General features: G+C 65.3%; 196 protein-coding genes, 4 tRNA genes and 9 pseudogenes (1 of these 209 running past the window's edge). 88 read left to right on the top strand and 121 right to left on the bottom strand.

Going from position 1 to position 227,699, the window contains the following annotated elements:
- The 10 genes and pseudogenes from V8Z74_RS05775 to V8Z74_RS05820 all read right to left on the bottom strand — a co-directional run.
- Positions 1-111, bottom strand: a pseudogene (locus tag V8Z74_RS05775) (electron transfer flavoprotein subunit beta/FixA family protein); the annotation flags it as partial.
- A gap of 22 nt (positions 112-133) precedes the next feature.
- Entirely contained in the window at positions 134-1,108 is a 975-nt protein-coding gene (locus V8Z74_RS05780; RefSeq protein WP_349708467.1) for an NAD(P)H-dependent flavin oxidoreductase, read from the bottom strand.
- Between the two features lie 30 nt (positions 1,109-1,138).
- Positions 1,139-2,137 carry a Bug family tripartite tricarboxylate transporter substrate binding protein gene (locus tag V8Z74_RS05785; protein WP_066476125.1) on the bottom strand — a complete coding sequence of 333 codons (999 nt, stop codon included), beginning with the start codon at positions 2,135-2,137 and terminating at the stop codon, positions 1,139-1,141.
- Between the two features lie 109 nt (positions 2,138-2,246).
- A complete protein-coding gene (locus tag V8Z74_RS05790; protein WP_066476123.1) occupies positions 2,247-3,254 on the bottom strand; it encodes a Bug family tripartite tricarboxylate transporter substrate binding protein in 1,008 nt (335 codons plus the stop codon).
- Between the two features lie 77 nt (positions 3,255-3,331).
- On the bottom strand, positions 3,332-4,567 hold the full coding sequence (locus tag V8Z74_RS05795; RefSeq protein ID WP_066476121.1) for a CaiB/BaiF CoA transferase family protein: 1,236 nt from the start codon (positions 4,565-4,567) through the stop codon (positions 3,332-3,334).
- An 89-nt stretch (positions 4,568-4,656) separates the two neighbouring features.
- The gene (locus V8Z74_RS05800; RefSeq protein ID WP_349708469.1) at positions 4,657-5,448 is read right to left on the bottom strand and encodes an oxepin-CoA hydrolase, alternative type; all 792 of its coding nucleotides are present in this window, start codon (positions 5,446-5,448) and stop codon (positions 4,657-4,659) included.
- 144 nt (positions 5,449-5,592) lie between these two features.
- Positions 5,593-6,729 (bottom strand): acyl-CoA dehydrogenase family protein, encoded by a 1,137-nt coding sequence (locus V8Z74_RS05805; RefSeq protein WP_066476116.1) that lies wholly within the window; start codon positions 6,727-6,729, stop codon positions 5,593-5,595.
- Positions 6,730-6,748: 19 nt separating this feature from the next.
- Positions 6,749-7,945, bottom strand: a complete 1,197-nt coding sequence (locus V8Z74_RS05810; RefSeq protein WP_066476114.1) for an acyl-CoA dehydrogenase family protein — start codon at positions 7,943-7,945, stop codon at positions 6,749-6,751.
- 142 nt (positions 7,946-8,087) lie between these two features.
- Complete coding sequence (locus V8Z74_RS05815) at positions 8,088-9,284, bottom strand: acetyl-CoA C-acyltransferase (protein WP_349708471.1); 1,197 nt, start codon at positions 9,282-9,284, stop codon at positions 8,088-8,090.
- Between the two features lie 158 nt (positions 9,285-9,442).
- Positions 9,443-11,563 carry a 3-hydroxyacyl-CoA dehydrogenase NAD-binding domain-containing protein gene (locus V8Z74_RS05820; protein ID WP_349708473.1) on the bottom strand — a complete coding sequence of 707 codons (2,121 nt, stop codon included), beginning with the start codon at positions 11,561-11,563 and terminating at the stop codon, positions 9,443-9,445.
- Positions 11,564-11,681: 118 nt separating this feature from the next.
- Here V8Z74_RS05820 and V8Z74_RS05825 point away from each other — a divergent pair, with 118 nt between their 5' ends.
- Positions 11,682-12,587: a LysR family transcriptional regulator gene (locus V8Z74_RS05825; RefSeq protein WP_066476108.1), complete on the top strand. Its 906-nt coding sequence runs from the start codon at positions 11,682-11,684 to the stop codon at positions 12,585-12,587.
- A gap of 139 nt (positions 12,588-12,726) precedes the next feature.
- On the opposite strand, the gene V8Z74_RS05830 is transcribed toward V8Z74_RS05825, so the two are convergent.
- From V8Z74_RS05830 to pyrC, 5 genes and pseudogenes are all read right to left on the bottom strand, one after another.
- Positions 12,727-13,095, bottom strand: a complete 369-nt coding sequence (locus V8Z74_RS05830; protein ID WP_349708475.1) for a hypothetical protein — start codon at positions 13,093-13,095, stop codon at positions 12,727-12,729.
- A 123-nt stretch (positions 13,096-13,218) separates the two neighbouring features.
- Positions 13,219-14,090, bottom strand: a pseudogene (gene htpX / locus V8Z74_RS05835) (protease HtpX).
- A gap of 96 nt (positions 14,091-14,186) precedes the next feature.
- Positions 14,187-14,990, bottom strand: a complete 804-nt coding sequence (locus V8Z74_RS05840) for a DUF3025 domain-containing protein (protein WP_349708477.1) — start codon at positions 14,988-14,990, stop codon at positions 14,187-14,189.
- On the bottom strand, positions 14,991-15,872 hold the full coding sequence (locus tag V8Z74_RS05845) for an NYN domain-containing protein (RefSeq protein WP_349708478.1): 882 nt from the start codon (positions 15,870-15,872) through the stop codon (positions 14,991-14,993).
- Between the two features lie 68 nt (positions 15,873-15,940).
- A complete protein-coding gene (gene pyrC, locus V8Z74_RS05850) occupies positions 15,941-16,972 on the bottom strand; it encodes a dihydroorotase (protein WP_349708479.1) in 1,032 nt (343 codons plus the stop codon).
- Between the two features lie 148 nt (positions 16,973-17,120).
- Here pyrC and ocd point away from each other — a divergent pair, with 148 nt between their 5' ends.
- Positions 17,121-18,227, top strand: a complete 1,107-nt coding sequence (gene ocd / locus V8Z74_RS05855; RefSeq protein WP_349708480.1) for an ornithine cyclodeaminase — start codon at positions 17,121-17,123, stop codon at positions 18,225-18,227.
- Positions 18,224-19,213: an arginase gene (gene rocF, locus V8Z74_RS05860; protein ID WP_245633340.1), complete on the top strand. Its 990-nt coding sequence runs from the start codon at positions 18,224-18,226 to the stop codon at positions 19,211-19,213. The genes ocd and rocF overlap by 4 nt, the downstream gene beginning before the upstream one ends.
- A gap of 3 nt (positions 19,214-19,216) precedes the next feature.
- Here rocF and V8Z74_RS05865 read toward each other — a convergent pair whose 3' ends face one another.
- Complete coding sequence (locus V8Z74_RS05865; protein WP_349708481.1) at positions 19,217-19,954, bottom strand: Crp/Fnr family transcriptional regulator; 738 nt, start codon at positions 19,952-19,954, stop codon at positions 19,217-19,219.
- A 164-nt stretch (positions 19,955-20,118) separates the two neighbouring features.
- Between V8Z74_RS05865 and V8Z74_RS05870 the strand changes: the two genes are divergently transcribed.
- The 8 genes and pseudogenes from V8Z74_RS05870 to V8Z74_RS05900 all read left to right on the top strand — a co-directional run bounded on the left by V8Z74_RS05870 (position 20,119) and on the right by V8Z74_RS05900 (position 29,545).
- Positions 20,119-21,183, top strand: coding sequence for a porin (locus V8Z74_RS05870; protein WP_066476083.1), 1,065 nt, complete (start codon positions 20,119-20,121; stop codon positions 21,181-21,183).
- A gap of 11 nt (positions 21,184-21,194) precedes the next feature.
- A pseudogene (locus tag V8Z74_RS26240) lies at positions 21,195-22,325 on the top strand (CoA-binding protein); the annotation flags it as partial.
- Positions 22,326-22,641: 316 nt separating this feature from the next.
- Complete coding sequence (locus tag V8Z74_RS26245) at positions 22,642-23,358, top strand: acetate--CoA ligase family protein (protein ID WP_502879465.1); 717 nt, start codon at positions 22,642-22,644, stop codon at positions 23,356-23,358.
- A 40-nt stretch (positions 23,359-23,398) separates the two neighbouring features.
- On the top strand, positions 23,399-24,406 hold the full coding sequence (locus V8Z74_RS05880; protein ID WP_349708482.1) for a Bug family tripartite tricarboxylate transporter substrate binding protein: 1,008 nt from the start codon (positions 23,399-23,401) through the stop codon (positions 24,404-24,406).
- Positions 24,407-24,449: 43 nt separating this feature from the next.
- Positions 24,450-25,838 (top strand): DUF1254 domain-containing protein, encoded by a 1,389-nt coding sequence (locus V8Z74_RS05885; protein WP_349708483.1) that lies wholly within the window; start codon positions 24,450-24,452, stop codon positions 25,836-25,838.
- Complete coding sequence (locus V8Z74_RS05890) at positions 25,835-27,205, top strand: DUF1254 domain-containing protein (RefSeq protein WP_349708485.1); 1,371 nt, start codon at positions 25,835-25,837, stop codon at positions 27,203-27,205. The genes V8Z74_RS05885 and V8Z74_RS05890 overlap by 4 nt, the downstream gene beginning before the upstream one ends.
- A 1-nt stretch (position 27,206) precedes the next feature.
- Entirely contained in the window at positions 27,207-28,460 is a 1,254-nt protein-coding gene (locus tag V8Z74_RS05895) for an alkyl sulfatase dimerization domain-containing protein (protein WP_349708486.1), read from the top strand.
- Between the two features lie 92 nt (positions 28,461-28,552).
- Positions 28,553-29,545 carry a Bug family tripartite tricarboxylate transporter substrate binding protein gene (locus tag V8Z74_RS05900; protein WP_349708487.1) on the top strand — a complete coding sequence of 331 codons (993 nt, stop codon included), beginning with the start codon at positions 28,553-28,555 and terminating at the stop codon, positions 29,543-29,545.
- Positions 29,546-29,713: 168 nt separating this feature from the next.
- Here V8Z74_RS05900 and V8Z74_RS05905 read toward each other — a convergent pair whose 3' ends face one another.
- The 5 genes from V8Z74_RS05905 to V8Z74_RS05925 form a co-directional block, all read right to left on the bottom strand.
- A complete protein-coding gene (locus V8Z74_RS05905; RefSeq protein ID WP_066476066.1) occupies positions 29,714-30,451 on the bottom strand; it encodes an amino acid ABC transporter ATP-binding protein in 738 nt (245 codons plus the stop codon).
- A 25-nt stretch (positions 30,452-30,476) separates the two neighbouring features.
- The gene (locus V8Z74_RS05910; RefSeq protein WP_066476064.1) at positions 30,477-31,148 is read right to left on the bottom strand and encodes an amino acid ABC transporter permease; all 672 of its coding nucleotides are present in this window, start codon (positions 31,146-31,148) and stop codon (positions 30,477-30,479) included.
- Positions 31,149-31,150: 2 nt separating this feature from the next.
- Complete coding sequence (locus V8Z74_RS05915; protein ID WP_066476062.1) at positions 31,151-31,903, bottom strand: amino acid ABC transporter permease; 753 nt, start codon at positions 31,901-31,903, stop codon at positions 31,151-31,153.
- A 117-nt stretch (positions 31,904-32,020) separates the two neighbouring features.
- Positions 32,021-32,920, bottom strand: coding sequence for a transporter substrate-binding domain-containing protein (locus V8Z74_RS05920; protein WP_066476060.1), 900 nt, complete (start codon positions 32,918-32,920; stop codon positions 32,021-32,023).
- Between the two features lie 423 nt (positions 32,921-33,343).
- Positions 33,344-34,294: a LysR substrate-binding domain-containing protein gene (locus V8Z74_RS05925; protein ID WP_174522909.1), complete on the bottom strand. Its 951-nt coding sequence runs from the start codon at positions 34,292-34,294 to the stop codon at positions 33,344-33,346.
- Between the two features lie 282 nt (positions 34,295-34,576).
- Between V8Z74_RS05925 and V8Z74_RS05930 the strand changes: the two genes are divergently transcribed.
- From V8Z74_RS05930 to V8Z74_RS05940, 3 genes are all read left to right on the top strand, one after another.
- Positions 34,577-35,140, top strand: coding sequence for a TRAP transporter small permease (locus V8Z74_RS05930; RefSeq protein ID WP_349708490.1), 564 nt, complete (start codon positions 34,577-34,579; stop codon positions 35,138-35,140).
- Entirely contained in the window at positions 35,137-36,435 is a 1,299-nt protein-coding gene (locus tag V8Z74_RS05935) for a TRAP transporter large permease (RefSeq protein WP_349708492.1), read from the top strand. Before V8Z74_RS05930 ends, V8Z74_RS05935 begins: the two co-directional genes overlap by 4 nt.
- 186 nt (positions 36,436-36,621) lie before the next feature.
- Positions 36,622-37,659 carry a DctP family TRAP transporter solute-binding subunit gene (locus tag V8Z74_RS05940; RefSeq protein WP_349708493.1) on the top strand — a complete coding sequence of 346 codons (1,038 nt, stop codon included), beginning with the start codon at positions 36,622-36,624 and terminating at the stop codon, positions 37,657-37,659.
- A 56-nt stretch (positions 37,660-37,715) separates the two neighbouring features.
- Here the strand turns inward: V8Z74_RS05940 and V8Z74_RS05945 are convergent, their stop codons facing one another.
- Positions 37,716-38,303, bottom strand: coding sequence for a TetR/AcrR family transcriptional regulator (locus V8Z74_RS05945; protein WP_349708494.1), 588 nt, complete (start codon positions 38,301-38,303; stop codon positions 37,716-37,718).
- Between the two features lie 179 nt (positions 38,304-38,482).
- Here V8Z74_RS05945 and V8Z74_RS05950 point away from each other — a divergent pair, with 179 nt between their 5' ends.
- Positions 38,483-38,902 carry an LIC_13387 family protein gene (locus V8Z74_RS05950; RefSeq protein ID WP_349708496.1) on the top strand — a complete coding sequence of 140 codons (420 nt, stop codon included), beginning with the start codon at positions 38,483-38,485 and terminating at the stop codon, positions 38,900-38,902.
- A 30-nt stretch (positions 38,903-38,932) separates the two neighbouring features.
- Positions 38,933-39,325: a hypothetical protein gene (locus V8Z74_RS05955; RefSeq protein WP_349708498.1), complete on the top strand. Its 393-nt coding sequence runs from the start codon at positions 38,933-38,935 to the stop codon at positions 39,323-39,325.
- A 13-nt stretch (positions 39,326-39,338) separates the two neighbouring features.
- Here the strand turns inward: V8Z74_RS05955 and V8Z74_RS05960 are convergent, their stop codons facing one another.
- The 8 genes from V8Z74_RS05960 to V8Z74_RS05995 all read right to left on the bottom strand — a co-directional run bounded on the left by V8Z74_RS05960 (position 39,339) and on the right by V8Z74_RS05995 (position 48,549).
- The gene (locus tag V8Z74_RS05960) at positions 39,339-40,280 is read right to left on the bottom strand and encodes a 2-hydroxyacid dehydrogenase (RefSeq protein WP_349708500.1); all 942 of its coding nucleotides are present in this window, start codon (positions 40,278-40,280) and stop codon (positions 39,339-39,341) included.
- 108 nt (positions 40,281-40,388) lie between these two features.
- Complete coding sequence (locus V8Z74_RS05965) at positions 40,389-41,357, bottom strand: PDR/VanB family oxidoreductase (RefSeq protein ID WP_349708502.1); 969 nt, start codon at positions 41,355-41,357, stop codon at positions 40,389-40,391.
- Between the two features lie 23 nt (positions 41,358-41,380).
- Positions 41,381-42,454: a Rieske 2Fe-2S domain-containing protein gene (locus V8Z74_RS05970; RefSeq protein WP_349708504.1), complete on the bottom strand. Its 1,074-nt coding sequence runs from the start codon at positions 42,452-42,454 to the stop codon at positions 41,381-41,383.
- 37 nt (positions 42,455-42,491) lie between these two features.
- On the bottom strand, positions 42,492-43,856 hold the full coding sequence (locus V8Z74_RS05975) for an MFS transporter (RefSeq protein WP_349708506.1): 1,365 nt from the start codon (positions 43,854-43,856) through the stop codon (positions 42,492-42,494).
- A gap of 224 nt (positions 43,857-44,080) precedes the next feature.
- Positions 44,081-44,557, bottom strand: coding sequence for a MarR family winged helix-turn-helix transcriptional regulator (locus V8Z74_RS05980; RefSeq protein ID WP_066476044.1), 477 nt, complete (start codon positions 44,555-44,557; stop codon positions 44,081-44,083).
- A gap of 85 nt (positions 44,558-44,642) precedes the next feature.
- On the bottom strand, positions 44,643-45,722 hold the full coding sequence (locus V8Z74_RS05985) for a Rieske 2Fe-2S domain-containing protein (RefSeq protein ID WP_349708508.1): 1,080 nt from the start codon (positions 45,720-45,722) through the stop codon (positions 44,643-44,645).
- A gap of 52 nt (positions 45,723-45,774) precedes the next feature.
- A complete protein-coding gene (locus V8Z74_RS05990; RefSeq protein ID WP_349708510.1) occupies positions 45,775-46,539 on the bottom strand; it encodes a GntR family transcriptional regulator in 765 nt (254 codons plus the stop codon).
- A 171-nt stretch (positions 46,540-46,710) separates the two neighbouring features.
- Positions 46,711-48,549, bottom strand: coding sequence for an ABCB family ABC transporter ATP-binding protein/permease (locus tag V8Z74_RS05995; RefSeq protein WP_349708512.1), 1,839 nt, complete (start codon positions 48,547-48,549; stop codon positions 46,711-46,713).
- A 41-nt stretch (positions 48,550-48,590) separates the two neighbouring features.
- Between V8Z74_RS05995 and V8Z74_RS06000 the strand changes: the two genes are divergently transcribed.
- Positions 48,591-49,052, top strand: a complete 462-nt coding sequence (locus tag V8Z74_RS06000) for an acyl-CoA thioesterase (RefSeq protein WP_066476033.1) — start codon at positions 48,591-48,593, stop codon at positions 49,050-49,052.
- Between the two features lie 126 nt (positions 49,053-49,178).
- Here the strand turns inward: V8Z74_RS06000 and V8Z74_RS06005 are convergent, their stop codons facing one another.
- Positions 49,179-49,817 (bottom strand): bactofilin family protein, encoded by a 639-nt coding sequence (locus V8Z74_RS06005; protein ID WP_349708514.1) that lies wholly within the window; start codon positions 49,815-49,817, stop codon positions 49,179-49,181.
- 315 nt (positions 49,818-50,132) lie between these two features.
- Between V8Z74_RS06005 and V8Z74_RS06010 the strand changes: the two genes are divergently transcribed.
- Both V8Z74_RS06010 and V8Z74_RS06015 read left to right on the top strand, forming a co-directional pair.
- The gene (locus V8Z74_RS06010) at positions 50,133-50,579 is read left to right on the top strand and encodes a MarR family winged helix-turn-helix transcriptional regulator (RefSeq protein ID WP_349708515.1); all 447 of its coding nucleotides are present in this window, start codon (positions 50,133-50,135) and stop codon (positions 50,577-50,579) included.
- A complete protein-coding gene (locus V8Z74_RS06015; RefSeq protein WP_349708516.1) occupies positions 50,576-51,961 on the top strand; it encodes an MATE family efflux transporter in 1,386 nt (461 codons plus the stop codon). Before V8Z74_RS06010 ends, V8Z74_RS06015 begins: the two co-directional genes overlap by 4 nt.
- Before the next feature lie 113 nt (positions 51,962-52,074).
- Here the strand turns inward: V8Z74_RS06015 and V8Z74_RS06020 are convergent, their stop codons facing one another.
- The 32 genes and pseudogenes from V8Z74_RS06020 to V8Z74_RS06175 all read right to left on the bottom strand — a co-directional run bounded on the left by V8Z74_RS06020 (position 52,075) and on the right by V8Z74_RS06175 (position 89,321).
- Entirely contained in the window at positions 52,075-52,554 is a 480-nt protein-coding gene (locus tag V8Z74_RS06020; protein ID WP_349708517.1) for a thioesterase family protein, read from the bottom strand.
- Between the two features lie 167 nt (positions 52,555-52,721).
- Positions 52,722-53,516 (bottom strand): enoyl-CoA hydratase, encoded by a 795-nt coding sequence (locus V8Z74_RS06025; protein ID WP_349708518.1) that lies wholly within the window; start codon positions 53,514-53,516, stop codon positions 52,722-52,724.
- A 6-nt stretch (positions 53,517-53,522) separates the two neighbouring features.
- Positions 53,523-54,365: an acyl-CoA thioesterase gene (locus V8Z74_RS06030; RefSeq protein ID WP_349708519.1), complete on the bottom strand. Its 843-nt coding sequence runs from the start codon at positions 54,363-54,365 to the stop codon at positions 53,523-53,525.
- Between the two features lie 38 nt (positions 54,366-54,403).
- On the bottom strand, positions 54,404-55,375 hold the full coding sequence (locus V8Z74_RS06035; RefSeq protein WP_349708521.1) for an alpha/beta hydrolase family protein: 972 nt from the start codon (positions 55,373-55,375) through the stop codon (positions 54,404-54,406).
- A gap of 14 nt (positions 55,376-55,389) precedes the next feature.
- Entirely contained in the window at positions 55,390-56,583 is a 1,194-nt protein-coding gene (locus V8Z74_RS06040; RefSeq protein ID WP_349708523.1) for an acetyl-CoA C-acyltransferase, read from the bottom strand.
- A 170-nt stretch (positions 56,584-56,753) separates the two neighbouring features.
- The gene (locus tag V8Z74_RS06045) at positions 56,754-59,156 is read right to left on the bottom strand and encodes a 3-hydroxyacyl-CoA dehydrogenase/enoyl-CoA hydratase family protein (protein ID WP_349708525.1); all 2,403 of its coding nucleotides are present in this window, start codon (positions 59,154-59,156) and stop codon (positions 56,754-56,756) included.
- A 63-nt stretch (positions 59,157-59,219) separates the two neighbouring features.
- Entirely contained in the window at positions 59,220-59,666 is a 447-nt protein-coding gene (locus V8Z74_RS06050) for a DUF2147 domain-containing protein (RefSeq protein ID WP_349708526.1), read from the bottom strand.
- Positions 59,667-59,723: 57 nt separating this feature from the next.
- A complete protein-coding gene (locus tag V8Z74_RS06055; RefSeq protein WP_066476014.1) occupies positions 59,724-61,520 on the bottom strand; it encodes an acyl-CoA dehydrogenase C-terminal domain-containing protein in 1,797 nt (598 codons plus the stop codon).
- An 88-nt stretch (positions 61,521-61,608) separates the two neighbouring features.
- The gene (locus tag V8Z74_RS06060; RefSeq protein WP_349708662.1) at positions 61,609-62,370 is read right to left on the bottom strand and encodes a TetR/AcrR family transcriptional regulator; all 762 of its coding nucleotides are present in this window, start codon (positions 62,368-62,370) and stop codon (positions 61,609-61,611) included.
- A gap of 340 nt (positions 62,371-62,710) precedes the next feature.
- Complete coding sequence (slmA, locus tag V8Z74_RS06065) at positions 62,711-63,403, bottom strand: nucleoid occlusion factor SlmA (protein ID WP_349708528.1); 693 nt, start codon at positions 63,401-63,403, stop codon at positions 62,711-62,713.
- 171 nt (positions 63,404-63,574) lie between these two features.
- Positions 63,575-65,074: a sensor histidine kinase gene (locus tag V8Z74_RS06070; RefSeq protein WP_066476008.1), complete on the bottom strand. Its 1,500-nt coding sequence runs from the start codon at positions 65,072-65,074 to the stop codon at positions 63,575-63,577.
- Positions 65,075-65,250: 176 nt separating this feature from the next.
- Complete coding sequence (locus tag V8Z74_RS06075; RefSeq protein ID WP_066476006.1) at positions 65,251-65,970, bottom strand: response regulator transcription factor; 720 nt, start codon at positions 65,968-65,970, stop codon at positions 65,251-65,253.
- Between the two features lie 155 nt (positions 65,971-66,125).
- Positions 66,126-67,013 carry an acetylglutamate kinase gene (gene argB, locus V8Z74_RS06080; protein ID WP_349708530.1) on the bottom strand — a complete coding sequence of 296 codons (888 nt, stop codon included), beginning with the start codon at positions 67,011-67,013 and terminating at the stop codon, positions 66,126-66,128.
- Positions 67,014-67,063: 50 nt separating this feature from the next.
- Complete coding sequence (locus V8Z74_RS06085; protein WP_349708531.1) at positions 67,064-68,746, bottom strand: hypothetical protein; 1,683 nt, start codon at positions 68,744-68,746, stop codon at positions 67,064-67,066.
- Positions 68,715-68,960 carry a hypothetical protein gene (locus tag V8Z74_RS06090; RefSeq protein ID WP_349708533.1) on the bottom strand — a complete coding sequence of 82 codons (246 nt, stop codon included), beginning with the start codon at positions 68,958-68,960 and terminating at the stop codon, positions 68,715-68,717. Before V8Z74_RS06090 ends, V8Z74_RS06085 begins: the two co-directional genes overlap by 32 nt.
- Positions 68,960-69,962: pseudogene (locus V8Z74_RS06095) on the bottom strand (glycosyltransferase family 2 protein). The gene V8Z74_RS06090 and the pseudogene V8Z74_RS06095 overlap by 1 nt, the downstream one beginning before the upstream one ends.
- A gap of 5 nt (positions 69,963-69,967) precedes the next feature.
- Positions 69,968-70,321 (bottom strand): DMT family transporter, encoded by a 354-nt coding sequence (locus V8Z74_RS06100; RefSeq protein ID WP_349708535.1) that lies wholly within the window; start codon positions 70,319-70,321, stop codon positions 69,968-69,970.
- A gap of 30 nt (positions 70,322-70,351) precedes the next feature.
- On the bottom strand, positions 70,352-71,083 hold the full coding sequence (locus V8Z74_RS06105; RefSeq protein WP_349708536.1) for a glycosyltransferase: 732 nt from the start codon (positions 71,081-71,083) through the stop codon (positions 70,352-70,354).
- A 12-nt stretch (positions 71,084-71,095) separates the two neighbouring features.
- On the bottom strand, positions 71,096-72,484 hold the full coding sequence (locus tag V8Z74_RS06110) for a TolC family outer membrane protein (protein ID WP_349708537.1): 1,389 nt from the start codon (positions 72,482-72,484) through the stop codon (positions 71,096-71,098).
- A 4-nt stretch (positions 72,485-72,488) separates the two neighbouring features.
- Positions 72,489-73,856, bottom strand: coding sequence for an HlyD family type I secretion periplasmic adaptor subunit (locus V8Z74_RS06115; RefSeq protein ID WP_349708538.1), 1,368 nt, complete (start codon positions 73,854-73,856; stop codon positions 72,489-72,491).
- A gap of 61 nt (positions 73,857-73,917) precedes the next feature.
- Positions 73,918-75,642, bottom strand: a complete 1,725-nt coding sequence (locus tag V8Z74_RS06120) for a type I secretion system permease/ATPase (protein ID WP_349708540.1) — start codon at positions 75,640-75,642, stop codon at positions 73,918-73,920.
- A 53-nt stretch (positions 75,643-75,695) separates the two neighbouring features.
- Positions 75,696-77,423: a type I secretion system permease/ATPase gene (locus V8Z74_RS06125; RefSeq protein WP_349708542.1), complete on the bottom strand. Its 1,728-nt coding sequence runs from the start codon at positions 77,421-77,423 to the stop codon at positions 75,696-75,698.
- Positions 77,420-78,013, bottom strand: coding sequence for a hypothetical protein (locus V8Z74_RS06130; protein ID WP_349708544.1), 594 nt, complete (start codon positions 78,011-78,013; stop codon positions 77,420-77,422). The genes V8Z74_RS06125 and V8Z74_RS06130 overlap by 4 nt, the downstream gene beginning before the upstream one ends.
- 190 nt (positions 78,014-78,203) lie before the next feature.
- Positions 78,204-78,278, bottom strand: a tRNA-Thr gene (locus V8Z74_RS06135).
- A 48-nt stretch (positions 78,279-78,326) separates the two neighbouring features.
- Positions 78,327-78,402 (bottom strand) — tRNA-Asn (locus V8Z74_RS06140).
- A 59-nt stretch (positions 78,403-78,461) separates the two neighbouring features.
- Positions 78,462-79,268 carry a SapC family protein gene (locus V8Z74_RS06145; protein ID WP_349708545.1) on the bottom strand — a complete coding sequence of 269 codons (807 nt, stop codon included), beginning with the start codon at positions 79,266-79,268 and terminating at the stop codon, positions 78,462-78,464.
- A gap of 107 nt (positions 79,269-79,375) precedes the next feature.
- Positions 79,376-83,092 (bottom strand): hypothetical protein, encoded by a 3,717-nt coding sequence (locus V8Z74_RS06150; protein ID WP_349708547.1) that lies wholly within the window; start codon positions 83,090-83,092, stop codon positions 79,376-79,378.
- Positions 83,093-83,585: 493 nt separating this feature from the next.
- Positions 83,586-84,645, bottom strand: a pseudogene (locus V8Z74_RS06155) (IS3 family transposase).
- A 79-nt stretch (positions 84,646-84,724) separates the two neighbouring features.
- Positions 84,725-86,023, bottom strand: coding sequence for a tetratricopeptide repeat protein (locus V8Z74_RS06160; protein WP_349708548.1), 1,299 nt, complete (start codon positions 86,021-86,023; stop codon positions 84,725-84,727).
- Positions 86,024-86,026: 3 nt separating this feature from the next.
- Entirely contained in the window at positions 86,027-87,847 is a 1,821-nt protein-coding gene (locus tag V8Z74_RS06165) for a CHASE2 domain-containing protein (RefSeq protein ID WP_349708550.1), read from the bottom strand.
- 93 nt (positions 87,848-87,940) lie between these two features.
- Positions 87,941-88,528, bottom strand: a complete 588-nt coding sequence (locus V8Z74_RS06170) for a hypothetical protein (RefSeq protein WP_349708551.1) — start codon at positions 88,526-88,528, stop codon at positions 87,941-87,943.
- A 94-nt stretch (positions 88,529-88,622) separates the two neighbouring features.
- A complete protein-coding gene (locus V8Z74_RS06175; protein ID WP_349708552.1) occupies positions 88,623-89,321 on the bottom strand; it encodes a FecR family protein in 699 nt (232 codons plus the stop codon).
- 314 nt (positions 89,322-89,635) lie between these two features.
- Between V8Z74_RS06175 and V8Z74_RS06180 the strand changes: the two genes are divergently transcribed.
- Positions 89,636-90,307, top strand: coding sequence for a Crp/Fnr family transcriptional regulator (locus V8Z74_RS06180; protein ID WP_349708553.1), 672 nt, complete (start codon positions 89,636-89,638; stop codon positions 90,305-90,307).
- On the top strand, positions 90,291-91,388 hold the full coding sequence (locus tag V8Z74_RS06185) for an acyltransferase family protein (RefSeq protein WP_349708554.1): 1,098 nt from the start codon (positions 90,291-90,293) through the stop codon (positions 91,386-91,388). The genes V8Z74_RS06180 and V8Z74_RS06185 overlap by 17 nt, the downstream gene beginning before the upstream one ends.
- A gap of 91 nt (positions 91,389-91,479) precedes the next feature.
- Here the strand turns inward: V8Z74_RS06185 and V8Z74_RS06190 are convergent.
- From V8Z74_RS06190 to V8Z74_RS06200, 3 genes and pseudogenes are all read right to left on the bottom strand, one after another.
- Positions 91,480-92,231, bottom strand: a pseudogene (locus V8Z74_RS06190) (IS5 family transposase).
- 224 nt (positions 92,232-92,455) lie between these two features.
- Positions 92,456-93,511: a GNAT family N-acetyltransferase gene (locus tag V8Z74_RS06195; protein ID WP_349708556.1), complete on the bottom strand. Its 1,056-nt coding sequence runs from the start codon at positions 93,509-93,511 to the stop codon at positions 92,456-92,458.
- A gap of 16 nt (positions 93,512-93,527) precedes the next feature.
- Positions 93,528-95,282: a PIG-L family deacetylase gene (locus tag V8Z74_RS06200; protein WP_349708557.1), complete on the bottom strand. Its 1,755-nt coding sequence runs from the start codon at positions 95,280-95,282 to the stop codon at positions 93,528-93,530.
- A gap of 373 nt (positions 95,283-95,655) precedes the next feature.
- On the opposite strand from V8Z74_RS06200, the gene V8Z74_RS06205 reads away from it, so the two are divergent.
- Positions 95,656-96,567, top strand: coding sequence for a glycosyltransferase (locus V8Z74_RS06205; protein WP_349708558.1), 912 nt, complete (start codon positions 95,656-95,658; stop codon positions 96,565-96,567).
- Here the strand turns inward: V8Z74_RS06205 and V8Z74_RS06210 are convergent.
- Positions 96,540-97,802 (bottom strand): ABC transporter ATP-binding protein, encoded by a 1,263-nt coding sequence (locus tag V8Z74_RS06210; RefSeq protein ID WP_349708560.1) that lies wholly within the window; start codon positions 97,800-97,802, stop codon positions 96,540-96,542. The two genes, V8Z74_RS06205 and V8Z74_RS06210, sit on opposite strands and share 28 nt — an antisense overlap.
- Positions 97,792-98,562, bottom strand: coding sequence for an ABC transporter permease (locus V8Z74_RS06215; RefSeq protein WP_349708562.1), 771 nt, complete (start codon positions 98,560-98,562; stop codon positions 97,792-97,794). Before V8Z74_RS06215 ends, V8Z74_RS06210 begins: the two co-directional genes overlap by 11 nt.
- Before the next feature lie 60 nt (positions 98,563-98,622).
- Between V8Z74_RS06215 and V8Z74_RS06220 the strand changes: the two genes are divergently transcribed.
- On the top strand, positions 98,623-100,704 hold the full coding sequence (locus tag V8Z74_RS06220; RefSeq protein ID WP_349708564.1) for a glycosyltransferase: 2,082 nt from the start codon (positions 98,623-98,625) through the stop codon (positions 100,702-100,704).
- 176 nt (positions 100,705-100,880) lie between these two features.
- Complete coding sequence (gene wecB / locus V8Z74_RS06225) at positions 100,881-101,999, top strand: non-hydrolyzing UDP-N-acetylglucosamine 2-epimerase (RefSeq protein ID WP_349708566.1); 1,119 nt, start codon at positions 100,881-100,883, stop codon at positions 101,997-101,999.
- Positions 102,000-102,041: 42 nt separating this feature from the next.
- Here wecB and V8Z74_RS06230 read toward each other — a convergent pair whose 3' ends face one another.
- The 3 genes from V8Z74_RS06230 to glyQ all read right to left on the bottom strand — a co-directional run bounded on the left by V8Z74_RS06230 (position 102,042) and on the right by glyQ (position 106,447).
- Positions 102,042-103,136, bottom strand: a complete 1,095-nt coding sequence (locus V8Z74_RS06230; RefSeq protein ID WP_349708567.1) for a glycosyltransferase family 4 protein — start codon at positions 103,134-103,136, stop codon at positions 102,042-102,044.
- Between the two features lie 180 nt (positions 103,137-103,316).
- The gene (gene glyS, locus V8Z74_RS06235) at positions 103,317-105,431 is read right to left on the bottom strand and encodes a glycine--tRNA ligase subunit beta (protein ID WP_349708569.1); all 2,115 of its coding nucleotides are present in this window, start codon (positions 105,429-105,431) and stop codon (positions 103,317-103,319) included.
- Positions 105,432-105,508: 77 nt separating this feature from the next.
- A complete protein-coding gene (glyQ, locus tag V8Z74_RS06240) occupies positions 105,509-106,447 on the bottom strand; it encodes a glycine--tRNA ligase subunit alpha (protein ID WP_066475974.1) in 939 nt (312 codons plus the stop codon).
- 398 nt (positions 106,448-106,845) lie between these two features.
- On the opposite strand from glyQ, the gene V8Z74_RS06245 reads away from it, so the two are divergent.
- Entirely contained in the window at positions 106,846-107,958 is a 1,113-nt protein-coding gene (locus tag V8Z74_RS06245; RefSeq protein ID WP_349708571.1) for an SPFH domain-containing protein, read from the top strand.
- Between the two features lie 149 nt (positions 107,959-108,107).
- Entirely contained in the window at positions 108,108-109,202 is a 1,095-nt protein-coding gene (locus V8Z74_RS06250) for a TFIIB-type zinc ribbon-containing protein (protein ID WP_349708663.1), read from the top strand.
- 6 nt (positions 109,203-109,208) lie between these two features.
- Here the strand turns inward: V8Z74_RS06250 and V8Z74_RS06255 are convergent, their stop codons facing one another.
- From V8Z74_RS06255 to V8Z74_RS06270, 4 genes are all read right to left on the bottom strand, one after another.
- Positions 109,209-110,324, bottom strand: a complete 1,116-nt coding sequence (locus V8Z74_RS06255; protein WP_349708573.1) for a TIGR03364 family FAD-dependent oxidoreductase — start codon at positions 110,322-110,324, stop codon at positions 109,209-109,211.
- Between the two features lie 68 nt (positions 110,325-110,392).
- Positions 110,393-112,177, bottom strand: a complete 1,785-nt coding sequence (locus V8Z74_RS06260) for a putative 2-aminoethylphosphonate ABC transporter permease subunit (RefSeq protein ID WP_349708575.1) — start codon at positions 112,175-112,177, stop codon at positions 110,393-110,395.
- On the bottom strand, positions 112,174-113,262 hold the full coding sequence (locus V8Z74_RS06265; RefSeq protein WP_349708576.1) for an ABC transporter ATP-binding protein: 1,089 nt from the start codon (positions 113,260-113,262) through the stop codon (positions 112,174-112,176). The genes V8Z74_RS06260 and V8Z74_RS06265 overlap by 4 nt, the downstream gene beginning before the upstream one ends.
- Before the next feature lie 148 nt (positions 113,263-113,410).
- Positions 113,411-114,457 carry a putative 2-aminoethylphosphonate ABC transporter substrate-binding protein gene (locus V8Z74_RS06270; protein ID WP_349708577.1) on the bottom strand — a complete coding sequence of 349 codons (1,047 nt, stop codon included), beginning with the start codon at positions 114,455-114,457 and terminating at the stop codon, positions 113,411-113,413.
- A gap of 236 nt (positions 114,458-114,693) precedes the next feature.
- On the opposite strand from V8Z74_RS06270, the gene V8Z74_RS06275 reads away from it, so the two are divergent.
- Entirely contained in the window at positions 114,694-115,560 is an 867-nt protein-coding gene (locus V8Z74_RS06275) for a LysR substrate-binding domain-containing protein (protein ID WP_349708578.1), read from the top strand.
- Between the two features lie 22 nt (positions 115,561-115,582).
- On the opposite strand, the gene rfbC is transcribed toward V8Z74_RS06275, so the two are convergent.
- The 5 genes from rfbC to V8Z74_RS06300 are packed head-to-tail and all read right to left on the bottom strand — an operon-like array spanning position 115,583 to position 119,857.
- On the bottom strand, positions 115,583-116,140 hold the full coding sequence (gene rfbC, locus V8Z74_RS06280) for a dTDP-4-dehydrorhamnose 3,5-epimerase (RefSeq protein ID WP_349708579.1): 558 nt from the start codon (positions 116,138-116,140) through the stop codon (positions 115,583-115,585).
- Complete coding sequence (rfbA, locus tag V8Z74_RS06285; RefSeq protein ID WP_349708580.1) at positions 116,137-117,024, bottom strand: glucose-1-phosphate thymidylyltransferase RfbA; 888 nt, start codon at positions 117,022-117,024, stop codon at positions 116,137-116,139. The genes rfbC and rfbA overlap by 4 nt, the downstream gene beginning before the upstream one ends.
- 28 nt (positions 117,025-117,052) lie before the next feature.
- Positions 117,053-117,949, bottom strand: coding sequence for a dTDP-4-dehydrorhamnose reductase (gene rfbD, locus V8Z74_RS06290; protein ID WP_349708581.1), 897 nt, complete (start codon positions 117,947-117,949; stop codon positions 117,053-117,055).
- Positions 117,946-119,028: a dTDP-glucose 4,6-dehydratase gene (gene rfbB / locus V8Z74_RS06295; RefSeq protein ID WP_349708582.1), complete on the bottom strand. Its 1,083-nt coding sequence runs from the start codon at positions 119,026-119,028 to the stop codon at positions 117,946-117,948. The genes rfbD and rfbB overlap by 4 nt, the downstream gene beginning before the upstream one ends.
- Positions 119,029-119,080: 52 nt before the next feature.
- Positions 119,081-119,857, bottom strand: coding sequence for a type III pantothenate kinase (locus tag V8Z74_RS06300; RefSeq protein ID WP_349708583.1), 777 nt, complete (start codon positions 119,855-119,857; stop codon positions 119,081-119,083).
- A gap of 176 nt (positions 119,858-120,033) precedes the next feature.
- Between V8Z74_RS06300 and lysM the strand changes: the two genes are divergently transcribed.
- The gene (lysM, locus tag V8Z74_RS06305) at positions 120,034-120,510 is read left to right on the top strand and encodes a peptidoglycan-binding protein LysM (RefSeq protein WP_066475946.1); all 477 of its coding nucleotides are present in this window, start codon (positions 120,034-120,036) and stop codon (positions 120,508-120,510) included.
- Between the two features lie 61 nt (positions 120,511-120,571).
- Here lysM and V8Z74_RS06310 read toward each other — a convergent pair whose 3' ends face one another.
- From V8Z74_RS06310 to V8Z74_RS06355, 10 genes are all read right to left on the bottom strand, one after another.
- Positions 120,572-120,997 carry a rhodanese-like domain-containing protein gene (locus tag V8Z74_RS06310; protein WP_066475942.1) on the bottom strand — a complete coding sequence of 142 codons (426 nt, stop codon included), beginning with the start codon at positions 120,995-120,997 and terminating at the stop codon, positions 120,572-120,574.
- Positions 120,998-121,066: 69 nt separating this feature from the next.
- Entirely contained in the window at positions 121,067-122,017 is a 951-nt protein-coding gene (locus V8Z74_RS06315; protein ID WP_349708584.1) for a M48 family metallopeptidase, read from the bottom strand.
- A 34-nt stretch (positions 122,018-122,051) separates the two neighbouring features.
- The gene (locus V8Z74_RS06320) at positions 122,052-122,789 is read right to left on the bottom strand and encodes a lysophospholipid acyltransferase family protein (RefSeq protein WP_349708585.1); all 738 of its coding nucleotides are present in this window, start codon (positions 122,787-122,789) and stop codon (positions 122,052-122,054) included.
- Between the two features lie 151 nt (positions 122,790-122,940).
- Positions 122,941-123,504: a D-glycero-alpha-D-manno-heptose-1,7-bisphosphate 7-phosphatase gene (locus V8Z74_RS06325; protein WP_349708586.1), complete on the bottom strand. Its 564-nt coding sequence runs from the start codon at positions 123,502-123,504 to the stop codon at positions 122,941-122,943.
- Positions 123,505-123,633: 129 nt separating this feature from the next.
- Entirely contained in the window at positions 123,634-124,857 is a 1,224-nt protein-coding gene (gene fabB, locus V8Z74_RS06330; protein ID WP_349708587.1) for a beta-ketoacyl-ACP synthase I, read from the bottom strand.
- The gene (gene fabA, locus V8Z74_RS06335) at positions 124,854-125,378 is read right to left on the bottom strand and encodes a bifunctional 3-hydroxydecanoyl-ACP dehydratase/trans-2-decenoyl-ACP isomerase (RefSeq protein ID WP_066475936.1); all 525 of its coding nucleotides are present in this window, start codon (positions 125,376-125,378) and stop codon (positions 124,854-124,856) included. The genes fabB and fabA overlap by 4 nt, the downstream gene beginning before the upstream one ends.
- Before the next feature lie 207 nt (positions 125,379-125,585).
- The gene (lnt, locus tag V8Z74_RS06340) at positions 125,586-127,259 is read right to left on the bottom strand and encodes an apolipoprotein N-acyltransferase (protein WP_349708588.1); all 1,674 of its coding nucleotides are present in this window, start codon (positions 127,257-127,259) and stop codon (positions 125,586-125,588) included.
- 9 nt (positions 127,260-127,268) lie between these two features.
- Positions 127,269-128,153, bottom strand: a complete 885-nt coding sequence (locus V8Z74_RS06345) for a CorC family transporter (protein WP_066475932.1) — start codon at positions 128,151-128,153, stop codon at positions 127,269-127,271.
- 170 nt (positions 128,154-128,323) lie between these two features.
- Positions 128,324-129,046, bottom strand: coding sequence for a GNAT family N-acetyltransferase (locus V8Z74_RS06350; RefSeq protein ID WP_349708589.1), 723 nt, complete (start codon positions 129,044-129,046; stop codon positions 128,324-128,326).
- Between the two features lie 158 nt (positions 129,047-129,204).
- Complete coding sequence (locus tag V8Z74_RS06355) at positions 129,205-129,687, bottom strand: Lrp/AsnC family transcriptional regulator (RefSeq protein WP_066475927.1); 483 nt, start codon at positions 129,685-129,687, stop codon at positions 129,205-129,207.
- Positions 129,688-129,920: 233 nt separating this feature from the next.
- Between V8Z74_RS06355 and hppD the strand changes: the two genes are divergently transcribed.
- The 4 genes from hppD to V8Z74_RS06375 all read left to right on the top strand — a co-directional run bounded on the left by hppD (position 129,921) and on the right by V8Z74_RS06375 (position 136,095).
- Positions 129,921-131,042 carry a 4-hydroxyphenylpyruvate dioxygenase gene (gene hppD, locus V8Z74_RS06360; protein WP_349708590.1) on the top strand — a complete coding sequence of 374 codons (1,122 nt, stop codon included), beginning with the start codon at positions 129,921-129,923 and terminating at the stop codon, positions 131,040-131,042.
- Positions 131,043-131,418: 376 nt separating this feature from the next.
- A complete protein-coding gene (locus V8Z74_RS06365) occupies positions 131,419-132,375 on the top strand; it encodes a Bug family tripartite tricarboxylate transporter substrate binding protein (protein ID WP_349708591.1) in 957 nt (318 codons plus the stop codon).
- Positions 132,376-132,481: 106 nt separating this feature from the next.
- Positions 132,482-133,378, top strand: a complete 897-nt coding sequence (phhA, locus tag V8Z74_RS06370) for a phenylalanine 4-monooxygenase (protein ID WP_370671026.1) — start codon at positions 132,482-132,484, stop codon at positions 133,376-133,378.
- Between the two features lie 266 nt (positions 133,379-133,644).
- Positions 133,645-136,095, top strand: coding sequence for a DUF3772 domain-containing protein (locus V8Z74_RS06375; RefSeq protein WP_349708592.1), 2,451 nt, complete (start codon positions 133,645-133,647; stop codon positions 136,093-136,095).
- Here V8Z74_RS06375 and V8Z74_RS06380 read toward each other — a convergent pair.
- Positions 136,071-136,991 carry an esterase/lipase family protein gene (locus tag V8Z74_RS06380; protein WP_349708593.1) on the bottom strand — a complete coding sequence of 307 codons (921 nt, stop codon included), beginning with the start codon at positions 136,989-136,991 and terminating at the stop codon, positions 136,071-136,073. The genes V8Z74_RS06375 and V8Z74_RS06380 overlap by 25 nt on opposite strands.
- A 247-nt stretch (positions 136,992-137,238) precedes the next feature.
- Between V8Z74_RS06380 and V8Z74_RS06385 the strand changes: the two genes are divergently transcribed.
- The 5 genes from V8Z74_RS06385 (at position 137,239) to V8Z74_RS06405 (ending at position 142,101) form a co-directional block, all read left to right on the top strand.
- The gene (locus tag V8Z74_RS06385; RefSeq protein ID WP_349708664.1) at positions 137,239-138,927 is read left to right on the top strand and encodes an AMP-binding protein; all 1,689 of its coding nucleotides are present in this window, start codon (positions 137,239-137,241) and stop codon (positions 138,925-138,927) included.
- Positions 138,928-139,083: 156 nt separating this feature from the next.
- Positions 139,084-139,158, top strand: a tRNA-Val gene (locus V8Z74_RS06390).
- Between the two features lie 6 nt (positions 139,159-139,164).
- Positions 139,165-139,239 (top strand) — tRNA-Val (locus V8Z74_RS06395).
- A gap of 119 nt (positions 139,240-139,358) precedes the next feature.
- Positions 139,359-140,924: a methyl-accepting chemotaxis protein gene (locus V8Z74_RS06400; RefSeq protein WP_349708594.1), complete on the top strand. Its 1,566-nt coding sequence runs from the start codon at positions 139,359-139,361 to the stop codon at positions 140,922-140,924.
- Positions 140,925-141,135: 211 nt separating this feature from the next.
- Positions 141,136-142,101: an MBL fold metallo-hydrolase gene (locus V8Z74_RS06405; protein WP_349708595.1), complete on the top strand. Its 966-nt coding sequence runs from the start codon at positions 141,136-141,138 to the stop codon at positions 142,099-142,101.
- 68 nt (positions 142,102-142,169) lie between these two features.
- On the opposite strand, the gene V8Z74_RS06410 is transcribed toward V8Z74_RS06405, so the two are convergent.
- Positions 142,170-142,985: a siderophore-interacting protein gene (locus V8Z74_RS06410; protein ID WP_349708596.1), complete on the bottom strand. Its 816-nt coding sequence runs from the start codon at positions 142,983-142,985 to the stop codon at positions 142,170-142,172.
- A gap of 76 nt (positions 142,986-143,061) precedes the next feature.
- On the opposite strand from V8Z74_RS06410, the gene V8Z74_RS06415 reads away from it, so the two are divergent.
- Positions 143,062-143,532: a MarR family winged helix-turn-helix transcriptional regulator gene (locus tag V8Z74_RS06415; protein WP_349708597.1), complete on the top strand. Its 471-nt coding sequence runs from the start codon at positions 143,062-143,064 to the stop codon at positions 143,530-143,532.
- A 129-nt stretch (positions 143,533-143,661) separates the two neighbouring features.
- Here the strand turns inward: V8Z74_RS06415 and V8Z74_RS06420 are convergent, their stop codons facing one another.
- Positions 143,662-145,641, bottom strand: coding sequence for a lytic transglycosylase domain-containing protein (locus tag V8Z74_RS06420; protein ID WP_349708598.1), 1,980 nt, complete (start codon positions 145,639-145,641; stop codon positions 143,662-143,664).
- A 15-nt stretch (positions 145,642-145,656) separates the two neighbouring features.
- On the opposite strand from V8Z74_RS06420, the gene V8Z74_RS06425 reads away from it, so the two are divergent.
- Positions 145,657-146,247, top strand: a complete 591-nt coding sequence (locus V8Z74_RS06425; protein ID WP_066475908.1) for a 5-formyltetrahydrofolate cyclo-ligase — start codon at positions 145,657-145,659, stop codon at positions 146,245-146,247.
- Between the two features lie 15 nt (positions 146,248-146,262).
- Here V8Z74_RS06425 and queC read toward each other — a convergent pair whose 3' ends face one another.
- Positions 146,263-147,027, bottom strand: a complete 765-nt coding sequence (gene queC, locus V8Z74_RS06430; RefSeq protein ID WP_349708599.1) for a 7-cyano-7-deazaguanine synthase QueC — start codon at positions 147,025-147,027, stop codon at positions 146,263-146,265.
- A 111-nt stretch (positions 147,028-147,138) separates the two neighbouring features.
- Here queC and V8Z74_RS06435 point away from each other — a divergent pair, with 111 nt between their 5' ends.
- Positions 147,139-147,828 carry a glutathione S-transferase family protein gene (locus tag V8Z74_RS06435; RefSeq protein ID WP_066475904.1) on the top strand — a complete coding sequence of 230 codons (690 nt, stop codon included), beginning with the start codon at positions 147,139-147,141 and terminating at the stop codon, positions 147,826-147,828.
- A gap of 168 nt (positions 147,829-147,996) precedes the next feature.
- Here the strand turns inward: V8Z74_RS06435 and V8Z74_RS06440 are convergent, their stop codons facing one another.
- Positions 147,997-149,538, bottom strand: coding sequence for a M20/M25/M40 family metallo-hydrolase (locus V8Z74_RS06440; RefSeq protein ID WP_349708600.1), 1,542 nt, complete (start codon positions 149,536-149,538; stop codon positions 147,997-147,999).
- Between the two features lie 177 nt (positions 149,539-149,715).
- Between V8Z74_RS06440 and V8Z74_RS06445 the strand changes: the two genes are divergently transcribed.
- The gene (locus V8Z74_RS06445; RefSeq protein ID WP_349708665.1) at positions 149,716-150,963 is read left to right on the top strand and encodes a multifunctional CCA addition/repair protein; all 1,248 of its coding nucleotides are present in this window, start codon (positions 149,716-149,718) and stop codon (positions 150,961-150,963) included.
- Between the two features lie 10 nt (positions 150,964-150,973).
- Here the strand turns inward: V8Z74_RS06445 and V8Z74_RS06450 are convergent, their stop codons facing one another.
- From V8Z74_RS06450 to V8Z74_RS06460, 3 genes and pseudogenes are all read right to left on the bottom strand, one after another.
- Positions 150,974-151,834, bottom strand: a complete 861-nt coding sequence (locus tag V8Z74_RS06450) for an acid phosphatase (protein ID WP_349708601.1) — start codon at positions 151,832-151,834, stop codon at positions 150,974-150,976.
- Positions 151,835-151,946: 112 nt separating this feature from the next.
- A pseudogene (gene trxC, locus V8Z74_RS06455) lies at positions 151,947-152,380 on the bottom strand (thioredoxin TrxC).
- 114 nt (positions 152,381-152,494) lie between these two features.
- Positions 152,495-152,695 carry a DUF2905 domain-containing protein gene (locus V8Z74_RS06460; RefSeq protein ID WP_066475899.1) on the bottom strand — a complete coding sequence of 67 codons (201 nt, stop codon included), beginning with the start codon at positions 152,693-152,695 and terminating at the stop codon, positions 152,495-152,497.
- A gap of 210 nt (positions 152,696-152,905) precedes the next feature.
- Here V8Z74_RS06460 and V8Z74_RS06465 point away from each other — a divergent pair, with 210 nt between their 5' ends.
- Positions 152,906-153,898 carry a Bug family tripartite tricarboxylate transporter substrate binding protein gene (locus V8Z74_RS06465; RefSeq protein ID WP_349708666.1) on the top strand — a complete coding sequence of 331 codons (993 nt, stop codon included), beginning with the start codon at positions 152,906-152,908 and terminating at the stop codon, positions 153,896-153,898.
- 4 nt (positions 153,899-153,902) lie between these two features.
- Here the strand turns inward: V8Z74_RS06465 and V8Z74_RS06470 are convergent, their stop codons facing one another.
- The gene (locus tag V8Z74_RS06470; protein WP_083526588.1) at positions 153,903-155,030 is read right to left on the bottom strand and encodes a class I SAM-dependent methyltransferase; all 1,128 of its coding nucleotides are present in this window, start codon (positions 155,028-155,030) and stop codon (positions 153,903-153,905) included.
- 10 nt (positions 155,031-155,040) lie between these two features.
- Between V8Z74_RS06470 and V8Z74_RS06475 the strand changes: the two genes are divergently transcribed.
- The 7 genes and pseudogenes from V8Z74_RS06475 (at position 155,041) to V8Z74_RS06505 (ending at position 160,660) form a co-directional block, all read left to right on the top strand.
- Positions 155,041-155,835: an SDR family oxidoreductase gene (locus tag V8Z74_RS06475; RefSeq protein ID WP_066475897.1), complete on the top strand. Its 795-nt coding sequence runs from the start codon at positions 155,041-155,043 to the stop codon at positions 155,833-155,835.
- A 31-nt stretch (positions 155,836-155,866) separates the two neighbouring features.
- Positions 155,867-156,238, top strand: coding sequence for a dihydroneopterin aldolase (locus tag V8Z74_RS06480; protein WP_066475895.1), 372 nt, complete (start codon positions 155,867-155,869; stop codon positions 156,236-156,238).
- Between the two features lie 5 nt (positions 156,239-156,243).
- A complete protein-coding gene (gene ttcA, locus V8Z74_RS06485; protein WP_502879470.1) occupies positions 156,244-157,236 on the top strand; it encodes a tRNA 2-thiocytidine(32) synthetase TtcA in 993 nt (330 codons plus the stop codon).
- Positions 157,237-157,322: 86 nt separating this feature from the next.
- Positions 157,323-158,000, top strand: a pseudogene (locus tag V8Z74_RS06490) (DUF4136 domain-containing protein); the annotation flags it as partial.
- Between the two features lie 165 nt (positions 158,001-158,165).
- Positions 158,166-158,675, top strand: a complete 510-nt coding sequence (locus tag V8Z74_RS06495) for a YjjA family protein (protein WP_349708667.1) — start codon at positions 158,166-158,168, stop codon at positions 158,673-158,675.
- Positions 158,676-158,850: 175 nt separating this feature from the next.
- Positions 158,851-159,492 (top strand): histidine phosphatase family protein, encoded by a 642-nt coding sequence (locus tag V8Z74_RS06500; protein WP_066475887.1) that lies wholly within the window; start codon positions 158,851-158,853, stop codon positions 159,490-159,492.
- Positions 159,476-160,660: a DSD1 family PLP-dependent enzyme gene (locus V8Z74_RS06505; protein ID WP_349708603.1), complete on the top strand. Its 1,185-nt coding sequence runs from the start codon at positions 159,476-159,478 to the stop codon at positions 160,658-160,660. The genes V8Z74_RS06500 and V8Z74_RS06505 overlap by 17 nt, the downstream gene beginning before the upstream one ends.
- A gap of 143 nt (positions 160,661-160,803) precedes the next feature.
- Here V8Z74_RS06505 and V8Z74_RS06510 read toward each other — a convergent pair whose 3' ends face one another.
- A complete protein-coding gene (locus tag V8Z74_RS06510; RefSeq protein ID WP_066475884.1) occupies positions 160,804-161,304 on the bottom strand; it encodes a YbhB/YbcL family Raf kinase inhibitor-like protein in 501 nt (166 codons plus the stop codon).
- A gap of 175 nt (positions 161,305-161,479) precedes the next feature.
- Here V8Z74_RS06510 and V8Z74_RS06515 point away from each other — a divergent pair, with 175 nt between their 5' ends.
- Complete coding sequence (locus V8Z74_RS06515) at positions 161,480-162,508, top strand: alpha/beta hydrolase (protein WP_349708604.1); 1,029 nt, start codon at positions 161,480-161,482, stop codon at positions 162,506-162,508.
- Positions 162,509-162,524: 16 nt separating this feature from the next.
- Here the strand turns inward: V8Z74_RS06515 and V8Z74_RS06520 are convergent, their stop codons facing one another.
- The 3 genes from V8Z74_RS06520 to V8Z74_RS06530 are packed head-to-tail and all read right to left on the bottom strand — an operon-like array spanning position 162,525 to position 165,490.
- A complete protein-coding gene (locus V8Z74_RS06520; RefSeq protein ID WP_066475882.1) occupies positions 162,525-163,274 on the bottom strand; it encodes a phosphoribosyltransferase in 750 nt (249 codons plus the stop codon).
- Positions 163,271-164,488: a M20 aminoacylase family protein gene (locus V8Z74_RS06525; RefSeq protein WP_349708605.1), complete on the bottom strand. Its 1,218-nt coding sequence runs from the start codon at positions 164,486-164,488 to the stop codon at positions 163,271-163,273. The genes V8Z74_RS06520 and V8Z74_RS06525 overlap by 4 nt, the downstream gene beginning before the upstream one ends.
- A gap of 6 nt (positions 164,489-164,494) precedes the next feature.
- A complete protein-coding gene (locus V8Z74_RS06530; protein ID WP_066475873.1) occupies positions 164,495-165,490 on the bottom strand; it encodes a Bug family tripartite tricarboxylate transporter substrate binding protein in 996 nt (331 codons plus the stop codon).
- Between the two features lie 133 nt (positions 165,491-165,623).
- Here V8Z74_RS06530 and V8Z74_RS06535 point away from each other — a divergent pair, with 133 nt between their 5' ends.
- The 5 genes from V8Z74_RS06535 to V8Z74_RS06555 all read left to right on the top strand — a co-directional run bounded on the left by V8Z74_RS06535 (position 165,624) and on the right by V8Z74_RS06555 (position 172,163).
- Complete coding sequence (locus V8Z74_RS06535; RefSeq protein WP_349708606.1) at positions 165,624-167,375, top strand: lysoplasmalogenase family protein; 1,752 nt, start codon at positions 165,624-165,626, stop codon at positions 167,373-167,375.
- A gap of 401 nt (positions 167,376-167,776) precedes the next feature.
- Positions 167,777-168,004 carry a hypothetical protein gene (locus V8Z74_RS06540; protein ID WP_349708607.1) on the top strand — a complete coding sequence of 76 codons (228 nt, stop codon included), beginning with the start codon at positions 167,777-167,779 and terminating at the stop codon, positions 168,002-168,004.
- Positions 168,005-168,237: 233 nt separating this feature from the next.
- Positions 168,238-168,576, top strand: a complete 339-nt coding sequence (locus tag V8Z74_RS06545) for a hypothetical protein (protein WP_349708608.1) — start codon at positions 168,238-168,240, stop codon at positions 168,574-168,576.
- Positions 168,577-168,587: 11 nt separating this feature from the next.
- Positions 168,588-171,347, top strand: a complete 2,760-nt coding sequence (gene mgtA, locus V8Z74_RS06550; protein WP_349708609.1) for a magnesium-translocating P-type ATPase — start codon at positions 168,588-168,590, stop codon at positions 171,345-171,347.
- Between the two features lie 96 nt (positions 171,348-171,443).
- On the top strand, positions 171,444-172,163 hold the full coding sequence (locus V8Z74_RS06555; protein ID WP_066475866.1) for an MgtC/SapB family protein: 720 nt from the start codon (positions 171,444-171,446) through the stop codon (positions 172,161-172,163).
- 127 nt (positions 172,164-172,290) lie between these two features.
- On the opposite strand, the gene ruvB is transcribed toward V8Z74_RS06555, so the two are convergent.
- The gene (gene ruvB / locus V8Z74_RS06560; protein WP_349708610.1) at positions 172,291-173,388 is read right to left on the bottom strand and encodes a Holliday junction branch migration DNA helicase RuvB; all 1,098 of its coding nucleotides are present in this window, start codon (positions 173,386-173,388) and stop codon (positions 172,291-172,293) included.
- 134 nt (positions 173,389-173,522) lie between these two features.
- On the opposite strand from ruvB, the gene V8Z74_RS06565 reads away from it, so the two are divergent.
- Complete coding sequence (locus V8Z74_RS06565; RefSeq protein WP_349708611.1) at positions 173,523-174,065, top strand: peroxiredoxin; 543 nt, start codon at positions 173,523-173,525, stop codon at positions 174,063-174,065.
- Positions 174,066-174,081: 16 nt separating this feature from the next.
- On the opposite strand, the gene ruvA is transcribed toward V8Z74_RS06565, so the two are convergent.
- Positions 174,082-174,657, bottom strand: a complete 576-nt coding sequence (ruvA, locus tag V8Z74_RS06570; protein WP_349708612.1) for a Holliday junction branch migration protein RuvA — start codon at positions 174,655-174,657, stop codon at positions 174,082-174,084.
- Positions 174,658-174,810: 153 nt separating this feature from the next.
- On the opposite strand from ruvA, the gene V8Z74_RS06575 reads away from it, so the two are divergent.
- From V8Z74_RS06575 to V8Z74_RS06600, 6 genes are all read left to right on the top strand, one after another.
- The gene (locus V8Z74_RS06575; RefSeq protein ID WP_066475859.1) at positions 174,811-175,815 is read left to right on the top strand and encodes a PhoH family protein; all 1,005 of its coding nucleotides are present in this window, start codon (positions 174,811-174,813) and stop codon (positions 175,813-175,815) included.
- 140 nt (positions 175,816-175,955) lie between these two features.
- Positions 175,956-176,414, top strand: coding sequence for an rRNA maturation RNase YbeY (ybeY, locus tag V8Z74_RS06580; protein ID WP_066475857.1), 459 nt, complete (start codon positions 175,956-175,958; stop codon positions 176,412-176,414).
- A 16-nt stretch (positions 176,415-176,430) separates the two neighbouring features.
- Positions 176,431-177,948: a sensor histidine kinase gene (locus V8Z74_RS06585; RefSeq protein WP_349708613.1), complete on the top strand. Its 1,518-nt coding sequence runs from the start codon at positions 176,431-176,433 to the stop codon at positions 177,946-177,948.
- 7 nt (positions 177,949-177,955) lie between these two features.
- Positions 177,956-178,582, top strand: a complete 627-nt coding sequence (locus tag V8Z74_RS06590; RefSeq protein WP_066475855.1) for a response regulator transcription factor — start codon at positions 177,956-177,958, stop codon at positions 178,580-178,582.
- A gap of 92 nt (positions 178,583-178,674) precedes the next feature.
- Positions 178,675-179,169: a GlcG/HbpS family heme-binding protein gene (locus tag V8Z74_RS06595; RefSeq protein WP_066475852.1), complete on the top strand. Its 495-nt coding sequence runs from the start codon at positions 178,675-178,677 to the stop codon at positions 179,167-179,169.
- Positions 179,170-179,398: 229 nt separating this feature from the next.
- Entirely contained in the window at positions 179,399-180,070 is a 672-nt protein-coding gene (locus V8Z74_RS06600) for an outer membrane protein (protein ID WP_349708614.1), read from the top strand.
- 66 nt (positions 180,071-180,136) lie between these two features.
- On the opposite strand, the gene V8Z74_RS06605 is transcribed toward V8Z74_RS06600, so the two are convergent.
- From V8Z74_RS06605 to V8Z74_RS06625, 5 genes are all read right to left on the bottom strand, one after another.
- Positions 180,137-181,120, bottom strand: a complete 984-nt coding sequence (locus tag V8Z74_RS06605) for a Bug family tripartite tricarboxylate transporter substrate binding protein (protein ID WP_349708615.1) — start codon at positions 181,118-181,120, stop codon at positions 180,137-180,139.
- A 219-nt stretch (positions 181,121-181,339) separates the two neighbouring features.
- Complete coding sequence (gene dbpA / locus V8Z74_RS06610) at positions 181,340-182,749, bottom strand: ATP-dependent RNA helicase DbpA (protein WP_349708616.1); 1,410 nt, start codon at positions 182,747-182,749, stop codon at positions 181,340-181,342.
- A 56-nt stretch (positions 182,750-182,805) separates the two neighbouring features.
- Positions 182,806-184,575 carry a dipeptidase gene (locus tag V8Z74_RS06615; RefSeq protein WP_349708617.1) on the bottom strand — a complete coding sequence of 590 codons (1,770 nt, stop codon included), beginning with the start codon at positions 184,573-184,575 and terminating at the stop codon, positions 182,806-182,808.
- A 28-nt stretch (positions 184,576-184,603) separates the two neighbouring features.
- Complete coding sequence (gene dtd / locus V8Z74_RS06620; RefSeq protein ID WP_349708618.1) at positions 184,604-185,059, bottom strand: D-aminoacyl-tRNA deacylase; 456 nt, start codon at positions 185,057-185,059, stop codon at positions 184,604-184,606.
- A 24-nt stretch (positions 185,060-185,083) separates the two neighbouring features.
- Positions 185,084-186,079 carry a cation diffusion facilitator family transporter gene (locus V8Z74_RS06625; protein ID WP_066476196.1) on the bottom strand — a complete coding sequence of 332 codons (996 nt, stop codon included), beginning with the start codon at positions 186,077-186,079 and terminating at the stop codon, positions 185,084-185,086.
- Positions 186,080-186,257: 178 nt separating this feature from the next.
- Between V8Z74_RS06625 and V8Z74_RS06630 the strand changes: the two genes are divergently transcribed.
- From V8Z74_RS06630 to V8Z74_RS06665, 8 genes are all read left to right on the top strand, one after another.
- The gene (locus tag V8Z74_RS06630; protein ID WP_066475840.1) at positions 186,258-188,297 is read left to right on the top strand and encodes a putative bifunctional diguanylate cyclase/phosphodiesterase; all 2,040 of its coding nucleotides are present in this window, start codon (positions 186,258-186,260) and stop codon (positions 188,295-188,297) included.
- A gap of 57 nt (positions 188,298-188,354) precedes the next feature.
- On the top strand, positions 188,355-189,803 hold the full coding sequence (locus tag V8Z74_RS06635) for an AMP nucleosidase (protein ID WP_066475837.1): 1,449 nt from the start codon (positions 188,355-188,357) through the stop codon (positions 189,801-189,803).
- 11 nt (positions 189,804-189,814) lie between these two features.
- Entirely contained in the window at positions 189,815-190,987 is a 1,173-nt protein-coding gene (locus V8Z74_RS06640; RefSeq protein ID WP_349708619.1) for a GGDEF domain-containing protein, read from the top strand.
- A 106-nt stretch (positions 190,988-191,093) separates the two neighbouring features.
- Positions 191,094-191,942 carry a 3-hydroxybutyryl-CoA dehydrogenase gene (locus tag V8Z74_RS06645; protein ID WP_349708620.1) on the top strand — a complete coding sequence of 283 codons (849 nt, stop codon included), beginning with the start codon at positions 191,094-191,096 and terminating at the stop codon, positions 191,940-191,942.
- A gap of 101 nt (positions 191,943-192,043) precedes the next feature.
- On the top strand, positions 192,044-192,859 hold the full coding sequence (locus tag V8Z74_RS06650; protein ID WP_349708621.1) for a crotonase/enoyl-CoA hydratase family protein: 816 nt from the start codon (positions 192,044-192,046) through the stop codon (positions 192,857-192,859).
- Between the two features lie 21 nt (positions 192,860-192,880).
- Positions 192,881-194,215 carry a serine hydrolase domain-containing protein gene (locus V8Z74_RS06655; RefSeq protein ID WP_349708622.1) on the top strand — a complete coding sequence of 445 codons (1,335 nt, stop codon included), beginning with the start codon at positions 192,881-192,883 and terminating at the stop codon, positions 194,213-194,215.
- Between the two features lie 193 nt (positions 194,216-194,408).
- Positions 194,409-194,885: a MarR family winged helix-turn-helix transcriptional regulator gene (locus V8Z74_RS06660; RefSeq protein WP_066475829.1), complete on the top strand. Its 477-nt coding sequence runs from the start codon at positions 194,409-194,411 to the stop codon at positions 194,883-194,885.
- A 63-nt stretch (positions 194,886-194,948) separates the two neighbouring features.
- Positions 194,949-195,365, top strand: a complete 417-nt coding sequence (locus V8Z74_RS06665; protein WP_349708623.1) for an organic hydroperoxide resistance protein — start codon at positions 194,949-194,951, stop codon at positions 195,363-195,365.
- On the opposite strand, the gene V8Z74_RS06670 is transcribed toward V8Z74_RS06665, so the two are convergent.
- Positions 195,314-196,063: a 2'-5' RNA ligase family protein gene (locus V8Z74_RS06670; protein ID WP_349708624.1), complete on the bottom strand. Its 750-nt coding sequence runs from the start codon at positions 196,061-196,063 to the stop codon at positions 195,314-195,316. The genes V8Z74_RS06665 and V8Z74_RS06670 overlap by 52 nt on opposite strands.
- A 154-nt stretch (positions 196,064-196,217) precedes the next feature.
- Between V8Z74_RS06670 and V8Z74_RS06675 the strand changes: the two genes are divergently transcribed.
- Positions 196,218-197,246, top strand: coding sequence for a serine/threonine protein kinase (locus V8Z74_RS06675; RefSeq protein WP_349708625.1), 1,029 nt, complete (start codon positions 196,218-196,220; stop codon positions 197,244-197,246).
- 81 nt (positions 197,247-197,327) lie between these two features.
- Positions 197,328-198,686 (top strand): esterase-like activity of phytase family protein, encoded by a 1,359-nt coding sequence (locus tag V8Z74_RS06680; RefSeq protein ID WP_349708626.1) that lies wholly within the window; start codon positions 197,328-197,330, stop codon positions 198,684-198,686.
- Positions 198,687-198,713: 27 nt separating this feature from the next.
- Here the strand turns inward: V8Z74_RS06680 and V8Z74_RS06685 are convergent, their stop codons facing one another.
- A complete protein-coding gene (locus tag V8Z74_RS06685; RefSeq protein ID WP_502879474.1) occupies positions 198,714-199,154 on the bottom strand; it encodes a hypothetical protein in 441 nt (146 codons plus the stop codon).
- A gap of 283 nt (positions 199,155-199,437) precedes the next feature.
- Between V8Z74_RS06685 and V8Z74_RS06690 the strand changes: the two genes are divergently transcribed.
- Positions 199,438-200,655: an MFS transporter gene (locus V8Z74_RS06690; RefSeq protein ID WP_349708627.1), complete on the top strand. Its 1,218-nt coding sequence runs from the start codon at positions 199,438-199,440 to the stop codon at positions 200,653-200,655.
- 10 nt (positions 200,656-200,665) lie between these two features.
- Positions 200,666-201,607: a DMT family transporter gene (locus V8Z74_RS06695; RefSeq protein ID WP_349708628.1), complete on the top strand. Its 942-nt coding sequence runs from the start codon at positions 200,666-200,668 to the stop codon at positions 201,605-201,607.
- Here V8Z74_RS06695 and soxR read toward each other — a convergent pair.
- Complete coding sequence (gene soxR / locus V8Z74_RS06700) at positions 201,546-202,091, bottom strand: redox-sensitive transcriptional activator SoxR (RefSeq protein WP_349708669.1); 546 nt, start codon at positions 202,089-202,091, stop codon at positions 201,546-201,548. The two genes, V8Z74_RS06695 and soxR, sit on opposite strands and share 62 nt — an antisense overlap.
- A gap of 201 nt (positions 202,092-202,292) precedes the next feature.
- Between soxR and V8Z74_RS06705 the strand changes: the two genes are divergently transcribed.
- Both V8Z74_RS06705 and V8Z74_RS06710 read left to right on the top strand, forming a co-directional pair.
- Positions 202,293-202,811: a RidA family protein gene (locus tag V8Z74_RS06705; RefSeq protein WP_349708629.1), complete on the top strand. Its 519-nt coding sequence runs from the start codon at positions 202,293-202,295 to the stop codon at positions 202,809-202,811.
- A gap of 22 nt (positions 202,812-202,833) precedes the next feature.
- A complete protein-coding gene (locus V8Z74_RS06710) occupies positions 202,834-204,054 on the top strand; it encodes an MFS transporter (RefSeq protein WP_349708630.1) in 1,221 nt (406 codons plus the stop codon).
- Positions 204,055-204,150: 96 nt separating this feature from the next.
- On the opposite strand, the gene htpG is transcribed toward V8Z74_RS06710, so the two are convergent.
- From htpG to V8Z74_RS06725, 3 genes are all read right to left on the bottom strand, one after another.
- Positions 204,151-206,097, bottom strand: a complete 1,947-nt coding sequence (gene htpG, locus V8Z74_RS06715) for a molecular chaperone HtpG (RefSeq protein WP_349708631.1) — start codon at positions 206,095-206,097, stop codon at positions 204,151-204,153.
- A gap of 392 nt (positions 206,098-206,489) precedes the next feature.
- Entirely contained in the window at positions 206,490-208,130 is a 1,641-nt protein-coding gene (locus V8Z74_RS06720) for a pseudouridine synthase (protein ID WP_349708632.1), read from the bottom strand.
- A gap of 98 nt (positions 208,131-208,228) precedes the next feature.
- Positions 208,229-208,960, bottom strand: coding sequence for a Crp/Fnr family transcriptional regulator (locus tag V8Z74_RS06725; RefSeq protein ID WP_066475808.1), 732 nt, complete (start codon positions 208,958-208,960; stop codon positions 208,229-208,231).
- A 261-nt stretch (positions 208,961-209,221) separates the two neighbouring features.
- Here V8Z74_RS06725 and V8Z74_RS06730 point away from each other — a divergent pair, with 261 nt between their 5' ends.
- The 8 genes and pseudogenes from V8Z74_RS06730 (at position 209,222) to V8Z74_RS06765 (ending at position 219,094) form a co-directional block, all read left to right on the top strand.
- Positions 209,222-211,147 (top strand): AMP-dependent synthetase/ligase, encoded by a 1,926-nt coding sequence (locus V8Z74_RS06730; protein WP_349708633.1) that lies wholly within the window; start codon positions 209,222-209,224, stop codon positions 211,145-211,147.
- A gap of 11 nt (positions 211,148-211,158) precedes the next feature.
- Positions 211,159-211,944, top strand: a complete 786-nt coding sequence (locus V8Z74_RS06735) for an ABC transporter ATP-binding protein (protein WP_349708634.1) — start codon at positions 211,159-211,161, stop codon at positions 211,942-211,944.
- A gap of 10 nt (positions 211,945-211,954) precedes the next feature.
- Positions 211,955-212,884 carry a branched-chain amino acid ABC transporter permease gene (locus V8Z74_RS06740; protein WP_349708635.1) on the top strand — a complete coding sequence of 310 codons (930 nt, stop codon included), beginning with the start codon at positions 211,955-211,957 and terminating at the stop codon, positions 212,882-212,884.
- A gap of 145 nt (positions 212,885-213,029) precedes the next feature.
- Positions 213,030-214,094 (top strand): branched-chain amino acid ABC transporter permease, encoded by a 1,065-nt coding sequence (locus tag V8Z74_RS06745; protein ID WP_349708636.1) that lies wholly within the window; start codon positions 213,030-213,032, stop codon positions 214,092-214,094.
- A gap of 70 nt (positions 214,095-214,164) precedes the next feature.
- The gene (locus V8Z74_RS06750) at positions 214,165-215,478 is read left to right on the top strand and encodes an ABC transporter substrate-binding protein (protein WP_349708637.1); all 1,314 of its coding nucleotides are present in this window, start codon (positions 214,165-214,167) and stop codon (positions 215,476-215,478) included.
- A 244-nt stretch (positions 215,479-215,722) separates the two neighbouring features.
- On the top strand, positions 215,723-216,550 hold the full coding sequence (locus V8Z74_RS06755) for an ABC transporter ATP-binding protein (RefSeq protein WP_349708638.1): 828 nt from the start codon (positions 215,723-215,725) through the stop codon (positions 216,548-216,550).
- Between the two features lie 96 nt (positions 216,551-216,646).
- Positions 216,647-217,911: pseudogene (locus V8Z74_RS06760) on the top strand (phenylacetate--CoA ligase family protein).
- Positions 217,912-218,104: 193 nt separating this feature from the next.
- Positions 218,105-219,094, top strand: coding sequence for a tripartite tricarboxylate transporter substrate-binding protein (locus V8Z74_RS06765; protein WP_066475798.1), 990 nt, complete (start codon positions 218,105-218,107; stop codon positions 219,092-219,094).
- A gap of 91 nt (positions 219,095-219,185) precedes the next feature.
- Here the strand turns inward: V8Z74_RS06765 and V8Z74_RS06770 are convergent, their stop codons facing one another.
- From V8Z74_RS06770 to V8Z74_RS06780, 3 genes are all read right to left on the bottom strand, one after another.
- The gene (locus V8Z74_RS06770) at positions 219,186-219,518 is read right to left on the bottom strand and encodes a DUF1840 domain-containing protein (RefSeq protein ID WP_066475796.1); all 333 of its coding nucleotides are present in this window, start codon (positions 219,516-219,518) and stop codon (positions 219,186-219,188) included.
- Between the two features lie 28 nt (positions 219,519-219,546).
- Entirely contained in the window at positions 219,547-220,809 is a 1,263-nt protein-coding gene (locus V8Z74_RS06775; protein ID WP_502879471.1) for a class I SAM-dependent methyltransferase, read from the bottom strand.
- A 140-nt stretch (positions 220,810-220,949) separates the two neighbouring features.
- Positions 220,950-221,570, bottom strand: a complete 621-nt coding sequence (locus tag V8Z74_RS06780) for a hypothetical protein (protein ID WP_066475790.1) — start codon at positions 221,568-221,570, stop codon at positions 220,950-220,952.
- Positions 221,571-221,600: 30 nt separating this feature from the next.
- On the opposite strand from V8Z74_RS06780, the gene V8Z74_RS06785 reads away from it, so the two are divergent.
- Positions 221,601-222,851 (top strand): aminopeptidase, encoded by a 1,251-nt coding sequence (locus V8Z74_RS06785; protein WP_502879472.1) that lies wholly within the window; start codon positions 221,601-221,603, stop codon positions 222,849-222,851.
- A 233-nt stretch (positions 222,852-223,084) separates the two neighbouring features.
- The gene (locus tag V8Z74_RS06790) at positions 223,085-224,788 is read left to right on the top strand and encodes a phosphoethanolamine transferase (protein ID WP_349708640.1); all 1,704 of its coding nucleotides are present in this window, start codon (positions 223,085-223,087) and stop codon (positions 224,786-224,788) included.
- A 92-nt stretch (positions 224,789-224,880) separates the two neighbouring features.
- Here V8Z74_RS06790 and V8Z74_RS06795 read toward each other — a convergent pair whose 3' ends face one another.
- Complete coding sequence (locus tag V8Z74_RS06795) at positions 224,881-225,135, bottom strand: acyl-CoA-binding protein (RefSeq protein WP_066475785.1); 255 nt, start codon at positions 225,133-225,135, stop codon at positions 224,881-224,883.
- A gap of 236 nt (positions 225,136-225,371) precedes the next feature.
- Here V8Z74_RS06795 and V8Z74_RS06800 point away from each other — a divergent pair, with 236 nt between their 5' ends.
- Entirely contained in the window at positions 225,372-225,908 is a 537-nt protein-coding gene (locus V8Z74_RS06800) for a MarR family transcriptional regulator (RefSeq protein WP_349708641.1), read from the top strand.
- Between the two features lie 42 nt (positions 225,909-225,950).
- Entirely contained in the window at positions 225,951-227,495 is a 1,545-nt protein-coding gene (locus tag V8Z74_RS06805; protein ID WP_349708642.1) for an MFS transporter, read from the top strand.
- Between the two features lie 102 nt (positions 227,496-227,597).
- Here the strand turns inward: V8Z74_RS06805 and V8Z74_RS06810 are convergent, their stop codons facing one another.
- On the bottom strand, positions 227,598-227,699 hold the end of the coding sequence (locus V8Z74_RS06810; RefSeq protein WP_349708643.1) for a M20 aminoacylase family protein. The gene runs 1,101 nt beyond the window's last position; 102 of the gene's 1,203 nt are visible here — the last part of the coding sequence; its start codon lies beyond the right edge, outside the window; the stop codon is at positions 227,598-227,600.

The following is a 227,699-nucleotide window of genomic DNA, read 5'->3' on the forward strand; positions in this document are numbered from 1 at the left end:
GGGGTTCATGCTCATCTTGACGTTGGCGATGTCCACACCTGTGCCGTCCGATTTGACGCGGACTTTCACGTTGTAGTCCACCACGCGCTTGACGGGGACGAGAATTTTCATTCCGGGGTTCCTTGCTGAAGAGTTAACGGAGCACGCCGGCCAGACGCTCTGCGATCAGTGCGTGGGCCTGCGCCATGATGGAGTCGATCAATTGCTGCACGGTGGGCACGTCGCGGATCAGGCCAGCGACCATGCCGCAGGACCAGGCGCCGGCCTCCATGTCGCCGTTTTGCATGATGCGCGGGTAGACGCCGGCCACCTCGGGCAGGATGTCCTCGAAGGTGATGGCCGGGCCCAGCTCGCGCTCCTTTTGCAGCAGGCGCTCGACGGCGCTGTTGGTCAGCACGCGCTCGGTGTTGCGCAGCGGGCGCATGACCAGGCGGGTATCGAGTTCGCTGGCCGCGACAATGGCCTGCTTGACGTTGTCGTGCACCGGCGCCTCCTGCGTGGCAATGAAGCGCGTGCCCATGTTCATGCCTTCGGCGCCCAGCGCCAGCGCGGCCACCAGCGAGCGGCCGTCGGCCATGCCGCCCGAGGCGACGAAGGGAATCTTGAGTTCTTCGGCGGCGCGCGGCAGCAGGATGAAGTTGGGGATGTCGTCCTCGCCCGGATGGCCGCCGCATTCGAAGCCGTCCACGCTGATGGCGTCGCAGCCGATGGCCTCGGCCTTGAGCGCATGGCGCACCGAGGTGCACTTGTGGATGACCTTGATGCCGGCCTCCTTGAGCGCGGGCATCCACTTTTGCGGGTTGTTGCCGGCCGTCTCGACGATCTTTACGCCGCCGTCGATGATGGCCTTCACATAGCCCGGATAGTCGGGCGGATTGACCGAGGGCAGAAAGGTCAGGTTCACGCCGAAGGGCTTGTCGGTCATCTCGCGGCAGCGCGCGATTTCCCTGGCCAGCAGCTCGGGCGTGCGCTGCGTCAGGCCCGTGATGATGCCCAGACCGCCGGCGTTGGAAACCGCCGAGGCCAGCTCGGCCAGGCCGACATGGTGCATGCCGCCCTGGATGATGGGATGCTCGATGCCGAAGAGTTCGGTGATGCGTGTCTTCATGGAGGCTCCTCCAGTCATTGAATCAGCGGCTTATTCGGCCGCAATGCCTTTTTCGCGGATCAGCTGGCCCCACTTGGTGTAGTCCTGCCTGATGCGCGCGCCAAAGGCCGCCGGGTCCTCGAAGTGGGCAAAGGCACCCGAGCCGGCCATGCGCTCCTGCACCTGCTTGTCGGCCAGGATCTGCTTGACCTCGCCGGCCACGCGGTCGACCACGGCCTTGGGCGTGCCCGGAGGCGCGACGATGCCGCCCCAGGACACGGCCTCATAGCCCTTGAAGCCCTGCTCTGCCACGGTCTTGACCTCGGGCAGCGTGCCCACGCGCTGGGGCGAGCCCACGGCGATGGCGCGCAGCTTGCCGGACTGGATGTGGGGCAGCGCGGCGATCAGGTCGGAGAACATCACGGGCACCTGGCCGCCGATGGTGTCGGTGATGGCCGGGGCGCTGCCCTTGTAGGGCACGTGCTGCATGTCGAAGCCGCCCATCTGCTTGAGCAGCTCCATGCTGAGATGGCCGAAGCTGCCGTTGCCCGCGCTGGTGTAGTTCATCGGCGTCTTTTCGGCCTTGGCGTGCTGGATGAGCTTTTGCAGGTCCGTCACCTCGGGCAGCAGCTTGGGATTGACCACGATGACGATGGGCAGGTCGTAGAACATGGCCACGGGCACGAAGTCCCTGGCGCTGTCGTAGCCTGCCTTCTTGTACAGGTGCGGGGCCAGCAGCGTGGGCGTGGCCAGCGTCATCAGCGTATAGCCGTCATGCGCCCCCTTGATGACCTGGGCGGCTGCAATGGAGCCCGAGGCGCCGGGGCGGTTGTCCACCACCACGGTCTGGCCCAGGCGCTCGCCCAGCTTCTGGCCGACGATGCGCGAAGCCGTGTCGGTGGGTCCGCCCGCCGGGAACGGCACGACCAGCCGGACCAGCTTGTCGGGCCAGCCCGACTGCTGGGCCAGGACGCTGCCGGCCGCGCCCGCCAGCAGCGGGGCCGCAGCCATGGCCAGAACGGCGCGTCGTCGAAGATTGAGTTGGTGCATAAAGTCTCCTGTCATCTACAAACATCCCTGGCGCTGCGCATCGCCAAACCAGAGACGGCCAGCAAGAGCCGCCCCTCGGGGGAGAAACCGCGCAGCGGCTCAGGGGTCATCAATCCAATCTAGCGTCGGCCGCCTCCACCAGCGACTTCCAGATGGGCATGTCGCGCTGATAGTTCTCACGGAAGGCCGCGGGGCTGTTCATCATGGGCATGAAGCCGGCGCCGGCGATGCGCTCCAGCACCTTGGGGTCCTTGCCGATCTCGTGCAGATGGGCATAGAGCTGGTCCACGATCTCCCGCGGCGTTCCCGCGGGGGCGCCCATGGCCACCCAGCCGTAGATGGAGTACGCATCGTCGGTCACGCCCTGCTCGTGGATCGTGGGCAGCTTGGGCAGGATGTCCATGCGCTGCCTGCCGGTCACGCCGATGGCCTTGAGCCGGCCCGATTCGATGAAAGGCTTGGTGTTGAGCGCGCTGGAGAAGCACAGCTGCAGCTGGCCGCCGATCAGGTCCTGGATCATGGGCGCCTCGCCCTTGTAGGCCGAATGGGTCATGTCGGCGCCCATGGTCTTGCTCATGTAGGCACCGGCCAGGTGGGCATACGAGCCCACGCCCCAGGAGCCATAGGACAGCTTGCCCTTGTGGGCCTTCACATAAGCCAGCAGTTCCTTCATGTTGCTGGCCGGCACCGAGGGATGCACCACCAGCGTGACCGGCGCCGCCGCGATCTGGCTGACCAGGGCCAGGTCCTTTTGCGGGTTGTAGGGCAGCTTGGTGTAGAGGAACTGGTTGATCAGCATCGAGGTGCTGAGCGACAGCAGCAGCGTATGGCCGTCGGGCTGGGCCTTGGCCACGGCATCCGTGCCCAGGATGCCGGCGGCGCCGCCCTTGTTGTCGACCACCACGGGCTGTCCGGTGCGCCTGGCCAGCACCTCGCCCACGGTACGGGCAATGATGTCGGTGGCGCCGCCCGCATTGAAGGGCACGACCAGGCGGATGGGCTTGCTGGGCCAGGCCGGCCTGGCGGCCTGCGCGAGGGCGCTGCCGTCCAGAAGGCTGGCGCCGCCGATGGCGGCCAGGCCCTGCAGCATGTCGCGGCGCGTGATGGAATGGTTCATGGCTTGTCTCCTGTGTTGGGTTGCAGCCGCCGCCCTGCCGTCTTGGTGCGGCGTGGGGAGGCGAGGCGGGCTCAATGTCAGTCCTGGGGCAGGGTCAGCACGCCCTCGTCCTTGAGGGCCTGCAGCTGCGCGTCGCTCAGCGACAGGAGCTTTTGCAGCACCTCGCGCGTGCCCTCTCCCAGCGTGGGCGGCGCGTTGCGGATGGGCAGGCGCCGGCCGTCCAGGCGGTACGGCGGCGCGAACACCGGCGTGGTGCCGACCACGGGATGGGGCATGTCCTGCACCAGGCGGCCGCGCTGCGTGCGCTCGCTGGTCAGGGCCTCATGCAGGCCCGCCACCTTGCCGCAGGGAATGCCGGCGGCCGTCAGGCGCTCCAGCAGCACATCGCGCGGGAAGGAGCGGATCAGCTCCTTGAGCATGGGCGACAGCTCCAGCCGGTGCTTGGCGCGGTTCACATTGGTGGCGAAACGCTCGTCCTCGACGATGTCGGGGCGCTCTATGCACAGGCGGCAGAACTTGTCGAACTGGGCATTGTTGCCCACGGCAATGATCAGCGGGCCGTCGGCGGCCTCGTACATGCCGTAGGGCACGATGGACGGATGGGCGTTGCCGTAGCGCTCGGGGTCGCGGCCCAGCTGCAGCGCATCGAGCCCGTAGTAGCCCGTGATCGTGAGGCCGCAGTCGTACAGCGCCATCTCGATCAGGCGGCCCTTGCCCGTGCGCTCGCGGCGGAACAGCGCCGCCAGGATCGCCTGGGCCGCATACATGCCGGTCATCAGGTCGACCACGGCCACGCCGAACTTCAGCGGCGGCGTGTTGGCCTCGCCGTTGAGCGCCATCAGGCCGGCCTCGCCCTGGATCACCAGGTCGTAGCCTGGGCGCTTGGCCTCGGGCCCGCTGCTGTCGTAGCCGGCCACGGCGCAATAGACCAGGTCGGGCTTGATGGCCTTGAGCTGCTCGTAGCCCAGGCCCAGCTTCTCGGCGCCGCCGGTCTTGAAGTTGTGGATGACCACGTCGAACTGCGGCAGCAGCTCATGGATGAGCTTCAGGCCCGCAGGGCTTTGCAGGTCGATGGTGATGGACCGCTTGTTGCGGTTCATGCTGTTGTAGTAGGTGGTCTCGGTCTTGCCGATGCGGATGCCCCAGTCGCGCGTGTCGTCGCCGCGGCCCGGATGCTCGACCTTGACCACCTCGGCGCCGAAGTCGGCCAGCACCATGGCGCACATGGGCCCGGCAAAAACGCGCGAAAGATCGAGCACCCGCACTCCCTCCAGCGGAAAGTCGATGTCCTGGGTCGGCTCGGTGGTGGCCATGGCTTGTCTCCTTGAATTTCCGGAAATCGGCGCCTTGCGGCGCCATGCATGTCGAGCATCCCGGCCGCCTGGCGGCCGGGATGGCTGGCTCAACGGCGCAGCTGGGTGAAGTCGGGCGTGCGCTTTTCGAGGAAGGCGCCAATGCCTTCACGCGACTCTTCGGTCTCCTGCGCACGCACCATGTATTGCGCCTCCAGCTCCAGCTGCTCTTGCAGCGTGTTGCGCGGCGCCTGGCGGCACAGGTCCTTGATCCAGGCCATGGCCTGGCCGGGACCGCCGGCGATCTGGCCGGCCAGCGCCACCGCATCGGCCAGCGCCTGGCCGGGCTCGGCCAGGCGGTTGACCGGGCCCAGCGCATGCAGGCGCTCGCCGCTGATGCGCTCGCCGGTCAGGCACAGCTCGGTCAGCAGCTGGCGCGAGACGAACTCGGCCAGGAAGGCCGTGGCGCCGCCATCGGGCGTCAGGCCCACCTTGACATAGGCCACCGAAAACACGGCATTCTTCGCAGCTACCAGCATGTCGCAGGCCAGCGCCAGCGACAGGCCGGCGCCCGCGGCCGCGCCCTCGACGGCGGCGATCACCGGCTTGGGGCAGTCGCGCACGCTGCGGATCAGGTCGTGCAGGCCTTCGAGCTTGGCGCGGCGTTCCTGCACCGGCAGTTCGCGGCGCCTGGCCAGCTGGCGCAGGTCGCCGCCCGCGCAGAAGTGGCCGCCCTCGCCCGTGAGCACGATGGCGCCGACCGCCGGATCGGCGGCCGCATCGCGCAGCGCCGCCGTCACGGCCGCATAGAACTCGGGCGACAGCGCATTGCGCGCCGCCACGTTGTTGTTGGACAGGACCAGCACGGCGCCTTCGCGGCGCGTCAGCAGGGCTTGGCTCACATTCGTTCTCCTCAAGGTCCGTTCTTCCCTCAGCGCTCAAACCTGCGCGGCCCCCACGGCGGACGGCCGGCAAGGGCCGTCCCGCAGCAAAGGCCGCCGTCCCCCTCTTTTCACGGGGATGATCTCAGCGACTCGGGGGGAACTTCAATTTTTCTGGTTCAGCGCGATATAGCGCGCCAGGTGGTGGTCCTCGTCGCCGAACTGGTGGTCGATCATCACCAGGCGCTTGGCATAGTGGGCCAGCGGCAGCTCCCAGGTCATGCCGATGCCGCCATGCATCTGGATGCTTTCCTCGGCCACCAGCGTGCCGATGCGGCCGATGCTGTACTTGGCGGCAGCCAGCGCCTTCTCGCGCGCCAGCACGTCCTCCTCGTCGATGGCGGCAGCGGCGTTGATCACGGCCGAGCGCGCCTGCTCGACCTCGAGCAGCAGATCGGCCATGCGGTGCTGCAGGGCCTGGAAGGTACCGATCGCCACGCCGAACTGCTTGCGCGTGCGCAGGTATTCCAGCGTCTGGTCCTTGGCCACGTCCATGGCGCCCACGGCCTCCGCGGCCAGCGCCAGCACGCCGTAGCCGGCGATGCGCTCGAGCACGCCATGGCCCAGGCCCTCGGCCGAGAGCAGCGCATCGGCGCCCACGCGCACCTGGTTGAAGCGCAGCTCGGCAGCGCGGCCGCCTTCGATGCGGTTGTAGCCGCGCCTGGCAATGCCGGGGGCGTCGCCGGGCACCAGGAACAGGCTGATGCCCTGCGTGTCGAACTGGCTTCCCGAGGTGCGGGCCGAGACCAGCAGCAGGTCGGCTTTCTCGCCGAAGGCCACCACGCCCTTGGCGCCGTCGATCACCCAGCCGTCGCCTTCGCGCTTTGCCGTGGTGGACACGTTGTTCAGCTCGTAATGGCTGCCCGGCTCGTCATGCGCCAGCGCCGCCACCGTGGTGCCGGCGATGATGCCTTCGAGCTTTTGCTGCTGCGCATCGCTGCCGGCCTGCACCAGGGCCTGGCCCACGACCAGCGCACCCAGCAGGGGCTCGGCCACCAGGCCGCGGCCCAGGCATTCGAAGATCACGCTGATGTCGAAACCCTTGCCGCCAAAGCCGCCCACGTCCTCGGGGAACAGCGCGCCGATGGCTCCCAGCTCGGCGAACTGGGCATACAGCTGCGGGCTGTGGCCTTCGGCGCCATAGGCCAGCTGGTTGCGCGCCTCGATGGCGTACTGCTCGGAGACAAAGCGGTTGAGGCTGTCCGCCAGCATGCGGCGGTCTTCGGTGTGTTCGAAGTTCATATTCCGTTTCCTTGCCGGATCAGAGGCCCAGGATCATCTTGGAGATGATGTTCTTCTGGATTTCGTTGGAGCCGCCGAAGATGGACAGCTTGCGGTAGTTGAAATAGGAGGCGGCGGCCGATGCGGCAGCCTCGTCGCCGATGGCGGGCTCGCTGTAGCCGGCGTGCAGCGCTTCCTCGATGAAGGGCGCGGCGTAGGGCCCCATGGCGCGGCGCGTCAGCGACAGCAGCTCCTGACGGATTTCCGTGCCCTTGATCTTGAGCATGGAGCTTTCGGCACCGGGCACCCCGCCGCCGGCCACGGCGGCGATCACGCGCAGGTTGGTGGTCTTCATGTTCTCCAGGTCGATCTCGACCTTGGCCAGGCGCGCCGCGAACAGCGGGTCCTGCGACAGGGGCTTGCCGTTGCACTGCACGCGGTCGGCCACCACCTTGAGCTTTTCCAGGCCGGCCACCGAGAAGCCCACGCCCGCGATGTTGGTGCGCTCGTAGGTCAGCAGGTACTTGGCATAGGTCCAGCCCTTGTTCTCCTCGCCCACCAGGTTCTCGACAGGCACCTTCACATCGGTGAAGAACACCTCGTTGACCTCGTGCTCGCCGTCCAGCGTGATGATGGGGCGCACTTCCACGCCGGGCGTGTTCATGTCGATCAGCAGGAAGCTGATGCCGGCCTGGGCCTTGACTTCCTTGTTGGTGCGCACCAGGCAGAAGATCATGTTGGCGTGGTGGCCCAGCGTGGTCCAGGTCTTCTGGCCGTTGACGATGTAGTGGTCGCCGTCGCGTACCGCCGTGGTCTTGACCGAGGCCAGGTCCGAGCCCGAACCCGGCTCCGAATAGCCCTGGCACCACCAGTCGGCGCCGTTGAGGATGCGCGGCAGCCAGTAGTTCTTCTGCTGCTCGTTGCCGTACTTGATCAGCACCGGGCCCAGCATGGACAGGCCGAACGGCACGATGCGCGGCGTGCCGGCCAGCGCGCATTCGTGCTCGAAGATGAATTTCTGCACCGCGCTCCAGCCCGGGCCGCCGTACTGCTCGGGCCAGTGGTTGGCCAGCCAGCCGCGCTCGTTGAGGATGGCGTGCCAGCGCTCCATGTCCTGCTTGGTCAGGCGCAGGCCGTTCTTGACCTTGTGGGCCAGCTCCTCGGGCAGCTTGTCCTTGAGGAAGGCCCGCACTTCGTCGCGGAAGGCCAGTTCTTCGGTCGTAAATTGCAAATCCATTGCTATTCCTCAGTAATCCATGGCGTCATGCGCCTTCGCCTCAAAACCAGAGCGCCCCACGCCAGGGACAGCGACCAAGGGCCGCCCCGCAGCGAGGCTGTCGTCGCCCTTCAGGGGGAAGGCGCGCAGCGATCAGGGGGTATCAGAAAATCTCGAACAGGCCCGCAGCACCCATGCCGCCGGCGATGCACATGGTCACCACGCCCCACTTCACCGACGGGTCCTTGGCCTTGCGGCGCTGGCCTTCGAGCAGGATGTGGCCGGCCAGGCGCGCGCCCGTCATGCCGAAGGGGTGGCCGATGGAGATGGCGCCGCCGTTGACGTTCAGGCGCTCGTTGGGGATGCCCAGCTTGCGCTGGCAGTACAGGGCCTGCGAGGCGAAGGCTTCGTTGAGTTCCCAGAGATCGATGTCCTCGACCTTGAGGCCGTGGCGCGCCAGCAGCTTAGGCACTGCGAACACCGGGCCTATGCCCATTTCGTCGGGCTCGCAGCCGGCCACGGCAAAGCCGCGGAAGGCGCCCAGGGGCTGGAGGCCCAGGCGCTCGGCCTGCTTGGCCTCCATCAGCACGCAGGCCGAGGAGCCGTCCGACAGCTGGGAGGCATTGCCGGCCGTGATGAAGTTGCCTTCGCCCTTGACGGGCTCCAGCTTGAGCAGGCCTTCGAGCGTGGTGGAGGGGCGGTTGCAGTTGTCCTTGGTGGCGACCACCTCGCGGTAGGTGATCTCGCCGGTGTCCTTGTTCTTCTCGGCCATGCGCGTGGCGCAGGCGATGATCTCGTCCTTGAACAGGTCGGCGGCCTGGGCCGCGGCCGTGCGCTGCTGGCTTTGCAGCGAGAAGGCGTCCTGGTCCTCGCGGCTGATACCGTAGCGCTTGGCCACGATGTCGGCCGTGTCGATCATGGCCATGTACAGCTCGGGCTTGCGTTCGACCAGCCACGGGTCCATGTCGGTGGGCAGGTTGTTGCCGGCGCGGATGCCGGAGATGGTCTCCACGCCGCCGGCGATCATGGCGTCCACGCCCTCGGCCACGATGCGGCCCGCCGCCACGGCGATGGACTGCAGGCCCGAGGCGCAGTAGCGCGTGATGGTGGTGCCGGCAATCGACAGCGGCAGCTCGGCGCGCAGCACGGCCTGGCGGCCGAGGTTGCGGCCCTGGAAGCCGTCGGGGTTGCCGCAGCCCAGGACCAGATCCTCGATCAGGGCCGGGTCGATGCCCGAGCGCTCGACCGCGGCCTTGACCGAGAAGGCCGCCAGCTGGGCGGCGGGCGTGATGTTGAACTCGCCGCGGTGCGACTTGGTCAGGGGCGTGCGGGCGGTGGAAACGATGACGGCTTCGCGCATTTTCGGTCCTTGTCTCTTGAAAGTTTCTTCTGCTTTTTTGATAGCTGCCTGCGCATTGTTCATAATGGAAACAGATATTTTTCTATCCAATTCCCTTGTCCATCAAGCGAAGGCAGCTCCTGTTTTTTCTTCCCTTTTCAGGGAAAACCGGCCCTGGCTCAGGCAGCGCTCTTGTTGAGGCTGTCGAAGTCGCGGCCCTCGGCGACCAGCTTTTCCAGCAGGGGTGCGGGCTTCCAGAACAGCGCGTCTTCCTTGGCGAATTCGCGGATGTCGGCCAGCACCTTGGGAAGGCCCGTCATGTCGGCCCACTTCATGGGGCCGCCACGGAACCGCGGGAAGCCGTAGCCGGACAGGAAGGTCACGTCGATGTCCAGCGGACGCAGGGCGATGCCCTCTTCCAGCACCTTGGCGCCTTCGTTGACCATGGCGGCCATGTAGCGGCGCATGATCTCGTCGGCCGTGAACTTGCGCGGCGTGATGCCCTTCTTGGCGCGCTCGGCGTCGACGATGGCCAGCACCTCGGGGTCGGGCTGGCCCACGCGGGCGCCCTGCGGGTACAGGTAAAAGCCGCGGCCCGTCTTCTGGCCGAACCAGCCGCGCTCGCAGATGCGGTCGGCGATCTCCACATAGCGCGCCTTGGGGTCGCGCGTGGCGGCGCGGCGCTTGCGCGTGGCCCAGCCGATGTCGCCGCCGGCCAGGTCGGTGACCTGGAACGGCCCCATGGGGTAGCCGAAGCCGCGCACGGCCTCGTCGATCTCGTAGGGCGAAGCACCGTCTTCCATGATGTAGTCGGCGGCCTGCTTGTACACGGCCAGGATGCGGTTGCCGATGAAGCCGTCGCACACGCCGGCGCGCACGGGCACCTTCTTCATCTTCTTGGCCAGCTCGAAGGCCGTGGTCACCACGTCGGGCGCGACCTTGGCGGGCACCACGATCTCCAGCAGCTTCATGATGTTGGCCGGGCTGAAGAAGTGCAGGCCGATCACGTCCTGCGGGCGCGAGGTGGCGGCGGCGATGGCGTCGATGTCCAGGTACGAGGTGTTGGTGGCCAGCACGGCGCCCGGCTTGCAGACGCGGTCCAGTTCCTTGAACACGGCCTTCTTGACCTCGATGTCCTCGAACACGGCCTCGATCACCAGGTCCACGTCCCGGATGTCGTCATAGGAGGTGCTGGGGGTGTAGCGGGCCATGATGGCGGCCTTGGCCTCCTCGGTCATGCGGCCCTTGGCGATCAGGCCGTTGTAGACCTTTTCCACATTGGCCTGGCCGCGGGCGATGGATTCGGCATCGCGCTCGATCATGGTCACCGTCAGGCCGGCGTCCAGGGCCGAGACCGTGATGCCCGCGCCCATGGTGCCGCCGCCGATCACGGCGATCCTGGAGAAATGGCGCGGCTGGGCCGCCTTGGCCTCGGGAATCTTGGCGGTCTCGCGCTCGGCGAAGAAGGCATGGATCAGGCCCGCGCGCTGGGGGCTGGCCAGGCATTCCATGAACGATGCGCGTTCCTGGGCCAGGCCCTGGTCGAAGGGCAGCTCCACGGCGGCGCGCACGCACTCCACGATCTTCAGCGGCGAAAACAGGCCGCGGCTCTTCTTGGCGGTCTCGGCGGCCAGCGCGTCGAGTTCGGCCAGCGCGGCCGGCTTGTCGGCGATCTCGATGTCGCGCGTGCGGCGCGGCTTGGCGCCCTGCGCCAGCAGCTCCTGCACATAGGCCAGGCCCGTGGCCACGGGATCCTCGCCCTCGGCCAGCTTGTCCACCAGGCCGGCAGCCTGGGCGGCCTTGGCCGACAGGTGTTTGCCGCTGAGCATGAGGTCGGCGGCGGCCTTCACGCCCATCAGGCGCGGCGCGCGCTGCGTGCCGCCGGCGCCGGGCAGCAGGCCCAGGCTGACTTCGGGCAGGCCCAGCTTGGCAGCGGGCAGTGCCACGCGGTAGTGGGCCGACAGGGCCACTTCCAGGCCGCCGCCCAGGGCCGCGCCGTGGATGGAGGCGACCACGAGCTTGTTCGAGGCTTCGATGCGGTTGCAGACTTCGGGCAGCGACGGCGGCTGGGGTGTCTTGCCGAATTCGCGGATGTCGGCGCCCGCGATGAAGGCCTTGCCCTCGCCCACGATCAGCACGGCGCGCGCGCCGGCGTCGGCATCGGCCTGCTCGATGGCGGCCAGCAGGCCGGCACGCACGGCCTGGCCCAGGGCATTGACGGGAGGGTTGTTGATGCTCACCACCAGCACATCGCCGTCACGGCGGGTCTGGACCACGGGGGCCTCGGCTGCAGAACTCATGCGCTTGTCTCCGGTTAACTCGTCACAGGAAGCACCCATTCTTATTCCGATAATGGGTCTTTACAATCCATAGCCAGATTGACAGAGCGTCAAGTAATTTTGAACAAAGGAGGCCGCGGTGGATTTGAATGCGCTGACGCTGCTGGTGGAAATCATCGACAGCGGCAACCTGAGCCAGGCGGCGCGCAAGCTCAAGATGACGCGCGCCAACGTGAGCTACCACCTGACGCAGCTGGAAAAATCCGTGGGCGTGCAGCTGGTCAAGCGCACCACGCGCCGCGTGGAGCCCACCGAGGTGGGCCTGCGCCTGTACGAGCATGGGCGCACCATCCAGAACGAGATGCAGGCCGCGCGCGAGACCGTCACCTCGCTGGGCCAGGGCCTGCAGGGGCGCGTGGGCATCAGCGTGCCCAGCGGCTACGGCCAGATCGTGATGAGCGACTGGCTGATCGAGTTCAAGCGCCTGTATCCGGGCATCGTGCTGGACGTGCTGTTCGAGAACCGTGCCGACAATCTGCGCGACGAGGTGGACATCGCCATCCGCGTGATCCAGGAGCCGCCGCTGTCGGTGATCGCGCGCAGCCTGGGCAACGTGCGCTATGTGGCCTGCGCCTCGCGCGAATATGCCCGGCAGCACGGCCTGCCGGCCACGCTCTACGATCTGCGCAACAGCCCGCTGATCACGGCCGGCGTGGTGGGCCGCCAGCTGCGGCTGTCCGCCTACCAGGGCATGGAGCGGCAGGAAGTGCTGCTGGAGCCGACCATGATCTCCGAGCACTTCCCGTTCCTGCGCCAGGGCATTCTCGCGGGCCTGGGCGTGGGCCTGGTGCCCGACTACGTGGTGCAGGACAAGGTGGCCAGCGGCGAGGTGCTGACCACGCTGGAGGAATACCGGCTGAGCATCTTCGGCACGCACATGTACCTGCTGTACCTGCCCAACCGCCACCAGACGCGGGCCGTGCGCACCTGCATCGACTTCCTGCTCGAGAAGGCCGGCAGCAAGCCGGCACCTCCCGAAAGTTAGTGTCTAGAAAAAAGCAAACACCCCAAACTGGCGTGGCCTAAGCCAGAGACGCCGAGCAAGAGCCGCCTCGCGGCGGGGGCGCCTAGCTGAAGGCGTCGTCCCCCTCAAAGGGAAGCCGCAAAGCGGCTCATGGGGAGCCTTACCTAGGCCCCCAGTGGCCGCCCCGGCCATACCAGCCGCGCGGACCATGGTTCCATCCGCCGGGATGCCAGCCGTAGCCGGGGCGCGGCGGCATGGCCCAGCGGCCCGGGTTCCAGCGGTAGCCGCCGCCCGACCAGCCCCAGGAGCCGCCGATCCAGACATAGGCCGGCGACGGCGCCACCGGGATCACCTCGGCCTGCAGCGGCGGCGGAGCCATGGGCGCATACACATCGCCCGCGATGGTGGTGTCGTACCCGTAAGCCGGATAGGCCGGCGCCACCACGCAGCCGGCAAGCGCGGCGCAGGCACCTACCAGGGCCACTGCAGGCAGAAAGCGGCGGAACCCCACCGAAGAAGACGATTGCATGACAACTCCTTGAAAGCGCTTCGGCGCCCCTGCTGCTTCAACGAAAAAGCCCCTGCCGGTTGTTGACAGGGGCTTGTGAAGCGGACGTAAAGATCGGCCGCAGCCGTTTACAAATCGGGGCGCTCAGTGGGCGTTTTGCAGTGCAGCAATGCGCTCCTCGATCGGCGGGTGCGTGGAAAACAGCTTGCCGATGTTGCCCGTGATGCCCATGGCCGCCACGCTCTTGGGCAGTTCGCCCGGGTGCATGCCGCCCAGGCGCGCCAGCGCATTCATCATGGGCTGCTTGCGGCCCATGAGGCGGGCGCGCCGGCGTCGGCGCGGAATTCGCGCTGGCGCGAGAACCAGGCCACGATGATGGCGGCCAGGAAGCCCAGCACGATGTCGAGCACGATGGTGGTCACGTAGTAGCCGATGCCCGGGCCCGAGCTGTTCTCGTCGTTCTTGCGCAGAAAGCTGTCCACGGCGTAGCCGATCACGCGCGACAGGAAGACCACGAAGGTGTTCATCACGCCCTGGATCAGCGTCATGGTCACCATGTCGCCGTTGGCGATGTGGGCCACCTCGTGGCCGATCACGGCCTCGACCTCCTCGCGCGTCATGCCTTCGAGCAGGCCGGTGGACACGGCCACCAGGGCCGAGTTCTTGAACGCCCCCGTGGCAAAGGCATTGGGCTCGCCTTCGTAGATGCCGACCTCGGGCATGCCGATGCCGGCCTTTTCGGCAAAGCCGCGCACGGTGTTGACGATCCAGGCCTCGTCGGCGTTGCGCGGCTCGTTGATCACGTGCACGCCCGAGGTCCATTTGGCCATGGGCTTGGAGATCAGCAGCGAGATGATGGCGCCGCCAAAGCCCATCACGAAGGCAAACCCCAGCAGGGAGCCCAGGTTCAGGCCATTGGCGGTGAGATAGCGGTTGACGCCCAGCAGGCTGGCGACAATGCCCAGCACCGCCACCACGGCGATGTTGGTCAACAGGAACAGAGCGATACGTTTCATCAGGGGTGTACTCCACACAGGGGGACGGGAATGCCGGAATGCGCTGGCATGGCGCCGGGCGCGGGCCTTGCGGGCCGGACGCCGCCCGCTCCGGGTTCAGGCAGGCTGTACCGTTTGTTGTGCTGCTTGTGTGGTACGCGGAGCCCGGAAAACAAGAGAGTCATCATAGAAGGAAAAGTTCTCGTTTTCCGGCCACCAGCCCGGGATTCCGAGCACGGGCAATGGTAGATAAGGCTTGGCCGCCAGATTGCAAGCCCCGGCATGGGCGCTCGCGCTCAGCCATGCGTCCAGGGCCGCGCCCTCTTGCGGCACGCCAGCCGCCTCACGGGCCACGCAGATCACATGCGCGGTGATGGGCTTGCGCGGCGCCACCAGCTTTTCCAGCAGCGCGTGGCCGATCGGCAGCACGCGCGCCTGCGCCCAAAGCGGCCGCAGCTCCACAAACAGCGCGTGCCAGCGCCGGTGCCGGAGTGCCTCGCAAAGCCGCTGCGGCGCCAGCAGCAGTGCGCCGTTCTCGTCGAGCACGGTGATCGCATCGCGCAGCGGCCCCCGCTGCGCCCCGACGCCCTGCTGCGCGATGGCCGCGGCCTGCATGGCGTTCAGATGCTGCTTGAGCACGGGCCAGTGCAGCCAGATCAGGCCGTTGAAAAAGTCATGCAGGTTGTCGCGCGTGGGAATGCGGCGCTCGGCCCGGATGAAGGCTTCATACGCCTGGCCGGGCGGCAGGGCGCCCTGCGGCACGAACTCCCAGCCTGCCAGCAGGCCCCGTGCATCCGCCACCTGCTGCAGCGCCCGGGCCACGCCGTGACCCTGCCGCACCAGCGCATCGGCCTGCTGCCCCAGGGCGCGCACGCCGGCCAGCCAGGGTGCCGACCAGTCGATCTGCCAGATGCCCGCCATTCAATTGCCCGAACGGGCCCTGGCCGACCGCTTGTCGCGCACCGCCACGCGCGACGTGCCTTCGTCGCGCAGGTCGAAGGCCTGGGTTGCGGCCAGCAGCTTGGTCAGCGTCGCATAGCCATAGTTGCGTGCATCGAAGGAGGCCTTGTTGCCGATCTGCGTGCCGACCGCGCCCACGCGGGCCCAGCCGTCCTCGTCCTGGGTGGCGTTCACGGCCGAGCGCAGCAGGTTCATGAGGCGGGTGTCCTGGCGCAGCTGATTGCGCGGCACGCGCAGGCAGGCGCCTTCCACGGGACCGACGGCCACGCAGGTGGCGGCGGGCTTGTCCCCCGGGCCGACGGGTGGCGCGCCATTGCCGCCCCCCTGCTGCGGCGCTGCGCCGGCCGCGGCCACGGGCTTGGCCACAGCGGCAACGGCTTCCGCCGCGGACTCCAGCACGGCGTCTTCGCCCAGGGCCTCGAGGTACAGAAAGCGCGAGCAGGCGTTGACGAAGGGCTTGGGCGTCTGCGCCGCCCCGAATCCGTAGACGGCAGCGCCCTTGAAGCGCAGATGCATGACCAGCGGCGTGAAGTCGGCATCCGAGGAGACGATGCCGAAGGCATCGGGCTTCTCGGTGTAGAGCAGCTCCATGGCATCCACCGTCATGGCCATGTCGGTGGCGTTCTTGTGCTTGGAGTAGTCGAACTGCTGCATGGGCCGCAGCGCATATTCGAGCAGCTTGTTCTGCCAGCCGATCAGCGCATGCTTGGTCCAGTTGCCATAGACGCGGCGGATGTCGATCACGCCGAAGGTGGAGAGCTCGGTGAGGATCTCGTCGATCTTCTCGGCCGGCGCGTTGTCGGCATCGATCAACAGGGCAATGCGGGGCTGCAGCTCGGCCATGGACTCTCCTGTGCAAGGGTGTCGAAGCGGCGCCTGAGCAGGAAGGGCCTGCCCGCGCCGCAGCGAGCTTACACCAGCTTCCAGGGCAGGGCTTCGCCGGCGCGCAGAGGCTTGAGCTCGGCCTCGCCGAAGGCAAAGCTGTCGGGCGGCGTCCAGCTTTCGCGCACCAGCGTGATCTTGCCGGTATTGCGCGGCAGGCTGTAGAAGTCGGGGCCGTTGAAGCTGGCAAAGGCTTCGAGCCTGTCCAGCGCACCGGCCTTGTCGAAGACTTCGGCATACATCTCGATGGCCGCATGGGCGCTGTAGCAGCCCGCGCAGCCCGTGGCATGCTCCTTGAGGTGGGCCGCATGCGGGGCGCTGTCCGTGCCCAGGAAGAACTTGGCCGAGCCGCTGGTGGCCGCCTCGACCAGGGCCAGGCGGTGGGTCTCGCGCTTGAGCACGGGCAGGCAGTAGTAGTGCGGGCGGATGCCGCCCGTGAAGATGGCGTTGCGGTTGAACAGCAGGTGCTGGGGCGTGATGGTGGCGCCGACGAAGCGGTCCGCCTCGTTCACGTACTGCGCGGCTTCCCGGGTCGTGATGTGCTCGAACACGATCTTGAGCTCGGGAAAATCGCGGCGCAGCGGAATCAGCTGCTGGTCGATGAAGGCCGCCTCGCGGTCGAACAGGTCGATCTCGCTGCTGGTCACCTCGCCGTGCACCAGCAGCAGCAGGCCCTCGCGCTGCATGGCTTCCAGTGTCGGGTAGATCTTGCGGATGTCGGTCACGCCATGGTCGCTGTTGGTCGTGGCGCCGGCCGGATACAGCTTGCAGGCCACGATGCCGGCCGCCTTGGCGCGCACGATTTCCTCGGGCGGCAGCCTGTCGGTCAGGTACAGCGTCATCAGGGGCTCGAAGCTCAGCCCTTCGGGCACGGCGGCCAGGATGCGCTGCTTGTACTCCAGCGCCTGCCCGGTGGTGGTGACCGGCGGCTTGAGGTTGGGCATGATGATGGCGCGCGCGAACTGCGCGGCCGTGTGCGGCACCACGGAGCGCATGGCTTCGCCATCGCGCACGTGCAGGTGCCAGTCGTCGGGACGGGTGATCGTGAGGGTCTGGGTCATGCCGACATTGTCACACCATGTACATCGGCCACCGCCACCATCCCCAATGCTCCATTCTGCCCCGCGCGAAAAACCATAGCTACCAGCGCTTTCCACATCTGGATTCCAAGGGTAAAAGTCCTAAGAATCCAACCAAGGAGGAAACGCCATGCCAGTTCCTCAAACCCAGTCGTCCGCGCAGGTGCAGACCGACTTTCTGAGCGCCAGCGACGCGGCGCGCCTGGTGGCCCATGTGGGCATCGTGGAAGTGCTGCGCCTCGTGGCCGAGGCCGTCGAGGCCGACTACGGCCGCTGGCAGGACTTCGACAAGTCCGCGCGCACGGCCGCGCATTCGGACCGGGGCGTGATCGAGCTCATGCCCGTGGCCGACACGCGCGACTATGCGTTCAAGTACGTCAACGGCCATCCCCTCAACCCCCTGCAAGGCCTTCCCACCGTGATGGCCTTCGGCGCCCTGGCCGACGTGGCTACCGGCATGCCGCGCTTCGTCAGCGAACTGACGCTGACCACGGCGCTGCGCACCGCCGCCACCTCGGCCATGGCAGCGCGCCGGCTGGCCCGCAGTGGCAGCCGCAGCATGGCATTGATCGGCAACGGCTCGCAGGGCGAGTTCCAGGCGCTGGCCTTCATGGCGCTGCTCGGGGTGCGCGAGCTGCGCCTGTTCGACATCGACCCCGCCGCATCGCAAAAGCTGGTACGCAATCTGCAACCCTTTTTGCCGCAGTTCGGCGCCACAATGGTCCTGGCTGCCAGCGTGCAGGACGCGGTGCGGGGCGCGGATATCGTGACCACGGCCACGGCCGACAAGACCCGGGCCGTCGTCATGGCCGGCGATCTGGCCGAGCCCGGCATGCACATCAATGCCGTGGGCGGCGACTGCCCGGGCAAGACCGAGCTCGATGCCGGCTTGCTGCAGCGTGCCCGGGTATTTGTCGAATACGAGCCGCAGACGCGCATCGAAGGCGAGCTGCAGCAGATGCCGGCCGGCTTCGCGGTCACCGAGCTGTGGCGCGTGATCCAGGGCCTGGCCCCGGGCCGCAGCTCGCCGCAGCAGATCACGCTGTTCGACAGCGTGGGCTTTGCGCTCGAGGACTATTCGGCCCTGCGCACCATGCACGCCCTGGCGCGCCGCACGGGTCTGCTGTCGCAGATCGAGCTCGTGCCCGCGCTGGCCGATCCCAAGGACCTGTTCGCCATGGTGCTGCAGGCCCGGGCCGGCCAGGTCGTCCCCCTCAACGAACGCAAGACCGCATGACCATGGAACCAAACGACCACTCCGCTTCTGAAACCGCCCGCATCCAGGCCACGCTGATCGGCATTCCGACCGACGTGGGCGCCTCGCGCCTGGGCGCGGCCATGGGACCGGACGCGCTGCGCGTGGCCCAGCTGGCGCCGGCGCTCGAACGGCTGGGCGTGGCCGTGCATGACCTCGGCAACCTCGCCGGCCCGCCCAATCCGCGCAACGAGCGCGATACCGAAGGCATGCGCAACCTGGCCGAATGCCTGGACTGGACCCAGCTCGCGCACGACGCGGTGCTGCAGGTGCTGCAGCAGGACCGCCTGCCCATCATGATGGGCGGCGACCACATGTTGGCCGCCGGCTCCATCAGCGCCGTGGCACGCCACTGCCGCGCCACGGGCAGGCGCCTGCGCGTGCTGTGGCTGGACGCGCACTCGGACTGCAACACGCCGCAGAGCTCGCCCACCGGCAACATGCACGGCATGCCGGTCGCCAGCCTGTGCGGCCTGGGCCCGGCGGCGCTGGCCGCGCTGTCGGGCGCCACGCCGGCGCTGCCGGCCTCGGCGTTCTGCCAGATCGGCCTGCGCAGCGTGGATGAAAGCGAAAAGCGCATGATCGACGAGCTGGGGCTGGAGGTCTACGACATGCGCGCCATCGACGAGCTGGGCATGCGCGAAGTGATGCGCCGCGCGCTCACGGGGCTGAGCGGCCCGGGCAGCAGCGACGTGCACCTGCACCTGAGCTTCGACGTGGATTTCCTCGATCCCGACATCGCCCCCGGCACCGGCACGCCGGTGCGCGGCGGCCCCAACTACCGGGAGGCGCAGCTGTGCATGGAGATGATTGCAGACACCGGCCGCCTGGCCTCGCTGGATATCGTGGAACTCAATCCCGCGCTCGATGTGCGCAACCAGACCGCGGAACTCGTGGTGGACCTGGTGCAGAGCCTGTTCGGCCAGAGCACGCTGATGCGCCCGGTTGCAGGCGCCGTGCAGTGCTGAGCCTCAGCCGCTGCGCAGCGGCCGCCCTTCGGCCAGGCGGCGCAGCGCATCGAGGTCCTGGACGGTGATGCGCCCGTAGGCTGCATCGATCACGCCGCTGTGCGCCAGCACGCGCAGCTCCTTGTTCACGGTCTGGCGCGACATGGCCAGCATGGCTGCCAGGTCGCTTTGCGAGATGCGCAGGCTCAGCGCGGATCCGCCCTCGACCGCCTGACCATGGGCCAGGGCCAGCTGCACCAGCGCATCGGCCACATGGTTGGCGGTATGGCCCAGCGCACGCCGCTGCTGCGTCGCGATCTGCTCGTGCAGGCGCGACAGCATCAGCATGCAGACATCGCGCCACAGCAAGGGATGGGCATCCAGTATGGCCAGCAGCGGGTCGCCGGGCAGAAACACGATCGTCGTGCCCTCGTGGGCCTGGAAGTCGTAGACAAAGCGGATGTTCTTGAGCAGCCGCACCAGGCTCACGATCTCGCCGGGGCCGTGCATGGACAGCACGAAGCGCACGCCGGATGCATCCACCCCCTCCACCTCCAGCCGGCCCGAGGCCACCACCAGCACTTCGCGCCGCGCACGGTCTCCCACCATGATGGGCGTGCGCTTGTCATAGCGTCCCAGCCGCGCAATGGCGGCCAGTTCGTCCAGCACGTCGTCGGGCCAGCCGCTCATCATCCGGCACATGCCCAGTGCACGCCGTATCAGGGCCACGGAATCGGCTTCGGGAGGAAGTTTGCGGGACATGGGGCTAGGGCTGAAAACCGTCTCCGGGTTAGTCCCCGGCTCGTGTTCCGTCAATTGTCAAAGCCTTGACAGAGCACCGGCCGGGCAGCTGCGGATAGTAGCAGTCACACCGCAGCACAAGGCCGTGTGCCGGTGCAAAAAGCACAACCGCAGGAGACATATTCGTGAAGCACAAGCAATGGCTGGCGGCCGCTGGCTGGGCCGCCCTGGGAAGTTCTGCCTGGGCCCAGAGCAGCGTGGAAATCTTCGGCGTCATGGACGTCCACCTCAACAGCGCCAAGTCGGGCCCCACGCGGCTGACGCGCCTGGAAGACGGCGGCAGCGCCGCCTCGCGCCTGGGTTTTCGCGGCCGGGAGGATCTCGGCGGTGGCATGTATGCCCGCTTCCTGCTCGAAGCCGGCGTCTCGGCAGACACCGGCCTCGGCACCATTCCCGGCCCCGGCTTTGCGTTCACGCGCCAGTCCTACCTGGGACTGGTCGCTCCCTGGGGCCAGGTCGATCTGGGCCGCATGTACACCCCCATGTTCAACGCCCTGTTCCGCTCCGACCCGTTCGGCATGAACTCGCTGTTCACGACCCTCAACCTGGGCTACGCGACCGATGCCCAGCCCGGCCTGAGCATGTTCGCGCCACGCGCCAACAACATGCTGCGCTACCGCACGCCCGACGCCTCGCCGCTGCTCGTGGACCTGGCCTACGCCTTCGGCGAAACGCCCTCGCCCAACAGCAACAACGGCCAGATCTACGGCGGCACCGTCGCCTGGAACCACAAGGACTTCTTCATCGGCTACAGCTTCCAGAACGCCGTGGCCGGCAGCCCCGCGGCACCCGTCGCTTCGCCCCGCACCAGCCGCTTCCAGACCTTGGTCGGCAGCTGGCAAGCCCTGCCCACGCTGCGCCTGGGTGCCAGCTACAGCTCCGCCAGCGTCAACCAGCCCGGCACGCGCGACTCCCACCTCGCCCAGGTCGGGGCCACCTGGAACGTCGCCTCCAACGACCGGCTGCTGTTTTCCGTGGCGCGCCGCAGCGTCGAAGGATCCGACCGCAAGCAGACGGCCTGGACGCTGGGCTACGACCATGACCTGAGCAAGCGCACCATGCTGTATGCGCGCTGGCTGCAGTCGAGCAATGCGGGAGGCTCGGGCGTGAGCATCGCCAACGTGCCCGTGATCGCCAACAGCGGCAACGGCGTGCGCTCCGTGGCCCTGGGCGTGCGCCACAACTTCTGATGGAAACGCAGATGCAGGAATCTCCGGACTTCGACTTCGCGGGGCTAGACGCACTGTTTGCGCCCCGCTCGATTGCCATCGTCGGCGCCACCGATTCGGTGGAGCGCATCGGCGGCATTCCGCTCGACTATCTGCTGCGCTTCGGCTACACGGGCCGGCTGCATGCGGTCAACCCGCGTGCCGCCACGGTGCAGGGCCTGCCCGCGCATGCCCGGCTGACCGATATCGGCGAGCCCGTGGACCTGGCCATCGTGGCCGTGCCGCAGGCCCATGTGGCCGCCGTGCTCGAGGATGCGGCCGCGGCCCGCGTGCGCTCCATGGTGCTGTTTTCCTCCGGCTTTGCCGAGATCGGCGCCGAGGGCGCGGCCGCCCAGCAGGCTCTGCAAAAACGCGCCCGCGAGGCCGGCATACGCCTCATAGGCCCCAACTGCCTGGGCTTCATGCGGCCCGGACACCAGACCTATGCCACGTTCTCGCCCGCGCCCAACGCGGGCCGGGTCCGGCCCGGGCGCATCGGCCTGGTCAGCCAGTCGGGCGCCTTCGGTGCGTATGCCTACAGCCTGGCGCGCGAGCGCGGCCTGGGCCTGTCGCTGTGGGCCACCACCGGCAACGAGGCCGACGTGCAGCTGGCCGACGGCCTGGCCTGGCTGGCGCGGGACCCGGAGACCGATGTCATCATGGCCTACATGGAAGGCTGCCGCGACGGCGAGCGGCTGCGCGCGGCGCTGGCCCTGGCGCGCGAGCGCGGCAAGCCGGTGGTCATGTTCAAGGTGGGCACCAGCGAACTCGGCGCCGCGGCCGCGGCCTCGCATACCGCCTCGCTGGCCGGCAACGACGCCGTCTATGACGCCGTGTTCCGCCGCTATGGCGTGCTGCGGGCCCATACCATCAGCGATTTCTTCGCGCTGGCGGCCAGCGCGGCCATCGCGCCCCGTCCGCGCAACCGCTCCATCGGCATTCTCACCGTCTCGGGCGGCGTGGGCGCCCTGATGGCCGACGATGCCAGCGCTGCGGGGCTGGACGTGCAGGCCCTGTCCGAAGCCGCCCAGCGCCAGCTGCGCGAATGGGTGCCCTTTGCCGCGCCGCGCAATCCCGTGGACATCACGGGCCAGGTCACCAACGACATCTCGCTGCTGGAGCGCAGCGCCGAGCTGATGATGCAGGACAGGAACTTCGCCAGCTGGCTGGGCTTCTTTGCCGCCGGCGGCCTGTCCGATGCATTCTGGGCCGTGCTGCGCGCCCTGGTGGAGAAGCTGCGCGCCGCCCACCCCGACACGCTGCTGGCCATCTGCACGCTGTGCTCCGACGCGCGCCGCGCCGAGCTGGAGGCGCTGGGCTGCCTGGTGTTCTCCGACCCCAGTGCGGCCATACGCTGCATTGGCGCCCTGGCCTCGCTTCCCCCCCCCTGCCGGGCAAGGCGGCGCCGCGCCGGCACCGGCAGCAGCGGCCGGGCCGGCGGTGCGTCTTGCGCCGGGCGGGCTGTCCGAGGCGCAAAGCATGGCGCTGCTGGCCGAGGCCGGCGTGCCCGTGGTGCCCCACCAGCGGGTGCAGACAGCGCAGCAGGCAGCCGATGCGGTCCAGGCGCTGGGCGGAGCGATTGCCCTGAAGGTGGCAAGCGCCGATATCGCGCACAAGTCCGAAGCCGGCGGCGTGGCCCTGGACCTGCGCACCGCAGGCGATGCACGCGCGGCCTTCGAGCGGATCGTGGCCAGCGCGCGCCAGGCATGCCCCGGCGCGCGCCTGGAAGGCGCGCTGGCGGCCCGCATGGTGCACGGTGGCGTGGAATGCATCGCGGGCGTGCACCGCGATCCGGTCTTCGGCCCGGTGCTGATGTTCGGCCTGGGCGGCATCCATGTCGAGATCCTGCGCGATGTCTCCCTGCGCGTGCTGCCCGTCACGCGGGAAGACGCGCTGGCCATGGTGCGGGAGCTGCGCACCTTTCCCATCCTGGCCGGTGCGCGTGGCAAGCCGCCCATGGACCTGCAGTCGCTGGCCGATGCGCTGTGCGCGCTGGCCGGCTTTGCCGAGCGCGCCGGCGACACGCTGGCCAGCGCGGAGATCAATCCGCTGATCGCCCGCCCCCGCGACCAGGGCGGCTGCGTGGCGGTCGATGCGCTGGTGATGGGCGCGCCCGTCGCCACCGCTGCCGCCACTGCCTGTACGGCGGCGGCATGACGCCTGCGCCGCTTTTCTGTCTTTTGCACGGAGGAACCGCATGACCCGTCCGAACACCTTCTCCCGGCGCGCCTGCCTGCTGCAACTGGCCAGCCTGGCCCCCGCACTGGCCCTGCCAGCGGGCGCGGCCCGCGCCCAGGAGGGCTACCCCAGCAAGCCACTGCGCATCATCGTGCAGTTCGCCGCCGGCGGCTCCGCCGACATCCTGGCGCGCACGCTGGGCGACGGCCTGTCCCGGCGCCTGGGCCAGCCCGTCATCGTGGAAAACCGCAGCGGCGCCGGCGGCATCATCGGCACCGACCATGTGGCCAAGAGCGCCCCCGACGGCTACACGCTGCTGCTGACCGTGCCCGGCCCGATTGCGGCCAACCTCGTGCTCTACAAGAAGCTGCCCTACGACCCGCGCACCGACCTGCGCATGGTCTCCGACATCGCGGGCCAGCGCACCGTCATGGTGGTGCACTCGTCGGTGCCTGCCAGGACGTTTGCCGAGCTGATAGAGCTGGCGCGCCAGGCGCCCGGCAAATACGCCATGGGCTCCTGGGGCCCGGGCACCCAGCCACACCAGATACAGGCCTTCATGGAGCGCAAATACGGCGTGCAGGTGCTGCACGCCGCCTACAAGGGCGAGAGCCCCATGGTCTCGGATCTGGTCAGCGGCATGATCCAGATGACCTCGGGCTCCATCGCCGCGCTCAAGCCCTATATCGATGCAGGCAAGGTGCGCGCGCTGGCCGTGCCCGGCACCACCCGCGCATCCGCGCTACCGCAGGTGCCCACCTTCGCCGAGCAGGGCTTCAAGGACGATGTCTACACCTTCATGGCGCCGACTTCACTGATGGTGCCGGCCAAAACGCCCGATGCCATCGTCGAGCGCCTGGGCCAGGAGGTCGCCCTGGTGGTCAGGCAGCCCGAGATGCTGCGCCGCCTGCAGGAAATGGGGGCCGACCCCATAGGCAATACGCCGGCCCAGGCGGCTGCCGCCTACCGGGCCTATCTGCCCATTGCCATCGCGCTCACCCAGTCCACGGGCGTGCAGCCGAACTGAAGCCTTGCGCCTTTCCCCCCCCTTCTTTCCAAAGGTTGATCCCATGACCCAGTCCGTCCCCTCCCTGCAGCAGGTACGCCAGACCCTGGCCCGCGCCATCGGCCAGACCGCCTTCGTCTACGGCTATCCGCTGACCGAGACCTACCGCACCTGCGCGCTGCAGACCGCGCCGCAGGCCCAGCGCCGCACGGGCAGCTCCACCGGCTCGGACGTGCGCGCGCCGATGAACACGCTGCACCATGCGCCGCGGCCATCGACCCATGAGGACCGCGACGTGGTGACACCGGCCAACGACCTGCTGTACTCCATGGCCTGGCTGAACCTGGAAGGCGGCCCCATGCTGCTCACCGTTCCCTCCTCGGCCAAGCATCCGGGGCGCTATTTCGTGCTGCCCCTGTACGACGCCTATACCGAGAATTTCGAGAACCTGGGTCCGCGCAACTGCGCGCCCGAAGGCGAGACCGTGGTGCTGGTCGGCCCCGGCGGCCAGGTGCCGGCATCGCTGGCCGGGCTGCGCGTGGTGCGCTGCCCCACCCACCTCGTCTGGCTGATCGGCCGCATCCTCGCGGGCGATGAAAGCGACTGGCCCGCGGCCCGCGCGCTGCAGTCGGAAATCCGCCTGGAGCCCGCGCCCGGCACGGCGCCCCATGGGCGCCCCGCCGCCATCGCGCACTGGTGCGGCGAACCCGTGGACGCCATGGCCGCCGCCTTCGAGAACGGCGAGCCGGCCGCCCAGGTGGCGCCGCGCTTTTTCACCAATCTCTGCCAGGCACTGGCCGAGGCACCGGGCCGCATCGAAGACCGCGGGCTGGTGGCCTGGCTGGGCCAGGCCGGCCTGGTGCCCGGCATGCCTTTTTCCTGGGAGGCGCTGGACGAGCCCACGCGCGCCGGCCTCATCGAAGGCTTTGCCGACGGTGTGCAGACGGTGGCCGCCATGGGCAGCAACCGTCGCCCCAAACCCTGGACCATGACGGCCAGTACCGGCCGCTACGGCAGCCACTACCTGATCCGCGCGCGCACCGCCTACCTGGGCCTGGGCGCGCTGGCCACGACCGAGGCCATCTATGCTGCTTCGCACTACGATGCGGCCCTGGAGCCGCTCGACGGCCGGCAACGCTATGTGATGCGCTTCGACGCCGGCGACCTGCCGCCGGCCGATGCCTTCTGGTCCGTCACGCTCTACGACAGCGACCGCTTCCTCTACCCCAACGAGATCAGGCGCCATGCCATCGGCGACCGTACGCCGGGCCTGCGGTACGGCGCCGACGGCAGCCTGGAGATAACGATCGGCCACCAGCGCCCGGCCGACACCGCCAACTGGCTGCCCGCGCCCGCAGGGCGCTTCTACCTCATCCTGCGCATGTACTACCCGCGCGACGGCGTGCAAAGCTGGCGCATCCCGGCCCTGCAGGCGCAGGCGGTGCACGCATGACCGCCGTGGCTGCCACCGCCCCTGCCACAGGCGCCGGGCTGCAGGCCCTGGCCGAAGAGGCCGTGACCTGGGCCTATCCGCTCTACGAGATGCGCCGCATGCGCGCGGCCACCTCGCCCCGACGCACCGAGGCCGGCCAGGCTGCGCCCGAAGGCATGCGCTGGTGCAATCTGTTCACCCACGCGCGCCAGCTGCTGCGCGCCGGCACCAGCCGCGTGGTCACGCCCAACAACGACACGCTCTACACCAATGCCTGGCTGGACCTGGGCGCCGGGCCGCTGGTCATCGACGTGCCCGATACCGCCGGACGCTACTACGTGCTGGGCCTGCTGGACTTCTACACCAACCCCTTCGCCCACATCGGCCCGCGCCTGACCGGCACGCAGGCCCGCTCCTTCCTGGTCACTGCGCCGGGCTGGACTGGCACGCTGCCCGCGGGCTTCGAGGCGCCGGGCGCGCATATCCAGGCGCCCACGCGCTGGCTCTGGGTCATAGGCCGCATCCTGGTGGACGGTCCCCATGACCTCGCGGCCGTGCATGCGCTGCAGAACGGCTTCAGCGTGGCCCCTCTGGCCGACTGGCTGGCCGGCCAGGCGGGAGTCGCGCCCGCGCCCCGGGCCTTTGCACCGGACTGCGACCCGCAGGCCCCGGCCACGGCCGCCCACTTCGCCGCCCAGGTCAACGCCGCGCTGCGCGAGAACCCGCCGCCCGCGACGCAGCGCGAACTGGTGGAGCGCTTTGCGGCCGTGGGCCTGGGCAGTGGCTGCACCGCACTGGATGACGGACAGGCACGGGCGCTGCAGCAGGCGCTGGATGCGGTGCTGCCGCGGCTGCGCAACGCGCAGTCGGGCACGACCCAGCCCTCGGGCTGGGTGCTGCCGCCGCTGGTGCTGGACGGTTTTGGCAGCGACTATCTCACCCGGGCCCAGGTGGCGCTCAAGTACATCGGCATGCTGGACGGGCGCGAAGCCGTCTACCCCATGGCCTGGACCGATGCGCAAGGCCGGCCGCTGCACGGCGGCGCGCGCTACCGCCTGCGCTTTGCGCCCGAACAGCTGCCGCCCGTGCAGGCATTCTGGTCGGTCACGATGTACGACGCACGCAACTACATGCTGGTGGACAACCCCGTGGACCGCTATGCGATCGGCGACCGCACGCCGGGGCTGCACCGCGATGCCGACGGCGGCCTGACCCTGCACATCCAGCACGCGCGGCCCGAAGGCGAGGCCGCGCAGGCCAACTGGCTGCCCGCGCCGCAGGGCGATTTCTACCTGTGCCTGCGCGCCTATCTGCCGCGCCCCGAACTGCTGGACGGGCGCCATGCGCTGCCGCCGCTGCAGCGTCTGGACAACGACAAGGAGACATGAGATGAACGGCAAAGACGACGACAAGCCCTTTTTGCTCGTGGGCACGGGCAGCGAGACCGTGGCCCCGGGGCTGCACATACTGCGCGGCCAGGGCCAGTCCTTCGTGGCCGAGACCGATGCCGGCCTCGTGGTCATCGACGCCGGCCCCGGCGGCTCGGTGACCCAGGGCATGATCGAGAGCCTGCGCCAGCTCAGCGACGCCCCCGTGCATGCGCTGTGCTACAGCCACGGCCACATCGGCTACAACGCCGGTGTGCCGCAGTGGCTCGAGCATGCGCGCCAGCGCGGCGAGCCCGCGCCGCGCATCATCGCCCACCGCAACGTGCCGCGCCGCCATGCGCGCTACCGCGAAACCCATGCGCTGCAGCACCGCATGGCCGAAGTGCAGTTCAACCGCTCGCCCGGCTTCTTCGAGCACCGGCTCACCATGCACGAGCCCACCGAGACCTTCGACGAGCGCCTGGCCATCGGCAGCGGCGAGCAGCGCATCGAGCTGCTCTGGGCCCCGTCGGAAACCGACGACGCCATCGCGCTGTGGAGCCCCGCGCAGCGCGTGCTCTACGGCGGCGCGGCGCTGCTGGACTCCATCCCCAACATCGGCACGCCGTTCCGCACCCTGCGCGATACCGTGCGCTGGGCCGGCACGCTGGAGGCCCTGGCTGCGCTCGGGCCCCGCATCGCCGTGCGCGAATTCGGCCCCGTGATCGAAGGCGAGAATCAGGTGCGGCAGGTGCTGACGCATACGGCCCGCGCGCTGCGCTGGCTGCGCGCCGAAGTCGTGCGGCTGATGAACGAAGGCCTGAACGAGCAGCAGGTGCTGGCCCGCATGCACTATCCCGAGGAACTGTTCGGCGTGCCCTGGATGAAGCCCACCTATGGCGACCCCAGCTACATCGTGCGCGACATCTACCGCTCCGAAAACGGCTGGTGGGACCGCAACCCGACCACGCTGCACCCCGAGCCGCCCGAAGCCGTGGGCGCTGCCGTGGCCGAGGCCATTGCCGACAAGCCCGCCGTCATCGCCAGTGCCCGGGCGCTGGCCGACGCCGGCCGCTGGCAGCTGGCGCTGCACGTCATCGACCTGCTGGCCACGGCCCACGGCGATGCGCCCGAGATCGCGCAGGCGCGCGCGCTCAAGGTCGCCTGGCTGCGCGAGCGCGCCACGCAGGTTGCCAGCTACGTCTCGCGCAATCTCTACAAGGTCAGCGCCGACATGATCGAACAGGGCACGCAGGGCCGGTTCGGCATCCGCTAGCGGCGCGCCGCCGGAGCCGGCGGCCGCAATGAATAACGCCCCTGCTGCGGGGCAGCGAAAAGCGTGTGACCCCATTTCCCAGGAGAACATCCATGATCGAGCAACTGCACTGCCTGCGCCGGGCCCTGGCCCTGGCAGCCGCCCTGGCATCCGCCACCGGCATTGCCCACGCGCAAAGCACCGCCGACTATCCCAACCGGCCCGTAACGCTGGTCGTGCCCACGGCCGCCGCCGGCGGCACCGACACCATTGCGCGCCTGTTCGCCGACGCGCTGGGCAAGGCCATGAAGCAGCCCTTCGTCGTGGACAACCGGCCCGGCGCCAACGGCATCATCGGCGTCGAATACGTGGCCAAGGGACCGGCCGACGGCTACCGGCTGCTGTTCACCTATGCGGCCTCCATGGTGGTCAATCCCAGCCTCTACCGCAAGCTGCCCTATGACCCGCTCAAGGATTTCGCGCCCGTCGCGCAGATCGGCCGCGGCGGCAACCTGCTGCTGGTCAGGAAAAACCTGCCGGTCAACACGCTGAAGGAATTCGTGGCCTATGCCAAAGCCCACCCCAACGAACTCAACTACTGCTCCTGGGGCCTGGGTTCGGGCGGCCACCTGACCATGGAGAGCCTCAAGAAGCAGGCCGGCATCAGCCTGACCCACATACCGTACAAGGGCTCCAGCCCATGCGTGCAGGACATCATGGGCGGCCAGGTGGATGCGGGCTTCGGCGACACCGCCACCACCGTGGAACTCGTGAAGGCCGGCCGCGTGAAGGCGCTGGCGCACAGCAGCTCCGGGCGCCTGCCGTCCCTGCCCGACGTGCCCTCCATGACCGAGGCCGGCTACCCGTTCAAGAACTATTCGTGGTACGGCATTTTCGCGCCGGCCAAGACGCCGCCGGCCATCATTGCGCGGCTCAACGAACAGGTGCTGCGCGCGCTCCAGGAGCCGGCGCTGGCGCAGCGCATGCGCGAACTCAACTTTCCCGACCTGCCGCTGACCACGCCGCAGCAGTTCACGCAAACCATGCGCCAGGACCTGGAAGACTGGAGCCGGCTCGTCAAGGACACGGGCGTGCAGCTGGACTGAATGCCGGCAGCTCCTGAAAGAAGAGCAGCTTGCGCCATACACACAAGGGCTTCAATATAGAAAAGTTCCGAATCCTTTGGCAGACAGGCGCTGGCAGCTCTTCTTTTCAATGTGCCAGCCCAAAAAAAGGCGCTCCGGGGAGCGCCTTTTTTGCGGGTGCCGGCAGCATCAATGCTGCAGGATCTTGTTGAGGAATTCCTTGGTGCGCGGCTGGCGGTTCTCGGGATGGCCGAAGAACTCGTCCTTGGTGCAGTCCTCGAGGATCTTGCCGCCCACATCCATGAAGATCACGCGGCTGGCCACCTTGCGCGCAAAGCCCATTTCGTGGGTCACGCACATCATGGTCATGCCTTCGTTGGCCAGGCCGATCATCACGTCCAGCACTTCGCCCACCATCTCGGGGTCCAGCGCCGAGGTCGGCTCGTCGAACAGCATCACGATGGGGTCCATGGACAGCGCGCGCGCAATGGCCACGCGCTGCTGCTGGCCGCCCGAGAGCTGGCCCGGGAACTTGTCCTTGTGCGCGGTCAGGCCCACGCGGTCGAGCATCTTCAGGCCGCGCTTCTTGGCGTCGTCCGCGTTGCGGCCCAGCACCTTCATCTGCGCGATCGTCAGGTTCTCCGTCACCGACAGGTGGGGGAACAGCTCGAAATGCTGGAACACCATGCCCACGCGGCTGCGCAGCTTGGGCAGGTTGGTCTTGGGATCGTGCACGGCCACGCCGTCGACGAAGATCTCGCCCTTCTGGAAAGGCTCCAGCGCGTTGATCGTCTTGATCAGCGTGGACTTGCCCGAGCCCGAAGGGCCGCAGACCACGACCACCTCACCCTTGTTGATGTTGGTGGAGCAATCGGTCAGCACCTGGAAGCTGCCGTACCACTTGGAAACGTTCTTGAGTTCAATCATTGCAATTCCTCAAACGGAAGCAGGCTTAACGGATGATGGCGATCTTCTTGTGCAGGCGCTTGACGAACCACGACAGCGCATAGCAGATCACGAAGTAGGTCACGGCGGCCGTGAGGTAGGACTCCACGGGACGGCCGTAGTTCTTGCCGGCGATGTCGAAGCCCTTGAGCATGTCGTAGGCGCCGATGGCGTAGACCAGCGAGGTGTCCTGGAACAGGATGATGGTCTGCGTCAGCAGCACGGGCAGCATGTTGCGGAAGGCCTGGGGCAGCACCACCAGACGCATGTTCTGGCCGTAGGTCATGCCCAGCGCCTGGCCCGCGAAGACCTGGCCGCGCGGAATCGACTGGATGCCCGCGCGCATGATCTCGGAGAAGTAGGCCGCCTCGAACGCCACGAAGGTGACGATGGCCGAAGTCTCCGCGCCGATGGGCTCGCCGATGATCATCGGCACCAGCAGGAAGAACCACAGGATCACCATCACCAGCGGAATCGAACGCATGCCGTTGACATAGATGGTGGCCGGCAGGTCCAGCCACTTCTTGCCCGACAGGCGCATCAGCGCCAGCAGCGTGCCGAAGAAGATGCCGCCCAGCGTGGCGATCACGGTCAGCAGAACGCTGTACTTGAAGCCCTTCCAGACATAGTTGCTGAACAGGTCCCAGGAAAAGAATGACCAATCGAGATGCAGATCCATTTTCAGTGACCTCCACCGCTGGCTGCGATCAGACCGGGAACCCGCGAGCGCTTTTCAATGAACGCCATGATGCGGTTGATGACAAGGGCAGAAATCACATAGAGGGCCGTCACGGCGAGATAGACCTCGACGCCTCGCGCGGTTTCCTCCTGTGCCTGCATGGCAAACATGGTGAGTTCGGCCACCGAGACGGCGAACGCCACCGACGAATTCTTGAACACGTTCATCGACTCGCTGGTCAGCGGCGGGATGATGATGCGAAACGCCATGGGCAGCAGCACATAGCGGTAGGTCTGGAACGTGGTAAAGCCCATGGCCATGCCCGCATAGCGCTGGCCGCGCGGCAGGGCCTGGATGCCCGAGCGCACCTGCTCGGCGATACGCGCCGAGGTGAACAGCCCGATGGCGAAGACCACGAGCACGAAGGCATCGAGCTTCTTGAGCGCCGGGAAGATCGACGGGATCACGTGGTACCAGACGAAGATCTGCACCAGCAGCGGAATATTGCGGAACAGTTCGACCCAGGCATTGCCCAGCCGCACGATCCATGGACGGTCCGGCAACGTGCGCAGCGTGCCGACGATGGCGCCCAGCACGAGCGCCACCAGCAATGACAACAGCGATACGGAGACCGTCCACCCCCAGGCGGACAGCATCCAGTCCAGGTAGGTGGTGTCGCCGTTCTTTCCAAAACAGCTTTGCCCGACCTCTTGGGTAATGGTGTCCTGGCAAAACACCTGCCAATCCCAACTCATACGAGCACCTCATTCATCTTTACGGGAGATGCACGGGCGCCGGAGCTGTCCGGCACCCTGCAACAAAAACGCCCCTTCAACAACGGCCGAAGGGGCGCGACCTATTGCCAGGACCTATCAGTCCACCTTGTACTCTTCCATGGGCTTGTCGTTGGGATGCGCCCAGGCTTCCTTGGTGGCGGCCGACAGAGGCAGGCCGATCTTCACGTTGTTCGGGGGAATCGGCTGCATGAACCACTTGTCGTACAGCTTGGCCAGCGAGCCGTCCTTGATCTGGCGCACGATGGAGTCGTCCACGGCCTTCTTGAAGGCGGGGTCATCCTTGCGCATCATGCAGGCGATGGGCTCCACCGACAGCACTTCGCCCACGATCTTGTAATCGCTGGGGTTCTTGGACTTGGAGATGTTGGCGGCCAGGATGGAGCCGTCCATGATGAAGGCGTCGGCACGGCCGGTTTCCAGCATCAGGAAGCTGTCGGCGTGGTCCTTGCCCATGACTTCCTTGAAGGTCAGGCCGTCGGCGCGCTTGTTCTTGCGCAGGGTCTGCACGGAGGTCGTGCCCGTGGTGGTCACCAGCGTCTTGCCGTTGAGGTCCTTGATGCTGTTGATGCCGGAATTGGCACGGGTGGCGATGCGCACCTCTTCCACGTAGGTGGTGTAGGCGAAGGCGGCATCCTTCTGGCGGGACAGGTTGTTGGTGGTGGAGCCGCACTCGATGTCCACGGTACCGTTCTGCACCAGGGGAATGCGGTTCTGCGAGGTCACGGGCTGGTACTTGATTTCCAGCTTGGCCAGGCCCAGCTGCTTCTGGATGTCATGCAGGATGCGCTCGCCCATCTCGGTATGGAAGCCCACGTACTTGCCGTTGCCCAGCGTATAGCCAAGGCCCGAGGATTCGCGCACACCGAAAGTCACGCTGCCGGTGGACTTGATCTTGGCCAGTGTGTCATTGGCCTGGGCAAACACGCTGCCGGCTGCCAGAGCCGTCACGGCGATGGCCAACAAATGCTTCTTCATACGGATCTCCTGATGGTAAGGATGTAAAACGTTCTGTTATTCGACAACGGACTGCCTTGTGGGCGAACGTCACCGTGGCGAATGAACTGCTGACATTGTGCAGTCTTGCAGGCGACAGCACCGCAATCGCGTCTAGGATTTCCCCTAGGTCTCCCCCTCGATGCGAACACCTGTTATGCCGTCTGCACCGACCCTGTCAACCACAGATTCTGCTATCAATTCTGCTAGCGAGGTGCGAACTCTAATGCTTTCACCGGTGAAATAGCCAATGCCGATGATAAAAGGCCTTATGCACAACTTGCATATTAAGTATTAACCCTAGGCATAACATCGCAACAAATTCCCGTCCGTTCCCTCGGGGGAGCCCCCAAAGAAACAAGGGCCCTCGGGCCCCTGCTTGTGGTTGGCGATGCATGCAGCCGGTCAGGCGGCCTTGGAGTCGCCCGTAGCGCTGGCCCCCTGCTCCTTGAGGAAGTTCCACAGCGCCGCAGCACCGCCCTGCGGTGCATCGCCCGTGGGCTTTTCGCGATAGGCACGCACCTCCATGTCCATCTTGAAGCCCGTCATGCCCTCGGGCACGGCGCTCACGAGGCGGCCGCTTTCCAGCTCGCCGCGCACGGCGCTGTAGGGCAGAAAGGCCACGCCATGGCCTTCGAGCACCATGGCCTTCAGGCCTTCGGCCATGTCGGTCTCGTACACGCGCTCCAGATGCACGGCCTCCGCAGCTTCCTTGAGGATGAGCTCGGTCACGCGGCCCAGATAGGCGCCCGCCGCATAGCCCAGATAGGGCAGGGGCTGGCCCTGGCGGCCCGGCAGCTTGTAGATGGGCTGGCCGTCTGCATCGGGCTTGGAATACGGCGCCAGCACCTCCAGCCCCAGGCTCACCATTTCATAGCGTGCAGGGTCCAGCTGGAAAGGCTGGGACGGATGGTAATAGGCAATCAGCAGGTCGCAGCCGCCTTCGACCAGGCGCATCACCGCGTCATGCACGTTGAGCGCGAACAGGCGGCTGCGGAACGAGCCGAACTTCTCGTGCACGGCCGACACCCAGGTGGGGAAGAACGTGAAGGCCAGCGTGTGCGGCACCGCGAAGCCCACCATGCCCTTGCCCGCGCTGACATGGGCGCGCAGCATGCTGCGCGTGCTCTGCAGCGACTGCAGCATCTCCAGCGCCTGTTCGTACATGGTCTTGCCCGCGGGCGTCAGGCGCGTGGGGTAAGAGCTTCTGTCGACCAGGTCCGTGCCGGCCCAGGCCTCCAGCGCCTGGATGCGGCGCGAGAACGCAGGCTGCGTCACATGGCGCAACTGGGCCGAGCGGCTGAAACTGCGCGTTTCGGCCAGGCTGACGAAATCTTCAAGCCATTTGGTTTCCATGGCCGCCATTATCCGCCCAGCTTCGGCCGCCGGCGGAGCCGGCCCGGGGTTCGGGCGCGCTATTTCGGTCCGCCGCCTGCCGTTTCCTTTGCTGCGCACGCCCGCGCCGCGGCAGCTAAGGGAAATGCCTGCGCCATACCCGCAGACGCTGCACTTGGATACCTTGATAATATTTATGTACATCTACCCGATGTTTCTCCACTCCACACCTCACGGTGCACAACGCCGCGGCGGTAGAGGGACTGCATTTGCCCATGTGTGTTTTTCTGACTTCCCGCGTCCATGTCCTCCACTCCACCCGAGACCGACGGTGCTGCCGACCCAGGCACGCACCCGGATGAGCCCCGCTCGCTGCGCATCGAAGACTGGCTCACGGTGATCATCATGGCCGCCCTGGCCCTGATCACCTTTGCCAACGTGCTGGTGCGCTACTTCACCAATTCCTCGTTTGCCTGGACCGAAGAGATTTCGGTCTTCCTGATGATTCTGCTGGCCCTGGTGGCCGGCTCGGCCGCGGTCGCGCGCGACCAGCACATCCGCATCGAATTCTTTTCCGACAGCGGCCCGGCCGCGCGCCGCAAGGCGCTGGCGCGCTTCGGCTCGCTGATGGTGGCGCTGCTGTTCGCGCTGATCGCCGTGCTCAGCGTGCGCGTGGTCTGGGACGATTTCCGCTTCGAGGAAACCTCGCCCGGCATCGGCGTGCCGCAGTGGTGGTATTCGGTCTGGCTGCCCGTGGTCTCGGCGCTGATCACGGCGCGCGCCATCGGCCTGTTCATCCGCCAGGGCCGGCCCGGCGCCTTCCCCGAAACGCCCGTGGAAAAAGACCACAGCAAGGAGATCGCATGATTGCCACCTTGCTGTTCGTCGCCTTCCTGGGCCTGATGTTCGTGGGCGTGCCCATCGGCGCGGCCCTGGGCCTGGCCGGCGCCGCTGCGATTGCGCTGGCCAATGCCGATGCCCAGTGGTTCGGCCTGCTGGCCGTGCCGCAGAACTTCTATGCCGGCCTGGGCAAGTACCCGCTGCTGGCCATTCCCATGTTCGTGCTCGTGGGCTCCATCTTCGACCGCTCGGGCGTGGCGCTGCGCCTGGTGAACTTTGCCGTGGCCATCGTGGGCCGCGGCCCCGGCATGCTGCCGCTGGTGGCGATTGCCGTGGCCATGTTCCTGGGCGGCATCTCGGGCTCGGGCCCGGCCAATGCGGCAGCCGTGGGCGGCGTGATGATCGCGGCCATGAGCCGCGCGGGCTACCCGAAGAGCTTCTCGGCCAGCGTGGTGGGCGCGGCCGCGGCCACCGACATCCTGATTCCGCCTTCCGTGGCCTTCATCATCTATTCGGTGCTGGTGCCAGGCGCCTCGGTGCCCGCGCTGTTCGCGGCCGGCATGGTGCCCGGCGTGCTGGCCGGCATCGCGCTTATCGTGCCCGCCGTGTGGATGGCCCGCAAGCACAGGATGGGTGCGCTCGAAGCCTCGCTGCCGCGCCCGCCGTTCTGGAAGAGCTTCAAGGAAGCCGCCTGGGGCCTGGCCGCGCCGGTGCTGATCCTGGGCGGCATGCGCATGGGCTGGTTCACGCCCACCGAGGCCGCCGTGGTCGCCGTGTTCTACGGCCTGTTCGTGGGCATGTGCATCCACCGCACGATCAGGGTGCGCGACCTGTTCACCATCCTGCGCGAAGCGGGCGAGCTGTCGGCCGTGATCCTGCTGGTGGTGTCGCTGGCCGGCATCTTCGCCTTCTCGCTTTCCACACTGGGCGTGATCGATCCGGTGGCCAACGCCATCGTCAACTCGGGCCTGGGCGAATGGGGCGTGATGGCGCTGCTGATCCTGCTGCTGATCACCGTGGGCATGTTCCTGGACGGCATCTCCATCTTCCTGATCTTCGTGCCGCTGCTGCTGCCCATCATGAACCACTACCACTGGGATCCCGTGTGGTTCGGCGTCATCCTCACGCTCAAGGTGGCGCTGGGCCAGTTCACGCCGCCGCTGGCCGTGAACCTGATGGTCAGCTGCCGCATCGCCGGCGTGCGCATGGAGTCCACCGTGCGCTGGGTCGGCTGGATGCTGCTGGCCATGTTCCTGGTCATGATCGCCGTGATCGCCTTCCCGCAGCTGGCGCTGTGGCTTCCGGCGAAACTTGGCTATTAACCCCCGGAGCGGCTTTGCCGCTTCCCCCTTCTCCCGCTTCGCAGGAAAAGGGGAACGACACCCGCGCGGCGGGGCGGCGCGGCCGGCCCAGACCATTGCGCGGTGTCCCCGGCTTGGGCTCTGCCCGCCACCTGGCTGCGCATCCCGCCTGCGCATCCGATCATTTTTTAACTGGAGACACAACCCATGAAACTGCGTACCTTCCTCACCACCGCCGTAGCCGCTGCTGCAGCCCTGGCCTTCTCCGCGCCTTCGGCCATGGCCGACACCAAGTACAAGAGCGAATACCGCATGTCCCTGGTGCTGGGCACGGCCTTCCCCTGGGGCAAGGGCGGCGAGCTGTGGGCCGACAAGGTGCGCGAGCGCACCCAGGGCCGCATCAACATCAAGCTCTACCCCGGCACCTCCCTCGTGCAGGGCGACCAGACGCGCGAGTTCTCCGCGCTGCGCCAGGGCGTGATCGACATGGCCGTGGGCTCGACCATCAACTGGTCGCCCCAGGTCAAGTCGCTGAACCTGTTCTCCATGCCCTTCCTGTTTCCCGACTTCAAGGCCGTGGACGCGGTGACGCAGGGCGAAGTCGGCCAGGAAATCTTCAAGACCCTGGAAAAAGGCGGCGTGGTGCCGCTGGCCTGGGGCGAAAACGGCTACCGCGAAATCTCCAACTCCAAGCATCCCATCAAGACGCCCGCCGACCTCAAGGGCATGAAGATCCGCGTCGTGGGCTCGCCCCTGTTCCTGGACACCTTCACGGCCCTGGGCGCCAACCCCACGCAGATGAGCTGGGCCGACGCCCAGCCCGCCATGGCCAGCGGCGCCGTGGACGGCCAGGAAAACCCCGTCTCGGTCTACATGGCGGCCAAGCTGCAGTCCGTGGGTCAGAAGTACATGACCATGTGGGGCTACATGAACGATCCGCTGATCTTCGTGGTCAACAAGGACATCTGGAACAGCTGGACCAAGGAAGACCAGGCCATCGTGCGCCAGGCCGCGCTCGATGCCGCCAAGGAAGAGATCGCCATCGCGCGCAAGGGCCTGGTCGAGGCCGACAAGCCCCTGCTCAAGGACCTGGCCGGCCTGGGCGTGACCGTGACCACGCCCAATGCCGCCGAGCGCGAAGCCTTCGTCAAGGCCACCCGCCCGGTCTACGACAAGTGGAAGAGCCAGATCGGCGCGCCCCTGGTGGACAAGGCTGAAAAAGCCATTGCGGCCAGCCAGAAGTAAACCAGGCCAGCGCTCACACAAAATCCCCGCCGGAACTCTCTGCGTGGGGATTTTTTTTATTCGTCCGCAGAATCTAGCAGCATGCGGGTCGCCATCTCGCACAGCAATTCCTCGAGCACGCCCGAAGCGATCAATGGCGAGCCCTCCAGCGCAGCAAAGCGCACCGTGCCAAGCACGGCGCGCGTGGCGACATAAAGGCGCGCATAGGACAGCGACGGGCCGCCCCAGCGCTGCAGATGGGCGGCCATGCGCTCGGCGGTCTCGCGCATGGACAGCGCAATGCGCCCGTCCTCATCCTGGTGCCAGGCAAATTGCGCCAGCTTGCGCTGCGCCGGCGTGCGCCCCGCAAAGCCGGTGACGATGCGCGCGACCACCCCCCTGGCCACCTCAGCGGCAGGCAACTTCTCACGCGAGGCCTGGTCCAGCCAAGCTTCGATGGCAACGACGGCTTCGCGCCGCAGTCCATCCACCAGCGCATGGCAGACCGCCTGCTTGTCCGGGAAATACTGGTAAAGCGTACCTACGGAAACCCCGGCATGCTCGGCAATGTAGTTGGTCGTGAGAGCTGCCTCGCCTTCCTTGACCAGAATCTGAGCCGTGGCCTGCAAAATGATGGCTACCGTACGTTGAGAACGAACCTGCACGGGCTGTCTTCTATTGGAAGACGCCGGTGTTCTGGAAGAGGTGGAGCGCATATGGCAAAACCTGAGCTCAAGACGAGTTTTCGAGCACGAGTTTAGCGACTACAGTGCCATCCACCGCCTTGCTCCAACCGCGCCATGCCAAACCCGCCTCCCCACAACGGATCAGATGAGGTCCGCCTATGAACTGGCCCGCCATACTGATCGCACTCGCCGGCTTGCTGATGGCGGCGCTGGGCAGCATCCACCTGCTCTACACGCTGCGCGGCCAGCGCCTGGATCCCGTCGATCACACACTGATCGCGGCCATGCGCCGCACACCCATGCACATCACGCGCGAAACCGATATGTGGCGCGCATGGCTGGGCTTCAATGCCAGCCATAGCCTTGGTGTGATCGGCTTCGGCACCATGCTTGCCGGGCTGGCCGTCAGCGATGCCCAGCTTTTTTCCGACCATCCTCTGCTCGCTATCTGGGCACTGGCGATGGTGGCCGGCTATCTGTGGATAGCGCGCGTCTGCTGGTTCTCGGTGCCAAGGCGCGGACTGCTGACCGCGCTGTGCCTGCTCGCCGCCGGTCTGCTGGCCCTGCTGCTGCGTTAAACCATGCAGGAGCTCGCATGCTTCTCTTCAATGGCTGCCGCACTGCTAGATGCGGCAGCCGCTGTCGCCCACTTCGCCTGCATCTTCTGGGGCACTCGCGGGCTGCGCCTGCTGGGTGCTGGCGAGCGCATCGCAAGGCTGGCCGATGCCGGCCACTGGTATCCGCCGCTGATCTCGGCAGCCATCGGCGCCCTGCTGTCGCTGCTGGCCGCGTACGCGCTATCGGGTACCGGCCCGCTAGACCCGCTGCCCGGCCGGCATCCGGTTCTGGCGCTGGCCGGCGCTGTCTTTCTTGCCAGAGCCGCGGCCACGCACTGGCTCAGGCCCTTGTTCCAAGGCAACAGCGCCAGGTTCTGGAGAGTTTCATCGGCCATCTGCGTGGCCCTGGGCCTGCTGCAACTGACAGCGGCTCTCGGGCACTGAACCGGCGACGGAGCTAGACCGGCGAAACCAGCGGCTTGCCGTCCAGATGGTTGCGCATGTTGGCAATGAAGCGGTCCACCGAGTTCTGCACGGCCTCGGGCGACCAGCCTCCCACATGGGGCGTGAGCACCACGGCGTCCAGTTCCAGCAGTTCGGCCGGCGGCGCGGGCTCGCTCTCGTACACGTCCAGGCCCGCGCCGGCCACGCGGCCCGCACGCACGGCAGCGGCCAGCGCGGCCGTATCGACCACCGAGCCCCGCGCGATGTTGACGAGAAAGCCCTTTTCGCCCAGCGCGTCGAGCACCTCGGCATTGACCAGATGGCGCGTGCCGGCGCCGCCGGGCGTGGCCACGAGCAGCACGTCGGCCCAGGCGGCCAGGGACAGCACGTCGCCGAAGTAGCGGTAGCCGGCGCCTTCGCGCGGCTTGCGGTTGTGGTAGCCGATCTCCATGTCGAAGGCCGCGGCCCGCCGGGCGATCTTGGCGCCGATGGCGCCCAGGCCGACGATGCCCAGGCGCTTGCCCGAGACATTGGGCGGCAGCGGCAGCGCCGAGCGCCAGACACCGGCGCGCGTGGCCTTGTCCAGGCGAACCAGAGCGCGCACGGCGGCGATCATCAGGCCCACGGCATGGTCGGCCACGCATTCGTCGTTGGTGCCAGCGCCGTTGCCCACGGCAATGCCGCGCTCCCTGGCATAGGCCACGTCGATGTTCTCGTAGCCCGCGCCCATGGCGCAGACTAGGCGCAGCGCCGGCATGCGCCGCATCTGCGCGGCCGACAGGCCGGTGGCGCCGATGGTGCATACGCACTGCACGCGCGCGCCATGGGCGGCGATGGCCGCTTCCGCCTGGCCGGCCTCGGGCGCGTAGACCACTTCGAAATCGGGAAAGCTTTGCGCCATCTGTTCGAGATGGGCGGGCAGTTGAAGGTTCAGGACTAGCAGGACTGGCTTCATGGCAGGCAGGGCGCGCTGTCGCGGGGCAGCGCATTCATGGCAAAGGCCTTATTCTGGACAGGCGGCGCCAGCCCTGCGCGCGCATGGTCAAAACCCGGCCTGCGGGCTTCAGAGGTCCAGCACCAGGCGCGCGGATTTGGCGCGCGAGCAGCAGGGCAGGAACTGGTCGCCCGCCGCCTGCTCGTCCTCGGTCAGGTACATGTCGCGGTGGTCGGGCCGGCCCGAGATCACGCGCGTGAGGCAGGTGCCGCACACGCCCTGCTCGCACGAGGTCTGCACGCACACGCCAATGGCTTGCAGCGCCTTCACCACGGTCTGGTCGGGCATCACGCGCACGACCTGACCGGTGCTGGCCACTTCCACCTCGAAGCTCTCGTCGTCGGCGCGGTGCTCCACCTCGCCCGCGAAGAACTCGTAGTGCAGCTGCTCCGGCGGCCAGCCTGCGACCCTGGCGGTCTCCAGCACCGCGTCCATGAAGCCCTTGGGCCCGCAGACATACAGATGCGCGCCGGGCTGCACCGGCTGCAGCAGCGCGACCAGGTCCAGCGCGGGCTGCCCGTCCGCCTGGTCCACATGCAGGCGGGCTCTTTCGGACCAGGGCGCGGCCTCGATGGCATCGGCAAAGGCCATGCGCTCGCGCGCCCGGGCGCAATAGTGCAGCTCGAAGTCGGCGCCCTCGCGCGCCAGCTGGCGCGCCATGGACAGTATGGGCGTGATGCCTATGCCGCCGGCCAGCAGCAGATGCCTTTGCGCCTGCGCGTGCAGCGCGAAGTGGTTGCGCGGCGCGCTGATGGAAAGATTTTGACCCTGCTGCAGCTGCTCGTGCACGGCGGCCGAGCCGCCGCGCGAGGCGCTCTCGCGCAGCACGGCGATCACGTAGCGGTCGGGCTCGGCGCAATCGTTGCTCAGCGAATACTGGCGCACCAGCCCGCCCGGCAGGTGCACATCGATGTGCGAGCCCGCGCTGAAGGCGGGCAGGCTCTGGCCCGGCAGCGCCTGCAGCTCCAGGCTGCAGATGCCCTGGGCCTCGTCCTGCTTGCGCGCGATGCGCACATCGAAGGTGGTCTCGTGGTTCATTCGGATGCTCTCTGTTGTCTGTTTCAGGCTTCGCAGGCCTCGCGGGCCCGGGCGCTGGCCGCACGCAGGCGCTCGATGACGCGCCGCGCGCGATTGGGGCCCACGTCCACGTGGATGTCGACCACCGGGCGCGCGCCGAAGCGCTGCTGGTTGCGGAACTGGGCCTCGATCACCACCTTGTCTTCCTCGAAGGTGGCCGCCGTCTGGTCGATGACCAGCTGCGTCGGGTCCTCCATTCCGGGATGGGGGTTGGTGGCAATGGTCCAGAAGTAATGTGCCGAGGTCTCGGTCTCGGGCGTCACGCCGTGGAAGCCCCGCATGTGAAAGCCCTCGCGCTGCGGGTTGTCCAGGCGGTCCGTGCCTGCGTCCATAGCGCCGGTCCAGATGCGCACGTGCGATGGGTGGAACTCCACCTCCTGCCAGCGGTCGATGCGGCCCTTGAACGGCCAGGCCGCGGCATAGGTCGGCGGAGGATCGGAGTCGGGCATGTGGCGCACCACCGTGACCACGTCGCCCTGCTGCGTGACCCGGAGCTCCGCGTTCATGTGGATGCGCGCGTTGCCGCCTATGGTCTTGAGGTGGACATAGCCCAGGTGGCTCAGGTCCAGCAGGTTGTCGTGGATCAGCTGGTAGGGCGCGTCGTAGTGGTAGACGCCGCCGCCGAAGCGGTAGCGCTCGTCGCTGTGCACCGCATAGGCAGGCGGCTCGCCGGCAGGCATGGAATCGGGCGTGGCGCCCATCCAGATCCAGAGGATCTGGTCGCGCTCGCGCAGCGCGAAGGACTTCACGCAGGCCTTGGCCGGAATGCGCTCCTGGCCCGGAATCTCCAGGCAGCGCCCGCCGTGGTCGAACAGCAGACCGTGGTAGCCGCAGCGCAGGCCGCGCGCCTCCACGGCGCCGCAGGACAGCGGCAGCTCGCGGTGGCAGCAGCGGTCCTCCAGCGCCGCCACGCGGCCGTCGGCGGTGCGGAACATGACCACGGGATGGCCCAGCAGCGTGCGCGCCACGGGCACGTCCTGCAGCTCCCAGGCAAAGCCGGCCACATACCACTGGTCCAGCGGAAAGGCCGGCGCGCCGGAATGAATGGTTTGCGTCATCGCTTGTCTCCTGATGGTGGATTCCGTGGCCGCGCCTTCAGTGCGCGGCAGCCGTCGCGCCGCCGTTCTGCGGTCGGCCCGCTGCGGGGCCGGGGATGCGGTGCATCCAGACGATGGCCGCGGCGAACACGAAGGCCGCGCCATAGCTCACGTACAGCTGGCTGGGCGACCATGCGGCATCGAGCAGGCCGCCGGCGACCAGCGGCGAGACGATGGCGCCCATGCGGCCCACGCCGATGCCCCAGCCCACGCCGGTGGCGCGCACGTCGCTGCCGTAGACCACGGGTGCGATCGCATACAGGCCCGCCACGCAGCCATTGACGAAGACGCCGATCAGAAAGGCCAGCGCATACGACACCCACAGCGCGCCCGAGCTGCCGACCAGAAAGCACAGCAGCACGGCCGTGATCAGCATGAAGACCGCCAGCGCGCGGTGCACGGCAAAGCGCGCGGCCAGCAGGCCCAGCAGCGTGGCGCCCAGGATGCCGCCCAGGCTCAGCAGCACGCCGCTGGTCACGCCCTGCTCGGCCGTCAGGCCCGAGGCGGCCAGCAGCTTGGGCGTCCAGCTCATCACGAAGTAAAAGCCGAACATCACCGAGAAGAAGGACAGCCAGACCAGCACCGTGGGCCTGCGCAGCCCGGGGCTGAACAGCTGCAGCGGTCCGCGCGCACGCGCCGCGGCGCCGGGCTGGGAGGCCGATTGCACGGGCGCCGGCAGTTGCGCCAGGTCCGGCAGGCCCAGCTTGCGCATCAGACGGTTGAGCCGCTGCAGCGCCCCTTCGGGACGGCGGGCCAGCAGGAAATCCAGCGACTCCGGCAGGGCCAGCCAGGCGACCACGAGCACGGCCAGCGTGGTGCAGCCCCCGAACATGAACACCGAGCGCCAGCCATGGTGGGCCAGCAGCCAGACCGCTATGCTGCCGCCTATGCTCGCGCCCAACGCATAGCCCGTGGACTGCAGGGTGACGGCCAGGCTGCGCCAGCGCTGCGAGGCGTACTCGCTGGCGATCACATTGCTGCAGGCCAGGATGCCGCCCACGCCCAGGCCCGTGACCACACGCAGCGCGGCCAGCTGCAGCGGCGTCTGGCTCCAGGCCGAGGCCAGCATGCCCACGCCCGAGATGGCCAGGCAGGCCAGGATCAGCGGCCGGCGCCCCAGCCGGTCGGCCCAGGGCGCCAGCAGCAGCGAACCCGCGGCCATGCCGAACAGCCCGGCGCTGAGCAAAAAGCCCAGCTCGGAGCCGCTGAGCTTCCAGTGCGAGGACACCGCCGAGGCGGTGAAGGCCATGACCAGCACGTCGAAGCCGTCGATCATGTTGAGGACCATGCAGATGCCCACGACGGACCACTGGAAGCGGGTCATGGGCTGCTCGTCCAGGTGCGCGCGCAGGTCCCGGCTCATGCTGGCACCTCCGCAGGGATCGGGGCAGCGCCTTCTGGCCGGCGCCCATGGATAGGCAGTTTCATTTTTGTCTCCTGTGGTTGTTTTCATTCAGCATGCTTAATCTCATTCAGTTTACTGAATGAACATGTGCATGCATGCAGGGATTTCCCGCGCCGCAGCCGGCCGTCACGGCGGCTGGACGATGGCAGCCCTGCGTCTCGCAGGGCTGCAACCTGCCCGTGCTACAGGCTGCCTGCCGCGTCGGAGGCAGCAGCTCCCGCATCGTGCAGCTGCACGAACTTGCGCAGCAGCCGCTTGAACTCCGCCTGCTCCCCCGGCTCCAGCGCCGAAAGCATGCGCTGGTGCAGCTCGTGCACATTGGGCACAAAGGCCGCCAGCATGGCTTCGCCATCGGCCGTCAGGCTCAGGCGGCGCTGGCGCCGCGGCAGGATTTCGCGGTGAATCCAGCCCTTGCTTTCCAGCCGCGCGGCAATATCGGCCGTCGTCGAGTTGTCCAGCGCCACCAGCTTGGCCAGCGTGACCTGGTCTATGCCCGGCGACTCCTGCAGCATGCGCAGGATGGCGTATTGCACGGGCGTCACGTCCGGCCCCAGCACATCGCGGAACAGCTGCGTCGCGATCTGCTGCGCACGGCGGATCAGGTGGCCCGGCTGGTCGTAGAGGTCCAGGGAAATCTGGTCGGAGGCGGAAGATGGCATGCTGCGGCGAATCAGGGGCTATCCAAAGGAGAACCTTCAAGGTTACCGCATTCATGGACATCCTCCCTCCCCGCCGGCGGGCCGGCTAGGCCACGGCCGCCTGGCGCAGCGGCGCCTCCTCTTCCTGTGCCACCAGCCGCTCGATGATGCGGCGGGACTGCACGCCGCCCGCGTCGATGTTGAGCTTGAGCAGCTGGCGCTCGGGATGGTCCGCCAGATTGCGCTGCTGCAGTTCCAGCATTTCCAGGTCCTCGCTGAAGATCTTGTGCTGGCCTTCGCGGATCAGGTCGGTCACGGCGGCGTCGCCGGGATTGAACTTGCGCGCCATGCCCCAGAAGTACCACATGGAGCCGTCGGTCTCGGGCGTGATGAAGTCCACCACCACGCTGTAGACCTTGTGCGCGTCGTCGGCCTCGTAGCCGCCCTTGCCCGCATGGGCCACGCCGACCTCGATCATCACGTGGCTGGGCGGGGTGAAGCGGCAGATCTGCCAGCGGTCCACGTTCACATCGTCGGCCAGGCCGTTGCTGCGCAGCGCCATCTTCCAGAACGGGGGCGCGGGGATGTCGTGCATGAAGCGGCTGGTGATGACTTCCTCGTCGCCGCGCGTCTCGGTCTTGCAGGGCGTCTCGTCGATCTCGGCCTGGCCTATGCTGCTGGCATGCACATAGGTCTCGTGCGTGAGATCCATGAGGTTGTCGATCATGAGCCGATAGTCGGCTTTGATGTGGAACAGGCCGCCGCCATAGGCCCATTCGGAATCGCCATGCCACTTCAGCACGGGGATCAGGTCCGCATCGGCCAGTTGCTGCTCGCCCGGCCAGACCCAGATGAAGCCGTAGCGCTCCTGCACCGCATAGCTCTTGATGGCGGGAAAGCCGCGCACGCGCTGGCCCGGCATGGCAATGGTCTTGCCGTCGCAGCCCATCTCCAGCCCGTGGTAGCCGCAGACCAGCTTGCCCTCGCAGACACGGCCCAGCGACAGCGGCGCGCCGCGGTGCGGGCAGAAGTCCTCGACCGCCGCGATGCGGCCTTCCTGGGCGCGGTAGAAGACCATGCGCTCGCCGCAGATCTGGCGGCCCAGCGGCTTGTCCGTCACTTCGGCGGCCGTCGCGGCCACATACCAGGTATTGCGGGGATAGGTGCGTGCTTGGGGGTTGCTCATCGTGGTGTCTCCTTGTCTGTTTTCTTAAGGGGGTGGCCGGCGGGCCGCGCGCCTAGCGGCCGGCACGTATCAGCTGGGCGCCAGGCACGCCCGCCGTCTCGGGCGAGCGCATGGCTTCGCGCAGATTGCGCCGCGCAATGCGCGAGTGCTCCTTCATCAGTGCCTCGGCACGTGCGCCTTCGCGGTGCTCTATGGCCTCCAGCACTGCACGGTGCTGCTCCTGCGCGAGAAGCAGGCTGCAGTGGGCGCGCGGGGACTCCGAACGCGCGACCACGAAGCCCGAAGGCGAGGCGAACGGCAGGCGCTTGACACGTTCGAGCTCGCGCTGCATGAAGCTGCTGCCCGACATGTCGAGCAGGATGTCGTGGAATTCCGAATTCAGCGCCACATAGCGCGAGAACGCCTCGTCGCCCCAGCCGGCGGCGTCGAGCACGCGATCGATGGCATCCAGGCAGCGCTCGGCGCGCGCCAGCAGCGGTGCTTCGACGCCGCGCTCGGCTGCCATGCGTGCAGCCAGGCCTTCCAGCGTGCCGCGCAGTTCGATGGCGTCGGAGACATCGGCCTCGGACAGCACGCGCACCCGGTAGCCGCGCCCGCCCGCCGTGGCTTCGAGCATGCCCTCCTGCTCCAGGCGCATCAGCGCCGCGCGGATGGGCGTGCGCGAGATGCCCAGGCGCTCGGCCAGCACCAGCTCGGAAATGCGCTCCCCCGCCGCCATCTCTCCGGCCAGGATCATTTCGCGCAGCTGCAGCTGCGCCTTGACGACCTGGGAATGGTTTTCTTCGGGTGCGGGGGCTGGAGCTAGCGCTCGTGGCATGTCGGGTCGGCCTTATGGGTTCGATGGACAGAATGTATACATACAAATCAATAAATGGTTGATCTTTCTGCAAATAAAAGGGTAAACACCTAATCACATGTATACATGAAAAGAAAGCTCGCCATGAAAAAGGCCGCCCGGGGGCGGCCTGCGCAATAGGCAACGGAGGGCTCAGGCCGGCTGGGCCGCGGGCTCGGATTCCGGCTGGTTGCGTTGCAGATTCCACATCTGCGCATAGCGTCCGCCCTGCGCCAGCAGGGCTTCGTGCGTGCCGCGCTCGATGATGCGGCCGCTGTCCATGACCAGAATCTCGTGGGCATCGACCACGGTGGAGAGACGGTGGGCGATCACCAGCGAAGTCTTGCCCTGGGCCGCGCTGCGCAGCTCGTTCTGGATGGCGCGCTCGTTGGCCGAGTCCAGCGCCGACGTGGCCTCGTCGAAGATCAGTATGGGCGGATTCTTGAGCAGGGTGCGCGCAATGGCCACGCGCTGCTTTTCCCCGCCCGAGAGCTTGAGGCCGCGCTCGCCCACGCGCGTCTCGTAGCCCTGGGGCGTATGCACGATGAAGTCGTGGATGCGCGCGGCGCGTGCGGCAGCTTCCACCTCCTGGCGGCTGGCGCCGGGACGGCCATAGGCAATGTTGTATTCCACCGTGTCGTTGAACAGCACCGTATCCTGCGGCACGATGCCCACCGCCGCACGCACGCTGGCCTGGGTCACGCCGCGGATGTCCTGGCCGGCGATGCGCACATGGCCGCCCTGCACGTCGTAGAAGCGGAACAGCAGGCGCGCCAGCGTGCTCTTGCCCGAGCCCGAAGGGCCGACCACGGCCACGGTCTTGCCCGCGGGAATCGCGAAGCTCACGTCATGCAGGATGGGCCGGGCCGGATCGTAGGCAAAGTCCACGTGCTCGAAGCGCACCTCCGGCGGCGCGGCCTCCAGCCGCAGGGGCCGGGCATCCGGCGCATCGGCCACTTCGCGCTCCTTGTCCATGAGCGTGAACATGCGGTCCAGGTCGGTCAGGCTCTGCTTGATCTCGCGGTAGATCACGCCCAGGAAGTTCAGCGGTATGTACAGCTGGATCATGAAGGCGTTGACCATGACCAGGTCGCCCAGCGTCAGCCGCCCGTCGACCACGCCCTGCGTGGCGCGCCAGAGAATGGCCACCAGTGCCGCTCCAATGATGAGCTGCTGGCCGCAATTGAGCATGGACAGCGTGGTCTGGCTCTTGAGGCGCACGCGGCGCAGCTGTTCCAGGTTCTCGTCGTAGCGGCGCGCCTCGAAGGCTTCGTTGTTGAAGTACTTGACGGTCTCGTAGTTGAGCAGCGAATCGATGGCCTTGGTATGGGCCGCGGACTCCTGCGCATTGGCCTCGCGCCGAAAGCGCGTGCGCCACTCGGTCACCGTCACGGTGAACGTGATGTAGAAGGCCAGCGCCGCCAGCGTGATCACGGCGAACCAGATGTCGAAGCGCACGGCCAGGATGCCCAGCACCAGGCCCATCTCGATCAGCGTGGGCAGGATGCTGTAGAGCGAATACGAGATCAGCGATTCGGTGCTGCGCACGCCGCGCTCGATGTCGCGCGTCATGCCACCGGTCTGGCGCTCCAGGTGAAAGCGCAGCGACAGCGCATGCAGATGCTCGAAGGTGGTCAGCGCGATCGAGCGCGAGGCGCCCTGCGTGGCCTTGGCAAAGACCAGATCGCGCAGCTCCGTGAACAGCGTGGTGGAAAAGCGCAGCAGCCCGTAGGCCAGCAGCAGCGCCACCGGAACGACCAGGACCGCCTGGGCCTGGCCCGGCCGGATGTCCAGCGCATCCACCAGATGCTTGAGCAGCACGGGCACGCCCACATTGGCCAGCTTGGCCCCGACCATGAACAGCAGGGCGGCGGCCACGCGCCACTTGTATTGCCATAGGTAGGGCAGCAGGCGTTTGAGCGCGCTCCAGTCCTGGGAAGACGATGCCGAAGATAAGGGTAAATCCCTAGAAGAACCACTGTCGCGACGCATTTGGGACAATCAGGATAGTTTTGTTTTCCCCCGATTGTGCAATGCCGCCTCGTCCAGACCTTCCTCCCCAACCCCTGCCCGAAGACAAGGAGCTGGTTCTCAAAGTCGTGCCCATGCCGGCCGATGTCAATGCCAACGGCGACATCTTCGGCGGCTGGGTCATGGCCCAGGTGGACCTGGCAGGCTCGGTGCTGCCCCAGCGCATCAGCCATACGCGCATGGTGACCGTGGCGGTCAACGAGTTCATCTTCAAGCAGCCCGTGCGCGTGGGCGACATCCTGTCGTTCTATGCCAGCGTGGAGCATGTGGGCCGCACGTCGATCGCCGTGGACGTGGAAGTCTACGCGGAGCGTTTTTCCGATCAGGGCAAGTACGTCAAGGTCACCGAGGCGCGCCTGACCTATGTGGCCATCGACGCCACAGGCCGTCCCCAGGCCCTGCCCGACACGCCGCAGACCCAGGCCTGGCGTGAAAAGCTGCTGGCCCGGCAGCGCCCGGCCTGAACGGGCACCCCATAAAAAAGCGACCGATATCGGCCGCTTTTTTATGGCTGTCCCGGCCCTGCCTGGAGCAGCCATGCCTGCGCAAAACAGGCAAGGGCAATGGGCTGTGATGGCTCGAAAGCCGGCTCAGACCACCATGGACGAGGAGGTTGCGGCCATGGGCGCCTGGCTGGCCGATGATGCGGCCGACGACGCACTTGCTGCGGCTGGGGCAGCGCTTTCGCTGCGTGCGGCAGAGTAGCCGTTGCCGCTCTTGCTGCTGCCGGCCTCGATCTGGCCGGTGAGCTCGCCGCCCTCCTCGATCACCACCTTGCCGTAGCGGATCTTGCCGCTGACGCGGCCCGAGCCGAAGATCACCAGCTTTTCGCGCACAGTCAGCGTGCCGTCGAAGACGCCGTGGATTTCGGCAATGTCGATCTCGGCCGTGCCGTGGAATGCACCCTGTTCGGCAATGCGGATCACACGCGAATTCATGGTCGCCTCCACCGTGCCTTCGACCACCAGCGTGTCGCAATCGGTGATCTCCACCCCCTTGAGCTTGATGTTGGGGCCCACGGTGAGCTTGCTGCCGCCCGTTTCCTCGCTGGCCGCAGGAGCCGAAGCGGAGGCGGTGCGCGCCGTGCTGCCGGGACTGGTGGTGCCGGAGCCGGCAAGGCTGCCACTGCCCAGGCTGGATGGGCTGGAAGAAGACAGGCCCGTCATCGAATTGCGGGAAGAGAAGGTGTCGTTGTCGCGTTTGCCAAAAAACGGGTTTTGCACAGCCATTGCAGGTATCTCCTTGACGAAAGCACCCATCCTAAGCAGCACAAGCGGCAACAAATGCCGCCATCTCGCAAGATTAGTAACTGAATTGCTCTCTTGTTGCATGTACTTGCAAGCTTTGCTTGATCACACAGCCAAGGAGCACAGACAGGCCCTCCGTCGCCGACCGGACAGCTTCTCTCAGATATGTGCATATACACTCAAATCACCTCTGCATCCGCCCGCCGAACACAGACCATGCCCCACCCCTCTGCCCTTCCATCGCAAGGCCACGCGCGAAGCGCACCGGCGCCAGCCTCGCCCGTCTGCACCTGCTTCATGGTGCGCAGCCTTTCGCGCAGGATCTCCCAGCTCTATGACGACACGCTGGCGCCCAGCGGCCTGCGCGGCACGCAGTTCAGCCTGCTGATGCAGGTGCGCCGCGCGCCTGCCATGACGCTGACGGTGTCCGCGCTGGCCGAACTGCTGCACACCGACCGCACGACGCTGACGCGCAATCTGCGCACGCTGCAGCAAGCGGGCTGCATCGAACTGGTGGCGGGCACGGATGCGCGCAGCCGCCATGTGCTCATCACGGACGCCGGCCGCGCCCGGCTGCGCGAGGCGGCTGTGCTGTGGCAGCAGGCCCAGCAGCGGGTGCGCGCGCTGTGCGGCAGCGAGGAGATCGGCGCGCTGGAGCAGCTGGTGCTGGGCATGCTGCCGCGACTGGCGCTGGACGAGCCGTCCGAAACGGCCGACGCGGAACAAGCGGAGGACGACCGGTGAGCGCCGCCGTACCCGCCGCCATGGGGGCCACGGCCTCGGCAGCCCAGGCCCACCCGCTGCTGCATGGCCGCATCATGCCCACGCTGCTGCGACTGGCCGTACCGAACATGGTGGCGCTGAGCATGTCGGTGCTCGTCGCCGTGGCCGAGACCTATTACGTGGGCCGGCTCGGCACGGTGGCGCTGGCGGCCATGGCGCTGGTGTTCCCGTTCGCCATGCTCACCCAGATGATGAGCAACGGCGCCATGGGCAGCGGCGTGTCCTCGGCCATCAGCCGCGCGCTGGGCGCGGGCGACGCGGAGCATGCCTCGGCCCTGGCGCTGCATGCGCTGGTGATAGGCGCCGCCGCCGGCCTGCTGTATTCGCTGCTCTTCGTGGCCTGCGGCGCCACCTTCTACGGCTGGCTGGGCGGGCGCGGCGCGGTGCTGGAGGCGGCTACGGGCTTCGGCACCGTGCTGTTCAGCGGCGCCATCCTGGTGTGGCTGTGCAACACGCTGGCCTCGGTGGTGCGCGGCACGGGCAATATGCGCCTGCCCTCGACTGTGGTGTTCTGCGCCAGCCTGGTGCAGATCGTGGTCGGGGGCTCGCTGGGACTGGGCCTGGGGCCGCTGCCGCGCTGGGGCATGCCCGGCGTGGCGCTGGGCAATCTCGTGGCCATGGCGCTGGCCGTGGCCGCGCTGCTGGCCTATCTGCGCTGGGGGCAGCAGCGGCTGCGGCTGTCGTGGCGCCGCAGCCGGCTGCAGTGGCCGGTATTCCGCGACATCCTGCGCGTGGGCGCCCTGGCATGCCTGTCGCCCGTGCAGACGGCGCTGACGGCGCTGCTGCTGACCGGCATGGTGGCGCGCCTGGGCCCGCAGGCGCTGGCCGGCTACGGCATAGGCCAGCGCCTGGAGTTCCTGCTGATTCCGCTGGCCTTCGGCGTGGGCATGGCCGCCGTGCCCATGGTCGGCATGGCCATGGGCGCGGGCCAGGTGGAGCGCGCGCGCCGCGTGGCCTGGACGGGCAGCGCCGTCGTCACAGCCCTGCTGGGCTTGCTGGGCCTGATCGTATGTCTCTGGCCCTGGCTGTGGTCGGGCCTGTTCGCCCATGACGCGGCCGTGCAGGCCTATGCCGACCTGTACCTGCGCATCGTCGGGCCGGTGTTCGGCCTGTTCGGATTGGGCCTGGTGCTGTACTTCGCCTCGCTGGGCGCCGGCCGCGTCTGGCCGCCCTTGCTGGCCGGCACGCTGCGCCTGGCGCTGGTGGCCGGCGGCGGCACCTGGCTGACCGCGGGCGGCAAGGGCAGCATCGAGATGCTGTACGGACTGGTGGCGCTGGGCATGGCCGCCTACGGGCTGGGGACGGCCTGGGGCGTGAAGCGGTCGCGCTGGCACAAGGATTGACCTCCCGCCACCCCACATCAACGTAGCAGCCATCGCTTGCCACACCTTGTTTTCAGATGCAAAAGCATCTGAAACTCAGGATGCCAAGGCGATGGCTGCTATTTTTTTAGGGACTACGAAACAATGTAGGCGGCAGTCCCCGTCGACAGCAATGTGCCGTCCGCCGCGAGGAATTCCATGCGCGTATTGGCCACGCGCGAACCCAGGCGCAGCACTTCGGCGCGCAGCAGGAACTCCTTGCCGATGCCGGGGCGCAGATAGTCCACGCGCAGGTCGATGGTGCCCAGGCGCGAGAAGCGGTGCAGGCGCTGCAGCGGCGCATCGTCCATGTGCTTGGCGCAGATGGCGGCCATCACGGCCAGGCCCCCCATGGAGTCGAGCGCCGCGCTGATCACGCCGCCGTGGATGCGTTCGTAGGCCGCGTGGCCGATGAGCTCGGGCCGCATGGCGATGCGGCCCTGCACCAGCTGCGGCGCCACATCGGTGATCTTCAGGCCCAGCACCTGGTTGAAGGCGATGCGCTGCTCGAACACCTCGCGCAGCGCGGCGACAAACTGCGGCTCGAACTGCACGGGCTCCGTGGACTTCAGCATGGGCTGAAGTCCGGCTTGCGCTTTTGACGAAAGCTCCACCGCTGCACCCTGCGCAGCGTCCGCTTCGCGGCCATCGGCCTTCAGCATTTGCTGAAGTCCGGCTTGCGCTTTTGACGAAAGCTCCGCCGCTGCACCCTGCGCAGCGTCCGCTTCGCGGCCATCGGCCTTCAGCATTTGCTGAAGTCCGGCTTGCGCTTTTCCATGAAGGCCGTGAAGGCTTCGCGGGCTGCGGGACCGGCCATCAGGCGGCCGAAGCTCGCGCCTTCCTCGTCCATGCGCGCGGCCACTTGCGCGGCCTGGCCGGCCTTCATGAGGCGCTTGCTCTCGATCAGGGCCGACAGCGGCTTGGCGGCCAGCTTGCGGGCCTGGGCCTGGGCCAGCGCATTGCATTCGCCGGGCGGAACGACGCGGTTGACCAGCCCGACCTCGAGCGCCGCCTCGGCCATGAAGGGCTCGCCCAGCAGCAGGGCCTCGGCCGCACGGTGGTAGCCGAACATCTGGGGCAGCAGCATGCTGGACGCGGCTTCGGGGCACAGGCCCAGGTTCACGAAGGGCAGCGAGAAGGCCGCGTTGTCGCCCGCATAGACCAGGTCGCAATGCAGCAGCAGCGTGGTGCCTATGCCCACGGCCGGGCCGCAGACGGCGGCGATCACGGGCTTGGGAAAGCCCGCGATGTTGCGCAGGAAGCGCCATACGGGCCGGTCGGCCGCCGGCTTGGGCGCGGCGCCGCCGGCCGACTGCTGGAGGAAGTCGCCGATGTCGTTGCCCGCGCTGAAGATGGCCATGTCGCCCTGGAACACCACGCAGCGCACGGTGGCGTCCTGCTCGGCCTGGACCAGCGCATCGGCCATGGCCGCATACATGGCCTCGGTGATGGAGTTCTTCTTGTCGGCGCGGTTGAAGGTGATGGTGCAGACACCGGCTTCGGTGTGCACCAGGATGTCCTGGCTGTTGTCGCTCATGTGCTTTTATTCCTTGAAGTAAACGATCTGGTGGCTGCTGGCCAGCATCTGGCCGGACTCGCTCCACAACTGGGCGGCCTGGTCGCAAAAGCCGTTGCGGAACTCCTGCCCGCGCGCCTGTGCCAGCAGCGGTGCCGTGCCGGCCACGGCCAGGTCCTCGCGGCTGGCGTGGAAATACACGGTGATGGACACCGTGCCGGCGGGCGTGCGGTGGGCGCGGCGCAGCCACACGCGCGGGAAGAACACATCGGACAGGGCGGCCAGCGATGCGAAATCCAGCGGGCGCGGTGGATTGTCGCGCACCCACAGCCGCGTCAGGCTTTCGGCCTCGGCGCCGTCCCACTGCTGGGGCAGCGTGCCCTGTACAAAGCGCATTTCGTAGCGCTCCAGCCACTGCACGCCGCCCATGATCGGCGGCACGCGCGGCACCTGCGCGGCGGGTGTCACCTGGGGCATGGCCGTGTCGCTGCCGCTCCAGGTGGGGCGCCGCACCGCCGTCACGGCCGTGGCCGTGGTCACGACCTGCGGAGCGCCGTCCTCGCCGGCCTGCTTGACGGTCAGCAGCCAGTGCTGGGTGGAGCGGTTGGTGCGCACCGGGTTGGCCTCGATCTCGAAGCGCCCCGCACCCACGGCCGCGGCATAGTTGACGGTGATGGACACCGGATCGCCCAGGCATTGCGGATGCTGGGCAATGGCCTGCACCAGCGTGGCGGCCGTGATGCCGCCGTAGGGGCCGACCATGTTCCAGTAGTCCTGCGAAACCAGGCCCTGGAAGGTGTGGGGCGCACCCGTGGCCACCAGGGCCACGGCCTGATCGAATGGATGGGAGGATGGGGTGCTTGTGCTCATAGAGATCGCAGTGTGCGCATGTGCGGGAACGAAAGCCGTCAAGCAGGTGACTCGGGCGGCCCGAACAAGGGTTTGCCTGGGCTGCGCAGGCCTTGCCGCCATTGCGCGAGCAGCGGCAGCAGCGGCGGCCACAGCGTCTCGCGCATGGTGGCGCGGAAAAAGCCCATGTGGCCTATGCGGCCCGAGGGAGAGAGCGCGGGGCTCACGCGCTCGAGCAGGCTGGGCGCATTGCGGTACCAGCCGACCAGCGATTGCGTGCTGGCCAGCGACATCATTTCGTCGTCCTCGAAGGACAGCGCATGCAGCGGATAGCGCGCGGCCGCATAGGCGTTGGCGGCCCAGGCGCCTTCCACACCCATGGCGTAGTCGGGATGCAGGCACCAGCGCCGCCACTGCCACAGCACGCCCGCGGGCAGGTCGCCGATGATGCCCAGGCTGCGCCCCGGAAAGCCGCCGCATGCGGCCGTGACCAGCGGGGCCACGCCCCACCAGAACAGGCGCACCATGCGCCGCGTGGGAGGTGCGTTGTCGCGCCAGTAGCCGCTGCCGCTGCCGACCGAGAGCAGGCCGTTGAGGGGCAGCGGCACGGGCGAGAGGCCGGGCAGCTGCGCGCCCACGCTGTGGCCTATCCAGATCAGCGGCTGGCCCGGAAACTGCTGCTGCAGGTGCGCGGCCACGCGCTGGCAATCCTGCGCCCAGTCCAGCAGGTCGGCCCGGGCCTGGCGCAGCGGCCCCTGGCGCGACAGGCCGCTGCCGCGGTAGTCGAAGGTGGTCACACCGAAGCCCTGCTCGGCCAGCCATTGGGCAAAGGCCTGGTAATAGCCCTGAGGCACGCCCATGGCCGGTGCCACCACGATCTGCGCCAGCGCTGCGGCCCCGCCCTGCCCCGGCGTCCGGGGCTGGCACTGGCACAGGGCCAGCGCGCCCGCATCCGCTGCGCCAGGCAAAGCGGTGGCCGCAGGCAGCGGCAGCTGCGTCTGCGACCAGTGCACGTCGGGCTCGGCCTGCATGGCGCCCGCGCCGCTTACAGCGCCTCGAAGATGCCGGCCGCGCCCTGGCCCGTGCCCACGCACATGGTAACCATGCCGTACTTGAGCTTGTGGCGGCGCAGCGCATGCACCACGGTGGCGGCGCGGATGGCGCCCGTGGCGCCCAGCGGGTGGCCCAGGGCGATGGCGCCGCCCATGGGGTTGACCTTGGCCGCGTCCAGGCCCAGCGTGTTGATCACGGCCAGCGACTGGGCCGCAAAGGCCTCGTTGAGTTCGTACCAGCCGATGTCCTCGCTCTTGAGGCCCGCATAGCGCAGCGCGGCGGGAATGGCCTCGATGGGGCCGATGCCCATGATTTCAGGCGGCACGCCACGCGCGGCATAGCTCACGAAGCGCGCCAGCGGCGTGAGACCGAACTGCTTGACGGCCTTCTCGCTGGCCAGGATCAGGGCGCCGGCGCCGTCGCTGGTCTGCGAACTGTTGCCCGCCGTCACGCTGCCGCGCGCGGCGAACACGGGCTTGAGCTTGGCCAGCGCTTCCAGCGTGGTGTCGGGGCGCGGGCCCTCGTCCAGGCTGACGGTACGCCTCTTCTCCACCACGTCGCCGGAAATGAGGTTGGGGCTGCGCTCCACGATCTCGAAGGGCGTGATCTCGTCGGCAAACTCGCTGGCCTGCTGGGCCTTGATGGCGCGCAGATGGGATTCGAGCGCGAACGCGTCCTGCGCCTCGCGGCTGACCTTCCACTGCTGGGCCACCTTTTCGGCCGTCAGGCCCATGCCGTAGGCAATGCCCACGTTCTCGTCGCGCGCGAAGACCTCGGGGTTGAACGAGGGCTTGTTGCCGCCCATGGGCACCAGGCTCATGGATTCGGCGCCGCCGGCGATCAGCACGTCGGCCTCGCCCACGCGAATGCGGTCGGCCGCCATCTGGATGGCCGTCACGCCCGAGGCGCAGAAGCGGTTCACCGTCACGCCGCCCACGGGATGGTCGAATGCCAGGCCCATGGCGATGCGTGCCATGTTCATGCCCTGCTCGCCCTCGGGGAAGGAGCAGCCGATGATGGAATCCTCGATGGCCTTGGGGTCCAGCGTGGGCACCTGGGCCATGGCGCCGCGGATGGCGGCCACCAGCAGGTCGTCGGGGCGGGTGTTCCGGAAGTAGCCGCGGCCCGATCGGCCGATGGGCGTGCGCGTGGCGGCAACGATGTAGGCGTCTTGTACTTGTCTCATGACCAAATTCCTTGCTTGTCTCTTCGCTTTTCAAGCTGTGCGCGAGGCTCCAAATACCGCATGCTGCAAGTCGGCAGCCAGCGAGCAAGGGCCGCCCCGCAGCGTTGCTGGCGTCCCCTTCCCGCGAAGCGAGAGAAGGGGGAAGGCGCGCAGCGACTCGGGGGGATGCCTCAATTTCTCACCGGCTTGCCGGTGTTGAGCATGCCCAGAATGCGCTCATGCGTCTTGGGCTGGGCAATCAGGTGGCAGAAGGCCTTTCGCTCCAGCGTCAGCAGATATTCCTCGCTGACCAGCGAACCCGGGTCCACATCGCCGCCGCAGACCACCTCGGCGATCATGGCGGCGATCTTGAAGTCGTAGGCGCTGATGAAGCCGCCGTCGCGCATGTTCACGAGCTGGGCCTTGATGGTGGCCAGGCCGCTGCGGCCCGCCACGGGGAACAGGCGCTTGAGCGGCGCACGCCAGCCGCCGGCCGCCATGGCCTTGGCCTCGTTGATGGCGACGAACAGCAGTTCGTCCTTGTGCGGCACGATGATGTCGCTGTCCAGCAGGTAGCCGAGCTTGCGCGACTCGATGGCGCTGGTGCCCACCTTGGCCATGGCCGCGGCCGTGAAGCCTTCGGTCAGGAAGGGCAGCACGTCCTTGCCGGTGCTGCTCTTCGCATTCTCGGCGGCGCGGCGCGCGATATAGGTCAGGCCGCCGGCGCCGGGCACCAGGCCCACACCCACTTCCACCAGGCCGATATAGCTTTCCATATGGGCCACGCGGCGCGCGCTGTACACGGCCAGCTCGCAGCCGCCGCCCAGCGCCATGCCGTGGATGGCCGCGACCACCGGCACCTGGGCGTAGCGGATGCGCATCATCAGGTTCTGCAGCTCCTGCTCCACGCTCTCGATGGCATCGGCCCCGCCGATCACGAAGGCCGGCATGGTGGCCTCCAGGTCGGCGCCCACGCTGAACGGCGCATCGCCCGACCAGATGACCATGCCCTGGAAGTCGCTCTCGGCCGTATCCACGGCCTCCATCAGGCCTTCCATGACCTCGGGGCTGATGGCGTGCATCTTGTTCTTGATGCTGGCGATCAGGATCTGGCCGTCCAGCGTCCAGGTGCGCAACGCCTTGGATTCGAAAACCGTGGTGCCGGCCGTCTTCCAGTCGGGCAGGCTGTCCTCGCCCAGCAGCTTCTCTGGGAAGATCTGGCGCTCGTACACGGGCAGCACGCGGCGCGCCACGAATTGGCCCTGCGAGGGGCTCCACGAGCCCTGGGCGGTGTGCACGCCGCCGGCCTCGGCCACGGGGCCTTCGAACACCCACCGGGGCAGCGGCGCCTTGCACAGCGCCTTGCCCGCGTCGATGTCCTCCTGGATCATCTTCGCCACTTCGAGCCAGCCGGCTTCCTGCCACAGCTCGAACGGGCCCTGCTTCATGCCGAAGCCCCAGCGCATGGCCTGGTCCACATCGCGCGCCGAGTCGGCAATGGTTTCCAGGTGCACAGCCGCGTAGTGGAAGCTGTTGCGCAGAATGGCCCACAGGAAGCGGCCCTGCGCGCCCTCGGCATTGCGCAGCAGCTTCAGGCGCTCGGCCGCGGGCTTCTTGAGCATGCGGCCGTAGACTTCGTCGGCCTTGCCGCCTGCCGGCACATAGTCTTCGCTGGCCAGCTCGAACTGGAAGATGTCGCGGCCGACCTTCTTGTAAAAGCCCTTCTTGGTCTTCTGGCCCAGGTGGCCCAGCTCGATGAGCTTGGCCAGCACGGGCGGCGTGCCGAAGCTGCCGTAGAAGGGGTCGGTCTCCAGGCTCAGGTTGTCCTGCAGCGTCTTGACCACGTGGGCCATGGTGTCCAGGCCCACCACGTCGGCGGTGCGGAAGGTGCCCGAGGAGGCGCGGCCCAGCTTCTTGCCCGTGAGGTCGTCCACCACGTCAAAGCTCAGGCCGAAGTTCTCGACCTCCTTCATCGTGGACAGCATGCCGGCGATGCCGATGCGGTTGGCGATGAAGTTGGGCGTGTCCTTGGCGCGCACCACGCCCTTGCCCAGGCCGCTGGTGACGAAGGCTTCGAGCTGGTCCAGCACCTGGGGATCGGTGGTGGGCGTGTTGATCAGCTCCACCAGCGGCATGTAGCGCGGCGGGTTGAAGAAGTGGATGCCGCAAAAGCGCGGCTTGATGGCATCGGGCAGCGCCTCGCTCAGCCTGGTGATGGACAGGCCCGAGGTGTTGGAAGCCACGATGGCGTGCTTGGCCACGAACGGCGCGATCTTGGCGTACAGGTCCAGCTTCCAGTCCATGCGCTCGGCAATGGCCTCGATGATGAGGTCGCAGCCCTTGAGCAGCTTCATGTGCTCCTCGTAGTTGGCCGGCTGGATCAGGTCCGTGTCTTCGGCCACGCCGATGGGCGAGGGCTTGAGCTTCTTGAGGTTGGCGATGGCCTTTTCGGCGATCGCGCTCTTGGGGCCTTCCTTGGCGGGCAGGTCGAACAGCACGACCGGCACCTTCACGTTGACCAGATGGGCCGCGATCTGCGCGCCCATCACGCCGGCGCCCAGGACGGCGACTTTCTTCACATTGAATCGGGACATGGGAAATGTTCCATTGAGGGCCCACGCTCCGCGCCATCACGGCGCCTCGGCGAGGGCGGTTTTTTACTGCACGCGCACCCAGGTCTGGGTGCGGCCGAACGGGCCGATGGAGCCGCGCACTTCCAGCTTCTTGCCCTCTTCCACGGGCGTCAGGCGCAGGGTGTAGGACTTGCCGCTTTCGGGGTCGAGGATCTTGCCGTCCTCCCACACGTCCTTGCCCTCGGCCTTTTTGGCGCCGGTGATGATCTGCAGGCCCACCATGGGCTTGTCCTTGAGGCCGTCCCTGCACTCGGTGCACAGGGCATGGGGATCGGCTCCCTTGCGCAGCAGCCTGGTGATGTGGCCGCTGAGCACGCCGCCGTTGTCCGTGATCTGGATCTCGGACTTGGCCTCGCCGGTCTTGTCGTCAATGCTGCGCCATGTGCCCACGGGCGACATCTGCGCCCAGGCCGAGGTGGCGCCCAGCGCCGCTGCCGCTACGCAAAAAAGAGCTGCTACCGCTTTCTTCATGGTGTTTTCCAATCAAATAAGCCTTCAATTGCAGAAAGTGCGTGCGCTGGCTGCTATTCAAGCCAGAGCAGCATCGGTATCCATCAGCACCTTGCTGCCGGCGCGGGCCGTGCGCATCAGCGTCGCGGTCTCGGGGAACAGCTTGGCGAAATAAAAGCGCGCGGTCTGCAGCTTGCCCTGGTAGAAGGGATCGGTGCTGCCATTGGCGATCTCGCGCAGCGCGACCTGGGCCATGCGGGCGAACAGGTAGCCGAACACCAGGTGGCCTGCCACGCGCAGGTAGTCCACCGAGGCGGCGCCCACTTCGTCGGGATTCTGCATGCCCTTGAAGCCGATCTCGGTCGTGAACTTGGTCATCTGCTCGCCCAGGTAGGCGATGGGGTTGATGAACTCGGCCATGCGCTCGTTCACGCCTTCTTCCTCGACCAGCTGGGCCACCAGCTTGCCGAACTTCTTGAGCGAGGCGCCCTGGTTGCCCAGCACCTTGCGGCCCAGCAGGTCCAGCGCCTGCACGCCGTTAGTGCCTTCGTAGATCATGTTGATGCGCGCGTCGCGCACGAACTGCTCCATGCCCCATTCCTTGATGAAGCCATGGCCGCCGAACACCTGCTGGCACTGCGTGACCGCGCTCCAGCCGTTGTCGGTCAGGAAGGCCTTGACGATGGGCGTCAGCAGCGCGACCAGCTCGGCGCTGTCGGCGCGCACCTTCTCGTCGGGGTGGTTCAGCTCCTTGTCGATCAGCAGCGCGCAGAAGGTGGACAGCGCGCGGCCGCCTTCGGCATAGGCCTTGGCCGTCAGCAGCATGCGGCGCACGTCGGGGTGCACGATGATGGGGTCGGCCGGCTTGTCCTTGGCCTTCACGCCCGACAGGCTGCGCATCTGCAGGCGGTCCTTGGCATAGGCCAGCGCATTCTGGTAGGCCACTTCGGTCAGGCCCAGCGACTGGTTGCCCACGCCCAGGCGCGCGGCGTTCATCATCACGAACATGGCCTGCAGGCCCTTGTTGGGCTGGCCCACCATGTGGCCCACGGCTTCCTCGATCACGATCTGGGCCGTGGCGTTGGACTTGATGCCCATCTTGTGCTCCAGGCCGCCGCAGTAGATGGTGTTGCGCTCGCCCAGGGAGCCGTCGGCATTGACCTTGTACTTGGGCACCACGAACAGGCTGATGCCCTTGGAGCCGGCCGGCGCATCGGGCAGGCGGGCCAGCACCAGGTGCACGATGTTGGGAGCCATGTCGTGCTCGCCGGCGCTGATGAAGATCTTGTTGCCGGTGATCCTGTAGCTGCCGTCGGCCTGGGGTTCGGCCTTGGTGCGCAGCAGGCCCAGGTCGGTGCCGCAGTGGGGCTCGGTCAGGCACATGGTGCCGGTCCACTCGCCGCTGGTCAGCTTGGGCAGGTACAGGGCCTTGAGCTCGTCGGAGCCGTGGGCATGCAGGGCCTCGTAGGCGCCATGCGACAGGCCCGGGTACATGGTCCAGGCCTGGTTGGCGCTGTTGAGCATCTCGTACAGCGCCGAATTCATCACGAAGGGCAGGCCCTGGCCGCCGTACTCGGGGTCGCACGACAGCGCGGGCCAACCGCCCTCCACGAATTGCTGGTAGGCCTGCTTGTAGCCCTTGGGCGTGGTCACCTCGTGGGTGGTCTTGTCCAGGTGGCAGCCTTCCTCGTCGCCGCTGATGTTCAGGGGGAAGGTCACGTTGGCGGCGAACTTGCCCGCTTCCTCGAGCACGGCGTTGATGGTGTCGGCATCGACATCCGCGTGCTTGGGCATCTGCTGGTAGGCCTCGGTGACCTTGAACACCTCGTGCATGAGGAATTGCATGTCGCGCAGGGGCGGGTTGTAGCTGGGCATCTGTCTTCTCCTGTGATGATGGGTGTGCGTGAATCGATAAGGCTCCGGCTGGCTTGCATGGCGGCCCGCTCAGAGACCGGGCGCCGCCTCAGGCGGAAAACGGTTCGCGCGCATAGCGCGCCAGAATGTTGTTGAAAGCGGCCTGCGCGCGCTCTATCGAGCCTTCGCTGCGCAGGAAACGGGCTTCGTAGTGCAGGGCCAGGATCAGGCCGTGGATCTCGAACAGCAACTGGCTCTCGTCCACGTCGGCGCGCAGGTCGCCGCACTCCTTGCTCTGCACGATGGTGCGGCGCATGGCCGCATGCCAGGTGCTCACGGATTCGACCAGCGCATCGCGCACGGGGCCTGTGCGGTCGTCGAACTCCACGGCTCCGCTGATGTAGATGCAGCCCGAATCGATCTCGATCGAGGTGCGCTTCATCCAGTTGTCGAACAGCGCGCGCAGACGCGGAATGCCGCGCGGTGCGGTGATCGCGGGGTAGAACACTTCCTGCTCGAAGCGGTCGTGGTATTCATGCACCACCGAAATCTGCAGCTCCTCGCGCGAGCCGAAATGGGCGAACACGCCCGACTTGCTCATGCCCGTGAGTTCGGCGATGGCACCGATGGACAGGCCTTCGAGGCCGATATGCGTGGCCAGGTTGAGCGCAGCCTCGACAATCGTGGCCTTGGTCTGCTGGCCCTTGTGCAGGGCGCGGCCGGCGGAGCGGGCGCGGGTGGCCGGCGCCGCTACAGCAGCAGCCGGGGATTTACCCTCTGGCGGAGTCCCGGAGGCTTGCAACGATGCGGCAGCTTTGCGAGACTTGGCCGCAGGCCTTGCGGCAGCCTCGACCTCCACAGCCCCCTCCATGCGCGCAGGGCCTTGCGCCCCCGGCGCGGAGCGCTTGGAACGGGTAGCCGGAGAGCGGGTGACAGATGACGAAGCCATGCAAAATCCAATAAAACGAACGTTCGTTCTATTTTGCACAAAAATCGGCCCGCAGCAGACCCCACCAAGGGAAAATACCTAATCGAATTGCAACGCGGCAATCCTTTGCTTCCGACCCTGCCCTCTATCCCTGAAAAAAACGCCGCCAACCCAGAAGGTTGCGGCGTTTTTTCATTGCCCAGCCCCTCAAGAGAGGCCACCCTGCTGCGGCGCTATTTGCGTGCGGCGCAGTCCGGGCGCAGCTGCATGGCCATACGGAAAGTCAGACCACCATCATCATGGCCAGGCTGGCTTCCAGGTGCTCGGTGGGCAGGCGGCGGAATCCCGAGCGCGCATAGCGCTGCAGGCGGCCCAGCGCGAACGAGGTCAGCACGCTGGCGGCGATCTGGGCTTCCACGGTGGGCGCATTCGAGCCCAGCGCACCGGCGGCCGGACGCAGGCACTGGCGCAGGGTGGATTCGATGCGGTCGAAGAACTGGTTCATGCGCGCCTGCAGGCGCTCGTGCTCGAACACGATGGCATCGCCCACCATGACGCGCACCATGCCGGGATTCTTCTCGCCGAACTGCAGCAGCAGCGCGATCACGCGGTTGGCATTGCGCGCGCCCTCCAGGGCGCCGTGCTCGTCGGGCAGGTCGCGGCCCACGATCTGCTGTACCAATGCAAACACGGACTGCTCGATAAATTCGATCAGGCCTTCGAACATCTGGGCCTTGCTCGCGAAATGGCGGTACAGCGCGGCTTCGCTCACACCCAGATGGGCGGCCAGCGCAGCGGTGGTGATGCGCTCTGCGCCCGGCTTTTCCAGCATGGAGGCCAGGGCCTGCAGGATCTGCTCGCGGCGCTCGCCCGGCTTGGGGCGCTTGCGAGCCGGAGCCATGGCAGGCGCGACAGGCGTGTCCTGTGCATGGGTTTCGGAAAGGGGCTCAGGCGACAGGACTTCAGACTCAGACATAGGCGATTCAGTATTTGCTAGCAATTTTCTCACAGCCCCCGGCGCCGAAAGCGCATGGCTGCCCTCTGTCGGCGGGTCGCCAGGCCCGGGCACGAAGCGTGCGCTACTCGCGTGTGCACGCCGCCGGCTTGCAACCGCCGCTCTCACCAGCCACCGAGCGTAACCGAGAATTCAATGGCCGGAGTTTGCCCGGCCGTCATTATTGCCATCCGCTGAAAGCTCGATTGGCAGCTCCAGCCGCACCAGCAGCCCTCTGTGGCTGCTGCCTTCGTCGAAACTGAGCACGCCCTGGTGCAGCTGGGCGATTTCATCGGCAATGGCCAGGCCCAGCCCCGTGCCTTCGCCCACTGCCCCCTGCGCGCGGTAAAAACGCTGGGTGATCTGGCTGCGCTCCTCGACGGGCACGCCGGGGCCGTCGTCGTCCACTTCGACAAACGCCCAGCCGGACAGCGCCGAAGCCAGCAGTACCGCATCGTCGCTGCCCAGCGGCTTGGCACGCCGGCCGCAGCGCAGGGTGACGCTGCCCCCTTCGGGCGTGTACTTGACGGCGTTCTCGACCAGGTTCGAGACCAGTTCGCGCAGCAGCCAGCTATGGCCCCAGACCGAAACGGATTCGGTCTCCAGCCCGAAATCCAGCCCCTTGGCCGAGGCACGGTCGATGAAGGTCTCCAGCATGCTCTCGCACAGCTCCTTGAGGTCGACCTGCTGCAGCGGCTGCACTTCGGCATTGCGCGCATCGGCGCGCGACAGGGCCAGCAGCTGGCGTGCGAGCTGCGAGGTGCGCCGCGTGGCGTCGCGCAGCTGCTCGATCTGGGCCAGCGTCAGCATGACGGGTGCCTCGCTTTCGCCCTTGCGGCGGGCGGCGCGCTGGGCGCTTTCGGCGCTCAGCGCCCAGGCCTCGACCTGGGCCTGCAGGGCCGCCAGCGGCGTGCGCAGCTGGTGCGCGGCGTCGGCCACGAAGCGGCGCTGCCCCTCGGCCTGGGCATTGACCAGCGCGAACAGCCGGTTGAGGGAGCGCACCAGCGGGCGCACTTCGGCAGGAGTGGTCTGCTCGTCGATGGGGCTGAGATCGCGCGGCGAGCGCCGCTCCACGGCCTGGGTGAGCTTGTGCAGCGGCTTGAAGGCGCGGCTCACGGACCAGTAGATGGCCACGGCCGCCCCGGCGATCAGCAGCAGATTGGGCAGCAGCACATGCGTGAGCAGCTGGCGCACCCACTGCTGGCGCACATCGCTGCTGTCGGCCAGCATGACGACCAGTTCGCCCGCGCCATAGGTCTCGGCCTTGAGCACGGCCACGCGGTAGGTCACGCCGTCATGCTCCTGGCTGTGGAATTCGGCCAGCGAGGTGGTGGGCACGTCGAACTTGATCCAGGTGTCGCCCGCGACCACATGGCCCTGCAGATCGCCAATGGCATAGCCTACCTCGTCGCCCTGCCCGCGCAGAAAATCCTCGATGGCCGGCGTGAGCGAAACCAGCGGCGGCGTGCCCTCGGCAATCGAAGGCGCAAGCACCGAATCGGCCAGCGCGGGCAGCAGCCGCATCAGCCGCTGGTCATGCTGCGTCGAGGCCTCGTCGGCCGAGGTATAGCCGAACCAGCCCCCCATCAGCGCCAGCAGCACCAGCGGCACCAGCAGCAGCACCAGCAGGCGAAAGCGCAGATTGGCGGTCATGGGCGGAAATAGAGAGAAGGCTTGATGTTCGCCGGTTCTGTACGGCCTGGCAGTCAGTCACATAAAGATAGCTGCTGACGCTTTCTATTCGTTAGTTTCAACATGATTTTCCATTGAAACCAATATGTAGCAAGCGCTGGCAGCTATCATTTATTCGACCATGCCGTTTGCTGTCTTCAGGCGGCCTCCGGCATCAGCTCCAGCCGGTAGCCAAAGCCGCGGATCGAGCGCAGCGCCACGCCATGGGGCTCCAGCTTGCTGCGCAGGCGCGAGACATAGACCTCCACGGCATTGGGCGTGATCTCCCGGTCCCAGCCCGTGAGCGCCTGCAGCAGCTTTTCCTTGCTCGCGGGCTTGGGGGCGTTGAGCAGCAGGTACTCGAGCACCGTCCACTCGCGCGGCCCCAGGTCGATGGGCAGCAGCTTGCCCTCGGCTTCGCCCTCCTGCGGCGGCTGGCGTGCACCGGCCCGGCGGCCCGCGGTGTCCAGCTCGATCTGGCCGAAGGTCAGCACTGCCGAGGTCGCGGCCTGCGAGCGGCGCATGAGCGCGCGCAGGCGTGCCAGCAGTTCCGGCAGCTCGAAGGGCTTGACCATGTAGTCGTCCGCGCCAAGGTCCAGGCCATGCACGCGGTCCTGCAGCGCATCGCGCGCCGTCAGGATCAGCACCGGCATGGCCTTGCTTTCCATGTCGCTGTTGCGCAGCCGGCGCGTCAGCTCCAGCCCGTTGATGCCCGGCAGCCCGATGTCGATGACGGCCACGTCGAAGGCCTCCTGGGCCAGCACTTCCAGCGCCCGTTCGGCACTGCCCACCCAGTCGACGGCATAGCCCGCGTCGGTCAGACCCAGCTTGATACCGCTGGCCACCATCACATCGTCTTCCACCAGAAGCAAACGCATAAAGTCCTACCTAGCTCCAAAACAAAAGCCGCCCTGAAGGCGGCTCAGTCCATACCGTCACACAGGGCCCCGACGATGGTAACGCTTTCCGCGTTCCCGTTTCGCCAGCAGCCTGACGGCCCCGGGGGGCGCCAGTGGCGGCGCCCGTCCCGGCTTCAATGGCTGCGGATCATGGTGCCATAGGCCTGGTCGGTCAGGATCTCCAGCAGCATGGAATGCGGCACGCGGCCATCGATGATGTGCACGGCATTGACGCCGGCCTTGGCCGCATCCAGCGCACCGCTGATCTTGGGCAGCATGCCGCCCGAAATCGTGCCGTCGGCAAACAGGCCGTCGATTTCGCGCGCCGTCAGGTCAGTCAGCAGATTGCCGCCCTTGTCCAGCACGCCGGGAGTGTTGGTCAAAAGCACCAGTTTTTCAGCTTGCAACACAGTTGCCAATTTGCTTGCAACTACGTCCGCATTGATGTTGTAGCTCTCGTTTTCCTCGCCGAAGCCGATGGGGCTGATCACGGGAATGAAGGCATCGTCCTGCAGGGCCCGCACCACGCTGGGGTCGATGGACACGATGTCGCCCACCTGACCCACGTCGTATTCGATGTTGGGATCCTTGTTGTCCACCATCTTGAGCTTCTTGGCGCGAATCAGCCCGCCATCGCGACCCGTCAGGCCCACGGCCTTGCCGCCGGCCTGATGGATCAGGCCCACGATGTCCTGCTGCACCTCGCCGGCCAGCACCCACTCCACCACTTCCATGGTCTCCGCATCGGTCACGCGCATGCCCTGGATGAACTCGCCCTTCTTGCCCAGACGATTCAGCGCGGTCTCGATCTGCGGCCCCCCGCCATGCACCACCACCGGATTGATGCCCACGAGCTTGAGCAGCACTACGTCCTCGGCAAAGTCCGCCTGCAGGGCGGGATCGGTCATGGCGTTGCCCCCATACTTGATCACCATGGTCTTGCCATGGAACTTGCGGATGTAGGGCAGCGCCTGGGCGAGGATTTCGGCTTTGTCGCGGGGGGCAATCGTGGGGGTGGTCATGATGATGCTAACGTTCTGAAATCAAAAAGTAGGATTGTGCCGCATGCAACTCACCCCGGGGCCAATACAGGACTATCGGCTGCCTGTGTGGCTTGTTCCGGTAGAGAGTACAGATAAGCATCCCCTCGCTTCTCGAGTAGCTTGAAACGCGAAGAGAACTCTGCTTCATTAAAACGAAAACGCTTCGAATGGATCAATACCATTGGAGCATCCAGAGTGCGCATGACGTGCTCTACCTTCTGCACAGAATTCAGCTCGCATCCTACCGAGCATTCCGCAGCGCGAAAAAAGGAGGCAATGCCAAACCAATCTCCAATCAACTGGCCCGTGTAGTGGAATACTGCGTTCTCGTAACCAAAATTCAATATCCGGTTACCAAACTGTGCTCGCAATTCCGCTGCATGCTGCAACAATACCACCTCGCTACGCGCTTGCTGCTGTGCTTGCATCGAAGGCCTGTCCCGAAAATCCGACCAAGCTGTCCATAAAAAATGTCCAGTAACTAACAGTGCGCTGGTGCTGGATGCAAGACCTACCAGGGAGATTTGCCACTCCTGGAGTTGCCATCTTCTCTGTAGCCAAGTCAGCGACTCCTTAAGCAACATCAAAACTGCCAATGAGCCCAAAGGTAGCACAGGCATTAAATAGCGATCAACCTGACTGGTCCAAAACCAGAACAGCAGCAAAACTAAGAGGACCAGCCAGATCAGCTTCCACACGGGTTTGCGCCAGAAGCGAAATAGTGGCAAAGCAAACAACGCCAATAGAAATAACACTTCGACTTGCGCCAATGCAGCTCCGAAATTTACCCAGTGCCGAGGAACACCGTGCGTCGCCTGCTCTGCCATTTGATTAGCTAAATCCTGTGGTGTCCAAAGATAAAAGCCAAAAAACCGGCCACCTGCCGGATGAATGGGATCCCCTGTCACCCAGTAACTACGTAAATACCAGAATCCGGCGACTAAAACACAACATAAGCCATACCACCAGCCATTGCGCAGGGCCTGCCGGACAGAGCCTGAGAAGCACAGAACCCCCAACCCAATCGCCGCCGCAGCCACAACCCCGTGCAGTTTGACTCCCCCAGCCAGCCCCGCGAACATACCCGCCAGAATCAGCCACCGCTGACGGTTGGAGGCTTCGGACTGCACCCACACTGCGGCTGCCAGCAATGCAGCCATACATAGGAGCGCCAATGTTTCATCTACATAGGCAAACCCCAGGATTTGACTCACCATCGGACGGGAAACATATAGCGACCAAGCCACGCATCCCCAAACAGCATGCCCGGCCAGCCACCGCGAAGCGCCCATCAACCCGAGTAAGGTCATCACCACCGGCCATGTGGCCAGCCACTGAGCCAGCGAAGCATCAAGTAGCAAACCAGCAGCAAACAACAGCTGCGCATATGCAGGAAAATAAGGAAAGCGTAGCCACTCGTTGGCCACCAGTCCCTGATGCTCCACAATCGTACGAGCCAGCGGTAGGTGGTATGCCGTGTCATCCCAATGACCGGGGAACCGCCAAGCCATCATCATGACAGCTATCGCCGAGCCTAACAGTGCCAGCCACTCCCACCATGCAACATCCTGCAACCCTATGTTGGGCAAGCCAGCAAAGGTCTTGCGCCTGAATGCAATCCATAGGCCTGCGCCTAGAATAGCGATACTTGCTATCCCAAGCCCCTGCGTATGAAAGCTTTCAGCGCATGCCAAACCCAACAGAATCAGCATGGCCCCCCCCCATGCCTAACACCTGCTGAAAAAAAAGTATCATTAATGGAGGCAAAATCACAGCCTCCTTTACCTTACACCACACCAGCCGCCACAGCATGCAACCTAAAAGCTGGTATGCAAGCACCGCACCAATTGCGCAAATAAGCAATGCCCATGCAGAAATGCCATAGGCATCTTGCATATCCCAGATTAGGTCCATATCCGCCAACATCAGCGCGTACTCTGCATGGACTCACCACCGCCTTCTTCATTCGGTGGGAGTGCGCCCAGCACACGGCTCAAGGGCTCGGTCGGCGCACTATCAACGTCATAGTGCAAAAAAGCAATCAATAACTGAATGCCGATAATGATCGGCAAAGCCGCCAGCATGACCGTGCCACTAGTGGCGGGCATATCCTGCCAGACGCTCCGTATCCAATGCCAACCGCCAAACATAATTCCTATCGATAGCAGACAGAAACCCAATATACTGTAAATCGTTCCCACATTGAAATCACGTATCAGATAATTGTAGACATAGCGTCGCCACAGCCGGGAAAAATGCTTGCACAAAAACTCTGGAAGTACACGCCCCACATGTAAGTTGGACTCCTCATCCGCATATACGGAGTCCATTGGAATATCTCGTACAACAGCCCGAAATGTATTGAGACGAAAAAGCATATCGCTCTCAAAAAAAATATCGTTTTTCTAATTTCTCCAGCGGCAACTCGCTCAAAGCAGCAATATGGATCGCCGTATAGCCATTTGTTGGGTCCATAATTCCCCAATAGCCGCAGCTAAGCTTTGTCAAAAAAGATAGACCAGCATTGCCGAATAATCGAATAGTAGGCATGCCGCGTACCGACTCTGGTCTAAAAAATCGATTGCCCTTGGTATAATCAGCTAAGCCAAGTTCAATGGGCTTCACAAACAACGGAAGCAAACGCGGATCCATCTGACCATCACCATCGATCTTCACCACCACATCGAAGCCATCAACGATGGCTTTCTTGTATGCGGTCACGACGGCGCCGCCTACCCCCTGATTCTCCGGGTTGTATAGGACTTGTACCCGCGTATCTGCACAATGTTGCTCAATAAAGGCACCGCTTCCTTCCGGACAACCATCGTCTACAGCATAGATGCGCTCTACGCATGATGGTATGGCAGCAATCACATCCATCACATGCCGCGCCACCTTGTAACAAGGAATAGCTACAGCAATACGCATACCCTTCATTGTCCCCCCTGTGCAGCCAGAGTCACTCCTATCAAAATGAGCCCCCCACCCGCCATCGTCTGCCAGTGCAAAGGCTCACCTAAAGCCAACCATCCAAGCAATGGCACCAAAACAAAGGCCATCCCCATAAACGGATATGCCAAATGCAAGGGAGCACTGCGCAATATCCAGACCCACAGCAGCGTGGTGAAGCCATATAAGACCAAGGCCACAATCAGCCAGCCATTGAAAATCCAGGCCGTCCAATGCACCTGCCCGGACAAAGCCAAAGCAGCTTTTTTGAAAAGCAATTGCCCCAAAGAAATACCGACCACGCATAGCACGGTAAGCGACATCAAGATCAACGACATGGCAAAGCTCAATAACTCAATGGGTCACGATTATGGTGCATGCCGTACGATCAGCCTGGTCCACAGCCGCAGCAGGCTGCGCACATGCCACAACAAATGTCGAAACTGACGGTGGCTGGCACGCTGTCCCGCATGCACCACACTAGCCTCGGCGCGCTGCAGTCTGCCGCCTGCCAGACGCACGCGCAGACATAGATCCACATCCTCGCAGTACATGAAATAAGCTTCATCGAAGCCGTGAACTGCCTGCCAGACAGGCAAGGGCAGCACTATGCAGGCTGCATTAACCCAATCCACCTGCTTCTGCGGTTTCCTAAGCACCATGCGCCGCCACAACGCCAATGGCGTTGGCGTCTCCCGCTCGCTGTCTTGTACTTGCCCCGCTCCATCTAGTTGCTGGGGATAGGCACAGCCTACCCCAGGCTGGCTTGCGGCCTTCAGCAAGGCTTCGAAAGGCTCCTGCTCGGCAATCAACTCAACATCTGGATTGAGTACACAGACAAATGGCTCAAAGGCCTCGCACAAAGCCTGATTGTGGTTGACACCAAAACCTTGTGGTTGGTTATTGCACACTACTTGTACCGCGAAAGGCCACCCACTCGCAGGTTCACGCAGCTCGGGCTCTGGCACGTTATGCGTTACCACTACGCGCGCAATATGGTCCGCGCTGTAACAAGCCATCTGCTCCATCAGACGCTGTACCTGCGCACCGTGACCATGGCTCACAATGGATACAACCAATCGGCGAATGGACTCACACATGCAATAACACGGCTACCGCTCTACAACCAAACTGGCATTCGCCTGATCCACACTGGCCCAGCGATCCTGACCAGCGAGGGACTGCAGGCGAATACGTGCAAGCAGGTAGGCATAGCGGGCCTGCGCCAAATCACGCAGGGCCGTAGTGCGCTGTTGTTCGGCATTGAGCACATCTACCGTCGTACGTGCACCGGCTTGAAAGGATTTACGACTGGACTCCACCGCTTGCTGCGCCGAACGAACCGCTTGCTCCAATGCAGCAATGCGCAGTACGCCTTCGGTCATCGCGCGGTACTGCTCATGCACCTTGGTTCCCAGGTCAAGCCGAGTCGCCTCCATGGCTTCACGCGCACGCTCGCTATCTGCCACAGCTTGGCGCACGGTCGAATTAACATATCCCCCTGCATATAACGGCACCGTCAGCTGCACACCAATGAACTTCTGGTTGTAGACATTGTTCACGCTGGTCACGGTATCACTATCCGAGCGCGACCAGCCTGCCACCGCATCCAGCGTTGGCTTGTGACCTGCCTTGGCTTTTTCAATTTCCATCTTCGCTGCGTCAAACTGTGCGCGCAGCGCGCGCAATTGCGGGCTGGCTTCCTCAGCTCTGGCAATCCAATCCTCCAAGTTCGCCGGCGCAGGGGGCGCTGGCTTGAATCCTTGCACATCCAAGTCCGCTAACGCATCCACAGGCTTGCCCACCAGCACTTCCATGCGTCGGCGCGTGAACTCCACATTCTGTGCAGCCTCCAACTCCTGGGCCCGCGACATATCGACACGCGCCTGGGCTTCATCGATATCCGTACGCACGCCCGTACCAGCCTTGAATCCCTTTTCAGCAGCGGCCAGCTGTACTGCATAAGCGGCCTTCTGGGCTGCTATCAAATTCAGTTGTGCTCGTGCCAGCAAGGCATCGAAATATGCTTCCGAAACCCGTACAACCAAGCTTTGCTCATCGCGCTCCAGAGAAGCATTTGCATCTTCAACCTGGGCTTCGGCCTGGCTCACCAAGGCACTGACATAGGGTCGGTAAATCGGCTGGCGCAACTGCAATACCTGATTGTTACTATTGTAGTTGGTGGTATAGGAAACCGGCCCGTAAATGGAATCCGTACTCGTTCTTAGATTATTGCGGTTGGCCCCCGCATTGAAAGAAACATTGGGCAGCCGCTGAGATTTGGCCTGGGGCAGCTTCTCTCGCGCAGAATCTGCCGCTGCACGTGAAGCACGAATACTCGCATCGTTACGCTCTGCGGCCTCATAAGCTTGGCGCAAATCTAAAGCCCAGGCAGGTGCTAACAGCATACCGATGACCAAGGCCGTACAGTTACGCACTACCAGCGACTTGCTCTTGCCATTTGCCACAACAACACTATTCATGGATTGCAAACGGTGCATACGTTCACTCCTCCGTCATGGACGCAGCCAGACGTTTGGTCAGCGGATGCAACAGGTAGGTCAGCATAGTACGCTCTCCACCCTTAAAAATCACTTCAACCGGCATGCCAGGATGCAACTGACGTTGGCCTAGGCGCTTAAGCCCCTCGCCGGTCACCGCCACTCTCGCTAGATAATACGAATTGGTCCCTGTGGGATCCGACAACAAGTCTCCCGAGATCGACTCCACCTTCCCCTGCACCACCAGCTGTGGCGAATTGGCAAATGACGAAAATCGTACGTCCACGGGCATGCCTGCACGCACGCGGTCGATCATGTGTGGAGCCACGTGAGCCTCCAGCAACAGCGGCGCTCCCTTTGGCACAATATCCATCAACTTCTGACCCGGCTGGATCACGCCACCCACCGTCTGTGCCGCCAACCCCACCACCTGGCCATCGGCCGGAGAACGAATCTCTGTGCGCTCCAGATCATTGCTCACCGCCCGATAGCGCTCGCCGTCAGTCAGCGCCTGGCGACTTACATCGGCCAACTGGGTTTCAACCTCTTTGCGATAGTCTTGCTGCCGCGACAGCGCACGCTGGCGCAACTCCGCCACACTGCTCATCGCACGCATCGTATTGCCCTGCAGATCCGCCATAGAGGTACGAATATCCGCTTGGGAGCGCTCTAGCTCCAGTTGGCGATTACGGGGGGCATAACCTTCTTTGACCAATTCGCGCAGTGGACTTAGTTCATCCTGCAGCAACTGCAGCTGCCCCTTGCGGCTTTCGGCCATCATCTTGTAAGCCTGCAGCTGTCCTTGCTGGCCCTGAATGCTTTCCTCAATTGACTGCAGGTCCGCCTTCAATTGCGCACGGCGCGCCACGAAAAGCTGCTCCTGGTTCTGCACCAACCGTTGGATCTGTACATCCTTAGAGGCTGCCTCTAGCAATTCGGGAGCAAATTGAATCTTGGCAATACCCGCCTGCTCCGCCTGCAGTCGCCCCAGAGTGGCTAACACACCAAAATAACTCTGGCGCACCGCCTCATAGTTTGCTTTAGCCACCGCATCGTCGAGCTTGATCAATACTTGGCCTTGACGCACCTCATCGCCCTCGCGCACCATCACCTGCTGAACAATGCCGCCGCTCAAATGCTGAACCGCCTTACGCTTGGTATCCAGCGCCACCGTCCCCGGTCCTGGCACCCCTTCGTCCAAAGGAGCCAGAGCAGCCCACAGCAAAAAACCACCAAATCCGATACCTAGCGCCCACAGGCCTACGCGCCCGGCGCGGCCCAGATCCGTCTTCCCATGCGCCGCAGCATCCGCTGCATCCGTGGGAGCTGCAGGTAGCAAGTCTTTATTTTCAGAAATCAAGGAGTTAGCCATATATCAAACTCACAAAGGGAAGGACCCAAAGCCTTCCAGGAAAAATGCCAAAGAAGCGAAATTAAGCGAGCGCCGACATACCTTCGGTCCTACCAGCAGGAGCTGCTGCGGCACGCAAACGCTGCAGCACCACATCACGCGCGCCATCGGCCTGCACGATCCCGTCCTTCAGAACCACCAACCGATCTGCAACCGCCAGCACTCCAGGCCGGTGGCTGATCAAGACCACGGCACTGCCCTTGGCCTTCAGCTCTCCCACCACCTTCACCAGCGCTGCCTCGCCCACATCGTCCAGGTTGGCATTAGGCTCATCCAGCACGATCAGGCGTGGCTCACCATAAATCGCTCGGGCCAAGCCAATACGCTGACGCTGCCCTCCAGACAAGAGCCCGCCGTTCTCTCCTATTGGAGAGTCATAGCCCTTGGGAAAACTTAAAATCATTTCGTGCAGACCTGAGGCCTGAGCAGCAGCAATCACCCGATCGGCATCCACTTCACCCATGCGAGCAATGTTTTCGGCGATGGAGCCATCAAACAATTCAATGTCCTGAGGCAAATAGCCGATAAACGGCCCCAGTTCATCGCGGTTCCAACCTGCCAGCGGCCGCTCATCCAGCAGCACCTCTCCACTCATATGAGGCCAGGTTCCCACCATGCAGCGGGCCAGCGTCGATTTACCCGACCCCGACGGTCCTAACACCACCGTGACCGTTCCCGGCTCCACATCCAGGCTCACGCCTTTCAAAATAGGCTGCTCACGCGTCAATGCCACCGCTACCACATTGCGCAGGCCCAGCCGCCCCGAAGGTGCTGTACGCGACAAAGCAGGATCATGTCCTGGGTTGTCCTGCAAAAGCTTCTCCAGCCGGTCAAATGCCCCCTTAGCTCCCATGAATGCCCTCCAGACATTGGCCAGCGAATCAATGGGGGCCAACGCACGAGACATCAGCACATTGGCCGCGATCATCGCGCCCGGAGACAGCTGGCCATCAATCACCAACAGCGCCCCCAATCCCAATGCCAGCGACTGCTGCGTATAACGGATGAACTTGCTGATCACAGCCAGACGCTCACTCACATCATGCGCATGACTTTGTGCGCCCAACATCTTCTCGTAGCGCTTGAGCCAATGTCCTCTCAGGTTCTCCACCATACCCATGGGCACCAGTGCCTCGACATTGCGTAACTTGCCCTGCAGATATTCCGCAGACTCTCTGCTCGCCTCCTGCGCCCTCTCCGAAGGAGCCACCGCCTTGCGGTGACCGAACCAGACCAAGGCCCCCTGCACCAGTGCAAAGCCAATCGAAGCCCAACCAAGCATAGGGTGCAGCAGAAACAGCACCGCCATATAAACAGGTGTCCAGGGTGTATCGAACAACGCAAAAATGCCTTGTCCCGTCAAAAACTGACGCAACTGCACCAAGTCGCCAAAAGCCCGTGTCGATGCCACGCCCGGCTGCTGCAAATTGGTCTCGAAGCTGGCATGAAAGACTCGGGAGCTCAGCACCGAATCGAGACGTTGTCCCGAGAGCACCAGTACGCGGGAGCGCATCCACTCCGCCCCAGCCATAACCAAAAACAGAAACAGCGTGATCAGCGACATCGCCAGTAGCGTCAGCTCGCTGCGACTGACCATCACCCGGTCAAAGACCTGAAGCATATACAGCGTAGGCGCCAACATAAGCACATTCGCCACCATACTCAGCACCGCTACCAGCACGAACTCCCGGCGAAACAGCCATAGCGCGCGCGTCAGTTCACTGCGCTCAAAAAAAAGCAGGAGCACTCATTAATGTGATCTTTCAAAAAAACAGGCAAGCCGGCCCAGTCGGCAAAGATTTACGCGGCACGCGCCAAAGTACCTCCAGCAGGCGCACGCGAAGCGGCATTCAACGCTGCCAACACTTCATCGCGCGGACCAAAGGCCTGCTGCTGACCATCACGCATCACCAACAGCTTGCTGGCCACGGATAAAACGCTGGTACGGTGCGTGATCACCACAATCGTGGCGCCCCTTGCACTCGCCTGCACAATAGCTCGCGCGAGGGCTGCATCGCCTTCCTCATCCAGGCTGGAATTGGGCTCGTCCAACACTACATAAGTCGGCTCGCCATACAAGGCTCGGGCCAGAGCCACGCGCTGACGCTGACCGCCAGACAGGCGAACGCCACCAGGCCCCACCTTGCATTCATAGCCACCCGGCAGAGAGGAAATCAGCTCATGCAGGCCTACAGCTCGTGCAGCCTGCTCCACGAGTTCCTGATCCGGTTTACCGAAGCGGGCGATATTCTCAGCCACCGATCCTTCAAATAGCTCCACGCCCTGGGGCAGGTAGCCGATGTACGGACCAACCTCAGCCTTGTCCCAGCCGTAAAGATCCACCCCGTCCAGCCTAACCTTGCCACTCATGGACGGCCACAATCCAACCAGCAAGCGCGCCAAAGTAGTCTTACCCGCCGCGGAAGGCCCGACCACGGCCAACACATCGCCGGGCTGCAATTCAAACTGTGCGCCACGGATGATGGGCTGTGCAGAGCCCGGGGCTCCGGCCACCAATTGTTCCACACGCACCGCGCCCTTCGGGGCAGGCAGAGGCATTGCTGGAGCCTGTGCTGGCACCGCCTGCAACAGTTTGGAGAGACGGCCCCAGGCATCGCGAACGTTCACTACCCCACTCCACTGGGCCACCACCTGCACCAGTGGCGCCAACATGCGCCCTCCCAGAATTGAGCCGATGATCATCATGCCTGGGCCACCATGCAAATCGTTATGCAGCAACAGAAAGCAGCCCAGCCCCAGCAGCAGCGAACTCAAAGTGTTCTGTACCAGGCGAGTCACCGCCTGAAAGCCACCAGCTGCCTGAGATGCCTGCGCATGCAATTGCAAGAACTTGCGTTGACGCTGCACCCAACGCGAATGCAAGCTGCGCAGCATGCCCATCGCGTGAATCACTTCGGCATCGCGCAAGGCTCCATCCGCATAGCGCTGCGCCTCAATGGCCGTCTGGTTAGCCTGCATCAGCGGCGGCTTGGTGCTGCGCTCATTGAGCCAAGCCACCAGAGCCTGTATCGTGCCAAAGACCAGGGCAGAGACTCCCAAATAGGGGCTGATCAAAAACAGCAGCACGGCCATCAGCAAGGCAACAGGAGCTTCCAGAATCGCCAATATCGACGGCGAGTGAAAAAAGTCGCGCACTGTCCGCAAATCATTGAATGCCTGCTGCGAGCCCAGGGCCGAACGCTGGGCTCCAGCCTGAAACACCGCATCAAACACGCGCCTGCGCATGCGCTTGTCAAAGGCTTCGCCTGCCTCGTACATCACATGCGCACGCGCCCATTCCATCACCTCCAGCAACACATACGCCAGAATCACCGCCAGCGTCAGCATCGCCAGCGTCATATGACTGCGGCTGTTCACCACACGGTCATATACCTCCAGCATATATCCTGAAGGTGCCAGCACCAGCACGGCAGAAAACACGCTGAACCATGCCGTGCGCACAAAATAAGGGCGCAACTGCGCCAGCACCGCGCGCAACTCTGCATCTTCGCTCTGATTCGTTCTCATATCGACTCTTCAACCAGTATGTATTCAGGAATCTCCGCCACCGGATCGCTGTGACCTTGCACCTGCGCCTCACCCAACAGGAAAGACAAGGCATAACCGCGCTCAGCATCCCCTTCCAGCACAATCTCGCGCATCTTCTGCTGCTGAAAACGGGTTTCGTCGCGCGGATCCAGCATCAGCTGAAAGCGCATTCGCCCATCCAACGTGAACATCGACAACTGCCCATCCTTCAGGCTCAACGTATGGCGGTCGAAATACACCGGGCAGGTATCCGCAAAACGCAGCAGCGGCAGGCCCGCATCGCCCAAGCGCTCCAGATGAAAAGGGCTTGCTGGATGCTGAAACACCACCCGACATGTTCGCGACACCGAATAAATGGCATTGCACACCATCTGCGAACCCATTTCGGGAAACTCGTCGCGCAACTGGCGATAGGTCAAATGGTGCAATGCCACCCGGTTCCAGACCCTGGTGCTGCGCACCACAGGTGCCAGCGCATTGCACAACCGTGCAAAACCGTGCTGCAAAGCCTGCAAGCGCATGGCTTGCTGCGGCGTCACGTTCAAGGGAATGCGAAGAATGTCATCCATGTCTGGCGCGCAGTCTAGCAGCAATTCCTATATGAATTTCATATAAGAAATTAAAACCCCGCATCCGTGGCAAAAAAACCGCATCAAACCGCCATGAGCCTGGGCACGGGATAGCTTCCTTGGGATAAAAAATTAGGAGTAAGAAAAGCAAAAAACCGGCGCTGCGCATGGCGCAGGCCGGTGAATATGGTGGTGCCCATGGCGGGAATCGGACCCGCGACCTCTCCCTTACCAAGGGAGTGCTCTACCACTGAGCCACATGGGCGAATGCCGTGCATGCATGTGTACTGACATTGTTTGAAGCCTGCCTCATTGGCTCCCCGACCTGGGCTCGAACCAGGGACCTGCGGATTAACAGTCCGTCGCTCTACCGACTGAGCTATCGGGGAAAACAGGGAAAAGACTTCAAACGAAGCCGCGCATTATAGCCTGGGCTTTGAGCAGCAAATCAGAACTTGCTCCAGTCAATGCCGTCGAAGCTGATGCTGCCCGAGCTGGTGCTGGGCGCTGCAGCTTCGTTGTCCACCAGCACACTGTCCTGCAGATTGGCCAGCGAGACGCGGTGGGCATAGATCAGATCCAGCGCGCCGCTGCGCTGCAGGGCGGCAAGGGTGGCGTCATCCAGCGCGTCCAGGCGCTCGAAGTCGACCACGCGCAAGCCTTGCAGACCCACGGGCTGGCCGTGCTTGCTGGCCACCACCACCTGGCGCTCCACCAGCAGTTGCGCCGCTTCCAGCTGGGCCACCAGGCCCAGCGTGCGCTGATTGTCTTGCTCCATCATCAGCAGCACGCGCTGCACATTCTGCAGTACGGCCGTGGGCTGGCCGTCATCGGTAAACAGGCGCTCGCCTTGATCGGCACCAAGGTGGGGCGCATCCGCATCGATGACCACGATATGCTCGATGGCCGAGGCGCCTTCGGCCTGCTCGGCGCCGGGAGCCGTGGATTCCGCCATCACAAACGGGTAGCGGCGGAAATGCGCAGGCACATAGCGTGCCATCCAGTGACCGGAGTCACGCACATAGGCGTTGTGGCCACGCGCACGGCCCAGCAGGGCCAGGGGCAGGGAGCCGCTCTGGTCCGAAAACACAATGGCGTACTCGCGCGCCACCATATCGGCCTCGCCCGAGACAATGGGCGCAAACAGCTGCTGGGCGGCAAAGTGATAGGGCTGGCTGGCGGCATAGCGCAGCTGGCGATGGGCGGCGCTATCGAGGGCGCGGGGCTGCTTGAACAGGTCTAGGGTATCGCTCATAAGAACCTTCTCTCTAAAAACAAAAAGGCCGCGCCCCGTTTGCACAGAGCGCGGCCTGGTCAGGACGGCAAGACTACCAGCATGCCGGCAGCCTTGCTAGCCGCTGATTAGACGGCGAACTTGAAGTTAGCCAGGTCCAGCTTGGTGATGTCGTTCACGCCAGACAGCACGATCTCGAAGTTGTGGGTGCCATTGCCGTGGATGACCACGTCGGTACCCAAACCACCGGCTTGAGACATCTGGATGTCAGCCAGGCCGTGGATACCCAGGGCCGACAGGTCCAGCACTGTCAGGTTGCTCAGCGAGCCAGTACCTTCGTGGATAGCCTGGAAGCCAGAGATCTTCCATTGGAAGTTGGCATCGCCAGCGGCGTTCTTGGCAGCATCGGCTGTGAACTGGAAGGTGGTCACGGTGTCAGCTTCGTTAGCACCGCCAGTGTGATCGCCATCGGTGAAGTCGATGCCGAAGCTGCCCACCTTGACCACGGTGTTGCCAGTGGTGTAGTCGGTGGTACCGATAGTTGTCTTCAGTGCATCGCCGAGGGTAGCGGACACCACGCCCTTGTAACCCGACACATCCACCAGCTTGACGCCGGCCGACAAGGTGTGCAGTGCCAGAGAGTCCTGCACGGTGGTAGCCGTGCTGGAACCACCAGTAACCACCACATTGGTCAGGTTCGCCTTGGTGAAGTCAGTGGTAGGCACCGCTGCAGCATTGGCGTAAGCAGCAGCACCGCCGCTGGTCACAACAACGGGATTACCGTTGGTGTCAACCGCCACCTTCTCCAAGTTCAGGTCGTACTGCTTCTGAGCCAGAGGCTGAGTCAGCGAAGAGTCCAGCTTGAGGTTCAGCGTGGTGAAACCATGGGTGCTGATTTCTTGCGCACCACCAAAAGCGCTCTTGGCCGTCAGGTTCAGTGCCGAGTCATTGCTCACGGCATTGGTCTGGAAGACTTGAGCACCACCCGCGTTCACACCTGCCAGAGTCTGTGCATTGTACGAACCCAGTTCGACATTTTCCACGCCGCGCAGGTTGGTCACCTTCAGCGTAGCGCCGTCGGTCTTGTACAGTTCCACATCAGTGGTGTTCACCGCGTTGAACTGGCCGCCATGGAACGACACAGTTTCAAAGCCCGACACAGTAGTCTTGGCTGTGGTGTTGATGCCAGCAGTGAACTCCAGCACGTCCTTGGCACCAGCGCCACCCTTGAGGTTCACGGTCTTGTTGGCGTCCACGACGTTGGCAACAGCCGAGTTCAGGTTCAGATGGAAGTTACCCGTCAGCGCGGAAGCGTCCACCTTCAGGTCGGTCACACCAGCGACGGGGCCGGTCGTGTTGGAAGCAGCAGCGATGCCAGCCGTCAGAGCCTGGGTACCGGAGAAGTTGAACGTTCCCACCTTCTCAGCGTTGATGATTGTCACCTCATTGCTGGTCTGGCGAGCGCCGTTGGAAACAACGTTCAGCGTACGCACGGCACTCAGGTTGGTGGTGTTTTGATCCGCCACATTCAGAGTATTCAGCGTCAGCTTGCCATCCACGCGGGCAGTATTGTCCAGGGACACTGTCAGAGTGTCGCTCTTGGCCGCAACCACATTCAGAGCATTGAAAGCCTGATTTGCATTGTTGTCATTGCCGATCGTCTGGTTCTTGCCCGACAGCGACACCTTGGCGATGTCAGAAGGCAGGTTGCGCAGCGTAGTCGAAGCACCCGCATCGGTAGCCACCACCACGTTCTGCACGCCGTGCAGAGCCGTGAAGTCATGGCTGGAGCCTGCACCTTCCACTTCGTAGTTCTGGAAGTTGGCGAAGCTCTTGAACGTGGTCTTGGCATCCATGCCCACGCTTGTGCTCACCACAAAGGTGTTGTTGCCCGTACCGCCATCCACGCTGGTGGAGTCCAGGCGGGTTGCACCAGCCAGAACCACGCGGTCATCGCCAGCACCGGCGTTGACGTTCAGCACGAAGTCGGGGTCTTCGGACACGACATCTGCAACGTTCAGGTTGATGATGTCGTTGCCCTGGCCACCGGTGTACTTGAACTCCACGGGAGCGGTTGCCTTGTCCAGGTAGCGACCCAGAGCGTCGTTGGTCAGAGTGATGCCCAGGTTCAGGTTGCCCTTGAATGCGGAGCCATCGACCACGCGCACATCGTTCAGGCCATTTTCCACGCGGCCGTCCAGACGGGTGGCAACCTTGGTGCCCACGGTCAGGTTGCCGTTGGCGCCCTTGCTGTGCAGGTTGACCACTTCCAGGAACTTACGAGGGCCGTTACCCAGGTGTTCGGAAGACTTCATCTCAGTCAGCCAGCTGGAGCGATCCACATTGACTTCGAACTTCTGCACGCCGCCATCGCCCAGCGAACCGATGTCCAGAACGCCGCCGGCGCTGGTACGGCCCACATTGTCGAGTTCGACATTGGTGGAGATCAGTTCGGTGCCGCGCTCGGGCTCGCCCACCGCCTGGTTCCACTTGAAGTCGCCAGCGGCGGGGATATCGCCGGTGGGGGTCAGCCAGCTGCCTGTGCCGAATTCCTTGCCAGCGGCATCGGTCAGGGTGATGGTGTTGTTTGCATTGAGCTTGAAGGTCACGCCAGCCAGGTCGGCATTATTGGCAGCAGCAGCTTCCAGCGCGGCCAGCAGCTCGGCATGGGTGGTCGCGGCGCCAATGGCGTCGGACTGCAGGGTGATGGACTTGCCGCCCAGGGTAAACTTCACGCCATTGAAGACGTTGTTGCTCAGGTCGCCAGGGGCGCTGATCTTGTCCAGGGTCAGGGTCAGAGCCGAGTTCTTGACGGTAGTGCCGTTCTTCAGTTGCTCGGGGTCGAAGTACACGCGGAAGCCCACTTCGGGATCGGTATTGCGCATGCCGATCAGAGTGTCTTCAGGACGAGTGCGCACGTCTTCGATCTGGATGTCGGAGCGGCTGTTGACAGTCCACCACTCCTTGACACCTGCCATGTTCTCGGCATCGATGTGCGAGAAGTTGGGGTGCACGCCACCCAGAATATCGGAATTGGTCGTCTGAGCGCGCAGCTCGACCACTTGCACGTTCTGGGTCGTGGCGCTGATGGCTGGACCCACAGGGATACCGCCAGTAACGGTAGTGATCAGGTCAGCAACCAGCTTGTTGCCTTCGCCCTTGGCGATGATGGAGTCACCGCTTTCCAGGGTGTTGGAAACGTTGCCCAGCGTACCAGCCTGTGCCAGGCCGGCCGTGAAGGTCAGACCGGCTTCAGTGGCAACGATGTTGTCCTTGCCCAGGCCCAGTTCGGTGTCGTTGGTGCCGGGAACGGTCACCAGTTGCTCGATGGCTTCGTTAGAGGAGGTGTCGGACTCGGCCGTCACGTTGGCCAGGTAGCCCGAGAGGACGCCCAGGTCTTCGGTGTTGACCATCTTGACTTCCGTCAGGTATTGGGCAACAGCAACCTTGTTGGCAAACATCTTGGCGGTGTTGCCCCATTCGGCGTCGTCATGGGGCTTGGCGGCCAGGTTGGAGAAGATCTGGAAGATCACATCACCACGGGTCCAGCCGGCGTTCAGGGAGGCGATCACGTCGGCTTCGGCACCTGCCTTGGCTTCGGCGGAGGCGCTGGAGCCCACAACGTTGGCGATCAGCTTCTGAGCGAACTGTTCGTTCGTCAGGAAGGTGGGGTACTGGGAAGTGAACTGCGGCTTGGTCGTGTAAACGTTCACGATCTGCTTGGTCGTCATGCCAGCGCCGTACGCATCGTTCAGCTGGTTCATGTATTCCACGCCGGTCACAGCGCCGAATGCCACGATAAAGAACTGATAAGCGTCAGTTTTTTGGGTTTGGGTCATTGCCATTGAAGAGCTCCTAATGAAAAAAACCAACCACCGACCTGACTTGGCTGGCAGTTGATGGGCGATTCTCCGGGGTATATGGGGCCATGCCAAGCTGTTTTGGTGATGGCGATCACACAAAAAGCCAATTGCCTCAGGGAGCAGCCTCCCTACCCGAAGCGTCAGCGACGCATTATGGCCCAGCATTGCACGGAAGCATGCACTTTTTCCGAGTGGCAATTTATCCACCAAGACGACCTTGTTCCGTGTCCTGCGCTCCTGCAAGGGCAATGCTTGGGCTCTCAGAGAGCAAGCCCTCAGGAAGAGGTAACGCGGCCAATGCCGCCAAAGCGGCTCATTCCGTCGAAGAGTCGTGTTTGCATATCACCACCATATGCCCGCCACGCGTTGCAAAGAAGCCACAAATCAATCTATCGCACCGCCCGCCCATAGCGCGTGACTGTGCACGCCCCGACATCCCCCGTTTTCAGTAGCACAGGGCTTTGGAGTCCGGGGATTAATTTAACGGGTTGTGCATCAGCCTTTGGGCATAAGCTGCCGGGGTCAGTCCGCCGAGGGCCTTCTTCGGCCGCTCCTCGTTGTAGCATGTGCCAAGCTGGTGAACCAATGTTCGTTCAGGCATTCCTCTCTGAAGCGGCCGTTGAACGATTCGATGTAGGCGTTCTGGTTGGGCTTGCCAGGCTCGATGAGGAACAACTGAACACCCCTGGCGTGGGCTCAGTTCAGCATGGCTCGACCGCAGAACTCCTTGCCGTTGTCAGTTCGGGTCGCCTTGGGCAGTCCCCTTGTAATGGCGAGTTGATCCAGGACGCGCACCAACTGGTTGCCACCCATTGCCCGCTCGGCCACGATGGCTACCGCCTCGTGGGTCGCATCATCGACTACCGTCAGGCTCTTGATGCTGCGTCCTTCGGCCGTGCGGTCAAAGACAAAGTCCATCGACCACACTTGGTTGGCTGTCATCGGACGCTGTAGCGGGTGGCGATCGGCCAGCGGGATCTTCTTGCGCTTGCGTTTCCTTACTTGTAAGCCAGCCTCGACATACAGTCGCTCCACCCGTTTGTGGTTGACGATCTCGCCAGCTTGCCTGAGCTTGAGATAGATCATGCCAGCGCCGTAACGGCGATGGCGTTGCGCCAGAGCGATGATCTTGTCCTTCAAGGCATCGTTTCAGTCTTCAGCGGGCTTGTAACGGTAGGCGCTGGCGCTCATGCCGATGACGAGCAGTGAGCGGCGTTCGCTGAGTCCGCAGCCCATCATGTGGCGCACCAGCTCGCGCCGTGCAGGTGCGCTCACCACTTTTTTCTCAAGGCTTCTTTCGTCACCTCGTTCTCCAGCATGGACTCGGCCAGCAGCCGCTTGAGACGGGCGTTGCCAAGCTCCAGCTCCTTGAGCCGTTTCGCGTCCGAGACGCTCATGCCGCCGAACTTGTTACGCCAGAGGTAGTAGCTGGCCTCAGAGAAACCGTGCCGACGGCACAGCCCTGCCACTGGCAGTCCAGACTCTGCTTCTCGCAGGAAGCCAATGATCTGTCCTTCTGTAAATCTCTTTTTCACGTCCAATCTCCTGTCTTCGGGATTGGACTCCAGAGTCAGACGCTACTCAAATCCGGGGGGACGTCGCATTGCCAATGCGTTACCAACTACGCTTCCAACTCAGGCTGATGCCACGATCCTGCCATTGGTATAGGGCAAGGTTGCTCCAACGACGCGAGAGGTAGAGGCTGGAGCTCAAACGCCCCCCCAGCCATACCTCAGGCCATTGTTTCTCAAACGCGAGGTAGCCTGTCAACAATTGCCGCGCCTGATTGTGGCGCAACAAGGGGCTATAGCCTTTCAAGTCTTGCTGAGCATAGAGATAGCTCTGGACTTGCCACCCCTGACCGACCCCCCAATTTCCCTGGATTCCCGTGCGCACGGCGCTAGGAGTTGCATTGAGGCTGTATTCATACTCTGCCCAACCATCCAGCTGAAGGCTGACTTGGCCTTGCTGCCATTGACCCAATCCCGCCTGGACCCGTAACAGCAAGCCATGCCGCTGGCTCTGGTTTTCGGAAAAAACCCCCAGGCTGTATAGCGCCTGCGAAGTTGCGGCGACTCCGCGTGAAGGTGACCAAAGCACGCTGGCCACATCCCGGCGTGCACCATCCAGGCTCTGCTGGCTGGAGAGGTTCCAGAACAGTAGCTCAGACAAGCCCAGAGGCCCCGCCAATGCAATACGTGCACCGGTATGGGTTCCTGATAGATTGGCGCTCTGGGTGCCCAATAGCATTTCCAGTCCATTGGCCCAGCGTTGATAGAGTAAGGTATTGAAGGTGGTTGCACTTCGAGGCTTTTCACTGAGCGCAAGAGCCATATCACCATCGGGCAATGTCAGCGTGATGCTGTCGGCGCTGGAGCGCGCCATTGGATTGCTACTGCGCCCCACACTCCAGATGAGCTGAGTTACTGCTTGGCTGCCGTGCACAGCAGCATTCACCGCTTGTGCGGAGGCCCGGAGATCCTCATTATCCAGCATGGCCTGCAAACGCAGACGATGCCCCTCTGAAGTGCGTTCATCGTCGCGCAGCGTCTCAACCAAAGCCTTGGCGCTGGCGGTGCGGTCACGCACCGCCAAGACCATAGCCAGTTGCAGCATGGCTTCAGCGTCGTTGGGCTGATACATGAGAACGCGTTCGAGCAACAACTCCACTTCGAGCCATTGCTGTTGCTCAAGTGCTTTTTGTACTTGCGCATGGAGTATGCAAACCTCACGCGCCTGCTGTTCTTCGTCGCTACCCGCGGGTAAATCGTCACAAGAAGCAGGCACTTGCTGCGGTGCAATGGAGGGCGAAACCATGGATTGATCCATTTCCCACTCTTGTGCCATGCCATGATCGCCCCACAGCAGAAAAACGCCGCAAACCGTGGCGAAAGTAAATTGCTTGAGGCCCATGGATCAATTGACGGCGCGATATATGAGCCGAGCTCCAGCCTGTTCGAACAGCAAGAATTGCCCTAAAGATTGCAGAGCCGTATTGCCACTGGCTATCAAGGCCTGCGCCGCATTGGGTCCCAGCAAAATGGGGCCATCGAGCTCGGCACTGATGTCTAAAATACCAATCACATCGTTAGCCGCCGGCCCCAGCAACACACTGCGCCGCCCTCCCTGTGCTCCGACAACGCCCAGGAGATAAGAGCCGCTTTCCATGGCTGCATAGAAAAGTAGAGGAGCTTCCTCCAAGGCGTTGTGTTCGAGGATTGGCTCCAGCTGGCGATGCAACTCTTGCATACAGGCCAAGGCCTGGGCACATGCACTGGCATCAGGCCAGCTCATATAAAGAGTATCGCCCTGCGCATGTTCTAGTTGTCCACCATATTGGAGGGCCGTGCGCAGTGCGGTAGTGTGTACTGCATGGATCAAAGCCAAGGATTGCAGGCTGTCAACGCGCCCGACCCAGCGTGCCAATCCATCTACACGCGCTGCTGCCAAGACACCAGTATGAGATTGGCCCAAGCTTTGTCCTGTCGGCAGTTGGGTCGCAATCTGCTGCGCCAAGCGTGGAGGAAGAAAGCTCTGCAGATGCTGAGCCAATGCTTGCGTCTGGCGGCGCAGCAACAGCATTAACAGCGCCAAAATCACCATCGCGTAGGCAAGCAGCGCCAACACAGGAGCAGTAATTGGAAACACAGCGCCAAGCACTGCTCGTCCCGCCCAAGCCAAGCCAATAGGTGCAAGCAAACCAATCGCAAGCCCTGGCACCAATGCCGTCAGCTTGTAGCCTGTGCGAGAGAACGGGATGAGCCAGAGTCCGGCCAGCATGGTTATGATGGCAGCCATTAAGGCTGGTGCGCGCGGCAAATTGGCACCCCAACCACTGCGGGGACCAATAGCTGCAGCCAATAATTCTGCGTGCACGCTGACACCAGGTGCCCCAGGATGAAAGGGGGTACTGACAATGTCGCGAGCCCCCAAGGCCGTGCCGCCAACAAGAACGATCTGCCCTTTGAGCGATGGCAGGCTAGGCTCATCCAGTAGCACACGGCTAGCACTGACGGCCGGCCATTGGGTATGAGGCCGCCGGTAAGGGATATTCAAGTAGCCGTCTTGGTCAATCGCAAACTGCCACTCCCCTCGCTCCAACCAATGGGCGGGCTCCCAAGGCCATTGACCTTCTCGCATCTGCCAAGGCTGCAGCGGTTCACTAGCTTCCGCCGCAGCCAAAGCCAGCTGCGAAATGCGCAAGTTCTCCGAACCAGCCTGAAGGCAGAGCACTGCAGGCAAACGACGCAGGCGGCCGTCCACATCCGGTGTAGCCGCCAAATGTCCGGCCTTTGCTTTTGCAAGTGCAGGAGCCATGCCTAGATAGCCACGTATCTGAGCATGTTTGGAGCACAGACCAGGGGCAGTCGTATCGTTACCAAGCTGCCCCTCATGTGGAGGGTTGTTGACCAATGCATCAAGAACTGGAACCACCCCAATCACTGCATCAGGGCGCACCATTTCTGCTGTCAACCGAGCATCGGAGGAGGTGGCATGGGAAAAAAACATGTCCCAAACTTGCAGCCGTGCTCCCTTTTCCCTCAGGTTATGCGCCAGTTCTGCAATGACTTCACGCGACCAAGGCCATGGGCCAATTTCCTGCAAGCTGCGCTCATCAATATCAATGACAGTGATGCCGGCTGGAGCCTCATGCACCGGCTGCCAACTACTGAGCAAGTCATGAATCTGCCCATCTGAGCGCTGTGCCAAGCCCAAGGTGGAGAGCCATGCGGCCATGCCCCCCGCAAGCAATAGCATCAGCCACACCCAGCGCTGCACCCCTCCTGCGGGAGCCGCAACCGCTCTATGAAGCTCCACGCAATCCTCGTCTTATTTTTTGTTCCACAGCGTAATGCCTTTATAAGCGCCACCTGTAGCATCAACCTGAAATAGGTATCCTGCCTGAGCACCGTCTAGGCTAAGTGCACCCGCCACTCGCTGAGTAGGCGTACGCCCCAAAAAAATACCATCCGTATTAATGGTTCCATCAACTTGCAGTCGTTGGCCAGGCAGACCAGCTGTACTGATATTCATGCTGGTCTGGAACTGAGAACGGCCGAAATTCACCTGCAGCCGAGCATCGCTAAGCAGCGCTGTCTGCACATTTCCTGCAGTTGATGTGTAGTAGCCCTCTCCAGCGGTCAGCGCGAAGTTGGCCGTACCATTGAGACCTGCCGCCATAGGAGTCCCCGCCGCACCTTCACGCCACAAAGCATAGGCCAGGGGCTCACCTACAGTCACCGCACGGCCAGCGCTCGCGTTAGCGTAGGAAAGAGGAAGCGTCAACGGCAGTGATTTAGGGTTTTCATATGACTTACCCCAAACCAAAGTGGTGAACTGTTTTTCTGGCAGCTCCACAACACGGTCTGGAACATCCGGCTTCCCGCTCCCCGCGGGAGGCAGTTCAGGCTTCGTCAAAGTGAGCCCTGCCCAATCTGAGCTTTGAGCAGTTTGCACAGATGCCGAGGCTCGGGTCACAAGCACTGATGTGGATGCACTTGCATCATCAGAGTTACCTGCTGAGGTGCGTGTCTGATTCTTGGCAACTGCCCCTCCCCCCCCCCGCGGAAGGAGCCAGTTGAATACTGAAGGATTGCTCCAGCTCGGCCAGCTTCAGAGCGTGTTGCTCTAAGTGGCCTTCGCCATAGGCCATGAGATATCGCCCTTCACCAGCCTTACTCAGCACCGGCTCTTGTGGAGCCAACCTGGATTGAACTGTGATAGCTCCCTCATGTACATAGGTACGTACTGCCGTATTGTCAGCCTTGGCCAGAAAATCAGTGCCGCGCACACCAATCGCCGCAACAGGCGTGTTGAGATGATAGCGCTCGGGTTGTCGCTTTGCAGCCTTGCCTGAGATCTGCCGCATCGTCCCCTTGAGAAGCTCAAGCTGCAGATCGGAATCAGCGCCGACCGTATCGTATTTGTATTTGCGGATAAGAAGCTCGGATCCTGAACGCAGTGCCACTCGCCCCTCATCGACGAAGACCACCATGACCATGCCATCCTCACCGGTCACAAGGCGGTCACTTTCATGCAAGTTCAAGCCCCGCTGTACTGGCAAAGCTTCTCCATTGGAGCGGACAAGAGACACCTGCCCGACCACAAGGCTGACATACGCAACCGCAGGCAGCCTTTCTTTTGCAAAGCCAGCGCCTGAGCCCAAGGCCCATGCCGCAGCTAAAACAACGAGGGTAGCCTGAGTTTTCATGGGACCTACTCCTTTGCACATCACACGCACTGCACGAAGGCTTAGGCACTTCCGTGTCGTAGCAGTTCTACTCTTAATAACGGCATTCTACGATGCTCCCTATAATGCCAGTCTTCACTGCGTTACTTACTGTGCCGACATGCGCCCTACTCCCTATGACACAGGAGAGAACGCGCTCACCGAACTTGGTAGTTGAGCTTCACCAACATAGAATTTCTTGCTACACGCCGTCACATCGTCAGGTGCTGCCTCTAGAAGTCCCGCTGCTTATGAATGTGTGCCTATAGATCCTATGCACAATAAAAGGATATAGCGTGGCGATTTCACAGCTGGCGCTGGCTCCCTGTCGTTTTTTTGCCTCAGCGCCCCCTGCCGCCTTGCAGTTTGCTGCAGCGCACATGGAAATGCGTCACTTGCGTAAGCGTGAATTGCTAGGAGACATACAACTACCATTTACAGGGTTCGGTGTAGTTTTGCAAGGCTCCATGCAGGCCGTGGATATGACCATGGACGGCAAGGAGGTCGCACTATTGAGTGTGCAGCCCTACGAAACATTTGGACATATAGGCTTGTTAGCAGAGCAACCGCTGGCACTGACCTGGGTCGCCACAAGCACTTCCACAACGGTCGCCTTGATGCCTGAAGACAGAGCTTTGCAATTGATGCAATTCCCTGAACTGGTTCTGCAACTCGCCCGCTCCACCAGTCAGCAGGTATGTGATTTGTTGAGCTGGCAAAAGATTCAAGCCATACATCCGGTCAGCGCCCGTGTATGTGCCTGGCTGCTGCATCATGGCAGGCAGCAAATGGAAATGCAGTTACCAACCCATGCCGAATTAGCATGGCGGCTCAATACAACACGCGAATCTGTGACTCGCGTTCTGCAAAAGCTTCTCACAGATCAAGTACTGCAACGTGATGGAGATACATGGCGTATTACCTCTCCAGAAACATTAAAGGATTTAACCCGTGGCAGTGAACGCTGACATTCCTCGCTCGTCTTTTTGGGCTGTGGAGGCTTGGCGAGGACTTGCAGCCTTGATGGTGCTTTGGGCGCACTGGGGGCCGCCGCTTCACTGGCCCATGGGCCCCATGACATTTGCCTTTACAGGAGTCGACCTCTTTTTTGTACTGAGCGGCTTTGTGTTTGCCCCAGTAGTGATGGCAGGCCATCCACCTGCACTTAAAGCTTATGTTATACGCCGGATTGCCCGGATCTATCCAGCCTATCTTATTGCCTTGGCCTTATATGCATGGCTTGCTTGGCATGCGGGCAAACCGTTGCTGTATTTACCCGAGCATTTACTGATGGCACAGATGCAGTCGCGGGAAATGGTATTTTATTACAATCCGGTATTCTGGAGCCTTCCATCGGAAGTGGCTTTTTATGCCGCAATCCCATTTTTAGCTTGGTGGCTGGGTAAAAACGGTAGTGTACGCTGGCCTTGGGTATTTATACTGGCCTTGATTTTACGGTTAATTTTAATCTATCCCGCAGATGGATCCACTCAAAACCTAGCCTATATTTTCCTCCACCATCTCCCTGGGCTATTGATCGAATTTTTACTCGGTATCGTCGTGTGGCAGTGCAGCCAACGACCAGCCCCAACCAGATATATTTGGCTATCTTGGTTGACATCCCTGCTTGGCTGGTTAGTGCTGGCAGCAATATTTATTAAAATGGAGCGCTTATCCGGGGGAAGCTACTGGAAAAATGGGCAGTTGGGATTGATTGCTGCAGTATTTTTTGCTCTCGCACTTTGGGGAAGTGTAGCCCTCCCTTCTCCTTCTCCCGGCAGCAAGCTTTGGCTCTACGGCGTTTGGAGCGGCAAGTTAAGCTATGCTGTTTATCTATTACATATCGCTTGGCTGAAGCCCGCACAGGCCTTAGTCAATGCTTGGGGCATGCTCGCAGGTTCAGCCTTGGCCCTCACGGGACTTGGATTAAGTTGCTGGTTGATGCACATGCTGGTGGAAGAACCCGCACGGACAATGGGACGTCGCTTAGGCAATCGCATGCAAGCTAGGCGTCAGTGGACTCAATCCACATCAGATAACAATTTATGAGTACAGCAGCCCTACATTGGGATGAATGGCAAAAACAACGGAAATGGAGCGACCCCTTTGATCTGAGAACAGGCATGCCCTCTTAGTGTGGCTAACACCACCTGTCCACGAAGCGTGCACAGATGATCGCTGCCGCCAATTTCAGCAGTGCTTCGTGAATATCCAGCCGTCGTTCAAAGCGGATTCTCAGCTTGCCAAAGCCTGCAAACCAGCTGTGCGTCCGCTCCACCACCCACCGGTGCTTGCCCAGCCGCTCATTGCTCTCAATGCCTCGTCTGGCAATCCGACCAATGATGCCCCGCTGCCTCAGGTGGGATCGGCATCGCTTGAAGTCGTAGCCTTTGTCGGCGTGCATCTTGGCGGGTCTTTTACGGGGACGACCTGGCAAACCTGCAATCGCAGGAATCGCGTCCACGCACTTTTCGAACATCTTGGAATCATGCTTGTTCGCGCCGCTGACCAAGATCACCAGAGGAATGCCTCTGGCATCTACAACGATGTGTCGCTTGGAGCCGAGCTTGCCTCTGTCCGTGGGGTTAGGGCCCGTTTCCTGCCCCCGGGGGGCTTGGTACCAAGGAGCCATCAATGCTGGCCCGGCTCCAATCGATCTGGTCATGCTCACGCAAGCGAGTCAGCATGACCTGGTGCAACTGCTCCCAGACACCAGCGGCATTCCAGTTGCGCAGGCGCAGCCAGCAAGTCATGCCGCTGCCGTACCCAAGGGATTGGAGAAGGTCTTCCCATGGAATGCCTGTTTGCAGCACAAACAGGATGCCGTTAAGGGCTGCCTCATCGCTGACTGCGAGCTTGCGCGCACCGTCTTTGGCAGAAGGCTGGGATCAGGGGTTATAGCTGTCGCCACAGTTCTTTGCTTACGGGTCGTCGTGCCATGAGGGCAGCGAGCATAACTGCTTTGCTAAGGCCTCTGATCAAGTGGTGTTAGCCACTCTTAAACAGGGGCTTTAGAATCATTGTTGCCGCCTCCATTCCTTTACCTATTCTATATAAATGCTGGGTGCCCCGAATAATCGGTCGCTAAACTTCAGCAAGAGGGGTACCACAGTTGTTCAAAAAACGTCTGTATCACCTGGTTGGAAGTCCGGAGATGGCCAGTTTATATGAAAAGGTTGCCCTAAAACTTCCACCGCATGGATGGGGGTTGATACCGCGGGAACCTGGCTTTGCGCAAGCCAACTAATCCAGCCTTTTTTCGACTCCGGGCTGGAGATTGGCAGCAACTGTAAAGCCTCATTAATTTGTTCAGATGACAGACAGCTATCCACAACCGTAGGTTGTGGCTGCATACGCGTCACCAACCATCCCACGAGCTTACTCCCCTTTCTAAGCCCCCAAAGAGTATAAAGGGATTGATTATCATCCAAATTTTGATGAGGATGCATCCAATAACGCCAGCGAATGTAGGCTGCATTTTTAATAATTTTCGGCACTAGAGAATTACTTTTATCATACCGTTGCCAAACGTCAGCCAATGCTGAATCCATTTGCAAAAAATCCGCTTCTTGTATGTGCTGCATATGCAGTTTCCAAGGATTGAGATGACGCAAGAAATTTTTTATCAAAAAACCATCAGATTGCACCGATACAGTCCGGTATTCATTGCATACCAGTAAGCGTCGATATACTCCAATACGCTCTCCCAAATTAGCTGGTCGTACCCCAGGGAATCCATACATATACAGCGGCGGCTGCGTACATGGACTATGTGCCAACTGCCTCAATGCATAATTCATTCGTAAATATGTACTATGAGGCCCTATACCTGCTCGATATTCCGGGTGAAGCATGACATCGCATACCTGCCCCATACGCAGCGCCTTACCATCACGCATACCCGGCAGCACCAGCACGCCCATATGCCCGATCATGCGCTCCGTTTCCATGTGCTCCACCACTACGCCAAAGCTGCAGGCACCGGGTCCTTGCAGGTATTTCCACTGCCAGTACGAGGGTGCCATGGATTGATGGAAAACTGTCTCGAAAAGCTCGCACACCGCCGGGACATCGGTGCGTGGATCGAGCCTGCGATATCTGATGCCATCGAGTTCGACCGCATTGTTGTAATCACGGAGGTCGACAGCGAACTGCAGGTCGGGATCAATCATAGTCTTAATGAAATATCTAGCGATGCAAGCCCAACATGCGACGCAGTGCTCTGGCCAAGCGTACAGGACGAGATTGCTGCAATAGCTCCAAGCTACGTTGGGCCAAATTCCATTCAGCCTGGATGTGCAGGCACTGCAGCTCGGTTTGCTGCAAACGTTGCTGCGTCTCCTGCAGTTGCAACTGCGCTTGACTCAATTGCGCATTGAGTTGTGCTCGGTCACGGCATGTCTGTTCGTGCGCCAGCTCGGTTTGATTAAGTGCCAGCGCATGCCAAGCCAATACTTCACTTTGCTGATCCGAGCCCCACCTGAGCGCATGCTGCTTCAGTATGCGCAGATGCCAGCGTGCCCAGTGGTTAGCATGCTGGGGATCACTCAGATGAGAATCACCTAGGCCCTGACGATAGATGGCACTGACACCCGGGACATGTACAAAGCGTCCTTGCTGGCTGAGCTGGCACCAGAAGTCCCAATCCTCAAGCACAGGCAGATCTTCATCGAATCGAGCCCGCGTTTGGGCCACCGCACGCAGACGGAACAATACTGCATGGATGGGCAGGTAGTTGATGCCGCGCAATCGCCTTGCATCCCAGGGGAGGTCATAGTCGCGCAGCCACTGGCCGTCCACACCTTCCACACGCACGCCGGTGTAAGAGGCCACAGCCTGTCCGTCGGATTGCAGGGCGTTGACCAGGCGGTCGATATGGCCGGGTTCCAGCAGGTCGTCGTCATCCAGGAACAGGGCGAAGTCCCCTTGCACCGATTGCAGTCCCAGATTGGCAGCCGCCGAGCGGCCCAGAGGCTGCAGTCCCCCGTCAGCGCCGAGGCCGGGGTCTATGACGCGCAGGCCCATTCGCTGCGCCGGATAGGGTGGTATGGGATGATCCCCGCCGCTCGCATTGATGACCAATACCTCGATATTGGCGTAGGTTTGCTGCGCGATGCTGACCACCGCCTGGAACAGGCTTGGGCGGTTCATGCTACGGATCAGTACGCTGACCAGAGGCTGCTGGGCCGGCTCGCTGGCCAACCCCAGTCGGTTGCGCTGCAAAGGCCAGTAGGCCAGCTCAGCCATGACGCTAGCCTGGTGCAGGGCTTGGGAAGGCAGATGCCAAAAGGCTTCGGCAGCCTGCATGTCGGCTTGACCGAAAGCACGCAGTTGCGCCATGTTTTGCGCCAGGCGCAGATAGCTATGGCGTTCTTCCTGGGAGGCGAAGCAGGCCAGAGCCTGCCACTTGCGCTCGGCTTGCTCGGAAATATCGACCAAAACGTTGGGCTGGCTGGGCGCACCGACTTCGTAGAACAGAATTTCTACGGGGCTGGCCAGGCCGCGAGCAGCGGCCATGCCAGCCAAGGCCAGGACCTGATGGTCGGGATGGGGCTCGGTCAATGCCGGCAGCAGCAGCCAGTGCACGGATTGCTGCTGCAGGGTTTGGGCAATGCGTTCGATCAGAGGCAGGGCGTAGCGCAGCTGGCGATCCGGCAACTGCCAGCATCGGGGTTCTGGCAAGCCCAGCACTTGCGCTGCGGCGCGAGATTCCGCCAAGCGCGGATTCATCATCCCTTCGCCCAGTTCCACGCCCGCCTGACCTGCGGTGACAATCACCGACTCTACATGTAGTCCTTCGCTCTGGGCTTTCAACAGCAGGCCGGCACAGCCCAGCACTTCGTCGTCGGGGTGGGGAGCAAGGCATAGCATATTCTGCCCAGCCTGCAGGTTCAGCCTCCCCAGAGCGTAATCGGGCGTATCTTTGGCGTATCTGTCGAGCATGCTGAATTGTAAGATCCATGGGAGACGACTATGGATTTCGTTCCCTGGTTCGGTGTCCTGGAGTTGTATTGCGTTGAAACGTCTTATCTATCTATCACCTGTTCCATTGAATAGTCCGTCGCAACGGCCACACCATTTCGTGGAGTGGGCTCACTCACGCCTGAATTGCACGGTGTACTGGATTGAGCCTTACCCCGTGCGCCTACCGCGCCTTTCTGATATTCGCCGTGTGCTGTCGCATGCACATACTCAGCGCTCAAACCTGGGCCCAGACTGGCGAGCTGCGCCCTGGCTGCAGGTGCTGCAGACGCCCAGCCTGCCTCTTGAGCCTCTGCCTTGTGGCGCGGCCTTGATTGGCCGACTGCAGCGCTCCGTGCGCCAACAATTGCAGGTTCTGCTGAACGACCCGGACACCTGGCTGGTTGTAGGCCGCCCCAGCGGAATGGCACTGGCCTTGTGCAAAGCACAAAACGGACACCGAGTGCTCTATGACGTCATGGACGATATGGCGCAGTTCAGCCACGGAATTTCGCAGCGCTGGATGGAGCATGCGCATCAATGCCTGCTGATACAGGCCGAGGCGGTCTGGGGGTCTTCCGAGAGGATTGTGCAATCACTGCAGGGGCTGACTCGGGCTCCTGCAACGCTTGTGCGCAATGGCACGATTCTGCCATCGGAGGCTGTTTTCGAGCGCAACCTGGGCATGGGCACTGCGGCCCACGCCCAAGCTCCATTGGTGCTGGGGTATGTGGGCACGCTTGCCGCCTGGTTCGACTGGCAAGCGCTGCGCCACCTGGCCAATGCGCTGCCGCAAGCACAGTTCCATATCTATGGGCCGCTGGAAGGCGCCATGCCTCAGGCCCTGCCTCCCAATGTACAACTGCGGGGGGCGGTTCCGCACTCTCAGGTTTTCACGCTGATGAGCCGCTGGCATGCAGGGCTGATTCCTTTTCTGCACAACCAGCTGACGGAGTCGGTCGATCCAGTCAAATATTACGAATACCGAGCCTGCGGCCTGCCCGTTCTGAGCACGATGTTTGGCGAGATGCCTCATCATGCGACCGATGATGAAGGCGTATGGCCATTGGAAACCACGGAGCTGGAGGGCCTGGAAAAGCGCTTGCGCCATTGGCATGGAAAACTGGCCGAGCGACATGCTCAAGGTCTGCCGCTGGCCCCCGCCAATCTGCAGAGTGCGACCTGGTCGGCCAGGTTCGAGTCGGGGGCCCGGGATTGCGGTTGGCTCGCAGCAGCTTTTCAGGCGTCCATGGTATCCGATGCCTGACCGCTCCAGTCTCCAGGCATAAGCCATGCCCCTTGATGACTACCCGATGCCTTGAGTTCGATATGGGCAAAAGGGTCTACCCATTCATAGACATAGCGCATATTCTTGCATAGCAGATAGACGCCCACGCGGTAGCGCCCCTTGTTCAGGGGGATGTTCGGCAAGTCAAAGCGGACATGGGCATGTCCCTGCTCGTTGTAGGCCTCGATGGTTCCGCTCTCTGAGAAGGAAGATCCAATGATCTTTCCGCTGTCGGAGGAGATGACCACGGCCGCGCATGGGTGTGGCTCCTGTTCGCTGACCTGAAGGTGGATGTCGACCGCCAGATGGCTTTGCCCGCTATGACCATACAGCTCCTTGCCGGCAACGCCATCCAACGAGACTTCTGCGCGCAGCAAACGGACAAGTTCCGGTCGGGCTGCGCTGAGCAGGCCTTCTGCAACTTCGGGGTGTGCCTCGGTCTGCGCCTGCGGACTTGCCGGCCCCGGCACCTGGTTGAGAGAATCCAGAAATTCCTGATAACGCGGCACAATTTCTGTCGTGGGCCCGAAAGCGCAAATATTGCCTCTATCCAGCCATAGCGTGCGCTCACAAAACAGATCCACATGGAATAGCGCATGTGAACACAGCAGCAAGGCTGTACCTTTCTCGCGCAGTTGCATGACCCGATCAAAAGAGCGCTTGGCAAAGACGCCATCGCCCACCGAAAGAGCCTCGTCGACAATGAGTATGTCGGGGTCCACGCTGGTCGCTACCGAGAAGGCGAGTCGCACTTGCATGCCGCTTGAGTAGGTTTTCACAGGCATGTCCAGCGCGTCGTGCAGGCCGCTGAATTCAATGATGGAGTCCAGGCGCTGCTCCACTTGCTCACGGCTCAAGCCCATCGTAGCGGCATAGAGGTAGATGTTCTCGCGCCCAGTCGCCTCCGGGTTGAAGCCCGAGCCCAGCTCCAGCAAGGCGGCAACACGACCACTGGAGTGAACCTGTCCATGGCTGGGAGTTAGGGTGCCCGCCGCAAGCTGCAGCAGTGTGGACTTGCCAGCGCCGTTAAGCCCGACAATGCCTAGCGACTGCCCAGGATAGACCTCGAAGCTGAGATTTTGCAGGGCGGTGTAACCGCCCATGCTGTCGCGACCATGGCCACGCAGATGGCTCCAGAGCTGGCGCAAAGGGGTGCGCTGGGGCGGATAGGTTTTGCCGGCTTCGGCAAAGCGTAGGATAGGATTAGAGGACATCGGCAAACCCCGGCTGTACACGGGCAAAGAACCACCGCGAGAAAATCAACAGCACCGCAGCGGCCAGCATGTGCATGCCCCATTCACCCCAGTGCAGCATGTGACCCTGCATGAGCAGGCCACGCGCGGCTTCGGCAGTCCAGGCCAGCGGGTTGAGCGCCACCAGCCATTGCATGGCCTTGGGTACCATGGATGCAGGGTAAAAGATGGGGGTGAGAAACAGCAGCAGGCTGCTAATCGACGGAGCCAGGTGGCCGATATCGCGCAGGTAGACGCCCAGGGCGCCTAGCAGCCATGACAGCGCCAGGGCATATAGACAGAGTGGCAGCAGCGCCAGCGGCAAGACCCAGACCTGGAGATGCAGGTCGCGCCAGGCGGCAAACAGGCCGGCAATGCACAATGACAAAATCAGTTGCACTCCCGAGGCCCCCACAATGACTGCGGGCAGCAATGCCAAGGGAAAGCGAACCTTGGTTACCAGATACGGGTAAGACCAGATGCTGCCAGGGCTGCGGTTGATGACATCGGCCACAAAGGTATAAAGCGACAAGCCGATAAAAACTTGCAAGCCATATTCACCGGCAGATCCATCACCCACAGGCCAACGTATCTGAAAGAATTTATAGAACACCAGGGTGAACAGCAGTATATGCACCAACGGTTGCAATACGAGCCACCCGGCCCCTACCGCAGAGCTGCGAAAGCGCAGTTGCAGCTCGCGCAGCAGCCACTGGCGGTAAACATATATCCATTGGGTCATGACGTGTAAATTCCTTGTGGGCCAAGATGCACTGGGCTCGGCAATGAGACAATCGGACGGATGAGTACCTACGCTTTTCTGCAATCGCTATGGCGCAAGCTACCGCTTGCACCTCATCACAAGGCCCGTCTGCGTCAGGCACTGTTGCGTGCGTGGCCTGGACTGCAATCTTCGGCAAACGCCGCTACACCAGCGGCAATGAGCAGTCCGCTAAGCGCAGCCTCACAGAACTCGCTGGAACAGCTTTGCTTGCAACCCGGGCGATTCACGGCAGCCGGCCGAAGAGACTGGATTATCTTCGGAATTATTGGCTGGGACTTCCGCATCCAGCGGCCACAACACTTGGCTCGCGAACTGGCACAGGCCGGTGATACGGTCTTTTACATTGAGCCTACCTTCGTAGCAAACAGCCAACCAGGCTGCATGGTGCGGCAGCTTGACCCTGATCTGCCGCTATACGCTGTGCAGTTGCACCTTCAAGGTGCACCGCAGATCTACTTTGAGCCGGCAGACACAGTGCAGGCAGCACAGCTGCGTCTGTCAATGGCACATCTGTGGGCTCAATGGGGTATACAGGCATCCGTAGCGATCGTGCAGCATCCATACTGGGCCCCTCTGGCGCTGGCGATGCCCAACTCTCTGCAGATCTACGACTGCATGGATCACCATGAAGGCTTTGGCGGCATGCCCCCAGCTTTGGTCGAACAGGAACATGCCTATATGGACCGTGCTGACATCGTCACTGTAACATCACAGTGGCTGCACGACTGGGCGGCTTCCCAGGGGCGACAAGACGCGATCATTGTGCGTAATGGCTGCGATTACCAACATTTCCATGCATCACCAAAGTTGGAACACCAACCACAGGCACGGCGCAAGGTCATCGGCTATTTTGGAGCTATTGCTGAATGGTTCGATGTAGAGTTAGTGCAAAAGCTGGCACAGCGCTTCGATGATTGCGAAATTGTTCTTGTCGGCAACGATACAGTGCAAGCTGGGCGAGCCTTGGCGCACCTGCAAAATGTCCGCTTGGTCGGAGAGAAGCCTTACGCAGAATTGCCACAGTATCTACATAGTTTCGACGTATGCCTGCTGCCATTCCAGCGCATTCCTTTGACTCTTGCCACCAATCCTGTAAAGGTGTACGAGTACCTATGCGCAGGCTCTGAAGTGGTATGCACGAATCTGCCTGAAATCACCCAGTTTGGTGAGCTGGTGTACAAGGCTGATACGCATGAAGACTTCATTGCATCTGTGGAACTGGCATTGCATGCACCAGCAAATCAGACGATGCGAGCGCGCCGCAAGGCCTTCGCCCAAAGCCAAACTTGGGCTGAACGGGCACAACGACTGCGCGAAGTCGTGCAAACACTGCAACTGCCTTCAATCAGCGTGGTGGTCCTGACGTATAACAACTGGGCTTACACCGAAGCCTGCCTCAATAGCCTCTTCACGCGGACCGATTATCCAGGTTCTTTGGAAGTTGTAGTGGCAGACAATGCATCCAGCGATGAAACTGTAGAACGTTTGCAGGAATGGGCAGCTCGAGAGCCTCGCCTGAAGCTGGTTCTCAACGAAAGCAATCTGGGGTTCTCGGCCGGCAACAATACTGGCTTGGCAGCTGCTACAGGCGACTACCTCGTGATGCTAAACAACGATACTGTCGTAACACGTGGTTGGTTGCTGACTCTATTGCGCCATTTTCAGTCCGATCCGTTGCTGGGAATGCTGGGCCCTGCGACAAATCATATCGGCAACGAGTCCAAGGTACCTGTGCATTATGAAATGCTGGCACAAATGCCTGCCGCCTCAAGAGTATGGACGCTGGCGCACATGGGGCAACTTTACCCAATGCGAACGCTGGCTTTCTTTTGCGTAATGATGCCCCGTGCTGTATATGAGCGCGTTGGCCCTATGGACGAAACATTTGGGCGAGGATTTTTCGAAGACGATGATTATTGCCGTCGCATTGAACAACAAGGTTTACATCTCGCCTGCGCCGATGATGTCCTTGTGCATCATCGGCTTTCTGCCAGTTTCGATAAAGTGGACAGCAGCGAACGACGTGCTTTGTTCGAACGCAACAAAGCTTATTACGAATCCAAATGGGGCCCTTGGCAACCACATCGTTATCGCGAATAAAAGACATATACCAGAACTGCCAATGCAAATTGGTATCGAAAAATTCATTGCTTACGACATGGCATGAAGTTTCAAAAAGACTTGGCAAAAACTTATCCCTGACTGTATTTGCACCTATAAGAATATTTTCTTATAAAAATGCATGGCAGCCAGCCCTATTTCTTAAGGATTCTTTAATGAAAGTTTTGTGTGTTTTTGGCACGCGCCCCGAAGCTATCAAGATGGCTCCGCTAGTCAAGGCTTTAGCTTCAGCACAGGGCATACAAGCACGTACCTGCGTGACAGGGCAGCACAGGCAAATGCTCGATCAGGTATTGGAATTGTTTGAAATCGTTCCAGAATACGACTTGCAGGTGATGCAGCCACGACAAACACTCACCATGGTGACAAGTCAAATATTGCTTGGCATGCAATCTGTATTGGAGGATTTCCGCCCTGATCTGGTTCTGGTGCACGGGGACACGGCAACCACATTCGCAGCCACGCTATCCGCCTTTTATGTGAAAATTCCAGTAGGACATGTGGAGGCCGGTTTACGAACTGGAGATCTTTATTCACCTTGGCCCGAAGAAGCCAATCGCTGCCTCACTGGAAAGCTTGCACACTGGCACTTTGCCCCCACCCAGCAGACCCGAGAAAATCTGTTGCAGGAAGGAGTACCCGATACCCGGATTGTGGTGACTGGCAATACAGTGATCGATGCTCTTTTGATGACCGAAAAAAAACTACAAGAAAATAGTTCCTTACAGCAAAAGCAGCAGCATAATTTTGGCTTCTTAAGGCCCGAATCACGCATGGTATTGATTACGGGACACCGAAGAGAGAATTTCGGCGGTGGCTTCGAACGCATTTGCGAAGCAATTTCACTACTTTCCCAAAAGCATCCCGACGTAGATTTTGTCTACCCTGTCCATTTAAATCCACAAGTACGCGAACCAGTCAATCGTTTGCTCAGCAAGCAAAATAATATTCATCTTATCGAACCTCAAGACTATCTACCATTTGTTTACTTAATGGGACGCAGTCATATTATCTTGACGGATTCCGGCGGAATTCAAGAAGAAGCTCCGTCGTTAGGGAAACCGGTTTTGGTAATGCGCGATACTACCGAGCGCCCTGAAGCCGTACAAGCCGGTACAGTAAGGTTGGTTGGTACAGAGGTAAATACAATATTTGAGAACGTTCATAGCTTGCTAACCGATGATGTACTGCATCATTCCATGGCTGTAGCACACAATCCCTATGGAGATGGAAAAGCCTGCGAACGTATCGTTCAATTTCTACAGAGAATTTAAAATAATCTCAATTGCAAAGGGGCAATCTTGCCCCTTTATCAATTAATCTCTCCAACTTGGAAGTTTGAAACGAACGATAGCCAAATAAGCCACTATATATAGCAAAACAAACATCAAGCAACACAACATTAGCAGCCAGCTGGTACGCCAAAATAAAATGGCAGGCACCACGGTCAACAAAGTAACTCCCCAAAGATAGGGCGAAGTTCGGTTATTGCGTATTAGCATTTCCTCGGCTTCATTTTCACTATCAAGAACCACTCTCACCAAACGCCGATATATCAATTGATGCAAATGCAAAGCATCGGCCATTCCAGGAGATTGTCCACGAACCTTTTTTCGGTAGATGGAAAATAAAGTTTCAGATACCGGGTAACACAGCAACAGCATAGGAAACCACGGAGATACCGATGGATGGTGTGCAACTAGAGCCACGCACCCATATGCTATGACCAAACCCCACAGATAAGCGCCGCCATCTCCGGCAAATATTTTTCCATGAGGGTAATTCCAGACAAGGAATCCAGCGGTCACGCCAACCAGTACAACCATAACTGCTGCCAGTTGCCTATCTCCCAATTGCAACGCAACGTGCACCAAAGCGAGACTGATGAGCACAGCAACCATGCCAGCCAGCCCGTTGTATCCGTCAATGATATTGAAAGCGTGAGGCAATCCGCCAATCGCCAGAACAGCAATCCCCATACCAATCACGGGGAATGCGGCCAACCCTGCGTCCAAAAAAGGTAAGTCCAAGCGAACAATACGCAGGTCAGCCGCATAACAAACAGCTAAAGCACAAAGCAGCGTAACTGTCAGCCGAATACGTACAGATATGCGCTGAGTTAAATCTTCAAGAATCCCACATAGAATTGCCGGAGATAAAAGTACCAAGGGTAAAAAAACCTCCCTATAACGAGCCGATATATTTAAATGACTTCCCATTGCTGACAGTACTAAACAGCAAACCAGTAAGGAAGCCAACATACCTACCCCTCCGAGTCTAGGTACATGTCCTTTATGAAAGCGCTGTGGCATATCGCTACCATAGCGATGTACGTGTGTTCTGGCATGCCATATAAGCCATGCCATGCATGAAGAGGAAAGGACAAATCCTAAAAAAAAAATGGTAATCATGCAATCATGAGTTAAAACTATTCCACATTGATCAGTGATTTTTCTAATTCTTTAGAAAATAGTAAAAATCCATTTACACCACTGAATTATGCCGTTTGCCGCAAAAGCCTTCGTTGCACATTTTTCTTTAAAAACAAAAAGAGGGCATGTGCAGGCGTACTGCACATGCCAGTGCCAATATCAAACAGCCAGCTTCGCCAAATCCGCGACCCGGTTCATGGCCTCATGCAACGTGGCCAGCAAGCCCAGGCGGTTGGCCTTGAGCGCAGGATCTTCGGCATTGACCATCACATGCTCGAAGAAAGCATCGACCGGGGCGCGCAATGCTGCCAGGGTTTGCAGGCTGGCGGTGTAATCACCTGCTGCAAATTGTTGCTGCGCCTTGGGCGCCACGGCCTGCAAGGCGGTATAGAGGTCTTTTTCGGCCTGCTCGGCCAGCAGCGCTTCGTTGACCTGCGCGCTCACGGCGGCTTCGGCCTTCTTGAGGATATTGCCCACGCGCTTGTTGGCCGCGGCCAGGGCCGGTGCCTCGGGTAGCGCGGCGAAGGCGCGCACGGCTTCCAGGCGTTTTTGCACGTCGGACAGGCGCTGGGGCTGCAGGGCCAGCACAGCCTCCACTTCCTGGGCGCTGTAGCCTTGCTCGCGGAACATGTTGGCCAGGCGGTCGTAGATGAATTCGACCAGCTGCGGCGTGGCGTCCTGGATCTTGTCGCCAAATGCCGGCAGCGTGCTGACCAGCAGGGTTTCCAGGTCCAGCGGCAAATCTTTTTCGACCAGCATGCGGATCACGCCCAGCGCATGGCGGCGCAGCGCGAAGGGGTCGCGGTCGCCGGTGGGCAGGTTGCCGATGCCGAACATGCCGACCAGGGTTTCGAGCTTGTCGGCCAGGGCCACGATCACGCCCACGTCGCCGCGCGGCAGTTCGTCGCCGGCAAAGCGGGGCTTGTAGTGGTCTTCGATGGCGTCGGCCACGGCCGTGGCGAGCTGGTCGTTCTGGGCGTAATAGCGGCCCATGATGCCTTGCAGCTCGGGGAACTCGCCCACCATGTCGGTCACGAGGTCGGTCTTGGCCAGCATGGCGGCCTGATCGGCCAGACGGCCCAGCTCCGGATTGCCCAGCTGCTGGGCAATCGTCTTGGCAATGGCTCGCACACGCTGCACGCGCTCACCCTGGGTGCCGAGCTTGTTGTGGTAGACCACCTTGTCCAGCAGCTCCACGCGGCTGGCCAGGGTCTTCTTGCGGTCCTGGTCGAAGAAGAACTTGGCGTCGGCCAGGCGCGGGCGCACCACGCGCTCGTTGCCGCCAACCACGGCCGAGGCGTCCTGCGGCTGGATGTTGCTGACCACCAGGAACCGGTTGGTGAGCTTGCCGTTGGCGTCCAGCAGCGGGAAGTACTTCTGGTTGGCCTTCATGGTCAGGATCAGGCATTCCTGCGGCACGTCCAGGAACTCCTTCTCAAATTCGCAGACCAGCACGTTGGGGCGCTCGACCAGGGCCGTCACCTCGTCCAGCAGCGCTTCGTCCTCGATGGCACGAACGCCACCACCCACGCGTTCGGCCGCGGCCTGCAACTGGCGCGCGATCTCGGCACGGCGCTCGGTAAAGCTGGCGATCACGGCACCCTCCTCGCGCAGCTGTTCGGCATAGCTGTCCGCATCATGGATGACCACGGGATCAACGGCCGCCTCGAAGCGATGGCCGTGCGTGGCGGGGCCGGCCGTCAGGCCCAAGGCCTTGACTCCGATCAGCACCTGGGTGCCGTGCAGCACCACGAGGCCGTGTGCGGGGCGCACGAAGTTGACGCTGGTCCAGCCGTCGGCCAGCTGGTAGCGCATGACCTTGGGAATGGGCAGCCTGGCAATGGCTTCGTCCAGCGCCTTCTGCACGCCGTCGGTCAGTTGCACGCCCTTGACAGTGGATTCATAGAACAGGGCTTCGGCCTTGCCCTCGCCCTGGCGCTTGAGCTGGGCCACGGCCGATTCGTCGGCGCCGATGGCAGCCAGCTTCTTGAGCAGCGCGGGCGTGGGCTTGCCCTCGGCGTCCAGGCCCACGGAAACGGGCATGAGTTTTTGCGAAACGGCCTTGTCCTGACCCTGCGGCAGCACTTCGGTGATGTGGGCGGCCAGGCGGCGCGGCGAGGCATAGGCCGTCAGGCGCGCTTCGCTGGAAGCCAGCAGGCCCTGGGCCTTGAGCTGATCAAACAGCACGCTGGCAAAGGCGTCGCCCAGCTTTTGCAGCGCCTTGGGCGGCAGCTCTTCGACAAACAGTTCAACCAGGAGATTCGATGCGTTCATGATATTTTGATAGCTGCCAGGGCTTGAGTGACGGGGCCAGCAGCTGAAATGACTGTAGATCGGTTGTTTGGCGGATTTCAGGCGGCCTTCTTGCCCTGCTGCTCGGCGGCCTTGGCCAGTTCGGCCAGCACTTCGTCGGCATGCGCCCTGGAGGCCATGGGGAAGCCCAGGCGCGCGCGGCTGTCCAGGTAGCTCTTGCCCACGGCACGGGCCAGGTTGCGGATGCGGGCGATGTAGGCGGCGCGCTCGGTCACCGAGATGGCGCCGCGTGCATCCAGCAGGTTGAAGGTGTGGGCGGCCTTGAGCACCTGCTCATAGGCAGGCAGCGCCAGCTCGGCGGCGATGAGCTTGTTGGCCGTTTCCTCGTGGGCGCCGAAGGCGCTGAACAGGAAGTCGGCGTTGGAGTGCTCGAAGTTGTAGGTGGACTGCTCCACCTCGTTCTGGTGGTAGACGTCGCCGTAGGAGAGGCCGTCGGTCCAGGTCAGGTTGTAGACGTTGTCCACGCCCTGCAGGTACATGGCCAGACGCTCCAGGCCGTAAGTGATCTCGCCGGTGGCGGGCTTGCAGTCGATGCCGGCGACCTGCTGGAAGTAGGTGAACTGGGTCACTTCCATGCCGTTGAGCCAGACTTCCCAGCCCAGGCCCCAGGCGCCCAGCGTGGGGTTCTCCCAGTCGTCTTCCACGAAGCGGATGTCGTTCTTCTTGAGGTCGAAGCCCAGGGCCTCGAGCGAGCCCAGGTACAGCTCCAGGATGTTGTCAGGCGCTGGCTTGAGGACCACCTGGAACTGGTAGTAATGCTGCAGGCGGTTGGGGTTCTCGCCGTAGCGGCCGTCCTTGGGGCGGCGGCTGGGCTGCACGTAGGCGGCCTTCCAGGGCTCGGGGCCGATGGCACGCAAAAAGGTGGCGGTGTGCGAGGTACCGGCGCCCACTTCCATATCGTAGGGCTGGAGCAGCGCGCAGCCCTGATCGGCCCAGTAGGACTGCAGTTTCAGAATGATTTGTTGGAAGGTCAGCATGACTAAAGTACGTTCGCGGCCCAGGCACCGGCCTGTCGCGTTGTTCGGTATTTGAATATCTGGAATATCGGCGGCGCAAAGCCGCGTAAACGGCAATTCTAAGTCTGAGGCCCCTGGGCCGACGCACAGCGTCTGTGCAGCCCCACAGCCCGGTTTTTTTCCTTGAAGCCGCTTGGGGCGGGGATTTCAGCGTTTTGCAATGAAAACGGAAGCTGCTTGCGCATGGCTGCACTGGCTTTCGGGGCTGTTGATACCCGGATCCCATAACTGCCAAGCGCCTGCCGCTCACTTTTTTACAATTGCGCGCCGCGGCCGGCTCACCGCAATAAAGTGTCGCCATGGTTGCCCCCTAGAATGCCCCATTCACCTTGCGTGGACATCTACATCCGGAGCCCGTCATGAACCTGATGAACATCATCACCAAGCAACTGATCGAAATCATCGAATGGACCGATGATTCGCGCGACACGCTGTCCTACCGCTGGCCCGATGACGACAAGGAAATCAAGAACGGCGCCCAGCTCATCGTGCGCGAGTCGCAGCAGGCGCAGTTCGTCTCCACCGGCCAGTTCGCCGATCTGTTCGGCCCCGGCAAGCATTCGCTGACCACGCAGAACATTCCCATCCTGTCCACCATCCAGGGCTGGAAGTACGGCTTCAACTCGCCGTTCAAGTGCGACATCTACTTCATCAACACGCGCCTGTTCACCGGCAACAAATGGGGCACGTCCAACCCCATCATGATGCGCGACAAGGATTTCGGCGTGGTGCGCCTGCGCTCCTTCGGCACCTACGACTTCCGCATCGTGGAGCCGGCCAAGTTCCTCAAGGAAGTGGCCGGCACGGACCAGAACTTCCGCCTCGACGAATTCGCCGACACCATGCGCTCGCGCATCGTCAGCGTGTTCTCCGAAGCCCTGGCCAAAGCCCAGGTGCCGGCCCTGGACGTGGCCCAGCGCTATGGCGAGCTCGGCGACGCGCTGCTGCAGCTGATCAACCCGGCCATGACCGACAAGTACGGCCTGGAGATCACCAGCTTCATCCTGGAAAACGTTTCCGTGCCGCCCGAGGTGGAGCAGGCCATCGACAAGCGCTCCAGCATGGGCGCCATCGGCAACCTCAACGACTACGTCAAGTACCAGATGGGCCAGGCCATGGCCAATGGCGGCGAAGGCGCGGCCGCGGCCGCCATGCCGGCCACCATGGCCATGGGCTTCGGCATCGCCCAGGAGATGATGAAGAGCATGCAGGGCGGTGCCGCAGGCGCTCCTTCCACAGGAGCAGGTGCCGCAGATCCCTTCTCGCCTGCAGCCGCACAGGCCGCGCAAACCCAGGCGGCACCGGCGGCAGCTGCGATACAGGTATTGACACCCGCCCAGGCCGCCCAGGCGCTGGGCGTGAGCGAGGCCGACGTGCTGGCCGAAATCCAGGCCGGCAACCTCAAGGCGCGCCAGATCGGCAGCCAGTGGCGCATCGCCCAGAGCGCGCTGGATGAGTTTTTACGCGGCTGACCCTCCCCGCCGTTTGAGCCCCTGCGGCGCCAGGCCCCGGTCTGGCGCCGCGCCTCGTTGTACTGGACGATACCGTGAGCGCGCCCGCCCCCTCCTCTTCCTCCAACTCTTCCGCCGGCTCCACCTGGGATGCGGTCGCCGCGCCCGCCATGGTGCGCAAGCACCCCTGTCCTGAATGCGGCGCCAACCTCGAGTGGAATGCCAAGGCCCAAGCCCTCAAATGCCCTTATTGCGGCACCGTTGTTCCCTGGAGCGAGGAGACCCGCGAGGAGCTGGGCCGCGAGGTGGTGGAGCAGGATCTGGCCGAAGCCTTGCGCAACCCTGCCACCGGCCGCGGCTGGGGAGCCGAGGAGCGCTATGAAGTGCAGTGCCAGAACTGCCGGGCCATCTCGGTTTTCCTGGACCGCAAGGTGGCCCAGCGCTGCGAGTTCTGCGGCTCGCCGGCCATTGTCGCGCACGAGGAGCGCAGCGACGCCATCACGCCGCAAAGCATTCTGCCGTTCAAGATCAGCGACGGGCAGATCCGCGACCGCATCCGCCAGTGGTACGGCAGCCGCTGGTTCGCCCCCAACCGGCTCAAGAGCGCCGCGCTGACGGATACGCTGCACGGCGTCTACCTGCCCTACTGGACCTTCGATGCCCACGCCGCCGCCCAATGGTGGGCCGAGGCCGGGTATTACTACTACACCACGGAAACCTACCGCGACAGCAACGGCAACACCCAGACGCGGCAGGTGCAGCATGTGCGCTGGGAGCCGGCCTCGGGCAGCCTGCAGCATTTCTTCGACGACGAACTGGTGCCCGGCACCGTGGGCGTGCAGCCGCAGCTGCTGCGCCAGGTGGAACCCTTTCCCACCACCACCGACCTCAAGCCCTATACGCCGGAGTTCGTGCGCGGCTGGACGGTGGAGCGCTACCAGGTGGACCTGTCCCGGGCCGCCCAGCTCAACGAAGAGGACATGGACGGCCAGCTGCGCAGCCTGTGCGCGCGCGAGGTGCCGGGCGACACCATGCGCAATCTGCAGGTGCAGCGCCAGTACACGGGCCGCACCTTCAAGCACATCCTGGTGCCGGTCTGGCTGGTGGGCTATACCTACGGCAGCAAAACCTACCAGATCGTGGCCAACGGCTACACAGGCCAGATCGCGGGCGAACGGCCCTACAGCTGGGTGAAGATCGCCTTCGCCGTGCTGGCCGTGATCCTGCTCATCGTGGTGCTGGCACCGCTGTTCGTACAGCAGTAGTAAGCCCTACCAGGCCTTCCACACTTCCTCGGCCAGGCCGAAGGCCGTGCTGGCGCCCGAGCCGCCGGTGACGGCCACCACGCGCGTGGCGTCGTCCGGGGCCTTGACCATGCAGGGCACCTCGGGCGATGAGGGATAGATGCCCACCCAGCGCTCGACCACGCGGGCGTCCTGCACATGCAGCGCCTCGTTCATGTGGCGCAGCATCAACTGGTCGACCTCGTCGCTGGCAAACGGCTGCGGGGCCGCGCCGTAATGGTGGGAATCGCCCACTACCAGCGAGCCGTCGGCGCTCTGCACGGCGATCAGATGAATGCCGTGGGCCAGGCTCTCGGCCTCGTCCCGCTGCAGTTCGGCGCGCAGCGCCGCCGCTTCGGGCAGTTCGCTGTAGCCTTCATAGCGCACCATGCTCAGGTCGCCCATGACCGAGCCCTGCAGCGCAAAGCCCGCCTGCGGCCGCACGCGCAGCATCTGCAGCTGGCAAAGGCGCACGCCGTCGTTTTTCCATTCGCCCGCGAACAGGCCGCCCGGGTCGGCGTTGTTGCAGACCGCCACGCGCTCGCCATGGTAGGTGGCGCGCGAGGTGACCACGCGCGGCGTGGCCACTTCGAGCACGGCTTCGCTGAAGGCGAAATCCACGCCCAGCGCCTGCTGCAGCCAGCACGCCAGCAGCGGTATGGCCGTGCGCGATTCCACGCGCAGCTCATGCGGGCTGTAGAGCACGGATTGCAGGCCCTCCGTGCGCAATGCCGGGTGGCGCCGCGCGGCCTGGGCGGGGGTCAGCAGCTCGCAGCCCTCGCCCATCTCGGTGCGCATGAAGGCCTGGACCACGGCCGCGGCGGCCGGGCGGCGTGCCGTCAGCCAGAGGCCCTGGTGCACGACCTCGATGCCGGCCTGGGGTGCGATCTGCGCCCAGACCTCGCGCGAGCGCATGGCGCGGCGCCAGTGGTCCCCGGAGCGCTGGCCGGTGACGGTGACAAAGCCGAAATTGCGGATGGAGGCGCCCAGGCAGGCGGCATCACGCTCGATCACCAGCACGGATCTGCCATTGCGGGCCGCGGTATAGGCGTGGGCCAAGCCGACAATACCGGCCCCCACCACGATCAGGTCGTAGTTCTTCATGTCGTTGGAAATGGGAAAAGAGGAAGGCGGAGCCGGGGCCGTGTGGGCGTCCCCGGTCCGATGCAGAGTCAGCGCTGGCGCCAGTGCTGGGTGCGCTTTTGCATCCAGGCGTCGAGCCAGGCGATCAGCAGCCGGCCGGTAGCGGCCGTGGCGAAGATCAGCGTGGCCATGGCGGCGGCAGGAGCGATGTCGCCCGCGTCGTCCATGGCCAGCACGGCCACCGAGGCCAGCGTGGTCTCTGGCGAGTACAGGAACACCACGGCCGAGACCGTGGTCATGGCGTTGACGAAGAAATAGCCGGCCACCTGCATCACTGCCGGCAGGCACACCGGCAGATGCACGCGCCACAGCAGCGACCAGAACGGCACGCCCATGGAATCGGCCACGCGCTCGTACTCGACGTCCAGCTGCTGCAACGCCGTCAGCTGCGTGATGTGGGCCACCGAGAAGAAGTGCGCCACCGAGCACAGCACCAGGATGGACAGGCTGCCGTACAGGAAGTTCAGCGGATTGCCGCCGGCATTGAAGAACAGGATGTAGCCCAGGCCCAGGGCCAGGCCCGGCACCGCCATGGGCAGCGTGGCCACGGCATGCAGCCACTGGCGCGTGCGCCGCCAGCCCGATGGCTTGGCCACCAGATAGGCCGAGACAAAGCTCAGCAGCGCGCCCAGCACGGCGGTGGCCGTGGCCATGCGCAGCGAATTGCCGTAGCTGGCCCAGCCGCCGCCGTCCATCATGTCGAACCGGTAGTTCTTCAGGCTCAGGCCGAGGTTATAGGGCCAGAAGCTGACCAGCGAGGCCAGCACGGCCGTGCCCATCACGGCCAGCATGGCCAGCGCAACCAGGCTGCAATAGGCGAGCAGCGCGCGGTCCAGCGGCGCATGGGGCTGGGGCGCAAGCGGTACCGCGCGCACGGCCATGGAGGCCGCCTGGCGTGCGCGCAGATGGCGCTCGGCCGCAAGGGCCAGGCCCGCGGGCACCAGCAGCAGCATGGCCACCACGGCGCCCATGGACAGGTTCTGCTGGCCTATGACCTGCTTGTAGATGTCGGTGGCCAGCATCTGCGTGTTGCCGCCGATGACCTTGGGCACGCCGAAGTCCGTGACCACCAGCACGAAGACCACGATCCAGGCGATCATCAGCCCGTAGCGGCTGGCCGGCAGCGTGACCTGGCAGAAGCTGCGCCAGCGGCCCGCGCCCAGCGTGGCCGCGGCCTCGTACAGGCGTGCATCGCCCGAAGCCAGCGTGGTGCACAGAATCATCAGCGCATGCGGAAACGTCCACAGCACCGAACCCGCGATGATGCCGAACGGGCCGTAGGCCGTGCCGCCCATCAGCCAGCTCTTGAGCAGGCCCTGGGCGCCGAACAGGTAGATCAGGCTGATGGCCATGAGCAGCGACGGCGCCAGCAGCGGCACCAGGGCCACGGCGCGGAACAGGCGCGCCAGCGGCATGCAGCTGCGCGTGATGCCGTAGGCATAGACATAGGCCAGGGTCACGCACAGCGTGCTGCTGACAGCCGACAGCCACAGGCTGTTGAACAGGGACCGGCCCACGCCGGGCATCCGCACATAGGCCAGATATTGGGCCCCCCCCGAAAAGCTGCCGTCCGCCGACAGAAAGCTGTGGCCGAGCAACGCACCCACCGGCAAGGCAATGGCCGCCAGCAGCACGCCCAGCATGCCCAGCAGCAGCGCGCCCAGCCAGACATGCTCCCAATGGAGAGCGCGATGGCGCGGCCTGGCCGGCCCTGATGGCTGGCGGGTGCGAGCCGGCTCTTCGCGCTCCGGCACAGCGGTCGCAGCCAGGCTGCCCACTGCGGCGTTGATGGCGGTCATGGGCAAGGAATTCATGCAGCCCTCCGCAAGCTGGCCTGGGAAAGCTCCGGAGCTGCCAGCGGCTGCAAGGCAGCCGCTGGCAGCTCGAGCAGCACCTCGCCCTGCAGCCAGTCCGGCAGCCTGGCATCGTGGCGCAACGGCCATTGCGCATCGATCTGGCACTGCAGAGCAGGGCAGAAGACGCGCACCAGGGCCATGGGGCCGAGGAAGGAGGTCTCGACCACGCGCGCCCGGAACAGATTGGGCAGCGCCGCGGGCTGAGCCGGGTGCAGTACCACGCTCTCGGGGCGTACGCCCACCAGCAGGGCGTCCCCGGGCGCAAAGCCCCGGGTGCGGCAGTCCACCCTCGTTTCGCCTACGTGCACCACGTCGCCGCTGCCGGCCACGGCGGGCAGAAGATTCATGCGGCCCACAAAGCCGGCTGCAAAGCGGCTGGCCGGCTGGGCATAGAGCTGTTCGGGCGAGCCCTGCTGCTCGATGCGCCCCTGGTGCATGAGCACCACGCGGTCGGCCATGGACAGGGCCTCCTCCTGGTCATGCGTGACCATGATGGAGGCAATGCCCAACTGGCGCTGCAGCCGGCGGATTTCGCTGCGCAACTCGGTACGCACCTGGGCATCCAGGGCCGACAGCGGCTCGTCGAGCAGCAACAGGCGTGGCTGCGGCGCCAGTGCGCGCGCCAGCGCAATGCGCTGCTGCTGGCCACCCGAGAGCTGCGTCGGATAGCGCTGGGCCTGGGCCGAGAGGCCCACAAGGGCCAGCATTTCCTGCACCCGCTCCCGAACCCGGGCCGCAGGCAGGCCCTTGAGGCCGAAGGCCACGTTCTGCGCGGCCGTCAGATTGGGAAACAGTGCATAGCTCTGGAACACCACGCCAAAGCCGCGTCGCGCGGCCGGCCAGCGGGTGATGTCATCCCCCAGGAACAGGATGCGGCCTTCGTCCGCCTGCTCGATGCCGCACAGAATGCGCAGCAGCGTGGTCTTGCCGCAGCCGGACGGCCCCAGCAGGCTCACGAACTCGCCCGCCTCCACCGACAGGGCAATGCCGCGCAGCACGGGGGTTTCCTTGTACTGCTTGGCGATTTGGTCTATGCGCAGCATGTGCATCTTTCAACGGGCAAGAAATAGGTGGCGCGCTCCAAGCCAGAGACAGCGAGCAAGGGCCGCCCCGCAGCGAAGCTGTCGTCCCCCTCCCATAGCGCGAAGCGCATAGAGAGAGGGGGAAGGCGCGCAGCGCCTCAGGGGGTGCTTACTTTTTTTCAGCCTTCGCTTCGTAGCGTCGGCTCCACTCGGCCAGGATGCGCTCGCGGTGGGCGGCAGCCCAGTTGAAATCGTTCCTGGCCAGCAGGGACTCAAGGTTGGCGGGGATGAACTCCAGCTTTTCCTGGGCCTCCGGCAGGGCCAGCACGGCAAAGTTGGCCGCGTAGAGCCTGTTGGCCTCGGGCGTCACGGACCAGTCGGCCAGCACCTTGGCAGCCTCCTGCTTCTTGCTGGACTTCATGATGGCCGTGGCTTCCACGTCCCAGCCCAGGCCTTCCCTGGGAAAGATGATGTCTATGGGCGCACCGTCCTTCTTGGTCTTGCTGGCGCGGTATTCGAAGCTCAGGCCTACGGGAAACTCGCCCGCGCCGGCCTGGCGGCAGGGCTTGGAGCCGCTGTGGGTGTAGACGCCGATGTTCTGGTGCAGCGCGTCCATATAGGCCCAGCCTTTTTCCTCGCCCATGATCTGCAACCAGGCAGCCACCATCAGATAGCCTGTGCCGCTGGAGGCCGGATGGGGCATGGTGATGCTTCCCTTGTATTCGGGCCGGGTCAGATCGGCCCAGCTGGCTGGCGTGCTCAGCTTGCGCTTGCCAGCCTCCACGGTGTTGAAGCATACGGCCGAGGACCACAGGTCCATGCCCACCCAGGTGGGGGTGGCCTGCGGATCGCGCATATTGGCGCGGACCTTGCCCAGATTCCTCGGCGCATAGGGCTGGAGCATGCCCTGCTTGTCCAGCAGCATCAGCGAGGTGGCTGCCACGCCCCAGATCACGTCGGCCTGCGGGTTGGCCTTTTCGGCCAGCAGGCGGGCCGTGATGATGCCGGTGCTGTCGCGCACGAACTTGAGCTCGATCTCGGGATGGGCTTTTTCGAAGGCAGTCTTGTAAGCCTTGATCTGGTCGGCCTCCAGGGCCGAATAGACCAGCAGCTCGGTCTTGGCGGCATGGGCCGCAGAGGCCAGGCCCAGCAGGGTGCAAGCCGCAGCAGCGGCCAGGGTGAAGCGGCGAGACCAGGAAACAACAGCGTGGCGCATGGCAGACAGTCCAATCAACGGCAAAAGTGAATCAGCCACAAAGGCCAAGCCTTCATGGGTTGCTGGAACTGTAGGAACCCGGTGTGAAACTGCCGTGTCACGGAACTGAAATTTCCGAAGGGCGGCATTGGAAAATTTGGGTGCTTTGCCGCACCAAAATGTCATTCGGCCTGCTGCGGCGAATCACAATCGGCGTACGGCTGTCCCACCCATGCAGCAACACCGTCACGACGCCCATGTTTGTCACACAGCTCAAATCATTTTTCTGGACCGCGCGTCTGGGCAGCATCACCCAGGCGGCAAGGCAGCTGGGACTGAGCCAGCCCACGGTCACGGCGCAGATCAAGGCGCTGGAAGAACTTTACGAAGTGGAGCTGTTTGCGCGCCAAAGCGGACGCCTTGCCATTACGGACGCGGGCCTGCGCCTGCTGCCGCAGATCGAGCAATTGCTGTTGCAGACGGCTCAGGTGGAGGCTTCGCTGCGCCAGTCCGGCGACATAGGACAGGGCTGCCTGCGCATCGGCGCCACTGCGCCGTTCTATGTGCTGGACATCATCCATCGCTATCAGCAGCGGTTTCCCCGGGTGGATATCAGCATCGTGAACGGCAATTCGCGGCAGATGATCCAGGCTCTCTTCGAATACCAGGTGGATCTCGCCACATCCTCTCACCTGGACGCCGACCCGCGCCTGAGCAGAATCGAACTGGGACAGGACCCTCTGGCCCTGGTGGTCCATCGCCTCCACAAGCTGGCATCCCGGCCTTCGGTCCCGGTCGAGTCCCTTGCCCACGAGACCCTGATCCTGCGCGAGCGCGGCTCGATGACGCGCCAGCTCACCGAACAGATGCTGGCCACCGCCGAAGTGGTGCCGCAGCGCATTTTCGAGATCGCCAGCCGCGAAGCCATACGCGAGGCCGTGATACGCAATATGGGCATCAGCGTGTTTGCCCGGCATGAGGCCTCCGCCCATCCGGAACTGGTCATTCTCCCCCTAGAGGGAGCCGTGCCGAGGCTGCCCGAGTATCTCTATTGCCTGCGCGAGCGCCGCGCAGCTGGGCTCATTGAGGGCTTTCTGACGCTGTCGCAGCAACGGCAGGCCTGAAGTGAAGCAGGCCTGCGCCTTGTCAGCGCGCAGCGAAAACCTCGGCATCCTTGAGCAAAGGCTGCCTGGTGTCTTTGTCCGAGAGCACGAATTCCATGCCCAGGTCGGGCCACTGGATGCCGATCTGCGGATCGTTCCACAGAATGCCCCGGTCCGACTGGGGGGCGTAATAGGCCGTCGTCTTGTAGAGGAAATCAGCCGTTTCGCTGAGCACCACAAAGCCATGGGCAAACCCCGGGGGAATCCAGAGCTGCTTGTGGTTTTCCGCCGTCAGCTCGACCCCCACCCATTTGCCGAAAGTGCCTGAGCCTTGGCGGATATCCACGGCGACATCGAAGACAGCGCCGCTGGCCACCCGCACCAGCTTGCCCTGTGCATGCGGGTCCAGCTGATAATGCAGGCCGCGCAAAACACCGCGGCTTGAACGGCTGTGGTTGTCCTGGACAAAGTCCAGGCAGGTGCCGGTGGCTTCATTGAATGCCTGCTGATTGAAGCTTTCCATGAAAAAGCCGCGGGCATCGCCGAACACCCTGGGCTCGATGACAAGCACATCCGCAATGGCCGTGGGAGTCACTTTCATCGCACACCGCCTTTCAGGCACTGCATCAAATACTTGCCATAGCCGTTCTTGAGCAGAGGCTGGGCCAGCTTCTCCAGCCGCGCCGAATCGATCCAGCCGCTGCGATAGGCGATCTCTTCCGGGCACGAAACCTTCAGGCCCTGGCGTTGCTCCAGCGTGGCGATGAACTGGCCCGCCTCCAGCAGACTGTCATGGGTTCCCGTATCCAGCCAGGCATAGCCGCGGCCCATGAGCTGTACGTTCAGCTGGGCCTGCTCCAGGTACAGCCGGTTGAGGTCCGTGATCTCCAGTTCACCGCGCGGCGAGGGCTGGAGCGACTTGGCCAGACCCACGACCTGGCTGTCGTAGAAGTACAGGCCCGTGACGGCATAGTTGGATTTGGGCTGGGCGGGCTTTTCCTCCAGCGACAGTACCTTGCCCTGAGCATCGAATTCGGCCACGCCATAGCGTTCGGGATCGTGTACGTGATAGGCGAACACAGTGGCGCCCGCCTGCTGGGCGCTGGCCTTCTGGAGCAGCGGCTGGAAGTCATGGCCGTAGAAGATGTTGTCGCCCAGCACCAGGGCGCTGGGAGCACCATCGAGGAACTGTTCGCCGATCAGAAAAGCCTGGGCCAGCCCGTCCGGGCTGGGCTGCACGGCATATTGCAGACTCAGGCCCCACTGGCTGCCGTCGCCCAGCAATTGCTCGAAGCGCGGCGTGTCCTGGGGCGTGCTGATGATGAGGATGTCGCGGATGCCCGCCAGCATCAGGGTGCTGAGCGGGTAATAGATCATGGGCTTGTCGTAGATGGGCAGCAACTGCTTGCTGATGGCCAGCGTGGCCGGATGCAGGCGCGTGCCGGAACCGCCAGCCAGGATGATGCCTTTGCGTGCTTGGGTCATGAGAAGTCAGGAATTCAGGAGGTTCGGATTAGAGGATTTCATGCAGCATGCGGGCCACGCCCTGCTGCCAGTGCGGCAGGTTCAGGCCAAAGGTGGACTGCAGCTTGCGCGTATCCAGGCGCGAGTTGTGCGGGCGGCGGGCCGGCGTGGGAAAGGCGCTGGTGGGGACGGCCCGGATTTGCGCGGCCTTGATGGCCAAGGCAGGCTGTATCTGGCGGGCCTGCTCGATCACATAGGCGGCGTAGGCGTTCCAGGTGGTTTCGCCCTCAGCCACGCAGTGGTACAGGCCGCCGTCTTCGGGATGCAGGCGCAGATGCCGGATGGCATGGGCCGTCACGTCGGCCAGCAGATCGGCACCGGTGGGTGCGCCCCACTGGTCGTCGATGACGGACAGGCTGTCGCGCTCCTGGGCCAGGCGCAGCATGGTCTTGGCAAAGTTGCCGCCGCGCGCCGCATAGACCCAGCTGGTGCGCAGGATCAGGTGCGTGCCGCCGGCCTGGCGGATGCGCTGCTCGCCTTCGAGCTTGGTGCGGCCATAGACAGAAAGCGGTCCCGTGGCATCGCCTTCCTGCCAGGGCACGGTGCCGCTGCCGTCGAATACGTAGTCGGTGCTGTAGTGAACGAAGAGCGCGCTCAGTCGCGCAGCCTCCTGGGCCAGCAGGCCGGGCACGGTGGCATTGATCTGCCGCGCCAGCTCGGGCTCGCTCTCGGCCTTGTCCACAGCCGTGTGGGCCACGGCATTGACGATGACATCGGGGCGCACGGAGCGCACGGCATCCACCACGCCTTCAGGCCTGGTGAAGTCGCCGCACAGCCCGCTGCCTTCTCCCGCGCGGCCCAGCGCCACCACTTCGCCAAGCGGCGCCAGGCTGCGCTGCAGTTCCCAGCCGACCTGGCCGCCTTTGCCCAGCAGCAGGATCTTCATGCCGCCGCTGCCTGCCCGCTCTGCGGGGCATATTGCTTCTGCACCCATTCGCGGTAGGCACCCGACTGCACATTGGCCACCCATTGCGGATTGTCGAGATACCACTGCACGGTCTTGCGGATGCCGGTCTCGAAGGTTTCGGCCGGCTTCCAGCCCAGTTCGCGCTCGAGCTTGCGCGCATCGATGGCATAGCGGCGGTCATGGCCGGGGCGATCGGTCACATAGGTGATCTGCTCGACATAGGACTTGCCGTCCTCGCGCGGCCGCATTTCGTCGAGCAGCCCGCATACGGTCCGGACGATGTCGATATTGGCCTTTTCGTTCCAGCCGCCCACGTTGTAGGTGTCGCCGAGTTTGCCGGCCTCCAGCACGCGGCGGATGGCGCTGCAATGGTCGCGCACATACAGCCAGTCGCGCACCTGCATGCCGTCGCCATAGATGGGCAGCGGCTTGCCGGCCAGGGCGTTGACGATCATCAGCGGAATGAGCTTTTCGGGAAAATGCAGCGGACCATAGTTGTTGCTGCAATTGGTGGTCAGCACCGGCAGGCCGTAGGTATGGTGCCAGGCGCGCACCAGGTGGTCGCTGGCCGCCTTGCTGGCCGAATACGGGCTGTTGGGCTCGTAGTTGTGCTCTTCGGTAAAGGCCGGATCGCTGGGTGCCAGCGTGCCGTAGACCTCGTCGGTGGAAACGTGCAGAAAGCGAAATGCTTCCTTCTCAGGAGCATTCAGCGCTTGCCAGTATTGCCGTACAGCCTCCAAAAGCCTGAAGGTTCCGACCACATTGGTCTGGATGAAATCCTCGGGGCCATGAATGGAGCGGTCCACATGGCTTTCTGCGGCGAAGTTCACCACGGCACGCGGCCGGTGCTCGGCCAGCAGGGCGGCAAGGACGGCACTGTCGCCGATGTCGGCCTGCACAAAGCGGTGGCGCGCATCGCCCTGCAGGCTGGAGAGGTTCTGCAGATTGCCGGCATAGGTGAGCTTGTCGATATTGACGACGGGCTCGCCCGTCTGCTCCACCCAGTCCAGCACGAAATTGGCGCCGATAAAGCCTGCGCCGCCAGTAACAAAAATCATAGATAAGTTCTTCTCAAAATGCCGGATAGGCGGTGGAATGAAGCCGCTTCCTCTAGGCTTTCCAGCGCTGTCCAGCCATCACCAGCAGACCATCAAAAATCAGGTTATTCAGAAGCTGGAAGGGACGGGTCATGCTGGGCGACATTTTCCAGCCGGCACCGCCAGCCATGATGCACATGGGCTCGGCTCGGCAATGATCAGCCAGATGCTGGTACATGCGCTCGACGGCTCCCGCGATCGCATAGGTCCCTCCGCTGGTCAGCGCATCGCTGGTGTTCTTGGGAAAGCGCTTCACTTCGCCCGTAGGCACATGCAGGCCGGCCGTACCACCCTCCAGGGCACGCAGCATGATGCCATGACCGGGAAGGATCAGGCCGCCGAGAAAGTTGCCATCTGCATCCAGCGCATCCACCGTGACGGCCGTTCCCACCATCACCACGATTAGAGGACGCTGCGCGCCCTGCACCAGCATATGGTGGCGCGCGCCGATCATGGCAACCCAGCGATCGGCGCCCAGACGGGACGGATGGTCGTAACCATTGCTGACACCTGCCTCGGAGATCGAGGGCACCACCCACTGCGGCTGGACATCCCAGCCCAGCATCATCTCGATCTGATCGTGCACACGCCGCTTGGCCGCATCGCCGGCAACAACACAGCCCAGCATGCGATCCGGAGCCGGCAAACCCGCCCAGGCACCCTCCGCCAGGCGCTCGATATGCTCCAGGAATTCCGCACCATGGGCCAGCAGCGCCGCACCGGGACGGTGATCGTCGTATATGGCCCACTTCAAACGGGTGTTGCCAATGTCTATGGCCAAAAATGTCATGCGGCGGATTATCGAGATTTTTGCGCTGCCCCATCACAGCGCTTTCACATTCATGACACCGAGCCCGGAAATTGTTAAACATTCCCCAGAGGCAGCCGTCCTGCAGGACTGGATGCCTGTTTGTCGGTACATTGGACTCTCCCCTCGTCTTTCCACCACCTTAAGGAGATCAATCCATGGGTCTGTTCAGTTTCATCAAGGAAGCCGGTGAAAAGCTGTTTGGCGGCAGCGATGCACATGCCGCCACTCCTGCATCGCAGGACGATCTCAATGCCAAGGCCGCCCAGGCCATTGCCACCTACATCAATACCCAGAACCTGGGTGTTTCGGATCTGAAGGTGCAGTTCGATGGCTCGCAGGGCAAGGTCACCGTGCAAGGTACCGCACCCACGCAGGCTGCCAAGGAAAAAGTGACCCTGTGCTGCGGCAATGTGGCCAATGTACAGTCCGTCGACAACCAGATGACGGTCACCAATCCTGAACCCGAGGCTCAGTACCACGATGTGGTGCGCGGCGACACGCTGTCGGCGATTGCCAAGAAATACTACGGCGATGCCAACAAGTATCCTGCCATCTTCGAGGCCAACAAGCCCATGCTGACCAGCCCCGACAAGATCTATCCGGGGCAGAAGCTGCGCATTCCGGCGCTGTAAGCCGGTGCTCTGCTGAGACAAGCCAGACAAAGCGGTCTGGCTTTTTTCAAGGGTGCCAACGCTACTGCGTCCAGGGCAGGCCGCGCTTGCGCCAGCCCCCGAGGCGGCCTCTCTGGCCGTTGGCATCCACGTCGCCTTCGAAACCCTCCAGGATGTTGAAAGCCTCGATGCCCATGCTGGCGGCGCGCTGGGCCGCCGCCACCGAACGCACGCCGCTGCGGCACAGCAGCACGAGCTTGCGGCCCCCCTCGGCCGCCGCGCGCACCTGGGCGTCGAAGTCGGGATTCAACGCCATGCCGGGCCACTGCTTCCAGGCTGCGGCCACGGCTCCCGGCACCCGCCCCACCCATTCGCGCTCGGCATCGGTACGCACGTCCACCAGCACGGCTTCTCCAGCCTGGACCCATTGCCAGGCCAGCTCCGGAAACACATCGCCGGCATATCCCTGGGCCGGCCGTACTTCCCATAGCGCTTTCTGATCCGTCATAGTTCATCTCCTGCTGCATGAGGGCCTGCGCATCCTGGATGCACAAGTGCCTTAAACATGGACCGCACTCTACTCCCATGCAGGCAGAGGCTTGTCCTTGAGCACCTGACGCAACTGCTTCCAATGCGGCAGCACGTCCGCCACCACGGCCCAGAAGCGCGGACTGTGGTCCATGTGGCGCAGATGGGCCAGTTCGTGCACCACCACATAGTCGATCACGTCAGTGCCGTGTTGCATGAGACGCCAGTTCAGGCGAATGACACCGTCAGTATTGGCGCTGCCCCAGCGCGTGCGGGCACTGGTCAGGCGCAAGGCCCGCCATTGCACGCCCATGAGGGGTGCATGGTGCTGCAATCGGGCTGTGAAATGATTCCTCGCCTCACGCAGCATCCAGGCCTGCACGGCTGCCCGCACCTGGACGGCAGGCGCCTGCTTGCCCAAGGGCAGGCATAGGCTCTGGCTTCCGTCGGCAGACTGCTCGCGGCGGGCATGGCGGGCTCCGAGCATCCCTTCCTCATTTCCGGACAGCTCCAGCGTCATGGCCTGCCCCAGAAAATCGAGACGGCCTCCATGTGCCCAGTCAATGCACGCGGCCTGTCTGGACAGCTGTCGCTGTCCGGCTTCGCCGAGCTTGCGCGTCAGCCATCCCGCCTTGGACTGCAGCGCCTGTTCGATTTCGCGCATGCCCACCCATTGCGGCGCCGTGACGATCAGTCCCTCGGCACGCACTGCAAACCCGATGCTGCGGCGCCGCGAACGCTGCAGCAGATAGGCCACCGGCACGCCATCCAGCCTGGCCATCTGATTGGCGTCGGGATGGGAAGGCCATACAGGGGAAACTTCCGGTTCCGGCGGCCGCACGGAATCCTGCTCTAGCTCTAGCTCTTGCTCCTGATGAGCAAGCGAAGTCTCACCAGAATCCGGTGCCGATGCAAAAAGCAGCAGCTGCTTGCGCGGAATCAGGCCGCCGGCGCCATCCCCAACCGCCGGCGGCACCAGCCACTGCCAGGATGATTGCATGCGGTCCGGCATCGGATGTGCAGCTTCTGCCTGATCAGCGATATGCCTCGGGATCCAGCCTCTGCATTTCGGACTCGATCCAGTTCTCCACTTCGCTCATGAGTTCGTCATGCTTGCGGCCCTGGGAAGAAATGGGCTTGCCGATGGAGACATCCACGATGCCGGGCCTCTTGATGAAGGCCTTGCGCGGCCAGCACTTGGCCGAGGTCACGGCAATGGGGACGACGGGCACTCCGGCCATGATCGCCAGGCGCGTGGCTCCGGTCTTGTACTCACCGCGCTGGCCGCGCTCCACACGCGTTCCTTCGGGGAACATGATGACCCAGATGCCTTGCTCCAGCAGGCGCTTGCCCTGCTCGACCACCTTGTGGAAGGCACGCGACCCCTGGGCACGGTCGATATGCACCATGTCCAGCGCGCCGATGGACCAGCCGAAGAAGGGCACCTTGAGCAATTCCTTCTTGAACACATAGGCCAGCGGGCGCGGCATGATGGCCGGCATCAGAAAGGTCTCGTAGGTGGACTGATGCTTGACCAGCAGCACCACGCCCTGCCCTGCATCCGTGGGCAGATTTTCCATGCCCTGCACACGGTACTGGATGCCCATGATGGAGCGCGCGCTGTTGACCGACAGCGCAAGCCAGGCCCTGGCCACACGGTAGGCCTTGGCGGACGATCCGCCCAGCCAACGGGCGGCCAGCAGCACCATGGTGTATGGAATCACGGTGATGCTCATCCAGAGCATGTGGATCACGGAACGGAGCAGGAACATGGTGGCAATCGGGTCCAGCAAAGGCATATGCCGGGCATATGCCTGTTCAATTCAAAACGGAAACGGTACAAACGCTAACGGGAAAATAGCAGCAAACGCTGATTCTGCAAGGGTTTGACGCCACTTTATAGGCAAAAGAGCGTAAACCCCGTCACGACTGCCCGGCAGGCAGGCTTTCGCCGCCCAGCGGCAGCAGGTCGTTGACCACGGCATTCAGATCGGGATACTGCGCAGTGCCTTCGGGCAATGCCTCTTGCGCACCACCGTCCGCCGGAGGGCCGATGAATACCAGATGCGCTCCCAGACTGCGGCCGGCCTGAAGATGCTCCACGCCGCTGCCTATGGCCCAGATTTCCTGCCCTTCCGCACCGTAACGCTCGGCGATCTGCTCGAACAGTGCCGGAGCCGGCTTGCGGCAACGGCATTCCTCATCGGGCGCATGGGGGCAATAGAACACCGCCTCCACCCGGGCACCCACGGCCGCCAGTTCTCGGTGCATCTTGGCATGCACGGCATTGAGCTCCAGCACGTCGAACAGGCCGCGCCCCAATCCCGGCTGGTTCGTCGCAATCACCACATGCCAGCCCGCGCGGTTCAGGCGCGAGACGGCCTCCATCGCACCGGGTACCGCCACCCAGTCGCCGGGATGGCCGATGAAGCCCTGCGCCCCCCATTGGTTGAGGGTACCGTCACGATCGAGAATGGCTAGCTTCATGGCAATGCGGGGAGAAAACCAGTGGATGGACGCAGGTTAGGCCATGGCCACCGGATGCGCATCTGGTGCATTGCCTATCCATGCAGGGCCGAGCGGCGACGCCGCATCTGCGGCGCAGCCCGCTTTTTCTTACTGGCCGTCCCAGCGGCGCAGCACCAGCGATGCATTGGTGCCGCCAAAGCCGAAGCTGTTGGACAGCACGGTTTTCAGCTCGGCATCGCGCGTGCGGGTCACCAGCGGCATGTCGCCCAGTGCCGGATCCGGCGTCTCCACGTTCGCGGAGCCGGCGATAAAGCCCTTGTTGAGCATGATCAGGCAGTAGATGGCTTCCTGCACGCCCGTGGCGCCCAGCGAATGGCCCGTCAGCGACTTTGTCGACGAGAACGGCGGCACCTGGTCGCCGAACAGCGTCTTCATCGCACGCACTTCCTGCATGTCGCCCACCGGGGTCGACGTGCCATGCGTGTTGATGTAGTCGATGGGCGCTTCAACGGTTTCCATGGCCTGCTTCATGCAGGCAATCGCCCCGTCGCCCGAGGGAGCCACCATATCCTCGCCGTCGCTGGTGGCGCCGAAGCCCACCACTTCGGCGAGAATGTGGGCGCCGCGCGCCAGCGCGTGCTCCAGGCTTTCCAGCACCACGGCACCGCCGCCGCCGGCGATCACGAAGCCGTCGCGGTTGGCGTCATAGGCGCGCGAGGCCTTTTCGGGCGTCTCGTTGTACTTGCTGGACATGGCGCCCATGCCGTCGAACAGCAGCGACATGCCCCAGGACAGCTCCTCGCCGCCACCGGCAAACATCACGTCCTGCATGCCCCAGGCGATCTGCTGGGCCGCGGCGCCGATGCAGTGGGCCGAAGTGGAGCAGGCCGAGGTGATGGAGTAGTTGATGCCCTTGACTTTGAAGTTGGTGGCCAGGCAGGCCGACACCGTGGAGCTCATGCAGCGCGTGACCTGGTAGGGGCCCACGCGGCGTATGCCTTTTTCACGCAGCGTATCGGCGGCTTCGATCTGGTTGGCCGGCGAGCCGCCGCCCGAGCCCATGATCAGGCCGGTGCGGGGATGGCTCACCTGCTCGGGCGTGAGGCCGGCCTGCGCGATCGCGTCCTCGAGCGCGATCTGCGCATAGGCGGCAGCGTCTCCCATGAAGCGCAGCTGCTTGCGGTCGATGCGTGCCTCGATGTCGATCTCGGGCACGCCGGCCACCTGGCTGCGCAGGCCCAGTTCGGTGAACTGGGGCATTGCCTTGATGCCCGGACGGCTCTCGCGCAGAGAGGCCTCCACTGTCGCCAAGTCATTGCCGATGCAGGAAACAATGCCTGCGCCGGTGATCACTACCCGCTTTTTGGTCATGCTGCCGTTCCCTGGCCATCACCTTCGCGCAGGAACAGGCCCACGCGCAGATCATTGGCCACGTAGATTTCCTTGCCGTCGGCCAGCAGGCGCGCATCGCCGATGGCCATATTGAGCTTGCGCTTGATCACACGCTTGATATCAATCTCATATGTCACGAGTTTGACGTCCGGTCCCACTTCGCCGGTGAACTTGACCTCGCCCGCGCCCAGCGCGCGGCCACGGCCGGGCAGGCGCAGCCAGGTCAGGTAAAAGCCGATCAGCTGCCACATGGCATCCAGGCCCAGGCAGCCGGGCATCACGGGATCGCCCTGGAAATGGCACTTGAAGAACCACAGGTCGGGATTGACATCCAGCTCCGCAACAATCTTGCCCAGGCCGTGGGCGCCACCTTCGCTGTCGATATGCGTGATGCGGTCGAACATCAGCATGGGAGGCAGGGGCAGACGTCCGCTGTCTGCGGAGAACAGCTTGCCCTCGCCCGAAGCGATCAGTTGTTCATAGGAAAAAGAATCGGCCATTATCTAAATTGCTCCACGGCAGCAGTCGCTGCCTGTATCTCTGAATTCGAATCGATGCGTGCCCCTGCATGCGGGCAACGGGCAATACAACCGGGCATTATCGAGGCTGATCGTTGTTCCGCAGCCACAAAACCCCGCAGCAAACCACGAAACTCTGCCACAAATACCGCTGCGGTCTGCCGCCTGGGAGCTTATCCCGGCGAGGCACTACGCTTTCGCCTGGCCGCGGTCTCGGCGCAGCCAGGCAACCAGCAGCGCGGCCAAGCACAGCAGCGTCAACGGCGCCAGCCCCAGCGCATGCACCCAGTGCGCATAGGGCGTCAGGCCCTCACGGCCCTGCACCCGCCCCTGCAGCACCGCCCTGTCGAACGGCGCCAGCGCGTGAACCACCCGTGCCCGGTGGTCGATGACCACGGTGGCCCCGGTATTGGTGGCGCGCAGCATGGGGCGCTCGAATTCCAGCGCGCGCATGCGGCTGATGGCCAGATGCTGGTCGATGGCGACCGAGTCCCCGAACCAGCCGATATTGCTGAAGTTGACCAGCACGGTCGGAGCGGCTGCCGCGTTGCCGAAATGAGCACCCAGTTCCTCGCCGAACAAATCCTCGTAGCAGATATTGGGCGACAAGCGCTCGCCCGCCCAGGTCATGGAGGGCTGCCCCAGGTTGCCGCGGTTGAAGTCTCCCAACGGTATGTTCATCAGGTCGGTGAACCAGCGAAACAGCGGCGGAATGAATTCGCCGAAGGGCACCAGGTGGTGCTTGCTGTACAGATAGGGCTGCATCTGGCCGGGCTTCCAGCCTTCGACCGAATTGGTGAAACCCTGCTCGAAATTGCCCAGCGGAATGCCGACCAGGGCCGCCTGGCCACCCTGCGGCTTGACGAAGGGCGCACGCACCAGATCCAGATACCCCTGGGGCAGTTGCTGCGGCAGCAGCGGAATCGCGGTCTCGGGCGCCACGACCAGCTGGGCCGTGGACGCGTGCAGCTGCTGCGCATACCAGTTGAGGGCCAGCGGAATGCCCGAGCCCATTTCGAACTTCTCGTCCTGCGGAATATTGCCCTGCAACAGCTCCACGCTCATGCCGGGCAGGGCACTGGGCGCATCGGTCGCCTGCTGACGGCCGAGCCATAGGCCGCCCCAGACCACGGCCAAAACCAACGCGGAGAGCAGCACGACCTTCCTGCGCAGCGGGCGGGCACCATTCCTGGCACGCCACGCGCCCATGGCCAGCCAGGCGGCCAGCCAGGCGGCCACCCAGCCCGTGCCGTAGACACCGGTCCAGCGCGGCAGCACGGCCAGCGGCCCTTCCACATGGGCATAACCGCCGGCTCCCCAGGGAAAACCGGTCCACAGCCAGCCGCGCGCCAGCTCGGCCAGCGTCCACAAGGAAGCAAAAACAATAGCTGCCTGCGCAGATGGAGCGGGCGCCAGCCGCCTGAAACACCAGGAAACCAGTGCGTAATAACTGCCCAGAAAGGCAGCCAGGGCCAGCACGGCGGCCACCGCCAGGGGCGCCGCCAGTCCGCCATAGGTATGCATGGAGATGAACAGCCACCAGAACGTGGCCGCCAGCCATGCCGTGGCATATAGCTGGGCCCGGCCCGCCGCCTGGCGCGGCGTACGCGCGCCCAGCAGAGCATAAACCAGCACGGCCAGGGACAGCGGCTGCAGCCACCACAAAGGCCGGCCATAACCGCCTTCCAGGCTGAGCCAGCCGGCGCCGTGGCCGCGTGCCCAAGGCCAGGCCAGGGACAGGGCCTGCAGCCCCCCGGCCAGCAGCAGGCCCAGACGCCATGCCCAGACGTGACCGCCAGGGCCACGGTCATGCGCCGGCAGGGTCGGGCTCCTCCCTTGAGCCTCGGCAGACGTTTGCGCCATGCGAAAGGCTCAGTTCCTGACCAGGCTGTCGGGCGAGGGTCCGCGCACCACCTTGAACCAGCGCACTGCGCCGCCCTTGGTGTGCAGCACGGTGAACTCCAGACCGCCCAGGTGAATCTGCTCGCCGCGCTTGGGCACATGGCCCAGTTCGTGGGCGATCAGCCCGCCTATGGTGTCGAAATGCATGTCGCCGTCACCGGGGGGCTGCAGCACGGTCCCGAACTCCTCGCTCACATGGTCGATTGTGGCGTCGCCGGCCACGCGGTAGCTGTTGTCGGCCAGTGCAAAGATATCGCCCTCGTCCTCGGGAATGTCGAACTCATCCTCGATCTCTCCCACGATTTCTTCCAGCACGTCCTCGATGGTGACCAGGCCGGCCACTCGGCCGAACTCGTCGATCACGACGGCCAGATGGTTGCGGTTGGCACGGAATTCGCGCAGCAGGTCGTTGAGTCCCTTGCTCTCGGGAACAAAAGTGGCCGAACGCACCAGCGCGCGGATGTTGAGGCTGGGAGAGCGCTGCAGCTTGAGCAGGTCCTTGGCCAGCAGGATGCCGATGATGTTCTCGCGCTCGCCCTGATAGACCGGAAAGCGCGAATGCGCCGTGGTGATGACCTGATGCAGGATCTCGTCGAATGGCGCATCGATGTTGATGAGATCCATGCGCGGCGCCGCCACCATGACGTCGCCGGCGCTCATGTCGGCCATGCGGATGACGCGCTCCAGCATGACGCGGGACTCGGTGCCGATGACCTGGTTGTCCTCGGCCTCGGCCAGGGTCTCGATCAGCTCGGCGGGAGATTCCGGAGCCGGGTGGATGAATTCAGCAACCCTTTGCAGGAAGCTTCGCTTGTCTTCCTTCTCGGGAAGTCGCGCAGGATGGGGGTCGGACACTGTCTTGGAGTGCAGGACGTGCGGTAGTCAAACAGAGTTACAAGAATAGCGGATTGCGGTGACACGCGGCTTGGATTCCGCCAAAAGCCATGGGCGGTTCTCATGAACCGGGCCGGCGGGGACGGCGCCGGGACACCCGCCGAAGCGCTTGCTCGCCGCCTCCGGCCGATTTACTCGCCCGACTGGTGGCGCCCTTCCTGGACACCCTTGCGCACTTCCTGCACGCCGGCAAGGAAGGACCAGAAATTGCGGGCCTGCTTCTTGAGCTGGTAATCGACTTCGCCGATGTGCTCTGTCATCAGCGAGCTCACATGGGTTTCGAAGTTCGCGGGCGGCAGCTCCAGATACGCCTCGGACTCCGAGCCGTCGCGCTTGACGGTGGCGCCGGCATTGCGGGCGATCTTGAGCATGGCCGTGTTTTCCGACAGCGCATGGATGAACATCAGACTCACGCCCTTGCTGCGCGCCTGCAGAACCGCCCGGTCGAACAGGCGGGAGCCGTAGCCGCAGCCGCGCGCCTTCTTGAGCACCGAGACGCCGAACTCGGCGCACTTCTCGTGTTCGGGGTGGCCGGCAAAGGCCAGATGCGCCATGGCGATCAGCTCCAGGCGGCGGTTGAAGATGCCGAAGATGTCGTCGCGCTCGAAATCCAGATGCTCGGCGTAGCGGCGCACCTGCTCGTCGCTGGCGGCATAGCCGAAGCGCAGATAGCGGTCGCCGGCGTCCAGGCTCAGCAGATGCTTGGTGACGCGGTCGCGGTGGCGCGGGCTCAGGGTACGGATGGGCACCAAAGACGGCGAGCGCCGCTCGGCGTCATGGGACATGCCCATGCCATGCAGCCAGCGCGAGCCGGCCTGCCAGGGCGATTTCATCCAGTCTTTGGGGAGGTTCATAGCCGGAAATATAAGTAAAAACCCGAACCTCGGCAAGATTTATATTGCATTGCAACATTCCTGTAAGGTTTTGGTATTAGCCCCACTCCACCTCTGCAGCAGGGCAGGCAGGCGCCCCCTGGGCGAGGCGCTTGCTTTTCCATAGCAGGCCGCCCCGCCTAGAGCGGCACGGCTGTTGTGACCTTGACACGGTCCATCACGAAGCTGGTCTTGCAGTCCTGCACGCTGGGGTGCTTGAGCAGCGTGTCCATGATGAAGCGGCTGTAGTGCTGCATGTCGGCCACCACCACGCGCAGCAGATAGTCCATCTCGCCGGTCAGCGAGACGCATTCCACCACCTCGGGCCAGGTCTGCACGCTGGCACGGAACACGTCCATGGGATTGCGCTTGCTGGTCTCGGTGTATTTTTCCAGGCGCACGTTCAGATAGGCGGTCAGGCCCAGACCCACGGTCTCGGGCTGGACCAGCGCCACATAGCGGTCGATCACGCCGCTTTCCTCCAGGCGCTTGACCCGGCGCAGCACGGCACTGGGCGACAGGCCGACCTGCTCCCCGATCACGTCATAGGTTTCGCGGCCGTTGGCCTGCAAACGGCGCAAAATCGCCTTGTCCAGTTTGTCGATGGTATGCGTCACGCTCATGGCAAAAGACTGTAAAAACAGAGCAGTTTTTCTTCAGGGTTAACCCTTGATGAACACGAATATTGTGCAACATCAATTTTGAACACAATTTTCGTGCATTTCGGGGTTTGAAGTCATGCTGCAAATGCAAAAAGGCTGTCCCGGGCCTGGCCTACAGTGAAAGCCAAGCTGCAACCGCATGCCACCGGGCCCCATGGCCGAGCGTGCCGTGCATTCACCGGATGGAGACCTCTATGAACGCCCCCCTGACTCAAACCTCTGCGACCGACTTCCAGACCTGGGACAACCCCATGGGCACCGACGGCTTCGAATTCGTCGAATACGCGGCCCCCGATCCGGTGGCCATGGGCCAGCTGTTCGAGCGCATGGGCTTCCAGGCGATCGCCAAGCACCGCCGCAAGAACGTCACACTGTATCGCCAGGGCGAGATCAACTTCATCATCAATGCCGAGCCCGACAGCTTCGCCCAGCGCTTTGCCCGCCTGCACGGCCCCAGCGTCTGCGCGATCGCCATCCGCGTGCAGGATGCCAAGTTCGCCTACGAGCGCGCCATCTCCCTGGGCGCCTGGGGCTACGACCAGCATGCCGCGCCCGGCGAGCTCAACATTCCGGCCATCAAGGGCATCGGCGACTCGCTGATCTACTTCATCGACAAGTGGCGCGGCAAGAACGGCGCCAAGGATGGCGACCTGGGCAACATCAGCTTCTTCGACGTGGACTTCGAGCCCCTGCCCGGCGCCGACCTGCATCCGCAGGGCCTGGGCCTGACCTACATCGACCACCTGACCAACAACGTCTACCGCGGCCGCATGGCCGAGCTGGCCGGCTTCTACGAGCGCATCTTCAACTTCCGCGAGATCCGCTACTTCGACATCGAAGGCCAGGCCACGGGCGTCAAGAGCAAGGCCATGACCAGCCCCTGCGGCAAGATCCGCATCCCGATCAACGAAGAGGGCAACGACAAGGCCGGCCAGATCCAGGAATACCTGGACATGTACCACGGCGAGGGCATCCAGCACATCGCGCTGGGCTCGACCAATCTCTACGACACCGTGGACGGCCTGCAGATGAACGGCATCAAGCTGCTCAATACCAGCGAGACCTATTACGAGCTGCTGCCCAAGCGCATTCCCGACCTGCAGGAGCCCATTCCCGAGCTGCTGGCGCGCAACATCCTGGTCGACGGCAAGCCCGGCGAGCTGCTGCTGCAGATCTTCAGCGAGAACCAGCTGGGCCCGATCTTCTTCGAGTTCATCCAGCGCAAGGGCAACAGCGGCTTCGGCGAAGGCAACTTCAAGGCCCTGTTCGAGACCATGGAGCTGGACCAGATGCGCCGCGGCGTGCTCAAGGGCTGACGCGGCCGGCCGGCAATGGCGCGCATACCCGCTGTTTCCGGCCCTGTTTTGCATCCATTTGTAAGACCGACGCATTCTGCCGCCTGGCCCAGCGCCCGGAGCCCTACCATGCACAGTTCGCTGGCTTTTCAGCCGTCGTCCGCCGCGCCTGCCGCGCCCTGCCCCGGACGAGCTCATACCGGTGCACCACGGACGATGCTGTGCGGGACCGGCCTTGTACCGCTGCCTCGCTTCACCCATGACTCACCGCAAACTCCCACCCGGCGCACTGGCAACGATCAGCGGCCCGTGGAGTGCGACGAGCCATGCGCCCCGTCCCCCTCTGTCTGCATCGCGCCGCCGGGCGCTGCTGTGGGCGGCCTCCCTGGCCGCGCCCATGGCTGCACGAAGCGCCCATGCCTCCATCGACACGGCCCGCGGCCGCCGGGAAGCACGGGATTCGCGCGAGCTCACGCTGGTCGTGCCCTATGCAGCCGGCGGGCCGCTGGACCGTTCGGCACGCAAGCTGGCCCAGGAGACAGCGGGACTGGGCACCATCCGTGTGCTGAACATGACCGGAGAGGGCGGCGGCACCGGGGCGGCCATGGTGGCGCGTGCCGGTGGGCGCGATCCCATGCTGCTCATGGGCGCGGTCGGCACCCATGCCATCCTGCCCCAGCTCAATCCGCAGCTGCCCTACGACCCGCTGCGCGACTTCGTGCCGCTGGTGCTGGTGGGCCGCATGCCCCATGTGCTCATCATGCGCAGCGAACTGGCCCAGCAGTGGCGCATCAGCACGCCCGGCGATCTGCTGCGCTTCATGGCCAAAAACCGCCAGCCCCTGCGCTATGCCTCGGGCGGCAAGGGCAGCGTCGGCCATCTGGCCGGCAAGCTGTTCCAGTCCCTCACCCAGGTGCCGCTGCAGCATCTGCCGTTCGGTGGCGCGCGGCCGGCGCTCTCGGCCGTGCTCGAAGGCTCGGCCGACCTGATGTTCGACAACCTGGGCTCCACGCTGCCGCACTACCAGGCCGGACGGCTCAAGGCCATCGGCGTGACCTGGCGCGAGCCCGTGGCGCAGCTGCCGGGGGTTCCCAGCCTCAACGACAGCGTGCCCGGCATGCACATGGCCACCTGGTTCGGCCTGTTCGCCACGGCGGGCATTGCCGATCCGCTGGCGCAGCGCTGGACGGGCGCACTGGCCCAGGCGCTGCAGCAGCCGGAGATGCAGCAGTACCTGGACGCCATGGGCGTGCTGCGCATGAACCTGCGCCGGCAGGAATTCGCACGCTTCGTGCAGGACGAGCACCGCTACTACGGCCAGCTCATCCAGTCGGGCCGGCTGCCGCCGGACTGAGCCGCGCCGGCCTTGCATCGCGCCTTGCAAGGCCTCATCTTCCATATATCCCGGCAGGCCACCCGCCAGCCCGGGCCGTTTCACTTCTGCATCCAGGGAGTGCATCATGATCGACGCAGCCAACACCCCTCTTGCCGGCTCCATGGGGGCTGCCCCCGTGGTCTACGGCCAGTCCGACCGCCCGCCGCGCGGCGACTACAGCCGGGCCCACAGCGACTACACCTGCACCCAGGATTACGCCGCCTACACGGCACAGGACCACGACACCTACCACCGCCTGTACGAGCGCCAGAGCGCGCTGCTGCCCGGCCGCGCCAGCCAGGAATTCATCGCCGCCCTGCCTTCGCTGGGCGCCAAGGAGCGCATTCCGCGCTTCGAAGAGGTCAACGAGCGCCTGTTCAAGGCCACGGGCTGGGAAATCGTGGGCGTGCCGGGGCTGATCCCCGAAGTGCCGTTCTTCTCGCTGCTGGCCCAGCGCAAGTTCCCGGTCACGGACTGGATACGCAAGCCCGAGGAATTCGAGTACATCGTCGAGCCCGACATCTTCCACGACCTGTTCGGCCATGTGCCGCTGCTGTTCAACCCGGTGATCGCCGACTTCATCCAGGCCTACGGCCAAGGGGGGCTCAAGGCCGCCGAGCTGGGCGCCTGCGAGATGCTGTCGCGCCTGTACTGGTACACCATCGAGTTCGGCCTGATCCGCGAAGGCGAAAAGCACGGCGGCGGCCTGCGCGCCTACGGCGCCGGCATCCTGAGTTCGGCCGGCGAGCTCGAATACTCGGTGCGCAGCCCCGAGCCGCACCGCATCCCACTGGAGCTGGCGCGCACCATGCGCACGCTCTACAAGATCGACACCTACCAGCAGACCTATTTCGTCATCGACAGCATGCAGCAGCTGCTGGACCTGGCCTCCGTGGACCTCAAGCCGCTCTACGAGGAGCTGCGCCAGCAGCCGACCATAGGCGCCAAGGAACTCCTCCCCGGCGAAACCCTGCTGGCTTGATGCTCCTGTTCGTATAGCTGCTTGCGTTTGATGCCAGCCATATGCAGCGGTATTTACTCTTGAACACCTTGCAGAGCCTGCGCCAGCAGCTCCTTTTTTGCAGGAACAGACTGTCACCGGGCAGGGCTTGAAGGCCTCTATAGTGGGGGCGCCGCGCGCTGGCGCGCACTACACGCGACTTGCGCAAACCAGGTTCAGGCCCGGCCTCGGCCTCAAGAAAGCCGTTCTGGTGCATTCCTGCGTGCATAAGTCCCTAAGATTCCTCCATGCGTATTTGCTGCACCCACTTGCTGCGCTGGCTGCTGGCGCTTCACTTTGGCATCGGCCTGGCCTTCGCGGCCGACCCCGCCATCATGGGGGACGCCCAGGCCGGCCTCCAGGACCAGATCCAGTCGGCCTCGGCTGCGCTCGACCAGGTCCACCAGTCACTGGACGATGCGGACGCGCCCGAGACCCTGCAGACCCTGTCCGAAAACGCGCTCAAGGCCAAGCGCGATGCCGATGCCGCCGTGGCGGCCCTGGAGCCCCTGCTCAAGCAGATCGATGCGCGCATCGCCCAGCTGGGCCCGGTGGCGCCGGGCGGAGACGAGGGCAGCGACATCAAGCAGCAGCGCAAGGAGCTGGACCAGCGGCACAACGACCTGGATTCGGCCATCAAGCGCGGCAAGCTGCTGTCGGTGGAGGCGGCCCAGACCTCGGATTCCATCGAGAAGATGCGCACCCAGCAGTTCAACGAGCAGATCGCGAGCAAGGCCGCCTCGCCGCTGTCGCCCGCGCTGTGGCAGCAGTTCGCCAGGCAGTTGCCCGCAGACCTGCTGCGCATCCAGGCGCTGGCACGCCAGGGCCGTGCCAGCCTGGACGCGGCCATCGCCAAGAACGGCTGGAGCACGCCGCTGTGGGGGCTGGCGCTGGCCTTGTTCCTGCTGTTTCCGCTGCGCATGGGGCTGCGCCACCTGGGCCGCCGCTATGCGGCCTCCGACCGCGCGCCCGACGGCCGCCTGCGCCGCACCGGCCTGGCCGTCTGGCTGCTGCTGGTCGGCACCCTGCTGCCGGGCCTGGCCAGCCTGGTGCTGGTGGAGGCCTTGCGGTCGGTCGACGCCATCGCCCCGCGCCTGCAGTCGGTGGCCGATGCGTTCGTCAAGGCCTCCTTCGTGGCGGCCTTCTTCCTCTCGATCAGTGCCTGCCTGCTGGTGCCCCGGCGCCCGTCCTGGCGGCTTTTGAGCATCGACGACCTCGCGGCCCCGGCCCTGGTCCGCTATGCCTGGGGCGCCGCGGCGCTGGCCTGGTCTGCCATGCTGCTCAACGCCATCGACGTGGCGGCGCGCACCAGCGCGGTGAGCACGGTGGCGCTGGACGGACTGATCGCGCTGACCTATGTGGGCCTGATCATGGCCTCGCTGGTCACGCTCAACCGGCAGCGCCACCGGGCGCAGGGAATCCCAAAGGACGGGGACGGCGCCCACCCGCCCGAAGCCGGCCACCCGGTGCAGCGCAGCGGCTGGCTGACGCTGGCCTGGCTGGGCGGGCACCTGACCGTGCTCACGGCCTGGATCGCCACCCTGCTCGGCTACCTGAACTTCTCGGTCTTCGTCACCACCCAATTGGTGTGGATGACGGTGGTGGTGCTGGCCACCTCGCTGCTGATGAAGTTCGCCGACGACTTCTTCCTCTGGTTCTTCTCGCCCGACAGCCGCACGGGCCGCGGCTTTCAGCTGGCCACGCGGCTGAGCACGGCGCGCGTGGAACAGATCGGCGTGCTGCTGTCGGCCCTGGTGCGCATTTGCCTGCTGCTGCTGGGCGCGGCCGGGGTGACCGCCACCTTCGGCAATTCCAGCATCCTGCTGGGCTGGTTCGACACGCTGTCGGGCGGGCTGACCATCGGCGGCGCCGTGCTCAAGCCCATTGCCGTGGTGCGCGCCGTCATTGTGCTGGTCGCGGGGCTGACGCTTTTCCGCACGCTGCAGCACTGGCTGGTGGAGACCTACCTGCCCAAGACCGAGCTCGACATCGGAGCGCGCAACTCCATCAGCACCGTGGCCCGCTATGTGGGCATCATCCTGTCGGCGCTGTGGACGCTGGCCGCGCTGGGACTGGGCTTCGAAAAGCTGGCCCTGCTGGCCAGCGCGCTGTCCGTGGGCATAGGCTTCGGCCTGCAGGCCATCACGCAGAACTTCGTCTCGGGCCTGATCCTGCTGGCCGAGCGCCCCGTCAAGCTCGGCGACCGCGTGCGCATCGGCGACATGGAAGGCAATATCAACCGCATCAGCGTGCGCGCCACCGAGATCCAGACCGACGACAAGGCCACGCTCATCGTGCCCAACTCGGAGCTGATCACCAAGGCCGTGCGCAACATCACCATGGACAACGCGCTGGGCCGCATCGCCATGCCGTTCGCCGTGCCGCTGTCCACCGACATCGTCCAGCTCAAAGAACTGGTGCTGGACATCTACGCGCAGCACGAGGCCGTGCTGAAGGACCCGGCGCCCAGCATGTACGTGGATTCGCTCGGCGGCAGCACCATCAACATCACCAGCTTCGGCTATGTCTCCAGCCCACGCAATGTGTACGGCACGCGCAGCGACCTGCTGTTCGCCCTGCTGCAGCGCACGGCCGCGCAAGGCATCGCGCTGGTCTCGCCCACGGACATCCGCGTCATCCAGGCCCCGCCGCCGGGGGCGGCCGCCAGCGCGGCTCAAGGCCCGGAACACCCTGCCTGAGCGTTCTGCAGCCGCGCGCGCAGCGCCAGGCAATACGCCAGGACCCGCGCGTCGTAGAGCAGCTGCATATGGGCCGCATCGTCCACCACTTGGACCTCGCTGCCGGCCAGCTGGGCCAGATCGGGCGGGAACACGATGTTGTCGCTGCGGCTGCACCAGCAGCTGAAGGCAACTTCCGCGCCGGGCGGGCCCAGCCGCTGCAGCCACGGGCTGTGCTCGCGCATGTCGCGCGCCGGCAGGCGGTGCGCAAACCGGGCCAGCCAGGCGCCCCGGTGGGGCGTGGCCACCGTGACCACATGGGCCGCCAGCTGCGCGCGCTCGCTGGCAGGCAAGGCCTTGAGCCAGGCGCGCACCACCAGCCCGCCCATGCTGTGCGCCACGATCAGCGGCGCCCTTCCCGTGTGCCGCACCACCTCGCGCGCGCAGCGGTCCAGGTCATTCACCATCGCATCCATGCTGTCGCCCTGGGCCGGCTCCAGTGTCACGGCCGCGCAGCCTATGCCCAGCGCCTTCAGCTGGCGCATCCACGACGCCCAGACCGCGCGGTTGCAGAAATAGCCATGCACCAGCACCAGGGCCACCTTTCCCGGATGCAGGCGGTCCGGCTGCGCCGGCGCCCGGAACGGAATGCGCCAGCCGAACAGGTACACGCTCAGCCGCCATTCGGCCCACCAGGCCCGCACCAGGGTCCACGCCGGCGGCACCGCCAGGGCCCGCGCACGGCAGGCATGGCGCATGAGCAGCATCTGCACGCCCAGCTGCATGCCGGCGCCGCAGGCCAGCACGGCCACGCCGGCCACGGCCAGGCCCGGATGGCTGCGCCACCAGTAGGCCAGCCACGCCCCGGCGGCCAGCCCGTTGCCCAGCACCACCATGCGCCATATGCGTGCGTTCACAAGACCGCTCCTCCCGGTGAAATGAGCATCACCGTAGCAGAACCGGAGCCGGCCTCAAAAAGCCGCGGCAGCTAGGACAAGCACTGGTAGTCCCCGGCCGGTACAGCCCTCAGAATCGTCCGCAGCCGCCTGGCTGCCTGCGCCCGCCTCGGGCAGCGGGCCGGTTTCTCCCTCCTTCCCTGCATGCAACCCACCGCGCCGGGTTTCGGCCCTGCGCGGCTTCAGCGAGATTCAGCGAGATATGGATATGGACGCAGCGCCCTGGCTCAAGAACTACCCCGCCAACGTGCCCCACGAGGTGCATCCCGAGCAATACCGCTCGCTGGTGCATCTGCTCGAGGAAGCCTTCAGCCAGCATGCCGAGCGTCCCTTCTCGGTCTGCATGGACCGCTGGATGAGCTATGGCGAGCTGGGCCGGCTGTCCGAACAGCTGGGTGCCTGGCTGCAGGGCCTGGGGCTGGAGCCCGACGCGCGCGTGGCCATCATGCTGCCCAATGTGCCGCAGTTCGCCGTGAGCATGGCGGCCGTGCTGCGCGCAGGCTTCATCTGCGTGAACGTGAACCCGCTGTATACCGCGCGCGAACTCGAGCACCAGCTCAGGGACTCGGGCGCCACGGCCATCATCATCCTGGAGAACTTCGCCCATACCCTGGGCGAGGTGCTGGAGCGCACCGCCATCCGCCATGTGTGCCTGACGGCCATGGGCGACCTGCTGGGCGGCATGTACGGCAGCTGGATCACCTTTGCCGTGCGCCACCTGGCCAAGATGGTGCCCGCCTACACCCTGCCGCTGGGCAGCGACCGCCAGGTCACGCCTTTGCGCAAGGCGCTGGAGGCCGGCGCCGCGCGCAGGCTGGCTCCCAGCACGGCCACGCTGGACTCGGTCGCCTTCCTGCAGTACACGGGCGGCACCACGGGCCTGTCCAAGGGCGCGGTGCTCACCCACCGCAACATCGTGGCCGCCACGCTGCAGGCACATGCCTGGTTCACGCCGGCGCTGGACGGCAAGGTCAAGGCCGACGAGACCCACATCATCGCGGCACTGCCGCTGTACCACATCTTCGCGCTGACGGTCTGCCTGTTCGCCATGCGGCTGGGCGCCAGCCAGAGCCTGATTCCCAATCCGCGCGACATCCCCAAGTTCGTGAAGGTGCTGCAAAAGCGCCCGTTCCACATTCTTCCGGCCGTCAACACGCTGTTCAACGCCCTGCTCAACAACGCCGAGTTCCGCGCGCTGGACTTCTCCCAGCTGCGCGTCTCGCAGGCCGGCGGCATGGCGGCCTCCGAAGGCACGGCGCGCCAATGGCAGCAGGTCACGGGCAGCGTGATGATCGAAGGCTGGGGCATGAGCGAGACCTGCGCCATCGGCACCAACAACCCCGTCACGGCCCGGCGCTTCAGCGGCACCATCGGCCTGCCGCTGCCCGGCATTTCCATCGCCATCAAGGACGACGAGGGCCGGGACCTGCCCATCGGCGAGGCCGGCGAGCTGTGCATCAAGGGCCCCAACGTCATGCGCGGCTACTACAACCAGAGCGCCGAAACCGCCAAGGCCTTCACGGACGACGGCTACATGCGCACCGGCGACATCGGCGTGATGGACGCCGAAGGCTATACCCGCATCATCGACCGCAAGAAGGACATGATGGTGGTCAGCGGATTCAACGTCTATCCGAACGAGCTGGAGAACGTGATCTCGCTGTGCCCCGGCGTGCTCGAATGCGCGGCCGTGGGCGTGGCCGACGACAAGCAGGGCGAGGCCATCAAGGTCTATGTGGTGCGCAGCGACCCTTCGCTGACCGAGGAGCAGGTGCTGCGCTACTGCCAGGAGCAGCTGACCGGCTACAAGCGTCCGCGCTTCATCGAGTTCCGCGACGAGCTGCCCAAGACCAATGTGGGCAAGATCCTGCGCAGGGAACTCAGGACTACCCCCTGAGCCGCGTTGCGGCCCTTGCTCGGCGTCCCTGGTCTGGAATGCGCGAGTTTTACAGGCCTTGGGCATTGCCAACCCTCCATCGGTTGATCGTTCGAATCTCAAAAAATCGGCAGCATCTCAATCGACTCTCGAAAAGGTGCTAGAATTGCGGTCTTCGGGTGATTAGCTCAGCGGTAGAGCACTGCCTTCACACGGCAGGGGTCACATGTTCGATCCATGTATCACCCACCAGGTTTCGCGCGATTAGCTCAGCGGTAGAGCACTGCCTTCACACGGCAGGGGTCACATGTTCGATCCATGTATCGCGCACCAAACGGAAAGCCTCTTGATTGCTCAAGAGGCTTTTTTTTGCCCAGCCCTCATGACAAGCACGGACTTGCCGACATAGCTACATATCCACACATTTCGTGGAGAGGTAGAAGGCAGGGACGATGCAACTGAAGGATTTGACGATTGGCAAGCGGCTGGGTATTGGCTTTGCCCTGGTGTTGCTGGCCTTGATCGCCAGCACGGCGATCAGCGTATTGCGCCTGCACGCTCTTGAAACCGCCACGCGCCAGATGATGGACGTCCCCCTGTCCAAGGAGCGCATGCTGGCGGACTGGAGCCGCTACGTCTATGGCGGCATACGCCGCACGATCGCCATCGCCAAGACCGGCGATGCCGCCCTGGCCGAAATGTTCGCCAAGGATTCGGAGACCAGCACCAAGAATTCCCAGGACCTGGCCAAGCAGATCGAAGCGCTGCCCAGCTCCGACGAGGAAAAAGCCATACAGCAGAAGTTTGCCCAGGTGCGCAAGGATTACCTGAGCACGCGCAATGCCATCGGCAAGGAGCAGGAGGCAGGCAACAAGGCCGAAGCGGCACGGCTGCTGGAGCAACACTTCCTGCCCACCGCAAAGCTCTACGAAAACACGCTCGATGAGCTCGTGAAGCTGCAGCGCCGCACCATCGACGAGTTGGCCGACCAGGTCAGCGACATGGCCCGGCAAAGCCGCCAGCAGCTGATATTGCTGGCGGCTCTGCTGACGGCGTTTTGCATCTGGTGGGCCTGGTGGCTGACCCAGGGCATTACGCGCCCCATCCACCGCGCCATGGCGGCCGCGTCGCGCGTGGCCCAGGGGGACCTCGCCAGCGATCTGGCCCGCGACGAAAGCCTGATGCGCAAGGACGAAACCGGTCAGTTGCTGCGCTCGCTGCGGGACATGAACGAAGGCCTGGTGCGCATCGTCGGCAACGTGCGTGCCGGCGCCGAATCGATTGCCGGAGCCTCACGTCAGATCGCGGCGGGCAACCTCGATCTGTCGTCTCGCACGGAGCAGCAGGCCAGCTCGCTGGAGCAGACCGCCGCCTCCATGGAAGAGCTCACCGCTACGGTCAAGCAAAACGCCGACAACGCGCAGCAGGCCAACCAGCTCGCCGCCACAGCCTCGAGCGTAGCGGGCAAGGGCGGCACCGTGGTATCCCAGGTGGTGAGCACCATGGAGGCCATCAACGCCTCGTCGCGCAAGATCGTGGACATCATCAGCGTCATCGAAGGCATCGCTTTCCAGACCAACATCCTGGCCCTCAACGCCGCCGTGGAAGCAGCCCGCGCGGGCGAACAGGGGCGTGGCTTTGCCGTGGTGGCCAGCGAGGTGCGCGCGCTGGCTGGCCGCTCGGCCGAGGCCGCCAAGGAAATCAAGGCCCTGATCGGCGACTCGGTGACCCAGATCAGCCAGGGCAGCGAACTGGTCCACCTCGCAGGCAACACCATGAAGGAGATCGTGGACAGTGTTCGGCGTGTGACGGACATCATGGGCGAGATCACGGCAGCCACAAGCGAGCAAAGCGCGGGCATCGAACAGGTAAATCAGGCCGTGGTCCACATCGACCAGGCCACACAGCAAAATGCCGCCCTGGTCGAACAGGCCTCGGCCGCGGCCCAGTCCATGCAGGAACAGGCAAACCAGCTGACGCAAACCGTCAGCGTATTCAAACTGGGTCATGCGGGCTGAGAGTGCCTGCCGCTCCGGGCTTTTCCAGGTCATCGGAGTGCAGGCTTTCCGTGCTTTCCGCTAAAGGGCCGTAGCCATTTTTTTGGCATATCTGGCACCCACGCTGTCCGGTACGATGCCTTCACATGGCAGGTACTCCTGCTACGCTCTGCCGCAGGCGGCGTGCAGCCGAGCTCGCCCCACCCTACAGCTCCATCGAGCACGTCCCACGATGTCAGACTGCCTCTCCTCCCTGCCGCCCGGCATGACCGTGCTGGAGCGCGGCTGGCTTTCCGCCAATAACATCGTCTTTGCCGCGCTGCCCGGCGATCGCGACAGCGATGGGGAAGGCGCGGCCGTGGTGGACACGGGCTACGTCGCCCATGCGCCGCAGACGCTGGCGCTGGTCGAGGCGGCGCTGCAGGGCGCGCCGCTGGCGCGCATTCTCAACACGCATCTGCACAGCGACCACTGCGGCGGCAATGCGGCCCTGCAGGCGGCTTATCCCCAGGTACAGACCTGGATAGCGCCGGGCCAGGCGGACCAGGTCCGGGCCTGGGACGAAGCCGCGCTCAGCTACCGGGCCACGGGTCAGGAATGCCCGCGCTTTGCGGTCACCGGCGTGCTCCAGCCGGGCGGCACGGTGCGGCTTTCCGGCCGGGACTGGCAGGTGCATGCTGCGCCCGGACACGACCCGCACTCCATCATCCTGTTCGAGCCCGCCAGCCGCACGCTGATCTCGGCCGATGCCTTGTGGGAGAACGGCTTCGGCGTGGTCTTTCCCGAGATCGAGGGCCTGGCCGCCTTCGACGAGGTGGCCGCCACGCTGGACGTGATCGAGCGCCTGCAGCCGCTGGCCGTGGTGCCCGGCCATGGCAGCGTGTTCGCCGACGCGGGTCCGGCCCTGGCCACGGCCCGCAGGCGGCTGGACGGCTTCGTGCGCTCGCCCGAGCGCCATGCCGGCTATGCGGCCAAGGTGCTGCTCAAGTACAAGCTGCTGGAATGGCAGCGCATTGCGCTGCCGGCGCTGCAGGACTGGGTGCAGCGCACGCCGTATTTCGGCCTGCTGCACCGGCGCTATTTTGCGGACCAGGGGCTCCATCAATGGCTGGACGGCCTGATCGACGGCCTGGTGGCCAGCGGCGCGGCGCTCAGGCAGCCTGTCCCCGGCAATCCCGACATGCTGCTGAACCTCTAAGCCGCCCGAACTTATCAATCTTGATAGCTGAAAGCGCTTGCTGCGCGTGCGCTACCGCCGCTTTGGTCTCAGGATTCGCTGAGTTCCTCATGGTGGCCGGCCTCGCCATGCTTCCAGTAGGAAGCAATGCGCATGCGCCTGGGATGGGCGCCGGGCTTGGCCACAATGGCTTTGCGCAGCTCGGCCATGGCGCGGTTCTCGCCGGCGGCCCAGATGAAGCCCTCGCCTTCGGGGATATCGAGCACCTGCACGGCCGCTGCCAGCGAATCCACCCACTGCAGGTCCAGCGCGGCCGCGCTGGTCCACGGGCGCCGGTCGGCGGGATTCGCCAGCTGCACGCGCACGATGGCGCGCGCACCGGCCGGCAGCTCGGCCAGCCGGCGCTCGATGGCCGGCATGGCGGATTCGTCGCCCAGCAGCCAGTGCCAGGAAAGATCCGCCGGAATCACCAGGCTGCCGCGCGGCCCGGCCAGGCCCAGCCACTGGCCCAGGGGCGCCTGCAGCGCCCATTGCACGGCCGGACCAGTGTCGTGCAGGGCAAAGTCCAGCTGCAGCGTGTTGGCAGCGGCATCGAAGTTGAGCGGCGTGTAGTCGCGCATGATGGGGCGCTCGCCCTCGATATGCGGGCGGCCGTCGACGATCCGCGGCAGATTGGGCCGGTCCTGTCCGGCCTGGGGCAGGATGAGCTTGGTGTGGTCGTCGAAGCCGGCGCTGGCAAAGCCTTCGAGCTCCGGGCCGCCCACGGTCAGGCGCACGAAGCCGGGGCTGGTCCGCTCGCGGGCCCGCAGCTGGACATGGCGGGCGCGGAACGGATGACGCACGCGCTGCAGCACCGAAGCGCCCGCAGCGGCGGAACTTGTCTGAGAATTCTGGGAAGAGGACATCGCTTCGCAATAAGTTGATAAAGTCCACCAAATATCGATCAATAAGTTGATTTTGTCAACAATATCCCCGCGCCTTATGAACTCTTCCCTGTCCATCGACGTGTTCGAGACCCTGCACGATCTGCTGCACCTGTTTCGCGCGCGCATGCGCAAGTCCATGGAATCCGTGCATCCCGAGCTGACCTTCAACGAGGTGCGCGTGCTGGTGCACACGGGCCGCCAGCCCGGCATCACCCAGAAGGACATGGTCGAGCACAGCCATGCCGACAAGGCCCAGATGGCGCGCACCCTGGCCCTGCTGCAGGAAAAGGGCTGGCTGCTGCGCACGGCCAGCGCCGCGGACAAGCGCGTGCGCTGCCTGCACCTGAGCGCGCAGGGCCAGGCGCTCTATGCCCGGCTGCGCAGCACGCGCGAAGCGCTGGCGGCCGAGCTGCTGCAGGACTGCCCGGCCGAACTGCAGGCACGGCTGCTGGAGCTGCTGCAGCAGGCGCGCGACAGCGCCCGGCGCAACGGCCGGGCGCATGACGGCGAGCCGGCCGACGCCTGAATAAAAAAGGAGCTGCCAGCGCCTGCATCATCACGATTTCACGGGCTTTTCACCATGAAACCATGACACATGCAGCGCTGGCAGCTCCCGATTTCGAAGCGCCTGCGTTTCAGGCGCCGTGCGCCCCGCTCAGGGCAGGTCCTTCATGGTTTCCGGATCGTTGGCCGGGCGCGGGCCCACGGTGCCCAGGCGGCTCTTGAGCGACTGCGGCTGGCCCGTGATCAGGGCCGCATAGTTGGTGGTGTTGGACAGCACCTTCTTCACATAGTCGCGCGTCTCGGTGAAGGGCACGTTCTCGGCCCAGATGGCCGCGTCCAGCACCGGCCCGTTGCGCCAGCTGCGCGGGCGGCCCGGGCCCGCGTTGTAGCCCGCGGCGGCCAGGGCCATGGAACCCTCGAAGTCGTCCAGCGCCAGCTTCAGGTACGAAGTGCCGATGGTGATGTTGGTGTCGCGGTCGTTGATCATGTCGGGAGTGAAGCCCGCCATGCCGATCTTCCGGGCCGTCCAGCGCGCCGTGGCCGGCATGACCTGCATCAGGCCCGAGGCGCCCACGCCCGAGCGCGCGTCCATGATGAAGCGGCTTTCCTGGCGGATCAGGCCGTAGACATAGGCCGGGTCCAGCCCGATGGCACGCGACTTGGCCAGCACCGTGTCGTGGTAGGGCATGGGGTAGCGCTGGCTCCAGTCGGCAAAGGTCTTGGTGCGCTCGCTGGTGTTGATGCAGCGGTCCCAGACCTGGCGCTCGCAGGCCAGGTCGGCCGCGGCCAGAAGCTCGCGGTCGCCCATGCCGCCGCCCTGGTGCAGATTGGTGGTGTAGTTCCACTCGCGCACGCCCTCGCTGCGCAGCCCGATCTGGATGGCGTACAGGCCCCGCGTCAGACCCGGGTTGGCGCGCGCCGCGGCCTTTTCCTCGCGCGTGAGCGGCGCGGGGGCGGGCGGAACGGTCACGCGCTGGCCGATCTCCTCCAGCGCCAGCTGCTCGTAGAAGCTGCCGGTGCCGGCCGTGTCCTCCAGCAACTGGCGGGCCTCGGCGCGCTCCTCGGCGTTCGGGCGGTCGGCCAGCATGGCCTTGGCTTTCCAGTAGGCCCAGGTCGCGTCGGTGCGCTCGGGGCCCATGGCGTCGATGGCGCGGCGCACGGTCTTCCAGTCGCCGGCGCGCAGCGCGGCACGGGCCTTCCAGCCCAGCAGGTCGTCGTTCAGGTCCTGGTCGCGGCGCACCTTGGCAAAGTAGCCGACCGCCATGGGCGAGAGCTTGAGCGCCGCCTGCTTGCCGGCCACGGCCCAGGCCCAGTTGCGCTCCTCGCCGGCCAGCTGGACACCCCAGCCGCCCTCGATCTGCGTGGCCGCCGCATCGGGATCGCCGGCCGCCATGCGGATCAGTGCCAGCAATGCCAGCTCCTTGCGCTCGCGCCCGCGCGCCTTGCTCTGGCCGGACAGGTACTTGGCCGGCGAGGCGAATACCTGCGCCACCTGGTCGGCCGCATCGGGCGCGACGATGGCCACGGCATCGCGCACGGCCTTCTGGCGGTTGGCCTCGGCCGCCACGCGCGCGCGGCGCCAGACGTCGGCATCGGTCAGCTGCTTTTGCGCATACGCCTGGGCGGCGGCCAGCGTGCAGCCGTCGTCGGCATCCTTTTGCGCCAGCCACAGGTCGCGCACCTGCCGGCCCATGTCGGGCGCGCCGCGGCCCTGCAGGCTGTCCACCAGCAGTGCATAGCAGGTGACCGAGCGGTCGTCGCGCATGCGAAACTGCGGATAGACCTGGGCAAAGGTGCCCCAGTCGCGCAGCTTGCCCAGCTGCAGCAGCCAGTCGTTGCGCATGCGGTCTTCCTGGTAGGTGCCCGCATAGCGTGCCATGAAGGCCAGCACCTCGTCGGGCGCGGCGGTCTCCAGGCGGTTCTTGAGCTCCCAGTAGGCGGCCCAGGGCTCCAGCGGGTGGCCGGCGGCCTGCGGCAGCAGCTGGGTCAGCGTAGCCTGGTCGCGCTTGCGAAACGCTTTCTGCATTTCCAGCAGGATGGCATCGCCCGAGTTTTGCGCCTGGGCCAGCGGCGTGGCCGCGGTCAGGAAAGAAGCCGTCAAAAGCGGTGTCAAAATCTTCAGCCAGTGCATGGAGGAAATTATCTGATGGACAAAGCAGCTCTGCGCCGCACGTTGATTGACCAGCGCCTCAACCTTCCCGACCGCCTGCAGCGCGCTGACGCCCTGCAGCAGGTGATGCGCTTCTGGCTGATAGACCGCCCCGACACCGTGATCGGAGCCTACTGGCCCATCAAGGGTGAGTTCGACCCGCTGCCCGCACTGCATCGCTGGAAGGAAGATGGCGAGCTACAGGGTACCCCACAACGGCGCAAGATCGGCCTCCCGGTGATCGATAAGCAGCGTAAGACGCTCAGCTTTCATGCCTGGTATCCGGGCTGCCCCATGGAGGAGGATGCCTACGGCATCCCCAAGCCCAAGGACACGGAAATCCTGGCCCCCACCCTGCTCTTCGTGCCCTGCGTGGGCTACGGCGGCGGCGGCTTCCGCCTGGGCTATGGCGGGGGCTTCTACGACCGCACGCTGGCCCAGCTGCAGCCGCGCCCGTTCACCGTGGGCCTGGGCTACGCCGAAGGTTATGTGGACGACTTCGAGCCCGAGCCCCACGACCAGCCCCTGGACGCCATCCTCAACGACAACGGCGTGGTCTGGCCCGTGCCGGGCCTGCCCGGGAAATAGGCCGCGGAAGCGGCTTCAGGCGGCGTGCTGGGCGCGCCACTGCGCCCAGCCGTGGGCCCGCAGCTCGCAGGCCGGGCAGCGGCCGCAGCCGTAGCCCCAGTCGTGCAGCACGTCGCGCACGCCCTGGTAGCAGGTGTGGGTCTCGGTGCGGATCAGCTCCACCAGCGCCTCGCCGCCCAGCTCCCGGGCCAGCTGCCAGGTCTGGGCCTTGTCCAGCCACATCAGCGGCGTGTCGATGCGCAGGCGCCGGTCCAGCCCCAGGTTCAGCGCCAGCTGCTGGGCCTTCATGGTGTCGTCCCGGCAATCGGGGTAGCCCGAGTAATCGGTCTCGCACACGCCGGTGACGATCACCGACAGGCCGCGCCGGTAGGCCAGCGCGCCGGCCAGCGTGAGGAACAGCAGGTTGCGCCCCGGCACGAAGGTATTGGGCAGGCCGTCGGCCTGCATGGCAAAGGCCACGTCCTCGGTGAGGGACGAACCGCCGATCTGCCTGAGCACGTCCAGCGACAGCACATGGTCCTCGCCCAGGCGCGGCGCCCACTGCGGAAAACGCTGGGCCAGCGCCCGGCGCACGTCCAGGCGCACCCGCATCTCCACGTCATGGCGCTGGCCATAGTCGAAACCCAGCGTCTCCACGCGCTCGAATTGCGACAGAGCCTGCGCCAGGCAGGTGGTGGAGTCCTGGCCGCCCGAAAACAGCACCAGCGCCGCCTTGTGGCGGCCGGCGCCGGGGGCGGCAAGGGTATCGGGACGGGGCGTTGGGGAAGACGGTGCAGACATGCCCCGGATTACAACATTGCCGGGCAGGCCTCGCACCTGCGTGGGCATACCCGCCGTTCTTGCTAAGCTGGCTGCCTTCGCACCATCCGCACATTTGCACAGGGGCCCTCCATGCTCACGCTCTATATCGGCAACAAGAACTACTCCTCCTGGTCCATGCGCCCCTGGGTGCTGATGCGCCAGGCCGGCATCCCCTTCGAGGAAGTGCAGCTGCGCTTCGACAGCTTTGCGCCCGACTCCAACTTCAAGCAGCGCCTGCAGGCCGTATCGGCCGCCGGCAAGGTGCCGGTGCTGGTCGAAGAGGGACTGTCCATCTGGGACAGCCTGGCAATTGCCGAATACCTGGCCGAGAAATTTCCCGAAAAGCACCTGTGGCCGCAACAGGGCCCGCAGCGTGCCCGGGCCCGCAGCATGGTGGCCGAGATGCACAGCGGCTTTACCACGCTGCGCAGCCTGTGCCCCATGAATATCGAGGCCCGCCTGCCCGAGGTGGGCGCCCGGCTGTGGGCCGACAACCCGGGCCTGCGCGAAGACGTGCAGCGGCTGGAAGTGCTGTGGACGCCGCTGCTGACGCAGGGCAAAGGCCCCATGCTGTTCGAGCAGTTCAGCATCGTGGATGCCTTCTTCGCCCCGGTCTGCATGCGCCTGATCACCTACGCCCTGCCCATACCGCCCCTGGTGCAGTCCTATGTCCAGCGCGTGCGCAATCTGCCTGCGGTGCAGGAGTGGGTGCAGGCGGCGCTGGCCGAGCACGACTTCCGCCCCTTCGAGGAACCGTACCGCAGCGCCCCTGCCAACTGACGGCGCCTAGGACCTGTTCACATACCCTGGCTTGCCCGGAGGGTTGTGCAGCCTTGGGCGTCTGCGGCGTTGCCGGTCCTTGCAAGGTGCCTACCTTGCTGCGGCCCGGCGCCCGGCATCCATCCCAAGGCTGCACAACGCGATCCACGTGCGTTATGTGAACAGCTCCTAGAACGGCTCGGCCAGCATGTTCACCAGGCTGTGCACGCCGTCGAAGTAGTTGCCCAGCCGCATGTTCTCGTTGAAGCTGTGCTGGTTGTTGTCGGCATTGACCAGGGGCACGATGACGAAGGGAATCCCCAGCGCCTGGATGGCCGCGCCGGTCGGCACGGTGCCCCCCATCATGCGGATCTGCACCGGAGCGCTGCCCCAGGCCCGGTCCATGCCGCGGCGCAGCCACTGGCCCACGGGCGCATCGAGCGGCGTGCGCACGGCCGAGCCCGAGGCCGAGACGCCGCCCATCTTCAGCGTGGCCAGCCGCGGATGGCGCGCGCGCTCATCTGCCGACGGGGCACCCTCGGTCAGATGGAAACCCTGGGCCTCGATATGGGCGCGCAGCAGCTTTTCCAGGCGCTCGGGCGGCGTTTCGGGAACGGTGCGCATGTCGATCTCGGCCACGGCCGTCGCAGGAATCACGGTCCGCGCCTTGGGGCCGACTTCCGCGCTCTGCAGGCCGCGCACGTTCAGCGACGGGTATTGCATGGCCTCCTGGTAGCTGCCGCCCACGGATTCGGCCTGGGCGATGCCCAGGCGCCGGCGCAGCGCGGCCTCGTCATCGGGCACGGCCTGCATCACGGCCCTGGCCTGGCTGTCGAGCTCAATGCCGTCGTAGTAGCCCTTGACCAGTACCCGCCCTTCGTCGTCCTTCATGCTGGCCAGCAGCCGCGCCAGGCTTTGCGCGGGGTTGGCCGCGTAATTGCCGTAGTGGCCGCTGTGCAGCTCCTGGCTGGGGCCGTAGACGGTGAGCGTGGCCTGGGCCACGCCGCGGTTGCCGAAAACCAGGGTGGGCCGGTTGCTGGCATGCATGGGTCCGTCCAGCACCACCATGGCATCGGCCTGGAGCGCCTGCAGGTTCTCGCCGATCACGCGCCCCAGCGTGGGCGAGCCCTTCTCCTCTTCCGAGTCGAGCAGCACCTTGATGTCCACGCCCGCTTCACGCCCCTCGGCCTTGAGCGCGTCCAGCGCCGCAAGCAGCATCACGATGGGCGCCTTGTCGTCCGACGACGAGCGCGCGAATACCCGCCATTCCGGATCGATTTTCTCGCCCTGCAGCCGCTCTATCGGCAGCTCGGCCCAGCGGCCGTCGGCCGTGCGCTGCTTGAGCGTGGCCTTCCACGGGCTGGACTGCTGCCATTCCTCGGGCTTGACGGCCTGGCCGTCGAGGTGGGCATAGAAAAGCACCGTCTTGCGGTTGCCGGCCGCCGGCGCCTGCGTGGCCAGCAGCATGGGCTTGTCGCCGTTGGCCAGCTGGCTGACCGCAAAACCGCGGCGCTCGAAAGCCCTTGCGAACCAGGCCACGTTCTTCTGGATGTCGGCCGGCACGTTGGCGTCATTGGGCAGGGCCAGCACATCGATCCACTCCTGCAGGCTGGCGCGGGCGGCCTGCCGCGTGGCATCGGAGGGCGGGCCGGCAAGAACCGGCAGGGCGGCGAGCGCCACCAGGCCGGCAACGGCCAGGCTCATGGAATGCGGCCTGAAGGACCAGGGCATGGATATGTCTCCTTGAAGAATGGGGGATGAGGATGAAAAAAGCGGGGGAGGCCAAGACCGGCCGACGGGATTTTCAACCCGCCACGGCGATACGCCATGGCATGGCGGCGACACCGCCCGGAGCCCGCGCTCGCCGCATGCGCCCTGTGCAGGCCCTACCATTGCGGCATGAGCGAAATCAAGGTCTACCAGGTCGGCGGAGCGGTACGTGACCGCCTGCTCGGCCTGCCGGTGAACGATACGGACTGGGTGGTGGTCGGCGCCACGCCCGAGCAGATGGCTGCCCGCGGCTATGTGCCGGTGGGGCGCGACTTCCCCGTCTTCCTGCACCCCGAAACCCATGAGGAATATGCGCTGGCACGCACCGAGCGCAAGTCCGGCGTGGGCTACCGCGGCTTTGTCGTGCACACCTCGGCCGACGTGACACTGGAAGAAGACCTGGCCCGGCGTGATCTCACTATCAATGCCATAGCTGCTCCCGCAAAGTGGGAGAGCACCAGCGAGCTTTTCGACCCCTATCACGGGCAGCGCGATCTGCAGGCCAGGGTGCTGCGCCACGTGACGGATGCATTCCGCGAGGACCCGGTGCGCATACTGCGTCTGGCCCGTTTTGCGGCGCGCTTCACCGAATTCACGGTGGCGCCCGAAACCCTGCAGCTCATGCGGGAGATGGTGGCGGCTGGCGAGGTCGATGCCCTGGTGCCCGAGCGTGTCTGGCAGGAAGTCGCGCGCGGCCTGATGGAGGCGCAGCCCTCGCGCATGTTCACCATCCTGCGCGAGTGCGGCGCACTGGCCGTGCTGCTGCCCGAGCTGGACCGTCTCTGGGGCGTGCCCCAGCGCGCCCAATACCACCCCGAGGTGGACAGCGGCGTACACGCCATGATGGTGCTGGACATGTCGGCCCGCCTGCAGGCGCCGCTGGCCGTGCGCTTTGCCTGCCTGTGCCACGACTTCGGCAAGGGCACCACGCCCGCCGACGTGCTGCCGCGCCACATCGGCCACGAGCAGCGCAGTGCCCGCCTGCTCAAGCATGTCTGCGAGCGCTGGCGCGTGCCCAATGAATGCCGCGAACTCGCCGACCTCGTCGCGCGCGAGCACGGCAACATCCACCGCAGCGGCGAACTCCAGGCCGCGGCCCTGCTGCGCCTGCTGGAGCGCTGCGATGCACTGCGCAAGCCCGAGCGCTTCGAGCAGGCCCTGCTCGCCTGCGAATGCGATGCGCACGGCCGCCTGGGCTTCGAGGAGGCGCCCTATCCGCAGCGCCAGCGGCTGGGCGCGGCGCTGCAGGCGGCCCGTGCGGTGGAGACCGCGCCCATCGCCCAGGCGGCGGCAGAGCGCGGCCTCAAGGGCAAGGCCGTGGGCGACGCGGTAAGCCAAGCCCGCGAACGGGCGATCGCGCACTGGCTGCAGCAGCAGCCTCTCTAGCCGCCGCGGCTCAGGGCGCGAGCCGGGCCGAGGTGTCCAGAACCTGCTGCTGCGCGGCACAGGCGGCGGCATCGGGCACCTTGCCCTTGCCGCGGGCGGCGGCGACCTCCTGCCGCGCCAGGGCCAGCTGCGCCCGGAACACCGCGTTGTCATGCAGCCGCGCCACCACGGCCGAACCCATGAGGCGGCCCGCCTCGATGTCGCTTGCCCAGTGGGCTCCGCACACGCCCCGGCTCTGCGCGAACGAACGCCCGCGCTGCAGCAGCGCATCGGCGCGCTCGGGCGCCACTTCGGTCAGCACCAGCGCCCAGGCCCAGCCTATGGCCGAATGGCCCGACGGATAGGAGCCGTCCCGGGCCAGGGCCGGCTCGTCGGCAGGCGTGCAGCTGGGCTCCTTGAAAGCGACGAAGGGCCGTGTGCGCTGGTAATGGTCCTTGGCCTTGTAGGTGGCCAGCCCCGCGTCCGACAGCGTGCGCCGCAGCAGCATGTTCAGGTGCGGCGTGGCCTGCTCGGAGACCTCCACGCCCAGCGCGCAGGCAAACGCGTCTGCGGCCTGCGGAAAGCGCAGCTGCGCGTCCCGGGCGGCCTGGGCGCCGCGCGGCCCGGCGCGCAAGGCGGTCAGCGCGCGGTAGGCCTGGCCATCGGCCGCCAGCGCGGCCGAATCCGCCGCCGGCGGTGGCGGCAGCAGGGCCAGGCTGTCGGGCAGATCGCTGCGCGCCAGATAACCCTTGAGATAGCCCGAGCCGGGCCGGGATTCGCCGACCTGCGCGGCCGACGCGGGCGGCTGCGATTCGGGCGGAGAAACGGTGGTGGTGCAGGCGGCCAGCAAGGCCAGGGAAGCGGCCAGCGCCGCGCCGAGAGGGGCATTCATCATCTGTCTCCTTGTGTCATGGGTTTGAAAGCGCTCAAACCCGTACAGATTGATGGCTGCGCCGCCAAAACACCGTTAAAGAGGCGACAAACCCCGCGCTATTTGCAATCTCTCAGATCACCGACTGCACCCAGCGCACGATCTCGCCGGGCGGCAGGCGCCCGAGATGCGCGCCAGCTCCTTGCCTTCCTTGAACACCACCATGGTCGGAATGCTGCGGATGCCGAATGGGGCCGAAGTCTGCGGATGGGCCTCGGTATCGAGCTTGGCGAACTGGGCCTGGCCGGCCAGCGTCTTAGCGGCCTGGGCAAAGCCTGGCGCCATCATGCGGCAGGGGCCGCACCAGGGCGCCCAGAAATCCACCACCACGGGCAGCTGGCTGCGGCCCGTGTGCCTGGCAAAGCTGTCGGCATCCAGCGCCACGGGCTCGCCGGTCACCAGCGGCTGGTGGCAGCTGCCGCAGTTGGGCTGGTTGCCCAGTTGCGCGCGCGCGATGCGGTTGGTCGTGTGGCAATGAGGGCAGACATAGTGCAGGGAATCGGACATGAGAAGCCTTTCTCGTTCGGACGCGGCAGCCCTTCGCATGGCCTTGCCGCACTCCCTGCATGTGCAGCCGGCGCCCCGGGATTCAAGCCGGGCGGATGGCCGGGAAACACGTTCTCACAGCTTCACAAACCGTGCGACCAGCGCCGCAATCAGGCTCAGCACCACGGTGCTGGCCACGGGCAGGAAGAATTCGCGGCCGAAAAGCCTGAAGCGCAAGTCGCCCGGCAGGCGGCCCAGGCCGATGCGCTCCAGCCAGGCATGCAGGCCGTTGATGAGCAGCAGGGCCAGGAAGATGATGAGCAGCCAGCGGATCATGAGGCCGTCAGTATAGGCGGCCGCCGGAACCCGGGCACCACTGCCGGCGCAGGGCCGGGATGGCGCAGCCTGCCATTCCGTTTGTGAATGAAGTGCTTCCCAAAGATTGATTGACGTCAATTGCGCTCCCTGCCCATGATCGGCCAGGCCATGCGCCCTGCAGGGCCGGACCCCACGCCCGTGGACAACAACGAGACAGCGAGACATTCCGTGCCCCAGACCTTCTCCCGCCAACAATTCCTCCGGGCCGCCGCGCTGCTGGCCGCCGGCCTTGCCGCCCCGGCCTTTGCCGCCGCCGACACCTACCCCAGCCGCGCCATCAAGCTGGTCGTGCCTTTCGCGCCCGGCGGCAACACCGACGTGGTGGCGCGCCTGGTCGGCCAGGGCCTGGCCGAGGCGCTGGGCCAGCCGGTGGTGGTGGAGAACGTGCCCGGAGCCAACGGCGCCATCGGCGCCAGCCGCGTCGCGGCGGCCGCCAATGACGGCTACACGCTGCTGTTCGGCACGGCGGGCACGCAGGCCATCAACCCCAGCCTGTACCGCAACCTCAGCGAAAAAAGCCTGGACGACTTCGAATACATCGCGCTGGTGACCTCCATTCCCAATGTGCTGGTGGTCAACGAGGCCAGGACGCCGGTCAGGTCGGTGGCCGAACTGGTGAGCCATGCGCGCGAGCGCCGCAGCGGCATGAGCTATGGCTCGCCGGGCGTGGGCTCGACCGTGCACCTGTCGGGCGAGCTGCTCAAGAGCGCCGCCCGGCTGGACCTGGTCCATGCACCCTACAAGGGCAGCGCTCCGGCCCTGAGCGACCTGATCGGCGGCCAGATCGACTTCATCTTCGAGAACATCACGCCGGCATTGCCCTTCATCCAGAGCGGCAAGCTCAAGGCGCTGGCCGTGACCTCCGCCGAGCGCCTGCCGCAGCTGCCCCAGGTGCCGACCATGAAGGAAAGCGGCTTCCCGTCCTTCGTCACCGCCACCTGGAACGGCGTGCTGGCGCCCAAGGGAACGCCGCGCTCCGTCGTCCAGCGGCTGGAGGCGGCCACGCTCAAGGTGGCCAGCAGCCCCGAATTCAAGGCCCGGGTCGCGGCCCTGGGCGGCGAGCCGCGCCTGCTGGGCTCGGCTGCGTTCCGCGATTTCACGCGCACCGAGTTCAGGCACTGGGCCGGCATCATCCAGGCCGCGGGGCTGGAGAAACAATAAGGCGTTACAACCGGTGGGTGCGGTCGCCGCGCACAAAGCCCAGCGGCGCCCAGGGCTGCACGCCCTTGGACAGGGCGATGACCTTGAAAAGCTCGCCCATCTCGTGCTCCATCACCAGCTTGGCGGCCATGGAGCGCGCCTTGAGGTTGGCCGCATCCATCCTGGGCGCCAGGCCGCAGTTGATCAGGAAGTGGGCCTGATTGGTATAGCCCAGCACCTCGAAGCCCGCATCCTGCGCGGCCACGGCCGTGCCCGTGAAGTTGACATGGGCCGTGATGTCCTTGAGGCCCACCTGCACCAGCGGATCGCTGTCCACCTGGTGCTGGTAGTGGCAGACCAGCGTGCCCATGTGGCGCTGCACATGGTAGTACTCGCTTTCGCCGAAGCCGTAGTCGATGAAGAAGGCCGCGCCGCGCTGGAGCTTCTCGCCCAGGGTGCGGATGAAGGCCTCGCCCTGGCGGTGGATCTCGGTCAGGTAGTCGTGCGGGCCGTCGATCTCCACGGGAGGGCGCAGCCCGGTCGGCCGGTCCTCCCAGGCAAAGGCCTCGCCGCCCTCGGCCTGCCTCACCGCCACGCCGCGCTCGAACCACTGGCCCTTCGTGCGCTGCAGCAGCTGCACCGGCATGGCATCCAGCACCTCGTTGCCCACGATCACGCCTTCCATGGCGTCGGGCAGCGCGTCCACCCAGCGCAGCAGATGCTCGTACCGGGCCAGCTTGAGCTGCTGGCGGGCGCGCAGCGTGCCCGAGAGGTCGACGATGGTGTAGCGCGCGGGCAGGCGGCCCCGGGCAGCCAGTTCGTCCAGGATCTGCAGGGCCAGCGCCCCCGTGCCGGCGCCAAACTCCCAGATTTCCCGGGTGTCTGTCCTGTCCAGCGCCTCGGCCAGCTGCGCGGCCACCAGCTGGCCGAAGATCGGCGAGATCTCCGGCGCCGTCACGAAATCGCTGCCCGATTCGGGCAGGGCCCCGAACTTGGCCGTCTCGTTGGCGTAGTAGCCCAGGCCCGGCGCATACAGCGCCAGCGCCATGAACCGGTCGAAAGGCAGCCAGCCGCCGGCTGCGGCAATCTCCTGTGCAATACGCGATTGCAAGGCGCTCGTTAAACTTGAGGGTTCTGTCGTCACAACCCGCATTTTTCCACGAATGTCCTCCCTTGCCCGAACACGCACTGTTTTGGTGACCGGCGCTGCCCGTCGCCTGGGACGCGACATGGCCCTGGCGCTGGCCCGTGCAGGCTGGCAGGTGGCCGTGCATTACCGCGGCTCCCGGCAGGAAGCTCTTGAAACCGTAGCTGCCTGCGCAGAGCTGTCGGGCAACAGCGCGGCTTTTGATGCAGATTTCTTTGGCGAGAGCGCGGTGCGCGCCCTGGTGCCGCGCGTCGTGCAGCATTTCGGCCGCCTCGACGCCGTGGTCAACAACGCCTCGCTGTTCGAGCACGACGATGTGCACGACTTCAGCTATGCGGCGCTGGAGGCGCACCTGCGCAGCAATACCGGCGCACCCATCCTGCTGGCCCAGGCACTGCATGCCCACCTCGAGGAGCGGGCCGCGGCCGAAGGCGGGCAGGCTGAACCCATCCAGGGCGCCGTGGTCAACGTGCTGGACCAGAAGCTCTGGAACCAGAATCCGGACTTTCTGAGCTACACGCTTTCCAAGGCGGCGCTGGAGGCTGCCAACACCATGCTGGCGCTGGCGCTAGCGCCGCGCGTGCGCGTGGTCGGCGTGGCGCCGGGCCTCACGCTGACCAGCCACATGCTGAGCCAGGAGCGCTTCGAGCAGCTGCACGCCATGAGCCCGCTGGGCCGCTCCTCCAGCGCCGAGGACATTGCCTCGGCCGTGTGCTTCGCGCTGGAGAACCGGGCGATGACAGGAACCACCCTGCTGGTCGATGGCGGCCAGCACTTACAGCGCTTCGAGCGCGATTTTTCGATGATGTGAGCGCCTGCTACGGCACCGCACGACAACTGCAATGACTTCCGCCTCCGGACAACAGATACTCACCCTCACGGGCCTGCGCTTCGACGCCAGCCTGGGGATTCTTGCGCACGAGAAGAATGCGCCCCAGCCCATCCAGGTCGATGCCGAGCTCCACCTGGGGCCCCAGCCCCTGGCGCCGCGTGACGATGACATCCTGCATGTGCTGGACTACCGCAAGGTGCGGCAGATCATCATCGACGAGTGCACCTCCGAGCATGTGAACCTGCTCGAGAGCCTGATCGGCAAGCTGGCCCAGCGCCTGCTGCAGCTGCCGGGCGTGCGCGGCGTGCGCGTGAAGATCGCGAAGCTGGAAATTTTTGATGACTGCGAAGTGGCCATTCGCATCGAAACCGGACAATGGTGAACCCCATGAATGCTGTGAACGACAACCCCTGGATTGCCGAAGAGGCTGCCGCCCTGGACGCGGCCGAAACTGCTGCGACGCCCGAAGGCGCGGCGCCCGAAGGCGAAGCCAAGCCCAACAAGATCAAGATCGAGCGCGAGCAGATCAAGCTCGAAAAGCGCCTGTGCCGCGAAGTGGGCCGCGCCATCCTCGACTTCAACATGATCGAGGAAGGCGACAAGGTCATGGTCTGCATGTCGGGCGGCAAGGACAGCTACACGCTGCTGGACATCCTGCGCAAGCTGCAAAAGCGCGCGCCCGTGAAGTTCGACATCGTGGCCGTGAACCTGGACCAGAAGCAGCCCGGCTTTCCCGAGCACATCCTGCCCGAGTATTTCCAGAGCATCGGCGTGGACTACCACATCGAGAACCAGGACACCTACAGCGTCGTCAAGCGCGTGGTGCCCGAGGGCAAGACCACCTGCGGCCTGTGCTCGCGCCTGCGCCGCGCCATCCTGTACAAGGTGGCCGACGAGCTGGGCTGCACCAAGGTGGCGCTGGGCCACCACCGCGACGACATCGTGCAGACGCTGATGCTCAACATGTTCTATGGCGGCCGCATGAAGGGCATGCCGCCCAAGCTGGTCTCCGACGACGGCAGGCATGTGGTGATCCGGCCCCTGTGCTACGTGCCCGAGAAGGACACGACGCGCTGGGCCCAGTACCAGAACTTCCCCATCATCCCCTGCAACCTCTGCGGCAGCCAGGACGGCCTGCAGCGCGTGGCCGTGGGCGAGATGCTGCGCGAATGGGACCGGAAGTTCCCGGGCCGCATCGAGAGCATGTTCCGCGCCATGGGCAACATCGTGACCACGCACATGATGGACCCCGAGCTGCACGACTTCAAGAACGCCCGGGCCACGGGCATCGCCGATCCCAACGGCGACATGGCGTTTGACCATGAAGAGCTTCCGGTTGCCGCCGGCCTGCCCGGCATGCAGGTGATACAACTGTCCTGAAGCGCGGCTGTTGAACCAAAGCGGCCGCCCAAGGTCCAACAAAGGCCCGTCACCCGCGGGCCTTTTTCACGAACAGGAGAGCAAGCATGAACAAGCGCTGGATCTACGCCATCGCGCTCACGGCCACCGCCCTGCTCGCGGGCTGCAGCACGGTGCGCGAAGTCAACAGCACGGTGCAGAGCTATTCCTCGCTGGGCGCCATTCCCGCGCCGCCGACCTACCGGCTGGAAACCCTGCCCTCGCAGCAGGGCCAGCTGAGCTTTCCCGCCATCGAGGCCCAGGCCCAGCAGGCGCTGGCCCGCGTGGGGCTGACGCGCGACGATGCGCGCGCCAGCCTGGTGGTGCAGATCAGCGCCGTGGCCCGCTATGCGCGCGACTACGCGAGCTGGCCCTATTACGACCCGTACTGGGGCCCGCGCTGGGGCTGGGGCATGAGCTACGGCCGAGGCTGGGGCTGGGGCTTCGGGGGCGGCATGTTCAACGAGCCGCCGCTGGAGTACTACCGCGCCGTGAGCCTGGTGATGCGCGACATCAAGACCCAGCAGATCGTCTACGAGACCTCGGCCCAGCGCCAGGATGTCTGGACCGACGACCCGGCCATCTTCGGCGTTCTGTTCGATGCGGCGCTGACCGGCTTTCCGCGTCCGCCGCAGGGATCGCGCAATGTGCGCACGGTGATCCAGCCGGCCCAGGCCGCTGCCCCGGCCGCCGCAGCCACACCGGCACCCGCTCCGGCGGCCGCGCCGGCCGGCCCCCCCCGTGCGCTGAGGGCGCCGGTGGAGCAGCCGGACCGCTGCCCGGCGTTTTTGCAATCTTCCACACTTGCCCATGCATGCGCGCAGCCGGCGCGTGCTAACGTGCAGGCCTCTCGGTTACGCGGCCAGGCGCCTGCGGCGGGCGCCGCCGCCGACCACGGAAAGGAATACAGCATGAAGCGATTTGCCCTCTCTGCGCTGGCCTGCGCCACCCTGGCCGCCAGCGCCTTCAGCGTGCAGGCCGGCGGCCTGACCGATGCCCTGCGCGGCCAGCTGGGTGGACAGCTGGGCGGTGGCGCAACCGAAAGCGGCTCCGGCGCGGCGGGCCTGGGCGGCATGCTGGGCAATGCCGGCGGCGGTGCGGGCGGAGCCCCGGCGCTGTCGGCCCTGGGCCTGGGCGGCCTCACGGGCTCGGGCACGGCCAGCAATGCGGCCGGCGTCATCACCTACTGCATGAAGAACAACTACCTGAACGCCGACAAGGCCGCCCAGGTCAAGAACCAGCTGCTGGGCAAGCTGGGCCTGGGCCAGCAGGAAGAACCCCGAGACGAGGGCTACCAGAACGGGCTCATGGGCCTGGTCAAGGGCGGAAACGGCCAGAGCTTCAGCCTCGACAAGGTCAAGAGCAACCTCAGGGAAAAGGCCTGCGACTTCGTGCTCGACCATGCCAAGTCGCTGATCTGATCCGTACAAGGTTCGACACACGCCGATGCACCTGGGCGGGCATCGGCTTTTTTGCGCCTACAGGCCGGCTTGGCTGCTTTGGCGTCAGCACAGTACCGCGCGCATGTCGCAGCCCGCGGCGGCGGTTTGCATGACAATGGTCCGGTTACCAAGAGCACAGGTCTGCACCATCGCCATGCATGTCACGCGCATCATTGCCATCCGGCACGGAGAAACCACCTGGAACGTGGACGGCCGCATCCAGGGCCATCTGGATGTTCCGCTCAACGATACCGGCCTGTGGCAGGCCGAGCAGGCCGCCCGCGCCCTGGTCCACGAGCCCATTGCCGCCATCTACAGCAGCGATCTGCAGCGCGCCTATGCCACGGCCCAGGCCGTGGCCCGCGCTGCCGGGGCCGCGCTGCATGCCGAGCCCGACCTGCGCGAGCGCTGCTTCGGCCAGTTCCAGGGCCATACCTTCAAGGAAATCGAGGCCGCCCATCCCGAGGCCGCGCAGCGCTGGCGCAGGCGCGACCCGCAATACGTGCTGCCCGGCGGCGGCGAGTCGCTCGCCATGCTGCGCGAGCGCATTGCGCGCACGGTGGACCGCATCGCCAGCCGCCACGAGGGCGAGCAGATCGTGCTGGTGGCCCACGGCGGCGTGATGGACACCCTGTACCGCCTGGCCACGCGCCAGGATCTGCAGGCGCCGCGCACCTGGGAGCTGACCAATGCGGCCATCAACCGCCTGCTGTGGACACCCGAAGGCCTGTCTCTGGTAGGCTGGGCCGATACCGCCCATCTTTCCCCGGACAGCCGCGATGAAATCCATTCCTGAGACTCTGCAAGCCCTGGTCGGCCAGGCCGCCCGCCGCATCGACACCCCCGCCCTGGTCATCGACCTCGACGCCATGGACCGCAACATCGAGCGCATGGCCCGCTTTGCCCGGCAGCACGGCGTGCTGTGGCGCCCCCATGCCAAGCTGCACAAGAGCGCGCACATCGCGCTGCTGCTGGAGCAGGCCGGCGCCTGCGGCCACTGCGTGCAGAAGGTCTCGGAAGCCGAGGCCCTGGCCGAAGGCGGCGTGAACAACATCTTCATCAGCAACGAAGTCGTCTCGCCGGCCAAGCTCGAGCGCGTGGCGCGCCTGGCCAAGACGCTGTATGCGCGCAGCGGCCGGCTGGCCATTGCCGTCGACAACGCGGAAGGCGTGGCGCGCCTGGCCAGGGCCATGCAGGAGGCAAAGGCGGCCAACGGCGCCATCGACGTGCTGGTGGAAATCAACGTGGGCCAGAACCGCTGCGGCGTGGCGCCCGGCGCGGCCGCGGTGGAGCTGGCGCGCGCCATTCTGGCCCAGCCCACGCTGCGCTTTGCGGGCCTGCAGGCCTACCACGGCGGTGCCCAGCACCTGCGCTCGGCCCGGGAGCGCCGCGAGGCCATTGCCCAGGTGCTCGGGCATGTCAACCGCACCCGCCATGCGTTCGATGCCGCGGGCATCGAACTGCCGCTGATCACGGGCGCCGGCACCGGCACCATGGTCAACGAAGCCGCCAGCGGCGTGTACGGCGAGATCCAGCCCGGCTCCTTCCTGTTCATGGACGCCGACTACGCGGCCAACGAGCACGATCCGGCCCAGCCTGTGTTCGAGCATGCGCTGTACGTCAAGACCCAGGTCATGTCGGTCGGCGAAGGCCGTGCCGTCTGCGATGCGGGCCACAAGTCCCATGCCGTGGACTCGGGCCTGCCCCGGCTGCACGCACTGCCGCCCGGGCAGGCGCTGCGCTTTGCGAACGGCGGCGACGAGCACGGCGTGCTCTATCCGGCCGAAGAGGCCGGCAACACCAGCGGCTGGCTGCCCGCGCTGGGCGAGACGCTGTGGCTGATTCCCGGCCATTGCGATCCCACGGTCAACCTGCACGACCATCTGATCGGCGTGCGCGGCGGACGGCTCAAGGGCGTGGTCGAGCGCATCTTCACCGTGGACGGCCGCGGCGCGCTGACCTGATCCGCATTCAGGCTGCACGCGCCACTCACCAAAAAGGAGCGCCTTGCGCCTGCCAGTCCATGGCTTCAGCCTTCTTAAAGGTTGAAAACCATCGCTGACAAGCGCAAGGCGCTTCTCTTTTCGATATCCCCGCAGGGCGGCGCTCAGGCCGGACGGCCGTAGGTCGAGGTGAATGTGGCCTTGGCGATGGTGTTGGCGTTGATCATGAAGCCGCAAATGGCCGCCGTGGCATCGTCGGGAATGTCCAGCCGCTCCACCGACAGCGCATGCACGGTGAAGATGTAGCGGTGGGGCTTGTCGCCGGGCGGCGGGCACATGCCGCCCCAGGCAAAGGCGCCGTAGTCGTTGCGCATCTGGCGCGCCCCGGCCGGCAGCGTGCTGCTGCCCTTGGCGCCGGCATTGGCCTGGAGTTCCGAAGTGCCGGCCGGCAGGTCCACCACGATCCAGTGCCACCAGCCGCTGCCCGTGGGCGCATCGGGGTCGTACACGGTCACGGCAAAGCTCCTGGTGTCTGCAGGGGCGCCGCTCCACTGCAGCACGGGCGACTCGTTGCGGCCGCCGCAGCCGAACACATCGGCCTCGAAGTGCGCGGGCACGCTGCCGCCTGCGGGAATATCGGGGCTGGAAAGGGTGAAGGTACTCATGCTTGTCTAGGCTCCTTTGCAATCCCTGGAGTATGCCGCGCGCACTGCGCCGCAGCCAGCACCGGACGGGATTGCCGTCCACCATTCAGAATAATGAGAATCAATATCATCTAGAATGAAAAAGACCGGTGCAGCCCAAGGCCTGCGCTCCTCTTTTTCTCCCCGGATCCGCCGCATGCCGACTTCCGCCGCCTCTTCTCCGGCGCGTCCCGACGCTTCATGCCCCTCCCGCCGCCAATGGCTGGCCGCTGCCCTGGCCCTGCCGGCGCTGGCCGCAAACAGCCGCGCCCGGGCCCAGGGGGGATCCAGGCCGCCCTGGCAGCCATGGACCATGCCGGGCGTGCGCCAGCTGGACCTGCCGGCCGCGCCGCTGCCCGGCTCGTCCGCCGCGCGCCAGCACCGCGTGATGGTCTATGAGCCCGAAGGCGCGGTGCCGGCCGGCGGCCATCCGGTGATTTATGTGCTGGACGGCAATCTGATGTTCCCACTGGTCGCGCAGCTGGTGCACAACCGCGGCGCACGCAGCCAGGCGCTGCGCGGCGGCAGCGCCATCGTCGTCGGCCTGGGCCATGCCATGCCCGCAGGCGGCGCCGTCCACGACTTGGCGGCCCGTACCTATGACTACACCCCGCCCGGCGAAGGCGTGGGCCCCGATGCCCGGGGCCGCGCCCAGGGCGGCGCCGACCGGTTCCTGGATTTCTTCGCCGGCACGCTGCAGCCGCTGCTGCAGTCCGAGCTGCCGGTCGATGCCCGGCAGCAGACGCTGCTGGGCCATTCCTACGGCGGCCTGTGCACGCTGCATGCGCTGTTCACCCGCCCCGGCATGTTCCGCCACCACGTGGCGGCCAGCCCCTCGCTGTGGTGGGGCGGCGGCGCGGTGCTCAGGGAATGCCGGGCTTTCATCGCGCGCCACGGCGCGGGCGGCACGCCTCTGCCTGGATCGCCAGCCATGCCGCTGAGCCTGCATCTGAGCCAGGGCGGCAAGGAGCTGGAACCCCGCGTCCCCGGCGCCACGTCCGATCCCGGGCGCGAGGCTGCCGCGCTGCAGGCCCGGGCCCTGGGCAGCACGGCCGACCTGCCGGAAATGCTGAAAGCGGTGAACGGCCTGCGTACCCGCTATACCGTCTGGCCCGGTGCCGACCATGGCGGGGCCATGCCGTTTGCCTGCATGCAGGCCGTACAGATCGCGCTGGCCGCAGCCTGACGCGGCCGCGAAGCGATCAAGGCGCAGCGTCCTCGGGCCACCAGCCGTCGGCGCGGCGCACCATGCGCGGGCAGTCGTAGGCGCCGACCACGGGAATCGCGGAGCCGTCGGCACGGCGCAGCTTTTCCTGCCACTGCGTGCCCTGGCGCATGGCCACGGCAATCGCGGCCACCTCGGCGCCGCAGCGCTGCAGCAGCGTCAGGCCGGCCGCCATGGTGGTGCCGGAGCTCACGGCATCGTCCACCACCAGCACGCGCCGGCCGGCGATCAGCGCCAGCTGGTTGGGGTCCACGTAGAGCAGCTTGCCCTTGCCCGGCGTGGTGATGGAGCTCACGGGCTCGGACAGCTCCTCGCGGTACCAGTACTTGCGCGAATAGCCCAGCGGCACGAAGCGGCCATGGCCCAGCGCGCGGGCCACCAGCGGCGCAAAGGCCAGGCCCAGGGTGGGCAGGCCCACGATCACGTCGAAGGCATGGCCGCGGGCGCCTTCGGCCATGTGCAGGGCCAGCTGCTCCACCACGTCCAGACTGGCCTGGTTGGCGATCAGCGAGGCCACGCAGCGGTCCGGCGCGGCGCCGGACGCCGTGGGCATGCCGCGCAGCGGCAGCACCAGGTAGCGGCCGTCGGGCAGGCGCGCGGGATAGCTTCTGGCATAGGGCGGATGGGGTGGCTGGGCCAGCTCGGCCTCGCCGACGATGGACTGCCAGTAACCGGTGGTGGCGTCAAAGCCCGGCAGGCTCTGGCCGGAGAGATCGATGGGGTTCATGCGCGGTCGCGGCTCAGGTAGGCTTCGGCCAGTTTCACCCAGTACGAGGCCGTCACGGGCAGCAGGTTGTCGTTGAAGTCGTAGCCGGGGTTGTGCACCATGCAGCCGCCCTCGCCCATGCCGTTGCCCACGATGAAGTAGTTGCCCGGCACCTCGTTCAGCATGATGGCGAAGTCGTCGCTGGCCTGCAGCGGCTGCAGGTCGGGGATCAGCCACTCCTGGCCGAGGAAGTCGCGCGCCACGCCGACGGCGAAATCCGTGGCGGCCGCGTCATTGATGACGGGCGGGTAGCGCCACTTGTAGTCCACCTCGGCCGTGGCGCGGTGCACGGCGGCCTGCGCATGGGCCATGGCCGTGATGCGCTCGCGCAGCAGGGCGCGCACCTCGGGGCAGCGCGCGCGGATGGTCACGCGCAGCTCGCAGGTCTCGGGGATCACGTTGGGCGCGTCGCCCGCATGGATGGCGCCCACGGTGACCACGGCCATGTCGTTGGGGTCGATCTCGCGCGAGCGTATGGTCTGCAGCGCCAGCACCAGGTGCGAGGCCACGACGATGGGGTCCACGGCCACATGCGGCATGGCGCCATGGCCGCCCTTGCCGCGGATGGTGATGACGGCCGTGTCCGAGCTGGAATACATCACGCCCGCGCGGAAGCCGAAATGCCCGGCAGGATAGCCGGGCTCGTTGTGGAAGGCGTAGAGCGCATCGCAGGGAAATCGCTCGAACAGACCCTGCTCCACCATCTTCCTGGCGCCGCCATGGCCTTCCTCGGCCGGCTGGAAGATCAGGTGCAGCGTGCCATCGAGCCGGTCCCGGCGCTGCGCCAGAACCCGGGCCGCGGCCAGCAGCGTGGCCGTGTGGCCGTCGTGGCCGCAGGCGTGCATCTTGCCGTCGTGGCGGCTCGCATAGGGCAGGCCCGTGGCCTCGCGGATGGGCAGCGCGTCCATGTCGGCGCGCAGGCCCAGGCGCCTGCCGCCTGCAGGGCCGCCGCAGCGCAGCGTGCCCACCACGCCCGTGTCGCCCAGCCCGCGGTGCACCTCGTAGCCCCATTCGGCCAGCCTGGCGGCCACGATATCGCCCGTGCGGTGCTCTTCGTAGGCCAGCTCGGGATGCGCATGCAGGTCGTGGCGCAGCGCCAGCATTTCCTGCGCCACGGCTGCCACCTCGGGCAGCACGGGCGGGTGGATTTCGGGGTGGACGGGGTTGAGCGGCATGGCGGCTTATTCCTGCTGGATGTTGGCCGACTTCACGATCTGCGCGTAGCCGGCTTTTTCCTTCTTGAGAAAGCTGGCGAAGGTTGCCGGCGTGCCCGTGCCCGGCGTGGCGCCGCCCTCTTCCAGGCGCTTTCTCACATCGGGCAGCTTGAGCACCTCGGCCAGCTCGGTGGACAGGCGGGCCACCACGGCCTGCGGCGTTTTGGCCGGCACGAACAGGCCGGTCCAGGTGTTGAGGTCGAAGCCCTTGAGCTCGGGCGATTCGGCGAAGGTCATCACGCCGGGGATGGAATCGATGCGCCTGGCCGAGGTCACGCCCAGGCCCACGAGTTTCTTCTGCTGGACCAGCGGCGTGGCGCTGGTGGTCACCAGCATGCCCACGTCCACCTGGCCGCCCATCACGTCGCTGGTGATCTGCGCGCCGCCGCGGTAGGGCACGTGCACCAGCTTGACCTTGGCGCGCTCCTGCAGCATCTCCATGGCCAGGTGCAGCATGGTGCCCACGCCCGAGGTCGCATAGGTCAGGCCGCCGGGATGGGCGCGCGCCAGCGCGATCAGCTCGGTGATGTTGTGCGCGGCCAGGCCCGGGCGGGCCACGGCCACCACGGGCGCGATCGTGACCAGGCCCACGGGCGTCAGGTCGCGCTCGGCGTCGTACCGGACGGCCGAATTGATGAGCTGGGCAATGCTGATCGGGCCGTCGAAGCCCATGAGCAGCGTATAGCCGTCGGCCGGCGACTTCACGGCCTTGCTCACGCCCAGCACGCCGCCGGCGCCGGGCACGTTGTCCACCACGATGGACTGGTTCAGGCGCTCGCCGAGCTTCTGGCCGATCAGGCGGGCCGTGGTGTCCACATTGCCGCCCGGGCTGAAGGGCACGATCAGGGTGATGGGCTTGGCGGCGGGCCAGGCATCGCCGGCGGCGAACGCGGCGGGAGCGGTCAGGCCGGCGGCAGCCACCATGGCGGCTGCCGCCACGAGGAAGCGGCGGGATGTGGGCATGGAAAAGGATCGGCGAGGGGGCAAGCTTTCGATTATTTCACGCCCGTTACTCGGCAGCCATAACAGAAATTACTTAGCAAGCGTGTTCACCCTAGGATGGCTGCCGCCGCCGCGCTGTCCACAATCGGTGCCCATGCTCTCCCCCAGCCAAGTCATCGTCCTGGCCACGCCGGTGTTCTTCATCCTCATGGCCGTCGAGTGGGCCGTCGGCATGCGGCGCGGGCGCAGCGCCTACCGGCTGGACGATGCCATCGCCTCGCTGAACCTGGGCGTGCTGAGCCAGACCAGCGCGGTCTTCACCAAGCTGCTGACGCTGGGCCTCTACACCTTTGTCGCCGGGCACCTGGCACTGGTGCAGGCCGACGCCTTCTGGCTCAGCCTGCCCGGCTGGCTGCTGGCCCTGGTGTTCTACGATTTCTGCTACTACTGGCTGCACCGCATGGGCCACGAGGTGGGCGTGCTGTGGGCGGCCCATGCCGTGCACCACCAGAGCCAGGACTACAACCTCTCCACCGCGCTGCGCCAGACCAGCTCGGGCGCGCTGCTGGGCTGGATCTTCTACCTGCCCATGGCGCTGGCCGGCGTGCCGCCGCTGGTGTTTGCCGTGGTCGGGCTGATCGACCTGCTCTACCAGTTCTGGGTGCATACCGAGCAGGTGGGCCGCCTGGGCTGGTTCGACCGCTGGTTCTGCGCGCCCAGCAACCACCGCGTGCACCACGCCGTCAACGACCGCTATCTCGACAAGAACTACGGCGGCATTCTCATCGTCTGGGACCGTCTCTTCGGCACCTACAAGACCGAGGACGACGAGGAACCCTGCGTCTACGGCACGCGCGGCCTGCTCAGGAGCTGGGACCCGCTGTGGGCCAATGTGGCGGTCTACCGCCAGCTCGCGCACGACAGCTGGCATGCGCGCCGCCTGGGCGACAAGCTGCGGGTCTGGTTCAAGCCGCCGGGCTGGCGGCCGCCCGACGTGGCCAGCCGCTTTCCCAGGCCGGCCTTCGACCTCGACGAGCACCGCGTGCGCTATGCGCCGGCCATGCCGGGCGGCCTGCGCTGGTTCTCTGCGCTGCAGTTCGCCGTGCTGGTCGCCGGCACGGCCGCCTTCCTCTGGCAGGCCGACCAGGCGCCGCTGGCCCACAACCTGCTCTGGTTCGGCGTGCTGCTCGCCGGCCAGTGGACGCTGTGCGCCGCCATGCAGGGGCGCATCAGCCCCTGGCTGGCGCTGATGCTGCAAAGCGGCGCACTGGCCACGGCCACCGCGGCCCTGGGCCTGACCGGATGGCACCAGCTCTTCAAGCCGCTGGCCATGGTGTTTGCTCTTTTTTGCCTAGCAGCCAGCGCTCGCTCCTTCTTGGAATCCAATGGAAATCACGCCAAAAACCAGGTATGGATTGCGGCAGGCGCTCTGTTTTTTTCACTGGCCGGCGATGCGTTTCTCATGTTCGAGGGCTTTTTCATCCCCGGCCTGGTCAGCTTTCTGCTGGCCCACGTCTGCTACATCGCCCTGCTGCGCAGCGATGCGCCCTGGCTGGCCAGCCGCAGGGCCGTTGCCTGCATATCGCTGGTTGCCGCGGCCATGTATGCGCTGCTGTGGCTGGGCGGCCTGCCCGCGGCCCTGCGCCTGCCCGTGCTGGCCTATGTGGGCGTGATCGCCACCATGGCCGCCCAGGCCTGGGGCCGGCACCGCGTGCTGCGCAACCCGGCCTCGCTGCTGGTGGCGGCGGGCGCCAGCCTGTTCATGCTCAGCGACTCGCTGCTGGCCATCAACCGCTTCGTCCAGCCCCTGCCCTGGGCTGCGGTCGGCGTGCTGGCCACCTATTACGCGGCGCAGGCGCTGATCCTGCACGGCTTTCTGAGACGGGCTGACACAATTCAGGGTTGACCCTAGGATGGCGAAACGGCGATAATCAAGGCTTCGCAATTTCAGGAGTCCCCACGTGGACAGTGCCAGTTCAACCAGTGATTCAACGCAGGCCGCAATGGCTGCGCTGCTGGCCGACTGACAGACTCCCCCTGGATCGGGAGCCGTCGTCGACCGCCCCGCATCCCTTGCCCCGCGACCTTCGCATCTTGCTGTTTTCCTTGTCTGCGCCCGAGCTGTCCTGCCGTGCGCAGCACAGGTAGCACCTGAAAACCCGCAAGCTCTGCCCGTCACTGAGATTTTTCGCGCCGCAGTCCGTTCCCGCTTCCAGCGAGCCGGGCCGTGACCGCGCGAGAACGCTTGTGCAGCGCTGCCGCCTGGCCCGCTCCCTTCAACAGGCATTAGCCGCCGAGGAGAACGCCATGAGCCACCGCCTGACCCATTCTCTGCGCCAGCTGCGTCCCCTGCGCCTGCTGCTGTGTGCCCCATCCGGCCATGCGGGCCGCGCGGGCGGCACATCCCACCCGCCAGAGGCCGCGGCAACGGTTCCGCAGGCCCTGGAGCAGACGCGCGAACTCGATGCCCGCACCAGCTGGCCCACGCACCGCATCCGCAGCTTTCTGAGCACGCAGGGCCGCTTCGTTCGCTGAACGGCTTCACCGCCGTCCCGCGCTTCATCCACTTTTCTTGCAAGGAACACGTATGGATCCCGACCCGAGTCGATCTTGCGGCGCGCCCCCGGCGGCGCGCAACCGCAAGCCTGTTGGCGTGCGTGTTGGCCTGAAGGCAGCGCGCACAGACTGGAACCCCGCCCCGGGGTTGCGCGCCTGATGCCGTAGCAGCGGCGGGCAGCTCCCCGGGCCATCCCCGAAGGAGTATGCCCATGCAACGCCTCGCCTGGCTGCGCGTGCTCAAGCGCAGCCGCCCCGCATCTTTCATCTCTGTCGACTCCCGCCACCATGGCCTCACGCATGCCGTGAGTTCGGCGCTGGCCGAGCGCCGCGCCGATGTGCTGCGCCACCTGGCCGACCGCCACGCCACGCAGCTGATGGCCGGCGCCATGGCCCAACTCAGCACGCGCCAGCGCGCCGATGCACTGTCCCTGCTGACCCGCGAGCAGCGCAGCCGCATCTGCGAACAGCTGCGCGCCGAGGCGCAGCGCCCCTGGCTGGCACGGCTGCCGTGGGCACGTTCCGGCACCTCCGCCAAGGCCTTGCACTAAGGGAGGCGGCCATGCAAATCCTCAAGAACCTGTTCCGGGCGTTTCTGCGCAGCCACCGCCTGGCGGGCCTGTTCGGCCGCCGCCCCATGCCGGCTGCCGGCCCGTCCACGGCCCTCGCCGTGCCGCCGGCGCTGGTGCAGGCACTGCAGTCCGCGGCCTGCAGTCCGGCACAGGCGCTGCTGCAGCAGTTGGAGACGTCGGCCCAGGGCCTGGGCCCCGGGCAGGCCCGCGAGCGCCTGGACCGCCACGGCCCCAACGAGGTGGCGCATGAAAAGCCGCTGCCTGCCTGGCTGCACCTGTGGCATTGCTACCGCAACCCCTTCAATCTGCTGCTGACGCTGCTGGCCGTGGTCTCCTACGTCACCGAGGACGAGAAGGCCACCATCGTCATCGCCAGCATGGTGCTGCTGTCCACGCTGCTGCGCTTCGTGCAGGAGGGCAGGTCCCGGCATGCGGCCGCGCGCCTGCAGGCCCTGGTCGGCAACCGCGTCACCGTGCGCCGCAAGGCCGGGGACGATGCCGCTGCGCCGCCTCCCGGTTTCCGCGACAGCGGCTACGGCCATGACGCCTCGCTGTCCGAGCTGCCCATGCGCGAACTCGTGCCGGGGGACCTCGTGGCCCTGTCGGCCGGCGACATGATCCCGGCCGACTGCCGCGTGCTGTCCGCCAAGGACCTGTTCGTGAGCCAGGCGGCCATGACCGGCGAGTCGCTGCCCGTGGAAAAGGATGGCCGCACGCGCGCCGCCCTGGCGCCGGGCCAGCTGCTGGAAGCCGGCAATCTGCTGTTCATGGGCACCAACGTGGTTTCGGGTACGGCCATGGCCGTGGTGGTCGCCACGGGCAACCAGACCTATTTCGGCACGCTGGCCGCCCGCATCACCCACCAGGACCGCACGGCCACGGCCTTCGAGAAAGGCGTGAACAGCGTCAGCTGGCTGCTGATCCGCTTCGCGGCCGTGATGGTGCCCGTGGTGCTGTTCATCAACGGCTACACCAAGGGCGACTGGGGCGAGGCCTTTCTGTTCGCGCTGTCGGTGGCCGTGGGACTGACGCCCGAGATGCTGCCCATGATCGTGACCTCCACGCTGGCCAAGGGCGCCGTGGTGCTCGCGCGCCAGAAGGTGGTGGTCAAGCGCCTGGATGCCATCCAGAACTTCGGCGCCATGGACGTGCTGTGCACCGACAAGACCGGCACGCTGACGCAGGACCGCATCGCGCTGGAGCGCCATACCGACGTGCAGGGTCGCCCCAGCGACGAGGTGCTGCAGTTCGCCTACCTCAACAGCTACTACCAGACCGGGCTCAAGAACCTGCTGGACCGCGCCGTGCTCGAGCATGTGGAGCTGCGCACGCGGCTGCACATCAACGAGGACTACCGCAAGGTCGACGAGATTCCGTTCGACTTCCAGCGCCGGCGCATGTCCGTGGTGGTGGCCGAACGCAACCACCACCACGAGCTGATCTGCAAGGGCGCGGTCGAGGAAATCCTGCAGGTCTGCACGCATATCCGGGACAGCGGGCGCGATGGCGACGCGGTGCTGCCGCTCACGCCGCAGCGCCGCGAGCAGGTGCGCGCCGTCACCGAAGGCCTGAACAGCGAAGGCCTGCGCGTGGTGGCCGTGGCCATGAAGGAAGTGCCGCCCGACAAGAACACCTACGGCATTGCCGACGAGGCCGAGCTGACCTTGATCGGCTACGTGGCCTTTCTCGATCCGCCCAAGGAATCCACCCATGCCGCGATTGCCGCGCTGCTGCAGCACGGCGTGGCGGTCAAGGTGCTCACGGGCGACAACGAGCGGGTGGCGCGCAAGGTCTGCCGCGACGTGGGGCTGCAGGTGGACCAGGCCGTGGTCGGCAGCGACATCGAGGCCATGGACGAGCAGCAGCTGCGCCGCACCGTGCAAACGCATGTGCTGTTCGCGCGCCTGACGCCGCTGCACAAGGAGCGCATCGTGCACGCGCTGCGCGCCAATGGCCACATCACGGGCTTCATGGGCGACGGCATCAACGACGCGCCCGCGCTGCGCGCCGCCGACATCGGCATCAGCGTGGACAGCGCCGTGGACATCGCGCGCGAGGCGGCCGACATCATCCTGCTCGAGAAAAGCCTCATGGTGCTGGAGCAGGGCGTGGTCGAAGGACGCCGCACCTTCAGCAACATGCTCAAGTACATCCGCATGACGGCCAGCTCCAACTTCGGCAACGTGTTCTCGGTGCTGATCGCCTCGGCCTTCATCCCGTTTCTGCCCATGCTGCCCATGCAGCTGCTGGTGCAGAACCTGCTGTACGACATTTCGCAGATCGCCATTCCGTTCGACAACGTGGACGAAGAGCAGGTGGCGCGGCCGCTGCGCTGGAATCCGCAGGACCTGGGCCGCTTCATGGTCTTCTTCGGCCCCATCAGCTCGCTGTTCGACGTGCTCACCTTCGCGCTGATGTGGTTTGTGTTCCAAGCCGATGCGGCGGGGCGGCAGACGCTGTTCCAGTCGGGCTGGTTCGTGGTGGGACTGCTCACGCAGACGCTGATCGTGCACATGATCCGCACGCCCAGGATTCCCTTCCTGCAAAGCCGCGCCTCATGGCCCCTGCTGGCCACCACGGCAGCCATCATGGCCATCGGCATCTTCCTGCCCATGGGCCCGCTGGCCGGACACTTCAAGCTGCAGGCATTGCCGGCCAGCTACTTTCCCTGGCTGATCGTCATATTGCTGGCCTATGCTGTGCTGACCACGCTGCTCAAGCGCTTGTACATCCGAAAATATGGGTGGTGACCCTTCGGGCCGAACCACGTCTTCCCGAGCCGGGGACGGCTCTTTGCCGACCGTCCCCGGCTTCACAGACCTACCGACAAAAACAACCAGAACTGCATGCAATCCCTACAGAACTTCCATCTGCTGGCCACGCTGAACACGGTGCTGTGCCTCCTCGTGGCCTTTGTCTGCGGCAGCATCATCGGCCTGGAGCGCCAGATACGCCAGCGTACGGCAGGCCTGCGCACCAACACCCTGGTGGCCGTGGGCGCGGCCGTGTTCGTGGACCTGGCCATGCGTGTCTCGGGCGCGGATGGCGCCACGCGCGTGATCTCCTATGTGGTCTCCGGCGTGGGCTTTCTCGGCGCCGGCGCCATCATGAAGGAAGGCGCCAACATCACGGGGCTGAACACCGCGGCCACGCTGTGGGGCTCGGCGGCCGTGGGCGCCTGCGCGGGCGCGGGCCTGCTGCCCGAGGCCGGCATCGCCACGCTGTTCGTGCTGGCCAGCAACACCTTGCTGCGCCCCGTGGTCAACTACATCAACCGCCATCCGGTGGCCGAGCATGCCAGCGAGGCCACCTACTATGTGTACGTGATCTGCCAGCAGGCCGCCCAGGCCGATGTGCGCGAGGGCATGCAGGAGCTGCTGGAAGCGGCCAACTACCCGGTGCGCACGGTGGAAAAGCACGAAATCCACCCGCACAACACCGAAATCGAGGCCGAGCTCTTCGCCACGGCCGTGCATGCCGAGGAACTGGACCAGGTGGTCACGCAGATCGAGGCGCTGCCCGGCGTGCTGCAGGCGTTCTGGAGCGCCGGGCCGCAGAGCAATTGACCTCCTGAGCCGCTGCGCGGCTTCCCCCAGGGGGACGACGGCCTTTGCTCGCGGCGGCGGGGCCGCCTAGCCCTTGCTCGCCGTCTCTCGCTTGGGGCGTGCCGGTTTTTTTGCGTCGCTGCCCTGCTTACACGGCCGGATCGTCCCCGGGGACGGGCAGGCCCAGGTGGCGGTAGGCGGCCTGGGTGGCCATGCGGCCGCGCGGCGTGCGCTGCAGAAATCCCTGCTGGATCAGATAGGGCTCGATCACGTCCTCGATGGTGCCCGACTCCTCGCCGATGCTGGCCGCGATGTTGTCCAGGCCCACGGGGCCGCCGTCGAAGCGGTGCACCACGGCTTCGAGCAGCTTGCGGTCCATGATGTCGAAGCCCTGCGGGTCCACATCCAGCATGGCCAGGGCCTTGTCGGCCAGTTCGCGCGTGATGCGGCCGTCGCCCTTGACATCGGCATAGTCGCGCACGCGGCGCAGCAGGCGGTTGGCGATGCGCGGCGTGCCGCGCGAGCGGCGCGCGATCTCGAAGCAGCCTTCGTCGTCAATCGGCGCACCCAGCAGGCCGGCGCTGCGGCGCACGATGCGGGCCAGCTCCTCCGAGGTATAGAACTCCAGCCGCGCCACGATGCCGAAGCGGTCGCGCAGCGGATTGGTCAGCATGCCGGCGCGCGTGGTGGCGCCCACCAGCGTGAAGGGCTGCAGGTCGAGCTTGATGGAGCGCGCGGCCGGCCCCTCGCCGATCATGATGTCGATCTGGTAGTCCTCCAGCGCCGGATAGAGGATTTCCTCGACCACGGGCGAGAGGCGGTGGATCTCGTCGATGAAGAGCACGTCGTTGGGCTCGAGGTTGGTCAGCAGCGCCGCCAGGTCCTTGGGCTTTTCCAGCACCGGGCCGCTGGTCTGGCGCAAGTTCACGCCCAGTTCGGCCGCAATGATGTGGCTCAATGTGGTCTTGCCCAGGCCCGGCGGGCCGAACAGCAGCACATGGTCCAGCGCCTCGCTGCGCTTGCGGGCCGCGCCGATGAAGATTTCCAGCTGTTCGCGGGCCTTGGCCTGGCCCACGTATTCGTCGAGCAGCTTGGGGCGCAGGGCACGCTCCAGCGCCTCCTCGCCCGTCGAGGCCGGCCCGGCCGACACCATGCGCGGCGCGGCGCCTGCGGCGCCGCCCGGAGGCTCGCGCAGGGGCTTGGCAGGGGAAGGGCTGGCGGCGAAGTCGTCCACATGAATCGTCATGTCCCAGATTGTGCCGTGCCGCACGGCCATGCCCCGGGGCCGGCCACCATATCCCCCACGGGGCTCAAATTGCCATCGCCGCCGGACATGCGGCAAGCGCACAATGGAAGCCCTTCGCACTGCCAGAATCCGCCATGCCTGCACACGTTCCACTCCGGCCCGCTGCCCTGCTGCTGGCCGCCCTGCTCTCGCTGTCGGCCCAGGCCACGCTCAAGCCGGGAGAAAGCGCCCCCCTGCTCCATACCGAGGCCGCCGTGGCCGGCAAGGCCTTCGCGTTCGACATGGCCGCAGCCCTGAAGAAGGGACCGGTGGTGCTGTACTTCTTCCCCAAGGCCTTCACCCAGGGCTGCACGCTCGAAGCCCATGCGTTTGCCGAGGCCACGCCGCGCTTTGCGGCCATGGGCGCCACCGTGGTGGGCATGTCGCACGACGACATCGCCACGCTCAAGCACTTTTCAACCGAAGCCTGCCGCGACCAGTTCGCCGTGGCGTCGGACCCCGGGGCCGCCACCATCAAGGCCTATGACGCGGCCGCCGCGGCCAATCCCGAGCGGGCCGACCGCATTTCCTATGTGATCGGCCAGGACGGCAAGATCAAGTTCGTGCACGTGGGCTCCGACCCGCTGGAGCATGTGGAGCGCACCCAGGCAGCAGTCAAGCAGCTGACCGGCAAATAAGCCCGCTCGCCAGGCGCTACTTCGTCAGCGCCTTCAGCGCCAGCTTGATGCCTTCGCTCACGCCCACGTCGGGCGGCAGCTTCTTGAGCGCGGCCGAGGCTTCCTTGTCCGAATAGCCCAGCGCCATCAGCGCCTGCAGGATGTCATTCTGGTCGTTGTTGTGGGCAAACAGCGACTGCGCACCCGTATCGGCGCCGATCTTGCCCTTGAGCTCCAGCAGCAGGCGCTCGGCGGTCTTCTTGCCGATGCCCGGCACCTTGACCAGGCGGCCGGCCTCCTGCTGGGACACGGCATCGGCCAGATCGTCCACGCTCATGCCGCTGAGCACGGCCAGCGCCATGCGCGGGCCGATGCCGGTGATCTTGATGAGCTCGCGGAAAGTCTGGCGCTCACGCGCCGTGCCGAAGCCGAACAGCAGCTGCGCGTCCTCGCGCACCACGAAGTGCGTCAGCAGGGCCACCTTGCTTCCCATGGCGGGCAGGTTGTAGAAGGTGCTCATGGGCACCTGCACCTCGTAGCCCACGCCGCCGCAGTCCACCAGCACCTCAGGCGGGTTTTTTTCCAGCAAGGTCCCTGTCAATTTGCCTATCATTGAAATCCTTTGCCGCCAATTGGCGAATTCTTCGGCGGCTTTTTCATCGCCGGGCCACCCCAAGACGAGAAGCGCCCCCGCATGCTTGGATACGGAGGCGGCGGCTGCGCACAGCAAGCCAGGCGGGGGCCAATCTTCATTGGAATTATCCGCGTGATCCTGCGCCACACATTCACACCCCACAACAATACGCGCCTGTCCCATCTGTGCGGCCCGGCGGATGCGCACCTGCGCACCATCGAGATCGCCATGGGCGTCAAGATCGCCCACCGCCACGAGCAGTTCAAGATCGACGGCCCCAAGGCCAAAGCCAATGATGCGCTGGAGCTGCTGCAGGCCCTGTACGAGATGGCCGACGATGCGATCGCCGAGGATACGCTGCAGCTGATGCTGGCCGGCGACACCGACCTGATCGAGGCCCCCCTGGACACGCCCCAGCTGTCCACGCGCCGCGCCGACCTGCGCGCGCGCACGCCCAACCAGGTGCAGTACCTGGAAAGCATTGCCGTCCACGACATCACCTTCGGCATCGGCCCCGCAGGCACGGGCAAGACCTATCTGGCCGTGGCCTGCGCCGTGGATGCGCTGGAGCGCAGCAATGTGCAGCGCATCGTGCTCACCCGCCCGGCCGTGGAGGCCGGCGAGCGCCTGGGCTTTCTGCCGGGCGACCTGACGCAGAAGGTGGACCCCTATCTGCGGCCGCTGTACGACGCGCTCTACGACCTCATGGGCTACGACCGCGTGCAGAAGGCCTTCGAGCGCAATGTGCTGGAGATCGCGCCGCTGGCCTTCATGCGCGGACGCACGCTCAACAATGCCTTCGTGATCCTCGACGAAGCCCAGAACACCACGCCCGAGCAGATGAAGATGTTCCTCACGCGCATAGGCTTCGGCTCCCGGGCCGTGGTCACGGGCGACGTGAGCCAGATCGACCTGCCCAAGGGAATGCCCAGCGGCCTCATCGACGCCGAGCGCGTGCTGCGTCGCGTCAAGGGCATCGCCATCAACCACTTCACCAGCGCCGATGTGGTGCGCCACCCGCTGGTGGCCCGCATCGTGGACGCCTACGATGCGCGTGGCCGCGTCTCCGAAGGCACCTCGGCGCCCAGGCACCGCACGCGCACGGCCCGGCCCCTGCCTTCCGCGGAAGAACTCTGAGCCCTGCGCACGGCTTGCGCAAATCGGGCCGAAGCGGGAAGCTCGCTTCCTGGCGGCGCCCTGGAGCACACTGCCGACGCAGGCCTTCACTCCCAATTTCATAGCTTACTGCGCTTGCCGGACAAGCGCCACAAGCCAAAATGACCCTGAACCAGCTGCAACTGTCCCTGCAATTTGCCCGCTTCCCCGAAGCGGGCGCCCACCGCGCCGTGCTGTCCCGCAGCAAGGTCACGCGCTGGATCCGCCACGCGCTGGCCGTGGATGCCGAAATCACGGTGCGCATCGTCGATGCCGAGGAAGGCCGGAGCCTGAACCGCGAGTACCGCCACAAGGACTACGCGACCAATGTGCTGACCTTCGACTACCAGCAGGACCCCACCGTGATGGCCGACCTGGTGCTGTGCGCACCCGTGGTCGAGCGCGAGGCCAGGGAGCAGAACAAATCGCTCGAAGAGCACTACGCCCACCTGCTGGTGCACGGCACCCTGCACGCCCAGGGCTGGGACCACGAGACCAGCGAGGAGGATGCCGAGGAAATGGAAGCCTACGAGACCGAAATCATGCAGGAGCTCGGCTTCCAGGACCCCTACGCCAAATAGGCGGCGGATTCCGGCCATGACCCTGTCCCACTGGCGTCGCGCCCTGGCCTGGCTGCTGGCCTGGGCCCTGGTGGCTGCCGTGGGCGCCGGCTGGCTTGTCCATGCGCGGCTGCTGGCACTGGAGGATGCGTTCGTCACGGATGCACGCATCGTGCACAGGCTGCTGAGCCAGCGCGCGGTGCAGCACGATGCGGTGATGGCCATGCTGCCGCTGCTGCAGCCACCCGCCGAAGGCCAGGGCAGCAGCATTGCCATGCCGCTGCCGCGACTGCCCGCGGCCTATCCTCAGATCGCCCAGGTGCTGCGCCGCCTGCCGGGCAGTGCCTGGCCTGCAGACCTGCCCGCGGCCCTGGGCTCCGCGCTGGATGCGGCCGAGGCACGCTCACGCCACAGCGGCCATGCCGAACTGGCCCAGGCCGACCTGCCCCGGGGCCGGGCGTGGCTGGCGCTCGCAGGCCTGGCGGACCAGGCGGCCGACCACGCCCTGCTGCTGGACCTGCATGCCACCATCCCCTGGGACGAATGGCCCATGGACGCGCAGACCAGTCCGGTACGCGTACGGCTCCAATACCAGGGCCATGCCTTTGGCGTGCAGGCGGGACGGCGCCTCGCGCATGGCTGGCACTACGACTTCCACAAGCTGCTGGCTTCGCAGAGCCAGCCGTTCGACGTGGTGCTCGAACGCGACGTGGGCTGGAGCGAGCTGCCCTGGGGACCCATGCTGGCCTGGGCAGCGGCCAGCGCCACGGCACTGGCCGCGCTGCGCACCCTGCTGCGCCAGCGCGTGGCCGCGCGCCGTGCCGAGGAGCTGCTGCGGCTGGGCCAGGTGGCCCGGCTCAACCAGCTGGGCGAGCTGGCCGCCGGCATGGCGCACGAACTCAACCAGCCGCTGACCGCACTGCTGGCCAGTACCCAGGCCGCACAGCGCCTGCTGGACGAGGAGGAGCCGGACCTGGACACCGCGCGCCATGCCATGGGCCAGGCCGTGGCCCAGGCACGGCGCGCCAGCGCCGTCGTGGGGCGGCTGCGCCGCGTGGTGGAGCGGCCCGATCTCTCGGGACAGGCCCAGTCCCTGGCCCTGCCCGCCGCCGTGCACGATGCCCTGCACCTGCTGGAGCCCGAGCTGCGCCGCCGCGGCATTGCCGTGCAGGTGGATGCGCCCGCCGACCTTCCGGCCGTGCGCGCCGAACCCGTGGCGCTGCAGCAGATCATCCACAACCTGGTGATGAACGCGCTGCAGGCCATGGAACAGTCCGAGGCGGGCCAGCGCCGCCTGCGGCTGGCCCTGGTCCAGCAGGGCAGCCGGGTGCTGCTGAGCGTGCGCGACACCGGCCCCGGCGTGGCGCCCGAGGCGCGCGCGCGCCTGTTCACCCCGTTCTACACCACGCGCCCGGGCGGCCTGGGGCTGGGCCTGTCGCTGTCGGAAAGCCTGGCCCAGGCCATGGGCGGCGAACTTTCGCTGGCGCCGCCCGCTGCCGCAGACGGGGCGGGCGCCGAATTCCACCTGCTGCTGCCGCTGGCCCACCAGCCATGAACGCACCATGACCTCTTCCCTCTCGCCCCTGATCCACCTCGTGGACGACGATGCCGCCGTGCGCGACAGCCTGGCGCTGCTCATAGGCACGGTGGGCCTGCGCGTGCAGGCCTGGGCCGATCCACAGGACTTTCTCGCGCAATTCGAGCGCAGCGACGTGGGCGCCATCGTGCTGGACGTGCGTATGCCCGGCACCAGCGGGCTGGCGGTGCTGGACATGCTGGCCGCGCAAGGGGTGGACCAGCCCGTGATCATGCTCACGGGCCACGGCACGGTGGAGATGTGCCGCCGCGCCTTCAAGGCCGGCGCAGCGGAATTCCTCGAAAAACCCGTGGATGACGAGCTGCTCATCGAAGCGCTGCAGGCCGCCGTGCGCCAGCATGTGCGCTCGCGCGAGCGCCACCAGGCCGACCGGCAGGCGCGCGAGCGCTATGCCCAGCTCTCGGGCCGCGAGCGCGAGGTGCTGGGCCTGATCGTGGAAGGGCTCACCAACAAGGAGATCGGCCGCGCGCTGGCGCTTTCGCCGCGCACGGTGGAGACCCACCGCGCCAACCTGTTCGCCAAGCTGGAGGCCGACTCGCTGGCCCAACTCATCCGGCGCTACGCGGCCCTGGTCGAGGACACCGCTCCGTAGTTCTACGGAGCGGTGCGCGTAGCCGGCCGCATTGGCGCCGGCGCGGCGCTTTTCTACAGTTGCGTTCATACCCATCCACCCGGAGAAAACGCATGAAACGCACCCTGACTCTCGCCGCACTGACCCTGGCCGCCCTGGCCGCAGGCACCGCCAACGCCCAGGCCGTGCGCACGGAAAAGAACATGTCGCTGGAGCTGGCCAACCAGATCGCCGCCCAGACCGTGGCCGCCTGCACCGCCAACGGCTATGCCGTGACCGCCACCGTGGTGGACCGCGCAGGTGGCGTGCGCGCCGTGCAGCGTGCCGACAACGCCGGCCCCCATACCGTGGAAGCCAGCTTCCGGAAGGCCTTCACCTCGGCATCGGCCAAGGCGCCAACGCTTGCCATCATGGAAAACGCCCAGAAGAACGCCGGCGCGGCCAACCTGACCGACATCCCCGGCTTCCTGCTGCTGGGCGGCGGCGTGCCCGTGAAGGCGGGCAACGAAGTGATCGGCGCCGTGGGCGTGGCCGGTGCACCCGGCGGCCACCTGGACGACCAGTGCGGCCAGGCCGCCCTGGCCAAGGTGCAGGACCTGCTGAAGTAAAACGACCTGCGCAAATTGGGTCCAAGCAAGAGCTTCGCCTCAAGGCAACAGCCTTGGGGCGACCTTTTTTGCGCAAGTCTTAGCAAAAGCTGCTAACACGACCCAGCAAACCGCAGGTTTGCGGTTGAGACGAGGCACGAAGCCGCAGACAGTTCAAAAGTACGGCAAGGCGAAGTAACGACGTATCAAGGGTTGTGTTAGCGGCTCCAAAGAGATAGAGGATTTTTTCGTGAAATTTCAACACATCGCCCCCCTGCTGATCCTGGCCGCCGCCGGCGGCGCCTGTGCCGACGACAGCTACTACGGCGCCCTGCGGATCAATTCCGCACGCTACAAGGCCCACGACATGGATTCCAGTGCCCGCCCCGGCCTGGGCCGGTTCGTGCCCGGCGACGACTCGCATACCGCCACGGGCGCCTCTCTGGCCCTGGGCTATCGGCTGCCGTCGAACTGGCGCGTGGAAGCCGAGTACACCCTGCCCAGGAACAACGAGTTCACCAGCGGCTCCACCAACTTCCCGACCAGCTTCAACCACCACAAGATCCGCTCGCAGCGCCTGATGGTCAATGCGTACAAGGACTTCCCCTTGAACGCCCGGTTCTCGCTGTACGGCACGGCCGGCCTGGGCCTGGCCCATCTGCAGTCCAGCGGCTGGCAGGGCAATCCGGGCCGCCAGTACTTCGGCGACTCCCAGAACAATCTGGCGTACGCGGTGGGCTTTGGCGTCACCTATTCGCCTGCCCGGAAAGTCAGCATCGACCTGGGATGGCGCTATGTCGACATGGGCAAGACCCAAAGCGGCGCCAACAACTTCGCCAACGTGCGCCGCCTGCAGGACGAGCAGATGCGCGCCAGGCTGACTTCCAGCGAAATCTCGGTCGGCCTGCGCTACAGCTTCTGATCCCCTCCGGCGCGAGCAAAGAAAAAGCGGCCTCAAGGCCGCTTTTTTGGCGGTGCGAAACGGCGCCTACTCCACACTCAGGCCGATGGCGCGTACCAGCTGCGCCACGCGCACATCGTCGCTGCGGATCTGCCGGGCAAAGACCTGCTGGCCTTCGCCCACGGGCGTGATGCCCTGCTGCAGCAAGGCCTGGCGCAGTTCCGGGTCCTTCAGGGCACGGTCGGTATCGCGGGCCACGGCCTGGACCACGGCAGCCGGCGTGCCCTTGGGCGCGAACAGGCCGAACCAGGCACCGGCCTCGAAGCCCTTGTAGGTCTCGGCCAGGGTCTGCACCTGGGGCAGCAAGGGGTGGCGCTGCAGCCCCGAGACCGCCAGCGCCGTGAGCTTGCCGCTCTGGATCTGCGCCAGTGCGGGCGCCACGGCCACCAGCATCACATCGACCTGGCCGGCCAGCACGTCCTGCAGGCCCTGGGGGCCGCCGCGATAGGGAATATGCGTGGCAAAGAATCCGGCGCGCTGCTTGAACTGTTCCATGGCCAGGTGCTGCGCGCCGCCGGTGCCCGACGAGGCATAGTTGACCTGGCCCGGATGCGCCTTGGCAAAGGCCACGAATTCCTTGAGCGTCCTGTAGCCCTTGCGCGGGTTGGCCACCAGCACGAAATCGGACTGGCCCAGCTTGGTCACCGGCACCAGATCGTTCCTGACGTCATAGGGCAGGTTGCGCTGCACATTGGGCATGATGGTGATGGCGCTGTCGCCGCCGACCAGCAGGGTATGGCCGTCGGCAGGCGCCCTGACCACGGCATCCACGGCCGCGACACCGCCGGCCGCGCCCTTGTTCTCCACCACCACGGCCTGCTTCCACTCCCTGGAAACCAGGCTGCCCACCTGGCGTGCCAGCAGGTCGGGCACGCTGCCCGCGCCGTTGGCCACCACCAGCTTGACGGGGCGCGCCGGAAATTCCGGCTGCTGGGCCATGGCCGCGCCCTGCACGCAGGTTGCGGCCAGCAGGACCCAAGCGGTGCGATTCAGAAAACGGGGCAGGTTCACGGCAAACTCCTTGGCGAAGGAGCGATTGTCAAAACAACTGCTTATTCTTCAAAATATCGTTTTCTAATTTTTTAATATCAAAAAAGAATTAGTGGTACTTTTTTCCGGCTTCCGCTGCTGTCCAGGATTGCCGCAACAAAAAAGCCTTCTCGCATGGAAGAAGGCTTTTTGATGGGCAGCCCGCGCTTGGCTGCATCGGGGAGGCTGACGGGGTCCTTTTTACAGCAGGCGCGCCTTCACGCTCTTGCCCTTGACGCGACCCGCATTGAGCTTGGCGCAGGCTGCCGAAGCGATCCTGCGGTCCACGGCCACATAGGTGGAGAAATCGTTGACGCTGATCTTGCCGATCTGCTCGCGCGCATAGCCGAAGTCGGCGCACATGGCTCCCATCACGTCGCCCGCGCGGATCTTTTCCTTGCGTCCGCCGATGATCTGGATGGTCATCATGGGCGGCAGCAGCTCGCCGCCGGCGGTGGGCGTGAGTTCGGCCACGGGATGGAACTCGGAAGCGCGGCCCTGCAGCTGCTCGATCTTGCCCACGCTGCCCATCTCGTCCATGCTGACCAGATTCAGCGCCAGGCCCTCGGCATCGCCGCGGCCCGTTCGGCCGATGCGGTGGATATGGACTTCGGGGTCGGGCGTGACATCCACGTTGATGACGGCCGACAGGTCGGCAATGTCGAGGCCGCGTGCCGCCACGTCGGTGGCGACCAGCACGCTGCAGCTTTTGTTGGCGAACTGCACCAGCACTTCGTCGCGCTCGCGCTGCTCCAGCTCCCCGAACAGCGCCAGCGCGCTGAAGCCCTGGGCCTGCAATGCGGCCACCACATCGCGGCATTGCTGCTTGGTGTTGCAGAAAGCGATCGTCGACTCGGGGCGGAAATGCGCCAGCAGGCGCGCCACCACGTCGACCTTCTCGCGCGCTTCCACCTCGTACCAGCGCTGCGCGATCTTGCCCGCGCTGTGCTGCGCCGCGACCTTGACCGTCTGCGGATCACGCATGAAGCGCTGGGCCAGGCCGGCAATGCCTTCGGGATAGGTGGCGGAGAACAGCAAGGTCTGGCGCTCGGCCGGGCACTGGCGCACCACGGTCTCGATGTCGCCCAGGAAACCCATGTCCAGCATGCGGTCGGCTTCGTCCAGCACCAGGGTCTTGAGATGGCCGATATCGAGCTTGCCGCGCTCCATCAGGTCCATCACGCGGCCCGGCGTGCCGACCACGATGTGGGCGCCATTTTCCAGTGAAGCGATCTGGTTGCGCGAAGGCACGCCGCCATAGACGGTGACGACCTTGATGTTGTCCTGCGCGCGCGCCAGGCGGCGGATTTCGGTGGCCACCTGGTCGGCCAGCTCGCGCGTGGGGCACAGCACCAGGCCCTGCACGGCAAACCAGCGCGGGTTCAGGCGCTCGACCATGGGCAGGCCGAAGGCCGCGGTCTTGCCGCTGCCCGTGCTGGCCTGGGCGATCAGGTCCTTGCCCTGCAGCGTGAGCGGCAGGCTGGCGGCCTGGATGGGCGTCATCTGCGCATAGCCGAGCTGCTGCAGATTGGCCAGCATTTCGGCAGACAGGGTCAGCGCCGAAAAAGCGGCGGGGTCAGTGGCCTTGGCGGCGCCGGAGGAGGTATTCATGGGGCTGAATTATCCCGGGACTGGGTTCGCCTGGCCATGCACCTCACACAAGACCTTCACTGCATCTGCTGCAGATTCCCGATGCGCACCAGCATCTCGGTGAACATCTGCATGTCGGTGCGCAGGTCGGGCAGTTCCTGGTATTCGAGCGCGTTGTGGGCCGTGTACTTCTTGCCGGGCATGGCGGGGCCGAAGTTGATGGCGTTGGGCATGAGCTTGGCGGTGGTGCTGCCGGCCGTGGGCACGGGCTTGGCATCGAGGCCGGTGGTATCGCCGAAGATGTTGAGCAGCGTGGCCAGCCAGGCGCCCTTCGGGTCGCGCGCCATCCAGTTGCCCTGGGTGTACTGCACCGCCACCGGCACCTTGGCGGCCTCGCTCCAGCGGGCGATGCCCTGCTCGACCTCGGCGCGCAGCTGCTCGGGCGTCTTGCCGCGCGGCATGCGCACGTTGGCGGTGACTTCGAGCTTGCCATCCACGGCCTGGATGAGATTGGGCGACAGCGTGAGCGGGCCCATGAAGTCGTCGGCATAGGCGACGCCCAGCTGCCTGCCGAAGTAGTCGAGGCCGAACACGCCGTTGATGTAGCGCACGGCTTGGCTGTACTGGTTGGTCTGCACCAGCGCCGCTTCCTGCGCGGGCATCAGCGTCTGCTGCAGGAACAGCGCCAGGCGCGGCACGGGGTTCACGCCCTCTTCGGGGCGCGAGCCATGGGCCGAGGTGCCGGTGACCTTGACGGTGACGGCGCCGCTGCCCGGCTGCACCTCGATGGCGAACTTGCCTTGGGCCTGGTGCTCGGCGATGAATGCGTCCTTCGCCTCGTTCAGGCGCTGCGCCACGGCGGCGAGCGCCGCCGCATCGCCGGCCGAGATGGTGGCGGTGGCCGTCTGCGCGATGGCATTGGCCGAGGCCGCGCCCGCCATGGCGATGATGGCGGGTCTGGCGGCATCGGCAGACGTATCCACGGGTACAGCGGCGAACACCGCCTTGAGCGCGCCCGAGCCCTTCTCGGCGACCACGGCCGGGTACTTGCTGTCGAGCACGATGTTGTACTCGGGCAGCCGGGTCCTGGCCTGGTAGTACTTCATCGCGTCGCCGCCGGTCTCCTCGGTGGTCTCGATCATCAGGCGGATGCCGCGCGCCAGCGGCAGGCCGCTGTCCTTGACGGCCTTCATCGCGTGCAGCACGGTGGCGATCGAGCCCTTGTCGTCGATGGTGCCGCGGCCGTAGAGCCGGTCGCCCACGCGCGTGACCTCGAAGGGGTTGATCTGCCTGCCGTCCAGCACCCATTCGGCGGGCACCACCGGCACCACGTCGGCATGGGTGAGGATGCCGAACTCCTCGCCGCCCTTTCCTGCCACGGTCGCGGGCAAGGTCACTTCGAAAATGCGGTTGTCCACGTTGCGGTAGCGCAAGCCGAAGTCGCGGGCCATGGACTCGACCAGCTTGCCGAAGTCGAGGATGGCCGGGCTCTCGTGCGGCGGCACCTTGGCGTCGCGCACCGTGGGCAGGGCCACCATGCGCTGCAGGCTGGCAAGCACCGCAGCTTCCTGCGTGAGCCGGGCGTAGGCGCCCAGCAGGCGGGCGATGTCGGCCAGCTCGTCGCCTGCCAGCGCCTCGCCGCCGGTATAGCGCTTGACGGCGGCGGCCACCGAGGGCTGGGCCTGGGCGGCCTGCTGCGCAAAGGCAGCGAAGCTGGCCGGGGCAGGCTTGGCCAGCAGCGCCTCGAGCGCGGGCTTCTTCAGCGTCTGTGCATGGGCCGGCAGGCCGCAGGCCAGGGAAGCCGCCAATGCGATGGCAAGCAGGGAACGGTTGCGGAAGTTGTTCATGGATGGATTCGGCAAGTGAAAGAGCCTGTCATGCCAGGGCGGAGGGCTCGATGCGCAATGGAATGGTCACAGGACCGTCGTTGACCAGATGCACCTGCATGTCGGCCGCGAATTCGCCGGTCTGCACCAGCGGATGCATCTGCCGCGCCCGATCCACGAAGTACTCATACAGGCGACGCCCCTCTTCGGGCACCGCCGCGCCGGTGAAGCTCGGCCGGTTGCCGCCGCGCGTGTCCGCGGCCAGCGTGAACTGGCTCACGACCAGCAGGCCGCCCGCCACATCCTGCACGCTGCGGTTCATCTTGCCGGCCTCGTCCTGGAAGATGCGCAGCTTGAGCAGCTTGGCCAGCAGCCTGTCGGCCTCCTGCTCGCTGTCGCCGCGCTCGGCGCAGACCAGGGCCAGCAAGCCCTGCTCTATCCGCCCGGTGATCCGGCCTTCGACTTCCACCCGCGCGCTGCGCACGCGCTGTATCACACTGATCATGCCACCCCACCTGTTGGAATCTTTTCACACCTGCCCTGGCGCCGCGGCCTGGGCATCCGGTTCCGCCGCAGCCGCGGCGGGTTCGGCCGCCGTCTCGCTGGCCGTGGCCATGCCCAGCGGCAACACCTCGATGCGCGCGTACAGGCCGGGCACGGCCTGCAGCAGCGCCGCCTCGATCTCGGTGCGCAATTGTGCCGCGCGCTGCACGCTCCACTGGCCGGGCACATGCATGTGCAGGTCGACAAAGCTGCGCTCGCCGGCCTGGCGGCTCGAGACATTGTCGAAGACCACGCCATCGACGCTCCGGGCATAGCCGTCCAGCAGCGTGTCGATCTTCAGGCGCTGGGGCGCGCCCAGCGCCTGGTCCATCAACCCCTGCGAGGACTGCCAGACCAGCTGCGCGCCCTGCACGCAGATGTGGGCCGCCACGCCCAGGGCCACCAGCGCATCCAGCCACAGCCAGCCGGTCCAGGCCGCGGCCAGCAGCCCTCCGACAACGCCCACCGAAGTCCAGACATCGGCGAACAGGTGCTTGGCATCGCCGATCAGCGCCATGGAGCGGTATTTGCGCGCCGAGCGCAGCATGACCCAGGCCAGCAGGCCGTTGAACCCCGTGCTGACCAGCGACAGCACCAGGCCCCAGCTCAGCTGCTCCAGCGGCTGCGGATTCCACAGGCGCGACAGCGCCGCCCAGGCAATGGCCAGGCTCGCGCCTATGACCAGCACCCCCTCGAAGCCGGCCGAAAAGTATTCGGCCTTGTGGTGCCCGTAGGGATGCTCGGTATCGGCAGGCCGCTTGGCCACGGTGACCATGGTCAATGCGAACATGGCGCCGGCGAGGTTCACGAAGGATTCCAGCGCATCGGACAGCAGCCCGACCGAGCCTGTCAGCCACCAGGCCAGCGTCTTGAGCACAATGGTGACCACGGCCACCACCACAGACAGGCGCAGCAGCTTGTGGGGCTGCATCCAGTCGTCAGGATCCGGGGAGGAGAATGATGAAAGCGTCATATGAGACATCATCGGATATTTTTCATGGCAAGAACCCGGGCAACTCGCATGCTGGCGCGCCTGCCCGCATGCGAAAAAATGCTGGTGCAAAGAACGCAGTTGGGTAAACATTTGTATCAGCGGCATGCCGTTCTGATAAAAAGCCATGATCTCGCAATAAATTCAATCGGCTGAGGAGGCGCAGCCCATGAAAGACAGCGACTCCATATTGCAACTGATCGCGGACACCACGCCCGCCCTGCTGGCCTATTTCGATGCCAGGACGCTGCGCTGCCGCTTCGCCAACGCCAGCTATGCCAGTTACTTCGGCTTCACGATACAGAGCATCGTGGGCCGGACCGTGCAGGAAATCGCCGGCGATGCCGTCTGGCAGGAAGTGCAGGCCTATTTCCCGCGCGTGCTCGTGGACCGGCAGTCCGTGCGCTACACGCGCAAGGTGGAGCGCGACACGGGAGAGACGCAATACCTGGAAACCGTGCTGCGCCCCCACATCGACAACGGCGAATTCAAGGGCCTGGTGGCCTTGGTCACGGACGTCAGCCACCACTACCGCATGGCCCAGCAGATGCGGGCCAGCGAAGAGCGCATGCGCAAGTTCGCCGAGATCACCACCGAGGCCATCGTGGTGCACCAGGGCGGCATCATCATGGACGGCAACGATGCCCTGGCCCGGCTGACCGGCTATCCGCTGGACGCGCTGCGCGGACGCCACGTGCTGGAATACATCGCCCCCGAATACCGCGCCCAGGCCCTGGAGCACGGCCGCAGCGGCGGCGAGGACTGCTATGAGTCCATGATCGTGCACAAGAGCGGGCGCCATATTCCGGTGGAGGTGGAGGGCAAATCCATGCCGGGTGCGGAGCGCGATTCGCGCATCGTGCTGCTGCGCGACCTGACCGCCAGCCGGCAGGTGCAGGAGCACATGGACTTCTTGGCGCAGCACGACCTGCTGACCCGGCTGCCCAACCGGGCCCGCCTGAACCAGCTCATGAAGAATGCGCTTGCGCAGGCCACGGTCCGGCAGGAAAGGCTGGCCATTCTGTCAATCGACATCGACCATTTCAAGGCCGTCAACGACTCGCTGAGCCACCATGCGGGCGACCTGCTGCTGTGCGAAGTGGCACGGCGCCTGAGCGCCACGGTCCGCGCCCAGGATATCGTCGCCCGCATGGGCGGCGACGATTTCGTGGCGGTGCTGACCGGCGACCCGACCCCGCAGGAGGCCGAAGCCATGGCCACCCGTCTGTGCCAGGCCATCGAAGCGCCCTGCGACATCGACGGCACCCAGTTCGTGGTGTCGCTGAGCATGGGCATTGCCATGTTCCCCGGCAACGGCGACACGCCCGAGATGCTGCTGGGCAATGCCGAGGCCGCCATGCACATGGCCAAGGACATCGGGCGCAGATCCTTCCAGTTCTATACCTCCACGCTGGAGAGCCGCTCCACCCGGATGCTGATGCAGGAGCAGCTGCTGCGCCGCGCCGTGGAGCAAGGCGAGCTGGAACTGCACTACCAGCCGCAGATCGCCACCGCTGACGGCACGCTGACGGGCCTGGAAGCGCTGGTGCGCTGGCGCCATCCGCAGCGGGGCCTGGTCTATCCGAACGAATTCATCGGCCTGGCGGAAGACCTGGGCATGATCTCCGAAGTCGGCCGCTGGGTGCTGCGCGAAGCCTGCCGCCAGGTCAAGGTCTGGCAGGATGCCGGCTTTCCCGTGGTGCCGGTGGCCATCAATCTTTCCGCGCAGGAATTCCTCCAGCGCGACGTGGCCCGGGATGTGGCCGAAGCCCTGTGGGAAACAGGGCTCGAGGCGCGCTACCTGCACATCGAGCTGACGGAATCCACACTGATGCAATCCGGCGGACAGATGTCCGACACCCTGCACGCGCTCAAGGCACTGGGCGTGAGCCTGGCCATCGACGATTTCGGCACCGGCTATTCTTCCCTGGCCTACCTGCGCCGCCACCCCATCGACAAGCTCAAGATCGACCGCTCTTTCGTCACCGACGTGCCGCGCGACGCGGACGCCACGGCCATCGTCAACGCCATCGTGCAGATGAGCCACAGCCTTCACCTGCAGATCGTAGCCGAAGGCGTGGAGACGCAGGAGCAGCTCGACCTGCTGCGCAGCCTGCACTGCACGACGGCGCAAGGCTATCTGATTTCCCGACCGTTGCCGGCCGACCAGACCCAGGCCTGGATGTCGCAACACCTTCACAAGTCCTGAAGAAAATAGTGCATGACCCTGCATACCCCAGCCTCCTCGCTTAGAACCAGCACCACCATGCACACCGATGCGCAGCAGGCGCTCGAGCATGTGCAGCAGCTTTATCGCGAACAGATCGAGCACCTGCGCTCGGCCATGCAGCGCTTCGTGGCCGGGGAGACCCCGGTCGCTCCCGTGCATGCCTACTACCCGTTCGTGCGCCTGAAGACCACCACCGTGGCGCGGGCCGACACCAAGCTCACCTACGGCTTCGTCGAAGGCCCGGGCACCTACGAAGCCACGCTCACGCGTCCCGACCTGTTCGCCCATTACTATGGCGACCAGTTCCGCCTGCTCATCCAGCACCACGGCGTGCCGCTGGAAGTGGGCCTGAGCGACAAGCCCATTCCCATCCATTTCTCGTTCGCCGACAACGACTATGTGGAAGGCACGCTCTCGGCCGAGCGGCGCCTGCTCATGCGCGACGTGTTCGACCTGCCGGACCTGGAGTCCATGGACGACGGCATCGCCAACGGCACCTGGCGCGCCCAGCCCGGCGAGGCCCTGCCGCTGTCGCTGTTCACCGCGCCGCGCGTGGACTACTCGCTGCACCGCCTGCGCCACTACACGGGCACGGCGCCCGAGTGGTTCCAGAACTTCGTGCTGTTCACCAACTACCAGTTCTACATCGACGAATTCATCCGCCTGGGCCATGCCGAGATGGCCAACGAGAACAGCGAATACATCGCCTTCATCGAGCCCGGCAACGTGGTCACGCGCCGCAAGGGGCTGCCGGCAGAAACGGTGGACGAACTGGGCGCCGCTCCGCCGCGCCTGCCGCAGATGCCCGGCTACCACCTGGTGCGCGCCGACCACAGCGGCATCACCATGGTCAACATCGGCGTGGGCCCGGCCAATGCCAAGACCATCACCGACCACATCGCCGTGCTGCGCCCGCATGCCTGGATGATGCTGGGCCACTGCGCGGGCCTGCGCAACAGCCAGCAGCTGGGCGACTATGTGCTGGCCCATGCCTATGTGCGCGAGGACCATGTGCTGGACGAGGAGCTGCCGCTGTGGGTGCCGATCCCCGCGCTGGCCGAGATCCAGGTGGCACTGCAGCAGGCCGTGGCCGATGTCACGCAGATGGAGCGGGCCGATCTCAAGCGCATCATGCGCACCGGCACCGTGGCCAGCACCGACAACCGCAACTGGGAGCTGCTGCCCGACAACCTGCCCCAGCGCCGCTTCAGCCAGAGCCGCGCCGTGGCGCTGGACATGGAGAGCGCCACCATCGCGGCCAATGGCTTCCGCTTCCGCGTGCCCTACGGCACGCTGCTGTGCGTGAGCGACAAGCCGCTGCACGGCGAGATCAAGCTTCCCGGCATGGCGAACCACTTCTACCGCGAGCGCGTGGACCAGCATCTGCGCATCGGCATGCGGGCGGTGGACATACTGCGCGAAGGCGGCTCGGACCGCCTGCACAGCCGCAAGCTGCGCAGCTTCGACGAAGTGGCCTTCCAGTAAGCCCTTGCGCCATGCCCCCCCTCGACTTCTTTTCCATGACGGCGGTGGTGGCAGTCAACCTGCTGGCCATCGCCTTCGTGCTGCCCTGGAGCATGGGGCACCAGGTCGATGCGCCGGCGCGGCATGCCCAGCGCTTTTTCCTGCTGCAGGGGCTGGCGTGGATCGTGATTCTGGTGGCCTCGCGCCATCCTGTCCGTCCCTGGATCGACATACTGCCGTTCCTGGCCGCCAGCATCTCCATGTGGGCCCTATGGCAGCTGAGCCGGGCGCTCGTGGGCTGGCTAGGACCGCGGTCGCTGCTGCTCGAGCGCGGCCTGCTGCTGATGTGCATGGCCGGCCCGCTGGGCTTCGTGGTGCTGGTCAACCACATGGACTATCGCCTGGCCTGGTTCAGCCTCTGCCATGGCCTGGGCGTGGCCCTGGCGGCCTGCATGGCGCTGCGGCCGAGAAAGCGCGTGGCGCGCGGCTGGCGCTACATGATGTTCGGCATCGGCATGGTCATGGCCGCCAGCCTGCTCATGCGCAGCGTACTGGCCCTGGAGACGCCCTGGCTGCCCTTCTTCACCGCCGACTCGCCGGCCAACCACGGTTTTGCGCTGGTCGCGCCGTTCTGCACCACGCTGCTGCTGATCGCCATCCTCGTGGCCTGGCGCGACGAGGCCAACCAGAAGCTGCGCGACATGGCCCTGCAGGACGCGCTCACCGGCCTGGCCAACCGCCGCAGCCTGGAGACCCAGGGCCAGCACATGCTCAAGCGCGCCATGCGCGAAGGGCTGCCGCTGTCGCTGGTGATGCTGGACCTGGACTATTTCAAGGGTTTCAACGACCGCTACGGCCATGTGGTCGGCGACCAGGCCCTGCAGTTGCTGGCGCGCACGCTGCAGAAGCAGACACGGGGCGACGAGCTGGCCGCGCGCTGGGGCGGCGAGGAGTTCTGCCTGCTGGTCTATGCCAGCCCCGACGAGGTGCAAGCCTTGTGCATGCGCCTGAAGTCGGCGCTGCTGCTGGGCTCCCGGCTGGAGCTGGCGTTCGAGCTGTGCTTCAGCGCCGGCTGCGCCCACGCGGAGAGCGTCTGGGAAGGGCTGACGCTGGAGCAGATGCTGGCGCAGGCCGACAAGGCGCTATACCAGGCCAAGCATCTGGGCCGCAGCCGCTGGGAAACCGTGATCCTTTCCCCCTCCTGATACCGCGGCGTCGCCGAGGCGGCACGGCGCATGCCCGACTGCGGCGGACGCATCCCCGAACCCCGCTAAGATTTTCAGGTTCTTTCAATACCTGGAGACTGCAATCATGACAATTCAGACCGTAGGCATCGTCGGTGCCGGCACCATGGGCAACGGCATCGCCCAGGCCTGCGCCGTATCGGGCATCGACGTGGTGATGGTGGACATTTCGGATGCCGCCGTGCAAAAAGGCCTGGCCACCGTGGCCGGCAGCCTGGACCGCCTGATCAAGAAGGAAAAGATCACCGAGGCCGACAAGGGCGCCGCGCTGGCACGCATCAAAACCTCGACCCGCTACGACGACCTGAAGTCCGCCCAGCTGGTCATCGAGGCCGCGACCGAGAACTTCGACCTCAAGGTCAAGATCCTCCAGCAGCTCGACGCGCTGCTCAGCCAGGACGTGATCGTCGCCACCAACACCTCGTCCATCTCCATCACCCAGCTGGCCGCAGTGACCCAGCGCGCCGACCGCTTCATCGGCATGCACTTCTTCAACCCCGTGCCCATGATGGCGCTGGTGGAAATCATCGTCGGCCTGCAGACCAGCGAAGCAACGCACGCCACGGTCAAGGCCCTGTCCGAGCGCCTGGGCAAGAGCCCCATCACCGTCAAGAACGCCCCGGGCTTCGTGGTCAACCGCATCCTGGTGCCCATGATCAACGAGGCCTTCTTCGTGCTGGCCGAAGGCCTGGCCTCGGCCGAGGACATCGACGCCGGCATGAAGCTGGGCTGCAACCAGCCCATCGGCCCGCTGGCCCTGGCCGACATGATCGGCCTGGACGTGTGCCTGGCCGTGATGGAGGTCTACCTCAAGGAGTTCGGCGACAGCAAGTACCGCCCCTGCCCGCTGCTCAAGGAAATGGTGGCCGCCGGCCGCCTGGGCCGCAAGACCGGCCGCGGCGTCTACAGCTACTGAACGGCCTGCGGCGGCATGGGCCGGCGCGCCCATGCCGCACGTCTTCTGCGCGACTGCGCCCGCCGGCGGCCTGGACTAAGGTCCACGCGCAGGAGACAAGCATGGACATCAACACCCCGACCCCGCCTCCCGAAGGCTGCATCAGCTGCGAAGTCCGCGGCCATGTGCTGCTGATCGGCATCAACCGCCCGGCCAAGCGCAACGGCTGGACGCCCCCCATGTTCCGGCAGCTGGCCGAAGCCTATACGCGGCTGGATGACGATCCCGAGCTGCGCGTGGGCCTGCTGCACGCCTTCGGCAGCCATTTCACGGCCGGGCTGGACCTGCCCGTGATGGCCGAATTCCTGCGTTCGGGCAAAAAAGCCATTCCCCCGGGCCTGGTCGAGCCCCACGACTACGGCCTGACCGGCTACCGCCGCCGCGCCAAGCCCATGGTGGCGGCGGTCCAGGGCATTTGCTTTACCGTGGGCATCGAGCTGATGCTGGGCGCCGATATCGTGGTCGCAGCCGACGACTGCCGCTTCGCGCAGATGGAGGTGCAGCGCTGCATCATGCCCACGGGCGGCGCCACGCTGCGCATGGCCGAGCGCGCCGGCGTGGGCAATGCCATGCTGCATCTGCTCACGGGCGACGAATTCGACAGCGCCGAAGCCTACCGCTGCAATTTCGTGCAGAAGGTCGTGCCCGCGGGCCGGCAGCTGGACGAGGCCTGGCGCATTGCCGAGCGCATTGCGCTGCAGGCGCCGCAGGCCGTGGTGGCCACGCGCCTGAACGTGCTCAAGGCCATAGAACTGGGGCAGGCCGCCGCCGTGGCAGACTTCATTCCCGTGCAGCAGCGCCTGGCCCACAGCGAGGACGCGGCCGAAGGCGTGCGCTCCTTTGTCGAGAAACGCCCCGCACGCTTTACCGGCAGATAAGAACCCTCCAGGGAGACAACCATGAGTTCCAAAGGTTTTGCTCGCCAAGCGCTTTTCCCGCTTGCGCTGGCAGCTCTTGTTTCTATAGCACACGGACAGACGGCGGCCCAGGCCCTGCCCGACCCGGCCAGCACCACGGTCCAGGCCATGGGATGGATGCAGGGCTTTCCGCCGCCACCCGACAAGGTCCTCACCTTCGACAATCCCGCCGTCAACGTCTATCCGCGCACGCGCTGGTCCTTCTCGCATATCCGCGAACTGGTGCCCACGGCCAATGTCTGGCGCGGCAGCGCGGCGCCCAGCCCTCTGCCCAGGGCCGCGCGGGCGCCCGACCTGGACAGCGTGCGCTTCAAGGCCATGGGCACGGGCGAGGAGCTGACTTTCGCCCAGTCGCTGGAGCGCAACTACACGGACGGCATCCTGGTGCTGCACAAGGGCCAGGTCGTGTATGAGAAATACTTCGGCGCGCTCACGCCCGAACGCCCGCACATCGCCATGTCGGTCACCAAGTCCTTCGTGGGCACGCTGGCCGCGCTGCTGGCGCACGAAGGCACGCTGGACCCCGGCGCTCCTGTCACGCGCTACCTGCCCGAACTCAAGGACACGGCCTATGGCGACGCCACGGTGCGCCAGGTCATGGACATGACGATCGGCGTGCACTACTCCGAGAACTATGCGGACCCCAAGGCCGAGATCTGGGACTATGCGCGCGCCGGCGGCATGCTGCCCCAGGGCCGCGACTATGCAGGCCCCAGGACCTTCTATGAGTTCCTGCAGACGCTCAAGAAGGAAGGCGAGCACGACCAGGCCTTTGCGTACAAGACCGTCAACGCCGAGGTGCTGGCCTGGGTGGTGCGCCGCGCCAGCGGCAAGTCGCTGGCCCAGCTGCTGTCCGAGCGCATCTGGAGCCGCATCGGCGCCGAGCAGGACGCCTTCTTCATGGTGGACCGCATCGGCACGGAGTCGGGCGGCGGCGGCCTCAACACCACGCTGCGGGACCTGGCGCGCTTTGGCGAGATGATGCGCAACAACGGCCGCGCCGCCGACGGCCGGCAGGTGCTGCCGCGCGCCGTGGTGGACGACATCCGCAACGGCGGCGACCGCGCCAAGTTCGCCAAGGCCGGCTATGCCACGCTGCCCGGCTGGTCCTACCGCAACATGTGGTGGGTCTCGCACAACGCCGATGGCGCCTACACGGCGCGCGGCATCCACGGCCAGACCATCTACATCGATCCCAAGGCCCAGATGGTGATCGTGCGCTACGCGGCCCACCCCATCGCGGCCAACGCGGCCATCGATCCCCTGAGCCTGCCCGCCTACCAGGCCGTGGCCGACGCACTGATGGCCGCCCAGTAGGCGCCAGAAACCGCGGTCCCGACAGCGGACGCGCGCTTCATTGCCAACCGGCGGGCGGGCAGGCGCAGCCTCCCGCCCTTCACCGCCAGCCGCGCCATGGCGACCCTTTGCTCCGGCTGCTTTCCACCCTTGCCCGGGCATGGTTTTGGCATTTAAATTGCACGCAATTAAATTGCCGGCAATAATTCACCCCATGCGAACCGGCCAAGACCTTCTCCCCGATACCTCCGAGCTACTGCGCCTGGACAATCAGGTCTGCTTTGCCCTGTACTCGGCGTCGCTGGCCATGACCAAGCTCTACAAGCCTCTGCTTGAAGCCATAGGCCTGACCTACCCGCAATATCTGGTCATGCTGGTGCTCTGGGAAGGCGACCGGCTCACGGTCTCGGAGCTGGGCGAGCGCCTGACCCTGGATTCGGGCACGCTCACGCCGCTGCTCAAGCGGCTCGAGGCCGCGGGCCTGCTGGCGCGGCTGCGCGATGCCGAAGACGAGCGCCGCGTGCGCATCGTGCTCACCGAAGCCGGCCGTGCGCTGCGCGCCGAAGCCGAAAAGATTCCCGCCTGCGTGCTGCAAAGCACGCAATGCACGCTTCCCGAATTGCAGGCCCTCACGGGCCAGCTCAGCGCACTGCGCGAGCGGCTGGCGCCGCGCCGCAGCAGCTCCGGCTGACACCGGAGCGCCGATTTCCTCCACCCGCCCGCATGGCCGGGCACTCTTGCAAAGGAAGACACCATGGCACAGCTCGACAAAGTTCTCTACACCGCCCACGCCCACACCACCGGCGGCCGCGAAGGTGCCTCGCGCACCGATGACGGCCGCCTGGACATCCAGCTGTCCTCGCCCGGCGGCGCCGGCAAGGGCACCAATCCCGAGCAGCTGTTCGCGGCCGGCTATTCCGCCTGCTTCATCGGCGCCATGAAGGCCGTGGCCGCACGCCAGAAGATCACGCTGCCCCAGGACCTGTCGGTGGACGCCGAGGTGGACCTGGGCCCCGTGGGCGAAGTGTTCGGCATTGCCGTGCGCATGACCATCCACCTGCCCGGCATGGACAAGGCCGCGGCCCAGCAGCTGGTGGATGCCGCCCACCAGGTCTGCCCCTACTCCAACGCCACGCGCGGCAACATCGGCGTGCAGCTGACCGTCGCCTGACCGCCGGCCTGCTCCAGATCGCCGAACAGGGCACCGGGCGCTGCCGCATAGCGGCCGGTCTGCAGGTCGAACCAGCCTTCGGCCTGCAGCGGCCCGGCGATGTCCTGCGCGGCGTAGCGCACCAGCGCCAGCGCCCGCACTTCCACATGCATGGCTTTCCTGGCCACGCCTGCGGCCCCGAGACACGCCACGGCCTGCCGCAAGGGCATGGCCACCGCATAGTGGCCCAGCGTCACATGGGGCACATAGCGCCAGCCTGCGCGCAGCGCCTCCTGCGCAATGCCGTCCAGCACCGCATGCCAGCGCGCCAGCACACCGGCGCCCTCTTCCACCGCCAGATACGGCACCGTCGTGAAGCTTCCCGCGCCCCGCACCTGCACGGCAAACGGCCCGCCGCCCGATTCCCGCCAATGCGTTGCCAAGCGCGCAATATCGGCCCGCAGCCCGGCATGGCCGTACTCGGCCGGCGCATCCGGCCCGCCGCCGCACAGCCCGCGATAGGCCAGCGTGATATGGGGCTGGCGCGCATAGCGCGGCAACAGGGCCCGGGCCAGCGCCTTCCGCCCCCGGGCCACGGCGGCAGCCACTTCGGGCACATCGGCGCAGGCCACCCAGACCGCGCACCAGGGGCTGCCCCGGTGCCATTCGGCAAAGTCGCGGTCCTCGCAGGGCTGGGAGATCGGGGGAGCTGCACGCATGGTGTGCCAGTGTGCCAGCGCGCGGCACATGAAAAACCATAGCTGGCAGCGCCTTGCCTTTCTCGTATTCAGGGCATAAACCATCCACAAGCAAGGAATGGCAAACGCCCGAAGCTCCCGATTCAAGAGCACACAAAGACGCGACAATGCAGGCATGAGCCCCAACGACGACCATCCCTATGCCGCCCTCACGCCGGACTGCGTGATCGACGCGCTGTGCGCCACCGGCCTGCTGCCCGACGGGCGGCTCACGCCGCTGAGTTCCTACGAGAACCGCGTCTATCTCGCGCACCTGGACTCGGGCGAGAAGGTGGTGGCCAAGTTCTACCGGCCCGGCCGCTGGAGCCGTGCGCAGATCGAGGAAGAGCATGCGTTCTCGCAGGAGCTGGCCGATGCCGAGATACCGGTGGTCGCGCCGCTCAAGCTGCTGGACCGCAGCGTGCACGAGCATGCGGGCTTTCTGTTCAGCGTCAGCCCCTGGCGCGGCGGACGCCGGCCCGAGCTCGACGACTGGGAAGTGCTGGAGTGGACCGGCCGCTTTCTCGCCCGCATCCACACCGAAGGCTCGGCCAGGCCGTTTGTGCACCGCCCGACGCTCGACCTGCGCAGCTTCGGCTTCGAATCCATGGGTTATCTGCTGGAGCACGACATGGTGGCGCTGGAAGTGCGCAACCGCTGGGAGCAGGCCTGCGAGCAGGCCCTGCACCTGATCGCACCGGCCGCGGACGGGCTCAGCCAGGCCGGCCATTTCGGCCTGCAAAGCGCCAGCCATATCCGCCTGCACGGCGACTGCCATCCGGGCAACATCCTGTGGACGCCGCTGGACGACGAGGGCCGGGGCGGCCCGCACTTCGTGGACCTGGACGATGCGCGCATGGGCCCGGCCGTGCAGGACCTGTGGATGCTGCTCTCGGGCGAGCGCGCTCAGCAGACACAGCAGCTGTCGGCCCTGCTCGAAGGCTATGAGCAGTTCCGTCCCTTCGACCGGCGCGAGCTGGCCCTGATCGAGCCGCTGCGCACGCTGCGCCTGATCCACTACAGCGCCTGGCTGGCGCGGCGCTGGCAGGACCCGATCTTCGCCATCAATTTCCCCTGGTTCGGCACCGCCGACTACTGGCGCAGCCAGGTGGACATGCTCCACGAGCAGATCGAGGCCATCCAGCGGGAGCCGCTGTACGCCTGAAGCATGCCGGGCCCTGGGGGTTTCATGACACCGTCATGTTCGGCAGGCAACTTGCCGGCTTCCGTTTTCATGAATTCCCCCATGCTTGCTTTCAAGACACTCACCGCGGCCGCCGTGGCCGGCACCCTGCTCGGCCTGGGCGCACAGGCCCAGCAGGTGTATCCGGCCACGCTGGCCGGCCATGCCGTGCTGCCGGCCCAGTCCTTTGTTCCGGCTCCCAAGGATGCCCCGGCCGACCTGCAGGCCAGCGGAAAGTTCACGACCGCGCAGCGCACCGAACAGGTGGGCAGCATCGAAGGGCTGTCCAACGGCCGTCCCACGGGCGTTTCGCTGCCCTTCAAGGGCCAGCCGCTGCAAGGCCATTCGGGCATCAAGCACATGGCAGACGGCACGTTCTGGGTGCTCACCGACAACGGCGCCGGCGCCAAGGCCAATTCGCCGGACTTCATGCTCTACCTCAACCACTACAAGGTGGATTTCCAGAGCGGCCGGTTCCAGCGCCTGAAGACCGTTTTCCTGCACGACCCCGACAAGAAGGTGCCGTTTCGCATCGTCCATGAAGGCACGAAGCAGCGCTACCTGACCGGCTCGGACTTCGACCCCGAGAGCTTCCAGTTCGCGGGCGGCGCGCTGTGGATCGGCGAGGAGTTCGGGCCCTATCTGATCAAGGCCGACCTGAACGGCAAGGTGCTGGGCGTTTTCGAGACCCGGGTGGACGGCAGGCCCGTGCGCTCGCCCGACTATCCGGGTACGGTGGCACCCGGCGCGCCGGACGCGAAGATGTCCGCCTTCCAGATCAAGCGCTCCAAGGGCTTCGAGGGCATGGCCGCCTCCAAGGACGGCAGCAAGCTCTATGCGCTGCTCGAAGGCCCGGTCTGGAACGAGGAGGCCAGGGCCTATGAAGCGGTGGAGGACGGCAGGCAGTTCCTGCGCGTGCTGGAGTTCGACGTGAAGTCGGAACAATGGACGGGCCGCCACTGGAAGTACGTGCTCGAAGGCAACAGCCATGCCATCGGCGACTTCAACATGATCGATGCCACGACCGGCCTGGTCATCGAGCGCGACAACGGCGAAGGCACGGCCGACAAGGCCTGCCCGCAAGGCGAAAAGCGCAAGGACTGCTTCGACGACACGGCCAGGTTCAAGCGTGTCTACAAGGTGGAGCTGTCCGATGCGAACGCGGGCGGCAAGCTGCGCAAGATCGGCTACATCGACCTCATGAACATCCAGGACCCGCAGCGCATCGCGAAGAAGCCGCTGAATGCCGGCGTCTTCACCTTCCCGTTCTTCACCATCGAGAACGTGGACGTGGTCGATGCCAGCCACATCGTGGTCGGCAACGACAACAACCTGCCGTTCAGCTCCAGCCGCGAGCCCAATCGCGCGGACGACAACGAGCTGGTGCTGCTGGAAGCCGGCGACTTCCTGAAGGCGCGCTGACCGGACCGCCGATCAGGGCGCTGTTCTTCAGCAGCGCCCTTCGGCCTTGCAAGCGGGCACGGGCTGCCCGCTGGCATCGCGCCACTGGATCTGGCCGGGTTCGGTGGCGAGCTGGGCGGGCGCAGCCGGCTCCGCCCTGGCATTGCGCGGGTCGTGCAGCACCGTGGAAGTGCCCACGCCTACGCCGACATTCGCGCCGCCCACGCCCGTGGACGCCCCCACGCCCGCGCTGCCCAGCACCTGGCCGCGCTGGTTCACGCCCACGCCGACGCCCAGCGGCCCGACACCCGTGCCCACGCCGGCGCTCAGGCCGCCGCTGCCCATTCCCACGCCCACCGAGAACGGCCCCACGGGAATGCCCACACCCACGCCGGCACCGACCGAGCCGCAGCCGGCCAGCACGGCCGCCAGCCCCGCGGCCAGGGCCGTGCGCCCGATTCCCCTGATTCCTGTCCGCATGCCTGCCATGGCGAATTTCGCGGGCGCCTGCGCGCCCCTTTCCGTGCTTTCGTTCATAACGTCCCTATCCTGCCGTCCATTGTGACCCGCTTGCGATCCGCCAGCGCCGGCCACCGCTTCTGCCCGACTGCCGCGCCGGCATTACCTTCCTGAGGCCGGGGGCTCACGGGCGGCCGCCAGCCGGTGCCGTCCGCCCTTTCTACAATCGCTCCAGCTGAGCCCATGCGGTCCCCGGTTCCAGCGCAGGGACGGGGACATGCCGGCCGGCGCAACGCTTTCTCCTCCATTCATCATGCAATCCAAGTGGACGCCCTATCCGTGGGTGTGCTTTTCCATGTGCGTGGGCGTCATGGGCACGGCCCTGGCCAGCCCGCTGTACCCGCTCTACCAGCAGGCCTGGGGCCTGCAGCCCAGCCACATCACGCAGATCTTCGTGGCCTATATGTTCGGCGCGCTGGCCAGCCTGCTGTTCCTGGGCCGGCTGACGGACCGCTTCGGCTTCATGGCCGTGCTGCGCGCGGGCCTGATCCTGATGACGCTGGGCGTGGGCAGTTCGGCCCTGGCCTGGGACGTGCCCAGCTTCTCGGTCTGCCGCTTCGTCATCGGCGTGGCCTCGGGAATGATCACCACCTCGGCCTCGGTGGGCATGACCCGGCTCAACAACAAGGGCGACCTGCAGCGCGCCGCCGCCACGACCAGCCTGACCATCGCCTTCGGCTTCGGCCTCGGACCCGTGGTGGGCGGGCTGATGGCGCAATGGGTGCCCGCACCTCTGAAGACGGCCTATGTGCCTTCGCTGGCACTGGGCCTGCTGGCCATCTATGCACTGTTCCAGGTGCGCCTGCCGGCGCAGCCCGCCGGCACGGCAGCCCCGGCCGCCGCGCCGCGCTTCTCGTTCAGGGACGTGCAGCCCGCGCTCTCGCAGCCGCGCAAGCCCTTTTTGCGCCACTACGCGCTGGGCTGCATGGCCGCGTTCTCGGCCTTCGGCATGTTCAGCCTGTTCGCCTCTCTGGCGCCCAGCTTCATGGAGCACATGGTGCCCTGGCACGGGCCGGCGGTCTCGGGCCTGTCCATCGGCATCATCCTGTTCCTGTCGGCCATCGTGCAGCTGATCGCCCGGCCCTATGCAACCAAGGGCGTGGCCATCGCCGGCTTCTTCGCGCTGACGGCCTGCAACCTGCTCCTGCTGGTCAACACCTTCGCGGGCTCGCCCTGGCTGTTTGCGCTGTGCGTGGCCGCCACGGCGGCCGGCCACGGCATGTGCAACCTGGCGGGCATGTCCATCGTCAACAAGGTGTCCAAGCCCGCCAGCCGCACCGGCCTGCTGTCCACCTATCTGATCGTGGGCTATCTGGGCACGATTTTCCCCATCCTGGGCCTGGGCTGGCTGTCGGATGCCATCGGCCTGACGCGGGCGCTGGCCGTGTTCTGCATCTGCCTGGGCCTGCTCACCGCATTCCTGGGCGCCCTGTGCATCCGTGCGCGCGTGCTGCCGGTTCCACGCCAGTAAACCATCTCCCGTGCCCGCTTTGCCTGTGTTCAAGATTCCCCGGCTGCCGCTGAGCGTGCAGGAAGCCGCGCTCGTCGGCGTCACCATGCTGTGGGGCACGACGTTTCTCACGGTGCACACGGCGATGCAATACGCGGGACCGCTGTTCTTCGTCGGCTTTCGCTTCACCACTGCCGGGCTGCTGTGCCTGCTGGTATTCCACCGCGCCATGCGCGGCCTGAGCTGGCAGGAAGCCAGGGCCGGTGCCGCCATCGGCCTGTCGATCTTCCTGGGCTACGGCTTGCAGACCCATGGCCTGCAAAGCGTCAGCGCCAGCCAGTCGGCCTTCATCACGGCGCTGTACGTGCCCACGGTGCCGCTGCTGCAGTGGCTGGTGCTGCGCAGCGCGCCGCATCCCATGAGCTGGGCGGGCGTTGCCCTGGCCTTCACCGGCCTGGTGCTGCTGACCAGCCCGCAGCCGCTGGCCGGCCTCGAAGGCTTCGCCGGCCTGGCACTGGGCGCGGGCGAACTGGCCTCGCTGCTGGCGGCCTTGGTGTTCGCGGCCGAGATCATTCTGATCGGCAAATATGCGGGCCGGGTGAACCTGCAGCGCGTGACCGTGGTGCAGCTGCTGGTCGGCGGCCTGCTCTCGTTCGCCGCCATGCCCGTGGCCGGCGAATCCGTGCCTGCCTTCTCCTGGGTCTGGCTGGCCTGCGCGCTGGGCCTGGGAACGGCCAGCGTGCTCATACAGCTGACGATGAACTGGGCGCAGAAAGCCGTCTCGCCCACCCGGGCCACGCTGATCTACGCGGGCGAGCCCATCTGGGGCGGACTGGTCGGCCGGCTGGCCGGCGAGATGCTACCCCCGCCGGCTCTGCTGGGCGCCGCCCTGATCGTCCTGGGTGCCGTGGTCAGCGAGCTGCGGCCGCGCCTGCGGCAATGGGTACGCTGGCTCCCTCTGCCGCGCCGGTAGCCGGCGCCCCCGCAGCGAAATGCGGCCCCGGACCGGCCGCCGCCAGCGCATCACCCTCGTTGCGCAGCGGGCAGGCCTTGAGCGACAGGCAGCCGCAGCCTATGCAGGTGTCGAGCTGATCCCTGAGCTGCACCAGCCCCGCAATGCGCTGCTCGAGCTGGCTGCGCCACCGGGCCGACAGCGCCGTCCAGTCAGCCTTGTCGGGCACCTCGCCCGCGGGCAGCAGGCTCAGCGCCTCGGCGATCTCGGCCAGCGGCACGCCCATGCGCTGCGCCACCTTGATCACGGCCACGCGGCGCAGCACGGCGCGCGGATAGCGGCGCTGGTTGCCTGCGGTGCGCGCGCTCGCGATCAGGCCGCGCTTTTCATAGAAATGCAGCGTGGACACCGCCACGCCGCTGCGCCGCGCCACCTCGCCAACGCTCAGCTCCTGCAGCGCGGCGGCCGGCGCCGGCCTGCCGCAGCATCCGGCTCCGCCGGCCATTTCTTCATCCTCTTCGCACTGCGCTGTCGATCCCATGCCTGTCCTTGTTGCGGGCCTATGACCGGCATGCCATGGCCCCGGTTTCTGAAGGTCTTGCAAAACACTTGACCTCAAGCTTAGTCGAGGTTGAACAATGCCAGCCAGCTTCCCGCCAAAAGCCCCGCCATGGCGGGCTGCACAACAGCCCAACCGAAAGACCTTATGCCTACCCTGCACAGCACCGACACCCCGACCACGGCCCCGCGCCAATACCTGCAGCCCGCAGGCCTTTATGACTGCAGCCCCAACGGCTACACCCATGTGGTCGCCGTCCAGGAGCCGCTGCGCTGGCTGTTCGTCTCCGGCCAGGGCGGTGAGAACGCGCAGGCCGAGCTGCCCGACGGCTTCGCCGCACAGGCCGTGCAGGCCCTGGCCAACGTCAAGACCGCCCTGGCGGCGGGCGGCGCGGACATGGGCCATGTGACCAAGCTCACGGTGCTCATCGTCGACCACAGCCTGGAGCGCTTCGAGCATTGGCAAAGCAGCCTGCGGCGGCACTGGGGCAGCGGCGAGCCAGGCGATGGCAAGCCGCGCTTTCCGGCCTGCACGCTGATTCCCGTACCCAAGCTGGCCCTGCCCGGCATGCTGATCGAGGTGGAGGCCACGGCCGCCGTTCCCGTCGCGGCGCCCGCGCAGCAAGCTGCCGGCACCCCGGCCGACCGCATCGCCATCGCCGCCTGATCCGTTCACACACCTGCGCTCCATGACCGTACAGACCCCGCAACCGCATACGCAACCGATTCTCCCGCTCTCCACCCTGCTGCTCATGGCCACGGCCTGCGGCCTGTGCGCGGGCGCCAATTACTTCAACCAGCCGCTGCTGCACTCCATGGCGCAAAGCCTGCAGATCAGCGATGCCCTGGCCTCCAGCACCGTGACCATGGCCCAGGTCTCCTACGGCCTGGGCCTGCTCTTCCTGGTGCCGCTGGGCGACATGCTGGAACGCCGCGGCCTGGTGCTGGCGCTCATGCTGCTGGCTGCCTGCGGCATGCTGGCCAGCGGCATCAGCGGGCTGACGGGCAGCTTCGCCCTGCTGGCCGGCGGCACGCTGATGGCCGGCGTATTCTCGGTCGCGGCCCAGGTGCTGGTGCCCATGGCCGCCACCTTTGCGGCGCCCGGCGCCAGCGGCCGCGCTGTGGGCCTGGTGATGAGCGGGCTGCTGATCGGCATCCTGGCCTCGCGCAGCGTGGCCGGCATCCTGTCCGACCTGGGCGGCTGGAGCACCGTGTACTGGGTGGGCGCCGCCTGCACCGCGCTGATGGCCGTGCTGCTGTCGCGCGCCCTGCCCCGGGCCGCGCCCACGGCCCCGGTGAGCTACGGCGCCGTCATGCAGTCGCTGGCCGTGCTGATCCGCCAATACCCGCGCCTGCGCAGCCGCGCCCTCATCGGCGGCCTGGGCTTTGCCACGGTGAGCGTGCTGTTTTCCACCATGGCGCTGCTGCTGGCCGGCCCGCAATTCAGGCTGTCGGACATGGAGATCGGCCTGATCGGCATCGCCGGCATTGCCGGCGCGCTGATGGCCAATGTGGCCGGCCGCATGGCCGACAAGGGGCTGGAGCAGCACACCACGCTGGCCGGCGCCGTCCTGCTGCTGCTGGGCTGGCTGGCGCTGTGGCTGGGCGGCACCAGCCTGTGGTGGTTCCTGGCGGGCATGCTGGTCGTGGACGGAGCGCTGCAGGCGCTGCACATCAGCAACCAGAACGTGATCTATGCACTGGCGCCCGAGGCCCGCTCGCGCATCAACGCGGTCTACATGACCACGTATTTCATCGGCGCCTCCATCGGCTCGGCCCTGGGCTCCTGGGCCTGGCTCGGCCAAGGCTGGACCGGCACCAGCATCATGGGCCTGGTGCTGGGCCTGGCGACGCTGGCCATGGTGTGCCGGGACCGGCAGCTGGTACACCAGAAGCCCTCGACTCGATAGCTGCCAGCGCCTGCCCCTGCGGGGTCCCAGCACTTTCCCTGGAGATGCCGGGCATAAAAAAAACCGCCATCGCTGGCGGTTTTTTGCAGCGCCGGTTTACACCAGCAGCGCGTTCACGCGCTTGACATAGGCGGCCGGATCCTCGGGCATGCCGCCTTCGGCCAGCACGGCCTGGTCGAACAGGATCTGGGCCAGGTCATGGAAATGCACCGAGCCATCGAGCTTCTTGACCAGCGGATGCTCGGGGTTCACTTCGAGCACGGGCCTGGTCTCGGGGGCCTTCTGGCCGGCCTGCTTCAGCAGGCGCGCCAGCTGCAGGCTCATGCCGCCGTCCTGCACCACCAGGCAGGCCGGCGAATCGACCAGGCGGCTGGTGGCGCGCACATCCTCGGCGCGGTCCTTGAGCGCTTCCTTGAGCTTGGCCAGCACGGGCTTGAAGGCTTCGGCAGCCTCCTCGGCGGCCTTCTTCTCGGCCTCGTCCTGCAGCTTGCCCAGGTCCACGGCGCCCTTGGCCACGGATTGCAGCGGCGTGCCGTCGAACTCGGTCAGGTAGTTGAGCGCCCATTCGTCCACGCGGTCGGTCATCAGGAGCACTTCGATGCCCTTCTTCTTGAAGACTTCGAGCTGCGGGCTGTTCTTGGCCGCCGCCAGGGAGTCGGCCGTGATGTAGTAGATGGCCTCCTGGCCCTCCTTCATGCGGGCCTTGTAGTCGGCCAGCGAGACCACCAGGCCTTCGTGCGTGGTGGAGGCAAAGCGCAGCAGCTTGGCGATGCGCTCCTTGTTGCCGAAGTCCTCGCCCAGGCCTTCCTTGAGCACGGCGCCGAACTCGTTGTAGAACTGCGTGTACTTGCCTTCCTTGGCCTTGTCCTCTTCGCTGACCACATCGGTCACATCGCCCTCGGCAGCCACTTCATGCCGGTCGTGGCGGGCCAGGTCCTCGAGCATGGACAGCACGCGCTTGGCCGAGCCGTCGCGGATCAGGCGCACGTCGCGGCTTTCCTGCAGCAGCTCGCGGCTCACGTTCAGCGGCAGGTCGGCCGAATCGATCACCCCGCTCACGAAGCGCAGGTACTGGGGCATCAGCGCCTCGGCGTCATCCATGATGAAGACGCGCTTCACATACAGCTTGATGCCCGCGTGCTTGTCGCGCTGGTACAGGTCGAACGGCGCCTTGGCCGGGATGTACAGCAGCTGCGTGTACTCGGTGTTGCCTTCGACGCGGTTGTGGCTCCAGGTCAGCGGATCCTCGTAGTCGTGGCTGATGGACTTGTAGAACTCCTTGTACTGCTCGTCCGTGATGTCCTTCTTGGGGCGGGTCCACAGGGCGCTGGCCTTGTTGACGGTCTCCCATTCGCCGGTCTTGACCATCTGGCCGGGCTCGCCCTCTTTCTCGCTTTCCTTCCACTCTTCCTTTTCCATCAGGATGGGCAGGCTGATGTGGTCGGAATACTTGGAGATGATCTGCTTGAGCTTCCAGCCATTGAGGAACTCCTCGGCCTCGGGACGCAGGTGCAGCGTGATGCTGGTGCCGCGCTCGGCCCGCTCGATCTGCTCGACCTCGAAGTCGCCGGTGCCGCCGCTGACCCAGCGCACGCCCTCGCTGGCCGCCAGGCCGGCGCGGCGCGACTCCACGGTAATCTTGTCGGCCACGATGAAGCCCGAATAGAAGCCCACGCCGAACTGGCCGATCAGCTGCGAGTCGGCCTTCTGGTCGCCGCTGAGTTTTTCCACAAAGGCCTTGGTGCCGCTCTTGGCGATGGTGCCCAGGTTCTCGATGGCTTCCTGCTCGCTCATGCCGATGCCGGTGTCGGCAATCGTCAGCGTCTTGGCAGCCTTGTCAAAGGACACCCGCACTTCCAGGTTGGGCTGGTCGCCATAAAGGCTGCTGTCGTTCAGGGCCTCGAAGCGCAGCTTGTCGCAGGCGTCCGAGGCGTTGGAGATCAGCTCGCGCAGGAAGATTTCCTGGTTGGAATACAGCGAATGCGTGACCAGATGCAGCAACTGGGCCACTTCGGCCTGGAAGGAATGGGTTTGCTTTGTCATAGGCGTTCAGTGAAATTCGAGGAAATACGAACAAAAAAATCCGCCAGCGGCGATTCGCCCCATTAGCTAGGGCCGGCCCTTGGTATTTCAAGGGCTTTTCCCGGCATGAAAAATGGCTCCCCACGCTCCCCACGGCGTGTGGCCGCGGCCTCTCCGAGAGGAGGCTTTTCATCCTGGGGCGGCCCGGCGATGAAAAAAACGCAAGCGCCGATTCAAAAAGAATAGCTGCTTGCGCTTATCAATAAATGGCTTGAAGCCAATTTTTCTTAAAACTAGCGCAACCCAAGCGAGAGACACCGAGGAAGGGTCGCCCCGCCCCGAAGGGGTCGTCCCCCTCCCATAGCGCGCAGCGCGTAGGGAGAGGGGGAAGGCGTGAAGCGCCTCAGGGAATATTAGAAGCTCTCGTGCGCAGCCAGGTAGCGCCACTGGCCGACGGGCAGATTGCCCAGCGTCACGCGGCCGATGCGGATGCGCTTGAGGCCCACGACCTTGAGGCCGACCAGCTCGCACATGCGGCGGATCTGGCGCTTCTTGCCTTCGGTCAGCACAAAGCGCAGCTGTTCGGGGTTCTGCCAGTCCACCTGGGCGGGCTTGAGCGGCTCGCCGTCCAGCTCCAGGCCATGGCGCAACAGCGCCAGCTTTTCCTCGGGGAAGACGGACTGCACATCCACGTCGCGGTCGCCGAAGCTCACGCGCACCAGGTACTCCTTGTCCACCTCGGAGTCCTCGCCGATGATGTGGCGCGCCACGCGGCCGTCCTGGGTCAGCACCAGCAGGCCTACGGAGTCGATGTCCAGGCGCCCGCAGGGCGCCAGGCCCTTGAGCTGGCTGAAGTTGAAGCGCGTCTTGCTGCGGTCCTGGTTCCAGTGGTTCTCGGGCTTGACCAGCACCACGGCGGGCTCGTGCCCGTCCTCGGCCTGGCCGCTCACATAGCCCACGGGCTTGTGCAGCAGGATGGTGACCTGCTGGTCCTGGCGGTCCTGGGCCTTCTGGTCGACTTCGATGCGGTCGCCGGGCACCACGTTCTGGCCCATCACGGCCACTTCGCCGTTCACGCGCACCCAGCCGTTTTCCACCCACTCGTCGGCCTCGCGGCGCGAGCACAGGCCCATGTCGGCCATGCGCTTGTTGATGCGCACGGCGCCCGGACGGTCGTCCTGGCGCGCCTCGGGCTCGGGCGCCCGCTTGACGGGAATCACGCGGTCCGAGCCGTCGCCTGCGGGGCGGTAGGTGCGAATGCCCGTGGTCGGGCGGCGCTTGGCCTCGGAAACGAAGGAGCCGGGAATGTGACGCGGCTCGCCGCCGCGCTCATTGTGGCGGTCACTGCCGCGACGGTCGTCACCGCGGCGGTCGTCGCGTGCGCCCGAACGGGTGTCGCGGGGGCCGCGGCCGGCGCCGAAGTCCTTGCGGCCGCCGCCCTGGCGCGCGTCGCCGCGCGGACCGTAGCCGCCGCGGCGGTCCTCGCCCTGGGCGGCATCGCGGCGCGGGCCGCGCTCGACATTGCGCTCCAAGCCCTGGTCGCCGCGCGCGGGCCGGTCGGAACGCTCGAATCGGCTTTCACCGTCGCGCGCACCAAAGCCGCCACGGCGCTGGAAGCCTTCGCCGCCGGGTGCGCCATCGGCGCGGCCGAAGCCGCCGCGCGAGGGACGCTGCTCGCGGTCGGCGCGCTCTCCGCGTTCGCGGAAGTCACGGGAATCGCGGCGCTCGGGGTCGTAAGGGCGGGCCGCCGGGCGCGCACCGCGCTCCGGGTCGTAGGGACGCGCAACGCGTTCGCCGCGCGGGCCGGAACGGTCGGCAAAACGATCTGCGGAGCGGCCTGCGGGACGGTCCTGATTGCGCTCCTGATAGCGGTCCGAAGAACGTCCGGAGCGCTCGGCGCGGCCTGCGCCCTGGCGCGGCTGGCTGTCCCTGGCGCCTGCAGGCTTGGCCGGTCGGCGCAGCACGGCGCGGCCGGCAGAGGAGCGGCCCGGGGACGAATCCGACGGGCTTTCGGCGCCCTGGGCGCCGGTTTTCTTGGTGGGGTTGGATGACATTTGCCGCCATTGTCGCGCGGCCGGCGCCCCCTTTGGGGCCGGTGCCCACAATACCGGCAGGGTGCCGGGTTATAGCCGGCGCGGCAGCATGCCCGGCCTCAAGCGGCTACCTTCTTCGGCGAGCTGAATTCCCCGTGGCGCAGCGCCTCGATGTCGAGCACGCGCAGCCCGCCGTATTCGACCATGATGACCTGCTCGCGCTGCAGCACGGCCAGGGCCTCGTTGACCCGCTGGCGCGACAGTCCCACGAGATTGGCCAGCTCCTGCTGGGTGATGCGCAGCACCTCGCCCACGCCCGGGTAGAGCAAGGGGTTGAACAGCGCGGCCAGGCTGCGCGCCACGCGCAGGTCGGGGTTGCTCATGCGGTCGATCTCGCGCGCCGCGATGAACTGGCCCAGGCGCTCGTTGAGCTGGCTCATCACGAAGCGGTTGAAGCCTATGGAATGGTCGAGCAGCCAGTGGAAGGTGTCTATGGGCAGGCCGCCGACCACGCTCCTGCGGATGGCCTGCACGTTGTAGCGGTAGGGCTCGCGCTTGATGGCCGTGCCCTCGCCGAACCAGCCGCCGGGCGGCAGGCCGGCCAGCGTCATGCTCGCGCCGTCGGCGCTGTCCGTGTTCATCTTGAGCAGGCCGTCGACCACGCCGAACCAGTAGGTCGGCGCGCGGCCCATGCGGCAGACGTAATCGCCGGGATCGGCGTCGCCCACCACCAGCACGCGCGATACGGTCTCGCGCTCCAGCGGCTGCAGCACCGGCCACCACGGTATGCCGTCCAGCTCGGAAGCCAGCGGCTTGCGGCGCCTTTGGTGCAGGGACAGTTCTTGGCTCATGGGCAGCAAGCATTGCCAAAGGCCCGGTCCCGCAAAAGCGGGATTTCCACGAGTCAGCAAATGCGCCCTTTTGAGCAGCATTTGTTACAGCGTATTTTCCCGATGATGAGTTACCCCTGAATTGTCGTCAAACAGACATCTTGGCGTCAAAGTCGCCCATACGATGCCTGCGAGACTTTCGTGCCCGGCGCCCCCAGGCCGGTGCGCGGTCCACAAGCGGCCCGCTGTTCGACCCCCGAGACTGCCCACAGAGGACTAGGAATGACCACCACGTTCCCGCATTTGCTGCTCAGGCATGCGACAGAGCGCCCGGATGCCCCGGCCCTGCGCGAGAAGGAATACGGCATCTGGCAAACCTGGAGCTGGCGCGAAGCCGAGCAGACCGTGCGCCACATGGCCTGCGGCCTGCGCGCCCTGGGACTGCAGCGCGGGCAGAACCTGGCCTTCATCAGCGACAACCGGCCCCATGTGTACCTGGGATTTCTGGCCGTGCAGGTCTGCGGCGCGGTGCCTATCCCGCTGTACCAGGATGCCGTGGCGGCCGAGATGCGCTTCGTGATGGAGGATGCGGAAATCGCCTTCGCCTTCGCCGAGAACCAGGAGCAGGTGGACAAGCTGCTGGAAGTGCGCGAATCCGTGGCCTCCATCGCCCACATCCTCTACGACGACCCGCGCGGCCTGCGCAACTACGACCAGCCGGGCCTGATCGGCATCGAGGCACTGCTCAAGCTCGGCCGTGAATGGGAAGCCCTGAACCCCGATGCCTACGAGCAGATGCTGCAGGCCCTGTCGGGCGAGGACATCTCCGTCATCCTCTACACCTCGGGCACCACGGGCAAGCCCAAGGGCGTGTGCCAGACGCACGCGAGCTTCATCGGCGCGGCGCGCGGCGCGGCTGAGGTGGACCGGCTGGGCCCGGCCGACAGCATCATCTCCTACCTGCCGCCGGCCTGGGTGGGCGACCATCTGTTCTCGTTCGCACAGTGGCTGGTGGCGGGCTACACCATCAACTGCCCCGAGTCCGCGAGCACGGTGGGCATCGACATGCGCGAGATCGGGCCCAGCTACTATTTCGCGCCGCCGCGCGTCTTCGAGGGCATGCTGACCTCGATCTCCATCCGCATGGAAGACGCCGCGCCCGTCAAGCGCTGGCTCTACGAGCGCTGCATGCAGCTGGCGCGCCGCGTGGGCTCGGACCTCTTGGACGGCAAGCATGTGGGCCTGCCGGACCGGCTCAAGTACAAGGCCGGCGACCTGCTGGTCTACGGCCCGCTGCGCAACGCCATGGGGCTGTCGCGCATCCGCGTGGCCTATACCGCGGGCGCAGCCATCGGGCCGGAGCTGTTCCGCTTCTTCCGCTCCATCGGCATCAACCTCAAGCAGTTCTACGGCCAGACCGAGACCTGCGCCTATGTCTGCCTGCAGCGCGACGGCCAAGTGGCGCTGGCCAACGTGGGCCAGGCCGCGCCGGGGATCGAGCTGAAGATCGCGCCCAGCGGCGAGGTGCTGGTCAAGGGCGTCTCGGTGCTCAAGGAGTACTACAAAAGGCCCGATGCCACGGCCGAGGTCATCGACGGCGACGGCTGGTTCCACACGGGCGATGCCGGCGTGATCGACGCCGGCGGCCAGCTGCGCATCATCGACCGCGCCAAGGACGTGGGCCAGACCCGCCGCGGCGCCATGTTCGCGCCCAACTACATCGAGAACAAGCTCAAGTTCTTTCCCCACATCAAGGAAGCCGTGTGCTTCGGCCACGGCCGCGACCAGGTCTGCGCCTTCATCAACATCGACTACGAGGCCGTGGGTAACTGGGCCGAGCGCCAGGGCCTGCCCTATGGCGGCTATGTGGACCTGGCCTCCAAGGCCAAGGTGCTGGAGCTGGTGGCCGACTGCATCGCCCAGGTCAACGCCGACCTGGCCGCCGAGCCCGGCATGGCCGACACCCAGGTGGCGCGCTTCCTCGTGCTGCACAAGGAGCTCGATCCCGACGACGACGAGCTCACGCGCACCCGCAAGGTGCGGCGCAACTTCATCGCCGACAAGTACAAGGTGCTGGTCGACGCGCTGTACGAGGGCCGCAAGGAGCAGTTCATCGAGACCCAGGTCAAGTTCGAGGACGGCCGCACCGGCAGCGTCAGCGCCACGCTGCAGATCCTGGATGCGCAGCTGCATCCGGCCCGCGCCTGAGGGAGGAAGCAATGAGCATCAGAAAGATCGGCGACGTCATCCTGGACATCCAGAACATCAGCCTGCGCTTCGGCGGCGTGAAGGCGCTGACCGACATCTCGTTCAACGTGCGCGAGCACGAGATCCGCTCCATCATCGGCCCCAACGGCGCCGGCAAGAGCTCCATGCTCAACTGCATCAACGGCGTCTACACGCCGCAGGAGGGCTCGATCACCTTCCGCGGCCAGACCTTCAGCCACATGAACAGCCGCCAGGTGGCCGAGATGGGCGTGGCGCGCACCTTCCAGAACCTGGCGCTGTTCAAGGGCATGAGCGTGATCGACAACATCATGACCGGGCGCAACCTCAAGATCAGAAGCAACCTGCTGCTGCAGGCCCTGCGTCTGGGGCCGGCGCAGCGCGAGGAGATCCGGCACCGCGAGTTCGTCGAGCACATCATCGACTTCCTGGAGATCCAGGCCTGGCGCAAGACGCCCGTGGGCCAGCTGCCCTACGGCCTGCAAAAGCGCGTGGACCTGGGCCGGGCCCTGGCCATGGAGCCCCAGGTGCTGCTGCTGGACGAGCCCATGGCCGGCATGAACGTGGAGGAAAAGCAGGACATGTGCCGCTTCATCCTCGACGTGAACGATGAATTCGGCACCACCATCGTGCTGATCGAGCACGACATGGGCGTGGTCATGGACATCAGCGACCGCGTGGTGGTGCTGGACTACGGCAAGAAGATCGGCGACGGCGCGCCCGACGAGGTGCGCAACAACGAAGACGTGATTCGCGCTTACCTTGGCGCTGGCCATTGAGGGGACAGAGATGGGATTTTTCCTCGAAACCTTGTTCGGCGGCCTCATGGTGGGCCTGCTCTACGCGCTGATCGCCATCGGCTTCGTGCTGATCTTCAAGGCCTCGGGCGTCTTCAACTTCGCCCAGGGCGCCATGGTGCTGTTCTCGGCCCTGGCCATGGCGCGCTTTTCGCAATGGATACCGCTCTGGCTGGGCATGAAGCCCGGCTTTGTCGGCAACCTGCTGGCCATCGCGGTCACGCTGGCGCTGATGGTCGTCGTGGCCTGGCTGATCGAGCGGCTGGCGCTGCGCCATCTCGTGAACCAGGAGCCCATCACGCTGCTGATGGCCACGCTGGGCATTGCCTATCTGCTCGACGGCCTGGGCCCCATGGTCTTCGGCAGCGAGGTCTACAGCATCAACGTGGGCATGCCCAAGGACCCGGCCTTCATCCTCGACGGCCTTTTCCAGGGCGGCGTGATGGTCAGCCTCGAGGACCTGTACGCGGCCTGCGTGGCGGCCATCCTGGTCATCGCGCTGAGCCTGTTCTTCCAGAAGACCAAGACCGGCCGCGCGCTGCGCGCCGTGGCCGACGACCACCAGGCCGCCCAGTCCATCGGCATCCCGCTGTCGCGCATCTGGGTCATCGTCTGGTCGGTGGCCGGCGGCGTGGCCCTGGTGGTGGGCATCATCTGGGGCTCCAAGCTGGGCGTGCAGTACTCGCTGTCGCTGGTGGCCCTCAAGGCCCTGCCCGTGGTGATCCTGGGCGGCCTGACCTCGCTGCCCGGCGCCATCATCGGCGGCCTGATCATCGGCGTGGGCGAGAAGCTCTCCGAGGTCTACCTGGGCCCCCTGGTGGGCGGGGGCATCGAGACCTGGTTCGCCTACGGCCTGGCGCTGTGCTTCTTGCTGGTGCGGCCCCAGGGGCTGTTCGGCGACAAAATCATTGATCGCGTATGAAATACGAGAGCCATGATTTTGCGAAGTCGGCGCGGTATTCGCGCCGCGAATACTGCAAGTGCGGCGGTACGTCGCACTTGGCAACCGCAGGTTGCGACCATGTGTACAAGATCATTGACCGCGTGTAAGACGGAAAGGCTGACCCATGTTCTATCGTGAAAACGGCCAGTTCAAGACCAGCTACGCGGCCGACCAGCAGATCTTCCCGGTCGCGCAGGACCGCTATGCGATCGGGCTGCTGCTGGCCGTGGCCTTCCTGGTCATTCCCTTCGTCGCCAGCGACTACACCTTCCAGGCCATTCTGATTCCCTTCGTCATCATGTCGCTGGGGGCGCTGGGCCTGAACATCCTGGTCGGCTACTGCGGCCAGATCTCGCTGGGCACGGCGGCCTTCATGGCCGTGGGGGCGTACGCGGCCTACAACCTGCAGGCGCGCATCGAGGGCATGCCGCTGCTGCTCGCGCTGATCGGCGGCGGCCTGATCGCCATGGTGTTCGGCGTGGTGTTCGGCCTGCCGTCGCTGCGCATCCGCGGCCTGTACCTGGCCGTGGCCACGCTGGCGGCCCAGTTCTTCGTGGACTGGCTGACCACGCGCGCCGCCTGGGTGACCAACAACTCATCCTCGGGCTCGGTGAGCGCCAGGCCGCTGGAAATCGCCGGCTGGCGGATCGACACGCCCCTGGAGAAATACCTGCTGTGCCTGGCCATCCTCTGCGTGCTGGGCCTGGCCGCCAAGAACCTGGTGCGCAGCGCCATCGGCCGCGAATGGATGGCCATGCGCGACATGGACGTGGCCGCCAGCGTGATCGGCATCCGCCCCGTCTATGCCAAGCTCTCGGCCTTTGCGGTCAGCAGCTTCATCGTCGGCATCGCGGGCGCGCTCTGGGGCTTCGTGCACCTGGGCGCCTGGGAGCCCGCGGCCTTCAGCCTGGACCGCTCGCTGCAGTTGCTGTTCATGATCATCATCGGCGGCCTGGGCTCGGTGGTGGGAAGCATCTTCGGCGCGGCCTTCTTCGTGCTGCTGCCGCTGCTGCTCAACCATGTGCCGCACTGGCTGGGCCTGCCGCTGTCCACGGCCACGGCCACTTACCTGGAGCACATGATCTTCGGCGCGCTCATCGTGTTCTTCCTGATTGTGGAACCCCACGGATTGGCCAAGCTCTGGGCCACCGCCCGGCAAAAGCTGCGCGTCTGGCCATTCCCCCACTGATTTCAACCACCAAGACACCGCAGAGTGCCTGCCCGGGACGCCGTCCCACACAACCCAAGGAGACCTGTTCATGATGTTCAAGAAAGTTGCGATCGCCGCGGCCACCGTGGCAGCCGGCATGGGCGCCCTGATGGCCTCGCCCGCGGCCCAGGCGCAGGAGCAGTTCGTGCCGCTGCTGGTGTACCGCACCGGCCAGTTCGCGCCGCTGGGCATTCCCTGGGGGGATGGCAAGCAGGACTACCTGAAGCTGGTCAACGCCAAGGGCGGCGTCAACGGCGTGAAGATCGCCTACGAGGAGTGCGAGACCGCCTACGACACGGCCAAGGGCGTGGAGTGCTACGAGCGCTTCAAGGTCAAGCCCGGCGTCTCCAGCTTCGACACGCAATCGACCGGCATCACCTTCGCGGTGAGCGCCAAGGCACCCGGCGACAAGATGCCCGTGGTCACGCCCGGCTACGGCCTGTCGCAATCGGCCGACGGCCGCGCGTTCGAATGGAACTTCCCGCTGCTGGGCAACTACTGGACCGCGGCCGACTCGATGATCCAGGACATCCTGAAGAAGGAAAAGGGCAGCCTCAAGGGCAAGAAGATTGCCCTGGTCTACCACGACTCGCCCTACGGCAAGGAACCCATCCCGCTGCTGCAAAAGCGTGCCGCCAAGGAAGGCTTCGAGCTGATGCTGCTGCCCGTGACCGCGCCCGGCGTGGAGCAGAAATCCACCTGGCTGCAGGTGCGCCAGCAGCGCCCCGACTACGTGCTGCTGTGGTCGGCCGGCGTGATGACGCCCACGGCCGTGCGCGAGGCCCAGGCCACGGGCTACCCGCGCGAGAAGATGTACGCCATCTGGTGGGCGGGCTCGGACCATGACGTCAAGGACATCGGCGCCGGCGCCAAGGGCTACAACACCGTGACCATCCACAACACGGCCGAGCACGACAAGGTGCACGACGAGGTCAAGGCCATGGTCTACGACAAGGGCCAGGGCACGGCCAAGGACGCCAAGGAGCTGGGGGCGCTGGCCCATACCCGCGGCATGGTGATCGCCATGCTGCAAGTGGAAGCCATCCGCACCGCGCAGGAGAAGTTCGGCAAGGGCAAGGTGATGACGTCCGAGCAGGTGCGCTGGGGCCTGGAGAACCTCAACCTCACGCAGGAGCGCCTGAACGAGCTGGGCTTCGGCAAGATCCTGCGCCCCTTCAAGACCAGCTGCGAGAACCACCTGGGCGCCGACTGGTCGCGCATCGCGCAGTGGGACGGCAGCAAGTTCAAGGCCGTTTCCGACTGGTACCAGGCCGACAAGAGCCTGATCGATCCGCTGGTCAAGGAGTACGGCGAGAAGTATGCCAAGGAAAAGAACCTGCCGATAAGGACTTGCACCCCCTGAGGCGCTACGCGCCGTCCCCCTCTCTCTACGCGCTTCGCGCTAAGGGAGGGGGACGACAGCTTCGCTGCGGGGCGGCCCTTGCTCGCTGTTCCTGACTTGGGTCGCGCCAGTTTTTTGGCGCAACGATCACTCAAAAACTATAGCGTTTTGCGTCTGATTTAAAACAGTTTCAATTTCATTTGAATTTGAAACCATTGCACAACAAGAGATAACAGCTTCTTTTTCAATAGCAAACGGTGAGGCCATGAGCACATCCAACCCCGCATCCACGGCGGCGCCGCTGGTGGAAGTCAACGGCATCGAGGTCATCTACAACCATGTGATCCTGGTGCTCAAGGGCGTGTCCCTGCAGGTGCCGCACCGGAGCATCGTGGCCCTGCTCGGCGGCAACGGCGCGGGCAAGACCACCACGCTGCGCGCCATCTCCAACCTGCTCAAGGGCGAGCGCGGCGAAGTCACCAAGGGCGGCATCACGCTGGAGGGCGAGCAGATCGCCAACCTCTCGCCGGCCGAGCTGGTCAAGCGCGGCGTGGTGCAGGTCATGGAAGGGCGCCACTGCTTTGCCCACCTGACCATCGAGGAAAACCTGCTCACCGGCAGCTACACGCGCACCGACCGCGGCGAGATCGCGGCCAATCTCGAGAAGGTCTACAACTACTTTCCGCGCCTCAAGACCCGGCGCACCAGCCAGGCAGCCTACACCTCGGGCGGCGAGCAGCAGATGTGCGCCATCGGCCGCGCGCTGATGAGCAACCCGCGCATGGTGCTGCTGGACGAACCCTCGATGGGCCTGGCGCCGCAGATCGTGGACGAGGTGTTCCACATCGTCAAGGACCTCAACGACAAGGAGAAGGTCACCTTCCTGCTGGCCGAGCAGAACACCAACATGGCGCTCAAGTACGCCGACTACGGCTACATCATGGAAAGCGGCCGCATCGTCATGGACGGCTCGGCCCGCGACCTGGCCAGCAACGAGGACGTCAAGGAGTTCTACCTGGGCGTGGGCGGCGGCGAGCGCAAGAGCTTCAAGGACGTGAAAAGCTACAAGCGCCGCAAACGCTGGCTAGCCTGAGCAGCAACTCATTAATCAATAGCATTTGCCGCACATCACGCCTGCGGCAGAGGCCTTTTCGCCCGAAATTCTTGAAATGCGTGCAGGAGATCGATGATGAGCCAGTTCTATGACAGCCTGGAAACCCGCAGCCCCGCGCAGCGCGAATCGGAACTCATGGCCCGGCTGCCCGGCAGATCGCCCATGCCCAGCAGCGTTCGGGCGCGTTTGCCGCAATTTTGCAGGGCATCGATGCCGCAGCCATCACTTCGCGCCAGGCCCTGGCGCAGTTGCCGGTCACGCGCAAGAGCGAGCTGCTGGAGCGCCAGACGGCGCACAGGCCCGACCAGGTCTTCGGCGGCTTCAACGCCATCCACACCGGCCGGGACATGCCGCGCGTCTTCGCCAGCCCCGGCCCCATCTACGAACCCGAAAGCCGCCGCGCCGACTACTGGCGTATGGCCCGCGCGCTGTTCGCCGCGGGCTTTCGCGCGGGCGATCTGGTGCACAACTGCTTTTCCTACCACTTCGTGCCCGCGGGATCCATGATGGAGACCGGCGCCCACGCGCTGGGCTGCACGGTGTTCCCTGGCGGCACCGGCCAGACGGAGCAGCAGGTACAGGCCATGGCCGACCTGCGCCCGGCCGGCTATGTGGGCACGCCCAGCTTCCTCAAGATCATTCTGGAGAAAGCTGCCGAAATGGGCGTGCAGCTGCCCAGCGTGACCAAGGCCCTGCTCTCGGCCGAGGCCTTCCCGCCCTCGCTGCGCGACTGGTTTGCGGCGCGGGGCGTGGCCGGCTACCAGTGCTATGGCACGGCCGACCTGGGCCTGATCGCCTACGAGACCGCGGCGCGCGAGGGCTTGGTGCTGGGCGAAGACATCATCGTCGAGATCGTGCGCCCCGGCACGGGCGATCCCGTGGCCGAGCCGAAGGCGGGCGAGGCTCCCGAGGTCGGCGAACTGGTGGTGACCACGCTCAACCCCGACTATCCGCTGATCCGCTTCGGCACCGGTGATCTCTCGGCCTATCTGCCCGGACCCTGCCCCACGGGCCGCACCAATGCGCGCATCCAGGGCTGGATGGGCCGCGCCGACCAGACCACCAAGGTGCGCGGCATGTTCGTCCACCCGCAGCAGGTGGCCGAGATCGTGCGGCGCTTTCCGCAGATCGCCAGGGCGCGCCTGGTAGTCAGCGGCGAAATGGCCAACGACCGCATGCAGCTGCTGGTCGAGACCATGGAAACCTCGCCGGGCCTGGCCCAGCAGGTCGTCGATGCGCTGCGCGAAGTCACCAAGCTGCGCGGCGAGGTGCAGATGCTGCCCCCGGGCAGCCTGCCCAACGACGGCAAGGTGGTCGAGGATGCGCGCTCCTACCGCTAGCGCGCATTCATGCTTGTGCCAGCGCAAAACCAATGAAAACAAAGGGTTGAACCAAGGGTTAGCACCAACAAATACCTGCTCATCAGGGCTTATGTCTGTTGCCATCTGTTTCTAAAATCCGGGCTCCTTACGTGCTGTACGGCGGCGCAAGCGCCCGCCGCACGGCACATCGGTTTTTATGCAGGGAGACACTATGAACGCCATCTTCAAAATCGCCGCCGTTGCCCTGGCTGCCACCGCAGCCGTCGGCAGCCACGCCGAGAGCTACCCCGCTCCCGGCAAGACGATTACCATCATTGTTCCGTTCACGGCAGGCGGCCCCACCGACAAGGTCGCCCGCGACCTGGCCGAGTCCATGCGCAAGCAGCTGAACAACGCCACCATCGTGATCGACAATGCGGATGGCGCCGGCAGCACCATCGGCACGGCCAAGGCCGCCCGTGCCCGCAACGACGGCTACACGCTGCTGCTCACGCACATCGGCATGTCCACCATCCCGACGCTGTACCGCAAGCTGCCCTTCAACGTGCTGAGCGACTTCGAGTACGCCGGCATCATCAACGACGTGCCCATGACGCTGATCGGCCGCCCCACGCTGCCGGCCAAGAACTTCGCCGAGGTCAAGGACTGGGTCGGCAAGAACCAGGGCAAGGTGAATCTGGCCAACGCCGGCGTGGGCTCCGCCTCGCATCTGTGCGGCCTGATGTTCCAGGCATCGCTGCAGCAGGAAATGACGCCCGTGCCCTACAAGGGCGCCGCGCCCGCGATTGCCGACCTGATGGGCAACCAGGTGGACCTGCTGTGCGACCAGACCACCAACACCACCTCGCAGATTGCCGCCAAGAAGGTGCAGGCCTATGCTGTGACCACCACCAAGCCCCTGTCCACGCCGGCGCTCAAGGACCTGCCCACCCTGCAATCCCTGGGCCTGAAGGACTTCAACGTGACCATCTGGCACGGCCTGTACGCGCCCAAGGGCACGCCCGCCGAGGTGGTGCAGAAGGTCAACGAAGCCATGAAGGCATCGCTGAAGGACCCCGAGTTCATCAAGCGCCAGGAAGCCCTGGGCGCCGTGATCGCCTCCGACGACCGCATCACCCCGGCCGGCCACAAGAAGTTCGTCGAGGCCGAGATTGCCAAGTGGGGCAAGGTCATCAAGGCCGCCGGCATCTACGCCGACTGACGGCACGGCAGCGTCCACCCGCCCCCCGGGGTGGACGGCCACAACGAAAAACGCGGCCCAGGCCGCGTTTTTTCATGGCCTGCCGCCGCGCCTACCAGACCACCTCGCGGCCCTCGGCGCCGCTGCGGCGCAGCATGTCGATAAAGGGCGCGGCCCGCTGGGCCAGGCTGACCTCCTCGCCGGCAGGCTGGGCGCTGTCTGCCGGTGCGTCCTCCTGCCCGGCCTCCCGGGCCTGTTCGCGGCGCCGGGCATTGTCCTGTTCGACTGCGGCCTCGAGCGCCGCGACCGCCGCCGGAATCTGCTCGGCGGTGATGATGCCGTGGGCCTCGTCGGGCGACTTGCCGATGATTTGCAGCACCTGGCGGCCGTTGGCCTGCAGCATGATGACGTCCGCCGTGGCGCGCGATTTGAACTTGTAGAGCATGGGCAATCCTTGGAACGCGGATACGTTCTTAACGGTAAATATATTCGCGGTTGAAAGGATAGCTGCTCTGCGCGCCCTTCAAGGGACCGGTCTGCAGATTGCCGTCGGGCCGCGTGCACAGCATCTGGTGCAGCGCCACCCAGCCTCGTTCGAAGCCCATGGCGCAGCCCGCCAGATAGAGCCGGTAGGCGCGCAGCGCCTTGGCCGCCTTGTCGGCGTCGTATTGCGCCTCCAAGATGCGCTGCGCCTGCGGCAGCTGCGCCTCCAGGCTGTCGGACCAGGCCCAGAGCGTGCGCGCATAGTGGGGCCGCAGGTTCTCGGTATCCACCATTTCCAGGCCGCTTTGCCCCATGTCGTGCAGCACGCGGCTCACATGCATGAGCTCGCCGCCCGGGAAGATGTAGCGGTTGATGAAATCGCCGATGCCCGCGCCCACCTCGGCATTGCCCACGCCGCCGGCCGTGATGCCGTGGATCAGCGCCAGTCCGCCGGGCTTGAGCATGGTGTAGACGGTCTTGAAATACTCGGGCAGGTTGGCGCTGCCCACATGCTCGAACATGCCCACCGAGCCGATCTTGTCGAACGGCTCCACGCCGTCCATCTCCCGGTAGTCGCGCAGCTCGACATGCACCTTGCCCTGCAGGCCCTTCTCGGCGATCAGGCGCTGCACATAGTCGTACTGGTTGCGCGACAGCGTGATGCCGTGGGCCTGCACGCCGTAGTGTTCGGCCGCCCAGAAGATGAGGCCGCCCCAGCCCGAACCGATGTCCCAGAAACGCTCGCCGGGCTTGAGCTGCAGCTTGCGGCAGATGTGGTCGAGCTTGGCCTCCTGCGCCTGGGCCAGGCTCATCTCCAGGTCCTTGAAATAGGCACAGGAATACACGCGGCGCGGGTCCAGCCACAGCGCATAGAAATCATCCGAGAGGTCGTAGTGGAACTGGATCTGCTCTGCGTCGCGCGTGAGCGTGTGCATGGCCAGCGACTTGGCCTTGGAGACGGTCTGCTCCAGCCAGGTGGGCGTATGCGAGACGGGGTCGGACTGCAGGATGCCGGCCGCGGCAGCCATGATGTCCCGAGCCTGCCCCTTGACGTCGACCCAGCCTTCCACAATGGCCGCGCCCACGGCGCCGACCTGCCCGTCGACCAGGGCTGCCAGCGCCTTGGGCGAACGAAAAATCAGCTGCACCGCGCTGTTGTCGGGACCTATGCGCTCGCCCGTGGAAAGCTGCACAGAAGCAGTGACCGGAAGCCTGACCAGATGCTGTTCCAATGTGCTTAACAGGTTTTTCATGCAACCCATTCTTCACACCACCGCCGGCATGGTCAAGGCCGGCCGGTTCACCCATCTGTCAGCAATCGACGCAAATTGATGACAAGTTCAAGCAAACCCTGAAAACTTCAAGCGCGGGGGCGGACATCGCCCTGTTGCCCCTAGCGGATGCGGATTCCGGTCAAGGCCTGGTAGCCGCGCTGCGTTTCCGGGGCCACGGACTGCAGCACCTGCTCGTAGGCCGTCTTGTGGCGCGCCAGCAGGCGCATGGAGGCAATGGTGCGGCTCTTACAGAACCAGTGGCAGCTGTGCTGCATCAGCATGAGTTCGGCCGTCATGGTGAAGGCGCGGCGCTTGCGCTCCTCGTCGTCCCCGGCCTCGCCCACGCGCACCGCCGCAATGGCCTGCGCATGCAGGCCCATGAGCGCGCGCACGTCCAGCGTGGCCGCCGGAAACACGCGGTCGGCATAGGGCAGGGCCAGCGGCAGGGTCGTCACGCGCGCCAGCTCGGCCGGCACTTGGGCAAACTCCTTGGCAAAGCGCTGGAACTGCGCGACCAGGCTGCTTTCGGCGTTTTCCAGCACGGTCCAGATCTGGGCGCGTCGCTCGGCATCCGGCTCGCCGAGCACGCGCATATAGCCGTCCATGAGGGAGCCCATGAGTTTTTCGATCTGGAAACGCCCCAGGTGCTGTGCCAGCAGCAGCGTATGCTTGCGCTGCTCCTGTTTCTTGAGCAGGTAAAGCGCTGTAGTGACAATGAGAAGAAGCGTGAACAGATCCATGAAGCGAAACCGGACGGGTAGACAACGGTGATGACCAAAGGCTCGAGTGTAGTCAGACGGGCGGGCCTGCGGGCCGCAGCCTCCGCCATCGGCCTGGCGGCCCTGGCGGGCTGCTCGTCCCTGGGCTATTACTGGCAGGGATTCCAGGGACAGGCGGCCATCCTGCAGGCCGCGCAGCCGATCTCGGCCTGGCTCGATCGCCCGGATCTGCCGCCATCGCTGCGGCTTCGGCTGGAAACGGCGCAGAAGATGCGCGCATTCGCCAGCAACGAGCTGGGCCTGCCCAGCAATGCCAGCTACACCCGCTATGCGGACCTGCAGCGCCGTTACGCGGTCTGGAACGTCACGGCCGCGCCGCCCTACAGCCTGGAGCTGCACCGCTGGTGCTTTCCGATTGCGGGCTGCGTGGGTTACCGCGGCTATTTCTCCATGGAGGCTGCGCAGGCGCAGGCGCGCCAGCTGCAGCAGCAGGGGCTGGAAACCAGCGTCTACGGCGTGCCCGCCTATTCCACGCTGGGCTATCTGAACTGGCTGGGGGGTGACCCGTTGCTCAACACCTTCGCGGGCTGGGCCGAGGGCGATTTTGCCGGCCTGCTGTTCCACGAACTCGCCCACCAGGTGGTCTATGTGGCCGACGACACGGCCTTCAACGAATCCTTTGCCACCACCGTGGAGCGCCTGGGCACGCCGCTGTGGCTGCAGGCCCATGCCAGTGCCGCCACGCGCGAGCGCTGGCAGAAATCCCTGGCGCGCCGCGAGCAGTGGCGCGCCGTGACCCGGGAGACGCGCGAGCGGCTGCAAAACCTCTACCACCCGCAATCAGGGTCAAAACAGGGCGAAACCCAGGACACACCTGCGCTGGCAGCTATCAAAGCAGGAATCTTTGCGGATTTCCGCGCGCGCTATGCCCACCTGCGCGCCCAGTGGCTGGCGCAGGACGAGCCGCTGCTGACCACGCCCGAGCTGCGCGCCCAGTACCTGGAGCGCCTGGGCCAGACCGACGACTGGGTGGCACGGGCCAACAATGCCAGCTTTGGCGCGCTGGCGGCCTATGACGACTGGGTGCCGGCATTCACGGCCTTGTGGACGCAGATGCAGCAGCAGGCCCGCAGCCTGCGCAGGGCTCCCCCGTGCCCTCGCCGGCCGGCTGGCAGCTGTTCTACGGCAAGGTGCGCGAATGGGCCAGGCTGCCCGCCGAGCAGCGCCAGCAGCAGCTGTGCGAATACCTGCCCGCAGATACCCCCAGGCCCGCAGCCTGCGCCGCGCCCTGAGAATCAGTGAACCGGCCTACCGCAGCGGCCGCGATGGCCGCCGCGATGAAGCTCGGCGGCGCAACCGAGGCCGTGCATCGGCGCCCGCTTCACGGCCTGGCAGACCGCAGGGGCGGACAAGGCCGAAAGCGCGGGGGCTTTTTGGATGGTGGCCCGCCCGGGATTGCCGGGCTGAAGAGACAATGCCCCCATTGAGCAATCCGCTTCAGATCCACTTAAGCCTGCCCGGCTAGGCTTTGAACAATGTCCCAGTCTTTGCCTTCGCGATCCTCGCCTCCCCCTGCTTCGTCCTCCCCTTCTTTATGGCAGCGCCTGCGCGCTCCGCGCTCCCCGCAAGCCGTGGTGCTGCTGCTGTCGGCCTGGCTCACGCTCACCGCCAACTGGGCGCTGTGGCTGCGCCTGCCCACATTGGACGGCTATACCGGCAGCCTGCCCGTGCTGGTGCTGCGCGCGCTGCCGCTGGTGTTTTTCGCCATCGCGCTGCTGCTGAGCTTCACCGCCTGGCCGCGCTGGATGAAACCGGTCTGGCTGCTGCTGCTGCTGACGGCGGCCTGCTCACAGTACTTCATGGTCGAGTACGGCACCATGATGGACAGCGGCATGATCAACAACGTGCTGCAGACCGATGTTCGCGAAAGCGCGGATCTGTTCAACCCCAGGCTGCTGCTCGAAGTGGCCGTCATCGTCGGCGTTCCGGCGCTGTGGCTGTGGCGTCTGCCGATACGCGGCGGCCGCACCGCGCTCGCCAGCCTGCTGCGCACCCTGGGCCTGTTCGTGCTAGCCGCCGCACTGCTGGCCGCCTCGGTCTTTGTCTCCTACCGGGAGTTGGCGCCCGTGGTGCGCAACAACCTGTGGCTGCGCTACATGTTCAACCCCGTGAACCCCGTGCTGGCCGTGGTGGACACGGCCCTCAAGCCCGTGCTGCACAAGAAGCGGCCGTTTGTCAGCATCACGGGCGGCGCGGCCCTGGGCGCCAGCTATGCGGCCGGCAGCAAGCCGCCGCTGTTCGTGCTGGTGGTGGGCGAGACCGCGCGTGCGGCCAACTTCAGCCTCAACGGCTATGCGCGCGACACCAACCCCGAGCTGGCCAGGCGCGAGGTGCTGAGCTGGCGCAACGCCTACTCCTGCGGCACCAGCACGCGCGAGTCCGTGCCCTGCATGTTCTCGCACCTGGGCCGCGAGGGCTTCTACGGCGCCAAGGCCGACCATGACAATCTGCTCGACGTGCTGCAGGCCGCCGGCCTGGCCGTGCTGTGGATAGACAACCAGGCCGGCTGCAAGGGCGTGTGCGAGCGCGTGCCTTCGGCCAGCACGGCCGACCGCGTGAACACGCCCGAAGGCAAGGCCCTGTGCACGACCGACGGCGAATGCCTGGACGGCATGCTGCTCAGCGGCCTCGACGAGCGCATCGCCAAGCTCGATCCGGCGCGCCGGGCCCGGGGCATCGTGCTGGTCATGCACGAGATGGGCAGCCATGGCCCGGCCTACTACAAGCGCTCCACGCCCGAAACCAAGGTCTTCAAGCCCGAGTGCGAGACCAACGCGCTGTCGGGCTGCCCGCGCGAGCACGTGGTCAATGTCTACGACAACTCCATCCGCTACGGCGACCTGTTCCTGGCGCAGACCATAGACTGGCTCACGCAGCAGCAAGCCCGCTACGAGACAGGCCTGCTCTATATGTCCGACCATGGCGAGTCGCTGGGGGAAAACGGCCTGTACCTGCACGGCATTCCCTACGCCATCGCTCCCGACGAGCAAAAGCACGTGCCCATGATCGCCTGGCTGGGCACGCTGGGCGCACGCACCCATGTGGGCGAAGCCTGCCTGCGCAAGGAACTGGACAAGCCCGTCTCCCACGACAATCTCTACCACACGGTGCTGGGCCTGCTGGACGTGGCCAGCCCCACCTACAAGCCGGCGCTGGACGCGCTGCAAAGCTGCCGCTGAAATCTGGCTGCCGCTACGCAAAAGGCCTGTCTTGTTGCCAAGACAGGCCTTTTTTCATGGATGGAGGCTGCGGACGCAGCTTCGCCAATGGATCAGCGCAGCGATTCGATCAGGTCGATGTACTGCTGCTTGGCTTCATCGGGCGAAGTGCCATTGAGCTTGTCCCAGGCATCCCACTTGGCGCGCGCCACCATGTCGGTGAAGCTGGGCTTCTTGGTTTCGTTGTCGCCTTCGGTGGCCTGCTTGTACAGCGCGTAGATCTTGAGCAGCGTGGCGTTGTCGGGGCGCTCGCTGATCGAAGTGGAATTCTTGACCGCAGCTTCGAAATTGGCGTTCAGGTCGGACATGGCAAGTCTCCTTGGGTTTTGAAAGTCCCAGCCAGTGTAGCGAAAAAACGCTCAAATTAGAACGATCGTTCTTTTTTAAACACATGTATACGGCATCTGCGCGCATGCCCCTCTGAGGGATGTCTGTGTCGCTTGGAAACGGCGGCGGCCACTGCGGCCGCAGGGTCTATCCGTGCCGACCACCGATTTGATTGCAAAGGATATAATTTCATTTGAAATCAAATAAAGAGCATGCCATGAGTCTGGATTCACGCCTGGAACGCATCCTGGCCGGCAAGCCGGCCCGCCACCGGGATGCGGTGGCCGCCTCCCGCCTGCTGCTGCACACCGCCACGCTGCTGGAGCGCCGCGTGGACGAAGCCCTCGCACCCTTTGCCCTGCACATGCGCGAATACCTGGCCCTGCACCTGCTGTCCGACAGCGTGCACGAGCCCCTGCGCCCCTCCGACCTCGGCGTGTCGCTGGACGCCACGCGCACCCAGGTCACGCGCCTGCTTGACGGCCTGGAAAAGAAAAGCCTGCTGGTCCGCACCCAGGATGTGCAGGACCGCCGCAGCCTGCAGCTGGCACTGACGCCGGCAGGCACGCAACTGCTGCAGCGCTGCGTGCCCGTGGTGCAGCAGGTCTACCTGCAGGCCTGGGCATGCCTGGGCGAGCAGGCCACGCAGTTGCTGCAGCAGCAGCTGCGCCAGGTGCACAGCGGACTGCAGCAACCTCAAGCCCCAGGGGAAGCGACAGACAGTGCCCATGCGAACATCCGCGCAAACGCTTGATGGGCCTGCGCAAGACAGTCTGAATCCATAGCAGGTCACCCCATGAAAGCCCAGCGCTGGCAACAGTTCATGCATCGCCGCAAGCAGCGCCTGCTGATGTGGCTGCTCGGCGCCCTGGTGGGCATGGAGTTCCTCGAAAACGGCATGTTCGTTTTCGGCTCCTCCCACATCCTGGGCGGCATCGGCGTGGCGCCGCGCGAGTTTGCCCAGGTGCAGGCGGCCTACGCCATCGGCAGCATGCTCATGATCGCCCTGCAGCAATGGCTGACGCGCCATTTCGGCTACCGGCACTACCTGCTCATCGCCCTGCTGCTCTACGGCGCCGGCGACCTGGCCTCGGCCAACGCGGCCAATCTGGCGGAGCTGACCACGGCCCGCCTCGTGCAGGGCATGGGCGGCGGCGCCTTCTTCATCAGCACGCGGGTGCTGATACCGCTGCTGTTCTCCGTCCAGCTGCGCCCGCGGGCCGTGCGCATCTACATGTTGAGCATCTTCAGCGTCGGTGCCATCGGCCCGGTTCTGTCGGCCTGGCTGGTGGACAACTGGGGCTGGCGCTGGGTGTTCTGGATCGTGCTGCCGCTGGTGGGCCTGCTGGCTGCCGGCGTGCGCTGGATGCTGCCACGCCACCTGGGCCGCAGCCATACGCCGGTGCGCTTCTCGGTGGCGCCCGTGCTGATGTTCGTGCTGGCCGTGGGCTGCGTGCAGTGGAGCTTTTCCGAGGCGCGCTACGAGCTGTTCGACCGGCCCGAGCGCCTGGTCCTGATCGTGCTGACCGGCGTGCTGCTGCTGGGCCTGTTCGGCCTGCACCAGTGGAAGCACGACGAGCCGCTGCTGCACCTGCGCGATCTCACGCACCCGGGCTTTCTCGTGGGCCTGGCGCTGTACGCGCTGTATTACTTCGTGATCAACTTCAGCAACTACCTGTTCCCGCAGTTCGCCGAGCAGGGCCTGAACATTCCGCTGGTCACCACGGGCTGGCTCAACAGCTTCTCCGCGGCCATCAGCTTGGTGGTCGCCATCTTCTACATCCGGTACGCGGGCAAGGTGAGCAACAAGCGCGCCATGATGATGGCCGGCTGCACGGCCATGGCGCTGGCCTGCTGGTGGATGAGCAAGATTGCGCCGGACGCTCCCTATAGCGCGCTGTTCGGGGCGCTGGTCGTCAAGGGCTTCTTCGGCGTGCTCATGGTGCTGCCCGTGGCGGCCCTGACCTTCCGCGCGCTGGGCGACTCCCTGTTCGCCAAGGGCTACCAGAGCAAGAACATCATGCGCCAGATGATGGCCTCGTTCGCCTCGGCCGTGGCTGCCGTGGCGCTGCAGGACAGCCAGTTCACCGAGTACACCGAGCTCATGGGCCGCGTCACGCCCTCCAGCCCGGCCGCCGTGGACTGGCTGGCAAGGCTGCAAGCCGCTTTCGAGCACCTGGGCTACACCGCCAGCCAGGCGCATGGCGCCGCACTGGCCGAGATGAGCGCCGTGGTGCACCACCAGGCGTTTTTCATGGCCTGCCAGGACCTGTACCAGTGGCTGGCCCTGGTGGCCGCGGCGGCGGCCGTGGTGGTCAGCGTGCAGCGGCATTTGAAATGATGTCTTGCAGACTGTGCACTCAGAGTGCGGGCCATATGCCTATTTGAAGAGGCAGAGGCCGGGTTTCGCCCCGGCTTCTACCATTCATGCCTGCAATCCCGTTCAGGTGGCCGCCAGCCACCTCTGCGCCAGCTTCACCCAGAACGTCGCCCCCAGCGGTATCAGCGCGTCATTGAAGTCGTAGCTCGGGTTGTGCAGCGTGCA

Source organism: Comamonas sp. w2-DMI (assembly GCF_040187735.1).
Classification (GTDB): domain Bacteria; phylum Pseudomonadota; class Gammaproteobacteria; order Burkholderiales; family Burkholderiaceae_C; genus Comamonas; species Comamonas terrae.

Bases quoted from the DNA above. Each gene is read 5' to 3' on its own strand.
- V8Z74_RS05935 (WP_349708492.1), top strand. From the start codon at position 35,137: ATGATTGCCACCTTGCTGTTCGTCGCCTTCCTGGGCCTGATGTTCGTG.
- V8Z74_RS06675 (WP_349708625.1), top strand. From the start codon at position 196,218: ATGAGCCCCAACGACGACCATCCCTATGCCGCCCTCACGCCGGACTGC.
- V8Z74_RS06420 (WP_349708598.1), bottom strand. From the start codon at position 145,641: ATGCACTGGCTGAAGATTTTGACACCGCTTTTGACGGCTTCTTTCCTG.
- V8Z74_RS06260 (WP_349708575.1), bottom strand. From the start codon at position 112,177: ATGAATTCCTTGCCCATGACCGCCATCAACGCCGCAGTGGGCAGCCTG.
- V8Z74_RS06435 (WP_066475904.1), top strand. From the start codon at position 147,139: ATGCTCACGCTCTATATCGGCAACAAGAACTACTCCTCCTGGTCCATG.
- V8Z74_RS06150 (WP_349708547.1), bottom strand. From the start codon at position 83,092: ATGGCAATGACCCAAACCCAAAAAACTGACGCTTATCAGTTCTTTATC.
- V8Z74_RS06310 (WP_066475942.1), bottom strand. From the start codon at position 120,997: ATGACGGATCAGAAAGCGCTATGGGAAGTACGGCCGGCCCAGGGATAT.
- V8Z74_RS05880 (WP_349708482.1), top strand. From the start codon at position 23,399: ATGACCCGTCCGAACACCTTCTCCCGGCGCGCCTGCCTGCTGCAACTG.
- V8Z74_RS06650 (WP_349708621.1), top strand. From the start codon at position 192,044: ATGGACATCAACACCCCGACCCCGCCTCCCGAAGGCTGCATCAGCTGC.
- V8Z74_RS06130 (WP_349708544.1), bottom strand. From the start codon at position 78,013: ATGGATGACATTCTTCGCATTCCCTTGAACGTGACGCCGCAGCAAGCC.
- V8Z74_RS06350 (WP_349708589.1), bottom strand. From the start codon at position 129,046: ATGAACCTCCCCAAAGACTGGATGAAATCGCCCTGGCAGGCCGGCTCG.
- V8Z74_RS06165 (WP_349708550.1), bottom strand. From the start codon at position 87,847: ATGGCCGCATGGCTCTCCACCTTGGGCTTGGCACAGCGCTCAGATGGG.
- V8Z74_RS06515 (WP_349708604.1), top strand. From the start codon at position 161,480: ATGCCGACTTCCGCCGCCTCTTCTCCGGCGCGTCCCGACGCTTCATGC.
- V8Z74_RS05840 (WP_349708477.1), bottom strand. From the start codon at position 14,990: ATGGCGGGCATCTGGCAGATCGACTGGTCGGCACCCTGGCTGGCCGGC.
- V8Z74_RS06615 (WP_349708617.1), bottom strand. From the start codon at position 184,575: ATGAACAACTTCCGCAACCGTTCCCTGCTTGCCATCGCATTGGCGGCT.
- V8Z74_RS06555 (WP_066475866.1), top strand. From the start codon at position 171,444: ATGCAATCCCTACAGAACTTCCATCTGCTGGCCACGCTGAACACGGTG.
- V8Z74_RS06785 (WP_502879472.1), top strand. From the start codon at position 221,601: ATGACCAAAGGCTCGAGTGTAGTCAGACGGGCGGGCCTGCGGGCCGCA.
- V8Z74_RS06780 (WP_066475790.1), bottom strand. From the start codon at position 221,570: ATGGATCTGTTCACGCTTCTTCTCATTGTCACTACAGCGCTTTACCTG.
- V8Z74_RS06075 (WP_066476006.1), bottom strand. From the start codon at position 65,970: ATGCGTTTGCTTCTGGTGGAAGACGATGTGATGGTGGCCAGCGGTATC.
- V8Z74_RS06590 (WP_066475855.1), top strand. From the start codon at position 177,956: ATGACCTCTTCCCTCTCGCCCCTGATCCACCTCGTGGACGACGATGCC.
- V8Z74_RS06070 (WP_066476008.1), bottom strand. From the start codon at position 65,074: ATGACCGCCAATCTGCGCTTTCGCCTGCTGGTGCTGCTGCTGGTGCCG.
- V8Z74_RS06215 (WP_349708562.1), bottom strand. From the start codon at position 98,562: ATGACCCAATGGATATATGTTTACCGCCAGTGGCTGCTGCGCGAGCTG.
- V8Z74_RS06010 (WP_349708515.1), top strand. From the start codon at position 50,133: ATGGTGCGCAGCCTTTCGCGCAGGATCTCCCAGCTCTATGACGACACG.
- glyS (WP_349708569.1), bottom strand. From the start codon at position 105,431: ATGAACGCATCGAATCTCCTGGTTGAACTGTTTGTCGAAGAGCTGCCG.
- V8Z74_RS06790 (WP_349708640.1), top strand. From the start codon at position 223,085: ATGTCCCAGTCTTTGCCTTCGCGATCCTCGCCTCCCCCTGCTTCGTCC.
- V8Z74_RS06245 (WP_349708571.1), top strand. From the start codon at position 106,846: ATGAACCTGATGAACATCATCACCAAGCAACTGATCGAAATCATCGAA.
- V8Z74_RS06645 (WP_349708620.1), top strand. From the start codon at position 191,094: ATGACAATTCAGACCGTAGGCATCGTCGGTGCCGGCACCATGGGCAAC.
- V8Z74_RS06160 (WP_349708548.1), bottom strand. From the start codon at position 86,023: ATGGGCCTCAAGCAATTTACTTTCGCCACGGTTTGCGGCGTTTTTCTG.
- queC (WP_349708599.1), bottom strand. From the start codon at position 147,027: ATGTCTGCACCGTCTTCCCCAACGCCCCGTCCCGATACCCTTGCCGCC.
- V8Z74_RS06195 (WP_349708556.1), bottom strand. From the start codon at position 93,511: ATGATTGATCCCGACCTGCAGTTCGCTGTCGACCTCCGTGATTACAAC.
- V8Z74_RS06765 (WP_066475798.1), top strand. From the start codon at position 218,105: ATGAACGCCATCTTCAAAATCGCCGCCGTTGCCCTGGCTGCCACCGCA.
- V8Z74_RS06540 (WP_349708607.1), top strand. From the start codon at position 167,777: ATGAGCCACCGCCTGACCCATTCTCTGCGCCAGCTGCGTCCCCTGCGC.
- V8Z74_RS06805 (WP_349708642.1), top strand. From the start codon at position 225,951: ATGAAAGCCCAGCGCTGGCAACAGTTCATGCATCGCCGCAAGCAGCGC.
- V8Z74_RS06125 (WP_349708542.1), bottom strand. From the start codon at position 77,423: ATGAGAACGAATCAGAGCGAAGATGCAGAGTTGCGCGCGGTGCTGGCG.
- V8Z74_RS06450 (WP_349708601.1), bottom strand. From the start codon at position 151,834: ATGAATGCCCCTCTCGGCGCGGCGCTGGCCGCTTCCCTGGCCTTGCTG.
- V8Z74_RS05940 (WP_349708493.1), top strand. From the start codon at position 36,622: ATGAAACTGCGTACCTTCCTCACCACCGCCGTAGCCGCTGCTGCAGCC.
- V8Z74_RS06085 (WP_349708531.1), bottom strand. From the start codon at position 68,746: ATGCTGATTCTGTTGGGTTTGGCATGCGCTGAAAGCTTTCATACGCAG.
- V8Z74_RS05920 (WP_066476060.1), bottom strand. From the start codon at position 32,920: ATGAAGAAGCATTTGTTGGCCATCGCCGTGACGGCTCTGGCAGCCGGC.
- ybeY (WP_066475857.1), top strand. From the start codon at position 175,956: ATGACCCTGAACCAGCTGCAACTGTCCCTGCAATTTGCCCGCTTCCCC.
- V8Z74_RS05795 (WP_066476121.1), bottom strand. From the start codon at position 4,567: ATGGCCACCACCGAGCCGACCCAGGACATCGACTTTCCGCTGGAGGGA.
- V8Z74_RS06020 (WP_349708517.1), bottom strand. From the start codon at position 52,554: ATGCTGAAGTCCACGGAGCCCGTGCAGTTCGAGCCGCAGTTTGTCGCC.
- wecB (WP_349708566.1), top strand. From the start codon at position 100,881: ATGAAAGTTTTGTGTGTTTTTGGCACGCGCCCCGAAGCTATCAAGATG.
- V8Z74_RS06495 (WP_349708667.1), top strand. From the start codon at position 158,166: ATGAAGCGATTTGCCCTCTCTGCGCTGGCCTGCGCCACCCTGGCCGCC.
- V8Z74_RS06035 (WP_349708521.1), bottom strand. From the start codon at position 55,375: ATGCAGGCCGAGCCCGACGTGCACTGGTCGCAGACGCAGCTGCCGCTG.
- V8Z74_RS06685 (WP_502879474.1), bottom strand. From the start codon at position 199,154: ATGGCAGGCATGCGGACAGGAATCAGGGGAATCGGGCGCACGGCCCTG.
- V8Z74_RS06040 (WP_349708523.1), bottom strand. From the start codon at position 56,583: ATGAGACAAGTACAAGACGCCTACATCGTTGCCGCCACGCGCACGCCC.
- V8Z74_RS06725 (WP_066475808.1), bottom strand. From the start codon at position 208,960: ATGAGCCAAGAACTGTCCCTGCACCAAAGGCGCCGCAAGCCGCTGGCT.
- V8Z74_RS06355 (WP_066475927.1), bottom strand. From the start codon at position 129,687: ATGAGCGTGACGCATACCATCGACAAACTGGACAAGGCGATTTTGCGC.
- V8Z74_RS06400 (WP_349708594.1), top strand. From the start codon at position 139,359: ATGCAACTGAAGGATTTGACGATTGGCAAGCGGCTGGGTATTGGCTTT.
- V8Z74_RS06100 (WP_349708535.1), bottom strand. From the start codon at position 70,321: ATGTCGTTGATCTTGATGTCGCTTACCGTGCTATGCGTGGTCGGTATT.
- lnt (WP_349708588.1), bottom strand. From the start codon at position 127,259: ATGGCGCAAACGTCTGCCGAGGCTCAAGGGAGGAGCCCGACCCTGCCG.
- V8Z74_RS06585 (WP_349708613.1), top strand. From the start codon at position 176,431: ATGACCCTGTCCCACTGGCGTCGCGCCCTGGCCTGGCTGCTGGCCTGG.
- V8Z74_RS05955 (WP_349708498.1), top strand. From the start codon at position 38,933: ATGGCTGCCGCACTGCTAGATGCGGCAGCCGCTGTCGCCCACTTCGCC.
- V8Z74_RS05905 (WP_066476066.1), bottom strand. From the start codon at position 30,451: ATGATTGAACTCAAGAACGTTTCCAAGTGGTACGGCAGCTTCCAGGTG.
- rfbC (WP_349708579.1), bottom strand. From the start codon at position 116,140: ATGAAAGTGACTCCCACGGCCATTGCGGATGTGCTTGTCATCGAGCCC.
- V8Z74_RS06045 (WP_349708525.1), bottom strand. From the start codon at position 59,156: ATGTCCCGATTCAATGTGAAGAAAGTCGCCGTCCTGGGCGCCGGCGTG.
- V8Z74_RS06060 (WP_349708662.1), bottom strand. From the start codon at position 62,370: ATGGAGGGGGCTGTGGAGGTCGAGGCTGCCGCAAGGCCTGCGGCCAAG.
- V8Z74_RS06030 (WP_349708519.1), bottom strand. From the start codon at position 54,365: ATGAGCACAAGCACCCCATCCTCCCATCCATTCGATCAGGCCGTGGCC.
- dbpA (WP_349708616.1), bottom strand. From the start codon at position 182,749: ATGAATACCTCCTCCGGCGCCGCCAAGGCCACTGACCCCGCCGCTTTT.
- V8Z74_RS06365 (WP_349708591.1), top strand. From the start codon at position 131,419: ATGGCTGCACGAAGCGCCCATGCCTCCATCGACACGGCCCGCGGCCGC.
- V8Z74_RS05980 (WP_066476044.1), bottom strand. From the start codon at position 44,557: ATGCCATCTTCCGCCTCCGACCAGATTTCCCTGGACCTCTACGACCAG.
- V8Z74_RS06475 (WP_066475897.1), top strand. From the start codon at position 155,041: ATGTCCTCCCTTGCCCGAACACGCACTGTTTTGGTGACCGGCGCTGCC.
- V8Z74_RS06730 (WP_349708633.1), top strand. From the start codon at position 209,222: ATGACCACCACGTTCCCGCATTTGCTGCTCAGGCATGCGACAGAGCGC.
- V8Z74_RS05890 (WP_349708485.1), top strand. From the start codon at position 25,835: ATGACCGCCGTGGCTGCCACCGCCCCTGCCACAGGCGCCGGGCTGCAG.
- soxR (WP_349708669.1), bottom strand. From the start codon at position 202,091: ATGGCCGGCGGAGCCGGATGCTGCGGCAGGCCGGCGCCGGCCGCCGCG.
- V8Z74_RS05960 (WP_349708500.1), bottom strand. From the start codon at position 40,280: ATGAAGCCAGTCCTGCTAGTCCTGAACCTTCAACTGCCCGCCCATCTC.
- V8Z74_RS05810 (WP_066476114.1), bottom strand. From the start codon at position 7,945: ATGGATTTGCAATTTACGACCGAAGAACTGGCCTTCCGCGACGAAGTG.
- V8Z74_RS06375 (WP_349708592.1), top strand. From the start codon at position 133,645: ATGCGTATTTGCTGCACCCACTTGCTGCGCTGGCTGCTGGCGCTTCAC.
- phhA (WP_370671026.1), top strand. From the start codon at position 132,482: ATGATCGACGCAGCCAACACCCCTCTTGCCGGCTCCATGGGGGCTGCC.
- V8Z74_RS06270 (WP_349708577.1), bottom strand. From the start codon at position 114,457: ATGCGCCACGCTGTTGTTTCCTGGTCTCGCCGCTTCACCCTGGCCGCT.
- V8Z74_RS06425 (WP_066475908.1), top strand. From the start codon at position 145,657: ATGGACAAAGCAGCTCTGCGCCGCACGTTGATTGACCAGCGCCTCAAC.
- glyQ (WP_066475974.1), bottom strand. From the start codon at position 106,447: ATGCTGACCTTCCAACAAATCATTCTGAAACTGCAGTCCTACTGGGCC.
- V8Z74_RS06145 (WP_349708545.1), bottom strand. From the start codon at position 79,268: ATGAGCGATACCCTAGACCTGTTCAAGCAGCCCCGCGCCCTCGATAGC.
- V8Z74_RS06005 (WP_349708514.1), bottom strand. From the start codon at position 49,817: ATGGCTGTGCAAAACCCGTTTTTTGGCAAACGCGACAACGACACCTTC.
- V8Z74_RS06795 (WP_066475785.1), bottom strand. From the start codon at position 225,135: ATGTCCGACCTGAACGCCAATTTCGAAGCTGCGGTCAAGAATTCCACT.
- V8Z74_RS05975 (WP_349708506.1), bottom strand. From the start codon at position 43,856: ATGAGCCGGGACCTGCGCGCGCACCTGGACGAGCAGCCCATGACCCGC.
- V8Z74_RS06250 (WP_349708663.1), top strand. From the start codon at position 108,108: ATGGTGCGCAAGCACCCCTGTCCTGAATGCGGCGCCAACCTCGAGTGG.
- V8Z74_RS06000 (WP_066476033.1), top strand. From the start codon at position 48,591: ATGCCGCCTCGTCCAGACCTTCCTCCCCAACCCCTGCCCGAAGACAAG.
- V8Z74_RS05785 (WP_066476125.1), bottom strand. From the start codon at position 2,137: ATGCACCAACTCAATCTTCGACGACGCGCCGTTCTGGCCATGGCTGCG.
- V8Z74_RS06220 (WP_349708564.1), top strand. From the start codon at position 98,623: ATGAGTACCTACGCTTTTCTGCAATCGCTATGGCGCAAGCTACCGCTT.
- V8Z74_RS06770 (WP_066475796.1), bottom strand. From the start codon at position 219,518: ATGCTCTACAAGTTCAAATCGCGCGCCACGGCGGACGTCATCATGCTG.
- V8Z74_RS06315 (WP_349708584.1), bottom strand. From the start codon at position 122,017: ATGCAATCATCCTGGCAGTGGCTGGTGCCGCCGGCGGTTGGGGATGGC.
- V8Z74_RS05990 (WP_349708510.1), bottom strand. From the start codon at position 46,539: ATGCCACGAGCGCTAGCTCCAGCCCCCGCACCCGAAGAAAACCATTCC.
- V8Z74_RS06415 (WP_349708597.1), top strand. From the start codon at position 143,062: ATGAACTCTTCCCTGTCCATCGACGTGTTCGAGACCCTGCACGATCTG.
- V8Z74_RS06175 (WP_349708552.1), bottom strand. From the start codon at position 89,321: ATGAAAACTCAGGCTACCCTCGTTGTTTTAGCTGCGGCATGGGCCTTG.
- ruvA (WP_349708612.1), bottom strand. From the start codon at position 174,657: ATGATAGGCAAATTGACAGGGACCTTGCTGGAAAAAAACCCGCCTGAG.
- ruvB (WP_349708610.1), bottom strand. From the start codon at position 173,388: ATGACGATTCATGTGGACGACTTCGCCGCCAGCCCTTCCCCTGCCAAG.
- V8Z74_RS06680 (WP_349708626.1), top strand. From the start codon at position 197,328: ATGCTTGCTTTCAAGACACTCACCGCGGCCGCCGTGGCCGGCACCCTG.
- V8Z74_RS05915 (WP_066476062.1), bottom strand. From the start codon at position 31,903: ATGAGTTGGGATTGGCAGGTGTTTTGCCAGGACACCATTACCCAAGAG.
- V8Z74_RS06210 (WP_349708560.1), bottom strand. From the start codon at position 97,802: ATGTCCTCTAATCCTATCCTACGCTTTGCCGAAGCCGGCAAAACCTAT.
- V8Z74_RS06050 (WP_349708526.1), bottom strand. From the start codon at position 59,666: ATGAAGAAAGCGGTAGCAGCTCTTTTTTGCGTAGCGGCAGCGGCGCTG.
- fabA (WP_066475936.1), bottom strand. From the start codon at position 125,378: ATGGCCGATTCTTTTTCCTATGAACAACTGATCGCTTCGGGCGAGGGC.
- V8Z74_RS06630 (WP_066475840.1), top strand. From the start codon at position 186,258: ATGAAAGACAGCGACTCCATATTGCAACTGATCGCGGACACCACGCCC.
- V8Z74_RS06800 (WP_349708641.1), top strand. From the start codon at position 225,372: ATGAGTCTGGATTCACGCCTGGAACGCATCCTGGCCGGCAAGCCGGCC.
- V8Z74_RS06440 (WP_349708600.1), bottom strand. From the start codon at position 149,538: ATGCCCTGGTCCTTCAGGCCGCATTCCATGAGCCTGGCCGTTGCCGGC.
- V8Z74_RS06510 (WP_066475884.1), bottom strand. From the start codon at position 161,304: ATGAGTACCTTCACCCTTTCCAGCCCCGATATTCCCGCAGGCGGCAGC.
- V8Z74_RS06460 (WP_066475899.1), bottom strand. From the start codon at position 152,695: ATGATCCGCTGGCTGCTCATCATCTTCCTGGCCCTGCTGCTCATCAAC.
- V8Z74_RS06670 (WP_349708624.1), bottom strand. From the start codon at position 196,063: ATGCGTGCAGCTCCCCCGATCTCCCAGCCCTGCGAGGACCGCGACTTT.
- V8Z74_RS06480 (WP_066475895.1), top strand. From the start codon at position 155,867: ATGACTTCCGCCTCCGGACAACAGATACTCACCCTCACGGGCCTGCGC.
- htpG (WP_349708631.1), bottom strand. From the start codon at position 206,097: ATGACAAAGCAAACCCATTCCTTCCAGGCCGAAGTGGCCCAGTTGCTG.
- V8Z74_RS06545 (WP_349708608.1), top strand. From the start codon at position 168,238: ATGCAACGCCTCGCCTGGCTGCGCGTGCTCAAGCGCAGCCGCCCCGCA.
- V8Z74_RS05925 (WP_174522909.1), bottom strand. From the start codon at position 34,294: ATGGAAACCAAATGGCTTGAAGATTTCGTCAGCCTGGCCGAAACGCGC.
- slmA (WP_349708528.1), bottom strand. From the start codon at position 63,403: ATGTCTGAGTCTGAAGTCCTGTCGCCTGAGCCCCTTTCCGAAACCCAT.
- V8Z74_RS05865 (WP_349708481.1), bottom strand. From the start codon at position 19,954: ATGTCCCGCAAACTTCCTCCCGAAGCCGATTCCGTGGCCCTGATACGG.
- V8Z74_RS05965 (WP_349708502.1), bottom strand. From the start codon at position 41,357: ATGAACCACGAGACCACCTTCGATGTGCGCATCGCGCGCAAGCAGGAC.
- lysM (WP_066475946.1), top strand. From the start codon at position 120,034: ATGGGTCTGTTCAGTTTCATCAAGGAAGCCGGTGAAAAGCTGTTTGGC.
- V8Z74_RS05910 (WP_066476064.1), bottom strand. From the start codon at position 31,148: ATGGATCTGCATCTCGATTGGTCATTCTTTTCCTGGGACCTGTTCAGC.
- V8Z74_RS06705 (WP_349708629.1), top strand. From the start codon at position 202,293: ATGCCTACCCTGCACAGCACCGACACCCCGACCACGGCCCCGCGCCAA.
- V8Z74_RS06535 (WP_349708606.1), top strand. From the start codon at position 165,624: ATGCTCTCCCCCAGCCAAGTCATCGTCCTGGCCACGCCGGTGTTCTTC.
- V8Z74_RS05805 (WP_066476116.1), bottom strand. From the start codon at position 6,729: ATGAACTTCGAACACACCGAAGACCGCCGCATGCTGGCGGACAGCCTC.
- V8Z74_RS06470 (WP_083526588.1), bottom strand. From the start codon at position 155,030: ATGCGGGTTGTGACGACAGAACCCTCAAGTTTAACGAGCGCCTTGCAA.
- V8Z74_RS06320 (WP_349708585.1), bottom strand. From the start codon at position 122,789: ATGTTCCTGCTCCGTTCCGTGATCCACATGCTCTGGATGAGCATCACC.
- rocF (WP_245633340.1), top strand. From the start codon at position 18,224: ATGACCATGGAACCAAACGACCACTCCGCTTCTGAAACCGCCCGCATC.
- V8Z74_RS06635 (WP_066475837.1), top strand. From the start codon at position 188,355: ATGCACACCGATGCGCAGCAGGCGCTCGAGCATGTGCAGCAGCTTTAT.
- V8Z74_RS06625 (WP_066476196.1), bottom strand. From the start codon at position 186,079: ATGTCTCATATGACGCTTTCATCATTCTCCTCCCCGGATCCTGACGAC.
- V8Z74_RS05970 (WP_349708504.1), bottom strand. From the start codon at position 42,454: ATGACGCAAACCATTCATTCCGGCGCGCCGGCCTTTCCGCTGGACCAG.
- V8Z74_RS06055 (WP_066476014.1), bottom strand. From the start codon at position 61,520: ATGCCCAGCTACAACCCGCCCCTGCGCGACATGCAATTCCTCATGCAC.
- V8Z74_RS06520 (WP_066475882.1), bottom strand. From the start codon at position 163,274: ATGAACCCCATCGATCTCTCCGGCCAGAGCCTGCCGGGCTTTGACGCC.
- rfbA (WP_349708580.1), bottom strand. From the start codon at position 117,024: ATGACCCAAGCACGCAAAGGCATCATCCTGGCTGGCGGTTCCGGCACG.
- rfbD (WP_349708581.1), bottom strand. From the start codon at position 117,949: ATGAAGATCCTGCTGCTGGGCAAAGGCGGCCAGGTCGGCTGGGAACTG.
- V8Z74_RS05985 (WP_349708508.1), bottom strand. From the start codon at position 45,722: ATGAGCAACCCCCAAGCACGCACCTATCCCCGCAATACCTGGTATGTG.
- V8Z74_RS06565 (WP_349708611.1), top strand. From the start codon at position 173,523: ATGCCTGCACACGTTCCACTCCGGCCCGCTGCCCTGCTGCTGGCCGCC.
- fabB (WP_349708587.1), bottom strand. From the start codon at position 124,857: ATGACCAAAAAGCGGGTAGTGATCACCGGCGCAGGCATTGTTTCCTGC.
- V8Z74_RS05900 (WP_349708487.1), top strand. From the start codon at position 28,553: ATGATCGAGCAACTGCACTGCCTGCGCCGGGCCCTGGCCCTGGCAGCC.
- V8Z74_RS05845 (WP_349708478.1), bottom strand. From the start codon at position 15,872: ATGGCCGAGCTGCAGCCCCGCATTGCCCTGTTGATCGATGCCGACAAC.
- V8Z74_RS06115 (WP_349708538.1), bottom strand. From the start codon at position 73,856: ATGGCTAACTCCTTGATTTCTGAAAATAAAGACTTGCTACCTGCAGCT.
- V8Z74_RS06660 (WP_066475829.1), top strand. From the start codon at position 194,409: ATGCGAACCGGCCAAGACCTTCTCCCCGATACCTCCGAGCTACTGCGC.
- V8Z74_RS06595 (WP_066475852.1), top strand. From the start codon at position 178,675: ATGAAACGCACCCTGACTCTCGCCGCACTGACCCTGGCCGCCCTGGCC.
- V8Z74_RS06750 (WP_349708637.1), top strand. From the start codon at position 214,165: ATGATGTTCAAGAAAGTTGCGATCGCCGCGGCCACCGTGGCAGCCGGC.
- V8Z74_RS06665 (WP_349708623.1), top strand. From the start codon at position 194,949: ATGGCACAGCTCGACAAAGTTCTCTACACCGCCCACGCCCACACCACC.
- ttcA (WP_502879470.1), top strand. From the start codon at position 156,244: ATGAATGCTGTGAACGACAACCCCTGGATTGCCGAAGAGGCTGCCGCC.
- mgtA (WP_349708609.1), top strand. From the start codon at position 168,588: ATGCAAATCCTCAAGAACCTGTTCCGGGCGTTTCTGCGCAGCCACCGC.
- V8Z74_RS05995 (WP_349708512.1), bottom strand. From the start codon at position 48,549: ATGCGTCGCGACAGTGGTTCTTCTAGGGATTTACCCTTATCTTCGGCA.
- V8Z74_RS06105 (WP_349708536.1), bottom strand. From the start codon at position 71,083: ATGTGTGAGTCCATTCGCCGATTGGTTGTATCCATTGTGAGCCATGGT.
- V8Z74_RS05780 (WP_349708467.1), bottom strand. From the start codon at position 1,108: ATGAAGACACGCATCACCGAACTCTTCGGCATCGAGCATCCCATCATC.
- V8Z74_RS05790 (WP_066476123.1), bottom strand. From the start codon at position 3,254: ATGAACCATTCCATCACGCGCCGCGACATGCTGCAGGGCCTGGCCGCC.
- rfbB (WP_349708582.1), bottom strand. From the start codon at position 119,028: ATGATTTTTGTTACTGGCGGCGCAGGCTTTATCGGCGCCAATTTCGTG.
- V8Z74_RS06200 (WP_349708557.1), bottom strand. From the start codon at position 95,282: ATGCTCGACAGATACGCCAAAGATACGCCCGATTACGCTCTGGGGAGG.
- V8Z74_RS06325 (WP_349708586.1), bottom strand. From the start codon at position 123,504: ATGAAGCTAGCCATTCTCGATCGTGACGGTACCCTCAACCAATGGGGG.
- V8Z74_RS06640 (WP_349708619.1), top strand. From the start codon at position 189,815: ATGCCCCCCCTCGACTTCTTTTCCATGACGGCGGTGGTGGCAGTCAAC.
- dtd (WP_349708618.1), bottom strand. From the start codon at position 185,059: ATGATCAGTGTGATACAGCGCGTGCGCAGCGCGCGGGTGGAAGTCGAA.
- V8Z74_RS06710 (WP_349708630.1), top strand. From the start codon at position 202,834: ATGACCGTACAGACCCCGCAACCGCATACGCAACCGATTCTCCCGCTC.
- V8Z74_RS06525 (WP_349708605.1), bottom strand. From the start codon at position 164,488: ATGCCGCTCAACCCCGTCCACCCCGAAATCCACCCGCCCGTGCTGCCC.
- V8Z74_RS06745 (WP_349708636.1), top strand. From the start codon at position 213,030: ATGTTCTATCGTGAAAACGGCCAGTTCAAGACCAGCTACGCGGCCGAC.
- argB (WP_349708530.1), bottom strand. From the start codon at position 67,013: ATGACCACCCCCACGATTGCCCCCCGCGACAAAGCCGAAATCCTCGCC.
- V8Z74_RS06735 (WP_349708634.1), top strand. From the start codon at position 211,159: ATGAGCATCAGAAAGATCGGCGACGTCATCCTGGACATCCAGAACATC.
- V8Z74_RS05820 (WP_349708473.1), bottom strand. From the start codon at position 11,563: ATGAGTTCTGCAGCCGAGGCCCCCGTGGTCCAGACCCGCCGTGACGGC.
- V8Z74_RS06775 (WP_502879471.1), bottom strand. From the start codon at position 220,809: ATGAAAAACCTGTTAAGCACATTGGAACAGCATCTGGTCAGGCTTCCG.
- V8Z74_RS06720 (WP_349708632.1), bottom strand. From the start codon at position 208,130: ATGTCATCCAACCCCACCAAGAAAACCGGCGCCCAGGGCGCCGAAAGC.
- pyrC (WP_349708479.1), bottom strand. From the start codon at position 16,972: ATGACCCAGACCCTCACGATCACCCGTCCCGACGACTGGCACCTGCAC.
- V8Z74_RS06300 (WP_349708583.1), bottom strand. From the start codon at position 119,857: ATGACATTTTTGGCCATAGACATTGGCAACACCCGTTTGAAGTGGGCC.
- V8Z74_RS06505 (WP_349708603.1), top strand. From the start codon at position 159,476: ATGAAATCCATTCCTGAGACTCTGCAAGCCCTGGTCGGCCAGGCCGCC.
- V8Z74_RS06740 (WP_349708635.1), top strand. From the start codon at position 211,955: ATGGGATTTTTCCTCGAAACCTTGTTCGGCGGCCTCATGGTGGGCCTG.
- V8Z74_RS06690 (WP_349708627.1), top strand. From the start codon at position 199,438: ATGCAATCCAAGTGGACGCCCTATCCGTGGGTGTGCTTTTCCATGTGC.
- V8Z74_RS06090 (WP_349708533.1), bottom strand. From the start codon at position 68,960: ATGTTGGCGGATATGGACCTAATCTGGGATATGCAAGATGCCTATGGC.
- V8Z74_RS05885 (WP_349708483.1), top strand. From the start codon at position 24,450: ATGACCCAGTCCGTCCCCTCCCTGCAGCAGGTACGCCAGACCCTGGCC.
- V8Z74_RS06500 (WP_066475887.1), top strand. From the start codon at position 158,851: ATGCATGTCACGCGCATCATTGCCATCCGGCACGGAGAAACCACCTGG.
- V8Z74_RS06410 (WP_349708596.1), bottom strand. From the start codon at position 142,985: ATGTCCTCTTCCCAGAATTCTCAGACAAGTTCCGCCGCTGCGGGCGCT.
- V8Z74_RS06025 (WP_349708518.1), bottom strand. From the start codon at position 53,516: ATGAGCGACAACAGCCAGGACATCCTGGTGCACACCGAAGCCGGTGTC.
- V8Z74_RS06265 (WP_349708576.1), bottom strand. From the start codon at position 113,262: ATGCTGCGCATAGACCAAATCGCCAAGCAGTACAAGGAAACCCCCGTG.
- V8Z74_RS06405 (WP_349708595.1), top strand. From the start codon at position 141,136: ATGTCAGACTGCCTCTCCTCCCTGCCGCCCGGCATGACCGTGCTGGAG.
- V8Z74_RS06230 (WP_349708567.1), bottom strand. From the start codon at position 103,136: ATGATTACCATTTTTTTTTTAGGATTTGTCCTTTCCTCTTCATGCATG.
- V8Z74_RS06275 (WP_349708578.1), top strand. From the start codon at position 114,694: ATGTTTGTCACACAGCTCAAATCATTTTTCTGGACCGCGCGTCTGGGC.
- V8Z74_RS06110 (WP_349708537.1), bottom strand. From the start codon at position 72,484: ATGCACCGTTTGCAATCCATGAATAGTGTTGTTGTGGCAAATGGCAAG.
- V8Z74_RS06755 (WP_349708638.1), top strand. From the start codon at position 215,723: ATGAGCACATCCAACCCCGCATCCACGGCGGCGCCGCTGGTGGAAGTC.
- V8Z74_RS05895 (WP_349708486.1), top strand. From the start codon at position 27,207: ATGAACGGCAAAGACGACGACAAGCCCTTTTTGCTCGTGGGCACGGGC.
- V8Z74_RS05930 (WP_349708490.1), top strand. From the start codon at position 34,577: ATGTCCTCCACTCCACCCGAGACCGACGGTGCTGCCGACCCAGGCACG.
- V8Z74_RS06385 (WP_349708664.1), top strand. From the start codon at position 137,239: ATGGACGCAGCGCCCTGGCTCAAGAACTACCCCGCCAACGTGCCCCAC.
- hppD (WP_349708590.1), top strand. From the start codon at position 129,921: ATGAACGCCCCCCTGACTCAAACCTCTGCGACCGACTTCCAGACCTGG.
- V8Z74_RS06655 (WP_349708622.1), top strand. From the start codon at position 192,881: ATGAGTTCCAAAGGTTTTGCTCGCCAAGCGCTTTTCCCGCTTGCGCTG.
- V8Z74_RS05830 (WP_349708475.1), bottom strand. From the start codon at position 13,095: ATGCAATCGTCTTCTTCGGTGGGGTTCCGCCGCTTTCTGCCTGCAGTG.
- V8Z74_RS06255 (WP_349708573.1), bottom strand. From the start codon at position 110,324: ATGAAGAACTACGACCTGATCGTGGTGGGGGCCGGTATTGTCGGCTTG.
- V8Z74_RS06530 (WP_066475873.1), bottom strand. From the start codon at position 165,490: ATGCCCACATCCCGCCGCTTCCTCGTGGCGGCAGCCGCCATGGTGGCT.
- V8Z74_RS05950 (WP_349708496.1), top strand. From the start codon at position 38,483: ATGAACTGGCCCGCCATACTGATCGCACTCGCCGGCTTGCTGATGGCG.
- ocd (WP_349708480.1), top strand. From the start codon at position 17,121: ATGCCAGTTCCTCAAACCCAGTCGTCCGCGCAGGTGCAGACCGACTTT.
- V8Z74_RS05815 (WP_349708471.1), bottom strand. From the start codon at position 9,284: ATGCGCGAAGCCGTCATCGTTTCCACCGCCCGCACGCCCCTGACCAAG.